At 70.2% G+C, this 224,669-nt stretch carries 212 protein-coding genes, 2 tRNA genes and 2 pseudogenes (2 of these 216 cut by a window edge); 121 read left to right on the top strand and 95 right to left on the bottom strand.

Going from position 1 to position 224,669, the window contains the following annotated elements; translation table 11 throughout:
• Positions 1-717: the 5' portion of an IclR family transcriptional regulator gene (locus ACZK5D_RS06890; protein WP_458993677.1), read on the bottom strand. 9 nt of this gene lie to the left of the window's left edge; the window shows 717 of its 726 coding nt (coding positions 1-717); the start codon lies at positions 715-717; its stop codon lies beyond the left edge, outside the window.
• 105 nt (positions 718-822) lie between these two features.
• On the opposite strand from ACZK5D_RS06890, the gene leuC reads away from it, so the two are divergent.
• The 5 genes from leuC (at position 823) to ACZK5D_RS06865 (ending at position 6,328) form a co-directional block, all read left to right on the top strand.
• Positions 823-2,229 (top strand): 3-isopropylmalate dehydratase large subunit, encoded by a 1,407-nt coding sequence (leuC, locus tag ACZK5D_RS06885; RefSeq protein ID WP_463664746.1) that lies wholly within the window; start codon positions 823-825, stop codon positions 2,227-2,229.
• Between the two features lie 2 nt (positions 2,230-2,231).
• Positions 2,232-2,846: a 3-isopropylmalate dehydratase small subunit gene (leuD, locus tag ACZK5D_RS06880; protein ID WP_463664745.1), complete on the top strand. Its 615-nt coding sequence runs from the start codon at positions 2,232-2,234 to the stop codon at positions 2,844-2,846.
• Positions 2,847-3,037: 191 nt separating this feature from the next.
• Positions 3,038-4,993 (top strand): sensor histidine kinase, encoded by a 1,956-nt coding sequence (locus tag ACZK5D_RS06875; RefSeq protein ID WP_463664792.1) that lies wholly within the window; start codon positions 3,038-3,040, stop codon positions 4,991-4,993.
• The gene (locus ACZK5D_RS06870) at positions 4,981-5,634 is read left to right on the top strand and encodes a response regulator transcription factor (RefSeq protein ID WP_463664744.1); all 654 of its coding nucleotides are present in this window, start codon (positions 4,981-4,983) and stop codon (positions 5,632-5,634) included. Before ACZK5D_RS06875 ends, ACZK5D_RS06870 begins: the two co-directional genes overlap by 13 nt.
• Before the next feature lie 85 nt (positions 5,635-5,719).
• Positions 5,720-6,328 (top strand): hypothetical protein, encoded by a 609-nt coding sequence (locus ACZK5D_RS06865; RefSeq protein ID WP_463664743.1) that lies wholly within the window; start codon positions 5,720-5,722, stop codon positions 6,326-6,328.
• Positions 6,329-6,504: 176 nt separating this feature from the next.
• Here ACZK5D_RS06865 and ACZK5D_RS06860 read toward each other — a convergent pair whose 3' ends face one another.
• On the bottom strand, positions 6,505-6,744 hold the full coding sequence (locus ACZK5D_RS06860) for a hypothetical protein (RefSeq protein WP_463664742.1): 240 nt from the start codon (positions 6,742-6,744) through the stop codon (positions 6,505-6,507).
• Positions 6,741-7,382 carry a hypothetical protein gene (locus tag ACZK5D_RS06855; protein ID WP_463664741.1) on the bottom strand — a complete coding sequence of 214 codons (642 nt, stop codon included), beginning with the start codon at positions 7,380-7,382 and terminating at the stop codon, positions 6,741-6,743. The genes ACZK5D_RS06860 and ACZK5D_RS06855 overlap by 4 nt, the downstream gene beginning before the upstream one ends.
• Positions 7,383-7,621: 239 nt before the next feature.
• On the opposite strand from ACZK5D_RS06855, the gene ACZK5D_RS06850 reads away from it, so the two are divergent.
• Positions 7,622-8,380: a hypothetical protein gene (locus ACZK5D_RS06850; protein WP_463664740.1), complete on the top strand. Its 759-nt coding sequence runs from the start codon at positions 7,622-7,624 to the stop codon at positions 8,378-8,380.
• On the opposite strand, the gene ACZK5D_RS06845 is transcribed toward ACZK5D_RS06850, so the two are convergent.
• Entirely contained in the window at positions 8,355-9,626 is a 1,272-nt protein-coding gene (locus tag ACZK5D_RS06845; protein ID WP_463664739.1) for an MFS transporter, read from the bottom strand. The genes ACZK5D_RS06850 and ACZK5D_RS06845 overlap by 26 nt on opposite strands.
• Before the next feature lie 146 nt (positions 9,627-9,772).
• Between ACZK5D_RS06845 and ACZK5D_RS06840 the strand changes: the two genes are divergently transcribed.
• On the top strand, positions 9,773-10,138 hold the full coding sequence (locus ACZK5D_RS06840) for an HsmA family protein (protein ID WP_458993684.1): 366 nt from the start codon (positions 9,773-9,775) through the stop codon (positions 10,136-10,138).
• A gap of 53 nt (positions 10,139-10,191) precedes the next feature.
• Positions 10,192-10,782: a GNAT family N-acetyltransferase gene (locus tag ACZK5D_RS06835; RefSeq protein ID WP_463664738.1), complete on the top strand. Its 591-nt coding sequence runs from the start codon at positions 10,192-10,194 to the stop codon at positions 10,780-10,782.
• 18 nt (positions 10,783-10,800) lie between these two features.
• On the opposite strand, the gene ACZK5D_RS06830 is transcribed toward ACZK5D_RS06835, so the two are convergent.
• Positions 10,801-11,799, bottom strand: a complete 999-nt coding sequence (locus ACZK5D_RS06830; RefSeq protein WP_463664737.1) for a YeiH family protein — start codon at positions 11,797-11,799, stop codon at positions 10,801-10,803.
• A 70-nt stretch (positions 11,800-11,869) separates the two neighbouring features.
• Between ACZK5D_RS06830 and ACZK5D_RS06825 the strand changes: the two genes are divergently transcribed.
• Positions 11,870-12,790 (top strand): LysR family transcriptional regulator, encoded by a 921-nt coding sequence (locus tag ACZK5D_RS06825; protein ID WP_463664736.1) that lies wholly within the window; start codon positions 11,870-11,872, stop codon positions 12,788-12,790.
• Between the two features lie 493 nt (positions 12,791-13,283).
• Here ACZK5D_RS06825 and ACZK5D_RS06820 read toward each other — a convergent pair whose 3' ends face one another.
• The 5 genes from ACZK5D_RS06820 to ACZK5D_RS06800 all read right to left on the bottom strand — a co-directional run bounded on the left by ACZK5D_RS06820 (position 13,284) and on the right by ACZK5D_RS06800 (position 16,779).
• On the bottom strand, positions 13,284-13,679 hold the full coding sequence (locus ACZK5D_RS06820) for a (R)-mandelonitrile lyase (protein ID WP_463664735.1): 396 nt from the start codon (positions 13,677-13,679) through the stop codon (positions 13,284-13,286).
• A gap of 13 nt (positions 13,680-13,692) precedes the next feature.
• The gene (locus tag ACZK5D_RS06815) at positions 13,693-14,061 is read right to left on the bottom strand and encodes a bleomycin resistance protein (RefSeq protein WP_463664734.1); all 369 of its coding nucleotides are present in this window, start codon (positions 14,059-14,061) and stop codon (positions 13,693-13,695) included.
• Positions 14,062-14,103: 42 nt separating this feature from the next.
• Positions 14,104-14,616, bottom strand: coding sequence for a hypothetical protein (locus ACZK5D_RS06810; RefSeq protein WP_463664733.1), 513 nt, complete (start codon positions 14,614-14,616; stop codon positions 14,104-14,106).
• Positions 14,617-15,006: 390 nt separating this feature from the next.
• Complete coding sequence (locus ACZK5D_RS06805; RefSeq protein WP_463664732.1) at positions 15,007-15,741, bottom strand: SDR family NAD(P)-dependent oxidoreductase; 735 nt, start codon at positions 15,739-15,741, stop codon at positions 15,007-15,009.
• A gap of 138 nt (positions 15,742-15,879) precedes the next feature.
• Positions 15,880-16,779 (bottom strand): metallophosphoesterase family protein, encoded by a 900-nt coding sequence (locus ACZK5D_RS06800; RefSeq protein ID WP_463664731.1) that lies wholly within the window; start codon positions 16,777-16,779, stop codon positions 15,880-15,882.
• A gap of 296 nt (positions 16,780-17,075) precedes the next feature.
• Here ACZK5D_RS06800 and ACZK5D_RS06795 point away from each other — a divergent pair, with 296 nt between their 5' ends.
• Together ACZK5D_RS06795 and ACZK5D_RS06790 are read left to right on the top strand one after the other, a co-directional pair.
• The gene (locus ACZK5D_RS06795) at positions 17,076-18,863 is read left to right on the top strand and encodes a DNA/RNA helicase domain-containing protein (protein WP_463664730.1); all 1,788 of its coding nucleotides are present in this window, start codon (positions 17,076-17,078) and stop codon (positions 18,861-18,863) included.
• Positions 18,864-18,877: 14 nt separating this feature from the next.
• Positions 18,878-19,234: a nucleotide pyrophosphohydrolase gene (locus tag ACZK5D_RS06790; RefSeq protein WP_463664729.1), complete on the top strand. Its 357-nt coding sequence runs from the start codon at positions 18,878-18,880 to the stop codon at positions 19,232-19,234.
• Positions 19,235-19,434: 200 nt separating this feature from the next.
• On the opposite strand, the gene ACZK5D_RS06785 is transcribed toward ACZK5D_RS06790, so the two are convergent.
• A complete protein-coding gene (locus tag ACZK5D_RS06785) occupies positions 19,435-19,743 on the bottom strand; it encodes a hypothetical protein (protein ID WP_463664728.1) in 309 nt (102 codons plus the stop codon).
• Between the two features lie 166 nt (positions 19,744-19,909).
• Here ACZK5D_RS06785 and ACZK5D_RS06780 point away from each other — a divergent pair, with 166 nt between their 5' ends.
• From ACZK5D_RS06780 to ACZK5D_RS06770, 3 genes are all read left to right on the top strand, one after another.
• Positions 19,910-20,284, top strand: a complete 375-nt coding sequence (locus ACZK5D_RS06780) for a hypothetical protein (protein ID WP_463664727.1) — start codon at positions 19,910-19,912, stop codon at positions 20,282-20,284.
• A gap of 186 nt (positions 20,285-20,470) precedes the next feature.
• Positions 20,471-21,517 carry a PASTA domain-containing protein gene (locus tag ACZK5D_RS06775; protein ID WP_463664726.1) on the top strand — a complete coding sequence of 349 codons (1,047 nt, stop codon included), beginning with the start codon at positions 20,471-20,473 and terminating at the stop codon, positions 21,515-21,517.
• Positions 21,518-21,655: 138 nt separating this feature from the next.
• Positions 21,656-22,270, top strand: a complete 615-nt coding sequence (locus ACZK5D_RS06770) for a 3'-5' exonuclease (RefSeq protein WP_463664725.1) — start codon at positions 21,656-21,658, stop codon at positions 22,268-22,270.
• Positions 22,271-22,311: 41 nt separating this feature from the next.
• Here the strand turns inward: ACZK5D_RS06770 and ACZK5D_RS06765 are convergent, their stop codons facing one another.
• Positions 22,312-22,971: a Type 1 glutamine amidotransferase-like domain-containing protein gene (locus tag ACZK5D_RS06765; RefSeq protein WP_463664724.1), complete on the bottom strand. Its 660-nt coding sequence runs from the start codon at positions 22,969-22,971 to the stop codon at positions 22,312-22,314.
• Between the two features lie 177 nt (positions 22,972-23,148).
• Between ACZK5D_RS06765 and ACZK5D_RS06760 the strand changes: the two genes are divergently transcribed.
• Positions 23,149-23,661: a P-loop NTPase family protein gene (locus tag ACZK5D_RS06760; protein WP_463664723.1), complete on the top strand. Its 513-nt coding sequence runs from the start codon at positions 23,149-23,151 to the stop codon at positions 23,659-23,661.
• Here the strand turns inward: ACZK5D_RS06760 and ACZK5D_RS06755 are convergent.
• Positions 23,640-25,223, bottom strand: coding sequence for an SDR family NAD(P)-dependent oxidoreductase (locus ACZK5D_RS06755; RefSeq protein ID WP_463664722.1), 1,584 nt, complete (start codon positions 25,221-25,223; stop codon positions 23,640-23,642). The genes ACZK5D_RS06760 and ACZK5D_RS06755 overlap by 22 nt on opposite strands.
• Before the next feature lie 274 nt (positions 25,224-25,497).
• Between ACZK5D_RS06755 and ACZK5D_RS06750 the strand changes: the two genes are divergently transcribed.
• On the top strand, positions 25,498-26,079 hold the full coding sequence (locus ACZK5D_RS06750) for a hypothetical protein (protein WP_463664721.1): 582 nt from the start codon (positions 25,498-25,500) through the stop codon (positions 26,077-26,079).
• Positions 26,080-26,112: 33 nt separating this feature from the next.
• Here the strand turns inward: ACZK5D_RS06750 and ACZK5D_RS06745 are convergent, their stop codons facing one another.
• Positions 26,113-29,067: a DUF5107 domain-containing protein gene (locus ACZK5D_RS06745; RefSeq protein ID WP_463664720.1), complete on the bottom strand. Its 2,955-nt coding sequence runs from the start codon at positions 29,065-29,067 to the stop codon at positions 26,113-26,115.
• 163 nt (positions 29,068-29,230) lie between these two features.
• On the opposite strand from ACZK5D_RS06745, the gene ACZK5D_RS06740 reads away from it, so the two are divergent.
• The 5 genes and pseudogenes from ACZK5D_RS06740 to ACZK5D_RS06720 all read left to right on the top strand — a co-directional run.
• Positions 29,231-30,118, top strand: a complete 888-nt coding sequence (locus tag ACZK5D_RS06740; protein ID WP_463664719.1) for a helix-turn-helix domain-containing protein — start codon at positions 29,231-29,233, stop codon at positions 30,116-30,118.
• A gap of 139 nt (positions 30,119-30,257) precedes the next feature.
• Positions 30,258-30,545, top strand: a complete 288-nt coding sequence (locus ACZK5D_RS06735) for an AAA family ATPase (protein WP_463664718.1) — start codon at positions 30,258-30,260, stop codon at positions 30,543-30,545.
• A 179-nt stretch (positions 30,546-30,724) separates the two neighbouring features.
• Positions 30,725-31,327, top strand: coding sequence for a 3'-5' exonuclease (locus ACZK5D_RS06730; RefSeq protein WP_463664717.1), 603 nt, complete (start codon positions 30,725-30,727; stop codon positions 31,325-31,327).
• 604 nt (positions 31,328-31,931) lie between these two features.
• Positions 31,932-32,492, top strand: a complete 561-nt coding sequence (locus ACZK5D_RS06725; protein ID WP_458993711.1) for a hypothetical protein — start codon at positions 31,932-31,934, stop codon at positions 32,490-32,492.
• Between the two features lie 103 nt (positions 32,493-32,595).
• Positions 32,596-32,667 (top strand): annotated as a pseudogene (locus ACZK5D_RS06720) (antitoxin MazE-like protein); the annotation flags it as partial.
• A gap of 151 nt (positions 32,668-32,818) precedes the next feature.
• Here the strand turns inward: ACZK5D_RS06720 and ACZK5D_RS06715 are convergent.
• Positions 32,819-33,424: an SOUL family heme-binding protein gene (locus ACZK5D_RS06715; RefSeq protein WP_463664716.1), complete on the bottom strand. Its 606-nt coding sequence runs from the start codon at positions 33,422-33,424 to the stop codon at positions 32,819-32,821.
• Positions 33,425-33,592: 168 nt separating this feature from the next.
• Complete coding sequence (locus ACZK5D_RS06710) at positions 33,593-33,985, bottom strand: hypothetical protein (RefSeq protein ID WP_463664715.1); 393 nt, start codon at positions 33,983-33,985, stop codon at positions 33,593-33,595.
• A gap of 179 nt (positions 33,986-34,164) precedes the next feature.
• Here ACZK5D_RS06710 and ACZK5D_RS06705 point away from each other — a divergent pair, with 179 nt between their 5' ends.
• The 4 genes from ACZK5D_RS06705 (at position 34,165) to ACZK5D_RS06690 (ending at position 37,180) form a co-directional block, all read left to right on the top strand.
• Positions 34,165-34,764, top strand: coding sequence for a malonic semialdehyde reductase (locus tag ACZK5D_RS06705; RefSeq protein WP_458993715.1), 600 nt, complete (start codon positions 34,165-34,167; stop codon positions 34,762-34,764).
• Positions 34,765-34,890: 126 nt separating this feature from the next.
• Positions 34,891-35,295 carry a hypothetical protein gene (locus ACZK5D_RS06700; protein WP_463664714.1) on the top strand — a complete coding sequence of 135 codons (405 nt, stop codon included), beginning with the start codon at positions 34,891-34,893 and terminating at the stop codon, positions 35,293-35,295.
• A 196-nt stretch (positions 35,296-35,491) separates the two neighbouring features.
• Positions 35,492-36,484, top strand: a complete 993-nt coding sequence (locus tag ACZK5D_RS06695; RefSeq protein WP_463664713.1) for an SDR family NAD(P)-dependent oxidoreductase — start codon at positions 35,492-35,494, stop codon at positions 36,482-36,484.
• A gap of 45 nt (positions 36,485-36,529) precedes the next feature.
• Positions 36,530-37,180, top strand: coding sequence for a GNAT family N-acetyltransferase (locus ACZK5D_RS06690; RefSeq protein WP_463664712.1), 651 nt, complete (start codon positions 36,530-36,532; stop codon positions 37,178-37,180).
• A gap of 48 nt (positions 37,181-37,228) precedes the next feature.
• Here ACZK5D_RS06690 and ACZK5D_RS06685 read toward each other — a convergent pair whose 3' ends face one another.
• Positions 37,229-37,816 (bottom strand): DUF1294 domain-containing protein, encoded by a 588-nt coding sequence (locus tag ACZK5D_RS06685; protein ID WP_463664711.1) that lies wholly within the window; start codon positions 37,814-37,816, stop codon positions 37,229-37,231.
• A 337-nt stretch (positions 37,817-38,153) separates the two neighbouring features.
• On the opposite strand from ACZK5D_RS06685, the gene ACZK5D_RS06680 reads away from it, so the two are divergent.
• Complete coding sequence (locus ACZK5D_RS06680; RefSeq protein ID WP_463664710.1) at positions 38,154-38,792, top strand: dihydrofolate reductase family protein; 639 nt, start codon at positions 38,154-38,156, stop codon at positions 38,790-38,792.
• Here ACZK5D_RS06680 and ACZK5D_RS06675 read toward each other — a convergent pair.
• Positions 38,739-39,464 carry a hypothetical protein gene (locus ACZK5D_RS06675; protein ID WP_463664709.1) on the bottom strand — a complete coding sequence of 242 codons (726 nt, stop codon included), beginning with the start codon at positions 39,462-39,464 and terminating at the stop codon, positions 38,739-38,741. The two genes, ACZK5D_RS06680 and ACZK5D_RS06675, sit on opposite strands and share 54 nt — an antisense overlap.
• 149 nt (positions 39,465-39,613) lie before the next feature.
• On the opposite strand from ACZK5D_RS06675, the gene ACZK5D_RS06670 reads away from it, so the two are divergent.
• On the top strand, positions 39,614-40,276 hold the full coding sequence (locus tag ACZK5D_RS06670; protein WP_463664708.1) for an LON peptidase substrate-binding domain-containing protein: 663 nt from the start codon (positions 39,614-39,616) through the stop codon (positions 40,274-40,276).
• Entirely contained in the window at positions 40,273-40,689 is a 417-nt protein-coding gene (locus ACZK5D_RS06665; protein WP_463664707.1) for an SRPBCC family protein, read from the top strand. The genes ACZK5D_RS06670 and ACZK5D_RS06665 overlap by 4 nt, the downstream gene beginning before the upstream one ends.
• 38 nt (positions 40,690-40,727) lie before the next feature.
• Here ACZK5D_RS06665 and ACZK5D_RS06660 read toward each other — a convergent pair whose 3' ends face one another.
• Positions 40,728-41,543, bottom strand: a complete 816-nt coding sequence (locus ACZK5D_RS06660) for an aldo/keto reductase (RefSeq protein WP_463664791.1) — start codon at positions 41,541-41,543, stop codon at positions 40,728-40,730.
• 225 nt (positions 41,544-41,768) lie between these two features.
• On the opposite strand from ACZK5D_RS06660, the gene ACZK5D_RS06655 reads away from it, so the two are divergent.
• Positions 41,769-42,407 carry a DUF2461 domain-containing protein gene (locus ACZK5D_RS06655; RefSeq protein WP_463664706.1) on the top strand — a complete coding sequence of 213 codons (639 nt, stop codon included), beginning with the start codon at positions 41,769-41,771 and terminating at the stop codon, positions 42,405-42,407.
• A 156-nt stretch (positions 42,408-42,563) separates the two neighbouring features.
• Complete coding sequence (locus ACZK5D_RS06650) at positions 42,564-43,664, top strand: AI-2E family transporter (RefSeq protein ID WP_458993725.1); 1,101 nt, start codon at positions 42,564-42,566, stop codon at positions 43,662-43,664.
• A gap of 39 nt (positions 43,665-43,703) precedes the next feature.
• On the opposite strand, the gene ACZK5D_RS06645 is transcribed toward ACZK5D_RS06650, so the two are convergent.
• From ACZK5D_RS06645 to ACZK5D_RS06630, 4 genes are all read right to left on the bottom strand, one after another.
• On the bottom strand, positions 43,704-44,363 hold the full coding sequence (locus ACZK5D_RS06645; protein ID WP_458993726.1) for a DUF2278 family protein: 660 nt from the start codon (positions 44,361-44,363) through the stop codon (positions 43,704-43,706).
• 469 nt (positions 44,364-44,832) lie between these two features.
• On the bottom strand, positions 44,833-45,363 hold the full coding sequence (locus tag ACZK5D_RS06640; protein WP_458993727.1) for a dihydrofolate reductase family protein: 531 nt from the start codon (positions 45,361-45,363) through the stop codon (positions 44,833-44,835).
• A 96-nt stretch (positions 45,364-45,459) separates the two neighbouring features.
• Positions 45,460-46,326 (bottom strand): ABC transporter permease, encoded by an 867-nt coding sequence (locus tag ACZK5D_RS06635; protein ID WP_458993728.1) that lies wholly within the window; start codon positions 46,324-46,326, stop codon positions 45,460-45,462.
• Positions 46,323-47,045 carry an ABC transporter ATP-binding protein gene (locus tag ACZK5D_RS06630; protein ID WP_458993729.1) on the bottom strand — a complete coding sequence of 241 codons (723 nt, stop codon included), beginning with the start codon at positions 47,043-47,045 and terminating at the stop codon, positions 46,323-46,325. The genes ACZK5D_RS06635 and ACZK5D_RS06630 overlap by 4 nt, the downstream gene beginning before the upstream one ends.
• A gap of 128 nt (positions 47,046-47,173) precedes the next feature.
• On the opposite strand from ACZK5D_RS06630, the gene ACZK5D_RS06625 reads away from it, so the two are divergent.
• From ACZK5D_RS06625 to ACZK5D_RS06615, 3 genes are read left to right on the top strand one after another with little or no spacing between them, the layout of a single operon-like run.
• Positions 47,174-48,295 carry a sensor histidine kinase gene (locus ACZK5D_RS06625; protein ID WP_458993730.1) on the top strand — a complete coding sequence of 374 codons (1,122 nt, stop codon included), beginning with the start codon at positions 47,174-47,176 and terminating at the stop codon, positions 48,293-48,295.
• Positions 48,292-48,939: a response regulator gene (locus tag ACZK5D_RS06620; RefSeq protein ID WP_463664705.1), complete on the top strand. Its 648-nt coding sequence runs from the start codon at positions 48,292-48,294 to the stop codon at positions 48,937-48,939. The genes ACZK5D_RS06625 and ACZK5D_RS06620 overlap by 4 nt, the downstream gene beginning before the upstream one ends.
• 45 nt (positions 48,940-48,984) lie before the next feature.
• Entirely contained in the window at positions 48,985-49,602 is a 618-nt protein-coding gene (locus ACZK5D_RS06615) for a hypothetical protein (RefSeq protein WP_458993732.1), read from the top strand.
• A 35-nt stretch (positions 49,603-49,637) separates the two neighbouring features.
• Here the strand turns inward: ACZK5D_RS06615 and ACZK5D_RS06610 are convergent, their stop codons facing one another.
• Positions 49,638-50,426: a hypothetical protein gene (locus tag ACZK5D_RS06610; protein WP_458993733.1), complete on the bottom strand. Its 789-nt coding sequence runs from the start codon at positions 50,424-50,426 to the stop codon at positions 49,638-49,640.
• Positions 50,427-50,700: 274 nt separating this feature from the next.
• On the opposite strand from ACZK5D_RS06610, the gene mgtA reads away from it, so the two are divergent.
• The gene (gene mgtA, locus ACZK5D_RS06605; protein WP_463664704.1) at positions 50,701-53,316 is read left to right on the top strand and encodes a magnesium-translocating P-type ATPase; all 2,616 of its coding nucleotides are present in this window, start codon (positions 50,701-50,703) and stop codon (positions 53,314-53,316) included.
• Between the two features lie 31 nt (positions 53,317-53,347).
• Here mgtA and ACZK5D_RS06600 read toward each other — a convergent pair whose 3' ends face one another.
• The gene (locus ACZK5D_RS06600; protein ID WP_458993735.1) at positions 53,348-53,989 is read right to left on the bottom strand and encodes a DUF1345 domain-containing protein; all 642 of its coding nucleotides are present in this window, start codon (positions 53,987-53,989) and stop codon (positions 53,348-53,350) included.
• A 126-nt stretch (positions 53,990-54,115) separates the two neighbouring features.
• Here ACZK5D_RS06600 and ACZK5D_RS06595 point away from each other — a divergent pair, with 126 nt between their 5' ends.
• Both ACZK5D_RS06595 and ACZK5D_RS06590 read left to right on the top strand, forming a co-directional pair.
• Positions 54,116-54,358, top strand: coding sequence for a hypothetical protein (locus tag ACZK5D_RS06595; RefSeq protein ID WP_458993736.1), 243 nt, complete (start codon positions 54,116-54,118; stop codon positions 54,356-54,358).
• 10 nt (positions 54,359-54,368) lie between these two features.
• Complete coding sequence (locus tag ACZK5D_RS06590; RefSeq protein ID WP_458993737.1) at positions 54,369-55,121, top strand: MOSC domain-containing protein; 753 nt, start codon at positions 54,369-54,371, stop codon at positions 55,119-55,121.
• Here ACZK5D_RS06590 and ACZK5D_RS06585 read toward each other — a convergent pair.
• The 4 genes from ACZK5D_RS06585 to ACZK5D_RS06570 are packed head-to-tail and all read right to left on the bottom strand — an operon-like array spanning position 55,118 to position 58,095.
• Positions 55,118-55,948, bottom strand: coding sequence for an HAD hydrolase family protein (locus ACZK5D_RS06585; protein WP_463664703.1), 831 nt, complete (start codon positions 55,946-55,948; stop codon positions 55,118-55,120). The genes ACZK5D_RS06590 and ACZK5D_RS06585 overlap by 4 nt on opposite strands.
• A gap of 57 nt (positions 55,949-56,005) precedes the next feature.
• Positions 56,006-56,740 carry a phosphotransferase enzyme family protein gene (locus ACZK5D_RS06580; RefSeq protein ID WP_463664702.1) on the bottom strand — a complete coding sequence of 245 codons (735 nt, stop codon included), beginning with the start codon at positions 56,738-56,740 and terminating at the stop codon, positions 56,006-56,008.
• A gap of 52 nt (positions 56,741-56,792) precedes the next feature.
• Positions 56,793-57,443 (bottom strand): mycothiol-dependent nitroreductase Rv2466c family protein, encoded by a 651-nt coding sequence (locus ACZK5D_RS06575; RefSeq protein ID WP_463664701.1) that lies wholly within the window; start codon positions 57,441-57,443, stop codon positions 56,793-56,795.
• Between the two features lie 4 nt (positions 57,444-57,447).
• A complete protein-coding gene (locus tag ACZK5D_RS06570; protein WP_463664700.1) occupies positions 57,448-58,095 on the bottom strand; it encodes a maleylpyruvate isomerase family mycothiol-dependent enzyme in 648 nt (215 codons plus the stop codon).
• A 61-nt stretch (positions 58,096-58,156) separates the two neighbouring features.
• On the opposite strand from ACZK5D_RS06570, the gene ACZK5D_RS06565 reads away from it, so the two are divergent.
• Positions 58,157-58,618: a MarR family winged helix-turn-helix transcriptional regulator gene (locus ACZK5D_RS06565; RefSeq protein WP_463664699.1), complete on the top strand. Its 462-nt coding sequence runs from the start codon at positions 58,157-58,159 to the stop codon at positions 58,616-58,618.
• Positions 58,619-58,656: 38 nt separating this feature from the next.
• Here the strand turns inward: ACZK5D_RS06565 and ACZK5D_RS06560 are convergent, their stop codons facing one another.
• Positions 58,657-59,967, bottom strand: a complete 1,311-nt coding sequence (locus ACZK5D_RS06560) for an MFS transporter (RefSeq protein ID WP_463664698.1) — start codon at positions 59,965-59,967, stop codon at positions 58,657-58,659.
• Positions 59,968-60,035: 68 nt separating this feature from the next.
• Here ACZK5D_RS06560 and ACZK5D_RS06555 point away from each other — a divergent pair, with 68 nt between their 5' ends.
• The 10 genes from ACZK5D_RS06555 (at position 60,036) to ACZK5D_RS06510 (ending at position 70,337) form a co-directional block, all read left to right on the top strand.
• On the top strand, positions 60,036-60,665 hold the full coding sequence (locus ACZK5D_RS06555; RefSeq protein ID WP_463664697.1) for a winged helix-turn-helix domain-containing protein: 630 nt from the start codon (positions 60,036-60,038) through the stop codon (positions 60,663-60,665).
• On the top strand, positions 60,662-61,870 hold the full coding sequence (locus tag ACZK5D_RS06550; protein ID WP_463664696.1) for a cytochrome P450: 1,209 nt from the start codon (positions 60,662-60,664) through the stop codon (positions 61,868-61,870). The genes ACZK5D_RS06555 and ACZK5D_RS06550 overlap by 4 nt, the downstream gene beginning before the upstream one ends.
• Positions 61,871-61,877: 7 nt before the next feature.
• Positions 61,878-62,672 (top strand): lysophospholipid acyltransferase family protein, encoded by a 795-nt coding sequence (locus ACZK5D_RS06545; protein WP_463664695.1) that lies wholly within the window; start codon positions 61,878-61,880, stop codon positions 62,670-62,672.
• 32 nt (positions 62,673-62,704) lie between these two features.
• On the top strand, positions 62,705-63,820 hold the full coding sequence (locus ACZK5D_RS06540; protein ID WP_458993747.1) for a D-alanine--D-alanine ligase family protein: 1,116 nt from the start codon (positions 62,705-62,707) through the stop codon (positions 63,818-63,820).
• Position 63,821: 1 nt separating this feature from the next.
• Positions 63,822-64,745, top strand: coding sequence for a thiamine-phosphate kinase (locus tag ACZK5D_RS06535; protein ID WP_463664694.1), 924 nt, complete (start codon positions 63,822-63,824; stop codon positions 64,743-64,745).
• Positions 64,746-64,814: 69 nt separating this feature from the next.
• Positions 64,815-67,355 (top strand): FtsK/SpoIIIE family DNA translocase, encoded by a 2,541-nt coding sequence (locus tag ACZK5D_RS06530; protein WP_463664693.1) that lies wholly within the window; start codon positions 64,815-64,817, stop codon positions 67,353-67,355.
• Positions 67,356-67,371: 16 nt separating this feature from the next.
• Complete coding sequence (rimO, locus tag ACZK5D_RS06525) at positions 67,372-68,787, top strand: 30S ribosomal protein S12 methylthiotransferase RimO (RefSeq protein ID WP_458993750.1); 1,416 nt, start codon at positions 67,372-67,374, stop codon at positions 68,785-68,787.
• Complete coding sequence (pgsA, locus tag ACZK5D_RS06520; protein WP_458993751.1) at positions 68,784-69,404, top strand: CDP-diacylglycerol--glycerol-3-phosphate 3-phosphatidyltransferase; 621 nt, start codon at positions 68,784-68,786, stop codon at positions 69,402-69,404. Before rimO ends, pgsA begins: the two co-directional genes overlap by 4 nt.
• Positions 69,405-69,434: 30 nt before the next feature.
• Positions 69,435-69,914: a CinA family protein gene (locus tag ACZK5D_RS06515; protein ID WP_458993752.1), complete on the top strand. Its 480-nt coding sequence runs from the start codon at positions 69,435-69,437 to the stop codon at positions 69,912-69,914.
• A gap of 147 nt (positions 69,915-70,061) precedes the next feature.
• The gene (locus ACZK5D_RS06510) at positions 70,062-70,337 is read left to right on the top strand and encodes a helix-turn-helix domain-containing protein (RefSeq protein WP_458993753.1); all 276 of its coding nucleotides are present in this window, start codon (positions 70,062-70,064) and stop codon (positions 70,335-70,337) included.
• Positions 70,338-70,346: 9 nt separating this feature from the next.
• On the opposite strand, the gene ACZK5D_RS06505 is transcribed toward ACZK5D_RS06510, so the two are convergent.
• Positions 70,347-71,105 carry a DeoR/GlpR family DNA-binding transcription regulator gene (locus ACZK5D_RS06505; protein WP_458996521.1) on the bottom strand — a complete coding sequence of 253 codons (759 nt, stop codon included), beginning with the start codon at positions 71,103-71,105 and terminating at the stop codon, positions 70,347-70,349.
• 154 nt (positions 71,106-71,259) lie between these two features.
• Between ACZK5D_RS06505 and ACZK5D_RS06500 the strand changes: the two genes are divergently transcribed.
• The 4 genes from ACZK5D_RS06500 (at position 71,260) to rny (ending at position 75,040) form a co-directional block, all read left to right on the top strand.
• Positions 71,260-71,475, top strand: a complete 216-nt coding sequence (locus tag ACZK5D_RS06500) for a DUF3046 domain-containing protein (protein ID WP_463664692.1) — start codon at positions 71,260-71,262, stop codon at positions 71,473-71,475.
• Between the two features lie 159 nt (positions 71,476-71,634).
• A complete protein-coding gene (gene recA / locus ACZK5D_RS06495; protein WP_458993754.1) occupies positions 71,635-72,678 on the top strand; it encodes a recombinase RecA in 1,044 nt (347 codons plus the stop codon).
• Positions 72,662-73,186: a regulatory protein RecX gene (locus ACZK5D_RS06490; RefSeq protein WP_458993755.1), complete on the top strand. Its 525-nt coding sequence runs from the start codon at positions 72,662-72,664 to the stop codon at positions 73,184-73,186. The genes recA and ACZK5D_RS06490 overlap by 17 nt, the downstream gene beginning before the upstream one ends.
• A gap of 246 nt (positions 73,187-73,432) precedes the next feature.
• Positions 73,433-75,040, top strand: a complete 1,608-nt coding sequence (gene rny, locus ACZK5D_RS06485; protein ID WP_463664691.1) for a ribonuclease Y — start codon at positions 73,433-73,435, stop codon at positions 75,038-75,040.
• 6 nt (positions 75,041-75,046) lie between these two features.
• Here the strand turns inward: rny and ACZK5D_RS06480 are convergent, their stop codons facing one another.
• Positions 75,047-75,925: an aldose 1-epimerase family protein gene (locus ACZK5D_RS06480; RefSeq protein ID WP_458993757.1), complete on the bottom strand. Its 879-nt coding sequence runs from the start codon at positions 75,923-75,925 to the stop codon at positions 75,047-75,049.
• A 66-nt stretch (positions 75,926-75,991) separates the two neighbouring features.
• On the opposite strand from ACZK5D_RS06480, the gene miaB reads away from it, so the two are divergent.
• The gene (gene miaB / locus ACZK5D_RS06475) at positions 75,992-77,485 is read left to right on the top strand and encodes a tRNA (N6-isopentenyl adenosine(37)-C2)-methylthiotransferase MiaB (protein ID WP_463664690.1); all 1,494 of its coding nucleotides are present in this window, start codon (positions 75,992-75,994) and stop codon (positions 77,483-77,485) included.
• A gap of 7 nt (positions 77,486-77,492) precedes the next feature.
• Here miaB and ACZK5D_RS06470 read toward each other — a convergent pair whose 3' ends face one another.
• Positions 77,493-77,690 carry an antitoxin gene (locus tag ACZK5D_RS06470; RefSeq protein WP_458993759.1) on the bottom strand — a complete coding sequence of 66 codons (198 nt, stop codon included), beginning with the start codon at positions 77,688-77,690 and terminating at the stop codon, positions 77,493-77,495.
• 84 nt (positions 77,691-77,774) lie between these two features.
• Here ACZK5D_RS06470 and miaA point away from each other — a divergent pair, with 84 nt between their 5' ends.
• The 4 genes from miaA (at position 77,775) to ACZK5D_RS06450 (ending at position 83,017) form a co-directional block, all read left to right on the top strand.
• Positions 77,775-78,728: a tRNA (adenosine(37)-N6)-dimethylallyltransferase MiaA gene (gene miaA, locus ACZK5D_RS06465; protein ID WP_463664689.1), complete on the top strand. Its 954-nt coding sequence runs from the start codon at positions 77,775-77,777 to the stop codon at positions 78,726-78,728.
• A complete protein-coding gene (gene dapF, locus ACZK5D_RS06460; RefSeq protein WP_463664688.1) occupies positions 78,715-79,530 on the top strand; it encodes a diaminopimelate epimerase in 816 nt (271 codons plus the stop codon). Before miaA ends, dapF begins: the two co-directional genes overlap by 14 nt.
• 84 nt (positions 79,531-79,614) lie before the next feature.
• Positions 79,615-81,039 (top strand): GTPase HflX, encoded by a 1,425-nt coding sequence (gene hflX / locus ACZK5D_RS06455; RefSeq protein ID WP_463664687.1) that lies wholly within the window; start codon positions 79,615-79,617, stop codon positions 81,037-81,039.
• Positions 81,040-81,106: 67 nt separating this feature from the next.
• Positions 81,107-83,017, top strand: coding sequence for an ATP-dependent DNA helicase (locus ACZK5D_RS06450; RefSeq protein ID WP_463664790.1), 1,911 nt, complete (start codon positions 81,107-81,109; stop codon positions 83,015-83,017).
• A gap of 18 nt (positions 83,018-83,035) precedes the next feature.
• Here ACZK5D_RS06450 and lexA read toward each other — a convergent pair whose 3' ends face one another.
• The gene (gene lexA / locus ACZK5D_RS06445) at positions 83,036-83,770 is read right to left on the bottom strand and encodes a transcriptional repressor LexA (RefSeq protein WP_463664686.1); all 735 of its coding nucleotides are present in this window, start codon (positions 83,768-83,770) and stop codon (positions 83,036-83,038) included.
• A 199-nt stretch (positions 83,771-83,969) separates the two neighbouring features.
• Here lexA and ACZK5D_RS06440 point away from each other — a divergent pair, with 199 nt between their 5' ends.
• From ACZK5D_RS06440 to ACZK5D_RS06425, 4 genes are all read left to right on the top strand, one after another.
• A complete protein-coding gene (locus ACZK5D_RS06440; RefSeq protein WP_463664685.1) occupies positions 83,970-84,302 on the top strand; it encodes a hypothetical protein in 333 nt (110 codons plus the stop codon).
• Positions 84,303-84,479: 177 nt separating this feature from the next.
• Positions 84,480-84,995, top strand: a complete 516-nt coding sequence (gene nrdR, locus ACZK5D_RS06435; RefSeq protein WP_458993765.1) for a transcriptional regulator NrdR — start codon at positions 84,480-84,482, stop codon at positions 84,993-84,995.
• A 52-nt stretch (positions 84,996-85,047) separates the two neighbouring features.
• Positions 85,048-87,903 carry a vitamin B12-dependent ribonucleotide reductase gene (locus tag ACZK5D_RS06430; protein WP_463664684.1) on the top strand — a complete coding sequence of 952 codons (2,856 nt, stop codon included), beginning with the start codon at positions 85,048-85,050 and terminating at the stop codon, positions 87,901-87,903.
• 138 nt (positions 87,904-88,041) lie between these two features.
• The gene (locus ACZK5D_RS06425; RefSeq protein WP_458993767.1) at positions 88,042-88,452 is read left to right on the top strand and encodes a pilus assembly protein CpaE; all 411 of its coding nucleotides are present in this window, start codon (positions 88,042-88,044) and stop codon (positions 88,450-88,452) included.
• A 9-nt stretch (positions 88,453-88,461) separates the two neighbouring features.
• Here ACZK5D_RS06425 and ACZK5D_RS06420 read toward each other — a convergent pair whose 3' ends face one another.
• Positions 88,462-90,393 (bottom strand): oxidoreductase, encoded by a 1,932-nt coding sequence (locus ACZK5D_RS06420; protein WP_463664683.1) that lies wholly within the window; start codon positions 90,391-90,393, stop codon positions 88,462-88,464.
• 136 nt (positions 90,394-90,529) lie between these two features.
• Between ACZK5D_RS06420 and ACZK5D_RS06415 the strand changes: the two genes are divergently transcribed.
• Both ACZK5D_RS06415 and ilvD read left to right on the top strand, forming a co-directional pair.
• Positions 90,530-91,327 carry a sulfurtransferase gene (locus tag ACZK5D_RS06415; protein ID WP_463664682.1) on the top strand — a complete coding sequence of 266 codons (798 nt, stop codon included), beginning with the start codon at positions 90,530-90,532 and terminating at the stop codon, positions 91,325-91,327.
• A 97-nt stretch (positions 91,328-91,424) separates the two neighbouring features.
• Positions 91,425-93,263 carry a dihydroxy-acid dehydratase gene (gene ilvD, locus ACZK5D_RS06410; protein WP_463664681.1) on the top strand — a complete coding sequence of 613 codons (1,839 nt, stop codon included), beginning with the start codon at positions 91,425-91,427 and terminating at the stop codon, positions 93,261-93,263.
• A gap of 15 nt (positions 93,264-93,278) precedes the next feature.
• On the opposite strand, the gene ACZK5D_RS06405 is transcribed toward ilvD, so the two are convergent.
• The 3 genes from ACZK5D_RS06405 to ACZK5D_RS06395 are packed head-to-tail and all read right to left on the bottom strand — an operon-like array spanning position 93,279 to position 95,896.
• Positions 93,279-94,424 (bottom strand): magnesium and cobalt transport protein CorA, encoded by a 1,146-nt coding sequence (locus ACZK5D_RS06405; protein ID WP_463664680.1) that lies wholly within the window; start codon positions 94,422-94,424, stop codon positions 93,279-93,281.
• A 39-nt stretch (positions 94,425-94,463) separates the two neighbouring features.
• Positions 94,464-94,949 carry a DedA family protein gene (locus tag ACZK5D_RS06400; RefSeq protein ID WP_463664679.1) on the bottom strand — a complete coding sequence of 162 codons (486 nt, stop codon included), beginning with the start codon at positions 94,947-94,949 and terminating at the stop codon, positions 94,464-94,466.
• A gap of 41 nt (positions 94,950-94,990) precedes the next feature.
• Positions 94,991-95,896, bottom strand: coding sequence for an AEC family transporter (locus ACZK5D_RS06395; protein WP_463664678.1), 906 nt, complete (start codon positions 95,894-95,896; stop codon positions 94,991-94,993).
• A 76-nt stretch (positions 95,897-95,972) separates the two neighbouring features.
• Between ACZK5D_RS06395 and ACZK5D_RS06390 the strand changes: the two genes are divergently transcribed.
• The 4 genes from ACZK5D_RS06390 to hrpA are packed head-to-tail and all read left to right on the top strand — an operon-like array spanning position 95,973 to position 101,995.
• A complete protein-coding gene (locus ACZK5D_RS06390) occupies positions 95,973-96,860 on the top strand; it encodes a T3SS (YopN, CesT) and YbjN peptide-binding chaperone 1 (RefSeq protein ID WP_458993774.1) in 888 nt (295 codons plus the stop codon).
• Between the two features lie 39 nt (positions 96,861-96,899).
• Positions 96,900-97,304 (top strand): pyridoxamine 5'-phosphate oxidase family protein, encoded by a 405-nt coding sequence (locus ACZK5D_RS06385; protein ID WP_463664677.1) that lies wholly within the window; start codon positions 96,900-96,902, stop codon positions 97,302-97,304.
• A 9-nt stretch (positions 97,305-97,313) separates the two neighbouring features.
• On the top strand, positions 97,314-98,186 hold the full coding sequence (locus tag ACZK5D_RS06380; protein WP_458993776.1) for a universal stress protein: 873 nt from the start codon (positions 97,314-97,316) through the stop codon (positions 98,184-98,186).
• Positions 98,183-101,995, top strand: coding sequence for an ATP-dependent RNA helicase HrpA (gene hrpA, locus ACZK5D_RS06375; RefSeq protein WP_463664676.1), 3,813 nt, complete (start codon positions 98,183-98,185; stop codon positions 101,993-101,995). Before ACZK5D_RS06380 ends, hrpA begins: the two co-directional genes overlap by 4 nt.
• Positions 101,996-102,043: 48 nt before the next feature.
• Here hrpA and ACZK5D_RS06370 read toward each other — a convergent pair whose 3' ends face one another.
• From ACZK5D_RS06370 to ACZK5D_RS06345, 6 genes are all read right to left on the bottom strand, one after another.
• Positions 102,044-103,399 (bottom strand): sn-glycerol-1-phosphate dehydrogenase, encoded by a 1,356-nt coding sequence (locus ACZK5D_RS06370; RefSeq protein ID WP_463664675.1) that lies wholly within the window; start codon positions 103,397-103,399, stop codon positions 102,044-102,046.
• A 10-nt stretch (positions 103,400-103,409) separates the two neighbouring features.
• Positions 103,410-104,969, bottom strand: coding sequence for an FGGY-family carbohydrate kinase (locus ACZK5D_RS06365; RefSeq protein ID WP_463664674.1), 1,560 nt, complete (start codon positions 104,967-104,969; stop codon positions 103,410-103,412).
• Positions 104,970-105,012: 43 nt separating this feature from the next.
• Positions 105,013-105,873: an HAD-IIA family hydrolase gene (locus ACZK5D_RS06360; RefSeq protein ID WP_463664789.1), complete on the bottom strand. Its 861-nt coding sequence runs from the start codon at positions 105,871-105,873 to the stop codon at positions 105,013-105,015.
• A gap of 22 nt (positions 105,874-105,895) precedes the next feature.
• Positions 105,896-106,894 carry a DUF7973 family transport facilitator gene (locus ACZK5D_RS06355; RefSeq protein ID WP_463664673.1) on the bottom strand — a complete coding sequence of 333 codons (999 nt, stop codon included), beginning with the start codon at positions 106,892-106,894 and terminating at the stop codon, positions 105,896-105,898.
• Between the two features lie 51 nt (positions 106,895-106,945).
• Positions 106,946-107,413, bottom strand: coding sequence for a ribose-5-phosphate isomerase (locus ACZK5D_RS06350; RefSeq protein ID WP_458993781.1), 468 nt, complete (start codon positions 107,411-107,413; stop codon positions 106,946-106,948).
• Positions 107,414-107,519: 106 nt separating this feature from the next.
• Positions 107,520-108,335 (bottom strand): DeoR/GlpR family DNA-binding transcription regulator, encoded by an 816-nt coding sequence (locus ACZK5D_RS06345; protein ID WP_458993782.1) that lies wholly within the window; start codon positions 108,333-108,335, stop codon positions 107,520-107,522.
• A 66-nt stretch (positions 108,336-108,401) separates the two neighbouring features.
• On the opposite strand from ACZK5D_RS06345, the gene ACZK5D_RS06340 reads away from it, so the two are divergent.
• Complete coding sequence (locus tag ACZK5D_RS06340; protein ID WP_463664672.1) at positions 108,402-109,250, top strand: acyl-CoA thioesterase; 849 nt, start codon at positions 108,402-108,404, stop codon at positions 109,248-109,250.
• A 76-nt stretch (positions 109,251-109,326) separates the two neighbouring features.
• On the opposite strand, the gene ACZK5D_RS06335 is transcribed toward ACZK5D_RS06340, so the two are convergent.
• Positions 109,327-110,259 (bottom strand): sigma-70 family RNA polymerase sigma factor, encoded by a 933-nt coding sequence (locus ACZK5D_RS06335; protein WP_458993784.1) that lies wholly within the window; start codon positions 110,257-110,259, stop codon positions 109,327-109,329.
• Positions 110,260-110,488: 229 nt separating this feature from the next.
• Here ACZK5D_RS06335 and ACZK5D_RS06330 point away from each other — a divergent pair, with 229 nt between their 5' ends.
• The gene (locus ACZK5D_RS06330; protein ID WP_458996525.1) at positions 110,489-111,838 is read left to right on the top strand and encodes an RNA polymerase sigma factor; all 1,350 of its coding nucleotides are present in this window, start codon (positions 110,489-110,491) and stop codon (positions 111,836-111,838) included.
• Here ACZK5D_RS06330 and ACZK5D_RS06325 read toward each other — a convergent pair.
• Positions 111,826-112,560 carry a glutamine amidotransferase gene (locus ACZK5D_RS06325; protein WP_458993785.1) on the bottom strand — a complete coding sequence of 245 codons (735 nt, stop codon included), beginning with the start codon at positions 112,558-112,560 and terminating at the stop codon, positions 111,826-111,828. The genes ACZK5D_RS06330 and ACZK5D_RS06325 overlap by 13 nt on opposite strands.
• The gene (locus ACZK5D_RS06320; protein ID WP_458993786.1) at positions 112,557-113,699 is read right to left on the bottom strand and encodes a carboxylate-amine ligase; all 1,143 of its coding nucleotides are present in this window, start codon (positions 113,697-113,699) and stop codon (positions 112,557-112,559) included. The genes ACZK5D_RS06325 and ACZK5D_RS06320 overlap by 4 nt, the downstream gene beginning before the upstream one ends.
• A gap of 144 nt (positions 113,700-113,843) precedes the next feature.
• On the opposite strand from ACZK5D_RS06320, the gene ACZK5D_RS06315 reads away from it, so the two are divergent.
• Positions 113,844-115,046 (top strand): amino acid aminotransferase, encoded by a 1,203-nt coding sequence (locus ACZK5D_RS06315; protein WP_463664671.1) that lies wholly within the window; start codon positions 113,844-113,846, stop codon positions 115,044-115,046.
• A gap of 6 nt (positions 115,047-115,052) precedes the next feature.
• Here the strand turns inward: ACZK5D_RS06315 and recD are convergent, their stop codons facing one another.
• The 3 genes from recD to ACZK5D_RS06300 are packed head-to-tail and all read right to left on the bottom strand — an operon-like array spanning position 115,053 to position 122,936.
• Complete coding sequence (gene recD / locus ACZK5D_RS06310) at positions 115,053-116,774, bottom strand: exodeoxyribonuclease V subunit alpha (protein ID WP_463664670.1); 1,722 nt, start codon at positions 116,772-116,774, stop codon at positions 115,053-115,055.
• A complete protein-coding gene (locus ACZK5D_RS06305) occupies positions 116,767-119,934 on the bottom strand; it encodes a UvrD-helicase domain-containing protein (protein ID WP_463664669.1) in 3,168 nt (1,055 codons plus the stop codon). The genes recD and ACZK5D_RS06305 overlap by 8 nt, the downstream gene beginning before the upstream one ends.
• On the bottom strand, positions 119,931-122,936 hold the full coding sequence (locus ACZK5D_RS06300) for an exodeoxyribonuclease V subunit gamma (protein ID WP_463664668.1): 3,006 nt from the start codon (positions 122,934-122,936) through the stop codon (positions 119,931-119,933). Before ACZK5D_RS06300 ends, ACZK5D_RS06305 begins: the two co-directional genes overlap by 4 nt.
• A 110-nt stretch (positions 122,937-123,046) precedes the next feature.
• Here ACZK5D_RS06300 and ACZK5D_RS06295 point away from each other — a divergent pair, with 110 nt between their 5' ends.
• Entirely contained in the window at positions 123,047-125,071 is a 2,025-nt protein-coding gene (locus ACZK5D_RS06295; RefSeq protein ID WP_463664667.1) for an ATP-dependent DNA helicase UvrD2, read from the top strand.
• Here the strand turns inward: ACZK5D_RS06295 and ACZK5D_RS06290 are convergent.
• The 3 genes from ACZK5D_RS06290 to ACZK5D_RS06280 all read right to left on the bottom strand — a co-directional run bounded on the left by ACZK5D_RS06290 (position 125,062) and on the right by ACZK5D_RS06280 (position 127,506).
• A complete protein-coding gene (locus tag ACZK5D_RS06290) occupies positions 125,062-125,580 on the bottom strand; it encodes a hypothetical protein (RefSeq protein ID WP_463664666.1) in 519 nt (172 codons plus the stop codon). The genes ACZK5D_RS06295 and ACZK5D_RS06290 overlap by 10 nt on opposite strands.
• A gap of 219 nt (positions 125,581-125,799) precedes the next feature.
• Positions 125,800-125,961 (bottom strand): DUF5679 domain-containing protein, encoded by a 162-nt coding sequence (locus ACZK5D_RS06285; protein ID WP_182784204.1) that lies wholly within the window; start codon positions 125,959-125,961, stop codon positions 125,800-125,802.
• Between the two features lie 204 nt (positions 125,962-126,165).
• On the bottom strand, positions 126,166-127,506 hold the full coding sequence (locus tag ACZK5D_RS06280) for a zinc-dependent metalloprotease (RefSeq protein ID WP_458993792.1): 1,341 nt from the start codon (positions 127,504-127,506) through the stop codon (positions 126,166-126,168).
• Positions 127,507-127,612: 106 nt separating this feature from the next.
• Here ACZK5D_RS06280 and ACZK5D_RS06275 point away from each other — a divergent pair, with 106 nt between their 5' ends.
• Genes ACZK5D_RS06275 through ACZK5D_RS06265 form a run of 3 tightly spaced genes read left to right on the top strand, consistent with a single transcriptional unit; the run spans position 127,613 to position 132,037 of the window.
• Complete coding sequence (locus tag ACZK5D_RS06275; RefSeq protein WP_463664665.1) at positions 127,613-128,659, top strand: YlbL family protein; 1,047 nt, start codon at positions 127,613-127,615, stop codon at positions 128,657-128,659.
• The gene (locus ACZK5D_RS06270; protein ID WP_458993794.1) at positions 128,652-129,170 is read left to right on the top strand and encodes a PPA1309 family protein; all 519 of its coding nucleotides are present in this window, start codon (positions 128,652-128,654) and stop codon (positions 129,168-129,170) included. The genes ACZK5D_RS06275 and ACZK5D_RS06270 overlap by 8 nt, the downstream gene beginning before the upstream one ends.
• Positions 129,167-132,037, top strand: coding sequence for a UPF0182 family membrane protein (locus ACZK5D_RS06265; RefSeq protein ID WP_463664664.1), 2,871 nt, complete (start codon positions 129,167-129,169; stop codon positions 132,035-132,037). The genes ACZK5D_RS06270 and ACZK5D_RS06265 overlap by 4 nt, the downstream gene beginning before the upstream one ends.
• A gap of 8 nt (positions 132,038-132,045) precedes the next feature.
• On the opposite strand, the gene ACZK5D_RS06260 is transcribed toward ACZK5D_RS06265, so the two are convergent.
• The 3 genes from ACZK5D_RS06260 to ACZK5D_RS06250 are packed head-to-tail and all read right to left on the bottom strand — an operon-like array spanning position 132,046 to position 135,261.
• Positions 132,046-133,365, bottom strand: a complete 1,320-nt coding sequence (locus tag ACZK5D_RS06260; protein ID WP_458993796.1) for a M16 family metallopeptidase — start codon at positions 133,363-133,365, stop codon at positions 132,046-132,048.
• On the bottom strand, positions 133,362-134,636 hold the full coding sequence (locus ACZK5D_RS06255) for a M16 family metallopeptidase (protein WP_458993797.1): 1,275 nt from the start codon (positions 134,634-134,636) through the stop codon (positions 133,362-133,364). The genes ACZK5D_RS06260 and ACZK5D_RS06255 overlap by 4 nt, the downstream gene beginning before the upstream one ends.
• 40 nt (positions 134,637-134,676) lie before the next feature.
• Positions 134,677-135,261, bottom strand: coding sequence for a DUF1349 domain-containing protein (locus ACZK5D_RS06250; RefSeq protein ID WP_458993798.1), 585 nt, complete (start codon positions 135,259-135,261; stop codon positions 134,677-134,679).
• A 50-nt stretch (positions 135,262-135,311) separates the two neighbouring features.
• Here ACZK5D_RS06250 and ACZK5D_RS06245 point away from each other — a divergent pair, with 50 nt between their 5' ends.
• The 5 genes from ACZK5D_RS06245 to ACZK5D_RS06225 all read left to right on the top strand — a co-directional run bounded on the left by ACZK5D_RS06245 (position 135,312) and on the right by ACZK5D_RS06225 (position 141,264).
• Positions 135,312-136,313 (top strand): aldo/keto reductase family protein, encoded by a 1,002-nt coding sequence (locus ACZK5D_RS06245; RefSeq protein ID WP_458993799.1) that lies wholly within the window; start codon positions 135,312-135,314, stop codon positions 136,311-136,313.
• A gap of 71 nt (positions 136,314-136,384) precedes the next feature.
• Positions 136,385-136,461 (top strand) — tRNA-Met (locus ACZK5D_RS06240).
• A 99-nt stretch (positions 136,462-136,560) separates the two neighbouring features.
• A complete protein-coding gene (locus tag ACZK5D_RS06235) occupies positions 136,561-138,882 on the top strand; it encodes a RecQ family ATP-dependent DNA helicase (protein ID WP_463664663.1) in 2,322 nt (773 codons plus the stop codon).
• Between the two features lie 98 nt (positions 138,883-138,980).
• Positions 138,981-140,132: a baeRF3 domain-containing protein gene (locus tag ACZK5D_RS06230; protein ID WP_458993800.1), complete on the top strand. Its 1,152-nt coding sequence runs from the start codon at positions 138,981-138,983 to the stop codon at positions 140,130-140,132.
• Positions 140,133-140,289: 157 nt separating this feature from the next.
• Positions 140,290-141,264 carry a LacI family DNA-binding transcriptional regulator gene (locus ACZK5D_RS06225; protein WP_458993801.1) on the top strand — a complete coding sequence of 325 codons (975 nt, stop codon included), beginning with the start codon at positions 140,290-140,292 and terminating at the stop codon, positions 141,262-141,264.
• A gap of 4 nt (positions 141,265-141,268) precedes the next feature.
• Here ACZK5D_RS06225 and ACZK5D_RS06220 read toward each other — a convergent pair whose 3' ends face one another.
• Positions 141,269-142,435: an FUSC family protein gene (locus ACZK5D_RS06220; RefSeq protein WP_463664662.1), complete on the bottom strand. Its 1,167-nt coding sequence runs from the start codon at positions 142,433-142,435 to the stop codon at positions 141,269-141,271.
• Between the two features lie 120 nt (positions 142,436-142,555).
• Between ACZK5D_RS06220 and ACZK5D_RS06215 the strand changes: the two genes are divergently transcribed.
• From ACZK5D_RS06215 to serA, 6 genes are all read left to right on the top strand, one after another.
• Entirely contained in the window at positions 142,556-144,058 is a 1,503-nt protein-coding gene (locus tag ACZK5D_RS06215) for an ABC transporter substrate-binding protein (protein WP_458993803.1), read from the top strand.
• 5 nt (positions 144,059-144,063) lie between these two features.
• Complete coding sequence (locus ACZK5D_RS06210; RefSeq protein ID WP_458993804.1) at positions 144,064-145,023, top strand: ABC transporter permease; 960 nt, start codon at positions 144,064-144,066, stop codon at positions 145,021-145,023.
• Positions 145,020-145,829, top strand: a complete 810-nt coding sequence (locus ACZK5D_RS06205) for an ABC transporter permease (RefSeq protein WP_458993805.1) — start codon at positions 145,020-145,022, stop codon at positions 145,827-145,829. The genes ACZK5D_RS06210 and ACZK5D_RS06205 overlap by 4 nt, the downstream gene beginning before the upstream one ends.
• Positions 145,826-146,653, top strand: coding sequence for an ABC transporter ATP-binding protein (locus ACZK5D_RS06200; protein WP_458993806.1), 828 nt, complete (start codon positions 145,826-145,828; stop codon positions 146,651-146,653). The genes ACZK5D_RS06205 and ACZK5D_RS06200 overlap by 4 nt, the downstream gene beginning before the upstream one ends.
• Positions 146,650-147,423, top strand: coding sequence for an ABC transporter ATP-binding protein (locus ACZK5D_RS06195; RefSeq protein WP_458993807.1), 774 nt, complete (start codon positions 146,650-146,652; stop codon positions 147,421-147,423). Before ACZK5D_RS06200 ends, ACZK5D_RS06195 begins: the two co-directional genes overlap by 4 nt.
• Before the next feature lie 69 nt (positions 147,424-147,492).
• Positions 147,493-148,686, top strand: coding sequence for a phosphoglycerate dehydrogenase (gene serA, locus ACZK5D_RS06190; protein ID WP_458993808.1), 1,194 nt, complete (start codon positions 147,493-147,495; stop codon positions 148,684-148,686).
• A gap of 19 nt (positions 148,687-148,705) precedes the next feature.
• On the opposite strand, the gene ACZK5D_RS06185 is transcribed toward serA, so the two are convergent.
• The 4 genes from ACZK5D_RS06185 to ACZK5D_RS06170 all read right to left on the bottom strand — a co-directional run bounded on the left by ACZK5D_RS06185 (position 148,706) and on the right by ACZK5D_RS06170 (position 152,425).
• Entirely contained in the window at positions 148,706-149,503 is a 798-nt protein-coding gene (locus tag ACZK5D_RS06185) for an inositol monophosphatase family protein (protein WP_458993809.1), read from the bottom strand.
• A gap of 69 nt (positions 149,504-149,572) precedes the next feature.
• Positions 149,573-150,547, bottom strand: coding sequence for a ribosome small subunit-dependent GTPase A (gene rsgA / locus ACZK5D_RS06180; RefSeq protein WP_458993810.1), 975 nt, complete (start codon positions 150,545-150,547; stop codon positions 149,573-149,575).
• Between the two features lie 7 nt (positions 150,548-150,554).
• On the bottom strand, positions 150,555-151,811 hold the full coding sequence (gene aroA, locus ACZK5D_RS06175) for a 3-phosphoshikimate 1-carboxyvinyltransferase (protein WP_458993811.1): 1,257 nt from the start codon (positions 151,809-151,811) through the stop codon (positions 150,555-150,557).
• The gene (locus ACZK5D_RS06170) at positions 151,811-152,425 is read right to left on the bottom strand and encodes a DoxX family membrane protein (RefSeq protein WP_463664661.1); all 615 of its coding nucleotides are present in this window, start codon (positions 152,423-152,425) and stop codon (positions 151,811-151,813) included. The genes aroA and ACZK5D_RS06170 overlap by 1 nt, the downstream gene beginning before the upstream one ends.
• Positions 152,426-152,450: 25 nt before the next feature.
• On the opposite strand from ACZK5D_RS06170, the gene ACZK5D_RS06165 reads away from it, so the two are divergent.
• From ACZK5D_RS06165 to ACZK5D_RS06155, 3 genes are all read left to right on the top strand, one after another.
• Entirely contained in the window at positions 152,451-153,146 is a 696-nt protein-coding gene (locus ACZK5D_RS06165; protein ID WP_463664660.1) for an SOS response-associated peptidase, read from the top strand.
• Positions 153,147-153,293: 147 nt separating this feature from the next.
• Entirely contained in the window at positions 153,294-153,908 is a 615-nt protein-coding gene (locus ACZK5D_RS06160) for a sigma-70 family RNA polymerase sigma factor (protein ID WP_458993814.1), read from the top strand.
• Positions 153,908-154,180, top strand: a complete 273-nt coding sequence (locus tag ACZK5D_RS06155; protein WP_458993815.1) for a mycothiol system anti-sigma-R factor — start codon at positions 153,908-153,910, stop codon at positions 154,178-154,180. Before ACZK5D_RS06160 ends, ACZK5D_RS06155 begins: the two co-directional genes overlap by 1 nt.
• Before the next feature lie 62 nt (positions 154,181-154,242).
• Here the strand turns inward: ACZK5D_RS06155 and ACZK5D_RS06150 are convergent, their stop codons facing one another.
• Complete coding sequence (locus tag ACZK5D_RS06150) at positions 154,243-154,317, bottom strand: 50S ribosomal protein bL37 (protein WP_458996527.1); 75 nt, start codon at positions 154,315-154,317, stop codon at positions 154,243-154,245.
• Between the two features lie 95 nt (positions 154,318-154,412).
• On the opposite strand from ACZK5D_RS06150, the gene ACZK5D_RS06145 reads away from it, so the two are divergent.
• Positions 154,413-155,855: a sensor histidine kinase gene (locus ACZK5D_RS06145; protein WP_458996528.1), complete on the top strand. Its 1,443-nt coding sequence runs from the start codon at positions 154,413-154,415 to the stop codon at positions 155,853-155,855.
• On the opposite strand, the gene ACZK5D_RS06140 is transcribed toward ACZK5D_RS06145, so the two are convergent.
• Together ACZK5D_RS06140 and ACZK5D_RS06135 are read right to left on the bottom strand one after the other, a co-directional pair.
• Complete coding sequence (locus ACZK5D_RS06140) at positions 155,856-156,419, bottom strand: protein-L-isoaspartate O-methyltransferase family protein (RefSeq protein ID WP_458993816.1); 564 nt, start codon at positions 156,417-156,419, stop codon at positions 155,856-155,858. It lies immediately after the preceding gene.
• A gap of 27 nt (positions 156,420-156,446) precedes the next feature.
• On the bottom strand, positions 156,447-156,698 hold the full coding sequence (locus ACZK5D_RS06135; protein WP_458993817.1) for a WhiB family transcriptional regulator: 252 nt from the start codon (positions 156,696-156,698) through the stop codon (positions 156,447-156,449).
• A gap of 168 nt (positions 156,699-156,866) precedes the next feature.
• On the opposite strand from ACZK5D_RS06135, the gene ACZK5D_RS06130 reads away from it, so the two are divergent.
• A complete protein-coding gene (locus ACZK5D_RS06130) occupies positions 156,867-157,244 on the top strand; it encodes a hypothetical protein (protein WP_458993818.1) in 378 nt (125 codons plus the stop codon).
• A 6-nt stretch (positions 157,245-157,250) separates the two neighbouring features.
• Here ACZK5D_RS06130 and galK read toward each other — a convergent pair whose 3' ends face one another.
• The 5 genes from galK to ACZK5D_RS06105 form a co-directional block, all read right to left on the bottom strand.
• Positions 157,251-158,393 (bottom strand): galactokinase, encoded by a 1,143-nt coding sequence (galK, locus tag ACZK5D_RS06125; protein WP_458993819.1) that lies wholly within the window; start codon positions 158,391-158,393, stop codon positions 157,251-157,253.
• Complete coding sequence (locus tag ACZK5D_RS06120; protein WP_458993820.1) at positions 158,393-158,572, bottom strand: DUF6104 family protein; 180 nt, start codon at positions 158,570-158,572, stop codon at positions 158,393-158,395. Before ACZK5D_RS06120 ends, galK begins: the two co-directional genes overlap by 1 nt.
• Before the next feature lie 4 nt (positions 158,573-158,576).
• Positions 158,577-162,362, bottom strand: a complete 3,786-nt coding sequence (locus ACZK5D_RS06115) for a multifunctional oxoglutarate decarboxylase/oxoglutarate dehydrogenase thiamine pyrophosphate-binding subunit/dihydrolipoyllysine-residue succinyltransferase subunit (RefSeq protein WP_458993821.1) — start codon at positions 162,360-162,362, stop codon at positions 158,577-158,579.
• Positions 162,363-162,428: 66 nt separating this feature from the next.
• On the bottom strand, positions 162,429-163,769 hold the full coding sequence (locus ACZK5D_RS06110) for a glycosyltransferase 87 family protein (protein WP_458993822.1): 1,341 nt from the start codon (positions 163,767-163,769) through the stop codon (positions 162,429-162,431).
• 30 nt (positions 163,770-163,799) lie between these two features.
• Positions 163,800-163,871 (bottom strand) — tRNA-Arg (locus tag ACZK5D_RS06105).
• A gap of 60 nt (positions 163,872-163,931) precedes the next feature.
• Here ACZK5D_RS06105 and ACZK5D_RS06100 point away from each other — a divergent pair.
• The 21 genes and pseudogenes from ACZK5D_RS06100 to ACZK5D_RS06000 all read left to right on the top strand — a co-directional run bounded on the left by ACZK5D_RS06100 (position 163,932) and on the right by ACZK5D_RS06000 (position 182,366).
• Positions 163,932-164,432, top strand: coding sequence for a hypothetical protein (locus ACZK5D_RS06100; protein WP_458993823.1), 501 nt, complete (start codon positions 163,932-163,934; stop codon positions 164,430-164,432).
• A 61-nt stretch (positions 164,433-164,493) separates the two neighbouring features.
• Positions 164,494-165,897, top strand: a complete 1,404-nt coding sequence (gene lysA / locus ACZK5D_RS06095) for a diaminopimelate decarboxylase (RefSeq protein ID WP_458993824.1) — start codon at positions 164,494-164,496, stop codon at positions 165,895-165,897.
• Positions 165,894-167,198: a homoserine dehydrogenase gene (locus ACZK5D_RS06090; RefSeq protein WP_458993825.1), complete on the top strand. Its 1,305-nt coding sequence runs from the start codon at positions 165,894-165,896 to the stop codon at positions 167,196-167,198. Before lysA ends, ACZK5D_RS06090 begins: the two co-directional genes overlap by 4 nt.
• Positions 167,199-167,201: 3 nt before the next feature.
• Positions 167,202-168,101, top strand: a complete 900-nt coding sequence (gene thrB / locus ACZK5D_RS06085; protein ID WP_463664659.1) for a homoserine kinase — start codon at positions 167,202-167,204, stop codon at positions 168,099-168,101.
• A 199-nt stretch (positions 168,102-168,300) separates the two neighbouring features.
• Positions 168,301-170,106, top strand: a complete 1,806-nt coding sequence (gene rho / locus ACZK5D_RS06080; RefSeq protein ID WP_463664788.1) for a transcription termination factor Rho — start codon at positions 168,301-168,303, stop codon at positions 170,104-170,106.
• Between the two features lie 113 nt (positions 170,107-170,219).
• Positions 170,220-170,429: a 50S ribosomal protein L31 gene (rpmE, locus tag ACZK5D_RS06075; RefSeq protein WP_458993827.1), complete on the top strand. Its 210-nt coding sequence runs from the start codon at positions 170,220-170,222 to the stop codon at positions 170,427-170,429.
• Positions 170,430-170,504: 75 nt separating this feature from the next.
• Complete coding sequence (gene prfA / locus ACZK5D_RS06070; protein WP_463664658.1) at positions 170,505-171,572, top strand: peptide chain release factor 1; 1,068 nt, start codon at positions 170,505-170,507, stop codon at positions 171,570-171,572.
• Positions 171,569-172,426, top strand: a complete 858-nt coding sequence (gene prmC, locus ACZK5D_RS06065) for a peptide chain release factor N(5)-glutamine methyltransferase (protein WP_463664657.1) — start codon at positions 171,569-171,571, stop codon at positions 172,424-172,426. Before prfA ends, prmC begins: the two co-directional genes overlap by 4 nt.
• Positions 172,423-173,052 (top strand): annotated as a pseudogene (locus ACZK5D_RS06060) (L-threonylcarbamoyladenylate synthase); the annotation flags it as partial. The gene prmC and the pseudogene ACZK5D_RS06060, both read left to right, overlap by 4 nt.
• 19 nt (positions 173,053-173,071) lie before the next feature.
• A complete protein-coding gene (locus tag ACZK5D_RS06055; protein ID WP_463664656.1) occupies positions 173,072-174,214 on the top strand; it encodes an MraY family glycosyltransferase in 1,143 nt (380 codons plus the stop codon).
• Positions 174,207-174,659: a hypothetical protein gene (locus tag ACZK5D_RS06050; RefSeq protein ID WP_463664655.1), complete on the top strand. Its 453-nt coding sequence runs from the start codon at positions 174,207-174,209 to the stop codon at positions 174,657-174,659. Before ACZK5D_RS06055 ends, ACZK5D_RS06050 begins: the two co-directional genes overlap by 8 nt.
• 112 nt (positions 174,660-174,771) lie before the next feature.
• The gene (locus ACZK5D_RS06045; protein ID WP_463664654.1) at positions 174,772-174,936 is read left to right on the top strand and encodes a hypothetical protein; all 165 of its coding nucleotides are present in this window, start codon (positions 174,772-174,774) and stop codon (positions 174,934-174,936) included.
• Between the two features lie 17 nt (positions 174,937-174,953).
• Complete coding sequence (gene atpB, locus ACZK5D_RS06040) at positions 174,954-175,739, top strand: F0F1 ATP synthase subunit A (RefSeq protein WP_463664653.1); 786 nt, start codon at positions 174,954-174,956, stop codon at positions 175,737-175,739.
• Between the two features lie 60 nt (positions 175,740-175,799).
• A complete protein-coding gene (locus ACZK5D_RS06035; RefSeq protein ID WP_182784116.1) occupies positions 175,800-176,018 on the top strand; it encodes an ATP synthase F0 subunit c in 219 nt (72 codons plus the stop codon).
• An 8-nt stretch (positions 176,019-176,026) separates the two neighbouring features.
• Entirely contained in the window at positions 176,027-176,572 is a 546-nt protein-coding gene (locus ACZK5D_RS06030) for a F0F1 ATP synthase subunit B (protein WP_463664652.1), read from the top strand.
• 38 nt (positions 176,573-176,610) lie between these two features.
• The gene (locus ACZK5D_RS06025; RefSeq protein WP_463664651.1) at positions 176,611-177,366 is read left to right on the top strand and encodes a F0F1 ATP synthase subunit delta; all 756 of its coding nucleotides are present in this window, start codon (positions 176,611-176,613) and stop codon (positions 177,364-177,366) included.
• 18 nt (positions 177,367-177,384) lie between these two features.
• Positions 177,385-179,022, top strand: a complete 1,638-nt coding sequence (gene atpA / locus ACZK5D_RS06020; RefSeq protein WP_463664650.1) for a F0F1 ATP synthase subunit alpha — start codon at positions 177,385-177,387, stop codon at positions 179,020-179,022.
• Between the two features lie 3 nt (positions 179,023-179,025).
• Complete coding sequence (locus ACZK5D_RS06015; RefSeq protein ID WP_463664649.1) at positions 179,026-179,925, top strand: F0F1 ATP synthase subunit gamma; 900 nt, start codon at positions 179,026-179,028, stop codon at positions 179,923-179,925.
• A 22-nt stretch (positions 179,926-179,947) separates the two neighbouring features.
• Positions 179,948-181,399 carry a F0F1 ATP synthase subunit beta gene (gene atpD / locus ACZK5D_RS06010; RefSeq protein WP_463664648.1) on the top strand — a complete coding sequence of 484 codons (1,452 nt, stop codon included), beginning with the start codon at positions 179,948-179,950 and terminating at the stop codon, positions 181,397-181,399.
• 2 nt (positions 181,400-181,401) lie between these two features.
• Entirely contained in the window at positions 181,402-181,809 is a 408-nt protein-coding gene (locus tag ACZK5D_RS06005) for a F0F1 ATP synthase subunit epsilon (protein WP_458993839.1), read from the top strand.
• Positions 181,810-181,904: 95 nt separating this feature from the next.
• Complete coding sequence (locus tag ACZK5D_RS06000; RefSeq protein ID WP_463664647.1) at positions 181,905-182,366, top strand: DUF2550 domain-containing protein; 462 nt, start codon at positions 181,905-181,907, stop codon at positions 182,364-182,366.
• 12 nt (positions 182,367-182,378) lie between these two features.
• Here ACZK5D_RS06000 and ACZK5D_RS05995 read toward each other — a convergent pair whose 3' ends face one another.
• Positions 182,379-182,975 carry a cob(I)yrinic acid a,c-diamide adenosyltransferase gene (locus ACZK5D_RS05995; RefSeq protein ID WP_463664646.1) on the bottom strand — a complete coding sequence of 199 codons (597 nt, stop codon included), beginning with the start codon at positions 182,973-182,975 and terminating at the stop codon, positions 182,379-182,381.
• On the opposite strand from ACZK5D_RS05995, the gene ACZK5D_RS05990 reads away from it, so the two are divergent.
• Positions 182,974-183,663 carry a peptidylprolyl isomerase gene (locus tag ACZK5D_RS05990; protein ID WP_463664645.1) on the top strand — a complete coding sequence of 230 codons (690 nt, stop codon included), beginning with the start codon at positions 182,974-182,976 and terminating at the stop codon, positions 183,661-183,663. The genes ACZK5D_RS05995 and ACZK5D_RS05990 overlap by 2 nt on opposite strands.
• Positions 183,664-183,669: 6 nt before the next feature.
• Here ACZK5D_RS05990 and ACZK5D_RS05985 read toward each other — a convergent pair whose 3' ends face one another.
• The 6 genes from ACZK5D_RS05985 to mce form a co-directional block, all read right to left on the bottom strand.
• Positions 183,670-184,446, bottom strand: a complete 777-nt coding sequence (locus ACZK5D_RS05985; RefSeq protein WP_463664644.1) for an alpha/beta fold hydrolase — start codon at positions 184,444-184,446, stop codon at positions 183,670-183,672.
• Entirely contained in the window at positions 184,443-184,718 is a 276-nt protein-coding gene (locus ACZK5D_RS05980) for an Rv1322 family protein (RefSeq protein ID WP_463664643.1), read from the bottom strand. The genes ACZK5D_RS05985 and ACZK5D_RS05980 overlap by 4 nt, the downstream gene beginning before the upstream one ends.
• On the bottom strand, positions 184,718-185,413 hold the full coding sequence (gene nucS / locus ACZK5D_RS05975) for an endonuclease NucS (protein ID WP_463664642.1): 696 nt from the start codon (positions 185,411-185,413) through the stop codon (positions 184,718-184,720). The genes ACZK5D_RS05980 and nucS overlap by 1 nt, the downstream gene beginning before the upstream one ends.
• A 20-nt stretch (positions 185,414-185,433) precedes the next feature.
• Positions 185,434-186,645, bottom strand: a complete 1,212-nt coding sequence (locus ACZK5D_RS05970; RefSeq protein WP_463664641.1) for an AI-2E family transporter — start codon at positions 186,643-186,645, stop codon at positions 185,434-185,436.
• Positions 186,642-187,712 (bottom strand): DivIVA domain-containing protein, encoded by a 1,071-nt coding sequence (locus tag ACZK5D_RS05965; RefSeq protein WP_463664640.1) that lies wholly within the window; start codon positions 187,710-187,712, stop codon positions 186,642-186,644. The genes ACZK5D_RS05970 and ACZK5D_RS05965 overlap by 4 nt, the downstream gene beginning before the upstream one ends.
• Before the next feature lie 111 nt (positions 187,713-187,823).
• Entirely contained in the window at positions 187,824-188,273 is a 450-nt protein-coding gene (gene mce, locus ACZK5D_RS05960) for a methylmalonyl-CoA epimerase (protein ID WP_463664639.1), read from the bottom strand.
• Between the two features lie 134 nt (positions 188,274-188,407).
• Here mce and ACZK5D_RS05955 point away from each other — a divergent pair, with 134 nt between their 5' ends.
• Together ACZK5D_RS05955 and ACZK5D_RS05950 are read left to right on the top strand one after the other, a co-directional pair.
• The gene (locus tag ACZK5D_RS05955; RefSeq protein ID WP_463664638.1) at positions 188,408-188,563 is read left to right on the top strand and encodes a hypothetical protein; all 156 of its coding nucleotides are present in this window, start codon (positions 188,408-188,410) and stop codon (positions 188,561-188,563) included.
• A gap of 1 nt (position 188,564) precedes the next feature.
• On the top strand, positions 188,565-189,125 hold the full coding sequence (locus tag ACZK5D_RS05950) for a PH domain-containing protein (RefSeq protein WP_463664637.1): 561 nt from the start codon (positions 188,565-188,567) through the stop codon (positions 189,123-189,125).
• A gap of 26 nt (positions 189,126-189,151) precedes the next feature.
• On the opposite strand, the gene pgm is transcribed toward ACZK5D_RS05950, so the two are convergent.
• The 5 genes from pgm to ACZK5D_RS05925 all read right to left on the bottom strand — a co-directional run bounded on the left by pgm (position 189,152) and on the right by ACZK5D_RS05925 (position 195,185).
• Complete coding sequence (pgm, locus tag ACZK5D_RS05945; RefSeq protein ID WP_463664636.1) at positions 189,152-190,771, bottom strand: phosphoglucomutase (alpha-D-glucose-1,6-bisphosphate-dependent); 1,620 nt, start codon at positions 190,769-190,771, stop codon at positions 189,152-189,154.
• Positions 190,772-190,833: 62 nt separating this feature from the next.
• The gene (locus tag ACZK5D_RS05940) at positions 190,834-191,691 is read right to left on the bottom strand and encodes a carbohydrate ABC transporter permease (RefSeq protein WP_463664635.1); all 858 of its coding nucleotides are present in this window, start codon (positions 191,689-191,691) and stop codon (positions 190,834-190,836) included.
• The gene (locus ACZK5D_RS05935) at positions 191,688-192,602 is read right to left on the bottom strand and encodes a carbohydrate ABC transporter permease (RefSeq protein WP_463664634.1); all 915 of its coding nucleotides are present in this window, start codon (positions 192,600-192,602) and stop codon (positions 191,688-191,690) included. Before ACZK5D_RS05935 ends, ACZK5D_RS05940 begins: the two co-directional genes overlap by 4 nt.
• Before the next feature lie 56 nt (positions 192,603-192,658).
• Positions 192,659-193,990 carry an extracellular solute-binding protein gene (locus tag ACZK5D_RS05930; RefSeq protein WP_463664633.1) on the bottom strand — a complete coding sequence of 444 codons (1,332 nt, stop codon included), beginning with the start codon at positions 193,988-193,990 and terminating at the stop codon, positions 192,659-192,661.
• A gap of 46 nt (positions 193,991-194,036) precedes the next feature.
• Entirely contained in the window at positions 194,037-195,185 is a 1,149-nt protein-coding gene (locus ACZK5D_RS05925; RefSeq protein WP_463664632.1) for an ROK family transcriptional regulator, read from the bottom strand.
• A gap of 57 nt (positions 195,186-195,242) precedes the next feature.
• On the opposite strand from ACZK5D_RS05925, the gene ACZK5D_RS05920 reads away from it, so the two are divergent.
• Positions 195,243-196,322: a family 20 glycosylhydrolase gene (locus ACZK5D_RS05920; protein ID WP_458993856.1), complete on the top strand. Its 1,080-nt coding sequence runs from the start codon at positions 195,243-195,245 to the stop codon at positions 196,320-196,322.
• A 7-nt stretch (positions 196,323-196,329) separates the two neighbouring features.
• On the opposite strand, the gene ACZK5D_RS05915 is transcribed toward ACZK5D_RS05920, so the two are convergent.
• From ACZK5D_RS05915 to glgX, 9 genes are all read right to left on the bottom strand, one after another.
• Positions 196,330-197,226, bottom strand: a complete 897-nt coding sequence (locus tag ACZK5D_RS05915; protein ID WP_463664631.1) for a tetratricopeptide repeat protein — start codon at positions 197,224-197,226, stop codon at positions 196,330-196,332.
• A 31-nt stretch (positions 197,227-197,257) separates the two neighbouring features.
• Positions 197,258-198,979: a malto-oligosyltrehalose trehalohydrolase gene (treZ, locus tag ACZK5D_RS05910; protein WP_463664630.1), complete on the bottom strand. Its 1,722-nt coding sequence runs from the start codon at positions 198,977-198,979 to the stop codon at positions 197,258-197,260.
• Positions 198,976-201,507, bottom strand: a complete 2,532-nt coding sequence (gene treY / locus ACZK5D_RS05905; RefSeq protein WP_463664629.1) for a malto-oligosyltrehalose synthase — start codon at positions 201,505-201,507, stop codon at positions 198,976-198,978. Before treY ends, treZ begins: the two co-directional genes overlap by 4 nt.
• 35 nt (positions 201,508-201,542) lie before the next feature.
• Positions 201,543-204,335, bottom strand: a complete 2,793-nt coding sequence (locus tag ACZK5D_RS05900) for a cation-translocating P-type ATPase (protein WP_463664628.1) — start codon at positions 204,333-204,335, stop codon at positions 201,543-201,545.
• Between the two features lie 44 nt (positions 204,336-204,379).
• Complete coding sequence (locus tag ACZK5D_RS05895; protein WP_463664627.1) at positions 204,380-205,156, bottom strand: NUDIX hydrolase; 777 nt, start codon at positions 205,154-205,156, stop codon at positions 204,380-204,382.
• 50 nt (positions 205,157-205,206) lie between these two features.
• Positions 205,207-207,102 carry a 1,4-alpha-glucan branching protein GlgB gene (gene glgB / locus ACZK5D_RS05890; RefSeq protein WP_458993862.1) on the bottom strand — a complete coding sequence of 632 codons (1,896 nt, stop codon included), beginning with the start codon at positions 207,100-207,102 and terminating at the stop codon, positions 205,207-205,209.
• A 102-nt stretch (positions 207,103-207,204) separates the two neighbouring features.
• Entirely contained in the window at positions 207,205-208,362 is a 1,158-nt protein-coding gene (locus ACZK5D_RS05885) for a phosphotransferase (RefSeq protein ID WP_463664626.1), read from the bottom strand.
• A complete protein-coding gene (locus tag ACZK5D_RS05880) occupies positions 208,359-210,344 on the bottom strand; it encodes an alpha-1,4-glucan--maltose-1-phosphate maltosyltransferase (protein WP_458996530.1) in 1,986 nt (661 codons plus the stop codon). Before ACZK5D_RS05880 ends, ACZK5D_RS05885 begins: the two co-directional genes overlap by 4 nt.
• 61 nt (positions 210,345-210,405) lie before the next feature.
• A complete protein-coding gene (glgX, locus tag ACZK5D_RS05875) occupies positions 210,406-212,541 on the bottom strand; it encodes a glycogen debranching protein GlgX (RefSeq protein WP_463664625.1) in 2,136 nt (711 codons plus the stop codon).
• 192 nt (positions 212,542-212,733) lie between these two features.
• Between glgX and ACZK5D_RS05870 the strand changes: the two genes are divergently transcribed.
• The 4 genes from ACZK5D_RS05870 to ACZK5D_RS05855 all read left to right on the top strand — a co-directional run bounded on the left by ACZK5D_RS05870 (position 212,734) and on the right by ACZK5D_RS05855 (position 217,465).
• Positions 212,734-213,891: a cysteine desulfurase family protein gene (locus ACZK5D_RS05870; protein WP_463664624.1), complete on the top strand. Its 1,158-nt coding sequence runs from the start codon at positions 212,734-212,736 to the stop codon at positions 213,889-213,891.
• Positions 213,892-214,488: 597 nt separating this feature from the next.
• Positions 214,489-214,686, top strand: coding sequence for a Flp family type IVb pilin (locus ACZK5D_RS05865; RefSeq protein WP_463664623.1), 198 nt, complete (start codon positions 214,489-214,491; stop codon positions 214,684-214,686).
• Between the two features lie 71 nt (positions 214,687-214,757).
• Positions 214,758-215,222: an NUDIX domain-containing protein gene (locus tag ACZK5D_RS05860; RefSeq protein WP_463664622.1), complete on the top strand. Its 465-nt coding sequence runs from the start codon at positions 214,758-214,760 to the stop codon at positions 215,220-215,222.
• Complete coding sequence (locus ACZK5D_RS05855) at positions 215,219-217,465, top strand: spermidine synthase (protein ID WP_463664621.1); 2,247 nt, start codon at positions 215,219-215,221, stop codon at positions 217,463-217,465. The genes ACZK5D_RS05860 and ACZK5D_RS05855 overlap by 4 nt, the downstream gene beginning before the upstream one ends.
• Here ACZK5D_RS05855 and ACZK5D_RS05850 read toward each other — a convergent pair.
• Complete coding sequence (locus ACZK5D_RS05850; RefSeq protein WP_463664620.1) at positions 217,451-218,890, bottom strand: DUF222 domain-containing protein; 1,440 nt, start codon at positions 218,888-218,890, stop codon at positions 217,451-217,453. The two genes, ACZK5D_RS05855 and ACZK5D_RS05850, sit on opposite strands and share 15 nt — an antisense overlap.
• A gap of 240 nt (positions 218,891-219,130) precedes the next feature.
• On the opposite strand from ACZK5D_RS05850, the gene mnmA reads away from it, so the two are divergent.
• The 3 genes from mnmA to ACZK5D_RS05835 are packed head-to-tail and all read left to right on the top strand — an operon-like array spanning position 219,131 to position 221,378.
• Positions 219,131-220,204 (top strand): tRNA 2-thiouridine(34) synthase MnmA, encoded by a 1,074-nt coding sequence (gene mnmA / locus ACZK5D_RS05845; protein ID WP_463664619.1) that lies wholly within the window; start codon positions 219,131-219,133, stop codon positions 220,202-220,204.
• Positions 220,201-221,154, top strand: a complete 954-nt coding sequence (locus ACZK5D_RS05840; protein ID WP_463664618.1) for a uroporphyrinogen decarboxylase/cobalamine-independent methonine synthase family protein — start codon at positions 220,201-220,203, stop codon at positions 221,152-221,154. The genes mnmA and ACZK5D_RS05840 overlap by 4 nt, the downstream gene beginning before the upstream one ends.
• A gap of 20 nt (positions 221,155-221,174) precedes the next feature.
• Positions 221,175-221,378: a hypothetical protein gene (locus ACZK5D_RS05835; protein WP_463664617.1), complete on the top strand. Its 204-nt coding sequence runs from the start codon at positions 221,175-221,177 to the stop codon at positions 221,376-221,378.
• Between the two features lie 3 nt (positions 221,379-221,381).
• Here ACZK5D_RS05835 and ACZK5D_RS05830 read toward each other — a convergent pair whose 3' ends face one another.
• The 4 genes in view from ACZK5D_RS05830 to ACZK5D_RS05815 are tightly spaced (at most 13 nt apart) and all read right to left on the bottom strand, a layout consistent with a single transcriptional unit that may run on beyond the window.
• Complete coding sequence (locus ACZK5D_RS05830) at positions 221,382-221,999, bottom strand: prepilin peptidase (RefSeq protein ID WP_463664616.1); 618 nt, start codon at positions 221,997-221,999, stop codon at positions 221,382-221,384.
• Complete coding sequence (locus ACZK5D_RS05825; protein WP_463664615.1) at positions 221,996-222,883, bottom strand: type II secretion system F family protein; 888 nt, start codon at positions 222,881-222,883, stop codon at positions 221,996-221,998. Before ACZK5D_RS05825 ends, ACZK5D_RS05830 begins: the two co-directional genes overlap by 4 nt.
• 13 nt (positions 222,884-222,896) lie before the next feature.
• Entirely contained in the window at positions 222,897-223,841 is a 945-nt protein-coding gene (locus tag ACZK5D_RS05820; RefSeq protein WP_463664614.1) for a type II secretion system F family protein, read from the bottom strand.
• On the bottom strand, positions 223,841-224,669 hold the 3' portion of the coding sequence (locus ACZK5D_RS05815) for a TadA family conjugal transfer-associated ATPase (protein ID WP_463664613.1). Its footprint extends 527 nt past the window's final position; only the last 829 of its 1,356 coding nucleotides appear in the window; its start codon lies off the right edge, out of view; the stop codon is at positions 223,841-223,843. The genes ACZK5D_RS05820 and ACZK5D_RS05815 overlap by 1 nt, the downstream gene beginning before the upstream one ends.

The following is a 224,669-nucleotide window of genomic DNA, read 5'->3' as shown; positions in this document are numbered from 1 at the left end:
GGCGCCGCTGCGGCGCAGCACCTCACTCAGCCGCTCCGCGGCGGCCAGCACCGCGGGGGCGTGAAGCCGGCCGGGGGAGCGGGTCAGCCGCTCGATGGGCCCGGAGACGGACACGGCCGCGATGAGCTTGCCCGACGGCGCCAGCACCGGCGCCGACACCGACGCCACGCCCGCCTCCCGCTCCGCCACGGACTGGGCCCAGCCCCGCCGTCGGACGCTCTGCAGCGTGGTCAGCGTGAAGGACGCGCCCTCCAGCAGCTTCTCGAGCTTCTCGGGCTCCTCCCATGCCAGCAGAACCTGGGCGGCGGACCCCGCCGTCATCGACAGCTGGGCGCCGACGGGGACGGTGTCGCGCAGGCCGGAGGGGCGCTCGACCGAGGCCACGCAGATGCGGGCGTCCCCCTGCCGTCGGAACATCTGCACGGACTCGCCGGTGATGTCGCGCAGCCTGGTCAGGATGGGCCCCGCCGTGGCCAGGAGGGGATCCTCGCCGGCGGATTCGGCCAGCTCGATGAGCCGCGGACCGAGGACGAAGCGCCCCTGCAGATCCCGCCCGACCAGCCGGTGATGCTCCAGCGCCACCGCCAGCCGGTGCGCGGTGGGGCGCGCCAAACCGGTGGCTGTCACCAGCCCTGCCAGGGTCAACGGATTGCGCTCCAGTGCTGCGAGCACGGAGGCCGCCTTGTCGAGTACGCCAACGCCACTTGTGTCGTCCATATGGTGAGATTATCAATCCACTATGTGGACATGCAAACGACACACGCCGGGCTCGGGCCGCATACTTGACGGCAGATTTCCTGTTGATTGCTGAGAAGAGGAGCCATGGGCAAGACCCTGAGCGAGAAGGTATGGGACGCGCACGTCGTCCGCGCGGTTGAGGGGGAGCCCGACCTGCTCTACATCGACCTGCACCTGGTCCACGAGGTGACCAGCCCGCAGGCCTTCGACGGGCTCCGCCTGGCCGGCCGCCCCGTGCGCCGCCCGGACCTGACGCTGGCCACCGAGGACCACAACACGCCCACGCTGAACATCAACCTGCCGATCGCGGACCCCGTCTCGCGCACCCAGGTGGACACGTTGCGCAAGAACGCAGCCGAGTTCGGCATCCGCATCCACTCGCTCGGTGACCGCGACCAGGGCGTCGTCCACATCATCGGCCCCCAGCTGGGCGTCACCCAGCCGGGCATGACCATCGTCTGTGGCGACTCCCACACCTCCACCCACGGCGCGTTCGGCGCGCTGGCGTTCGGCATCGGCACCTCCGAGGTGGAGCACGTGCTGGCCACCCAGACGCTGCCGCAGAAGAAGCCCCAGACCATGGCAGTCAACATCAACGGCGAACTGCCCGACGGCGTGACCGCCAAGGACGTCGTCCTGGCGCTCATCGCCAAGGTGGGCACCGGCGGCGGGCAGGGCTACATCGTCGAGTACCGCGGCTCCACCGTCGAGGCGCTCTCGATGGAGGGCCGCATGACCATCTGCAACATGTCCATCGAGTGGGGCGCGAAGGCGGGCATGATGGCCCCCGACGAGACCACCTTCGCCTACCTCAAGGGCCGTCCCCACGCGCCCGAGGGCGAGGACTGGGACGCCGCCGTCGAGTACTGGAAGACGCTGCGCACCGACGACGACGCCACGTTCGACGTGGAGGTGGACATCGACGCCACCCAGCTCACCCCCTTCGTGACGTGGGGCACCAACCCCGGCCACGGCGTGCCCCTGGGCAGCGTTGTGCCCAGCCCGGAGGACTTCGACTCCGAGGTGGAGCAGGCCACGGCCAGGCGCGCACTGGAGTACATGGCGCTGACCCCCGGCACGCCGATGCGCGACATCACCGTCGACACCGTCTTCCTGGGCTCGTGCACCAACGGCCGCATCGAGGACCTGAGGCTGGCCGCCTCCATCCTCGAGGGCCAGCACATCGCCGACGGCGTGCGCATGCTGGTGGTGCCCGGCTCGGCCCGCGTCCGCCTGCAGGCCGAGGCCGAGGGCCTGGACAAGATCTTCCTGGACTTCGGCGCCGAGTGGCGCGCCGCCGGCTGCTCGATGTGCCTGGGCATGAACCCGGACCAGCTGGCCCCGGGCGAGCGCGCCGCGTCCACGTCGAACCGCAACTTCGAGGGACGTCAGGGCAAGGGTGGCCGCACCCACCTGGTGTCGCCGCCGGTTGCCGCCGCCACCGCCATCGTCGGCCACCTGGCCGCCCCCGCCGACCTGATTGGACGCTGATCATGGAACCCTTCGTCAACCACACCGGCGTCGCCGTGCCGCTGCGCCGCTCCAACGTCGACACCGACCAGATCATCCCCGCGGTCTACCTCAAGCGGATCACCCGCACCGGCTTCGAGGACGGCCTGTTCGCCGCCTGGCGCAACGACCCCGAGTTCGTGCTCAACCAGGAGCCGTTCAAGACCGGCACCATCCTCATCCCCGGCCCGGACTTCGGCACCGGCTCCTCCCGCGAGCACGCGGTGTGGGCGCTGCAGAACTACGGCTTCAAGGTGATCGTCGGCACCCGCTTCGGCGACATCTTCCGCTCCAACTCCGGCAAGGCCGGCCTGCTCGTGGCCGTCGTTTCCGAGGAAGACCGTGGCCGGCTCTGGGACGCCATCGACGCGGACCCGAACGTGCCCACCACGGTGGACCTGCCGACGCAGAGCATCACGCGCGGCGACATCGTGGTCAGCTTCGAGATCGACGAGTACACCAAGCACCGCCTGCTGAACGGCCTCGACGACATCTCGCTCACGCTGATGCAGGCGGACTCGATCTCCGCCTACGAGGCGACGCGGCCGTCGTTCAAGCCGAAGACGCTGCCGGTGAGGACCGCCGACACCGTCGCCTGACGCCCACTGGTTCCCCTCGACGGCAGCAGAGGTTCCCCTTCGGGAGCCTCTGCTGCCGTCGTGCTTCTCCCGCGACCACCCACGCGTCCCCGGCACCATCGGAGGGTCGGGCGGCCGGAGACCCATCCGGTTGCGTGGCAGCACGGGGGCCAACCATGCCTCCGCGCCTCCATAATGAACTCGTGCGCGACATGCGGCTCCCGGCTTGGGGCCTTGCCATTCTCGGCGTGGCGGGCCTGACGCTGACTGCTGCGGTCTCGAGCGCATCCACCGCGTTCATCGCTCCGGTCACCGGAATTGTGACGGCCCCGGCCATCGTCCTGGGCCTGCTGCTCGTCAGTCGACGCCCGCGACTCGTGATCGGTCTCCTGCTGGTGGCGCTCGGGGTGGCGCCGATCGTGACGTTCGCACTCTCGCAGTGGGGTGAGACCGCCGCGACGGCGGACCCGCTGCCGGGCGCGCGACTGGCAGGTGCCCTGGGCGCCGGCGCGTGGGTGTGGATGTACGTGCCGCCGACCATCCTTGCCCTGACGTTCCCCCACGGCACGCTGCTGTCTCCCCGATGGCGCCCGGTCCTGGCGGCGTCCGTCCTCGTCCCCGCCCTGCTGCAGCTGCTCTTCGCGCTCGACCCGAGGACGTATGCGAGCGGTGGGGGCACCGTGCCGGGGTCGACTCCGCTGGCGTTGCCGCCCGGGATGTTCACACCCCTGGCACTGGTCTCGCTGGCAGGCATGCTCGCCACCCTTGTGGCCGGCGCGGTCGCAGTGGTGCGCCGCTACCGCACCGGCGACGACGTCACCCGTCGCCAGATCCGCTGGTTCGCGGCGGGTGCCGCGTTCCTGCCGCTGGTGCTGGCCGTGTGCCTGGTGAGTGTGCTCGCGCTGGGCGGACCCAACGAAATCGTGCTCGCGGGGCTCGGTGTCGTGTTCGTGAGCATGCCGGTGAGTGTCGCCGTCGCCGTGCTGCGTCTGGGCCTCTACGACGTCGATCGCCTCATTTCCCGCACGCTGGCGGCGACAGTGGTCACCGCCGTGCTCGGCGCACTCTTCGGAGGGGTGATCGTCGTGGTGGGACTCGCGTTGGGCCGTGACTCCTCCCTCGGGGTGGCGTTGGCGAGCCTCGCCTGCGCGCTGGCGGTGAGCCCGTTGTGGCGGGCAGTCAGAGCGCGCGTGGATCGGCGCTTCTACCGCGACCGTCACCGGGCGATCGCGGAGGTCCGAGCCTTCGTGGCCGCAGTCCGCGAGGGGACCGCCGAGCCGGAGGACGTCGACGCAGTGCTGGCATCGGCGCTCGCAGACCCCTCGGTCCGCGTCATCTACGACGGGCTCCCCGGCAGCGGGCGCACGGCCGACTCCGACGCCGATGCCGACGCGGGGCCGGGGGTCAGAGTCTCGGCTGGTGGCCGCGCCGTGGCGACCGTGTACGTCGGTCCGGAATCCCGGGAACGGACGGGTTTGCTGAGGGAGGTGCTGGGCGAGGCCCACCTGCCCATGGAGGTCGCCCGGCTCCGTGCGGAGCTGCGTCAGGCGCTCGCCGAGACCGAGGCCTCGCGGTCGCGTCTGCTGCGGGCGGCTGACGACGAACGCCGCCGGCTGGAGCGAGACCTGCATGACGGGGCGCAGCAGCGACTCGTCGCGCTGGGGATGTCCCTCCGGCTGGCCGAGCGTCGCCTCGCCCCCGAGGACCCGCAGCGCGCCGTCCTGGACGACGCCGTCGCCCAGTTGCGCGAAGCAGTGGAGGACCTGCGGTCGGTCGCGCAGGGCCTACGACCGCGCGGACTCGACGAGGGCCTTCCGGCAGCCCTGCGCGGTCTCGTCAGCGGGGTGCCCGTGCCGGTCGATCTGAGCGTCGACGCCGCGCCGCTCCCCGATCCCGTCGCGACGACCGCGTACTACGTGGCCGCGGAGGGCGTCGCGAACGCGCTCAAGCACGCGCGTCCGGGAGGTCTTCGCATCGGCGTCACGCGGACGCCCGACCAGCTGACCGTCACCGTGGCCGACGACGGGCGGGGCGGCGCCTTCATCGTTCCCGGGAGCGGGCTGGCGGGCCTGAATGACCGGGTCGCGGCGGCCGGTGGGGTGCTCCGCGTGTCCAGCCCTGACGGGCATGGCACCACGATCGAGGCGGTGCTGCCGTGCGCGTCGTGATCGCCGACGACAGTGTCCTGATCCGGGAAGGCCTGGCGAGGCTGCTCGCCGAGGCGGGCTATGACGTCGTCGCAAAGGTCGGGGATGCGGACGCGCTCGAGGCAGCGGTTGCCGAACTCGGCCCGGACCTCGTCATTGCCGACGTGCGCATGCCACCGGCGATGGACGACGACGGCGCACGTGCCGCCCGGCGCTTGAGGGCGGCGCATGCCGACCTGCCGATCGTGTTGTTGTCCCAACACGTCGAGACCCGCTGGGCCACAGAACTCGCCGCCTCGGGCGGATTCGGGTACCTGCTCAAGGACAGGGTGTTGGATGTCGACGAGTTCCTCGAGGCGCTGCGGAGGGTGTCCGGAGGCGGCTCGGCGATCGATCCCGAGGTGATCGGAGCGCTGTTGCGTCCGGCGCACGCGGACGACCCGCTCCGCTCCATCAGTGCCAGGGAACGCGACGTGCTCGGGCTCATGGCCGAGGGTCGTTCGAACGCCGCGATCGCGCAGCAGCTCTGGCTCACCGAACGGACCGTCGAGAGCCACATCCGGCGCATCCTTCCCAAGCTGGGGATCGTGGACGCCGAGGACGGCCACCGGCGCGTCCTGGCGGTCCTGACCTATTTGCGTGCCACCACGCACCGGGAGTGAGGTACCCGCACGCATGACCCTGGGGGGTCGACGGCGAAGACTTTAGGGGTACCCGCAAGCCCCGTTCAAGCCAGGAGGTCCTCACATGAAGGCAACGACCGACGTCACCGTCGACATCAGCCGGCCGCGGCCGGCGGGACGGACCAGCGGTCCGTCACTGCAGCGCCGTGCCGGGACACTGGCCATCGCATCCGCCGTCCTGTTCTTCGTCAACACGCTGGTGGAGTTCCGCTACGACCTCTTCGACGTCTCGTCCGGGGGTGCCGCGGTCGCCAATCAGGTGGGATTCACGCTGGCGCTGGTCGGGTGGGTCGTCGCGCTGCTGCTGATGATGCGCGCCCGCCTCGCAGCTCGGGGCCGATTCGCCTTGGCTGCCTTCTCGCTCCAGGTGGCGGGCCTGTCCGCACTTGTGGTCGCGAACCTGGCCGTCCTGGGCGGCGGAGGGCAGGACTCGCCCCTGTACCCGCTCGGTGGCATGGCGCAGCTGCTCGGCGGACTCCTCGGGGGCATCGCGCTGGCGCTCCCAGGCCGGCTGCGTGGCTGGCACCGGCTAGCGGCACTGGCATTCGGTCTGGTTCCGGTAGGCGTGGCCTTCGTGCTCATGGGAAAGCCGAACCTCGCGGTGGAGTCGCTCCTGCCTGCCGCATGGATACTCCTCGGCGTCGCGCTGATCCAGGACGCCCGCGAGTCGTGACCGCGCAGGGCGCGCCCGATGCACCGCATCGGCATTCCAGGGTCGGCGCGGCCACGGCCCAGATGGAGGGCGCCTGGAACCGGGGCCCTGCCGTCCTTGCCTCTGGAACGTCCTACGCAGAGAGCGGTCCCTATGTAGAGGCATAGAGACCGCTCCAGAGGTAGAAGGGTTGCCGGTCATCTCCGGCGCCTGGGCCACGCGGGCCGGATCATGCTGACGAACGCCCCGAGCGAGGCCAGCGCGCCCAGGGCGAAGAAGTACTTCAGCTCCACCGTCAGGCCGTTGGTGACGATCACGCCCTCCCAGCCGCCGTCGAGGATCGTCTTGATCAACCAGACGCAGACCGCGAACGCCACGGCGCAGTACACCATGGCGAAGCGGGCCTGCCGGGGAGTCAAGTCATCATTCGTGCTCATCGCATGAACCCCTTGATCACGAGCAGGAACAGCGAGGAGACACCGACCGTGAGCGCCACCGCGCCCACGATGTCGCTCACCCCTGACCACTGCCGGGTCCTGTCCATCCACGCCACCTCATCGGGCGTGAGCGGCTCGTCGGAGAGCTGAATGGTCAGGCTGACGTTCTCTCTGCTGGACACGTTCTCGAAGTAGCTCGTCAGGGCTGTCCCAGGGCCGGCGTCGACCGGGTAGAAGAGCTGGTAGTCGAGGACCAACGTGGCCTCCCCCGCGCGGACATCGTCGTCAGAGAGGTAGACCCGGTGCTCGACGGTGAAGTCGCGCTCGTCGGGGTCCCCCGAGAAGGAGTTGGGCCAGTCCCGGCCAACGGGCATCTGCACGTCGAGCCATGGCCCAGCGTCGTCGTCGCTGAGCGGGTACACGCGCACATCCGCAGTGCCCCGGTAGTGACCCTTGATGGATGCGATCCCCGGGTGGAACTCGATGTCGATGTAGCCGCCCGGCCGAAACACTCCCTCTGTGCTCACGCCCTTCATGGCCGGTCCCTCGACCGCCTGGTAGCTCGACGGGGGTTTCATGAGGAGGTGCGCGGCTGCGAACACCACCAGCGACGCGAGCAGGAGCGCGCCCCAGAGCACCCGGGCCCGCTTCGCGGCGGCGCCTGGATGGGCGGGCCGCCGACGTGGCCCACGGCTCACATGACTGGGCCCAGCCCTACTCATGGCCTTGCCTTTCCTCACTGTCCATGATGCTCCGGCCATGGCCGCCGTGCGGGCTGAACGACACTTCCCGCCGAGCGGCGGCCGCGGGTCTAGGCTCGTTACACCCGCCCTCGCGCGGGTGGGCTGCGGCGACGACGGCGCGGAGGTGAAGGCGCATGGGGCTCGACTACCGGTACCTGCTGTTCGTCGAACGCGACGCCGAACTGGAGGCGCTCCGGCACCTCGCCGGGATCTCTGCTGCCCGTCGTGATGGGACCTCGGTGGAGGTTCCGGGCCCCGGCGACATTCCGTACCGGACCGAGACGTGGCCGTTCAAGGCCGCGTCTGGGACACCGCCGCACCTGTGGTGGGACGATCCGGCGCCGGAGTGGAACTTCGCCACCGTGCTCGCCTTCGAGCCCGACGACGCGCTCCGCTGGTATCAGCGCGACGAGCCGCGGCTGGACGCGCAGGGCCGCCACGAGATCGGCTACATCTACCTCACCGTCCACCGTCGGATCGAGGACTGGGCCTCGGGGGCGGACGACGGCGTGGTGCTGTTGGAGTTCGGGACCACCGGCTCGAAGATGAGCGCGATGTTCTCGGAGTCCGAGTCGGTCAGGCGCGCGATGGTCCGCCTGCTGGAGGACTGCCGCGGTGTGTGCGGGATCTTCGACTGGGAGGACCACGCCACCCTCTTCTGGTGGCGGGGGCGCGAGCTGGACGTCGAGCTGCCTCAGGCTGAGCTGGACCTGGCGGAGGTGGAGCTGTCCGTGCCACCGGTCGAGCCGGCGGAACGGCCCGCGCCGCTGGAGCCGCCGTCGGAGGACGACGCGCGCGAGCCGTCGTTCTGGACCCCCCGCAACTCCACCTGCGACCCGTGGTGGCGCCGGATGCTGGACCGGATCCTCAGCGCGGCTCGTCGGCCGGGCTGAGCGGTGCATCGGGACGAGGGCTCCGCACGACCTCCGCCAGCTGGGGCGGGCGGGCCGAGGGGACGACGAGGAGCGCCAGGAGCGAGACCGCGCCGACGACGGTGAGGGCGCGGAGGATGCCGTAGTGGTCGCCCAGGAAGCCGAGCAGCGGCGGGCCGGCGAGGAAGGCCGTGTAGCCGATGGTGGAGACCACGCTCAGCCGGGCGTGCGCCCGGGCCGGCTCGTCGGCCGCCGCGGACATGCCGACGGGGAAGCCGAGGCTGGCGCCCACACCCCAGACCGCCGCGCCCACGAAGGCCAGCCACGGCGTGCCGAAGACCACCAGCAGGCAGCCGAGGATCCCGGAGACGAACAGGACGCGCAGCACCGGCACCCGCCCGTAGCGGTCCAGCAGCCGGGTGCCGAGGATCCGCCCGGCGGTCATGAAGGACAGGAACACGGCCAGCGCCAGCACGCCGAAGGTCTTGTCCAGGCCGTGGCCGTCGACGAAGGCGACCGCCATCCAGTCGTTGGCCGTGCCCTCGGTGAACGCCGCGGCCAGCACCATCACTCCTATCAGCAGGGTGCGGGGCTCGGTCCAGGCGGACCTGGCGGGGGCCGGGGCGGCGGGGGAAGCGGCGCCCGGTTCGCCGTCCTCGAACGCGGGCAGGAACGTCGAGGTGCCCCACAGGACCAGGATCGCCGACATCGCGCCGACGGCGCCGATGTGCCAGATGAGCGGCACCTTCAGCCAGACCATCAGGGCCCCGACGAGCGCGCCCAGCACGGTCCCCCCGCTGAAGGCGGCGTGGAACCACGGCATGATCGAGCGGCCAAGGCCGCGTTCGATGATGGTGCCCTCGAGGTTCTGCGCCACGTCCCAGACGCCGGTGCCCAGGCCGAGGAGGAACAGGGCGGCCGCGGCGGCGGCCATGGGGAGCCCCGCCTGGACGCTGGCGGCGGCCAGCACGAGGCCGGGGAGCGCGACCACCATCGCCGCCCGCACCGCGCGGGTGGCGCCGAGGCGGCGCGTGACGAGCCCTGCGATCGGCAGCCCGCACAGCGCTCCGGCCGAGACGGCCAGCAGGAGGAGGCCGAGCCCGCCCGGGCTGAGCGCGAGCATCTCCTTCACGTCCGGCACGCGCGACATCCAGGACGCGAACGCGAACCCGTTGACGGCGAACACGACGAAGTCGCCGTTGCGGGCGCTCAGCACCGCCGGCCGCCCCCCTGTCGTGTTCGGCGTCGCCGCAACCCCATGTGTCATGTGGATGAGCGTACAAACGGCGCACGACATTGCCAGAATCGGCCGCTTCCGGCGGCCCGCGGGGTCACCCTGCGGCTAACCCCGGCCCGGCGGAGCGGCCACTCGCGCTCGTCCTAGGCTGGGACGAGTCCACCGTCAGGAGCACCGTGAATCCGCTTGCGAGCACCTTCATCACCGCAGCTCTGGTCTTCTACTCCGTCGGGGTGTGGGGCGAGCGGCTGACCGGCCGCCTCCGGTGGTGGAACTTCGCGTTCTTCGTCCTCGGCCTCGTATGCGACACAGTGGGCACCGGCATGATGTTCGACTTCGTCGGGGGCATGACCTTCGACGTCCACGGCATCTCCGGGCTCATCGCGATCCTGCTCATGCTGGTCCATGCCGTCTGGGCGGCCGTCGTGCTGATCCGGAAGGATGAGGCGGCGCTGAAGAACTTCCACCGGTTCAGCATCTTCGTGTGGGCCGTCTGGCTGATCCCCTACTTCAGCCCGATGTTCTTCGCCCTGGCGAGCTGACCTGACAGCGGGTCCAGGCGGGTTTCCCGGCCGTGGCGTGGTAGGTGTTGACCATGACGATCCTCGACGCCGCGACACTCACCGGCCGCCTGGTCAGGCTGGAGCCCCTCAGCGACGAGCACGTCGACGGCCTGAGCGAGGCGGTGCAGGACGGCCGCATCCACGACCTCTGGTACACATCGGCCCCCGCGCCTGAGGCGATGGCGGCCGATGTCGCAGCCAAGCGGGACCAGTGGGACCGTGGCCTCATGCTGCCCTTCGCGATCCGCCGACTGGCCGACGGTCAGCTGATCGGGGTGACCACCTTCTGCAACCCCCTCCCGGCCGTGCCCGCGGTGGAGATCGGCTACACCTGGCAGGCCGCGTCCGCGCACCGCACGGGCACGAACTGGGACGCGAAGCTCCTGATGCTGACCCATGCCTTCGAGCAGTGGGGCTGCCGGCGGGTGTGCTTCCGGGCGACGTGGTTCAATCATCGGTCGCGGCGAGCGATCGAGCGGCTCGGGGCCGTGTACGAGGGGCGCATCCGCAATGACCGGATCCTGCGCACCGGGGAGGTGACCGACACCGCGCAGTACTCGATCACCGACGGCGACTGGCCCGCCGTCCGCCGCCACCTCGACCACCTGCTCCTCGACCGCTGATTCGCGGCCGACGGGGTGTTACCCGATCGCGACAGCTCCAGCCAGGCCGATGGCGCCGATGAGGAGGGTCGCGGCGGCGCCCAGCAGCAGCGGCTTCCGCCCGACGGTGACCAGGGCGCGTAGGTCGACGCCCAGCCCAAGCGCGAACATCGCCGCCGCAAGCAGGAGTTGCTGCACATGCCCCAGGGTAGCCAGCACGGGCTCGGGGATGAGGCCGGTGGTGCGGGCGGCCATGGCGGCCAGGAAGCCGACCACGAACAGGGGGACCGCCGGAGGCAGCCGGACGTCACGGCGCTGGTCAACCGGAAGCGTCCGGACGCGCCGTCGCTCCCGGACGGCGAGCACCCCCATCACCGGGGCCAGCAGCGCCACGCGGGCAAGCTTGACCGTGACGGCCACGCCGAGCGCCTCGGCCCCGACGAGCCCCGCCGCCGCGACCACCTGCGCCACCTCGTGGGTGGAGGCCCCGATCCACATCCCCGCCGCGGCCGGCGTCAGGCCGAGCAGCGCGACGAGGACAGGCAGCGCCACGATCATCCCGGTGCCGAACACCACCACGAGGGCCACGGCGGTGGCCACCTCCTCCTCGTCGGAGTCGGTCACGCCCTCGGCCGCCGCGACCGCTGCGGCCCCGCAGATCGAGAACCCGGCCGCCACCAGCAGCGACTGTTCGGCGCCCAGCCCGAGCCGCCGCCCCAGCCAAGCGGTGGACGCGAAGGTGACGGCCACCGCCGTCGCGACGAGGGCGAGGGTGGCGGGGCCGAGCCCGGCCACGGTCACCAGCGACACCTGCAGCCCCAGCAGCACGATGCCCACCCGCAGCAGCCGTCGGCCCGCCACCGTGACCCCCGGCGCCCACGTCGCAGTCGTCCCGCGGGCGGTCCGCCAGGCGACTCCCGCGAGGATCGCGACCAGCAGCGGGCTGGCGATCGGCACCACCTGGCGCACCGCGACCGACGCGACGGCGGCCACCAGGCAGGCGGCCAGCCCGGGGGCGACGGAGCGGAGGGAATTCATGCCTCTACCGTGCGCCGAACACGCGCAGCGGCGGTAACCCGATCCGGACACCAGCCCATATGATCGCGATATGACCACCCCTCCGGACGAGCCCGGCCTTCCGGCCCTGCGGCTGCTGGTCGCCGTCGCCGAGCAGGGGTCGCTGGGCGCCGCGGCCCGGGAGATCGGCATGGCGCAGTCCAACGCGAGCCGCGCCCTGGCCGGGCTGGAGCGACGACTGGGGTTCGCCGTCGTGCACCGCAGCGCCGCCGGCTCCGACGTCACGCCCGAGGGCGCGCTGGTGGTGGGCTGGGCGCGCGAGGTGGTGGAGGCCATGGACCGGCTCATGGCCGGCGCCGGTGCGGTGACCGCGACGGCCGGGGGAGCGGTGACGGTGGCGGCGAGTATGACGATCGCCGAGTACCTGGCGCCCGTGTGGCTCGCGGCGCTGCGGCGCGCCCAGCCCGACGCCGCCGTCTCGCTTGAGATCCTCAACTCCGACGCGGTGATCGAGGCGGTCCGGCACGCGCGGGTGGCCGTCGGGTTCGTCGAGTCGCCGGACGTGCCCGACGACGTGTCCAGCCGGCTCGTCGGCCGCGACCGGCTCATGGTGATCATCCCTCCGGAGCATCCGTGGGCGGAGCGTCGCGGCGGGGTGACGGTGGCGGAGTTGGCCCGCACGCCGCTGGTCGAGCGGGAGACGGGATCGGGCACCCGTCGATTCCTGGACCGGGCCGCGACGTCGGCGGGGGTGACGGCGCGGGCCACGCCGGTGGCTCAGCTGTCGAGCAATGCCGCGATCGGCGCGGCCGTTGCTGCGGGGTTGGGCCCGGCGGTGTTGAGCAACCACGCCGTCCGCGGTGCGCTCATGGACGGCAGGGTGCTCGCCGTCCCGGTCGACGGCGGGCCAATCGAGCGGGAGCTGCGCGCGGTGTGGCTGGGCGGGCCCGCCCCGCGCGGCGTGGCGGGGAGGCTCGTCGACCTGGCCGCGTCGACCCCGCTGTCCGCGTGACCGCGGGCGAGGAGCGCAGAGCCGAACCCCCCTCCCGCGGGCTGAGGTGCGCAGCGACACCCCCACCCGGTGGCTGAGGCGCGAGGAGCCAGGCGACGAGCCTCGAAGCTAAGAAACGTACCTTGTCAGCTCACGTTCTTTAGGCTTCGAGGCCGCTTCGCGGCACCTCAGCCAGCGGTAGGGGCGTTCCGCGGCAACCTCGGCTCGCACTCGCTGTCTGAGGAGCTAGGGGCGCAGAGCCGAACCCCACCCCGCTGGCTGAGGAGCGCAGCGACACCCCATCTCGCTGGCTGAGGTGCGAGGAGCGAAGCGACGAGCCTCGAAGCCTAAGAAACGTTCCTTGTCAGCCCACGTTTTATAGGCTTCGAGGCCGCTTCGCGGCACCTCAGCCAGCGGTGGGGGGCGTTCCGCGGCAACCTCGGCCCAGCCAGCGGTAGGGGCGTTCCGCGGCACCTCAGCCGGCGGCAGGGCGTCGACGACAGGCTCCGCAGCCTCAGGCGCCGTACTCGTTGTCGGTGACGTGCTCGAGCCAGGTGACCACCTCACCCTGGTCGTCGGCCTCGTGGATGGCGACGTGCGCCATGAACCGGTCGGAGCTGGCGCCGTGCCAGTGCTCCTCGTTCGGCTCGATGTAGACCACGTCGCCGGGACGGATCTCCTGCACCTCTCCTCCCCGTCGGGCGACGTACCCGATCCCGTCGGTGACGTACAGGGTCTGCCCCTTGGGGTGACGGTGCCAGGCGGTCCTGGCGCCCGGGGCGAACCGGACGTGCGCGGAGCCGACGGCCGACTGCTCGTCCGGGGTGCGAATGGCGTCGACGAACACGGTGCCCGTGAACCAGTCCGCGGGTCCTTGGGTTGTCTGACCGCCGCTGGGGGTGAACTTCATGGGGTGGTTCCTTTCATGTGTCCGGGTTCTGGACCAGCCTGAGCAGCGAGCCGTCGGGGTCGAGCAGTGCACCGATCCGCATTCCGGAGGCCTCAAGTATGGGCCGCTGGACACGCGGCCACCCGACGGTTGTCTCGGGGATACCGGCAGCGAGGCACTCGGCGTGGAAGGCGTCCACGTCGTCGAGGCGCAGGCACGCTCCGAAGGATGACGTTGCGGGGTCGAGATCGGCGAAGGGAAAGAACTCGACGACGACGACGCCCCGCCTGAGGATCAGCCAGCCCGAGTCCTGGAAGACGACCGAGAACCCGAGCCGCGCGTAGAACGCGACGGTCGCGGCGAAGCTGCGCGACGGGAGGTTCGGCGTGGCGTGATCGACCATCCTCGACCCTAACCCGATGTGGGCCAGCTGATCAGTCACGCGTCACTTTGGGTCCGGCGGGGCGTGTTGCTTCTGGCTCATGATCAAGGCGAGGAGCGTGTACCCCGCGAAGACAACACCCGCAGCGAGCGCCGTCAGGTAGAGCGCCTCGTCGACGCCGCGCCAGACGCCGAGGATGATCAGTGTCAAGCTCGCCGCGATGATGATGTGAAGTGGCAACCCGACCAGGGGGAAGACCCGGTCCAGCGGCTCGGGAGCCCTGTTCATCGCCTTGGTCTCGGGGGTTCGGGAATCCACGACCAGCACGACTACCCAGATGACCAGGGCCGCCAGGGCCGACGACAGCCACAGGGCGTGATCGTGGACCCCGTAGCCACTCACGGCGACGGGAACCAGCGCGGCGACGACCACCCAGACACCGAGTCCGAGCACAGACCTGAGGTAGACCAGGTCGTGGACGTCCGTGACGCGGGAGCTTCGCGCGCCGATCAGGGCGCCGAACCCGACGTATACCCCGGCGATCTCGGCGAACTGCATGAACACTTCGGCCTTCATGGTGCCTCGGATCCAGACGCTGCCTCACACCATCATCGGAGCTCGTGCGCCTGTTTCCAGGCTAATGGTCACCCTGGCGCCGGGGGCCGTTTGGATCAGCTCGGGAACTGGGTGCGGGCACTCGTGCCGACGGCGGGCCCATCATGCCCACCGAGCCTTCCTTGGTGGCTGAGCGTGGCCGACGATCGGGTCACGCGCCCTTGGCCAGGTAGTGGTCGATGGCCTCACGGGCTAGTTCGGATTCGCTCACTCCCTCCGACCAACAACCTCCACGAACAGTCGTGCAACATGAGCCGGGATACGTTCAACGAAACCGATCGGAAGGAGCCCCAGGACGGGGCTGACTGGCCTGAAAGCGAGATCGATTTCGGTGAGGCGTGTGGAAGTCGTTCAGAGGCCGTTATCGAGCGCGATGCCGGTGAAGCTGGCGAGTTCATCAAGGAGCAGGCGCTGGAAGTTCTCGTCGTGGGCCGCGGGGTGTGGCTTCGCGAGCCGTTGGTGGTGCCAGTAGCCGCCAGTTGTCCTGGCCCGGGGGTCGTCGCTGGTGGCGAGCCACTCCTGTGTGAGGTGTCCCAGGCGGAGGTCGTCGGGGGCGGAGGGTCCGCCCATCCTGGTGGGCACCCAGCCCGGGTCGACGGCGTTGCTGAACGTGTGGGGCCAGCGGCGGGCCACGGCCATCGCGAGGGTGGTGACCAGCAGCTTGCTGTCGGAGTAGTTGCCGGCCCGGGTGCCCGCCCAGTCGATGTGTGCGAGGTCCGGGCGGCCGCCGCGGTGCATGCCGCTGCTGAGGTAGACCAGCCGGTCAGCGCGCAGCATGCAGGCGGTGAGCAGGTAGGGCGCCACGACGTTGACCGGGATCACCGCCGGCCCCGAGTACACGCCGGCGTTGTGGATGACGGCATCCATCCGGCCCAGCGCGTTCACCCGTTCCGCGACCGCACGGGTCTGCGCCATGTCGGAGAGGTCCCCGACCACCAGCGCCGCCCCTCTATCGAGGAGGTCGCGGACCGCGTCGCGACGATAGGGGTGGCGCACGTGGACGACCACATCGTGTCCGGCCCGCAGGAGTTCGCTTGCCGCCGCCTTGCCGAGGCCGTCGGCCGATCCGGTGACGAGGATTCGCACGTGGGTCAACCTACCCGCGCCGAGACGCCGTCGACTCACTGCCGGGCTTCGAGCCGCTCCATCGCCTCAATGGTTCACGCTCACGCGCCGTTGCCTGCCTCCCCCCGATCTACCTGACGAGGTTGCGGGCAAAGTGGGTCAGCGGCCCGTAGGCGAGCGGCGAAGATCGTAGGTGGACAGCGGCTCGGGGCCCGCGACCACGCGGCGGGTGACCTGCAGAATCGCGTCCTCGTTAGGGTCGACGCGCCACCGGACCAGGGCGATGGAGCCGTTGTCGATCTCCAGTGCGGTGATGTGCGACGGGTAGATGCAGCTGCCGGAGTTGAAGTAGGGCATCTGGTTGCCCCGCGGGAACTTCTCGCGGTGGGTGTGGCCGCAGATGAGCGCCATCCGGTTCTGACGGATCCACTTCACGTAGTTGCGCTCCACCTTGTGCCGCTTGTAGGAGTTGGCAACGGGGCTGGTGGGGCTGTGGAACCCGAACGCGTGCGCGTACCTCCAGAACGCGCGCATCATGAATCGGCTGAACCTCCAGGCCTGGTCGTTGGGGAAGTCGCCCTGGTGCCCGTGCACCAGCAGGACGTCCTGCCCGGTCTCCCGGTGCCGGAACACCACCGACTCCACCGCCTCCAGACCGTGGAAGAAGGGCTCAACCTCACCGGTCACCGCGTCCTTCGCGGTCCACAGGTGTTGCCGTACGAACCTGGGGTCTCTGAGGTCGAGGTCGTGGTTGCCCCACATCCGGATCAGCCTGCCCGCGTGGTGGAACTGGAGCATCTGCTCCCACACTGCGCGGTTGGCCCTGATGATGTGCTTGTAGTCGTGTTCCCAGAGCTCGTCGCCGTCGCCGGCCTCGACGTAGGTGAAGCCGTTCTTCCAGTAGTAGTCCATCGCGGCCGTGAACGAGTTCTTGTTCTTGAGGAACTCGTCGGACTTGGAGCCGTCCCCTCGGTGGCAGTCGCTCATGATCACGTAGCGGGAGGTGTCGTCGATGAGCTCGACGCGGGCGTCCCTGTAGGCCTCTGTCAGCCGTGTCATCGTCTTCACAGCAATCACCGCCATCACTGTCGTTTCCCTCGATCATAGGTCGGTGGCGAGGGCGGCGTCCGCCAATCGCTCGGGAGGCCTGGGGCACCCGAATCTCCGCGTGCATCGCGGACGTGACCGAGGTACCTCCGGGTGTCCCGGACTCCAACCCCCAACGTGACCAGCCCGACCGATAGGCTCCATTCCACGATGAGTAGTACTGACACCTTCGCACCCGGCAACGTCGTCGTGGTGCGCGACGAGGTCAAGGCGCGTGTCACTCAACGTCTCAAGCTCTGGGAGATGACATGACTACTCGTGACGCTGAGTCCAGGCTTGCGTCGGCGGGCGAGACCCGCATCCACCGCCTCTCTTTCACTCCTAAGGACGTGGGTGCTTGGACAGACGACCAGGGGCGCCACCGCAACTGGCCTGTCGTTTACACCCTCAATAACAACAAGAATGTGTATATCGGTGAGTCGCTCAACGCGGTGGGCCGCCTCACCCAGCATCTAGATTCAGAGGCGAAACGCGGCTTGGAAGCTGTGCGGATCGTCATCGACGGAACTTTCAATAAGTCCGCCTGCTTGGACCTCGAGTCCTTCTTGATACGCATGTTCTCCGGTGATGGGCGCTATGAGGTGCTCAACAGGAATGACGGCGTCACGAACGCGCAGTATTTCGAGCGCGATCGCTACCAACGCAAGTTCAGGGAGATCTTTCAGACGCTGCAGGAGCAGGGGCTTTTCACCAAGAGCGTCCCTGAGATCGAGAATTCTGATCTCTTCAAGCTTTCCCCTTTCAAGGCCTTGAATCAAGATCAGGCCGCGGTGATTGAGGACTTACTGGAGGGACTCTTCGAGGACCTCGAGCAGGGACGAGGCGGAGCTGCAGTTGTGGAGGGCGGCCCTGGGACGGGAAAGACCATCGTCGCGATCTACCTCATCAAGCTGCTGGTGGACATTCGCAACCGCAATGATCAGGACAACCCTGACGTGGAGTCAGTTTTCAGCGATTTCTTCACACCGGGGCATCCCGAGCTGCTTGCGGGAGCACGCATCGGACTGGTGGTTCCCCAACAATCCCTCCGCAAGTCCGTCCAGCGAGTCTTCGACAAGACGCCGGGGCTCTCGCGCCGGATGGTGGTGACGCCATTCGAGGTCGCGAGCGATCCGCTAGCCTATGACATCCTCATCGTTGATGAGACGCACCGCCTCACGCAGTACGGTGCCCAGGCGATGGGCACGCTGACCAAGAGTTTCAGGGAGAACAGTCAGCGACTTGCATCCGCTGACGAGGATTGGAGCGGCCTCACGCAGATCGACTGGGTGATGCGTAGGAGCAGGCACCAGGTCTTCCTTTTCGATGATGCACAAAGCGTGCGACCGGTAGACGTCCCAGCAATGGCGCTCGAGAAGATGCGCGGCTTGGCGTCGGCCGGCCAGCGACGCTACCGCCTGATGTCACAGATGCGTGTCCAAGCAGGGGACGACTACGTCCAGTACGTCCGCGCAGTCCTCGCTGGGGGGAACCCGACGCCTCGGAGCTTCGGTGACTATGACCTTCGCTTCTATGACGACTTCACCGCCATGCGCACAGACATCGTAGACCGCGATCGTCAGCACGGCTTGGCCAGACTCGTGGCTGGCTACGCTTGGCCATGGCGGTCGCGCTCCAAGCGGAGCGGTGAAGAGATTGGCAGGGTATTCGACATCGAGATCGACGGTGTGAAAATGCTCTGGAACAGGACCCCGACGGACTGGATCAATAGCCGAACCTCACTGGAGGAGGTCGGCTCGATCCATACGGTGCAGGGGTACGACCTCAACTATGCTGGTGTCATCATCGGCAATGATCTGAGGCTCGACCCTGTGAGCAAGTCGATTGTCTTCGACCGGGCCAACTACTTCGACGCCAAGGGAAAATCGCTGAACAACAACTTGCTAGGAACCAGACTGACCGACGATGATATTCACCACATGGTCAGGAACATCTACGGCGTCTTGTTGACTCGGGGAATCCGGGGGACTTATGTCTATGTTTGCGACATCGAATTGCGCGAGCATCTACGCAAGTATTTCGGCATCTATGGATGAGGAAGGGATGAAAAATGGGCGAGAATAGGTCTATTCAAGAACTGACTCACTCCATTCGCCTCTTCTCCCAGGAGCGAGATTGGGAACAGTTTCACGACCCGAAATCCCTCATCCTCGCGCTGGTCGGGGAGGTCGGTGAGTTGGCCGAGCTGTTCCAATGGATCAGAGCGGATGACGCAGTAGCGCGTTTCACTGAACCCGAACGGAATCGTCGTGCGGCGGAGGAGATCAGTGATGTGCTGATTTACCTACTGCGACTGGCAGATGTTCTAGGCATCGATGTTGCCAGCGCGGCTGAGGAGAAGCTCGAAAGTGCTGGACGGCGCTTTAATCCCAGCGAGTTCTCCGGTGTCGCACCAGATAAGCGATGATCTGCTCGGAGCATGCGGCAAGCTCAGCCATCGTTTCCTAGGATCACCCCGTTTTCTGCGCCATAATTCAGCCGGCAGCGGCAGTGATGCGAGGCGGGAGGCCGGGGCACTCGTCTTGCCCGAGTCGCCCTCCCTCGCGGCCGCTCGCCACACCTTGAGAGTCGGCCCCTTGCCGATTACATCGAGGATGCAGAGCCGAATCAGCCGGCGGAGAAGGACTGCAACTCTGTCAGGGAAGCCTGCCATATAGCCGTTGCGTCGGTGAACTCACTCATGGCACCCATGTCCTGATCGATGTACACCTTCTGCATGGCGTCACGCAGTGTCTCGAGATCGTCGCGGACCGTGGTCGCGGCGGCCTTGACCTCCCGGTTGGCCACGGTATCCGCGACGGAGCTGTAGGCCTCGATCAAGGCGGACCAGGAGTCGACGGCAGCCTGGGGATCCAGGGTGTCGATGGACGCGATCTCTGACAACTTCTGGCTGGCCTCCTCCAATGGGCCAGCCATGCTCAGGCATGCCTCGGCGACGGACTGCTCCGAGCCGGTGTCCGCGCTCGAGCTGGGTGCAGCCGTCGTCGGCGCATCGGCCGGAGGAGTGGAGGTGGTGCCGGCTGGGCTCCCGGAGCACGCTGTCAGGGAGCGAGCGGCCACCGTGGCGATGACAGGGGAGACAATGCTGCGGTTCAAGGGCATCGACACGCTCGCCCGGGCCGCGCTGCAGGGGGCGGGGGCCAGCGTGAGTGAGGCTGTCGCGGCGGTGCTGGGGGTGGGGCGAACCGACATCGGGGGCCGCACCGACGCCGCCTGGCGCCAGGTCGTGCAGCGCGCCGGGGAGAACCTCGACGAGAAGCTCCGCAAGCCCGCGTTGCTGCGCGTCCAAATGGCGAGTGTTCCGGCTCAAGTCGCCGGCGGGGATTGGCTGCTGGCTCAGCACTGGGACCGAGCTGGCTGCGGTCATCTGATTGATGGATCTTGCCCGGCAGGGGGGTCCCGTACAGGCATTGCGGTAACCAAGAACCGCAGACCATCGCCAAGGAAATGTCGATAACGATTGTGAGCCGCAATGATTTGGCTACCGGCATGATCGGAGCCAGGCCTTCCTGCTAGGTTGCCAGCTATGACTAGTAACTTTGGGGGAAATCAGTCAGGGCCTTACGGGGCCCCTTACCAGGTGCCGGGTCCGCCGCCACCACCGCCACCTGCGGCGGGCAAAGGGCTGGCGATCGGCGCCTTGGTGGTCGGCGTCCTCGCGTTCTTGCTGGGCTGGGTACCGGTCATCGGCTTGCTCGCCGGTGGGGGAGCGATCGTGCTTGGAGTGCTAGCACTCAAGCGTTTGCAGTCGAAGCCCTTGGCGATCACCGGAATCGTCCTGGGCGGACTCGCTGCGGTGACGTCACTGATCATCACTGCCGCGCTGATCCTGGCGCCGAGCGAAGTTTCTGATGGCTTCGAGGAAGGGGTGGCGGCCGCGACTGTGGCCGCGACCGAGGCACAGGTCACGACGGTCGAGGAAGTCGCGCCAGAGCTTGCCGTGGTGCCAGATGTGGTCGGCATGCCTGTGTCGGAAGCGATCGTCGCGTTGCAGGATGCAGGTTTCACCGTTAACGACGGAGGAGGGGATGCGAGCGACGTAGTGTCCGCGACCGATCCCGCGGTCGGTGCAGATGTGGAGGTAGGTTCGGCGGTATTGCTGGTTGCTGAGCCCGCGCGGGTGGAGGTGCCCAACGTTGTCGGTATGGCCGTAGGAGAAGCTGAGAGTACTCTGAGCGCCGCGGGGCTGACGATCGGAGCGGGTGACTCGCCTGAGGAGTACGTCATCTCGCAGCAGACGCCAGCCGCTGGACAGGACGCCGAGGTAGGTGGCATGGTCACCGTTCAGGCGGCGCCTCGACCAATTGACAAAGCAGCGTACGTGACTCTCAACGAGCGAGAGTTTGGACTGATCGGCAAGGACCCTGACGCGCATGCTGGTGAGCGGGTCATTCTCTACAGCCACATCTTCCAGTTCGACTCCGTCACCGGTAAGTGTGGGTTCATGGCGAACTCCGCGAACACGGAGCAGGAGTACTCATTCGACTACGCGCAGAACACCGCGGCGTTCGCCGGTGATGGCGACACGAATTGCCCGATCCTGGATGACATCATCGAAGGTGATGTCGTGAAGGTGTGGGCGACCGTTTCTGGATCGTACGACTACGAGACGCAGATCGGCGGCAGCACGACCTCTCTGCTAATCCAGGTTGACGCTATTGAGTTCGTGTCCAGCGGGGACGAGTTCTGATGGCATCTCGCTGATTGGCCCACCTGAGCGTCAACTCGATTGGGCGGCGGGCGTGGTGGACCGCGCTTGGCCGACGCCGTCGGCGCGCGGCCTCCACAATCAAGGCATCGACGCCCTCGCGGGGGGCGGTCGCGGGGGTTGAAGCTCAACTACCGCACCACGGCGCAGAACCTGGCGTGGGCCGTCGGGGTGTTGACCGGGCAGGAGGTCGTGGACTCCGACGGCGAGGCTGAGACCATGGCTGGCTACCTGTCCGCGCGCACGGGGCCGAAGCCGGAGGTGCGGTCGTTCCCGACGCTGACGGCGGAGCTGGACTTCGCGGCGGACGTGGTCGGGTCCTGGGTGTCTGGTGGGGACGTGGCGCCGGAGACGGTCGCAGTGCTGGTGCGCGACCGGGTGACCCGCGACCGCGTCGTCGCCGGGCTGGGGGAGCGGGGCGTCGAGGTGCGGGCGCTGGAGACGGGCTCGGTGAAGGCCGGTTACCCGGTGGCGCTGACGATGCACCGGGCGAAGGGCACGGAGTTCGCGCGGGTGCTGCTGTTCGGGTTGAGCAAGGACTTGATGCCGATGGGGCTGAAGGCCTACGACTACGACGACGAGGAGCTGAGCGAGGCGCAGCTGCGGGAGAGGTCGCTGCTGTACGTGGCGGCGTCGAGGGCGCGCGACGAACTGGTGGTCACGTACAGCGGCACGCCGTCGTCGCTGCTACCCAACGTCACAGGCATAGTGGCACCCGGCGAGGCCGTGGAGTAGAGGCAACAGATGATTCGGCTGAACATGGCGGTGTCACGACCTCAGGGCAACCGGCGCCACGTTCCTTCCGACACCACCTCAACGCGATCATCCGCGACCTTCAATGCCGACTGGTCATCGAGCACGTACGCGGGCTCGTCGAGCTGGGCGGCCCACCTCTCGGCGTGCGCCATGCTGTTGTCGGGAAAGACGTCCAGGTGGGGGAAGAGGCAGAAGTCCACGAGTCCAAGCGTTCGGTCGTCGGCGGCGCCCGCCCATTCCACGAACTCGGTACCGATACGCGGCGTCAGGACCATGCTGCCGGCACTCACCCCCACCCACACCGTGTCCACGAGAGACGGAAGGAGGTCAGCCAAACCGGACGCTTTCAGCCAGTGTCCAAGATAGGTGGCATCGCCACCGTCGACCAGGAGCGCGTCGACCCCCCGTACCCATGGAACCCACCGGTCTGCACCGATGCTCGGGAGGGCCGTGAGCTCGAGCAGCCCAAGGGTGCGCCACGGGAGTGCGGCCATGCCGCCCCATGGAGGGACCCCGGCGACAGACCCGCGCACAGACTCAGGCCCGCACATCGGGTGGCCCCATTGGGCGGTCGGGATGAACAGTGCATCGGACTCCTCGATGGGCTTGCCCAGCAAGCCGACCAGCGCCTCCCGGATGCTGGGGTTGGTGATTCCTCCCGATGTCAGCAGTAGCTTCACGACACCACTGAACCACCTGCCCGCTCGGCGACGGCCGAAATCCCACGATCTGCCTCCCTCCCATCAAGGCGCTGGACAACCGCTCATGCTGCGCGTCGTATGGAGGGCTTCTCGACGGACGGACGCCTAGTCCCCGGCGAACAGCAGCATCGTCGGGTGGCTGGTGCGAAGTAGTCAGTGACGCCGTCGCCGCTGACACTGGTGGGCACCCCTCACGTCGAGATCGACGCGCTGTATCACGGCCCGAACTGGGTGCCGAGGGAGTCGTTTCTGGCCGACGTGTCCGCGCTGGCGGCGGGGGAGGAGTGGGTGACCGAGTGGCAGTACAGCAGCGCCCGCGCCATCCTCGCTGACCGTGCCGATCTGGTGGTCTGGCTCGACCTGCCCGTACCCAGAGTGATGTGGCAGGCGACCGCGCGTACCCTGCGCCGCCAACCGCCCAATGCAGTCCTCTGGAACGGCAACCGCGAACCGTCGCTCTCGACCATGTTCACCGATCCCAACCACATCATCCGATGGGCGTGGAAGACCCGCCGCGGGACGGCCGAGCGAATCTCCGCTCTGGTGGGTACACGTCCCGACCTGCCCGTTGTCCGACTGACCTCGCACGGTGAGACGCGCACATGGGTCGCCGGGCCGCTGGCGGCGTCGTCGCCCGGAGGCATGACCTACCAACGTGAGGGCGCGTAGTCCTTCAGGAAGACGCCGAACAGGTCATCGCCGGCCTGCCCGCGAACGATCGGGTCGTAGACCCGAGCGGCTCCGTCGACCAGATCCAAGGGCGCATGGAACCCCTCCTCGGCCAGCCGAACCTTCGTGGGGTGCGGGCGCTCGTCGGTGATCCAGCCGGTATCGACGCTGGTCATGAGGATGCCGTCGGACTCGAACATCTCCCGAGCGCTCGTCCGGGTAAGCATGTTGACCGCAGCCTTCGCCATGTTGGTGTGCGGATGGCCGGGACCCTTGTAGCCGCGCTCAAAGACCCCCTCCATCGCTGACACGTTGACCACGTACGCCCGGGCCGGACCCCTCGCCACGCTTCGCGCCGCCTCGGCCAGGCGGGGCCGCAGGCGGCTGATGAGGATGAACGGCGCCGTCTCGTTGCAGAGCTGCACCTCGAGCATCTCGAGCGCGTCCACCTCGCCGATGCCCTGGACCCAGCTGTTCGAGTCGTGAAGGTCCGGAACGAGCCCTCCCGCGTCGATCGCTGAGCCGTCGGCCAGCCGCGCCAGCGACGACGAGCCCGGTGCCAGCGCCATGTCTGTCAGGCGCTGGGCGTTGCGGGCGGCGGCCTCGGCATCCGCGTGATTGGCGGCCGAGCCGGTGACCGCGGCGTCCGCAGCGGCGAGCAGCGGGTGCGCCTTGACCGACTCGGCCAGCGCCAGAGGATGCAGGTCTCGTGCGTGCCCGAACGTCAGGAGCTCTGGGCCTTGGCCTTCGGGCCACAGCCCATCCGGGACCGGGATCGACTCCGCGTCGACGAGGGGCGCGTACGCACCAGGCGAGCGTCGTACGGTCTGCGCCGCGTTGTTGATCAGGATGTCCAGCGGGCCCCGGGCGGCCACCGCGTCGGCCAATGCGATGACCTGGGACGGATCACGCAGGTCGACGCCGACCACATGGAGCCGATGCAGCCAGTCCGCGGCGTCGGGCATCGCCGCGAAGCGTCGCACCGCGTCCCGCGGGAACCGGGTCGTGATCGTCGTGTGGGCCCCATCGCGCAGCAGGCGGAGCGCGATGTGCATGCCGATCTTGGCCCGACCGCCGGTCAGTAGTGCTCGCTTGCCGACAAGATCAGTCCGCGCCGCGCGTTTGGCGTGACTCATGGCCGCACACTCGGGGCAGAGCTGGTGATAGAACGCGTCCACCACTGTGTAGCGCTGCTTGCAGATGTAGCAGGGCCGAGCCTTCATGAGCGTCCCGGCCGTCGGCGCCTCGACGCCTGACGTGAGCGCCAGCCCCCGCGTCTCGTCATCGATGCGGTCGGGTGCCCCCGTGGCTGTGCCGGCGACGATGGCCTTGTCGTTGTCCTGGATCGCCGCGCGCCTGACGCCCCGGCGGTGGCGCTTGACCGACTTGAACATCCTGCTGGTCGCCCGTCGGACGGCCACGAAGTCGGGGTGGGCCTCGTCGAGCTCGTGGATGGTGCCCAGGACCCGCAGAGTCGCGGCCAGGTCGTCTGCGTCGACTCCGCGGCCGACAGCAGCCGAGGCGGGTGCTGGAGTGGGCTCGGGCGCTGATGGATTCGACACGGCGCTCAGCGTACTCAGGGCTCGGCCGCGGGCATTTCACGGCCCGCATGGTCGCCTCCTGGAGAAGACGGCCTGGCCGGTGACGCGCATCGCCGCGGCGTCTAGCTTCACCAGCGTCGTGAGGTTCAGGCAGAACTTCACCGCCACCTACGCCACCACGCCGACCGCCTATCGCCTATCGCCTATCGCCAGCGATTCTCAGCTTCCTCGACGTGACGCTCTTCCGGCCGTGAAAACCACCTAGCATCGCAGCATCAGAAGGAAACGAGGTGCGATGAAAGTGGTGGACCGGGCAGCCGCGCGCTTGGCGCATCTGGTGCGGGGCTGGATGGTCCTGGTGGCATTGGTGCTGTTCGCTGTGTTCATCGCGACGGTGCTCCCCGCCCAGGCTGAGGCTGCGGGGTTCTACACGGTCCGCCACCCAGCCCCGGACACATCCGTGTGGTACGCCCCGGACGACCTGTACGCAGCGGCCGAGGCGTGGGGACGAGAGGGCCGAGCCGCCTACGTCGACGCGCGCATCACGTTCGATGTCATCTGGCCGCTGGTGTACGGGGCGTTCCTGGTGACGGCGCTCGCGTGGGTCTGGGCGCGAGGGACAGCTCTTGGGAGTCGGTGGCGAGGGGTGGCCCTGCTGCCTGTCGTTGCGGTGGCGCTGGACTACGCCGAGAACATCTGCGCCGCGACGGTGATGGCACGGTATCCGGCTCGGACGCCGGTGCTCGCGGAGCTGGCGCCGCTCTTCACAGCCGGGAAGTGGCTCGTCCTATCGGCGAGCTTCATCTTGTTGGTGGTGGGTGTGATTGTCTCCTTTGTTGCGTGTGGTCGTTGTTCGCCCCCGCGCAGCTCCGGCTAAGGCCGTCAGAACCACGATGGGTGATCGGCTGAACTACTCACGCGCAAACAGGAGCATCGTCGGGTGGCTGGTGGCGAAGTAGTCGGTCACGCCGTCGTCGCGGACTGGGGCCGGGGGCGCGTACTCGGCTCGGTCCTCCCCGAGGTTGGCCGGCGGGTCGGCAGGTTCCGACCCAAGCGCTTCATGAACCGCGTCCCAGGCCGCCAGGGCCTTGCCCTCGCCGCCCTCCCAAGGATGGAACTGACGGGTGGTGAGGATCTCCATGGCGCGCTTGGCCTGGCCATCGGAGACGAGCAGCATCACGTACTCGATCGTGAAGTCGTCGCGCCTCAGCACGAGCTCCTCGACGTCCCGCAGCCGGGAGAGTCGTTCGGCGGGTGTCTGTCCCAGCCGGGTGGCCAGCTGGTCCTGCTCGTAGCGGATGCGGGCGTCGGTGGGGGCGGAGGCGACCGCTTCCTCGTAGCGTTGCCAGGCCATGCGATCGTCACGGGCGACGTTGTAGCTGGCCAGGCCGGCATTGCGCAGCAGCACCGGGTGGGTGAAGCCGAGCGCGATCGCGGCGTCCCACAGCTCCATGGCCTCGGTCCTGCGGTGGTTGTGGTAGTGGAGCATGCCGAGCAGGAATCTCGCGACGGGGTCGGACTCGTCCGCGGCGACGGCTCGTACCAGCGCGTCGTGGGCGTCCAGTCCGTGGGGGAAGGCCCGGTCGAGGTCGGCACTGCGGGCTTGGGATCGGCGTGCGGCGGCGTCGTCGTCGCGGCCCACGTCCTCGAGCACCGCGGCGGCAACGTAGTGCGCGAGCGGGCGGAAGTTGCCCTGTGCGGTGATCGGCGCGGCGACGGCGTCGTCGAGGACGGCAAGGGCTTCGCTCAGGGACCCGGCGTGGATGAGGTCCCACGCCACGTCCAGCAGGATGCCGGCATCGTTCGGATGCCTTGGTCTGGAGAGCACGCGGAGCATGGCGTCCAACGGGTCGATCCGGAGCCCCTCCTCCAGCAGCTTGCTGGCCGTACCGTCGTCCCCGAGCCGCCGCAGGATGATGGCGCGCAGGGCGGTCCGCCGCGGGTCGTGGCCGACGACGCCGTCGAGGGTATCGAGGACCCGCAGGCTCGCGCGGTTGTGCCCCTGCTTCGCCAGCAACTGCGCCAGCTCGAACCCCGCCCCCGGCGCCCAGCGGGCGTCCCAGCCGGCCTTGCCGAGGTGTCGCGCGGCCTCCTCCTCGCGGCCCATCCGGCGCAGGGTGAGACCGGCCAGGTAGTAGGCCTCGGTGTCGGTTGGGTTGGTGTTGCGCCTGGTCAGCCTCTCGATCGCGGTGGTGGCATGGATCAGCGCTGACTCGTACCGCCCGATCCGGTACTCGTGCTCGGCCAGGGCCAGGTTGGAGCGGATGTCGCCCGGGTCCCTGCGCAGCGCCTCGCGCCAGTAGGTCAGGGGTGAGCGGGTGGGGTGGCGGTACTGGTGCAGGTGCCGCCCGGTGAGGTAGAGCTCCTCCGTCGTCTCGATGGCATCGGGTGCGGGTGGCTCCCGGGCCACCCATGGCTCTCCCTTGTCCTCGACCACGGTGGGCGTCCACCGCACGAGGAGGCGGCCGCACGCATCCAGCAGTTCCGCGGTCAGGTCACCGCGGCCCGCGGCCTCCTCAGCGACCGACTCCGCGACGCCGGGCGCCATGTCGGTGGTCCGCTCGGCCACCACGGCGCCGTCGCGGAGGAGTCGCAGCCGCGCGCCCGGCTGGGGTGAGGTGACGGCGAACCTTGCCCCGGCGGCGCCGTCGCGGGCGACATTGACCGCGGCGTCAGGAGTCGCCTGATGGGCGGGCCCCATCTCCGGGATGGGGTACCAGTGCTGCGAGAACACCTTGGTCTCACCCGGCATCAGCCAGGCGAAGTCGGGCTGGTTGTCGGTGTAGACGCCGGCCATGAGCTCGATGTAGGGGCCGTCAGCGTCGGTCAACTGGGCGTCCCAGGCGTGGCCGAAGGGGGCGTCGCCCCACGTCCACATCTTCTTGCCGGGAGAGAGGCGCCGCTCCGCCCAGTGCACGATGCCGGCGCCCCTGGTGTGGTCGTAGCCGCCGAAGAAGTCCTGCTCGGAGTCGACGACCATGTACGACGTCGGCACGGGGATGTTGTGATAGAAGTCGATCCGGTTGGACCCAGGGTTCTCTCGGCCGCGTTTGGCGTAGTCCACGCCGTAGTAGTCCCGGTCGGCCTCGGGGAAGGCGGTGATGGCGCGTCGGGCATGGTCCGCGACGTGACGCACGTCCTCCGGGAAGAAGGACTGGTACTCGTCCCCCACGTAGGCGGCGACGTTGGCCCACCACAGGAACGTCTGGCGCGTGCTGGTGCGGTTGTGCAGGCGGACTCGGACTTCCACGACGGAGCTGCCCGGCCGCAGCCGCACGCCGTGGTGGGCCGACATCCGTTCGAACGGCTCGTGGTCGTGGCACCAGACGGTGACCGAGCCGTCGTCGTCGTGCTCGATGGTGAACTCGGTGGGCAGGTAGGTTCCGGGCCGGTGGTGCTGGGGCCAGTTGAACTCGACTCCGCCGCTGATCCACGGGCCCCCGAGGCCCACCAGGGCCGGCTTGATCACGTTGTTGCGGTAGAAGAAGTCGTAGCCGGTGGTCTTGTCGTACCCGATGTGGAGGCGGCCACCCAGTTCGGGGAGCACCACCAGCCGGACGTAGGCGTTCTCGAGGTGGACCGCCTGCCACTGCCTCTCGACGCCGTCGTCGGCGACCTGGTCGGTGAACGGCAGCGGGTAGACCTTGCCGCTCGAGCCCTGGTAGACGCGGTGGTCGAAGTACATCGGGTGGACGCTCGGCGTCCCGGCCTCGTACGTCAGGATGGTCAGCGGTTCACTCCAGGCGACGGCGTTGCCGGCCGCGAGGACCGGGCGCACCTCGGCCGGGGCGTCCGGCAGCGTGATCGTGCTCGGGCTGCCGGGCTCGCTCGAGGCCGCGCTGGTCGCGCGCTGGGTGGTGGGCATGGGGATCTCTCCTGAGTTCTGGATATCTGCTTAGGGGCTGTCGTCGACGCATCATGAGATGTTCAGTCAACCCCGGGCGGGAACCTGTTCTCGTTCTACATTGAACATGTGACGATGCTAAGCACGGCTGCATCCCTTGTATATCTAGAGATCATCGAAGAACATGGATGATCCGCTGATCCGTCGTCGACTCGTGTGGGACGGCTTCCCGGGCGAGAGGCTGCGGGTACTGGCCAGGCCGGTGAGGCAGGCGGCGCTGGTGTCACCCATCACTGGTCGGCTGCTCGTGACGGATGTCGGCTACTTCCCACACGCCTTGGCGCATGGAAGGAGCCGCCCCAGGGGGAGCGCAGATGCCATCGTGATCCTGGCTGTTGCCGGCTGTGGCTATCTCCGAGCGGGCGAGGACGAGTGGCGTGTGGAGTCGGGACAGGCCGCCGTCATCAGCCCGAACACCCCGCACGTGTACTGGGCCGACGCCAGGGATCCGTGGACCATCTGGTGGATACACATCGACGGGACGGCAGTTGCCGAGCTCACGGACGCGATCGTGTGTGGCGACGATGCCGCAGTGTTTCCCGTGCGCGACCTCGTCAAGGCGTCGGAACTCATCGACGAGATCCTGACCAAGTACGAGGAGGAGGAGAGTTCGGCAACGATCACCGCCGGTGGCGGGATTGCGTGGCATCTGCTGACCCAGCTCGCAGCCCAGCGTCTGGGCGGCCATCCGGATCACGTCGATCGCATCGACCTCCTGCGCACCTACATCCGCGACAATCTGACATCGACGATCCGCGTGGAAGAGCTCGCCTCGCTCGTGAACCTGAGTCCCTCCCACACTGCCTCGATCTTCCGCTCCGCCGTCGGCACCAGCATCACGGACTACATCAAGCACCAGCGGTGCGCGAGGGCGCGGGAACTCTTGATGACCACCAGCTACTCCGTCACGCAGATCGGCCGGCTGGTCGGCTACAGCGATCCCCTGTACTTCTCGCGGCAGTTCACCAGCGTGAACGGCGTGTCACCTCGGGCGTTCCGGGCCTCCCGCTGATCGATCCAGACCTACTCAGCCTGTATGGCGATGGTGGTCAGCCTCGTGACGAGTCGCCGCATCGTGGGGATCCCGCGGCAGATGAACCGTCCATGAGCCAGGCGGCGGAGCGGACCGCGACAAGGTCGGCGTAGCCGCCGTGTGCCACGCTTGCGGCGTGTCTCTGCTCACCTCCGCTCAGCCACTGCAGGCGTGCCCGCGCCGCGTGCTGGTCGCTGGCACCTCCGGGTCGGGCAAGACGACGTTGGCGTCCCGCATCGCAGGTCAGCTGGGCATCCCTCACGTCGAGATCGACGCGCTGTATCACGGCCCGAACTGGGTGCCGAGGGAGTCGTTTTCTGGCCGACGTGTCGGCGCTGGCGGCGGGGGAGGAGTGGGTGACCGAGTGGCAGCGCGGCAGCACGACCTCTCTGCTAATCCAGGTTGACGCTATTGAGTTCGTGTCCAGCGGGGATGCCTGCTGGCATCTCGCTGATTGGCCAACCTGAGCGTCAATTCGATTGGGCGGTGGGCGTAGGGGACCGCGCTTGGCCGACGCCGCCGACGCGCGGCCTCCACAATCAAGAGCATCGACGCCCTCGCGGGGGGTGGTGCGGGACCCGGGCCGTGGGGCGGTCGCGGGGGCTGAAGCTCAACTACCGCACCACGGCGCAGAACTTGGCGTGGGCGGTCGGGGTGTTGACCGGGCAGGAGGTCGTCGACTCCGACGGCGAGGCCGAGTCCATGGCCGGCCTCCTGTCCGCCCGGACTGGGCCCCGGCCGGTGGTGCGGTCGTTCCCGACGCTGACGGCGGAGCTGGACTTCGCGGCGGACCTGGTCGGGTCCTGGGTGGGCAGCGGTGAGGCGGCGCCGGAGACGGTCGCGGTGCTGGTGCGCGACCGGGTGACCCGCGACCGCGTCGTCGCAGGGCTGGGGGAGAGGGGCGTCGAGGTGCGGGCGCTGGAGACCGGCTTGGTGAAGCCCGGCTACCCGGTGGTGTTGACGATGCACCGGGCGAAGGGCACGGAGTTCGCGCGGGTGCTGCTGTTCGGGTTGAGCAAGGACTCGATGCCGATGGGGTTGAAGGCCTACGACTACGACGACGAGGAGCTGAGCGAGGCGCAGCTGCGGGAGCGGTCGCTGCTGTACGTGGCGGCGTCGCGGGCGCGCGACGAACTGGTGGTGACGTACAGCGGCACGCCGTCGTCGCTGCTACCCACCCCCGCTTGAGCGGTGCTGCCACGAGTCCCAGCGCTGGTGTTGGACTGGGTCACAGCCGGATCTGTCGATGGTCGGTCGTTCAAGATCGCAAGGACAAGATGCTCACGTTTGCTGAGTTCGAGCCCTCGCGTTTGCAGTGATCACGGTCACGCTCAGGGGGTGGAACACGCGGTGCCACTGTGGGCGCGTCTCCGTGGTAGGGGGTTCGGCACGTGGGGGTGGCGGGCATCCTTGCCGCGGAAGGGCGCCGGTAGTGGCGGTGACCTGCCACCGTGCTGAGCGTGGAGGGCGGCGGTGGGGGACCGTCTCCGCGCTGGGGTGGCCCAGCGTCTGAGGGCTCCTGACCGCGGCGACACTCGCCTCTCCGGCGATGGTGTTGAGTGGCAGGTCTGGTCTCGTAGTCGGCACCAGAACTGCCACGCGACCCGTCGCCAACCAAGGCGCAGCCCATCGTGCCCGCTGAGATGCCGCACGAGGCTGGCCTTAACCCGGGCCTTCTATGGATCGAGCGTTCCAGCCCGCCCCCGATGGGCCGGTGCGCAGATCTGCCGACTGGAAGGTCGGCGTGGGGCGTTTCGACGGGCGGTGAAGCCCAGACTCATACTCTGTGTCCATGGTGACCTTGGGTGGTTGGCTCATGCTTCTGGGCTCGGTTGTCTTCTTCGTCGGCGCGGCCTATGGCGTCCCGCGGGTCTTCACGGTGCGGGAGCCCGACGAGCGCCTCGCATTGCTGCAGGCCGGGGCCGACGCATGGAGGAGGGCGCAGTGGCTCTACGCCGCGGGCCCGTTGCTCGCTGCGATGGGCGTGGTGGTCCTGGGGACAGCCTGGTCCGGGGAGGACCGGCTGCTCGCCGGTGGCGCCGGAATCGCCATGCTCGTGGGTGCGGTGTTGTGGAGCGTCAGTTGCGCGCGTCGCGGCCGTCGGATCGAGGAGTTCGCACGTGGAGAGCTGCCGGCCTCGTCGTGGCTCGGCTATGTGTGGCTGACGCTGGCCGGCCTGGCACTACTCGGTGTGGCGTGTCTCGGCTTCGCGACGTGGGTCGGGGTGGTCGTGTTGATCGCAGCTGTGGCCTTCGTGGCGCTGTTCGTAGTCACTCGTGACATTCCGCCGTTCGTCTTCTACGTCGTACTCACGATCGTCGGAATCTGGGTCATCGCAGCACAGCCGCAGTAGTTGCACGGCGTCACAATTGGCGCTGAGGCGGGGTCGTGGCGTCGGCACGCACTACACGCCACACACCGTTCGCCCGAGCCCACGTTGCACGTAACCTCGGCTCATGAGTGTCAGGGACAGGGTGAGGCAGCACCGCCATCGCATGCGTGCGCGCGGCTACCGTCCCGTGCAGGTATGGGTGCCCGACGTGCGAACTGAACAGTTCGCACGTGAAGCGCGGCGGCAGGCCGCTCGTCGCGCAGTTCGACCGCCAAGGCGATGACCAGGAGTTCGTCGAGGCCATCTCGGTGGACTTGGATGAGGAGTGAAGCGCGGAGAGCTGTGGATCAACGTCGTGGTCCCATAGGGTCCCGAGCCTCGTCAATGGAGCGCGGGGGCCACGAGACGGGCAGCACCACCTCGTTGCGACGGCGGAACCACGGTGTCCAGGGAGGGTCGAAGCGGGCGAACCGAGGCGCCCCGCAGGCCTCCAGGCCGGCCTGATCGACGGCGGCGCGGAGCTCGGCCAACTGCTTCCGGTAGACGGGCTCCGTCCACCGTCCGGTGAAGCTCTTGACCGCGGCCACCTGCTCAGGGACCTGCCGCACCTTCACGCGGGGGTCCGACGGTGTGGGCAGCGTCTCCAGCGAGTACTCGGCCGGCATCACGAAGGCCACCACGTGCCGGTCTGCTGCGCCGGACTGCTGGACGACGGGCGCGGTCATCTTGATCCTGGCCGACGCCTGCTCCTGCACCACGGGCGCGGTCATGGCGACCTTGCCCTGCGCGCTGTTGCGGCCCGAGATGAACGCCACCAGCGTCCCGAACGCCTGATTCCCGGCGCCCGTGAACGAGCCGTCCACCTCCACCTCGGCCACCAGGTGCTCCGGGTAGCGGCGCACCTCGAAGCGCGGGAAGCGCCGGAGGACCTCGTACGGTTGTTGCTCCGTCATGCCACCAGAGTGTCACCACTGGGCCGACGGGCCACGGCGAACGCAAGCATCCGGTCCGTGGGACATCGCAAGTGCTCGTGTGGAGTCACCCAGCGGTGCGATAGGCCACGGACGGCCAGGCGCGCGCCTCGTCGTCAACCTCGTCGCCCGTCCTGGGCGGTGCGCGGACTACGACGGCAAGGAGCAGGCGATCCCCGACATCGGCCCTTCGAGGCCGCGGGTCGAGACCGCCGATACGGCGTAGCAGCGCTCCGCCGAGGCGTCGGCTCCGGAGGGCCAGGGCCAGTAGTCGGGGGCGTCGACGATCCCCAGCTTGCCCGGCACCAGAAGCCCCAGCGCGTCGGCGGTGATCACGGCCAAGAGGTAGAACTGCCCGGTGGTCTTGCGCCGGTAGACCCGGTAGTGGGCCACGGATGCCGGGGCGGCCAGCGGATCCCAGGTGATCTGGACCTCCGCGCTGCCACCTCCAGGTGTCGCGGTGAGGCCCGAGGGGGCTGTCGGCGGTGGGCAGCACCACGGGCGACGGACGATCTGGCTGATCTGAGTCCTGAGTCCAGGCATGGGAGAGCCTCTCTGTCGACGGGGCTGCAGCCGCCGGGGACACGGCCACCGCAGACCCTGGTTTCACGCTAGCCGTACTCAGCGCCGGCGGTGAGGAACAGCGGGGAAGCCTGGGGGTCGTAGGGCCCTGCCCAGGTGATATAGTGCAATAGTCAACTACTTGGAGGATTGCCCGCACCATGACACTGACCGCCCCCGTCGACTACATCTCCGCCGACCGCATCTTCACCGACATGCACACCGCGTACCGGTTCACCTCCGAGCCGGTGACCGACGAGGAGTTGGCCCGGGTCTACGAGCTGGCGAAGTACACGCCCACGGCGCTGAACAGCCAGCCGCTGCGGGTGACCTTCGTGCGGACGCCGGATGCCAAGGAGCGGTTGCTTCCGCTGATCGCGGAGGGGAATCGGGCCAAGTCTGCGTCGGCGTCGGTCGTGGCGATCCTCGCCGCGGACACCGACTTCCACGAGCACCTGCCGGTCGTGGCGCCGCAGCACGCGGGCGCCCGGGAGCGGTTCGCCGCGAACGCGGACCAGCGTCACTCCATGGCCGTGAACAACGCCTGGCTCCAGGCCGGCGGCTTCATTCTCGCCGTGCGGGCGGCCGGCCTCGACGCGGGGCCAATGGGCGGTGTGGACCTCGCCGGCATCGATCGGGAGTTCTTCGCAGGGTCGTCGATGCGCACGATCATGGTGGTCAACATCGGCCACGCCGCCGAGGACGGCATCTACCCGCGCAACCCTCGCCTGGCCTTCGACCAGGCGGTCGCCCTGGCCTGAGGTCTGGGCGCCCCCACTGACAATGTCGGGGACTGAGTGGCAGGTCTGGTGTCGTAGTCGGCACCAGACGTGCACATTTATCCGCTCTCGGACGCATGATGAGTTCAGGAAGGGGATGAGGCAGCCGTGATGTACCTGTGGGCGCTTCTCATCAGTGCTGCGGCCGGCTGCGCCGCGGCAGTGGCGGCGCTGGTTGTGGGGGAGGGGCTGCGCCGTCGGGGAAGCACGGCCGGCTGGATGCGCTGGGCAGGGCTGGGAACCGGGGTGCTCGGGGCTCTGTTCCTGATTGTGGGCTTCGCCTCTCCCCGGTTGAGGGGACGCACTCCTCCGCCGGGCACCGTCGAGTTCACACCCATCCCCTTCACCGACCCCGTCGTGCTGTCGTGCGGCCTCCGCGCGTTCGCCCTGCTGGTGAGCGCGTACCTTATCGCCAGAGGCGATCGGACGTGGGCGGCACGTGTGGGGCTCGGAGCGGGCGCGGTGGTGATGGCGGTCTGGCTGTTCTACCTGATCGGCCGCTTCGCGACGTAGGGCCGGTCTGCGGCAGTTCTGGTCGCTCCTTCGCGACGCTAGTCAGGCCGCGAATGATGATGCCCTCCGAGGTGATTGCAGGCGTCCATCTTGGCGAGGGGTGGACCGGTGCCCCCTGTAGCGTCCTGTCCGGGTCGGAGCCCCGACCCCGCGCCGCTGCCGAGTGGTGCGACCGTGCCTGGACAAGGAGCCGCCCATGCCTACACGTTTCAGGGAGCCGGCCACGGCGTGCCGCGCAGTCGGCCATGATCACCGCCTCGCGGACCTCACCGGCAGGATCGCCGTGGTCACCGGCGGGGCGTCGGGGATCGGCTACTTCACCGCCGAGGGGCTCGCGGCGCTGGGCGCCCACGTCGTGATCGCGGGTCGCAATGCGGAACGGGCGCGGGCCGCGCGGCGCGCGATCGAGGCTGAGGTCCCCGGGGCCTCGGTCTCCTACCAACCCCTTGATCTGGCCGACCTCGCGTCGGTGCATGCAGCTGCGGAGGCCCTGGCCGGCCTGCCGTCGCTGGACGTGTTCGTGGCCAACGCCGGGGCCATCGGCTACCCCGACCACGTGAAGCCGGCCGCCGAGCGGGGCGTGCGCAGCCAGACGACGGCGGACGGCCACGAGCTGTTCTGGGGCACCAACTTCCTCGGCCACTACGCCCTGACGGCGGCCCTGCTGCCCCTGGTGCGTGCCTCGGGGGGACGGTGCGTGTTCGTCGGCAGCATCGGAGACCGCGGCGCGCCACTGCCCGCGGACGCGGTGCCGCCGCCAGACCTGCGGGCCTCCGACCTCGCCAAGTACGGCCAGTCCAAGCTGGCCACCGCGACCCTGATGGGCGAACTCGCCCGTCGGCTCGCGCGACACGGCGACGGAGTGGCGTCGCTGGGGGCTCACCCGGGGACGGCCGTCGACTTCCTGTCCCCGCCCCGCGACGGTGTGGCCATCAACCAGCCCGACGTCGCGGGCATCATGCGGGCCCCGGTGCGGCTCTTCACCCACGGCAAGCACGAGGGAGCGTTGCCTGTGCTCACCGCCGCCGCGTGTCCGGGGGCCGGCAACGGCGAGTGCTGGGGGCCGCGGTGGCTGACCAGGGGGCGGCCGGTCCTCGCGCGGTCGCGTCGCGCCATCCGCGACGTCGCTGTCGCAGGACGGCTGATGGACGCCGCAGCCGACCTGACCGGTCTGCGGCTGGAGCTGTGAGCGTGTTCGCCGTGGAGGGACCTGGGCGTTCGCCACACTGGACGCATGACTCGCCTCTCGTTGGAGCAGATCTGGCCGCCCTACGCGCTTCGGATCACGGCCGGTGACCTGACCCTGGCCGTGGTCCGCGAGGGTGACCTGCCGGAGCTCGTCGAACTGGTCCTGGACGGGATCCACGATCCGGCCCAGATGCCGTTCCTCTACCCGTGGACCGACGCGGCGGCTGCCGAACTGCCCGCCAACTACGTGCGCTACTTCGGCCGCACCGTCGCCGGTCAGACACCCGGGGCCGTCAACCTTCAGCTGGTGGTCCGACGGGCGGGTCAGGTGGTCGGGATCCAGGCGGTGGAGGGGGAGAGCTTCTCCGTCACCCGGTCCCTGGAGACGGGGTCGTGGCTGGCCCGCCGCTTCCACGGCCACGGGATCGGCACGCGGATGCGCCGGGCCGTGTGCGCGTTCGCCTTCGACCACCTCGGGGCCGAACGCATCACGTCGTCGGCCTTCCTCGACAACCCGGCCTCCCTGGCGGTCAGCCGCAAGGTGGGTTACCTGCCCAACGGGCGGCAGTGGGTGTCGCGGCGGGGCGAGGCGGCCGAGCAGCAACGGCTGCTGCTCACGCCCGGCACGTTCGTCCGTGGTGACCCCGTCCAGGTCAACGGCTCCGCCGAGCTCCGGGCGTTCCTCGGCGTCGCCTGAGGCTCCGGCTCGTCGTCGGATCCCGGACGAGGCTGGGCGAGGGCGCAGTCAGAACGGCAGGGGCTGAGCAACCGCCAACCAGGCGATCAGGCCGCAGTTCGCGACGACCGTGAGCCAGTACGCCGTCCTGAACGGCTGCTTGCGCGTCTTGTGCCGCAGCGTGTGCCGCGCGATCAGGGCGCCGGGCCAGCCGCCGATCAGGGACACGAGGTGAAGGGTGGACTCCGGGACCCGTCGCTCACCGCGAACGGCCGCCGCCTTGTCGGATCGGTACATGACGTACGCGACGACGCTCATCACAAGCAGCACTCCCGGCACCGCCAGGGGGAGCACCTCCACGGCCGCGAGAACGCCCACTAGCCCGACGGACGCCGTCGCCACGATAACGGCCGCGACCGTTCCCTGTGGAAGCACACGACGGCGCCTCCCCTGACCCGCGTACTGGACGTCGGCGGCGCGCGGGCGTCCCCGTTCGTCGGCGTCGGGACGGTAGGTGACCGTGGATCCGACGGTGGGGCGGGTCCCGGAGGGAAGCGCGCTCACATGGACGAAGGCTGCCTGACCTCCGGATGCGGGAGTGATGAAGCCGAAGCCGCGTTCGTCGTTCCAGCGTGTGATCGTCCCCTGTTGACGCATCAGCTTCCTCCCGTGTGGCGAGCGCCCCCACGCCCGCCGTGGGTCAGGATATCGGGAGGGGTGGTGCTTGCCTGGCCGTCGCCCGCCTCTCGGGCGCTCACGCCTGCCTTATCGTTCTCCGCCTGCCCTGGAGGGCAGGCGCGCCGCGGGACGGCAGGCGCCCCGAGAGCGCCTGCGCTATAGAGCAGGCGTCCGTAACCAAGGCAGGCGTCGAGACGGAAGGCAGGCGTCCGCACTCAGGGCAGGCGTCAGAGGAAGGCAGGCGCCAAGAGCGACGACGGAGTGTGGCCCACGGGTAGAGTTCGGTTCCCACGGGGCGATCACCACTGGAGGCGCGATGTCCCGCACGCGAGTGCACAACCTGTCCATTTCCCTGGACGGCTTCGCCACCGGCGAGCCGCAGTCGCAGGATGCGCCCTTCGGCCACGCGGGGCAGAGGCTGCACACGTGGATGATGGCCACGCGGTTCTGGGACCCATCGGGCAGCGCCGGGGTGGACGACGCCTTCGCGCAGTGCCACAGCGTGGGCATCGGAGCCGAGATCATGGGCGCCAACAAGTTCGGCCCTCCGGGCTGGCACGACGATCCGAACTGGACGGGCTGGTGGGGCCCCAATCCGCCGTTCCACACGCCGACGTTCGTGCTCACCCACCGGCCGCGGCCGCCGATGGTGATGGACGGCGGCACCACGTTCCACTTTCTCGACGCCAGCCCCGCGGTAGCGCTGCAGACCGCACGCGCAGCGGCCCACGGTCTGGACGTGCGCATCGGCGGGGGACCCACCGTCGTGCGGGACTTCCTCGCCGCCGGGCTGATCGATCACATGCACCTCGTCCAGGTGCCCATCGTCCTCGGCCGCGGCGTCCGCCTCTGGGACGGGCTGGAGGGGATCGAGGAGTCCTTCGACGTCGAGGCCGTCTCCTCACCCAGCGGCGTCACGCACCTGACCTTCGCGCGCCGACGCGAGGCGGAGTAGCCTCCGGCCCGCGACGACGCAGAACACGCTCCACGGAACGAGCGACGCCAGCGCGAAGACCATCCCCACGGTGCCGAACGGCGAGGGGACGAGCATGAGCACGCCTGAGACCAGCGCCCACCAGGCGGCCGAGGGCGGGAAGTCGGCGGACCGCCGAAGCGCCCAGACCAGGACGAACAGCACGGCCGCGCCGAGCCAGTAGTAGGTGAGGAACGCGGTCCCCTTCCAGCCGGCGAGCAGCGCCTCTCCGGCCGCCTCAAGCACGACCCGTTCCTCGGCGCCTGCTGTCGAGTGGGCCCCGGCGAGCACCAGCATCTCGGCTGCCGGGTTGGAGGCCAGATAAGCGGCCATCTGGAGCGTGCCCAGCCCGACGATGCCGGCGACGGCGGAACGCGAGACGGGGAGGAGCGCCGCACCCAGACCCACGTAGAACAGCCACACCAGGATGTTGTTGACGACGTACAGCGCGTCCATGGACACCAGACCCAGCACCGGGTTGGCGACCATGAGCGCGAACACCTCGCCGACGGTGTGCACCGGCGGCCAGAGGGCGAACACGGCCACCTGCACGACGATGAGGCCCACGGACCCCAGCGCCGCGACGCCGCCCCAGATCAGCACCCCGCGCCAGGGGTGGGCCACCGGACCCGGCTGCTGCTGTGACGACGACATTCGGACCCCCACAAGCCGGAAGAGATGGCGGCAGGCGCCGCCTACACCCGCACTCTACGAGGTCGCGGTTCCGTGCCACGGCGGGCACCCGGCGAGTGGATACCCCGCATCGGTCGCTTCCCGGGGCGGCGTCGGGCAGGATCGACGTCATGACCGGCGCCACGCGTGAGCTCGCGATGTTTCCCCTCGGTTCTGTGCTGGTTCCGGGGATGCCGCTGCAGCTGCGGGTCTTCGAGCCGCGCTACGTGGCCATGCTGTCGTCCCTACTCGCCGGGACGGAGCGCGAGTTCGGGGTGGTGCTCATCGAGCGGGGCTCCGAGGTGGGTGGCGGCGACGTGAGGTTCGACGTCGGGACTGTGGCGCGCATCGTGTCGGTCGAAGTGGCCAAGGATTCCATCCACCTGCTAGCCAACGGCACCAGCCGCTTCGAGGTGGTGCGCTGGCTGCAGGACGACCCCTTCCCGCGGGCAGAGGTGCGCGAGCTCGCCGCCGTCGAGTTCGACGAGTCCACCCCGTCGCAGCTCGTGGAGGCCGAGGCCGTGGTGCGCGCGACCCTCGCCAGAGCCAGCGAGTTCGTCGAGCTCCCCTGGCCGGCCGACGTGGAGCTGTCGCCCAGGCTGGGCGAGCGGATCTGGCAGGTGGCAGGCATCGCACCGCTCAGCTCGATGGACCACTACGCGCTGCTGCGCTCGACCACGGCCGCCGGGCTGCTGGCACGGCTCGTCGACGACACGCAGGGGGCCGAAATCGTCCTCACCGCCGGATGGGGGTCCGGGGACGACGACGGCGGGGGAGCCGAGGGAGCGGGGTGAACTCCCTCCTCCGCGGCGCGCTCCGCCTGACGGCGCGCGGCCCCCTGCCGGTGGACCAGGTGTGGGAGCGCTACACCCAACCCGCGTGGTGGCCCCGGTGGGCGCCCCATCTCCGCGAGGTCGACTACCCGGCGCCGGTCGTGACGCCGGGGACGACGGGGCGGGTCAGGGGCGTGGGCGGTGTGGTTGCGCACTTCCGCATCAACGCCGTCGACGAGGCCGCGCGCACCTGGTCCTGGAGCGTGACCAGCGGCCCGCTGCGGCTGTACTTCGAGCACGGGGTGGACGCGGCCCCGCCCGGCTCGGGGAAGGTGAGCTCGGCGTGGCTCGTGGTGCACGCGGCGTGGCCCGTGGCGCTCGGCTACGCCCCGATCGCCCGTCACGCGCTGCGCAGGCTCGTCACCTCGGGCTGAGGTGTGCCGTCAGGTGACGGGTGCCCGCGGGCGCCCGGTCAGCCCTCGGCGCGGCCGTTGAGCCAGCTGACCATCGCGGGATCGCGGTGGTCGAAGAACAGCGACGCGCCCGTGTCCAGCGCCGCGATCGCCCGCATCTGGTCGTCGGTGAGCTCGAAGCCGAAGATGTCGAGGTTCTGCGCCATCCGCTCCGGGCGGACCGACTTTGGGATCACCACCACCCCGCGCTGCGTGAGCCACCGCAGCACGACCTGCGCGACCGACCTGCCGTGCGCGTCGCCGATCGCGGTGAGCGTCGGGTTGGTGAACAGGTCCTTCTTACCCTCCGCGAACGGGCCCCAGGACTCGATCTGCACGCCGCGCTCCCGCATCAGCTCCTGATCGGCGAACCTGGCATGGAAGGGGTGCGTCTCCACCTGGTTGACGGCCGGGGTGACCTCGTTGCGCTCGATCAGGTCGACGAGCCGGTCGCCGTGGAAGTTCGACACGCCGATGGCGCGGATGGCCCCCTCGCGGTTGAGATCCTGCATGGCGCGCCAGGCGCTGTAGTAGTCGCCGAACGGCTGGTGGATGAGGTACAGGTCGAGTCGATCGAGGCCCAAGCGCTTCATCGAGGCGTCGAAGGCGCGCTTGACGGCGTCCTCTCCGGGCTTGGCCTGGATCCAGAGCTTCGTGGTGACGAACAGGTCCTCGCGGGGGAGGCCGCTGGCCTTGATGGCGAGGCCGACGGCCTCCTCGTTGCCGTACGACGCGGCGGTGTCGAGGTGCCGGTAGCCGGCCGCAAGGGCCTGTTCGACGCACTGCTGGGTCTGCTCGGCCGGGATCTGGAACACGCCGAAGCCGATGATCGGCATCGCGACGCCGTTGTTCAGTTTCACGGCCGGGATGGAGGTGGTGGTCAAGGTTCTCCCCTTCGTCTGCTTGTCTCCACCCATCAAACCCGACCTCCGCCACGCGAGGGAGTGCCTGAGTACACAGGTACCCGCAGACCCTCCCTCGCGGCCACCCCACGGCTCGACCGACGCGGGCCCTCACCTGAGCGCGGAACAGGCACCTCATCGACGCCTTAGGCTGGCGGCATGGGTGCAGCCGAGGGGATTCCGTTCGAGGCGGTGGACTTCTATGAGGAGCTCGAGCTCAACAACTCGCGCGAGTGGTGGGCGGCCAACCGGGAGCGGTACGACACCGTCGTGCGTGCCTCGATGGCTGCCCTCGGCGCTGCCCTGGAGGAGGAGTTCGGCGCCTTCAAGGTGTTCCGCCCCAACCGCGACGTCCGCTTCTCCCAGGACAAGTCCCCCTACAAGACGCACCAGGGGGTCGTCGTCTCGACGGCGTCGCGAATGGGCTGGTACGTGCAGGTCAGCGCCGAGGGCCTGATGACCGCGGCCGGCTGGTACGCGGCGAGCCCGGGACAGGTCGCGCGCTACCGCGCCGCGCTCGACGACGAGGACACGGGCGAGGAGCTGCGGCGGATCGTGGACGGGCTGCGGGACGCCGGCTACGTCGTCGACGGCGACCGCCTCAAGACCCGGCCGCGGGGCGTCGAGGAGGACCATCCGCTCCTTGATCTCATGCGACACCGCACGTTGACGGCCTCGCGCGACTACGGCGCCCCGGACTGGCTGGCCACCGCCGCTGTGGTGGGCCGTGTCGCGGCCGACTGGCGGGCCTACCGGCCGCTGATGGACTGGCTGGGCGCACAGGTGGGGGAGGGCTGATCACCGGGGCCGGCATGGTGTCGACCCCAGTCGCAGCCCGGTCGGGCTGCTAATGTTCGGCCCACACCTGGGGCGTCCCATGCCGCCCCGCGTGCCCACACATGGCGACGACGGCGTGGCCCGCGTCGGGCCCTCCGCACAGTGAATCGAGTCAACGTGAAGGACACTCCGCAGCGCGCGCAGATGGCCAGCCTCCTCCGGCTGGGGAGGGCGAGTTGGGCGGCCGTCGGCGTCGTCGTGCTCATGGTGATCCTGTCGACGGCGCTGGGCGCGATCAACGGCATCGTGGTGCCGCTCGTGGTGGCCTTCATCATCGGGGTGGTCCTGGAGCCGCTGGTGTCGCGGCTGGAGGGGTGGGGGCTCAGCAGGCTGCTCGCCTCCGTCGTGGGCCTGTTGGTGGCCATCGCGCTCGCCGCGGCGACCGTCACCGTCGTCGTGCGCGGCTTCCTGAGCGAGCTGCCCCAGATCTACCGGCAGCTCGAGGCCGGCTGGACGTCGTTGCTGGCCTGGGGCCGCACGCTGGACCTGGACCCGGTGCTGCTCGCGCGCGCCCGCGCGAACCTCGAGGAGTACGTGCCGCGCCTGGCCCAGGGCATCGTCGGCCTCGCGTCCGGCACCTTCTCCGGCGCCCTGGCGTTCGGCATGGGCACCTTCTTCGCCCTGTTCTTCCTCTTCTTCGTGCTGCGAGACGGCCGGAGCTTCCCCGGATGGCTCGCGAGGGCCGCGTCGTGGGACCCGGCGTTGGCCGAGGAGGTGGCCACCGTGGTGCAGCAGTCACTGCGCGGCTACTTCAAGGGGATCGCCATCACCGCCCTGGCGACGGCGCCCATCTTCATGATTCCGCTGCTGCTGCTCCGCGTGCCGTTGGCCGCCTCGATCTTCATCCTCTACTTCGTCCTGTCGTTCATCCCGTTCCTCGGGGCCTGGATCACGGGCGCGTTCGCGGTCCTCATCGCCTTCGGGTCCGGTGGTGCGCCCGCGGCCGGGATCATCGGTCTGACGTTCCTGATCTCCAACGGCACCATCCAGAGCGCGGTCAGCTCCTGGGCGCTGGGCTCAGCCCTGCGCATCCATCCGCTGGTGGTGTTGCTCTCCACGCTCATCGGCGGCACCGTCGCGGGACTGCTCGGCATGGTCCTCGCGCCGCCGCTCGTGGCCGCCGTCACCAAGTCGTTCGAGGTGGTCCGGGGGCGGCGCCTGCCTGCGGGCGACCGGTCCGTCGGCCATGAGGCCAGCCCGGCGGCGGGTTCTCCCTAACGGCTGCCGCCAGGATTCCTTCGAGTCCGGTGAGCTTCATCAGGCCGGGCGGCCGAGATTGTCGGTCTTGAACGACTGGGTCTTGAACTTGTTGAGGAACGCCAGGTACTCCCCGCTGTTGGTCTCGACCACGGTGGCGCCGTCCTGCCAGATGCCGTTCTCGAGGTCGTGGCCGCTGCCGATGGGGTCACCCTGATTCTGGTGGATGTTGTGCACCCCAAGGCCGCTGGTGAAGGGCTCGCCGAAGACGTAAAAGCGGACCCCCTGGTTGAGGATCGTCTCCAGATCGGTGAGCGCCTCGATGCCCGTCCCGCTGTTCCACGGGGGATTCCAGCGCAGCCATGCCAGCAGGCGGAACAGGAACCGGGCAAAGCGGACCGTGCGGATCACCAGAGGCGGATGCAGCGACCGGGCCCTGAGGTAGTCAAGAGCCCCCGAGGTCGGGGTCGACGGCAGGGTGTGCCAGCCGTCGGGAAGCGCCTTCGTCGCCGCGAAGTCGGCGGCCCGGATCCTGACCCTCCGCCATTGGATGCCGTCGGGCATGTTCTTCGGGTCGACGTCGATGGCGCACTTGTAGTTGCCGGCGGGGGCGTGCACCACCAGGTTTCCGTGGTAGTAACGCCCGAAGTCGTCCGGTGGGTCGCGGAAGTAGTCGTGCTTGGTCCCGATCACGAGGCCGTAGCCGTGGCTCAGGGGCATGTCGCTCCTCCTTGGTGGGGGAGGTCCGGCCCACCACCGGTGTCATCGCAGTCATCGTCGGTGGTGCGTCCCCCTGCATCACAGGAGGCGGGTGGTCCCCGTCTGATACGGACCCGGGGGCGCGGTCCGCGCGGCCAAGGCTGTCAAGCGACGCGGCCGAATGCGAAGAAATTCTCAGGAATTTCTTCGTTTCAGGGCCTTGCGCTGGCCGGCGGTCAGGCGTTCAATAGTTGGTACGCGAAAGCCAACGAGAGCACAACCTTCGGGAGAAGCTCCGATGGACATAGCGGTCAAGTGGTTTCCAGATGGATTGCCGACGATCTACATCGCCGACGCCCGCCGAGACGGACGGGCAGGTCTCAGAGCCACTTGAGTTTGGGAGCCGTCCTCCCCCGAACAATGTGCGAAGGCCGAGCATTGAAAAGTGCTCGGCCTTCGCTTTTGTCCCGGAAGACCGGAACTCAAGGCCTCAGGCCGGCACGTACTTCAGCCTGAGGACATCCTCGTCGACCTGCTCGGTGCTCACGAGGCGCAGCCGTCCGCGGGGCCCGGCGAAGTACGGGGCCCCGTGGCCGAGCACGACGGGGTGGAGATAGATGCGGTACTCGTCGATCAGTCCAAGGTCGGTCAGGGTCGCGGCCAGCCGTGGTCCGGCCACGGCGATCTCGCCGTCGTAGTCGGCCTTCAGGCGGCTGACTGCGGTCTCGAGGTCGCCCTCGATGAGCCTGGCGTTGGGGCCCACAGAGGTGAGGGTGTTCGAGGCCACCCACTTGGGCTGCCTCCGGTGGGCGACGGCGAACTCCCGCTCGTCCTCGCCCCAGGAGGGATCGTCGTCGTCCCAGTAGCTCATGAGCTCGTAGACGCGGCGGCCGTACAGCGAGGCCGCCTGGGTCCTGGCCTCCTCGACGAAGTGCCGGAACAGCGTGGGTCCGGGCGCGAACCTGTCGTGGTCGACATACCCGTCCAGCGACATGTTCATCCCGAAGACGAGCCTGGCCATCCGCAGTTCCTTCCCTCGTCGGTCACGTCCCACAACTATGGCGGGTAACCGCCTCACGGGCCAGAGCTTCGACCCGCCCAGCGGCCGGGAGGCGGATCACCCACGCCGGGTGACGGCCTCGCGGCGCGACGCGACGAGGGCGAGCGCGCCGAGGGCGACGGCGGACCCCAGCACCCAGCTCACATGCACCCACAGGGGGCGGGCCTCGGCACCGGTCCAGGTGGCGACGTCCGAGGCGGGCATCACCAGGTGGTGCGCGAGCTGGCCGAAGTGGAACGTGGGAAGGAACGCGGCGATGTCGCGGAGGGCCTCGGGGAGCTGGTTCATCGGCACGAAGAACCCGGACGCGAACGCCAGAGGCAGGAACACCAGGTTGGCGATCATGGCCGCCGCGCGGGGCCGCGCCACGAACGCGATCGCGAAGCCGAGCGTGCTGAAGGCCAGCACGCCGGCCAGCATCAGCAGCCACGCTCGCACCCAGGTGGCCAGCGGGAGCTCCGCCCCGCCGAACAGAACCGCCAGCGTTGCGATGGCCGCGACGATGACGGTGCCGAGCACCAGGGCGTTGGCGAGCTTGCCCGCCAGATACACCCAGGTGGGCAGGGGAGTGGCCGACAGGGTGCGCGTCCAGCCGCGACCCCGCTCCTTGGCGACGTCCTCGCCGAACGTGAAGATAGCCAGCGACACCACGCCGTAGGCGCACATCGAGACGGCCATCACGAGCCCGACGGCGGTGCCGCCAGGCAGGATGCCGTCGGCGTTGGGCAGCCCGAACATGGCGTAGAGGATGACGGGGATGGCGATGGCACCCGCCGCGAACTCGGGCGTGCGGAGGCTGGCGCGCAGCTCGGTGGCGGCGGCCAGCAGGGCGAGGCCGGCCGGGCCGCCGTTGCGGCGGGCGGGCCGGCGGGTGGGCGCGGTCGCGGGGGAGGCCGGACGGGCGGGCATGCGGTTGGTGGTCATCGGTCATCTCCGTCGTCGAGGGCGGAGGTGCGCTCCGCGGTGAGGGCGAGGAAGACCTCTTCGAGGTCCTCGCTGCCGTGGTTGGTGAGGTGGTCCGCGGTGGTGTCGGCCACCAGCCGCCCCTGGGCCACCACGAGCACCCGGTCCGCGACGGCGGCGGCCTCGGTGAGGTCGTGGGTGGCGAACACGATCGTGGCGCCGTCGAGGGCACGGGCCTGCTCCCAGAACGTGCGCCTCGCCGCGACATCCATCGCCGCCGTCGGCTCGTCGAGGAGGAGGAGCTCAGGGGCGCCGACGAGGGCGAGGGCCAGCAGGAGCCGCTGGCGTTCCCCGCCCGAGAGGGCAGTGACGGGCCGGCGGGCGCGCCCGGTGAGGCCGGTGCTGGCGAGCACGTCGTCCACATCGAGGGCCTGGGGGTAGCTGCGCCCGATCAGCCGCACGAGCTCGCGCACCGTCACCTGCTCGGGAAGGCCGGCCGACTGGAGCATCGCCCCGATCCGGCCGCGGACCCGCGGCCCCGGCTCCTCACCCAGCACCCGCACCGAGCCCGCGGACGGGCGGATGAGGCCGAGCAGGAGCTCGAACGTGGTGGTCTTGCCCGCCCCGTTGGGGCCGAGCACCGCCACGATCTCCCCCTGCTCGACGGCGAGGTCCAACCCGTCGAGGGCCGTCACCTCCCCGTACTCCTTGCGCACCGCCCGCATCTCCAGGACTGCCATGGTGATCTCCTTTCGTCACCATTCACGCTACGAACGCGGGGGCAGGTGCCGGATGTGCCGGAGGGCACGACCTGCACCCATGACCAATGGCAGGTCCCCGGCCCGCTCGGCTCTCGTAGAGTCGGGGTGTGGCGAACAAGGCGGAGGAGGCGCTCAGCGCGGGCGCCGGCCTCGTGGCGGTGCTGGTGGTGGGCGTGGCCGTGCTCGCCGCCCGCGCGGAGATCAGCGCTGACCCGGCGGTCGTCGTCGCGTGGTGGGCCGCCTACCTGGTCTACCTCGCGGTGTTCCTCACCGGATCTGAGCTCATCCGCCGCCGCCCGCCGTGGCCACCGGTGGTCTCGGTCGTCGTGATGTTCGTCACCGCCTCAGTGCTGTGGCTCCTCGCGCCGCACCTGGGCTGGACCGCCCTGCTTCCGGTGGTGACGACGGCGGTCGCGGCCTTCGACCTGTCGTCGCGGGCCGTCGTCGCGCTGGTGGCCGCGCAGACGGTGATCATCCCCGTCGGAGGGGTGTTGGCCGGCTGGGAGGCCGACGACGTCGTGTTCCAGACGCTGGCCTACCTCGCGTTCCAGGTGTTCGCGGCGCTCGTGGTCACCACGGCCCGGCGGGAGGCCACCGCCCGAGCGGAGCTCGCCGCGGCGCACGCCGACCTCCACGCCGCGACCGCGCTGCTGGCCACCTCCAGCCGTGAGGCCGAGCGGCTGCGCATCGCCCGCGACCTGCACGACGTCCTCGGCCATCAGCTCACCGCCCTGGCCCTCGAGCTGGAGGTTGCCAGCCACCGGACCGACGGACCCGGCCGCGACCACGTGCTCCGCGCCCGCGACATCGCCAAGGACCTCCTCGGGGACGTGCGCTCCACCGTCGGTGAGCTGAGAGACACGCGCACCGGGCTCGAGCCCACCCTGCGCGACGTGGTCGAACGCCTCGGGCTCACCGTCGACCTGCGAGTGGTGGAACACGAACCCCTCGACGACGCACGCCGGCTCGCCGTCGTCCGTGCGGTCCAGGAGGTCGCGACCAACACCGCGCGGCACTCGGGCGCGGCCCGGCTGGAGGTGGAGGTCGTCTCCGATGACCACGGGCTGATGTTCCGCGCCCACGACGACGGGGCGGGCGTCCGCCGCATCGTGCGCGGAAACGGCCTCAGGGGCATGGCCGAGCGGTTCGAGGACCTCGGCGGTGAGCTGGAGGTGGAGTCCGGTCCCGGCCGCGGCTTCACCGTGACCGCCCGGGTGCCGGCGCCATGATCCGGGTGGGGCTGGTCGACGACCAGACGCTGGTGCGGCAGGGCATCCGCAGCCTGCTGGAGCTCAGCGACGAGATCGAGGTGGTGGGCGAGGCCGACGACGGCGACGCCGCCCTGGCGCTGCTCGCCGCCATCGACGTCGACGTGCTCCTCCTCGATCTGCGGATGCCGCGACGTGACGGCATCGCGACCCTCGAGGCGCTGGCCGAGCGTGGCTCGAGCGTTCCCGTGTTGGTCCTCACCACCTTCGACGACGACGAGCTCGTCCTGCGCGCCCTCCGCGCAGGGGCGCGCGGATATCTGCTCAAGGACGTCACGCTGGACCAGCTCGTCGGGGCGATCGGCACCCTGGCGGCCGGCGGAACTCTGCTGCAGCCCGGCCTGACGGACCGCCTGTTCCGGGCCGCCGCGGCCCGCCCCGTCGGTGTGGAGGCCTACGACCGCCCCGAACCTCTGACCGCCCGCGAGACCGACGTGTTGCGTCTCGCGGCGGCGGGCTACTCGAACGGCGAGATCGCCGGGGCGCTGCATCTGGCGTCGGGGACCGTGAAGAACCACCTCTCGAGCGTGTTCCTCAAGCTCGGTGTGCGCGACCGCACCCGCGCCGTCCTTCGGGCCTTGGAGCTCGGCCTCCTCGAGGGCTGAGCCCGTCCGGCCCGCAACGCTCGTCGTCACCGCTAACCTCTGGCCATGTTGCTGCATCGGTTCACAGTGAAGCCGCACCATCTGGACGCTTACCTCGAGCTCTGGTCCGACGAGGTGGCGGTCATGCGCCGTGCCGGGTTCGAGGTCCACCGCGCCTTCGTCGAGATCGATGCCGAACCGAAGTTCACCTGGCTCCGCTCCCACCCCGATGGGGAGGCGGGCAACGCCGCGCTCCGGGATGATCCGCGCTACCGGGACATCCAGGCCCGGATGGCTCCGCATGTGTTCCGCAATGTCAAGGTCCGGCCCGTCGACGCTGAGGTCATGACTCCCGTGAGCGACCCCTCGCTACTCGCGATCATGCGCAGGTACTCGATCGTCGGTTCCTGGGACGAGTTCCTGACGATCTGGCGACGGATCGTCCCCGTCCGCGAACGCCACGGCTTCCCATGCCTGTTCGCCGTCGCCGACCGCCCGGAGAACATGTTCACCTGGGCGTTCGGATTCGACGGGGAGTGGGCGGAGTTCCCCGACGCGCAGCGCGCCTACTACCGGGACCCCGCCCGCGTCGAGCTGCGCGGGGTGTTCGACTACATGGCCGACTACGACATCCACCCGGCCCGGCAGCTCCCTGTGCCGGGCAGTGGCGGATGGACGCCGTAGTCTCGACGCCGCCCTGATCAGGCGAGCCCCTCAACTCAGACGAGGTCCGCGCACTGTCCCGTCGCGTTGCCGCCCACCACGTTGACGCTCCCCGGCACGAAGCCACCGGAGACGCCGGGTGTCAGCTTTGTGCAGGTCAGATTCCCCTCGACGTTGTTGCGGACGATGTAGACGCCCGGAGCTCCGGGGTGCGGGTCGCTGAGCGCGATGTTGGTGAGCGTCACATTCTTGCCGACGCTGTTGAAGAGCACCCCGAGCCACTCGGTCCTCTGCCCGGTGATTGTGAGGTTGCCGTCGATCGTGTTGTTCTTGATCGACCAGGGGATCGTCGAGCCGCCGCCGGTCAGAGTCACGTTGCCGTGGACCTCGATGCCGTTGAGCATCACGGCGGCCGCGCTCGTCACGGTCACGTTGCCGTGGACGGTGATGTCCGACTGGTCATCCTCGTACGGCTCCACGCAGGGGTGTGCCGAGTTGCCGGTGGCCGCGGGCGGCTGGCAGCCCAGGCCCACGAAGCCGACCGAGGTGCCCGTGACGTTGCCCCCGACGGTCAGCGTGGACGGCACGCTCTGCGCATCGAGCGAGGCGCCACGGGCGACCTGCACGTTGCCGAGGACGTGCACCACAGCGTCGGCCGCGATCGAGCACTCCCCGGTGACCGTGAGCCTGGTGTAGGTGCCCGAGGGGATCTCACCGCCGGCGCAGGTGTAGGGGGCCGGCGCCACCGACGGTGCCCCGACGGCGATCGCCGGCGCACCGGCGAACGCGAGGGCTCCCGCGACAGCGAGGACTCCCAGACCCCTGTTGCGCACTGCTGTAGCCATGTTCCCGACCTTTCTCTCGCGGGCCCCCCTTGGGCCGAGGCGGATCCCGGCTCCACAGCGCTGGAGGTCTGCCGGCGTGCTGGAACCGCCGTGCCGACGTAGGGTGTGGGCCACCTGGACGTGAGGCCCACACTCATCGGTGCGGGTTGACCCGTCAAGGGTGGGGTGGGCCGACCACGTCCCGCGCTCCGCTCCCCGCCGGGTACGGACCGGGGGTATGGGTCGCGCCAGAACAATTCATCCTCCGCAGCGTCGCGACGAGTAGCCTGGAGGCATGCCAACGGGGGCAGCGGGGCCCGGCAGGACGGCGGGTCCGATCGCACGAGGCGAGCCACGGTCGACGGGCACGCCGGTGGCCTCACTCATCCAGGATCCGTGGAGCCTGTCCGCGGAACGTCTCTTCTCGGACCTCCGGTCGACGCCGCGGGGATTGAGCTCAGCAGAGGCCGAGGGACGCCTTCAGAGCGTGGGCGCCAACGCCTTGGCGCAGCGCCGGCGCAGCAGCGGCTGGCGGCTTCTCCTGGGGCAGTTCACGAGCCCGCTGGTGCTCATCCTCGTCTTCGCCGCCGTGGTGTCCGCGATCGCCAGCGAGTGGACCGACGCCGGAATCGTGGTGGCGATCGTCGTCGTCAGCGCGGTACTGAGCTTCGTGCAGGAGCACTCGGCGGACCGGGCCGTCGCCGCCCTGCGCGCCCAGGCAGCGATCAGGGCCACCGTGCTCCGGGACGGCGCGACGACGTCGATCCCCGTCGAGGCGGTTGTGCCCGGCGACGTGGTGCTGCTGGCCGCGGGCAGCCTGGTGCCGGCCGACGGGGTGGTGGTGGAGGCCGATGACTGCTTCGTCAACCAGGCCGTCCTGACCGGGGAGACGTTCCCGGTCGAGAAGACGGTCGGCCAGGTGCCGGCGCGGGCCTCGCTGCCCGAGCGGGTCAACATGGTCTTCATGGGCACCAACGTCCGCAGCGGAACCGCCCGGGCACTGATCGTCTCCACCGGCGCCGCCACCGCCTACGGCCAGATCGCCGAGCGGCTGACCGTCCGCCCGCCCGAGACCGAGTTCGAGCGAGGGGTGCGGAAGTTCGGGCTCCTGCTCACCCAGATCATGACCGCCCTGGTCCTGGGGGTCCTGGCCATCAACGTGATCCTCGGCAAGCCACCGATCGACTCCCTGCTGTTCGCCATCGCGCTGGCCGTGGGCATCGCGCCCGAGCTGCTCCCCGCCATCATGAGCATCAACCTCGCGCGCGGCGCCCAGCGCATGGCGGGCAGGGGCGTCATCGTCCGCCAGCTCAACGCCATCGAGAACCTGGGCAGCATGGACACGCTGTGCACCGACAAGACGGGCACCCTCACCGTAGGGGTGGTCGCCCTGGACGGCGCGCTGGACGTCGACGGGCAGGGCTCTGCCGACGTGCTGCGGTGGGCGTACCTGAACGCGGCGTTCCAGACCGGCCTGCCCAATCCGCTCGACGAGGCGATCATGGCCCAGCCGCATCCGGACATCGCGGGCATGGACAAGCTCGAGGAGATCCCCTACGACTTCACCCGCAAGCGGCTGAGCGTCGTCGTCGACTCCGATCCGGGCTCCGACGTCCGCCCCATGCTCATCACCAAGGGCGCCCTCGACCATGTCCTCTCGGTGTGTTCGTCGGTCCTGGTGGGCGGCGCCAGCGCCCAGCTTGGCCGGGAACGGCTGGCCGCCATCGAGGCCCGCTTCTCGGCCTGGAGCAGCGAGGGCTACCGGGTGCTCGGGCTGGCGGTCCGCGAGGTGCCCCGGAAGGCCGCCTACACCGTGGAGGGCGACGAGCGTGACCTCGCGTTCGCAGGCTTCCTGCTGTTCCTCGATCCACCCAAGCCAGATGCCAAGGAGACCCTGGAGTCGCTTCAACGGCTCGGCGTGCAGGTCAAGATCATCACGGGCGACAACCGGCTGGTCGCGCGGCACCTGGCTGCGACGATCGGCCTGCCGGCCGACGCCGTCCTCACCGCCGAGGAGATGGAGGGCCTACGCGACGAGGCCCTGTGCCACGTGGCTGAGCGCACCGCGATCTTCGCCGAGGTCGACCCCAATCAGAAGGAACGCATCATCCTCGCGCTCCGCAAGCGCAACCACGTCGTCGGCTGCCTCGGCGACGGCATCAACGACGCGCCGGCCCTGCACGCCGCCGACGTGGGCGTCTCCGTCGAGCTGGCGGCGGACGTGGCTAAGGAGGCGGCCGACTTCGTGCTGCTGCGCCACGATCTGGGCGTGCTGCGCGCCGGGATCGAGGAGGGGCGGCGCACGTTCGCCAACACGCTCAAGTACATCTTCACCACCACCAGCGCCAACTTCGGGAACATGGTGAGCATGGCGGGCGCGTCCCTGTTCCTGCCCTTCCTCCCGCTGCTGGCCAAGCAGATCCTGCTCAACAACTTCCTGTCCGACGTGCCGGCCATCGGCATCGCCGGCGACAACGTCGACGACGACATGGTCCGCCAACCCCACCGCTGGAACATCCGCATGATCCGGACGTTCATGATCGTCTTCGGGCTGGTCAGTTCCGTCTTCGACTACGCCACCTTCGGCCTGCTGCTGTGGGTCGCGCGGGCGACCGAGGAACAGTTCCAGACCGGCTGGTTCATCGAGTCCCTGCTCACCGAGCTCGTGGTGGCCCTGGTGGTGCGCACCCGGGGGCCGCTCCACCGCAGCCGCCCAGGCACCCTGCTGTGGACCTCGACGCTCGCCGTCGGCCTGCTCACCCTCGCCCTGCCGTATCTTCCCTTCGCGCCGCTCTTCGGCTTCACGCCCCTGCCACTGTGGCTGACCGCGGCGTTGGTGGGCGTCACGGGGATGTACGTGGTGGCGGCCGAGGCGGCCAAGAGGTACTTCTACTCCCGAGCGTCCTGGTAGGCCGGCCGCTCCCTGCAGCAGTTCGGCAAGGTCAGCCGACGGAGGAGGACAACTGGACGACGAGGTTGAGGGTGACCGCCAGGACCACGGCGCCCAGCAGGTAGGACAGCATCGCGTGCCGCAGGACGGCACGCCTCAGCTCGGCCCCCGCCACCGTCGTGTCGGAGACCTGATAGGTCATGCCGATGGTGAAGGCGAGGTAGGCGAAGTCGTGGTAGTCGGGGTCGCGGTCACCGCCGAAGTCGATGGCGGCGTCGATGTCCGCGGCGTAGAAGAGCCTCGCGTAGTGGAGCATGTAGAGGACGTGGACCACCACCCACGACGCCACCACCGACGCGGCGCCGGTCAGCGCCTCCCAGGGGAGGGTGCCCCCGGCGCCGGACCCCGCAACCAGGAGCACGCCCACCCCCACAAGGCTGGCGAGCGAGGCGAGCACCAGGACGGCGCGGCTCACGGCGTGCGTGGGATCCTCGCGTGTGGCGTGGCCGCGGGTCTCGGCGCCGTCCAGGCGCCTGACGATCAGCCAGGTCCACAGGGAGAAGGTGACCGACACGACGATCCATCCCGTCATCCCGGCCAACCACGGGTCCGCGAGGGGGACGAGGCCGACGGCGGCGGCAGCGCCGACCGCCGCGGACGCGGCGAGCCGGGTTCCGGCTGTGTGCAGGTTCACACCACGCATTCCACCACGCCTGCCGCGAACCGACGGAGGACTCTCCGTTCCTCGGCGCGGGCCGGCGGGATCCGCCAGGGATGGGAGGCCTTGGCCCAGAGGCCGCCGAGCCGGTTGAATGGGCCGGTGACCGACGAGCTGACACTGCAGGCATGGTGGGACGGACTGACGCCCGGGCAGAGGCAACGCGCGGCGGCCATCGCTGCGGGCCCGGCGCCGCGGGGGATGGCGGTCGACGACCTCACCGCGTCGATGATTCTCGCCGGGCTGCCGACGTCGCGGCAGATCTGGACCGGCCAGCCCGATCACCTCGTCGAGATGCTCGACGACGTGGCCGAGTTCGTCATCCGGGCCGGCCGGGCGTCCTGAACGGCCCGCCGTGCACGTCTCCCGGATCGGCTTCACCTCGCTGAAGGGGGCCCGCCATGTGGGCCGCCCGTTCGTAGACCTGGCACCGGACGGGCCCGTGGGGGACCGGGTGTTCTGCCTGGTCGACCGGGCGCGCGGGAAGGTGCTGCGCACCGTCGAGAATCCGACACTCATGCAGACCACGGCCATGTGGGCCGACGGTGTCCTGACGGTGACCCTGCCCGGGGCGGTGGTCGACGGCGTTCCGGTCCCCACGGGCGAGAGGCTGACGCTCGACTACTGGGGGCGGCAGGTGGGGCTCGAGTTCGTCGACGGGCCGTGGGGCGCGGCGTACTCCGCGTTCCTGGGCCGCGACGTGCTGCTGGCCCGGGCCGGCGGGGGAGAGGTGGTCTACGGCGCCAGCGTCAGCCTCATCACCAGCGGATCGCTGGACGAGCTGTCCCGCCGCGTGGGGACGCCGGTGATCGACGCGCAGCTGCGCGCCACGTTCACCTTGCACGCCGACGTCCCTCATCTGGAGGACGGCTGGATCGGGCGCCGCCTGGCGCTCGGAGAGGCCGAGGTGGAGGTGCGGAAGGGGATCGCCCGCTGCCGGGTGATCGACCTCGACCCCGACACCGGCCTCGCCCGCACCGACGGGCTCAAGGCGCTGGCGGACTACCGCCGCCAGGGCGGCGAGCTGGTGTTCGGGGTGGACGCCGTGGTGACCCGGGCGGGTCGCGTGCGCGTGGGGGACGAGGTGGAGGTCGCCGGCACCGGCTAGCCCGGAGCCCCGGTCAGGCCGAGTTCCGCGAACCCGCGGACCAGCCCGGCCCTGTGGGGCGGGCCGACGACGTGGTCGGCCAGCGCCAGTACCTCCGGCGGCGCGCCGTCGATGGCCACGGCGGTGCCGGCATGGGCGAGCATCTCCAGGTCGTTGTGGCCGTCACCGATCCCGATGATGTCCTGCCGGGCGATGCCCAGGTGCTCGGCGGCGATGCCGATCCCGACGGCCTTGTTGAGGCCCCGGAGATGGATCTCGCCGGCATGGCCCTTGAGGCCCACCACGGAGTTGGGGAGAGCGCCCACGAGGGGGCCCACCATGGAGGCAAGCTCGTCGACGGGGATGGGTGAGCTGAAGATCGAGACCTTGGCGAACGAGCGCGTCCCGGGGTCGTCGACGGCACGGAGATGCCTCACCACGTCGTGCAGGCCCTCCTCGGAGCCATCCGATCCGAGCGCCGGCCCCAGGATGTCGAGGAGGCGCTCCATGATCCCGACGGGGCCGTACAGCGCGTCGGGAGCCTCGAGGATGAAGGCGGCGTCATGGGCGGTGAGGACCGCCACGAGTTCCGCGGCGAGGCCGGCCGGGAACCGGGTGTCCGCCAGGACTTTCCCGCCGATCTCGACGTAGCCACCTGCCGCGCCCACCAGCCCGTCGAACACCGGGTCCAGGATGCGCGGCGGCACCATCGCCTTCGGCCTGCCGGTGCACAGCAGGACGCGATGGCCGTTGCGGCGGGCCTCAAGGACTGCCTCAACGTGCCCGGCCGGCACCTGCCCGCGATCCGCGTAGGTTCCGTCGAAGTCGATGAACACAGCCTTCGGCATCACGCCACCCCTCCCGGTTCGACAGGTTCCATCCTGCACCGTCCGGGCCAGCCACCATCAATCCGCCCGCGTGACAAGCTGCGCGGCGTCGTCGCGGTAGAGAACGGCGTGCTCGCGGAGCTCGGGGTTGTCCCGTTCCACGGCCATGGCCTCGCTGGACGCGGCCAGGGCGACGAGGCGCTCGCGCAGCACCTTGAGCACCTCGTTGGGGGTCGCGGCGGAGCCGTAGGCGGCGAGGAGGCGATCCAGGCGGAGGGCGCGTTCCCCGTCGGTGAACCCGTCTCCCCGCTCCCGGGAGGAGAGGGGAACGATCCGGTAGGCCAGGTACGCGATGTCCCAGAGGCGCGGACCCGGCGACGCGAAGTCCCAGTCGATGGCGCCGACGACGGTGTCGCCGTCGAAGACGAGGTTGTACGTGGCGAAGTCGTTGTGGCAGACGACCTCCGCAGGCTCGCGCACAGGGGACCGCCACGGGCCGTCGAAGTGCATGCCCGCCGTCGCGTCGTGGATCCGGCGGAGCAGGCGCGCCGACGAGTCCAGCGCGGTCTCGGACCAGACCCAGGAGGGCATCGGGTAGCCCGGCACCACCCCCTCGACGAAGCTGAGCACCTCCGTCGCATCCTCGGTGATGCCCAGCGGCACCGGGACGCCCGGCACACCGGCCGCCAGGAGGTGTCGCAGCAGGCGGTGAACGGCGGGCGTCCAGTCACCCGCGGGCCTGATCACGGTGTCGCCCTGCCTGGTGACCATCCCCATGTTGCCGCCCCGCAACTGCTCCGGCTCGTCATTCATGGGGTCACGCTAGGGCAGGTGCTGCCGACAGTGGATCAGCCCGCCGTGCGCATCACGACGTCGCGGGGCCGATCAGGAGCCGCGGTGGACCGGAGCGGGCTCGCCGGAGCTCGGAGAAGCCCTCGTGCCGGGTCAGGACCAGGAGGGCGTCGAAGAGATCAAGGGCCTCCTGCCCGTGGGGGATCGCGTCGAGGACCGGTCCGAACCAGGGCACGCCGTCGAGGTGGAGGATCGGTGTGCCGGCTCCGCGGCCGAGGTCCCCAACCGCCTCGGCGTGGCTGTCCGCCAGCGCCCCGTCGTAGGTGTCGCTGTCGGCTGCCTGGACCAGCCAGGAGGGCAGCCCGACGGCCGTCAGCGCCCCTTCGAGGGTGTCGCGGAGATCGTCGGGGTCCGGACGCCGCCATCGGGCGAACCAACTGCTGCCGAAGGCGGTGGAGAGCTCACGGATGATCCCCTCGCCGACGTGGACGGCGGCGGCCGTGAACACCCGCGACGGTCCGACGGTGCGGTCGATGTTGGCACTGTAGGCGGTGCCTTGATGATGGCCCGCATTGAGGTACCGCAGGCTCATCACGTGGTGCCGAAGGTCGACCGGCCGGGAGGGGGCCACCTCTTCGAGCCAGCGCGACACGATCCATGCGTACGGGCAGACCGGATCTGCGTAGACGTCGACGACCGTGACCCCGCCGGATTGGCCGGTCATGGGGTCACCGCGCTTCCATGCCCTGGCGCAGGGACGCGATGCCCTCGCCCTCCAGCAGGGGCAGCGCGACGGACCGGCCGGTGAGCAGCAGCAGGATCGCCAGGATCGGCCCCTTGACCTCCGGGCCATTGCCGACCGCCCAGGCGGTGTCTTCTGCGGTCAACCGCACCTCTCGCCACGAAACCGGACGGAACACCGACGCCATCCGCCTGCCGAGGACGGACACGCGGGTGGCGGCCTCCGTGGCCGCGTCCACCGGAACCGGCAGGTCGAGGCCGAGGGGGAGGGCGATGTCCTGGCCGTGGACGATGATGTCGATGAGGGTGTCGCGGCTTGTCACGCCCAGGTTGTGGCGGCGTGAGCCGGCCATGGCCCGGATCTCGGCGATCAGCCTGTCGACCGGCACGGCCGCCTTCTCGCGGGCAGAGTCTCCGATGAGCCGGTTCATGCCGCCGCCGCGGTACTTCGGCAGCATCCGCACCAGGTCTCCCCACCCCAGCTGCTGCAGCGTCAGGTGGGCGGCGACGTCGCGGACCGTCCACCCCTCGCACAGCGACGGCTGCTGCCAGTCGGTCTCCGTCAACCGCTCCAGCAGGTCCGCGGTGCGGAGACGCTGCGCGTCGATCCTCTCCCAGAGCGTGTCGTCGTCCACCGTCGGATCCCTCCTGTGCGGATTCAAGTAGTACGATGATGGAATCAAAGATAGTTCGTCTATGGAATCAGATCAAGGGGTGGATGTGGCCGAGGAGCTCCATGTCGCGGTGTTGATGTTCATCGCCCACCGTGCGGCCGAGAACAGGATTCTCGCCGCGTTGCACGGGGCCGGCTACACCGACATCACCGCCGCCCAGGCCCGGATCGCAGCGCGGATCGGACCTGAGGGCACCCGGATCTCGGACCTCGCCGAGCAGGCGCAGGTGGCCAAGCAGACCGCCACCGCGCTGATCGACAGGCTTGAGCTGGCGGGCTACGTCGAGAGAGTCGCGGACCCGTCCGACGCCCGCGTCCGCCTCGTCAGGATCGGTCCCCGGGGGCGCCAGGCTGTCCCCATCGCCCGTGCCGAGGAGGCCGCCATCGAGGTCGAGTGGACCGCCCACCTCGGCAAGCGCCGGATGGCGCAGCTGCGGGAGGCCCTGACCCTCCTTCGCGAGATCACCGACCCCTACCAGAGCTGAGCAGGACCGCTGGTGGGGCGCGCCGAGAGGAGTGCGGCTCACGCGGCGACGGGGGCATCCTCCTCGGCCGGGGCGGCGTCGGCGGGGTGCAGCTCCCACCGGTCGACGACGGGCTGGGGGACGCGCACCGCGACGATGGCCGTCGAGACCAGCATGAGCAGAACCACCGCGACGAACACGGTGGGGATCCCGAACCACTGCGCCACCTGGCCGCCGACGACGGCGCCCAGCGGCATGGTGCCGAAGCCGATCACCCGGGCAGCGCCGTGGACACGGCCCAGCATCCGCTCCTCGACCATCCGCGGCCTCAGCGACCCGCTGATCACGTTGCCCACCACGCCGAACACGCCCGCGAGGACGAGGAACAGCGCGAAGGACCAGGCCGCGGGCCACAACAGGGGAAGTAGGTTGACCAGCCCGGCGGTGCCCCAGCACGCGACGAGCACGCGCATCTCCGGCCATCTCGCCGTGAGCGGTCCCGCGACCACGCTGCCGAGCAACCCGCCGACGGGCATGGCGAGCAGCACCAGCGACCACGTCTGCGGGGTGAGCCCGGCGGCCGAGCCCGGGCCCACCATCCACAGCACGATGACGGCCGAGAGCGCGGAGGCGGCGAAGTTCCACAGGCCGGCGGCGATGAGCAGCGGGCGCAGCACGCGGTGCCGCCACAGCAGGCGCAGGCCCTCCCCGAGCTCCCGGCGCAGCGCCCCGCCCTTCTCGGCGGGCACGGCGGCCCCGGTGCCGGAGCCGGCTCCGCGCGGCGCGGTGAACCGGCCACGCAGGCCGAGCGCCAGCACGGCCACGGCGCCGGCGACGATGAGTGCGGGCACCCCCGTCACCCAGGCGGCGCCCACGGCCACGAGCAGGCCGGCCACCGGGGGAGCGACGAAACCGCCGGCCGCCTGCTCCACCGCGAGCAGCCGAGAGTTCGCGCTGCGCAGCGCGGCGCCGTCCCGGCCCACGAGCGCCGGCACCTGGGCCTGCGCGGCCAGGTCCGTGAACACCTCGGTGAACCCGTAGGCCAGCGCGAACCCGATCAGCCACCAGATGCCCAACCCGCCCGACGCGCCCACCACGGCCACGCCCGCGAGGAGGACCGCCCGCAGCGTCAGCGCCGCCAGCATGGTGCGACGGCGGTCCCACCGGTCGACCAGCACGCCGGCGGGGATGCCCGCCAGCAGCCACGGCAGCCAGACGGCCGCGGTGAGCAGCCCGATGAGCGCGGGGGAGCGGGTGAGGGTGACCGCCAGCAGCGGCACGCCGGTGGCGACCACGCCGTCGGCGAGGTTCGCCAACGCGACGGTGGACAGGTGGACGCGGAATCGTGGGCCGAGGGGGCGCGCTGCCATGGTGACCTCCACTAGAATGATGCAAAAGAAGCTATGCAAAGAACTCTCTGCAAAGGTACCTCTGCATCATGCCCGAGCGCAAGACCCATTCCCGGCCCGCGACAGCCCAGCAGATCAAGGCGTTCGCGCACCCGCTGCGGATGCAGCTCTACCGCCTGCTGAGCGACCAGGGCCAGGCCACAGCCAGCGTCCTGGCGCGTGAGACCGGGGAGAGCAGCGGGCAGACCAGCTACCACCTCCGCCAGCTCGCCAAGTTCGGCTTCGTGGAGGAGGTCCCCGACGAGGGCACCGCCCGGGAGCGCTGGTGGCGCGCCGTCGGCTTCTCCTACGACCGCGTCGACGACCCCGACACGCACACCGTGCGGACCCTCAACCGCTGGATGATCGACAACCAGGCGGACACCCTGCACGCGGCGCTGGCCGGTCTCGAACACGACGACGAGGGATGGCGCGACGCCAGCGTCCTCGGCTCCACCAGCGCCTGGCTGACCCGCGACGAGCTCGAGGCGCTCAGCGAGGAGTTGCTCGCCGTCGTCGAACGGCACACCGACGAGGCGAAGGCCCTCCGCGACGAGGCCGGGCCCACACCCGCGCATGTGCCCGCCCGCCCCGGCGAGCGACGGGTGCGGGTCTACATCAGCGCGATTCCGCTCCCGCCGGTCGCGGCCGACGCCACGGCGAAGGAGGCTGGGCGATGAGCCGCGGCGCGCCCCGCAAGGTCGAGCGCCCGGGCGAGCCGGACGGGCCGCGCGTCGAGCGCACGGGGCGGGTGTGGCGGATCCGCTCGGTTGCCGCCGCCCAGCAGGTCCTGCGCGCCCGGCACGCCACCACGCAGGCCGGATTCACGGCCGAGGCCATCCCGAAGGGCTACCTCAAGCATCACCCCATCCTGATGTCCGACGGGCCCATGCACGACGAGCAGCGGAAGAAGGTGGCGCGGTTCTTCGCCCCGGCCGTCGTCGCCAAGCGCTACGAGACCCGCATGGAGGAGTGCGCCGAGCGACTACTCGACGAGGCCGGCCCCGAGATCACGCTCGACGAGCTCGCGCTGCACTACACCGTCGAGGTCACCGCCGAGGTGGTGGGGCTCACCGAGTCGCCGCCGAAGAAGATGGCCGCCAGGCTGGTGACCTTCTTCAACCAGCCTCCGTTCGACATCACCAAGCCCAACCTCGGCCGCACCAACCGGCAGTGGATGCAGGCCGCATTCAACGGGCTGGCCCCCATCCTGAAGTTCCACCTCCTGGACGCCCGCCCCGCGATCCGCGCCCGCCGCAAGGCGCCGCAGGACGACATCATCAGCCACCTCATCGCCGAGGACTACACCGACCTCGACATCCTCGTCGAGTGCGTCACCTACGGCACGGCCGGCATGGTGACCACCCGCGAGTTCATCTGCATGGCCGCCCTCCATCTTCTCGGCGACGACGCCCTCCGCGAGCGCTACCTCGTGGCCGGCCAACGGGAGCGCTACGCGATCCTCGCCGAGATCATCCGCCTCGAACCGGTCGTCGGCCACCTCTACCGACGCGTCCAGGAAGCCATCGAGGTGACCGACCGAGGCGACACGCACACGCTCGAGCCCGGCGACCTCGTCGACGTGTTCGTCCGCCCCGCCAACGCGGACCCGGACGCCGTGGGGGAGAACCCGCTGCACCTCTGCCCTGGCCGCGACACCGCCCCAGGCGTGAACGAGACCGGGCTCGCGTTCGGCGACGGCGCCCACAAGTGCCCCGGCCAGCCGCTGGCACTCCTCGAGTCCGACGTGCTCCTCCTGCGCCTGCTGCGCCGCAACCCGCGGATCCTGCGCGAACCCGAACTCGGCTGGGACGACCTCATCGCCGGATACTGGCTGCGCGGTTTCAGGCTCGCGATCGCCGCCGACGCCGCCCACCTGCCATGATGACCCAATGACGACACCGGTCCCGGTCAGGAAGCCCTGGCGTCGCCCACTGCGCAAGGTCAATCACGAGCCCGCGCCCTGGGTGTACCACCTCATCGGGAGGCTGGCGCAGGCCGGGGTGCCCGTCTTCGCCCGCCTCACCTGGGCGGGCCAGGAGCACATCCCGCAGCGCGGGGCCGCGATCCTCGTGGCCAACCACATCTCGAACTTCGATCCCATCGTGCTCGGCCAGTACGTGATCTGGAGCGGCAGGTGGCCGAGGTTCCTCGGCAAGGCCGACATCTGGAAGGTCCCGGTCCTCGGCTGGGTGGCCAAGCAGTGCGAGCAGATCCCCGTCCACCGCGGCACCTCGCGGGCCGGTGACTCCCTGGTCCACGCGCGGAAGGCGCTCGAGAAGGGCCACCTCGTCGCGATCTACCCCGAGGGCACCATCACCGGTGACCCGGACGCATGGCCGATGACGGGCCGGCGCGGCGCGGCTCGGCTGTGGCTCACCTCCGGCGTGCCGGTGGTCCCCGTCGCGCAGATCGGCGCCAACCAGATCCTGGGCCAGAAGACGATCGAGTGGCGCCGCATCTTCGGCCGGCGCAAGGACGTCTCCGTCGTCACCGGGCCGCCGATCGACCTCAGCCGCTTCGAGGGGATGAAGCCCACCAACGACGTCCTCGACGAGATGACCGACCACATCATCGACGTGCTCACCGCGATGGTCGCGGACCTGCGCGGGGAGCAGCCACCCGAGGGGCGTTACGACCTCCGGGTCGGAAGCCGCGTGCCGAAGAGGCAGTGGGGCGCCGAGTAGACTCTCGCTCGCCCCACCCCCTAGGAGGACCCGTGAGCGAGCGCATCCGCGTGGCGTTGATCTTCGGCGGCCAGTCATCCGAGCACGGCATCTCGTGCCTGACGGCCTCCGGCGTACTCAAGGCCATCGACCGCGACAGGTTTGACGTCGTGGGCGTCGGCATCAGCCGCAACGGCCGCTGGACGCAGGTCCCGCTCGACGTGATCGCCGGCTACCGGATCGTCGACGGGCGGGTCCCCGAGGTGGAGGATCCCGAGCAGGACGCGGTGTGGATGGTCGGCGAGCACGGCTGCGAGGTGGCCACCCGCGACGGTGAGAAGCTCGTCGACATCAACGGCATCGACGTGGCCTTCGCCCTCCTCCACGGGCCGTTCGGGGAGGACGGCACCATCCAGGGGATGTTCGAGCTCATGGGCATCCGATACGTCGGCAGCGGCGTCACCGCCTCGGCCGTCGGCATGGACAAGCACTTCATGAAGGTGGCCTTCGAGGCCGCCGGGCTGCCGGTGTGGCCGTACGTGGTGGCGTCCGGCCACCGCCTCCGGCACGACCGCGACGCCGTGATCCGGGAGATCAACGCCAAGCTCACCTACCCGGTGTTCGTGAAGCCGGCCCGGGGCGGGTCCTCGCTGGGCATCGCGCGCGTCACCGGCCCCGAGGGCCTGAGCGCAGCCATCGACGAGGCCCAGCGCTTCGACCCCAAGATCGTAGTGGAGCAGGGCTTCGTCGGGGCGCGGGAACTCGAGGTCGCGGTGCTGGGGGATCCTGACTCGCCCGACGGCTGCCGCGCCTCCGGCGTGGGCGAGATCCGCGTGCTGGCCGAGGACGGCTTCTACGACTTCCACGCCAAGTACATCGACGAGAACGGGGCCGCGCTCGACGCCCCCGCGGACGTCACCCCGGAACTGGCGGCCAGGCTGCAGGAGCTGGCCCGGCAGGCCTATGCCGCCGTCGACGCCGAGGGCCTGGTCCGCGCCGACTTCTTCGTCACCGACGAGGGGGCCTGGATCAACGAGGTCAACACCATGCCCGGCTTCACCCAGATCTCGATGTACCCCACCCTCTGGCAGGAGGCGGGCATGACCTACCCCGAGCTGGTGGGGCGGCTGATCGAGCTGGCGCTCGCGCGCCCGGCCGGGTTGCGCTGACGTGGCGGGCGAGTTCGAGCTGATCGAGCGGATCACGTCCGGACTCATCGTCGGCGACGACGTGGTGCTCTCCGTGGGCGACGACGCGGCCGTGCTGGACCTCGCCGGGCACGTGGTGGTGACCACCGACATGCTGATCGAGAACGTGCACTTCACCCGCCGCTGGTCCCCGGCCCGCGCGGTGGGGCGCAAGGCCGTGGCCGTCAACGTCTCGGACGTGGAGGCCATGGGCGCCAGGCCCAGCTCCGTCGTCGTGGCCCTCGGGTTCCCGAAGGACCTGGACCAGGAGTGGGTGGTCGAGTTCGAGGCGGGCGCCAAGGAGGAGTGCGCCAAGGCCGGGGTGAGCCTGGTGGGCGGCGACCTGTCGTCGTCGGCCCACATCGCCATCTGCGTGACCGCCATCGGAGACCTCGGCGGACGCGCGGCCGTGACCAGGGCGGGGGCGCGCCCGGGTGACGTGGTCGCGGTCTGCGGGAGGCTGGGCTGGGCGGGGGCCGGGTTGGCCGTGCTGCAGCGCGGCTTCGGCTCGCCGAAGGAACTCGTCGCCGAGCAGCAGACCCCCGCCGTCCCGTACGGGCAGGGGGTCGCGGCCGCCCGGGCGGGCGCCACCGCGATGCTGGACGTCTCCGACGGGCTCCTGGCTGACCTGGGCCACATCGCCGAGGCCAGCCACGTGCTGATCGACGTCGACACGTCGCTGGTCGAGGTCCCGGAGCCGGTGGAGCGTGTCGCGGCGGCCACCGGCAAGCCCGCGCTGGGCTTCGTGCTGGCCGGGGGAGAGGACCATGCTCTCGCCGCGACCTTCCCGCCCGGCGCGCCCCTCCCCGTCGGATGGCGCAGGGTGGGAGTGGTCCGCGAGGGCCAGGGCATCGTCGTCGACGGCGCACCGTTCGACGGCAGCCTCGGCTGGGACCACTTCGCCTGAGCCCGGGGATCGCCCGAACGGCCGGGCGAAATACCGGGCTTGGGCCCGCCCTGGGCTAGGTTGGGCGCCATGGCGTCCCGCGGTTCTTCCCCCACGCGGAGCGCCAGCACGAAGTCGACCACGTCGACGGGTGCTGCGCGTTCCAGCAAGACAACGGCTACCAGGAAGCCGGCCTCCTCGTCGAGGTCCGGCTCTTCGACGCGCCGTCCAGCGCCCGCGAAGACGGCGCCGGCGAAGGCGCCCGCCCCTCGCCCCGGCGGGTTCGGCCGGGCGATGACCGCCCTGGGGCGCGGCATCGGGGCGTCGTTCCGCGGCCTTGCCGCGGGCGTCGGCTGGGTGGCGCGCAGCTTCGGCGGCGCCGCCCAGGACGCGGACCCCAAGCTCAGGCGCGACGGGTGGGGCCTGCTCCTGCTCACGCTGGGCATCGTCGTGGCGGCGCGGTTCTGGTTCGCCCTGCCCGGGCCCGTCGGCCAGGCGTTGGGCGACGGCATCTCGACGGTCTTCGGCTCGCTGTCGGCGGTGATCCCCGCGGTCCTGCTCTACGGCTCGTGGCGCGTCTTCCGTCACCCGCACGACGTCGACGCGGCGCCCCGCACCGGGCTCGGCTGGGTGCTCATCACGCTGGGGGTGCTCGGCCTGGTCAACATCAGCCGCGGCATGCCCGTGCCCGGAGACATGCCCGCGCTGCGGCAGGCCGGCGGCGTGCTGGGCCACGTGGCCTCCAGCGTGCTGGTGGACCTCCTGACGGTGTGGGCGGCCGTGCCCATCCTGACGTTGGTCACCTTGTCCGGCGTGCTGGTGGTCATCGGGCGGCCGGTGCGCGAGCTGATCGACGGTGCCAGGAACCTGGTGGGCGCGCTCGTCGAGCACGACGGCGACGCCGCACCGAAGCAGCCCAGGCTCAAGCTCGGCGTGGATGTCCCCTACGACACCCCGCTCATCGAGGACCCGCGCGACGAGCCGTCGGAGGAGTCGGTCTACGACGTCGACTCCCTTACGGACAGCGACGAGTACCTGCTCCCCGCCGCCCCGGCGCCCGAGCGTCAGGTGCCCGGCAGGCCCAAGGCCGAGGCGCACAAGGACCTGGAGCCTCCGCCGCACACGCCCCCGCCCGGCAGGGCCGAGCAGCTGCAGCTGAGCGGCGACGTGGTCTACACCCTCCCCGACGAGCGCACGCTCGCCGTCGGCTCCAAGCCCAAGTCCCGCACCGAGGCCTCGGACAAGGTGGTGCGCCAGCTGGGCGACGTGCTGCGCGAGTTCGAGATCGACGCGCGCGTCACCGGTTACACCCGTGGCCCCACGGTCACCCGCTACGAGGTGGAGCTCGGCTCCGCCATCAAGGTGAGCAAGGTCACCGGCCTGGCGGACAACATCGCCTATGCCGTGGGCTCGAACGAGATCCGCATCCTGACCCCCATCCCCGGCAAGTCCGCCATCGGCATCGAGATCCCCAACCTCGACAAGGAGGTGGTCTCGCTCGGCGACGTGCTCCGCTCGAACAAGGCGAAGAACGACCACCACCCGCTGACCGTGGCGCTGGGCAAGGACGTCGAGGGCGGATTCGTGGTGGCCAACATGGCCAAGATGCCGCACCTCCTGGTGGCAGGCGCCACCGGCTCCGGCAAGTCGAGCTTCATCAACTCGCTGATCACCTCGATCATGATGCGCGCCACCCCGGAGGAGGTGCGGCTCCTGCTGGTGGACCCCAAGCGGGTCGAGCTCAACCACTACGAGGGCATCCCGCACCTGGTCACCCCCATCATCACCAACCCCAAGAAGGCCGCGGAAGCCCTCGCCTGGGCGGTCCGCGAGATGGATCTGCGCTACGACGACCTGGCCGCCTTCGGCTTCCGGCACGTCGACGACTTCAACAAGGCCGTGCGCGCCGGTCAGGTCAAGCTGCCCGAGGGATCCGAGCGCGTCCTCGCGCCGTACCCGTACCTGCTGATCGTCGTCGACGAGCTGGCGGACCTCATGATGGTGGCCCCCCGCGACGTCGAGGAGTCCGTGGTGCGCATCACGCAGCTCGCCCGCGCCGCGGGCATCCACCTGGTCCTCGCGACCCAGCGGCCCTCCACCGACGTGGTGACGGGCCTGATCAAGGCCAACGTGCCGTCCAGGCTCGCGTTCGCCACGTCGTCGATGACCGATTCCCGGGTCATCCTCGACCAGCCGGGCGCGGAGAAGCTCGTCGGCAAGGGCGACGGACTGTTCCTGCCGATGGGCGCGGGCAAGCCCATCCGGGTGCAGGGCGCCTGGGTCAACGAGTCCGAGATCCGCGACGTGGTGACCTTCGTGTCCACGCAGCTGCAGCCCAACTACCGCGAGGACGTCACCGCGGCCGGCGGGGCCGAGAAGAAGGTGGTCGACGACATCGGCGACGACCTGGACCTCGTCCTCGACGCCTGCCGCCTGGTCGTCGAGCTCCAGCTCGGCTCCACGTCGATGCTGCAGCGCAAGCTGCGGGTGGGGTTCGCCAAGGCCGGCCGGCTGATGGACATCCTGGAGAGCAGGGGAGTGGTGGGCCCCTCCGAGGGTTCGAAGGCCCGCGACGTGCTGGTCAAGCCGGAGGACCTGGACGAGGTGTTGGCCAACCTCGCCGTCGGGTAGCGATAATGGCTGCCTCATGACTGCCACACACTCCGTCCACATCGCCTCCCTGGGCTGCGCCCGCAACGACGTCGACTCCGAGGAGCTCGCCGCCCGCCTGGAGATGGGCGGATTCGTCCTCGTCGACGACCCCGGGACGGCGGAGACGGTGGTGGTCAACACCTGCGGCTTCGTCGAGCAGGCCAAGCAGGACTCGATCAACACGCTGCTCGAGGCCGCGGACCTCAAGGCGGGTGGGACGGTGCGTTCCGTGGTGGCCGTCGGCTGCATGGCCGAGCGGTACGGCGTGCAGCTGGCCGACGAGCTGCCTGAGGCAGACGCGGTGCTGGGGTTCGACGACTACGCCGACATCGCGGACCGGCTGCGCGGCATCCTCGACGGCGAACACCACATCTCGCACGTCCCGCGGGACCGACGCACACTGCTGCCGCTCACCCCGTCCGCCCGGCGCGCTGGGTCCGCGGGTGTCGCGGTGCCGGGCCACGCGCCGCTGCCGGACGGGCTGGCCCCCGCCTCGGGACCGCCGGCCCTTCGCCGCCGGCTGACGGGCGGGCCGTCGGCCTCCCTGAAGATCGCCTCGGGCTGCGACAGGCGCTGCTCCTTCTGCGCCATCCCCGCCTTCCGGGGCAGCTACCTGTCCAGAACCGTCGAGGAGATCGAGGCGGAGGCCCGCTGGCTCGTCGGCCAGGGGGTGAAGGAGGTCTTCCTGGTCTCCGAGAACACGTCCTCCTACGGCAAGGACCTCGGCGCGGAGCACCGGCTCGAGGGCCTGCTGGCACGGCTGTCCCGGGTGGACGGCCTGGACTGGATCCGGGTCTCGTACCTGCAGCCCGCCGAGATCCGGCCTGGGATGCTGGAGGCCATGCTCACCACCGACAAAGTGGTGCCTTATTTCGACCTGAGCTTCCAGCACGCCTCCCGGTCCGTCCTGCGCGCCATGCGGCGCTTCGGGGACCCGGACAGCTTCCTCGACCTCATCGGGCGCATCCGGTCCCAGGCGCCCACGGCCGGGATCCGAAGCAACGTCATCGCGGGCTTCCCGGGGGAGACCGAGGCGGACGTGGAGATCCTGCGGCAATTCATCGTCGACGCGAACCTCGACGTCATGGGCGTCTTCGGCTACTCGGACGAGGAGGGCACCGAGGGCGTCCGGCTCCCCGGGCACCTCCCGGAGGACGAGATCGAGGCCAGACGCGCACTTCTGGCGGATCTTGCGCTCGAGGTGTGCGAGGCGCGCGCCGCCGACCGGGTGGGTGAGGATATCGTCGTCCTTGTCGAGAGCGTCGACGACGAGGTCGTCGGCCGCGCGATGCACCAAGGCCCGGAGACCGACGGTGTGGTCACGCTCGACAACGGGGCCGCCGTCGGCGACCTCGTGGCGGCACAGGTGGTCGACTCGGCGGGAATCGACCTGATCGCGGAGGCGAAGTGAGCGAACCCAAGCATGCGGCGGTCGACAAGCCGAGCAACCTCAACGTGCCCAACGTCCTGACCGTCGTCCGGATCATCCTGGTCCCGGTCTACGTCGTGGTCCTGTTCGTGGCCCCCGACGACTTCGGCTGGCGCCTCGCCGCCACGGCGGTGTTCGTCGTGGCGATGCTGACGGACCTGGCCGACGGGTACATCGCCCGCCGCTACAACCTCATCACCGACTTCGGCAAGCTCTGGGACCCGGTGGCCGACAAGGCGCTGACCGGCGCCGCCTTCGTCTCGCTGAGCATCCTCGACGGCTTCCCCGGGCAGGTGGGCCTGCCGTGGTTCTTCACCATCATCATCCTGGTGCGGGAGTGGGGCATCACGTGGGTGCGCGCCGCCATCGCCAAGTACGGCATCATGGCCGCCAACAAGGGCGGAAAGGCCAAGACCCTCACCCAGACCCTCGCGCTCATCATGTTCAGCATGGGGCTGCAGTTCCTCCCCAACCCCGTCCAGGTGGTGGCGTGGATCCTCATGTGGGCGGCGCTCATCCTGACCGTGGTGACCGGCGCGGACTACCTGCGTCACGCCTGGAACATCCGACGGCAGGGCCGATCCGGCCAGGTAGGCTGACCGCACGCAACTCGACGGGGAGGACGCCCAATGACGCTCGCAGCTGAGGTCATCAAGAAGATGGCCCACCGCTCGGTCACGCTCGCCACGTGCGAATCCCTGACCGGCGGAGGCATCGGGGCGGCCATCACGAGCGTCCCGGGCGCCTCGGCCGTCTACCGCGGCGGCCTCATCACCTACGCGAGGGACCTCAAGAGCCGGCTCGCGGGCGTGGACCCCGAACTGATCAGCTCCGAGGGCGTGGTCAACGAGCTCACCGCCCTCCAGATGGCGGTGGGGGCCAAGTCCCGCTGCGATGCAGACTGGGCCGTGGCCACCACCGGTGTCGCCGGGCCGACGGAGGCCGACGGCGCCAAGGTGGGCACCGTGTGGTTCGCCGTCGTCGGCCCAAGAGTGGGCATGTCGCCGGCGCCCCAGTACACCGAGCTCAAGCAGTTCGACGGAGACCGCGAGGCCGTGCGGACGGCCGCGATCGAGCACGCCTTCGAGATGCTGCTGCGCGTCCTCTAGGTCCCGGCCTCCGGAGGGGGCACGTCCGTCGAGGACACTCGGGTGGTCGGCCCGTCCATAGATCCCAATGATCGGGAACAAACCCGCGGCCGGTGTGGTTGCACCCGGCGAGGACGGGCAATCCGCTCGCCAGTTGGGTAGGTAGTCGTGAAGACCATTCTGATTCGTAAGGTGATGGGTGAGACGCTCCGGGAGCTCCGGATGTCCGCCGGCATGACCCTGCGTGAGGTCTCGATGGCCAGCATGGTGTCGCTGGGCTACCTGTCCGAGATCGAGCGGGGCCACAAGGAGGCCTCCAGCGAGGTCCTGTTCGCCATCGCGTCGGCCCTGAACGTGTCGCTGTCGGAGCTCATGATCGGCATCAGCGGCAAGCTGGCGGTCCTCGAGGCTCAGCGCATGCCCAGGGTGGCGGTGGCCGCCTGAGCCACGGACTCAGCGGCTCGGTGGCCCGTCCACCACGTGCACGTCGACGCCCGCGTCGCGGATCCTCTGCAGTTCGCCTTCGGGGGCGCCGGCGTCCGTGACAAGCGCCTGGATCTCCGAGATGTCCGCCATCTTCGCGAGCGTGGTGTGGCCGATCTTGGTGGAGTCGACGGCCACGATCACGCGGCCGGCCCGCTCGATCATCGCGTAGTTGGTTCGGGCCTCGATCTCGTCATGGGTGGTGAGCCCGCCGGTGGCGCTGACCCCGTCGGCCCCCACCACCGCGGTGCCCACGTTGACCAGCTTCATGGTGGATTCGGCGAGTGAGCCCACCAGCTCCAGGGAACTCGGCCGGAGCACGCCGCCCGCGATGAGCACGCGCGCCTGGCCCAGCTCGGCGGCCTCCAGGCCGATGCTGATCGAGTTGGTGATGATGGTGAGGTCGTCGCGGTGGTGGAGCGCGCGTAACACCTCGGCCGTCGTCGTTCCGCCCGTGAGGCCGATCGCGTGCCGCCCCTGCGGAATCAGCCCCGCCACGGTGAGGGCGATCCGTCGCTTCGCGTCGTGGTTCCTGCCGTCGCGGAGCCTGACCGGCAGCTCGCGGCCCTTGACCGGCCTGGCGCCCCCGTGGGTGCGCTCGAGGAGGCCCTGCGCCGCCAGGACGGCCACATCGCGACGGATCGTGGCGGCTGAGGCGCCCAGAGTCTCTGCCAACTGGGACAGGGGAAGTGGTCCGTCCTCGCTCAACATCGCCAGCAGCGCGACCATGCGGTCCGAGCGCTTGTGAGAGGGCATTCCCGGGGCATTCATGTCGTGGGGCTCCTTCGCGCCGCGGACAGAAGTTGAGCAGAGTGCGCACTTCCGTGAGCGAGTCTAGCGGTCGTCGCTCAGGACCAGGGCCCCGCACGTGGCGCGATTTGATGTGAGCGTTTACGGTGGCGGGGTGCGCGAGGTGGAGCTGTGGCAGCGGATGGGCGAGGTGCTGCCCGGCGGTTATGCGACGGTCTGGGCGGATCAGGTGGTCCTCGCGGACCTCGGAGGGCGCACGGTGCGGGAGGCGCTGGGCGTGGGCCTGCCCTGCAAGCGCATCTGGCGGGCCGTGTGGCGCCAGCTCGAGTTGCCGGACGTGCTGCGTTGAGCGTGTCGCACGCATTAGAACGAGTGTTCGCCTAGACTCTGCGGCAAGGGTTTCTCCACAGGAGCCGGATCGCGTGAGAAAACGTCTGACCCGTTTCCTAGAGTGACACACGACACACCATCTGGCCGCTCGCGGTCCAGTCCTGAGAGGAACAGTTACATGGCCGTTGCGGACCGCACCAAGGCGCTGGAGGCAGCGCTCGCCCAGATCGAGAAGGCCCACGGCAAGGGCTCGGTGATGCGCCTGGGGGAGGACAACCGCCAACCCATCGACGTCATCCCCACTGGTTCGGTCGCGCTGGACGTGGCGCTCGGCATCGGCGGGCTGCCCCGCGGCCGGGTGGTCGAGGTCTTCGGCCCGGAGTCCAGCGGCAAGACCACCGTGGCGCTGCACGCCATCGCCAACGCCCAACGCGACGGTGGGATCTGCGCGTTCATCGACGCGGAGCACGCCCTGGATCCCGATTACGCCCAGAAGCTGGGCGTCAACACCGACGAGCTGCTCGTCTCGCAGCCGGACAACGGCGAGCAGGCCCTGGAGATCGCGGACACGCTGGTGCGCTCCGGGGCGCTGGCTCTCATCGTCATCGACTCGGTGGCCGCGCTCACCCCGCGCGCGGAGATCGAGGGTGAGATGGGTGACTCGCACGTCGGCCTCCAGGCCCGCCTGATGTCGCAGGCGCTCCGCAAGATGACGGGCGCCCTCAAGACCACCAACACCACCGCCATCTTCATCAACCAGCTCCGCGAGAAGATCGGCGTCATGTTCGGCTCCCCGGAGACCACCACCGGTGGCCGCGCGCTCAAGTTCTACTCCTCGGTCCGCCTGGACGTGCGGCGCATCGAGACGCTCAAGGACGGCACGGAGATGGTGGGCAACCGCACCCGCGTCAAGGTGGTCAAGAACAAGGTTGCCCCGCCCTTCAAGCAGGCCGAGTTCGACATCATCTACGGTCAGGGGATCTCCCGCGAGGGCAGCCTGATCGACATGGGCGTGGATGCCGGCATCATCCGCAAGGCGGGTGCCTGGTTCACCTACGAGTCGGATCAGCTTGGCCAGGGCAAGGAGAACGCCCGGAACTTCCTGCGGAACAACCCCGAGGTGGCCGCGGAGATCGAGCGGCGCATCCGCCTCCACCTCGGCGTGGACAAGGAGTCGGTGCCGGAGGGCGTGAACCCGGAGACCGGTGAAGTCGACTTCTGAGCCGCCGATGGAGCGGGCCGCCCAACTCGAGGTGGCCCGCACCATCGCGCTGGACCAGCTGGCCGCGCGCCAGCGGTCCGCGCATGAGCTGAGGGCCGCCATGGCCCGGCGGAACGTCCCGGCGGACGTGGCGGACGAGATCCTGGAGCGGTTCTCCGAGGTCGGGCTCATCGACGATGCCGCCTATGCCGCCGCGCTGGCCGCCTCCCGATCGGGCCCCGGGCTCCGCGGCCCGAGGCGGATCCGGCAGGAGATGCAGGCCAAGGGCATCGAGAAGGAGATCGCCGACGAGGCGCTCTCGAGCATCACCGTCGAGGACGAGCGGGAGGCCGCGCTGAACCTGGCGCGGCGTCGGATGCGAACGCTGTCGTCTCTCGATCCGGTGGTTGCCAGGAGGCGGCTCTACGGGGTGCTGGCCAGACGGGGCTTCGGGGGCGGGGTGGTGGCCTCCGTCGTCGAGGAGGTGTTCGGCGAGTTGGCCGAGTCAGACCCCTGGGGTGAGGTTTGATCGTGCCAACTGTTGAGTTTTCCACAGGGCAGGAATAGGCTCATAGCAAGGTTTTCGGACCCCGCATGAACCCTCGTCGGCGCAGCCGGCGGAACTGACTGACATTCCACGGTGGCCTCGGTCACCGCTTGACACCACACATGGCGGCGCTGGCGCCGCCATGCCTCGCCGTCCCCGTCGGACGGTTGTGTCGTCCTGCAGCCTGTGCGGTGCCTGTGAACCATCGGTTCTAGTGAAGGAGGCGCCGTGCGCGAGCTCGGTTGGATTGTGGCAGGCGTTCTCCTGGTCGGCGTGCTCGTTCTTCTGTGGTTCCAGTGGCGCTCGGCCGCGCAGTCCAAGACCGAGCGGGACTCCTGGGAGCGGCGCTCACGCGACGACATGGCGTCGATGCGTGAGTCGGCCCAGGTGGCTGCCAACTCCCTCCGCGAGGACGCGGAGCGGCTCCTCGCCCAGGCCCAGGAGCGGGCGCGCGAGGCCGCCGAGGACGTGGAGCGACGGCGTGCGGAGATGGAGGCCTCGCTCAATGCCCAGAGGGCCGAGCTCCGGGAGGTCAGGGCGGCCCAGGAGCGGAGGGAGTCGCGGCTCCATGAGCGCGAGGACCGTGTCGCCGCGGATGCCGAGGGTCTTGAGGCCCGCGCGCAGCGCATGGAGGCGCAGCGCGCGCAGTTGCGCGAGCAGCGGGAGCAGTTGCGCGAGGAGCGCGAACAGGTCAACGCGGAGATGGAGCGGGTCGCGGGTCTCTCGGTGGCCGAGGCGAAGGCGGAGGTCATCGCCGAAGCGGAGCGGCAGGCGAAGCTGACCGCCACGTCCCTGGCCCGCGACATCGAGGCCACCGCGAAGCGCGAGGCCGACAGGCTGGCCCGGGGCATCGTCGTCACCGCCATCCAGCGCGTGGCCTCCGAGCAGACCAGCGAGTCCGTGGTCTCGACGGTGGACCTTCCCAGCGACGACATGAAGGGGCGCATCATCGGCCGCGAGGGTCGCAACATCCGCGCCTTCGAGCAGATCACGGGCGTCAACGTCCTCATCGACGACACGCCCGAGTCGGTTCTGCTCAGCAGCTTCGACCCGGTTCGGCGTGAGACCGCGCGCCTCACGCTGACGGACCTGGTGGCCGACGGCCGCATCCACCCGGCGCGGATCGAGGAGGTGTTCGAGCGCAGCCAGCGACGCATCCACGAACGCATCGAGCGGGAGGCGGAGGACGCGCTGGCCGAGGTGGGCATCGTGGACCTCCACCCGGACCTCATCCCCGTCCTGGGCTCGCTGGCCTACCGCACCTCCTACGGCCAGAACGTGCTGCGCCACCTCGTGGAGTGTGCGCACCTCGCGGGCGTGATGGCGGCCGAGCTGGGGCTGGACGTGGCGGTGTGCAAGCGTGCCGCCTTCCTGCACGACATCGGCAAGGCGCTCACGCACGAGGTGGAGGGCCCGCACGCGCTGATCGGCGCGGACCTGCTCCGCAGGCACGGCGAGCACGAGGACATCGTGCACGCGGTGGAGGCGCACCACAACGAGGTGGAGCCGCACACGGTGGAGGCAGTGCTCACGCAGGCGGCGGACGCCATCTCGGGCTCCCGGCCCGGTGCCCGCCGGGAATCTCTCGAGGCCTACGTGGAGCGCATGGAGAACCTCGAGGGCATCGCCCTGGCGCACGACGGCGTGATGCGCGCCTACGCCATGCAGGCGGGCCGTGAGGTGCGGATCATGGTGGCGCCCGAGACGGTCGACGACGCGGGCGCGCACGCGCTCGCCCGCGACATCGCCTCCGAGGTGGAACGCAACCTGAGCTACCCGGGCCAGATCAGGATCACCGTGGTGCGCGAATCGCGCGCCACGGAGACCGCCCACTGACTCGGCTCAGCTGACCCGGAACCCCCACTCGGACCGGGACGAGGCGCCCGGCTCCAGCACGATGAGCCCGTCGTGGGTGGGGCCCTCGTTGAAGGCGTCCGGGCCACACGTCATCGGCTCCACGGCCAGCGCGATGCGGTCCGGATGGGTGAACACCTGGCCCCACGGCAGCGTCGCGTCGGCCCAGAGCGTGACCGTGCGGCCGCCGGTCTTCACGGACAGCTCCCACGGGCCGTCGACCCCAGCCAGAGCGGTGTCGAACTGCGTGTCGCCGATGGCCCGGGCCTGGCGGAAGTCGTGTTCCGGGGTGACGTCGGCCAGCTCGATGGGCAGGAGGCGCTCGGGGTCCACCAGAAGCTCCTTGGTGAACGGGAGCGTGAGCTCAGCCGTCGACACGTCGGCGGCAAGGTACGGGTGGGCACCGTAGCCGTAGGGCGCGCTTGCCTGGCCCACATTCGTCACCTCGACGGTGACCCTCAGCCCGTCGTCGGTGAGCCGATGCCCGATGGTGGCGTCGAGGACCGAGGTCCAGCCGCGCTGCGGGTAGTAGCGGGCGGTCAGGACCACCTCGTCGTCGGTGTGCCGCACGACGCTCCACGGCTTGCCCTCGTCGAGGCCGTGCAGCGCGGTGTGCCGCGGCACCTCCGTGATCGGCAGCTGATGGGTCACGCCGGCGAAGGTGTAGCGGCCGTCGCGGATGCGGTTGGGCCACGGGATGAGCTGGCGCCCCATCGATCCGGAGGGGGCCTCGTTCTCGGCGAACGTCCACAGCACCTCCTGGCCGTCCAGGGTCAGGCTGCGCAGCGTCGCGCCGACCTCCGTGACGACGGCGCCGTAGCGACCGTGCGAGATGTGGAACTGCTGGCCGGTGGGGTTGTTCTGCATGGGCGTGAGCCTACCGATCCCAGGGGATTCGGCGCCCCCCAGGTGGGCGATTAGCATGGTGGGACCATGGCAGACCCACGCACCTATCACGTCATCACCTACGGGTGCCAGATGAACGTCCACGACTCCGAGCGCATCAGCGGACTGCTCGAGGCGGCCGGGATGGCGCGCGCCGAGGCGTCGCCGGATCAGATGGGCGCAGGGGCCGACGTGGTGGTGTTCAACACGTGCGCGGTGCGCGAGAACGCGGACAACCGGCTCTACGGAAACCTGGGGCACATGGCCAGCGTGAAGGCCCGGCACCCGGGGCTGCAGATCGCCGTGGGTGGATGCATGGCCCAGAAGGACCGCGACCTGATCCTGCGGAAGGCCCCGTGGGTCGACGTGGTGTTCGGCACCCACAACGTGGGCGCGCTGCCCACCCTCCTCGAGCGCGCCCGGGTCGAGCGTGAGGCGCAGATCGAGATCAAGGAGGCCCTCGAGACCTTCCCGAGCAACCTGCCCAGCCGCCGGGAGTCGCCGTACTCGGCGTGGGTCTCGGTCTCGGTGGGCTGCAACAACACCTGCACCTTCTGCATCGTGCCCGCCCTCCGGGGCAAGGAGGCGGACCGCCGCCCCGGCGACATCCTCGCCGAGATCGAGATGCTCGTGGCGCAGGGCGTGCAGGAGATCACCCTGCTGGGGCAGAACGTCAACGCCTACGGCGTCGAGTTCGGCGATCGGAAGGCGTTCGCCAAGCTGCTCCGGGCCTGCGGAGGCATCGACGGCCTGGAGCGGGTGCGGTTCACCTCGCCCCATCCCAAGGACTTCACCGACGACGTGATCGACGCCATGGCCGAGACCCACAACGTCATGCCCCAGCTGCACATGCCGCTGCAGTCCGGCTCCGATGCGGTGTTGAAGGCCATGCGCCGCTCGTACCGCTCCGACCGGTTCCTCGGCATCCTCGACCGGGTCCGTGAGGCCATGCCCGAGGCCGCCATCACCACCGACATCATCGTCGGGTTCCCGGGGGAGACCGAGGCGGACTTCGAGGCCACCATGGAGGTGGTCAGGCGGGCGAGGTTCTCGGCCGCCTACACCTTCCAGTACTCGATCCGTCCCGGCACGCCCGCCGCCACCATGCCCCACCAGGTCCCCAAGGCCGTCACCCAGGCGCGTTACGAGCGCCTGGCGGACCTGGTCAACGACCTGGCGTGGGAGGAGAACCGGGCGTTCGCAGGCCGGGACGTCGAGGTGATGTTCGCCACCGGCGAGGGGCGCAAGGATGCGGAGACCAATCGGATGAGCGGCCGCGCCCGCGACAACCGCCTGGTGCACGTGGCCGTGCCGTCGGACCCGGCGCTCCGGCCGCGACCGGGGGACATCGCCACCGTGAGGGTCACCCATGCGGCGCCCCACCATCTCAACTCCGACGAGCCTCCCCGGGAGCTGCGTCGGACCAGGGGCGGAGATGCGTGGGAGGCCGCCACCGCCTCACCCAAGCCGGTCGGGGTGGGGTTGGGGATGCCCGTGATCGGACAGCCGGCGCCCCTCGAGGTGAGCGCCGGCTGCGCCTGACAGCGGTTCAGGCCTGGGCCGGCGGTTCCTGGTCCCCGGTCACGTTGTCCAGTTGGTCGTTGGCGAAGTCCTGCGCCTGATCGACCTGGGCGGCGTACTGGCCGCCGGTCTTCTCGTCGACGAAATCGCCGGCCTTGTCGATCGCGGCCTCGATCTGCTCCTCGTGCTGCTTGGCGAGGTCTCCGATGTTGTCGAACAGTCCCATGGCGGGTTCCTTTCCTTGGTGGTGCCTCAAGGATGACGTGTCCAGGGGTGCATCCGCAGCGATTGGGGGTGGCAGACTGGCGAGGTGCCCCTGCCTCTGATCGTCCTCGTCGGACCGACGGCGACGGGCAAGTCCCGCCTCGCCGTCGACCTGGCCCTCGCGCTGGCCGCCTCCGGCCGCCCGGCGGAGATCGTCAACGCTGACTCCATGCTCGTCTACCGGGGGATGGACATCGGCACCGCGAAACCCACCGAGGAGGAGCGCGCCGGGGTGCCGCACCACCTCATCGACATCGCCGAGGTGACCGAGAAGGCGTCCGTGGCGGACTTCCAGGCCTCGGCGCGCGCGGTGATTGCTGGGCTTCGGGAGCGCGGCGTGATCCCGATCATGGTGGGCGGATCGCCCCTGTACACCCGCGCCATCGTCGATCACTTCGACTTCCCGGGCTCCGACGCCGACGTGAGGGCCAGGTGGGAGGCCGAGCTCGAGGCGGTGGGGCCCCATGAGCTGCACCGTCGGCTGGCCGAGATCTCCCCCGAGTCGGCGGCCAAGATCGAGCCCGGCAACGGCCGGCGCACGGTGCGCGCGCTGGAGGTGGCCGAGCTGACCGGGGGGCATCGCCCCCACCTGCCCGAGTGGACCTACGAGTTGGCTGACGTGCACCAGTTCGGGCTGAACCTCGAGCGGGAGGCCCTCGACGCGCGCATCGACCAGCGCGTCGACGACATGTGGCGATCCGGCCTGGTCGACGAGGTGCGACGTCTCCTGGACCACGGCCTGCGCGACGGGGTGACCGCCGTGCGCGCCATCGGATACCGGCAGGTGGTGGACCACCTCGACGGACTCATCACCTCTGACCAGGCGAGGGAGGTGGTCAAGGCCGCCACCCGTCGGTTCTTCCGCAGGCAGCTGGGCTGGTACCGGCGTGACCCGCGCATCACGTGGCTGGACGCAACGGCCCCAGACAACGTCGCGGTGGTGCTCTCGGCGCTAGGATTGGCCCACCAGGCGGGAGGGGGTCACGGTGCGGCGATTTAGCTTCCACAAGGGCCACGGCACGAAGAACGACTTCATCATCCTCGACGACTCCTACGGCATGCACGACATGCATCCGCAGTTCATCCAGGTGGTGTGCGACAGGCGCTCCGGCATCGGAGCCGACGGCGTCATCAGGGTGGTCCGCGCGGGCAGCATGCGCGAGTGGCAGGGCGAGCCCAACCTGTGGTTCATGGACTACTACAACGCCGACGGGTCGGTGGCCGAGATGTGCGGCAACGGGCTGCGCGTCTTCGCCAGGCACCTGATCAACGAGCAGCTCGTGGAGTCGGGGTCGTTCGACGTGGCCACCCGCGCGGGGGTCAAGCATGTGGAGGTCGCCCGCCACGGGCTCATCAGCACCGACATCGGCAGGGCCACCCTCGTCGACGAGGCGGTCACCGTCCGGCAGGGCGAGCGCACATGGCCCGCGGTGAAGGTGGACGTGGGCAACCCCCACGCGGTGGTCTTCGTCGAGCGGGGGGTCCTGGACGAGCTCGAGCTGCATCATGCCCCCGTCTGGGAGCCCGCGGCGGCCTATCCCGACGGCGTCAACGTCGAGTTCATCCACATCGAGACCCCGGGGCGGCTCCGGATGCGGGTGCACGAGCGCGGGGTGGGGGAGACCATGAGCTGCGGCACCGGGGTGGTCGCTGCGGCCGCCGCCTACCGCGCGCGGACCGGCTTCGAGGGCCCCATCGTGGTCAACGTGCCGGGGGGTGAGCTGTCCGTGGATCTCACGGGGGACGACGCGCGGCTGACCGGGCCCGCCGTCATCGTGGGTCGCGGCGAGTTCTGGATCTGACCGGCACCTCGGCCCCGTGGGTTATCCACAGGGGAGAGAGGGCGGCTTGGTTCGGTGCCCACCGGCTGGGACAATGGCCGGACGATGACTGAACACTCACTTGACCAGCAACTGGACCTCGACGCCGAGGTCGAGACGGATTTCGACGGGGAGCAGGAAGAGCTTGCGGCCCGGCATTCGCTGCGCCGCGTGGCGGGCATGCGCACCGAGCTCGAGGACGTCACCGAGGTCGAGTACCGGCAGCTCCGCCTCGAGCGCGTGGTGCTGGTCAGCGTGTGGACCTCCGGCTCCCAGGAGGACGCGGACAACGCCATGGCCGAGCTCACGCTGCTGGCGGAGACCGCCGGCTCCGAGGTGCTCGATTCGCTCGTGCAGCGGCGCACCCACCCGGACCCGGCCACATTCATCGGCCGCGGCAAGGTCGACGAGCTGCTCGAGGTGGTCCGCGCCACGGGGGCGGACACCGTGATCTGCGACGGGGAGCTGGAGCCCGCTCAGCTGCGCAACCTCGAGGACCGGGTGAAGGTCAAGGTGGTTGACCGCACCGCGCTGATCCTTGACATCTTCGCCCAGCACGCCAAGAGCGCCGAGGGCAAGGCCCAGGTGGAGTTGGCGCAGCTGCAGTACCTCAAGCAGCGGCTGCGCGGCTGGGGCGGCAACCTGTCACGCCAGGCCGGCGGCCGTGCCGCCGGAGGCGCGGGCATCGGCGGCCGCGGCCCCGGCGAGACCAAGATCGAGACTGACCGTCGCCGCATCCGCACGCGGATCTCCATCCTGCGGCGCAAGCTCCGCGAGATGGACGCCACCCGCGAGGGCAAGCGGGCGGAGCGTCGCCGCAACCAGGTGCCGTCGGTGGCCATCGTCGGCTACACCAACGCCGGCAAGTCCTCCCTGCTCAACCGCCTCACCGGCGCTGGGGTCCTCGTCGAGGACGCCCTCTTCGCCACCCTGGATCCCACCACCAGGCGCACCGAGACTGCCGACGGCCGGGTGTACACCCTCACCGACACCGTCGGCTTCGTCCGACACCTCCCGCACGACCTGGTCGAGGCCTTCCGCTCCACCCTCGAGGAGTCGGCGCAGGCGGACCTACTCCTCCACGTCGTCGACGCGTCGGACCCGGACCCGGAGGGGCAGATCGCCGCGGTCCGTACGGTGCTGGGGGAGATCGGCGCCCTCCAGGTGCCCGAGCTGCTGGTCCTCAACAAGGCGGACGCGGCGGACGAGGCCACCATCCTCGCCCTGCGCGCCAACCACCCTGATGCGCTCGTGGTCTCGGCGCGCACCGGTCGGGGCATGGACGAGCTGCGTGCTGTCGTCGACGAGCGGCTCCCGCGGCCGGAGGTCGCCTTGACGGTGCTCGTGCCCTACGAGCGCGGAGACCTCGTGGACAAGGTGCACAAGACGGCGGTCATCGACTCTCTGGAGCACACCGGCGAGGGCACGCTGATCACGGCACGGGTCCGCGGGGACCTGGCGGACGAGCTGGCGGCCTTCGTCCGTGACTGACCACTCCCGCATCCTGGCGGCGGCCGTCGGTGAGATCCACGGGCAGGCCCGGCCAGGTCAACAGGCGATGGCGGACGCGGTGGCGGATGCTCTGGAGAGCGGCGTGCACCTGCTCGTCCAGGCCGGCACGGGCACCGGCAAGTCACTCGGGTACCTGGCCCCGGCGCTGGGCCGGTGCGTGGACACCGACCAGCGCCTCGTCGTGGCCACGGCCACCCTGGCGCTCCAGGCCCAGCTGGCCACCAAGGACATCCCCACCGCGTTGGACGCCGTCGAGGAGGTCACCGGCACGCGCCCCAAGGCCGCCATCCTCAAGGGCCGCACGAACTACGCCTGCCTCTACCGGGCGCGCTCGGGCGGCCGGCCGGAGCAGGACTCGCTGGTGGGCAGCACCGCCCTCGCCGAGGCGGCCTCGCCGTCGGACGACGTGTCCAAGCTCGGCATCGAGGTGCTGGCCCTGCGTGAGTGGATCGAGGAGGAGGCGCAGCGGAAGGGCCTGGCGGACCGTGACGACGCCCCCTCCCACACCGCCCGAGGATGGGCACAGGTCTCCATCCCCACCCGAGAGTGCCTGGGCGTGGCCACCTGCCCGTTCGGCGCCGAGTGCTTCGTCGAGGCGTCGCGTGAAGAGGCGCGCAGCGCTCAGCTGGTGGTGACCAACCACGCGCTGCTGGCCATCAACGCGATGCACGGCGGCACCGCCCTGCCGGAGCACGCGGCGGTGATCATCGACGAGGCGCACGAGCTGGTGAGCCGCATCACCACCGCCGCCACCGACGAGCTCACCCCCGGCGTGGTCGAGCGCACGGCGCGACGCGCCCTGCCCTGGCTCGACGACGATCTTGGCGTGGACTTCCTGGACCAGGCCGACGTGCTGCGCGAGGCGCTCGCGGAATCGGAGCTCACGCGGATCACCGCCGGCTCCGCTCCCCTGCCCTACGCGGCCGCCCAGCTCCGCGACGTGGCCCGGAGGGTGGTCAGCGCGCTCGGGAAGGTCACCGACGACGCTGAGCGGCTGCAGGCATCCGCGGCGGTCAAGGAGATCTTCGACGTCGCCGAGCGGATCGCGAAGCTGTCCGAGGCGGACGTGGTGTGGGTCACCGAATCCGACATCCTCGGCCGCGCCGCCTACGTGGCGCCGCTCAACGTGGCCGGACTGCTGCGCAACCAGGTGTTCGCGGAGACCACCACGGTGTTGACCTCGGCCACGCTCGAGCTCGGCGGCTCCTTCGAGGCTGCGGCCAGCTCGATGGGGTTGAACTACAACGACAGGCTCACCGACGACGCAGACCCCCCCGACGAGTTCGCCTGGCGCGGCGTGGACGTGGGCTCGCCGTTCGACTACAAGCGCCAGGGCATCCTGTACGTGGCGAAGAGGCTTCCGCCACCGGGCCGCGACGGCATGAACGAGGCCACGTTGGCCGAGATCGCGCAGCTGATGTGGGCGGCGGGCGGCCGCACGCTCGGGCTGTTCTCGTCGCGTCGCGCCGCAGAGCAGGCCGCCGAGTACTGCAGGCGCGAGCTCCCGGACCTGGCGCTGCTGTGCCAGGGCGACGCACAGCTCTCCGAGCTCACCCGCACCTTCGTCGCAGATCCTGGCACCTCGCTGTTCGGCACCATGTCGCTGTGGCAGGGCGTCGACGTGCCGGGCGAGACCTGCCAGCTCGTCATCATCGACAAGATCCCCTTCCCGCGCCCGGACGATCCGCTGATGAAGGCGCGCAAGAAGGCCGTCGACGACGCCGGGGGCAACGGATTCATGCGCGTGGCCGCCTCACACGCCGCGCTGCTCCTGGCCCAGGGGTCCGGCAGGCTGATCCGTCGGATGGAGGACAGGGGCGTGGTGGCCGTGCTGGACCCCAGGCTGGTCACCAAGCGGTACGGCGACTACCTGCAGTCCTCGCTGCCGGGATTCTGGATGACCACCGACGGGGACGTCGCGGTGCAGGCGCTGCGACGCCTCCGAGGCGCTGAATAGCAGCCGGCTAGCGGTCTCCTAGAGCCTCCGCAGGACCGCGACCACCTTGCCCATGATGGTGGCGTGCGTGCCGTCGATGGGGGAGTAGTCCTGGTTGTGCGGCAAGAGCCACACCTGGCCGTCCTTGCGCTTGAACGTCTTGACCGTTGCCTCGTCGTCGAGGAGGGCGGCCACGATGTCGCCGTTGTGGGCGTCGGGCTGCTGGCGCACCACCACCCAGTCGCCGTCGCAGATGGCCGCGTCGATCATGGAGTCCCCGCGTACCTCGAGGAGGAACACCTGGCCGTCTCCCACGAGCTGCTTGGGGAGGGCGAACACGTCCTCCACCTGCTCCTGGGCGAGGATGGGGCCGCCGGCCGCGATCCGGCCGAGCAGGGGCGCGGTGACCGAGCGGGGGGTGGCGTCGAAGCTCTGGGTGGAGTCCATCTCGGCCTCGCCGGGCATGGTCACCACCACGGCCCGGGGGCGGTGCGGATCCCGGCGGAGGAACCCCTTCTCCTCCAGCACCTTCAGCTGGTACGTGACGCTCGACGTCGAGGCGAGGCCCGCCCGCTGGGCCACCTCGCGGATGCTCGGGGGATAGCCGACCTCCTCGATGGACTGCTGCACGACGCGCAGGATGGCCAGCTGCCGGGTGGTGAGGCCGTATGAGTTCTCGGGGCCGTCCGGGAAGGACGCGATGTTGCCGAACTCGGCCTCGATGGATGCGTTCGTGGGGCGGCCCCGCTTGGGGCGTTTCGTCTCATCAGCCATGAGCACAGCCTACTGCGGCCGCGAACGTGTGTTCTAAATGCGGCCGGTGTGTCGCGCATGCCGCAGAAACTGTCAGTGGTCGGCGATGGACTGTGCAGGTCGCCACGAAGAGGCGCCCGGCTAGAACGGGTGTTTCATTCGGGCGGCGGATCCGCTAGAGTTCATATCGAACAGACGTTCTACGAGGAGTGAGGTTGCCATGACCGCCACCAGCACGGTTCGCTTCCAGGTTGTCGACGCGGGCGCGCGTCGGGTCGTCACCGCCGCGCCGTCAGGCCGCTCCGCGCAGGTCGGCCCGCAGGCCCACCCCGCCAGGCCCGTCGCTCCGGGGAGGGTAGGCGTCGTCGCCTCCTGCCAGGTGTCGCGGCCGGCACGCGTGTCTCCGCTGCTGGCGGTGAAGGTCGCGGCGGTGGGCCTGCTGGCCGCGGTCGGTGTCGCGGTCACGGGCGCCCAGTTCCTCAGCATGGCCCAGCCGGACCCGGCCGTCCGCTACGTCGCCGGGGATCCCGCCTGGGCGCACGTCTCGCCCTGAATCCCGCGGATTCCGGCTGGATCCATGGGCGTTTCGCCCTTGCCTCTGCGCCAGGCCGCGCCTAGGCTGTCCCTATATCTAGTAGTTGCAGCGGTGTCATTTCCCTACAAGTTGTGGTCTCGGCCATAGCGTGGCAAGGTTGGCCCTCCGCTGTCGCCCAGGGAAGGTCCGCCGGTCATGCACTGCCCGTTCTGCCGCAACGCCGACACCAAGGTGTCGGATTCGCGCGCGGCAGACGACGGTTCGGCCATCCGGCGGAGGCGGTTCTGCCCCGTCTGCGAGCGCAAGTTCACCACCGTCGAGCAGATCGTACTGACCGTGGTGAAGCGTTCCGGCGTGGTCGAGTCGTTCTCCCGGGACAAGGTCATCAAGGGCGTGTCCAAGGCCTGCAAGGGGCGGCCGGTGACGGCTGCACAGCTGGCCGCGCTCGCCCAGCGCGTCGAGGAGTCACTGCGCTCGTCGGGCCAGGCGGAGATCCCGGCCGAGCAGATCGGTGTGGCCATCCTCGGCCCGCTCGAGGAACTGGACTCCGTGGCCTACCTGCGCTTCGCCAGCGTGTACAAGAACTACGACTCAGTGGACGACTTCCAACGCGAGATCGACCTGCTCCGGCTCAGCGCCTCGGAGAAGGAACTCCGCGCGGGCGCGGTCCCCATCGAAGTCGCGTCGGCGCAGCAGCCGCTCATCAGTTGACACACATTCAGCAGCATCACCCAGCACACCAGGAAGATCGAGGGGAAGAACTATGACCACGACAGCAGCAGCACGCGCCACGCGAACGAAGGGGTCCGCGCAGGGCAAGGGGCTCGTCATCGAGCGCGTGTTCACCAAGCAGGGTGTCCACCCGTACGACGAGGTGGAGTGGGACCGCCGCGACGTGGTGCAGACCAACTGGCGCACCGGAGAGACGGTCTTCGAGCAGCGCGGCGTCGAGTTCCCCTCGTCCTGGAGCGTGAACGCGTCCACCATCGTCACCACCAAGTACTTCCGCGGCGCCCTGGGCACCCCGCAGCGTGAAGACAGCCTGCGCACCCTCATCGACAGGGTGGTGAAGACCTACGCCAAGGCCGGGCGGGACTACGCCTACTTCGCCTCCGACGAGGACGCCGAGATCTTCGAGCACGAGCTCACCTGGATGCTGCTCAACCAGTACTTCTCGTTCAACTCCCCGGTCTGGTTCAACGTCGGCACCCCCTCGCCGCAGCAGGTCAGCGCCTGCTTCATCCTCAGCGTCGACGACTCGATGGACTCGATCCTCAACTGGTACAAGGAGGAGGGCTTCATCTTCAAGGGCGGCTCCGGCGCAGGGCTCAACCTGTCTCGCATCCGCTCGTCGAAGGAGCTGCTCAGCTCGGGCGGGACGGCCTCCGGGCCCGTGTCCTTCATGCGTGGGGCGGACGCGTCGGCCGGCACCATCAAGTCAGGCGGCGCCACCCGGCGTGCGGCGAAGATGGTGGTGCTGGACGTCGACCACCCCGACATCGAGGAGTTCGTCCAGACCAAGGCGCGCGAGGAGGACAAGATCCGCGCCCTCCGCGACGCCGGCTTCGACATGGACCTCGGCGGCAAGGACATCACCTCGGTCCAGTACCAGAACGCCAACAACTCCGTGCGGGTCACCGACGAGTTCATGAACGCCGTCGAGGCCGGAACCAGCTTCGGCCTGCGCTCGCGCACCGACGGTTCGGTCATCGAGGAGGTGGACGCCAAGGACCTGTTCCGCAAGATCGCCACGGCGGCCTGGGAGTGTGCGGACCCCGGCATCCAGTACCACGATCACATCAACGACTGGCACACCAACCCGGTCACCGGCCCCATCACCGCGTCGAACCCGTGCTCGGAGTACATGAGCCTCGACAACTCGTCGTGCAACCTGGCCTCGCTGAACCTGCTCAAGTTCCTCAAGGCCGACGGCACCTTCGACGCCGAGCTCTTCGTCAAGGCGGTGGAGCTCATCATCACGGCGATGGACATCTCCATCTGTTTCGCGGACTTCCCCACCGAGCCCATCGGCGAGACCACCCGCAACTTCCGCCAGCTGGGCATCGGGTACGCCAACCTCGGCGCGCTGCTCATGGCGATGGGCAAGGGCTACGACACCGACGGCGGGCGCTCGACCGCCGCGGCGATCACGTCGATCATGACCGGCACGTCCTACCGTCGCTCGGCCGAACTGGCCGCCGTCGTCGGCCCGTACAACGGCTACGCGCTCAACGCGGAGGCGCACCAGCGCGTGATGCGCAAGCACCAGGCCGCCAACGACGACCTGCGCGTCCTTGCGGACGACCGGGCGCTGCACACCGTCGCCACCCGTGAGTGGGACCGGGTGGTCACGCTGGGTGCCAAGAACGGCTTCCGCAACGCGCAGGCCTCCGTGCTGGCGCCCACCGGCACCATCGGCTTCATGATGGACTGCGACACCACCGGGGTGGAGCCGGACTTCTCGCTGGTGAAGTTCAAGAAGCTCGTCGGCGGCGGGTCCATGCAGATCGTCAACCAGACCATCCCGCGTGCCCTGAAGCGCCTGGGCTACAGCTCCGAGGAGATCGACGGCATCGTCGAGTTCATCGGCGCCAACGGCCACGTGATCGGCGCCCCCGGCCTCGCCGCGGAGCACTACGAGGTGTTCGACACGGCGATGGGCGCGCGCTCCATCAAGCCGATGGGCCACGTGCGGATGATGGCGGCGGTCCAGCCGTTCCTCTCGGGCGCCATCTCCAAGACGGTGAACCTGCCCGAGACGGCCACGGTCGAGGAGATCGAGGACGTCTACCTCCAGGGCTGGAAGCTGGGTCTGAAGGCGCTCGCGGTCTACCGCGACAACTGCAAGGTGGGCCAGCCGCTCTCCGACGGCAAGAAGGAGACCAAGGAGGAGAAGAAGGCCGAGCCCGAGGTCCGCATCGAGTACCGCCCCAAGCGCCAGCGCCTGCCGAAGTCGCGCGCGTCGCGGACCACCAGCTTCGCGGTAAGCGGCGCCGAGGGGTACATGACCTCCAGCGCCTACCAGGACGGCCGCATCGGTGAGGTGTTCCTCAAGCTCGGCAAGCAGGGTTCAACCCTGGCCGGCGTCATGGACGCCTTCTCGATCGCGGTGTCGATCGGCCTCCAGTACGGCGTGCCGCTGGAGAGCTTCGTACAGAAGTTCACCAACCTGAAGTTCGAGCCCGCCGGCATGACCGACGACCCGGACATCCGGATCGCGCAGTCCTTCATGGACTACATCTTCCGTCGCCTCGCGCTGGACTACCTCAGCTTCGACGACCGCGCCGAGCTGGGCATCTACACGGCCTCGGAGCGTGCCCGCTACGTCGAGACCGGCTCCTACCTCTCCGAGGAGGACGAGGCCGCGATGCCGGAGGCGGTGTCGCTCCGCAACGACGCCGGGGACAACTTCAAGGTGGACGGCGCCCGCCAGCCCTCCCTGATCGACGCCCCGTCGCCCTCGGACTTCAGCACCGCGCACACCACGGCGGAGCTCATGGAGTCGCTGACCGGCCGCGAGGTGGACGCGCCCCTGTGCATGACGTGCGGCACGAAGATGCGGCCCAGCGGCTCGTGCTACGTGTGCGAGGGCTGCGGTTCCACCAGCGGCTGCAGCTGACCAGCTGCGCACCGCGCGGCAACGCTCCGTGACGAGGGGGCGCGCACCTTCTGGGTGTGCGCCCCCTCGCGGCGTTCCTTGCGTCGACCGGCACAATGGGCATGCAGGAGAGCAGCCCGAATCGATGAGGAGCCGAAGATGATCTCAGTGCGCACCGCCGAACGCCTGGCGGAGTCGGGGATCTCGTGGCGGCCGGGCGAGGGGGACCGGTTCGTCGTCCGGGCCACCGACCTGGAGAACGAGGTCTTCACCCTCGCCAACATGGTCGTCGAGGCCCGGGAACACTCCACGGGGACCCTGCTCGCGTTCAATGGCACCACCGAGTGGGCGCTGGACTCAGTGCCGGCGGACAAGGCGCTGTGGCTGCCACGGGAGGACCAGCTGCGGGACCTGCTCGGCGGCACGTTCCGGTCGTTGGGCCGCTCGACGACGGGGGAGTACGCCGTCGTGATCGAGATCCCGGGCCAGCCGGCGCGCTCCTTCATCGACGATGACCCCGCGGAGGCCTACGCGGCCGCGTTGCTCGCCCTGGTCGAGGCGACCCGCTGAGCGCTCCCGCTAGAGGGAGTAGGCGAGGACGTACGCGTCGTTGATGGCGTCGCCCACCTTGCGTGGCGAGACGCAGTCCCCGACCGGGTGCACCTTCGGCCCCAGTGCGGCGAGCGCCAGCGGTAGCGAGGTCGCGGGCCGCACGCCGAAGGCGGTGACGACGGTGTCGCATGACAGCAGCACCTCACCCTCCGGCCCGCTCGCCACTACGCCCTCGTCGGTGACCTCGCTCACGGTGTGCCCGGTGAGTACGCGGACGCCGTACTCATCCAGGGAACGGAGGAGCGAGACCCGGTTGAGGAACAACATGTCCCGGGCGATCTCGTCGACCATCTCCACCAGCGTGACCTCGTGACCGTCCTCCGCGAGTTCGAGGGCGAGGTCCGCCCCGGAGAGCCCGCCACCGCACACCACGACCCGCCGGCCCGGCCGGCCGCCCGTGTGGGCCTCGATGACCTCCATGACATTCGGCTTCCCGATGCCTGGGATCGGAGGGACGAGCGGCGACGAGCCCGTGGCCACGATCACCTCGTCTGCCTCCGAGAGCTCCGGCGAGTCCGGGCCGATCTCGTGGCTGAGGTGCACGGTCACGTTGGCCAGGGGGGCGAGTTCGCCGGCCCACCAGTCGATCATCTTGCGCAGCTCGCGCTTGAAGTCCGGCGTGGCAGCCGGGAAGAGCACGCCCCCGAGGTGGTCCGCCTTCTCATAGACGTCGACGGTGTGGCCACGCAGCCCTGCCACGCGGGCCGCCTCCAACCCGGCGGGCCCTGCGCCGACGATCGCGATCCGCCGTGGCGTGTCTGTGCGCGTGATGCGCCACTCGTGCTCGTGACTGACCTCGGGGTTGACGGCGCAGCCGAGTGCCTTGCCGTTGAACGCGTTGCCGGTGCACAGCTGGTTGCAGCGGATGCAGGGGCGGATACGCGACTCCTCGCCGGCCTTGATCTTCACGATGATGTCCGGGTCTGCGATGAGTCCTCGTCCGATGCCGATCATGTCCGCCACGCCACGAGCCAGCAGTTCCTCGCCGTTCGCCGGGGTGATGTTGCCGCACGCCGCGACCGGGATGCCCACGTGGGGCTTGACCGACTCCGCCGCGCTGACCATGCAGTTGTCGCCGAGGTAGTAGGGCGGGAAGACGTAGTCCATCGCCTCGTAGGACCCGTCGTCGCAGATGAGGAGGTCGACCCCGGCGCGTTCCAGTTCCTGCACGATCGGGATGGTCTCCTCGGCGGTGCGGCCGCCCGGGAACCGGTGGTTGACGGAGATCCGGAAGCTCACGGGCAGCCCCGGCGCGTTCTCCTTCACCGCGGCGATGGCTTCCGCGGCGAACCGGCAGCGGTTCTCCACCGAGCCCCCGTACTCGTCGGTGCGGCGGTTCCAGCATGAACTCATGAACTGGTCCACCAGATAGCCGGTGTGGCCGTGGATGTCGATCATGTCCGCACCTGCCTCGAAGGCGCGGCGGGCGGCCCGGCCGGTGTCGGCGATGATCGTCGCGATCTCCTCGACCGTCAGCGGTGAACAGATGACGGAGGGGTCGAAGAACCAGGTGTTGTCCGACGAGGAGCGAGGCTCCATGTCCAGGCTCTGGCAGTACTGGTTGTTGCGGCCGAGGCCCATCGTCAGTTGGAGGGCAAGCTTCCCGCCGGCGGCATGCACAGCGTCGGCGATGGCCTTGATGCCCGCCGTGTGCTCGTCGGTGTCGATGCGGGCCAGGCCTGGCGCGATCGGGTCGAAGGTGCCGGAGACGAAGTTGATGCCCGTCATGACCAGCCCTGTCCCGCCCTTGGCGCGCGCTGCGTAGTAGGCGGCCTCGGCCGGCGTCGACTTCCCGTCGTGCGTGCCGAGTTCGGTGCCCATCGGTGTGAGCAGCAAGCGGTTGTCGAGGGTCAGGCTGCCGATCGTGATGGGTGACAGCAGGTGAGCGAAGTTCGTCATCGAAGCCTTCTTCCGGTGTCGCGGCCGACTGAACCCACGTTAGTTCGTGACAAAGTCGTCGCCTTGTCCGGGGTCGGGTCCTCGCGGGCGCAGTGTCCGCCTCAACCCCGACATGGCCGGGGAATAGGCTGGGCACGTGATTCCTCCCGTGATCGACCTTGACTGGCTCGCGGCGCATCCCGACGCGATCGTCGCCGACGTGCGGCACTACCTCGATGGGCGCTCAGGCCGCGACGCCTACGCCGCCGGGCACATCCCGGGGGCGGTGTTCGTGCCCATGGACGACGTGCTGGCAGACCCGCCGTCGCCGCACCGGGGGCGGCACCCGCTGCCGGACCCGGCCACCTTCGCAGAGGGGCTGAGCCACCTCGGCATCGGGGGCCGCGACACCGTCGTGGCCTACGACGACGCGGGCGGGGCCATGGCGGGACGCCTGGTCTGGCTGCTGCGCATCCTCGGCCACGACGCCGCCCTCCTCGACGGCGGGCTCCAGGCCTGGGAGGGCGACCTCAGCACCGACACGCCGCGACCCCTCCGCGCCGAGTTCCCGGTCACCTCCTGGCCCGACGCCGCCCTCGCCGACATCGACGACGCCGCCGCCGGCGCGTTCGTGATCGACGCGCGCGGCGCGGAGCGGTTCCGGGGCGAGACGGAGCCGATCGACCCCAAGGCCGGCCACATTCCGGGCGCCCGCAACTTCCCGATGACCGGCAACCTCACCGACGACTGCCGATTCAGAACCCCCGATGAGCTCCGGGAACGGTTCGCCGACGTCGACGACGCCTCCCAGGTCATCTCCTACTGCGGGTCCGGGATCACCGCCTGCCACAACCTCATCGCGATGGAGCACGCCGGCCTGGGCCGGGGTCGGCTGTACTCGGGCTCGTGGAGCCAGTACAGCCACACCTCGCGCCCGGTCGCGACGGGGGAGTAAGGCAAGGACGGGCGCCCCGCGGCGTAAGACGGCCACCCCCGGGGCAGGACCTGCCGGGTATCCTGAGCGGATACGTCCACGCCCTTGGAGGATCCCCATGCCGGCACTCCGGTCCCGCACCACCACCCACGGCCGCAACATGGCGGGCGCGCGCGCCCTCTGGCGCGCCACGGGAATCACGGACTCGGACTGGGGCAAGCCGATCGTGGCCGTGGCCAACTCCTTCACCCAGTTCGTGCCCGGCCACGTCCACCTCCGCGACATGGGCAAACTCGTCTCGGAGTCCATCGCCGAGGCGGGCGGCGTCGGCCGGGAGTTCAACACCATCGCCGTCGACGACGGCATCGCCATGGGCCACGGGGGCATGCTCTACTCGCTGCCCAGCCGCGAGCTCATCGCCGACTCCGTCGAGTTCATGGCCAACGCGCACTGCGCGGACGCGCTGGTGTGCATCTCCAACTGCGACAAGATCACCCCCGGGATGTTCCTCGCGGCCCTGCGGCTCAACATCCCGGCCGTGTTCGTCTCCGGCGGGCCCATGGAGGCGGGCAAGGCAGTGGTCCACGACGACGGCGTGGTGAAGTCGCTTGACCTGGTCGACGCCATGGTCTCGGCCGTGGACCCCAACGTCACCGACGACGAGCTCAGCCGCATCGAGGAGAACGCCTGCCCCACCTGCGGATCGTGCTCCGGCATGTTCACCGCCAACTCGATGAACTGCCTGCTTGAGGCCGTCGGCCTCGCGCTCCCCGGCAACGGGTCGACGCTGGCCACCGCGTCGGCGCGCAAGGGCCTCTTCCAGGAGGCCGGGCGCCTCGTCGTCGAGCTGTGCCGGCGCTGGTACGACGAGGAGGACGCTTCCGTCCTGCCCCTGTCCATCGCCACCAAGGCCGCGTTCTCCAACGCCATGAAGCTCGACGTGGCCATGGGCGGATCCACCAACACCGTGCTGCACCTGCTCGCCGCCGCGCAGGAGGCGGGGGTCGACTTCACCATGGCCGACATCGACGCCATCTCCCGGGTGACCCCCTGCCTCGCGAAGGTGGCTCCCAACTCGGCGAAGTACTACATGGAGGACGTGCACCGCGCCGGCGGCGTGCCCGCCATCCTCGGCGAGCTGTACCGCGGCGGCAAGCTCGACGACACCGTCACCACCGTGCACTCGCGCACCATGAGGGAGTGGCTGGAGGGCTGGGACATCCGCAGCGGCAAGGCCCGGCCTGAGGCCATCGAGCTGTTCCACGCCGCCCCGGGAGGCGTGCGCACGACCGAGGCCTTCTCGTCGACGAACCGCTGGGAGAGCCTCGACACCGACGCCGAGGGCGGCTGCATCCGGTCTGTGGAGCACCCCTACACCGTCGACGGCGGCCTCGCGGTCCTCACCGGCAACCTCGCGCCCGACGGCGCCATCGTCAAGACCGCCGGCGTGCCGGAGGACCAGTGGGAGTTCACGGGCAGGGCCGTCGTCACCGAGTCCCAGGACGACGCGGTGGAGGCCATCCTGGGCAAGCGGATCCAGCCGGGCGACATCGTGATCGTCCGCTACGAGGGCCCCAAGGGCGGGCCCGGCATGCAGGAGATGCTGTACCCCACGTCCTACCTCAAGGCGCTCGGCCTCGGCCCCAAGTGCGCGCTCATCACCGACGGCCGGTTCTCGGGTGGCTCGTCGGGCCTCTCCATCGGCCATGTCTCGCCGGAGGCGGCCTCGGGCGGCGCCATCGGGTTGATCGAGGACGGCGACACGATCACCATCTCCATCCCCGACCGCTCGCTGACCCTCAACGTGGACGAGGACACCCTCGCCGCCCGGCGGTCCGCCCAGGACGCCGCAGGCTGGGCGCCGAAGTCCCGCGAGCGTGAGGTCTCCACGGCGTTGAAGATCTTCGGGATGCTGGCGCAGTCCGCGGACAAGGGCGCGGCCCGCAAGCTGGCGTGAGTGTCGGGGTGGGGGCTACAGCCAGTCCTTCAGCTTGAACACCGTGTACATCGCGATGCCCGAGGCGAGCATGAGGACGAGCGCGAACGGGTAGCCCCATGCCCACTCGAGCTCCGGCATGGCGGCGAAGTTCATGCCGTAGGTGCCGGTGACCAGGCTCGGTACGAACAGCACGCCGGCCCAGGCCGCGATCCGTCGGGTCTCCTCGGCCTGCTTGAGGCTGGCGGCGGTCATGTTGCTGATCTCCTCGTTCTGGCGCTGCGCCTGGAGCGAGATGTTGAGGTCCAGCGTGCCCTTCAGGGTCTCCCGGAGGGCGTCGACGCGCTCGATCATGGCGATGGCGTGATCCTCGATGTCGCGCAACTCCTGGCGTCGGCGCTCGCCCGCGGAGGCGAACACGCGGTCCGCCCGGACGCCCTCGATGATCTGCTTGAGGGGGCGGACGGCCCGCTGGAAGTCGATGACCTCACGCGAGAGTTGGTAGATCCGCCGCGACACTCTCGAACTGCCCGTGAACACCTGGGTCTCGATCTCGTCGATGTCGTTCTCGATGCCCATCGCGACGGGCGTGTAGTCGTCGACGATGCCGTCGAGTAGGCGCAGCAGCACCACGCTCGGCCCCTTGGCGAGCACCGACGGCGTGGCCTCCAGTTCCTTCCGGACCCGCGTCAGGTCGGGCGTCTCCGAGTGCCGCACGGTGACCACGAACCGGTCGCCGACGAAGGCGTGCACCTCGCCGAAGTCGACCGTCTCACTCCGGTCGATGTACTGCGCCGCCCGCAGCACCAGGAACAGCACGTCCTCGTAGCGCTCGAACTTGGGCCGCTGGTGGGCCGTGATGGTGTCCTCGACCGCGAGCGGGCTGAGCCGGAACTCGGCGGCCAGGAGCGCCATGTCGGAGTGTCGCGGCCGGTACAGGCCGATCCACGCGAAGCCCTCGGGATGCTCGTCGAGCAGGTTGAACGCCTCGTCGAAGGTGGCTGGGGTCGCGATCCGCCGACCGGCCACGTAGATGCCCGCGTCGACGATGGACGTCACGCCGGTGCGGGCGGAGTTCCGGTCCGGCTCCGGCTCGGCGACGGGGAGGGCAGGCGCGTCCGGGACGGTGGGCCGGAGGCGCAGCGAACGCAGCAGACGGTCGGTGCGACCCGTATCGGCCATGGCGTCTCCTCGCGGGAATCAGGTGCGACGCCGGCGAGCCTACTCCGCCGGGGCGGCCACGGGTGTCCGGTCGCGGCGCGCGAGCGCCCAGGCGACCCCCGCCACGGCCAGCGCCAGCAGCGTCACCGTCAGCGCGGGGGACCGCTCCCAGAGCGCCACCACCGCCACCCAGCCGATGAAACCCACCGTGCCGTACATGAATGCCCACATCAGGCAGCCGACCGTGACGGCGGGGAGGTAGCGGCGCAGCGGCATCCGGGCCACCCCGGCGGCCAGGTTGACCATGGTCTGGATCCCGATGGTGAGGAACGACAGCGACACGGCGGGGGCGCCCCACCTGTTGAGCCAGCGGGCCCCGGTGGCGTAGTGCCGGGACTCCAGCAGCTTCACCCATCGGCTCCGGCTGGCTCCCGCGGCTATCGCTCGCCCCAGCCAGTAGGTGCCGTTGGCGCGCAGCATCACGATGACGAAGAGAGCCAGCACCACGACGCCGAACGGCGCGTCCCAGGTGGTGGGGTCGAACATGGCACTCCAGGAGTCGATGGCGGAGCGCCCAGTCTACTTGCTCACCGGAGAAGGGCCCCGGCCGCGACGATGACGGGGATGCTCAGCAGCATTGACCACAGCGTCGTCGCCTGGACGAGCCGGACCCCCACCTGGTAGCGCACGGCGTGGACGAACACCACCTGCGCTGTCGGGAGGGCGGCGAGCACCACGGCGGCCCGCAGCGGTGTGCCGGAGAGGCCGAGCGCCAGCGCGATGAGCAGCGCGAGCCCCGGCACCAGGAACGACTTGGTCACGATGGCGGCGACCGCCCTGCGCGACAGCCGACGTGGGAGCGGCGACGAGTGCAGCGACATCCCGAACGCCAACAGCATCGCGGGGACGCCGAGATCGGCGAGCAGCGTCAGGGGAGCCCAGACCAGCCTCGGCGGCTGCCACGCGAGCAGGTTGAGGGCCAGGCCGGCCAGCCCGCCCAGCACCAACGGGTGGGTCGCGAAGCTGCGCAGGACGGACCTACCCCTGCCGGCGGGCGAGGACTCCAGGACCGCCACGGCGCTGGGTTGCAGCACCAGCACCTGGAGCAGCATCGCCGGCGCCGCCCACGCCGGGTCACCGAGCACGAAGACGGCGATGGGGATGCCCAGGTTGCCGGCGTTGACGTAGCTGGTGGCGAGGTAGCCGATGGCGGCCTCGGCACGGCCGGTGCGCCACCGTCGAGCCATGACGAGGGCGAACGCGAGGCCCCCGGAGACGCAGGCGCCGCCGAACGCCACGACATGCCACCCCAGCAGAAGGTCGAGGTCCGCCTCGGCCACGGCCACGAGCACCAGCGCCGGCTGCCCGACGAAGAAGGCCACGTCCCCGAGCGCACGCTGGCCGGAGCGGCCCACCACACGGGCGCGCGCGAGCATGAACCCGACGGCCATGACGATGCCGATCGTCGCGAACCCCTCGAGCGCCGCCCACATGCCGCACAGCCTACGGTCGCGGCGCACGTGCGGGACTTCGGTGTTTGCTAGGTTGACTCGCGAGGAGGTGATCCCATTGGCCGACTACCGCGACTTCGACTTCGACGCCACCCAGCGGCACGCGTGGGCGGAGTTCACCCTCCGCCTCGACGAGGTCCTCTCGGTCATGGACGCCACCGGGGACCTGACGATCTCCGTGGCGAACACCGATGCGGCCGTGGTGCGGCCCGGGCTCCGGTTCTCGATGGTCCGCCCCCTCGTGGTGGGCGCCTTCGTGATCGGCTCGGACCAGGGCACCCCCACAGATGCGGAGGAGGACGCGCTCCGCGCCCTCGGTTGGAGCGAACCCGACGAGACGTCCTCGGACTTCCACACCGAGTTGGACCAGGAGAGCTCCGCGACCCTGGCGGACCTGGCCACCCGGACACTCACCGGTGTCTTCGGCGTGCTCCACCCCGTCTTCCTCCACCCGGACCAACTCGCGGAGATCCTGCAGGGGGAGACGCCATGGGCGCCGCTGACCCCCCGGAAGCTGTCGCGCGAGGAGACCTCGGTGATGCCGGGTTCCAGGGCCGAGCTGGACTCCCTCGTGGACGAGGAGCTGCGGCGCGTCTACCGGCACCCGCCCCTGCGCAACGACCTGGGGGACGTCGCCATCCGCGTCGGCTCCACGATGGTATTCCTCAGGTCGACGCCGGACGGCGAGGAACTCGTCCTCTTCGCCGCCCTGGTGCACGACGTGACCGGAAGGTCGCGGGCCTGCGAGGTGCTCAACGACCTCAACGTGGAGTCGCGCTACGGGCGCTTCGCGCTCCACCGGGACCGGGTCTTCGTCCAACTCTCGGTGGCAACCCAGCCGTTCGTCCCGGCGCACCTGCACCAGGCGCTGTTCGCCCTGAGCCAGATCGCGGACGCCATCGACGACGAGCTGGCCACCAAGCTCGGTGGCCGCACCACGTTCTGACACCCGCGGACACCCCTGGATGACCACTACAGTTGACTCATGATGACCGAGCCGCAGCCCGTGACCTACTTCTCCCGGCTCGACGCCGAGGAGTGCTGGGCGCTGCTGGCGGAGTGCGAGGTGGGTCGCATCGCGTGGGTGTCGGCGGAGGGGATCTCCGTGGTGCCCGTCAACTTCCGCGTCGTCGACGGCGTCATCGTCTTCCACACCACCCCCGAATCCTTCCTCGCCGCGCTGGAGCAGAGCACCGACGTGGCCTTCCAGGTGGACGAGATCGACCCGGAGACGGCCACGGGATGGACGGTGCTGGTCCGCGGCACCAGCGGGCCGGCCGACGGGAGTGTGACCAGCATCAGCTGGCTGGAGGGTGGTCTGGCGCTGGGACTTGCGATCACCGCCTCGACCATCGCCGGCCGCGTCGTCTCGGGAAGCATCAAGAGTTAGGAGTCCATCATGACCGAACGCCCCTCCCCGCTGGTGGTCGTCGGAGTTGACGGCAGCGACGACGGCCTGCGCGCCGTCCGGTTCGGCGCCGGCACCGTGCTGCGCTACGGCGGCGAACTCCTGCTGGTCAACGCCGTCGACGACACGCTGATGGCAGGCGCCTGGGGGGTCGTCTACGACCCCGAGGTCCTGCAGTCGGCCGGTGCCACGGCCAACGAGCAGGCCAAGGACGTGGCCCTGGGCATGGGTCTCACCGAGGACCGGATCCGCACCGAGGTGGTGATGGGCTCGCCCGGCGGCGTCATGTCCCGCCTGAGCGAGGTGGCGGACCTGGTGGTGGTGGGCCGCCGCGCGGCCTCCGGGCTGGAGCGCATGTTCGTCGGGTCCACGTCGGTCGCGGTCGTGGCCAACGCCTCGTGTCCAGTGGTGGTCATCTCCGCCGCCGCGCACCCTGACCCGGTGGGTCAGAAGGGCGTGGTGGGCGTCGGGCTGCAGACGGATCCCGGGTCGGAGGCGCTGCTGGAGTCCGGCTTCGTCCAGGCCGAGCGGCTGGGTGCCCGCCTGGAGATCGTCCACGCCATCCAGCCCCCCGTCGGATTGTTCGCGCGGAAGCTGAGCCCCACCCAGCTCGACGAGCAGGTCAGGTTCGCCAAGGGCGGGATCGAGGCCCTCGCCGCCACCGTCGGGGCGAAGCACCCCGAGGTGACCTACGACGTGTCCGTCACAGCCGACAGCCCCATCAACGAGCTGGTGAGCCGCAGCGCGGGCTACGACCTCCTGGTGCTGGGCGTGGGTCAGTCCCACATCCCGGGATTCAGCCTCGGCGGCCTGATGCGTGGCCTCATGGCCCACGCGGAGTGCCCGCTCTTCATCACTCGATGAGCCTGACGCCGACACCGCATCAGCCAACCGTCGAGGTCGTCGCCTCACTGCCCATCGCGGCGGAGGCCGAGCACATCGCCGGCCTCATCCGCGCCAACCAGGTGGTGGTGGTCGCGGGCGAGACCGGGTCCGGGAAGACCACCCAGCTGCCCAAGATCTGCCTCATGGCAGGACGCGAGCGGATCGCCCACACCCAGCCGCGCCGCATCGCGGCCCGGACCGTGGCGCAGCGCATCGCCGTGGAGTGCGGCGTCGAGCTCGGAGAGTTCGTCGGCTACCAGGTCCGGTTCACCCGCAAGGTCACGGCCAAGACCCGCATCAAGGTGATGACCGACGGCATCCTCCTGTCGGAACTGACCCATGACCGGCTCCTCAGCCGCTACGACACGATCATCATCGACGAGGCCCACGAGCGGAGCCTCAACATCGACTTCCTGCTCGGCTACCTCAAGCAGCTGCTGCCGAAGCGCCCCGACCTGCGCGTCATCGTCACCTCCGCCACCATCGACACCGCCAGGTTCTCGGAGCACTTCGACGGCGCCCCCGTCGTGGAGGTGTCGGGGCGGACCTTCCCGGTCGAGACGCGCTACCGGCCCCTCGAGGAGTCGATGGACGAGATCGACGCCATCTCCTCGGCCGTCGAGGAGATCGTCACCGAGTCGGCCACCGGCGACATCCTGGTGTTCCTCAGCGGCGAACGCGAGATCCGAGACGCCGCCGAGGCCATCGACAGGCTGGGCACCGGGCTGGAGGTTCTGCCCCTGTTCGCGCGGCTGTCGGCGGCGGACCAACAGCGCGTGTTCCAGCCGCACGGCACCAGGCGCGTGGTCCTCGCCACCAACGTGGCGGAGACCTCCATCACGGTGCCCGGCATCCGCTACGTCGTGGACGTCGGCACCGCGCGCATCTCCCGATACTCCGCGCGCACCAAGGTTCAGAGGCTGCCGATCGAGCCCATCTCGCAGGCCTCGGCCAACCAGCGGGCGGGTCGCTGCGGGCGCGTGGGGCCGGGCATCGCGATCAGGCTCTACAGCGAGGAGGACTTCGAGAGCCGCCCCCAGTACTCCGAGCCCGAGATCCTGCGCACCAACCTGGCCACCGTGATCCTGCTCATGGCGCAGGCGGGGCTGGGCGACGTCGAGTCTTTCCCGTTCGTCGAGGCCCCCGTGATCTCGCAGATCAACGACGGCGTGCGCGTGCTCACCGAGCTCGGCGCCCTCCATCCGCGCAAGCGCCACGACCATGTCCGGCTCACCCGCACGGGCCGGATGCTGGCCCGACTGCCCGTCGACCCACGCATGGGCAGGATGCTCATCGAGGGGTCCCGCAGGCACACGCTGGGCACGGTGCTGGTGCTGGTGGCCGGGCTGACCGTGCCGGACGTCCGGGAGCGTCCGGCGGAGTTCCAGGCCCAGGCGGACCAGTCGCATCGCAGGTTCTGGGGCGGCGACGAGCCCGAGCGGTCAGCGCCGGAGGGCGGCGAGCCGCTGCGGCACACGGCCCACACCGGGACCCGCAAGGAACAGCCCGCCAAGGCGGCCCCGGAGGGCGGCGACTTCGAGGTGCTGCTCAACATCTGGACCTACCTCCGGCGGCGCCGCCGCGAGCTGTCGGGCAACGCCTTCCGCCGGATGTGCCGCGAGGAGTACCTCAGCTTCATCCGCTTCCGCGAGTGGGAGGATCTCGTCTCCCAGCTCCGCGAGGCCGTCAAGGAGCTCGACCTCGACGCCTCCGGGGCCGGCACGATGCCCGAGGTGCTCACCTGCCTGCTGACCGGACTGCTGTCGAACGTGGGCCTCGCCGAGCAGGAGAAGGTCAAGCCGCAGCCGGGCAAGCGGCGTCCGCTCACGCTCTACCAGGGCGCGCGGGGCGCCAGGTTCGCCATCCAGCCGGGCTCGTCGCTGGCCAGGTCCACGCCTCCGCTCGTGATGGCCTTCGAGCTCGTGGAGACGTCCCAGCTGTGGGCCCGCACGGTGGCCGAGGTGCGCCCCGAGTGGATCGAGCAGGTGGGCGATCACGTGCTGACCCGCACCCTGTCTGAGCCCCACTGGTCCGCGCGCTCGGCCAGCGTCGTGGCCAGCGAACGCGTGTCCCTGTTCGGCGTGCCGATCGTGGCGGGCCGCAGGACCGACTACGCGGCGGCGCATCCCGTGGAGGCCCGCGAGATCTTCATCCGCAGCGCGCTGGTGGAGGGTGACTGGGAGACGAGGCAGGGGCTCGTGACCGCCAACCGCGCGGTCATCGACGAGGCCACGAAGATGACCGACCGGATGCGGCGGCCGGACCTGCTCATCTCCGACGAGTCCCTCTACGAGTTCTACGACCAGCGGATCCCGCCGGAGGTAGTCTCCGGCGCCACCCTGGACCGGTGGCTGCGGGGCCTTCCCCGCGACCAGTGGCCGCTGCTGATGATCGACGACGCCGTCGTCGACGCCACCCAGCTCAGGCCCTCGGACTTCCCGGACAGGTGGACCGCCGGCGCGCACAAGCTGCCCATCCGCTACGTCTTCGACCCGGGGGCGGGCGGCGACGGCGTCACCATCACGGTCAGGCTCGAGCTCCTCAACCAACTCGACGGCGCCCGCTTCAGCTGGCAGGTGCCCGGCCTGCGGCGAGAGCTGGCCACCGAGCTCATCCGCTCACTGCCGAAGGCGCTGCGGACCAGCTTCGTGCCCGCGCCGGACTTCGCCGCCAAGGCGCTCGCGTGGATCGAGTCGCGCGGTGAGGCGGGCCAGGGCACGTTCGGCGACGCGCTCGGCCGCGCCCTCACGGCGCTGACGGGCACCGTCGTGACCGGGGCGGACTTCCATCCGAAGGCGGTCGGTGGGCACCTCCGGCCCACCTTCATCGTCTCCGACGGTGGCCGCGAGGTGGCCCGGGGCGACGACCTGGACGCCCTCGCCAGGACCCTGGCCCCGAAGGTCGCGGCGAAGCTCACGGCCTCTGCGGGTGACCGGGCCAGCACCGGGCAGCGGTCATGGACGTTCGGCACCATCGCCAAGGAGACCGCCGTCGGCAAGGGGGTGATCGGGTATCCGGCGCTCGTCGACGAGGGTGCCACTGTCGGCGTGCAGGTCCTGGACTCCGTGGAGAAGGCGGCCCGGTCCCACAGGTTGGGGATCCGGCGCCTGCTCACGCTCACCAACCCGGATCCCACGAAGTGGGTGGTGGGCCACCTCGGACGCCAGGAGAAGCTCTCCCTCGCCAACTCCTCCTACCCCACCGTGCCTGAGCTGCTGGCCGACGCCTGGCTCAAGGCGGGGGAGCAGCTCGCCGCCGGGCAGGGCCCCATCGTCGACATCCGGACCGGGCCAGACTATGACCGGGTCGCGCTGGCCGTGCGGCAGGAGTGCCCCGGGAGGACCCGTCAGGTGGTCTCGACCGCGGCCCAGGCCCTGGCGGCGGTGACCCAGGCCAGGCTCCTGCTAGGAGGCATGCCCCCCGGGTCCGCAGTCCGGAAGGACGTGGCGGCCCAACTCGACAACCTGTTCTTCAACCGGTTCATCTCGGCGACGCCGGACCCCTGGTTCGCGCACCTTCCGCGCTACGCGCAGGCCGCGGTGGCGCGCCTGCAGGCCTCCCTGGAGCATCCCGAGCGCGACGCGCGCCTCCAGGCGGAGGTGGACGAGATGGAGGACCTCTACGCCGAGCTGACGGACGCCCAGCCGCCGGGGCCCCTGGCTCCCGCCGTGGAGGAGATCGCATTCCTGCTGGAGGAGTTCCGGGTCAGCCTGTTCGCGCAGCAGCTCCGCACCGCGGTGCCGATCTCTGTCAAGCGCATCAGACAGGCGATCGGGCGGGCGCGGTGACTCCCGCCACCGCGCCCGCCCGATCATTGGGAAGCCGACGGCCCGTCGTCACGGACGCTGGCGACCCCAGAACCCGTCCGCCGCGAACAGCCTCTCGACGAGAGGCTCCAGGAGCCCCGCCTCGAACAGGACATCCAGGACCGTGTACCGCTTCCGGATGGTCTGGGCACGCAGATAGGTCTGCCTGAACCGCTCCCAGTCGAGATCGATGTCCGACGGATGGGCGGGCGCGCCCACGGCTCGGAGTCGCCGCTGCAGCTCGGTCGCCGGGAGGAGCTGGGCGCGGAGCCTCGGGGCGATCGTCGCCCAGCTCGACTTGAGCGACTCCAGCCGTGCACGCAGCTCCTCAGTGGGGATCCACTTGGCTAGCGTCTGCTCGACGGTCTCATCCACCAGGCGCGGGTTGGGGTTGAGCTGCCGGACGTGGGCCTCGAGGTTCTCTCGCGACCGCCACGCCGCCACGGCGGCGTCGACGTCCAGATCCGCAGCCACGTCCATGTCCAGTAGCTCCTCGTACAGTGCGGCCACGGCCACGGTTCCGAGGGCGACCTTGAAGCCGTGTGAGAGGCGCGGGACCTGGTCGACGCCGTGCCCCTCCATCTCCCACAGATGGCTGAACTGGTGCTCGGCACCCGAGGCGGGGCGCGACGACTGGTGCGCCTGCATCGCCAGGCCGGACATGATCAGCCCCTCGGCGAGCGCGCCGACCGCGTCGACCTCGCGTGCGGCCAGGCCCTCGGGGTTCCCGACCGCGTCGGCGAGGGTGCCCTGCACCTTGGCCCACACCGAGTCGTCCATCGCCTCGACGCCCAGGGCGTCAGCGAGGATCCAGTCAGCGCCGGACGTGACCTTCCCCAGCAGGTCGCCGTAGCCGGAGGCGGTCATGTTCGCTGGGGCGGCCGCCATGACGGTGAGGTCCGCGATGCAGGCCCGCGGCGCGGGGCAGCCCAGCGTCTGCTTGAAGCCGTCGACGGCGATGGAGGCACCGAACGCGGTGTACCCGTCCATGGACGCGGCGGTGCCGACGATCATGTAGCCGCGGTCGAGTTCGCCACTGGCCCGCTTGACGATGTCGTTGAGCGTGCCCGCCCCGACGGCGATCGCGACGGCATCAAGGCCCGCCAACTGGTCGCGCAGCGCTTCGATGTTCTCGTACCTGGCGTACAGCTCGGGCTCGCCCGGGAAGACGTGCGACTCGAGCAGTTCGACCCCCTCTGAGGCCAGGACCTCCCGGACGGCGTCTCCCGCGACGCGCATGGTGCGCTCGTCACCGATGATCACGGCCCTGCGCCCCGGGAAGAGCGACGTGAACACCTCCGCCACCTTCCCGACGGCCCCGGCACCCATCTCGACACGCTTGGTGTCGGTGGCCTCGGCCAGCGAGGCCTCAATCAGATCGGACATGGTGACTCCCTTACTTGGCGGCTTCGTGGTCGACGACCTGGTGGGTGAGTTCCGCGAGCGCCGGGAACGACTCGCGGTACCGGTCGAGGTAGAACTTGTACTCCTCGTGGTTGGCGGCGTTCGGCTCCAGGCGGTCCACCTCGTGGACCATGTTGTCGGCCGCCTCGGCAAGGTCTGCGTAGATGCCGGCACCGACGGCGGCCACCATGCAGGTGCCGAGGACGACGGCGTCGCCCACCTCGGTGAGGGTGACCGGGACGCCCGTGACATCGGCGTGCATCTGCATCCAGTCGCGGGAGTTCGTCGCGCCCCCGCAGGCAACGATCTCGGTCACGTTGAAGCCCTGGCTCTCCATGGCGCGCAGGTTGTGGGCGGTGCCGTAGCACACCGACTCCTGGATGGCGTGGTACATGTGCGCCGGGGTGTGGTGCAGCGACAGGCCCCAGAAGATGCCGCGGGCCTTCGAGTCCGTGTACGGCGTGCGGTTGCCCTGGAAATACTCGTTGATGATGAGCCCGTCGGAACCGATGGGGATGTCCTTCGACTTCTTGTTGAGGATGTCGTAGGCGTTGAGCCCGCTGGTCTCAGCCGCGGCGACGACGTCCGGAGCGAAGTTGTCCTTGAACCACTTGAGGACCGAGCCGGTGGACACCTGTCCGCCCTCGACTGTGTACTGCCCCTTGATCACGCCGTCGGTGTAGGCGCCGAAGAAGCCCTTGCCGTGGATCTCGGTGTCGGTCTGGCCCGTCAGCACGTGCGACGAGCCGGTGATCAGCGCCATCCTGCCCGGGGTGACGACGCCGAGGCCGATCTGGCCGGCCCACGCGTCGGCCGGCCCCTGGGCAACCGGAATCCCGGGAATCAGCCCGAGGGCCTGAGCGGCGCCTGCGCTGAGCCCACCGACGGGGGTGCCGAGATCGAGGACCCTCTCTGGGATTTTGTCGAAGACGTCACCGCAGCCGATGTGCTCGTAGAAGTCGACCGGCCAGCCCCCGTGGGCGCGGTTGTGGTACATCCGCAGCGCGGCGGAGTTGATGTTGACGCTCCACTCGCCCGTCAGCTTGTACGTGACCCAGTCGGGTGCGTCGACCATCCGGGTGGCGGCCCGGTACGTCTCGGGCTCGTTCTCCTTGAGCCACGCCGCCTTGAACGGGAACCACTCGGCGGTGGCGGGGGCCGTTCCCGCCCCGTTGTAGAGGCGGGCGACGGAGTCGGAGGTCTCGGCCCGGGCAGCCTGCTTCGTGGCGCGGACGTCCATCCACATGATGGCCGGGCGAAGGGCTTCGCCCTTGTCGTCCATGGGGACAACGGTCATGGTGGTGGCATCGCAGGAGATGCCGGCGATGGATGCGGCCGGGACCCCGGCGTTGGCCATGGCCTTGTGTGCCGATGCCTGGAGGGCCTGCCACCAGTCGTTGGGATGCTGCTCCGCCCACCCCGGGCGTGGGTGGTATGTCTTGTACGGGGTGGCGGCGAACGTCACGGGGCGTCCGGTCAGGTCGAAGATGGCGACTCGGCAGCTCTCGGTGCCGAAGTCGATTCCCATCAGGTAGGGGCCGTCGACGTGCATGGTGATTGAACCTTCTTCGTTGAGTGTTCGGGTGGTGGTGTTGTCAGTTGGTGTCGTTGTCTTCGGTCCAGCCGAGCTCGTCCCAGATGTGGGCCGGGATGAGCCGGTCGACGCGGTCGAGGACGTAGGTCGGGCGTGCCGAGCGCGGGAGGGCTGCGACTTCTTCGGGGGTCGCCTCCCCGGTGAGGACGACTGCTGACGGCATGTCGGCCTCGAGGGCCATCTGGATGTCGGTGCTGAGACGGTCGCCCACCATCACCGCGTCCTGGACGCGAACGTCCAGCCCGGTCATGGCCTCCGACAGCATGAGCGGTGAAGGCTTGCCCAAGCTCACAGAGCAGGTGACTCCCGTGCAGGCCTCGATCGCCGCCGTGATCGCCGCGCAGTCGGGTTCGCCCCGCCCGCCGGGGAACGGGCAGTACCGGTCCGGGTTGGTCTGGATGAGGATCGCGCGCTTGTGGTACCAGATGGCGTCGAACGCGATCTGGAGCTTGCGGTAGTCGAACGTCCTGTCGTAGGAGGCGATGACGATGTCGATCTCCGACGGGTCCTCGCTGAGCCGGAAGCCGGCATCGAGCAGAGCCGCCCGCAACGGCTCCTCGCCGATGACGAACAGGATGGCGTACGGATGATGCTCCGTCAGCCATCGCACCGTGGTGACGACCGTGTTGGCGATGTCGTCGAGCGAGGTGGGCAGGCCGAGCTTGGCCAGCTTGCGCTGGTACTGCATGGGGTCCTTCGTCGGGTTGTTCGACAGGAACCGCACGGGGATGTTCCGGCGACGCAGCTCGCGGATCAGGCGGGCCGCGCCGGGCAGCAGGTGGTCGCCCAGGTAGATGGTGCCGTCCAGGTCGAAGATGTAGGCGCCTTTGATCTCCGTGGGCGCGGACACGGTGGTGGTCACGGTCACGATGTTTCCTCCCGCGTCAGCCGAACAGTCCGGCGGTCGTCAGTACCAGCGTGGTTGTCACCCAGATCGCCATCGCCGGCGGGTCGATGTGGGTCTTGCCACGTACGTGGAACAGATTCGACTGCAGCTCTGCGAGGAACGCGGAGATCATGCCGAAGACTGCGCCGATGGCCAGCGCCCCCAGGGCGAACCAGGCGACCTCGTCACCCCAGTCGGCCCACGCGAACCCGTCGCCCGCGACGATCGGCATGAACTTCACCGCCGCGAGGCCGCCGATGATCGTGATGTGGTGCTGGACCGGCATCTCGTGGCCGAGGATCAGGAACAGCACCACGATGGCGGAGAAGCCGAAGGCGAAGGTGTGGGCCCAGGCGTCGGCACCTGGGATGAACGTCGCCAGCGCGAGGGATGAGCCTGCGCCGAGGAGGCCGAAGAAGGCGCCGATGGGGAGGTACTGCGAGGGGCGCTGCTGCCACTTGAGCCAGAAGCTCTCGTCGCTGGAGGCGATGCGGCCCCAGAAACCCCTGGCGTCCTTGTTCATCTTCTCGGGGTGCAGCAGGCTGCCGCCGAAGAGGAGACGGGCGAGCACGGCGGACAAGAAGACCGTCAGGGCGACGGAGTCGGTGTGGCCACCGAACCACGGAAGCTGGGCGATACCGATCTGGATGACGTAGCCGGCCATGCCGAAGAAGGCTCCGACGGCGAGGACCATGGGGCGACCGAGCCGGGCCAGCGGCTCCGAGACATCCCGGCCGTCCGCAAGTTGGCGGCGCTGGGCGAAAGCGGCCGCCGCGACGCCGCCTGCGAAGGCGACGTGCGGGCCCATGAACGGGCCGAATGCGAGAAAGTCGAAGCCGATGCTCGAGCCGGTGGCCGCGAAGAGGCCCCAGGACACGAAGACGCAGATGCCGGTGACGGCGAATGCGTAGTTGGCGCCGATCGCCGCGCCGACGAAGCCGCCGGCAAGGGAGACGACCAGGCCGAGGAGGAAGACCCCCAGGGAAGCTGTGAACACCTTTGTTCTCCTAGTGAGGAATTGATCAGACGGTTGTGGGTGCGGCGGGGCTCAGCTGGCGACGGGGGGCTCGTAGGAACACAGCGCGTCGACCTTTGCCGCGGACGGGGACGAGGCGTCGAAGGTGTAGTCGAGGAACTCCGCGGCGAGGCGGAGTGCCAGCTCCTGGCCGATGACGCGTTGGCCGAGGCACAGCACCTGACCGTTGTTGGACAGGACGAGGCGCTCGACCGAGAAGGAGTCGTGGGCCGTGCTGGCCCGGACTCCGGCCACCTTGTTGGCGGCGATCGCCATGCCCATGCCGGTGCCGCAGACGAAGATGCCGCGATCGGCCTCACCGGAGGCGATCTTGCGAGCGCCGGCGACGGCGACGTGCGGGTAGGCGGTCGGGTCGGTGTCGGCGCCCACGCCGACGTCGATGACCGACTCGACCCTCGGGTCGCCCTCCAGCTTCGCCTTGATCGCGTCCTTGTACGACACGCCTGCCTGGTCCGCAGCCAGCACGACTCGGAATCCCATGTGTTGCTCCTTCACTCCAGCGGCATCCTCGCCGCGCACATGAAGAGGCTAACACGGTTTGTGTTAGAAATACCACCAAGAATGAGAAAATGGCTGGGTGTTGGTGTTAACTCCCCGTCGACTTCTCATCTGCGACCGTGACATTGGCCCCCCAGGCGGTGAGCTGCGCCAGGTCGTCGGCTGGCACCCCAGGGCCGACGATGACGTGGTCGAACTCGTCGAGCCGGGCGAAGGCGTGGAGTGCCTTGCGGCGCAGCTTCGTGTGATCGAGGAGCAGGACCCTCACCCGGGCGGCGCGCATCATTGCCTTCTTGACCGCGACCACGGCCTCATAGGGGTGGAAGCAGCGCCCGTCCGCGATCCCTGAGGCCGACAGCACGCAGAAGTCCATGTCGAGCGTCTCGAGTGTGTCGATCGCGGTGGGGCCGAGCACGGCGTCCGCCCAGCCCTCGTAGGACCCGCCCGTCAGGAACAGGCTGACGTCCTGGGCCTGGGCTGCCTCGCGTGCGACGAGGAGCGAATTGGTGATGATGGTGACTGGGGGGGCCTTGGCCAGCTCCCGCACCACGTAGATCCCGCTGGTCGAGTCGTCGAGCGCGACCGAGCTGCCGGGCGGGACGAGCCGAGCCAGGGTGCTCGCCATCAGGGCCTTGCTCTCCGGCTCCTGATCCATCCGGAACGAGGCGCCGGCCTCCTGGAGCCCGCTGGCGACCGCCGACACCTGTCCCCGGTGCCGTTGCAGCAACCCGGCGTCCTCGAGCGCCTTGACGTCGCGGTACGCGGTCATGGCGCTGACCCCCGTGTGTGCCGCAATGTCCTCCATCGTCACCGAGCCGTGCTTGATCACCAGTTCGGCGATCGCGAGGTGGCGGGCGCGCTGTGACGTGATTCCGTGCGCTCTGGTGGGACTGTCGTCGGCCATGATGGTGCTCCTGCCTCGGTGCTCGCGCCGCGGAACGGCACTTGGAACCCTACTCCGGGTGGCACGATGGGGTCCGTGCCCAGGGACGTCTCCGAACTCATCGCCTTGTTCGACCTCCAGACCACGGGGGAGAACCGGTTCCGCGGGCCGCATCCGGACACACTCCTGCAGCGCCTGTTCGGCGGCCAGGTGCTGGGCCAGACGCTGGTGGCGGCCGCGCGCACCGTCGCTCCCGACCGCCTCGTCCACTCGCTCAACGCCTACTTCCTGCGCCCGGGGGCCAACGACCGCCCGCTGGACTTCGAGGTGGAGGTGATGCGCGACGGGAACACGTTCAGCAACCGCCGTGTGGTGACCCGCCAGGGCGGTTCGGTGATCTTCCAGATGACCGCGTCGTTCCAGGAGCCGGAGGACGGGCTGAGCCACTCCGCCGCACCCCCCTCCGGGGTGGCCGTGCCGGAGTCGTGCCCCTCGCTCCACGAGGTGCTGGAACGCCGATTCGGGGCCAGCGTCCGGCTGGTGTCCGAATGGGACGCCCTGGACGTCCGCCTCGCCGCCCGCCCGGACCTCGTCGAGGGCGGCGGCAACATGAAGGCGTGGATCCGCACGAGGGAGGCCATGCCGGACGACCCGCTTCTGCACGCCGCGGTGCTGGCCTATCTCTCCGACATCACCCTGCTCAGCGTCTCGACGGTGCCGCACGCGGTGGAGTTCCTGTCGCCGTCGATGCAGGCCGCGTCGATCGATCACGCGATGTGGTTCCATCGCCCGGTCCGGGTGGACGAGTGGCTGCTCTACGACATGACGTCGCCGTCGGCCTCGCACGCGCGCGGCTTCGCGATGGGGCGGCTGTTCCAGGACGGGCTCGCCGTGGCCTCGTGCGCCCAGGAGGGACTGATCCGCGTCCTGTCGTGAGCCGACGGGGACAGACCGCGGCCCGCACCCCGGGGGAGGGGGCACGGGCCGCGGCGTATGGGAGACCGGTGTCCGGTCAGGCGGCCAGTCCCTGGCCGGCCCGGAGCGTGGCCAGTGCCTGCCGCTCGATCTGGCGCACCCGCTCGGCGGTGATGCCCCACTGCACGCCGATGTCGGCGAGCTTGGCCTGGCGGCCGTCGAGGAGGCCATACCTGCGGCGCACCACGTCCTGGGAGCGCTCGTCGAGGCTGGAGAGCATGGCCTCGAGCCGGGCGCGATCCTCCGCGTCCAGCACCATCTCGTCCGGCCCGGGGGCGGTCTCGCGGGCGATGAGATCGCCCAGCGCGGTGTCGCCGTCGGCCTCGACGGGGGCGTCGAGGGACACGTGGTCACGGGAGTAGCGGATCAGGTCGACGATCTTGGACTCCTCGAGGCCCAGCTCGTCGGCGATCTCGGAGAGCTCCGGCTCGCGGCCCAGCTGGCGCTCCAGGTTGCGGCGCACGGCGGAGACCTGGTTGACCTGCTCGGCCACATGAACCGGCAGCCGGACGATGCGTCCCTGCTGCGCGATGCCGCGTGAGATGGCCTGACGCACCCACCACGTCGCGTAGGTGGAGAACTTGAAGCCCTTGGCGTAGTCGAACTTCTCGACCGCGCGGATCAGGCCGGTGTTGCCCTCCTGGACCAGGTCCAGCATGGGCATCTGGGAGCGCCCGTACTTGCGGGCGACGGAGACGACGAGGCGGAGGTTCGCCTGGATGAAGCGCTGCATGGCGGCGTCGCCGAGTGCGGCCAGTGCCTGCAGCTCGTCCTCGGTGGCCTCGACGGAGGACTCGGCCACGCCGTCGAGGATCTGGCGGGCGAACAGCCCGGCCTCGATCTCGCGGGCGAGGTCCACCTCCTCCACGGCGCTGAGCAGTGGGGTCTTGGCGATGGCGTCCAGGTACAGGCCCACCGCGTCCTTGCCGTCGATGCCGTCATTGGTTCGTGTACGCGCAGTCGTAATCATGTCTCTCGAGTCCCTTTCGTACAGTCGTCACCCCCAACAACGCGCAAGGGGTGCCAAGGGTTCCCGCTTCGCATACCCTTCAAGCGAATATGCGACCAGGGTCGTACGTCCGGGGCGCCGAACCCTGACCGCGGGGAGGGGGTTCCCGGATCAGGTCGTTTGAGTGGCCGCTCAGCGCGTGCAAGAATGGGGGCGCGTCACCCTTGACTAAGGCGGGGCGACGCACGCGCTGAAACCCGTAGCAGCCCTCGAGAGGACCAATGTGACCCAGGACGCTGAAGGAACCGGCAAGCCTACCCGAACGCGTCGGGTCGCAGCGGGTGCCCAGTCTCCCGACGGGTCCGCCCCCCGTCCCCGCGCCCGGGCGGCCGCCCCCGCGGGCGGGGCGCCCAAGCCCGCCACCCGCCGCGGCCGGGGTGCCAAGGCAGACGAAGCCACCATCGCCCAGGCCTCCACGGGAGAGGTCGAGGTCCAGTTCAAGCGCGAAGGGGAGGACGTGGTTCTGACTGTCGGGGGTAAGAAGCGTTCGCTCGACGAGGTGGACGACTCAACGTTCAACGAGGCCAGCGAGGCGCCTCTGGTGAAGGAGCTCGTCGAGGAGGAGGGCTTCGCGCTGTCGGACTCCGACGACGCCGACGAGCCCGAGCAGCAGGTCGTCTCCGCCGGCGCCACCGCGGACCCGGTCAAGGACTACCTCAAGCAGATCGGCAAGGTCGCGCTGCTCAACGCCGTCGAGGAGGTGGAACTCGCCAAGCGCATCGAGGCCGGCCTGTTCGCCGACGAGCGGCTCCACTCCACGGAGCACACCGTTGCCGCCGCGGACCGCGAGGACCTCGAGTGGATCGCGGAGGACGGCCGCCGCGCGAAGAACCACCTGCTGGAGGCCAACCTGCGCCTGGTCGTGTCGCTGGCGAAGCGCTACACGGGTCGCGGCATGCTGTTCCTGGACCTGATCCAGGAGGGCAACCTGGGCCTGATCCGCGCCGTCGAGAAGTTCGACTACACCAAGGGCTACAAGTTCTCCACCTACGCCACGTGGTGGATCAAGCAGGCCATCACCCGCGCCATGGCGGACCAGGCCCGCACCATCCGCATCCCGGTGCACATGGTTGAGGTCATCAACAAGCTGGCCAGGGTCCAGCGGCAGATGCTGCAGGACCTCGGCCGCGAACCCACCCCCGAGGAGCTCGCCGTCGAGCTCGACATGACCCCCGAGAAGGTGGTCGAGGTCCAGAAGTACGGCCGCGAGCCCATCTCCCTGCACACCCCGCTCGGCGAGGACGGGGACTCGGAGTTCGGCGACCTCATCGAGGACTCCGAGGCCGTGGTGCCGGCGGACGCGGTGAACTTCACGCTCCTGCAGGAGCAGCTCAACGACGTGCTGGACACGCTGAGCGAGCGCGAGGCGGGCGTGGTGTCCATGCGCTTCGGGCTCACCGACGGTCAGCCCAAGACGCTCGACGAGATCGGCAAGGTGTACGGCGTCACGCGCGAGCGCATCCGCCAGATCGAGTCGAAGACCATGTCGAAGCTGCGGCACCCGTCGCGCTCCCAGGTCCTCCGCGACTATCTGGACTGAGCCGCCAGCTCGACGAAATTGCGCAGCATCGTGTGCACGGCCGGCGTGATCGTCGAGGATTCGGCGAACGCCACCAGCTTGTCGGTGTCAGCCGGGTCGAAGTAGCCGGCGTCGCGGTAGATCCGGATCCTCGCCGCCAGGCCCGCAGAGTCCAGCTCCGGGTGGAACTGGGTGGCGTAGACCCGCCTCCCGATCCGGAACGCCTGCACCGGGCACTCCACCCCCGTGGCAAGGAGGGTGGCGCCGGGGGCCAGAAGCCGGCATCCCTCCTTGTGGGCAGTGAACGCCTGCAGCTCGGTGGGGACCCCGGCGAAGATCGGGTCCGTGCGCCCCTCGGCTGTGAGTGTCGCGGTCACCACCCCCACCTCCTCGCCGACGCTGCGATCCACCACGCCCCCCAGCCGACCGGTCAGCGCGCCGACGCCGTAGCAGAGGCCGAAGAACGGGAAGTCCCGGGCCACCACCTCGTCGATCACCCGGTTCAGGTCCGCCTCGACCCGCACCTGGAGGGCCGATTTGTCGGCGTCGCTGGCGTTGTAGGGGCCCCCGCCGAGGATCACTCCGGAATAGTGGTCGAGATCCTGCGGGGCCAGCGGGGACTCCTCCACCCTGATCTGGACGAGGTCCGCGTCGGTGATCCCGGCCAGCCGGACGATCGCCTCACGTTCGCCCTCGGCGGCGTCGTCCTCGGGGCGGGTGCTCAGTAGCAGGAAGGGCTTCATCGGTGCTCCTTGAACGCGGGTCGGCCGGCGCGTAGTTCCTCGACGGCGGCGCGGGTCACCGCCACCGGGTCTCCGCCGTGTGCCGCGGCCACCCGGCGCTGGCGGAGGTAGCTCGGGCCGCCATGGACCAGGTCCGCCACGTGGGCGAGGTTCTCCGCGCAGCCCAGCTCCTCGGCGATGGGGGTCAGTTCGACGACCCAGCGCAGGATCCCGTCGCTGACGTGGATGAGGTACTCGTCCTTGCGTGGGGTGATGACGTCTGCGGAGAGCCCGTACCGGGCGGCCCGCCACTTGTTCTCGCGCATGAACCAGAACGGCAGCCGGTCGATCGGCTCGTCCGCGGCCAGGGCCCGCGACATGCGCTCCACCAGGCACTGGTTGAACGCGGTCAGAGCGCCCAGCTCCATGAGGGTGGGCACGGAGTCCATCGTGCGGTTCTCGACGGTGCCCCACGTCGACGGGCGGACGTCCCACCTGATCTCGGACGGGTTCTGGATCAGGCCCACACCCTCCAGCTGCGAGGCGTAGCTCTCGAGCTCGGCCCAGTCCTTCATGTGGTACGGGAGCCCGTTGGTGGGGAGCTGCTGGAACACCATCGTGCGCTGAGAGGCGAACTTCGTGTCCTCCCCGATCCAGAACGGCGACGACGCGGACAGGGCGATGAAGTAGGGCGCGAAGCGGGCCATTCCGTAGACGATGGGCAGCGCCTTCTCCCGGTTGTCGATCCCGGTGTGGATGTGCAGCCCGTTGATGGCCATCTGCTGCCCCCACCAGGCGTTTCGCTCGGTCACGCGGCGGTACTGGGCCTTGTCTCCGGGCAGTTGCCGGCGCGGGTCGCCGAACGGATGGGCGCCGAGGCCCAGCAGCGTCAGGCCGCGGGGCTCCAGCAGGGACAGCGCGAAGTCCAGGTGGCCGCGCATCTCCTTCACGGCGGCGGGGACGCTCTCGTGCACCCCCGAGACGAGCTCGATCATGCTGGTGAGGTACTCGGAACGGATCGAGCCGTTGACGGGGTCGTCGACTTGCGAGAGCACCACATCGGCCGCGGGGACCTGCTCCAAGGTGCGCGCGTCGACCACGGCGAGCTCCCACTCGATGCCGATCGTCGACTGCCGGGACTGCCCGAACCGGATCTTCATGAGGTCCCTCCCTCCGTGGCGGCGCGTGACGCCGGGATACCAGAGAAGTCTGGCACCTCGACGTGCCGCGCGAGGGGCGGCGGAAACGGATCTGGACACGTGCCCGTTGCCACTAGGCTGGCCCACGAGGAAAGAGGTGCCCCCATGTCGCTGTTCGATCGAGTCGAACTCGCCCCCGCAGACCCCATTCTCGGCCTCACCGAGGCCTTCGTCGCCGATCAGCGTGCCGGAAAGGTCAACCTCGGCGTCGGCGTCTACCTCGACGACAGCGGCAAGCTCCCACTGCTCGACTGCGTCCGCACCGCCGAGCAGCGCCTTGCGGCGGAGTCGAAGCCGAAGGGGTACCTGGGCATCGACGGCATGCCCGCCTACCGCGACGCCGTGCGAGCGCTGGTCTTCGGCACGGAGGCCGACGCTCTGGTCGAGGGCCGCATCTCCACGGTCCAGACGCTCGGCGGCACCGGCGCGCTGAAGGTCGGGGCGGACCTGCTGCGCCAGATCGAGCCCTCCGCCACGGTGCTGATCTCAGACCCGAGCTGGGAGAACCACCGCGCCCTGTTCACGCGCGCCGGGTTCAAGGTGGACACCTACCGGTACTACGAGTCGGCCCTCCAGGGCATCGACTTCGACGGCATGCTGGCGGACCTGCGTCGGGCCGACGCCGGCACGATCGTGCTGCTCCACGCCTGCTGCCACAACCCCACCGGCTACGACCTGACGCCCGCCCAGTGGGACCAGGTCATCGACGTGCTGCGCGAGCGGGACCTGATGCCGTTCCTGGACATGGCCTATCAGGGCTTCGGCTTCGGCATCGAGGAGGACGGCGCCGTCGTGGCCAAGTTCGTGGCCTCCGGGCTGGAGTTCTTCATCGCCACGTCGTTCTCCAAGTCCTTCAGCCTCTACGGCGAGCGCATCGGGTCGTTGTCGGTGGTCACCGGCTCCGCCGACGCGGCCCGGCGGGTGCTGTCGCAGCTGAAGATCTGCATCCGCACCAACTACTCCAACCCCGCCACGCACGGCGCGGCCCTGGTGGCCACCGTCCTCCAGGACGCCGACCTGCGTCGCGGCTGGGAGCAGGAGCTGGCCGCCATGCGCGACAGGATCAAGCAGCTGCGACGCGGCCTCGTGGCGGCGCTTGAGGCCAGGGGAGTCTCCGACATGGGCTTCATCGCCTCCCAGTTGGGCATGTTCAGCTACTCAGGGCTCACCAAGGCCCAGATGGTGGCGCTGCGCTCCGACTACGGCATCTACGGCACCGATGCGGGTCGGATGTGCGTCGCGGCGCTGAACGACGGCAACCTGTCCTACGTGGCGGACGCGATCGCTGCGGTGCGCATCGCGCACTGACCGCCGTCAGCCCCGGGCGAGTCCGCTCGCCCGGCGCACCGGGGTGGCGATGGCCTGCGTCAGCGTCTCCCAGGTGCCGTACAGGCGCACGCCGTGCTCCGCCCGGGTCACGGCCGTGTAGAGCAGTTCCCTGGTCAGCAGCGCCGATCCGGAAGGCGGCAGCACCACGGAGACGTGTGCGAACTGGCTGCCCTGGGACTTGTGGATGGTCATGGCGTGGAGGTCCGTCGCGTCGTCAAGGAGCGACGGCGCCACCCACAGAGGGCTCTCGGCGCGGTCCACCACGGCCGTCAGTTCGCCGTCGGACTTCCTCCTGACGACGACGGCGGTGTCCCCGTTGCGGTAGAGCTCGGTGTTGCGCTGGATCAGCAGCGGCTGCCCGGCGTAGGGCCTGGTGTCGAATCCGTAGGCGTCGATCTCAGTGGCGAGCCAGGCGCGGGCGGACCGGGCCCAGTGCCCCACCCCGAACGGTCCCTCCCGGTGGCCGCAGAGGATGCGGTGGGCCGAGAGGGCGGCCAGCGCCGCGTCCGCGTCCCCCGCCCGCGCCGCGGCCACCACACCGGCGGTGCTGGTCAGCAGGTCCTCCCGGAGCCGGGGGAGGGCGGCGGGCTCGAGCGTGCCGTCGAAGGGGATCAGCTCGAGGCTGGGGGACGCTTCGATGATCCGGCGGGCCGCGTCCGCGTCTCCGGTGAGGATGGCTTCGGCCACCAGATTGATGTCCCGGTTGGAGCGGAAGTTGGTGTGCAGACGCTCGATGCTGCCGCCAGGTGCGGCCACCAGTGACGGCGCTTGTTCGATGTCCGCCAGGACGGCGCCGGCCTCGACCGAACGGAGCTGGTGCGGGTCGCCGATGAGGATCAGGCGGGTGGTCGGGGCCAGGGCGGCGAGCAGGGTGGCCATGAGGTCCAACGCCACCATGGATGTCTCGTCGACGACGACGACGTCGAAGGGGAGGGGGTTGCCCGGCCCGTACTCCACCTGGGTGGATCTCGGCCGAGCTCCGAGCAGCTTGTGCAGCGTGCCGCCCCAGAGGCGCAGGGGGACGTCCAGCTTGGCTGCTACGGCTGCCCGCAACCGGGCGGCCGCCTTGCCGGTGGGGGCGGTGAGCGCCACCCGGGGATCGTCCGGGGCCAGCGAGGCCAAGATCCGGGACACGATGCTCGTCTTCCCGGTGCCCGGTCCACCCGTGATCACGGTGGTGCCGTGGGACAGCGCCGCGACCACCGCCGCCTCCTGGTGGGGGTCCGCAGCCTCGCCCTCGGCAAGTGGCACCGCTGGGTAGGGGTCCCCGGACTGCGCGATCGAGCTGCGCAGCCGCAGCGCCCTGGCGAGCCGGCGTTCCTGCCGCCAGTAGCGGTCCAGGTAGAGCAGCGTGCCGTCGAGCCGGAACGGGCGCCCCTCCTGGTCCGGCGCGGAGACGGCGGGGGAGGCGCCCACCCGGGCCACCCAGCCGGCTGTCGCAGGCCACGCCAGCGTGGGTGCGCCAGCGCCGAGTCCGTCGTCGAGGTCCGCCTCGGGGAGCAGCTCTGAGGCGGCCTGCAGGTCCACGCATACCGAGCCGAGGCGCAGTTCCCGCGCCGCCAGGGCGAACGCGAGCTGGACCTCAGGGTCCGCCTCTCCGGCGAGTGAGGCCAGGCGCCGAGCGAGGTGGAAGTCCACCGGGCGCAGCATTCCCGCCTGACAGAACGTGAGCAGCACCCCGGTGGCCGCGATGGGGATCTCAGGCACTCTGTCCACCCAGCAGGTCGGACGCAGCCACGACAAGGGCCGCCGGGGGCCGCCATCCCATGACGCCGCAGGATGCCCCGTCGACCACGGGGGTCTCCTGTCCGGCCATTCCGCGCACGAACAGGTAGCCGACCCCGCCGAGGTGCCGCTCCGGCGCGTAGCTGGGGAGCCGGATGCTGAGGAAGCGGTGAAGGGCCACGCAGTAGAGCATGGCCTGGAGCGGGTAGTGGGCCTGCATCATGGCCTCGGCCATCGACGGGGCGACGAAGTGGCCGAGGGTCACCGGCTCGCCGGCCGGCGCGATGCGGTTGGTCTTGTAGTCCACGACGACGAAGCGTCCGTCGTCGAGTTCCAGCACCGCGTCGATCGACCCGGTGAGGAATCCGTTGAGGACGGCGTCTGCGGCCTCCGACGTCCGCAGCCGCTCCGGGTAGGGGGCGAGGGGGTCCGTGCCCGGAAGATGCGCCGCCATGAGGGCCGCGAGATCGCGCAGGGTGGCGGGTGATCCTTGATCCGCCAGCGGAAGATCGAAGTCCAACTCCGGCAGGCGCCGACCGGTGGGCAGGTCGCTGAGCGTGCTTGGGGTGAGGGGCAGAAGGGGGGTCCGACACACCGCGGAGAGGGCCTCGGCGAGCGCCGCGTGGTGCGAGGGGTCCAGGGCATGCTGGGGGCCGAGCTCCGCCACGAGCCGAGCCGAGGAGCCCTCCAGTTGGTCCGCCGACCACTCCAGGCGCTCCAAGGCCTCATGGACCAGGGTGCCGAACCCGGCGCCCGCGGGCAGGCCGTCCATCGGCGACAGCGCGGTGAGGGCGGGCGACTCGGGTGCGGGTAGCGGCACGTCCACCTCGGCGGACTCGTCCGTGAGGACGTGCGTGGGGGCCTGGTCGTGGAGGTCGCGCGTGAGGCCGGAGTAGGAGGTGCGGCGCCACGTCTGGTCGATCTGCCGCGGGAAGACCGCGAGGCTCAGATCCGGCGGCGCCGCGGGCGGAGAGGACGCGGGCACGGGTGCGGGCGGATCGGTCGGGAACCCCGAGACGTACACCCAGGACGCGCCGGCCGCCGACCCCTTGCGCCGGCGCTCCCAGGACCGCAGGAGCCCGGAGTGCGGGCCGCGCTTGTGTCTGTTCCCCGTTCCCTCGACGTGCCACGCGACACAGCAGTGCTGGGCTCGGGTGAACGCCACGTAGAGCAGGCGCGTCTCCTCGGCCAGCGCCTGATCGTCGAGTTCCTTGGCTAGGGGCTCGTCCCAGGACGGCGACGGGCCGATGTACAGGTGGCGGGTCCCGTTGTGGACCAGCGTGAACGGCTTGTTCCGCACGGCGCTAACCCCGTCGGTCTCGGGCAGCAGCACGATGGGAAACTCGAGCCCCTTCGCGGCATGGATGGTCATCACGCGGACCGCGTCCTCGTCGCCGGCCACTCGGATGGGGTCCGCGCCATCCTCGTCCGCGGCGTGTTCGGCGAGAACGGCGAGCAGCGAGCTGAGCGTCCGGGGGCCCTCGGCCTCCAGGAGTTCCGCCACCTGGCTGAGGTCCGCGAGATCGCGCTCCCCGTCGGGTTCGCGCATCAGGCGCTCGTCGAGCCGCTCCGCGGTGCGCAGGTGCGCCAGCACGCGCGAGAGCCCGCCCTCGGTGAACCGTCGGCTGAGGGTACGCACCACGGTGCTGACGCGCGCCGGCTCCGCGCCGTCCTCGTCGAGGAGCGCACCGAGGTCCGAGCCGATGAGCGGGGTGAGCGCCGCCAGCCTGATCGTGGCCTGGCTCGGATCCGCCATCGCGGCCAGCAGGGTGGCCCAGTCCCGGGCCGCCGGCTGGGTCCACACCGACTGGCTGCCCGTGAGGACGGCAGGTATCCGGGCGTCGGCGAGGATCTTCCGCAGGTGTCGGGCCCGGGCGCCGCGCCGCACCAGGATGGCGATGTCCGAGTAGCGCACCCGGCCTTCCTCGCCGCGGTGGGTGAATCGGGTGCGTTGCACGAGGTTGCCGATGGTGGCGATGAGGTCTGCCTCGATCGCGGCCGACGGCGTGTGGCAGGTGAACTCCCGGGCAACCGCGGTGCGCAGCCACAGGCGTTGGTGGACGGGCATGGTCAGGCGGTTGGACTGCACGCTGGCCACGGGGTTGACGGTCACCGCCTCGTCCCCGAGCGGTGCGTCCGTGAACAGTTCGAGCACGCCCTCGACCAGCGCAGTGTCGCTGCGGTAGTTGACGCCGAGGGTGTGTACCTCGGCCGCCTCCTTGGCGGCGAGGTAGCTGTGCAGGTCAGCGCCGCGGAACGCGTAGATGGACTGCTTCGGATCCCCGATGAGGACGGTGGCCCGCTCCTGGGAGACGAAGGCCCGCTCGATGACGTCCCATTGCTCGGGATCCGTGTCCTGGAACTCGTCGACCAGGACCACGGAGAAGCGTCGGCGCAGCTCCGCCTGCACGGCGGGAGCCAAGGCGGGCGACCGGAGGAGCTGCTTGAGCCTGCCGACGACGTCGTCGTAGGTGCACAGGCCCTGGTGCGCCTTGCGCTGCGCGTACAGGTCGCGGGCGTCTTGGGCGAACTCGTGGTGCGGACCCGACGGCGGCAACAGCGGCAGCGACGTCATGCAGGCCGCTTCACCGATCTCCATCGCGAAACGGGGCTTGATGGGCGGCGAGGGGTCCTTCCGGTGGCGGCGCAGGTAGGTGTCGGCCGCGCACTGCCGGACCAGATCCACGGAGTCCGGGCCGACCTCGTCGGCCGGATCCCAGTCCCCGAGGATCCCGAGCTCGTGGAGCATGGCGGAACAGAAGGCGTGGGTGGTGAGGATGGTCACTTCGTTGAACCGGGCCACCGCCGCCGTCAGCCGCGCGCGGTGGAGGGCCGCGTCGCCAGCGGCCAGATGGGCGGTGACCGCGTCCGCCGTTGCGGGCAGGGGCCGCCCGGCGACGACCTCATCCAGTGCCGCGAGGGTCTCTGTCAGCCTGGAGAACACGCGCGATCGCAGCTCGCCGGTGGCGTGGCGACCGAAGGTGATCAGCAGCAGACTGCTGACGTCCAGCCCGCCCTCGGCGAGGTATCGGGCGGCCAGGGCGGCGATGGCGTAGGTCTTGCCGGTGCCGGCGCTCGCCTCCAGCAGGGTGGTGCCGGTGGGGAGCGCGCCGGTGAGGTCGAAGGTCGACGTGCTGGTCATGACAGGCTCCTGACCATCGGGCCGTAGAGCGCGGACGCCCACGCCGCGAACGCGGTGGCCGAACCGTTGGCCGGGTCGGTGGGGAGCGGGACGTCGGTGAACAGCTCGGACACGTCTGAGTCGAAGAACAGCTCCCAGGACCGCGCCGGCCAGTTCCACTTCCTCTGCTGGTAGCTCCGGAACCCTCCCGACCACTCGGATTCCTTGAACGTGCCCGCGGTGTTCTCTCGGACGAGCTGGATGGCGGGGGCGGCGGGCACCGCCAGGAGGCGATGTTGACCCAGGGTGTAGGCGCGGGCGACTGCGGCCAGCCACCGGGTGGCATCCGCCTGATCAGGCGCCGCGAGGTTCAGCGATTCCGGGTGCGTTTCACCGTACGACCGCCGAAGCCGGTAGAGGCGCGCCGGAGCCGCCCGGCCGCTCGCGGCCAGCGCGAGGGCTTCCAGCCAGGGGGTGATGAGTTGCTCGTCGCCGGCGCTTGCGGTGACGGCCACCACCGCGCCACCGCGGGTGCGGACATCGCCCGTGAGCTGGACCACGCCGAGATCCGCCAGGTCCAGCGTCACGGACACGCGATGTTCCTCAAGCTCCGAGGCCCACTCGCCTCCCGCCACTTCCCACAGGGACCAGGCGTCTGCGCGTGCCGATTCGAACGCCAGGCGGCCGATCTCCAGGGGAGGGTGCTCCTCGCGTTGCCTCAGGGCCTTTTCCACCTCGTCGCCGCTCAGCCCGGACTTCCAGGCCGTCAGCAGGTCGGACATGATGGTCCAGCGCTGGAGCGCGTCGGCCTCAAGGGGGATCTCGTCTTTCACCTCGGTCGCCCGGTACACGGTGATGCCGGCCGCGGTCTTGAGGAAGGCGCGGGCCGGGTCTGCCAGGAACTGAGCCGACTGGTCGATCCGCACCTGCTCCGGCGCGGTGCCCACGGGCCGAGTCCTGGCGGCCGTTCTGCGACGCTCGTGCCGGCCGGGCAGCCAGGTGCGGCCGTGCCGGGCGAGCGCCCCGGCGAGGGCGGGGGAGTCGAAGCTTGCCGGGGCGTGGAAGTTGGCCGCCGACGTGGCTGTTGCGGGATGCGCGACCGGGACGGGCTCGGCACCCAGGTGGTCCAGCAGCCAGCTGATCGCCACGGGAAGGGCGACCCGGTCGTTGGTGCGCTGGGAGCGCGACTGCCGGACGATGAGCAGGTGCTCGGCGCAGAGCGCGTGGTCGAGAAGCTGGTCCCGGCGGCGGACCCGTGGATCGGGAGCGGCGTCGCCCAGATCGATGCAGTCCGCCGGGAGCCCGGTGCGGCCAGGGACGACGTCGTCGGTGACCCCGAGCAGGGCCACCACGCGGAACTCCACGTGGGGGAGCTCCCCCAGGGAGAGCACCGCGAGGGACCCGTTGCCCGCGGCCGCGCGGCGGCGGTAGGTGGTGCCCGCGTCCGAGAGGAGGAGTGCGAACTCGTGCCGGGTCAGCGGCGTGAGGTCAGCCGCATGGTCCGTCGCCAGCCGGGTGAGCAGGCGGGCCGTGGCGACCTGCTGCCACTCGTCGGCGTGGGGGAGGCCGACCAGCGAGTCCAGAGCCGCCCGGCATCGTTGGACCCAGGCCGGGATGGTGGCGGCGTCCGACGTCGCGGCGACGAGGTGCCGCAGCCGGGACACGACCTCACAGAGTGACCCGACGATGTCCATGTCCGGTGCCGCGACGACTTCTGCGCCGCTCAACCCCAGCCCTGCGTCGTCCCCCGGGGCGACGACGAGCCCCACCAGCAGCCGGTCCAGGCCCCTCAACCAGGTGTTCTGAGCCACGTCCTCCACCCCGAACTGGGAGCGCTGGGCGCTGTCCAGCCCCCACCGGATCCCTGCGCCGCTGACCAACTCCACCACCGTGTGCCGGTCCGTGAGACGCCACCGGTGCGCGATGGCTGGACGCAGAAGCAGCTCCACCAGGGCGCTGGCCGTGGCGCGGGAGCTGCCCAGGCGCAGCAGATCCACCAGGAGCAGAACCAGGGGGTTGGGTGCCTCGCCGCCCACCTGCTGCACGCGGAGCTGACGCCCAGGGTGGAGCCCCGAGGCGTCGCCGGGGGAGAATGCCGCGTCCAGGAGTGCGGCATAGCGCTCGGGCCGGGGGCAGACGATGGCCACGTCGCGAGGCTCAAGGGTGGGATCCTCGGCGAAGGTTCGGGTGAGTTCGTCCCTCAGGACCTCCACCTGGCGGGCCTCGCCATGGGAATCATGGACGGTCACGATGGGCGCAGGGCGGGGAGAGCCGGGGAGATCCACGGTGTGCGTGGCCAGGGGGAGGGCCCAGCGTTCTCCAGCGGTGCCCGACTTCTGGATGAGGGTGACGGGGCGTGCCGTCGCCAGCGCGCCCAGCACCTGCAGATCTGGCGCCGTGAGGTGGTCCACCGCCAGCAGCAGCGTGGGTGTCTCGTCGCGCCGGGCCGCGTCGAGCACAGCGCCGAGCGTCTCGAGGGGGTCCACCTCGAGGGCTGCGACGGCCGCACGCACCAGTGCGGGCTGCCACTGGGCCGCCTCGGGCAGGGCCACGCCGCCGGGCCCGTGGTCTCCGCCGTCGAGCCAGTCTGCGACCAGATCCGGAACCAGGTCCACGTAGCTGCGGAGCAACCGGGCGAGGCGCACCGCCGTGGCTCGCCTCCGCCCCGGCCGAGCGCCGTCGCTGTCGAAGGCGGCCTGCAGCAGCGGGTGCCCGGCGGACACCTCCGCGAGGGCGGCCTGGACGGCCATGTCCAGCGGTGTGCCGAGCCAGCGGGAGCGTTCTGCGGCGACCCCTGCCGCGTCAGCCAGGCTCCTGGTGAGATCCGCGGGGGTGACGTAGGCGATGCCGGCGGAGATCCCCAGCCGCGCCGACACCTCTTGGCTGGTGACGCGAGCCGTCTCCCGCGTGGCGACGATCACGCGCGCCGTGCCGAACGGGCCCAGCGCCAGGCCGTCCAGACGCTCGACGAGGTGGTCCAGCAGCACGCTCCGGCGGGCACCCCGGGCAAGGGTCAACGGCATCCGCGCCACCTCCTCTCACATCCCGGGTAACCATACTTGCGGGCACCGACAGAAACACCGCGACGGGTCTCCGGCTGGGAACTGTCGTGGAGGGCGGCCACAATGTGGGGGTGAGCGACCAGATTCTTGATGCCCTGGACCCGGAGCAGCGCCGCGTGGCCACGCTCCTGGACGCCCCGGTGGTGGTGCTCGCGGGCGCCGGCACCGGCAAGACCCGCGCCATCACGCATCGAATCGCCTACGCGGTCAGCCAGGGCCGGTACCAGCCGGCGGCCACGCTGGCGGTCACCTTCACCACCCGCGCGGCAGGGGAGATGCGCGCGCGCCTGGCCGCGCTGGGGGTGCGCGGCGCCCAGGCGCGCACCATCCACTCCGCCGCGCTCCGGCAGTGCCAGTTCTTCTGGCCGCAGGCGTACGGCGTGGCCTTTCCGCGCGTGGCGGAGAACACCTACGGGCTCGTGGCGCGTGCCGCGCACCAGGTGCTCGGCAAGTCCGAGCCGGCCCTGGTGCGCGACCTCGACAGCGAGATCTCCTGGGCCAAGACAAGCAACGTCTCCGCCGCCAGGTATCCGGAGGTGGCGGGTGGCCGCGCCGTCGCCGGGGCGTCGGCGGCCCAGGTGTCGGCCACGATGGCCCTGTACGAGAAGCAGAAGCTCACCGAGGGCAGCGTGGACTTCAACGACATCCTCATGTGCAACGCCGTCCTGCTGACCGAACACCCCGAGATCGGCGACACCATCCGGCAGACGTACCGTCACTTCGTCGTCGACGAGTACCAGGACGTGTCGGCGTTGCAGCACCGCCTGATCAGCCTGTGGGTGGACGGCCGTCCGGACGTGTGCGTCGTGGGGGACCCCAATCAGGCCATCCACTCCTTCGCGGGCGCGGACGCCTCGTATCTGCTGGGCTTCGCCTCGGGAGTCGACGGCGCCGAGACCGTCCGGCTGTTCCGCAACTACCGCTCCACTCCGGAGGTCCTCACCTCCGCCAACAAGGTCCTGCGGGTGCGGCCGGGTGGTCCGGGCGCGCTCACCCCCACCCGTCCGTCCGGGCCGAAGCCCACGTTCACCGGGCATCCGGACGAGGCCTCGGAGGCAGGAGCCGTCGCCCAGTGGCTCAAGGACGCGCACGCGGCGGGTACGCGCTGGTCCGAGCTGGCGGTCCTGTACCGCATCAACGCCCAGTCGCCCGCCCTCGAGGCGGCGCTGAGCGAACGCGCCATTCCCTACTCGGTCCGAGGCACGGAGAAGTTCTACGACAGGGCAGAGGTGCGTCAGGCCATCGCAGAGTTCACCAGGCACGTGGAGCGGGGCGAGGGCGCGTCCGCCGTGGACGTGATGGATGCCGTCCTCGCCTCGTCAGGGTGGCGGCCGGAGGCGCCGGACGGCCAGGGGCGGCAACGGGAGAGATGGGAATCGCTCAGCGCACTTCGCGGCATGGTGATCGACGAGGCGGCGAGGCACGACGCATGGGCCGCGGGTGAGGCGGCAGACTGGCTGCGCGAGCGCTCCTCGTGGCAGGCGGCGCCGGTGGCCGACGCGGTGACCCTGTCCACTCTGCACGCCGCCAAGGGTCTCGAGTGGGACGCGGTGGCCGTCATCGGGGTCCGGGAAGGGCTGATTCCCTTCGTCCTGAGCCAGGAGGAGCCGGCCCTGTCGGAGGAGCGTCGGCTACTCTACGTCGGGTTCACCAGGGCCAAGCGCGACCTGCGGGTCAGCTGGGCCGCAGGGAGGGGAGGCTCGACGCGGTCGCGGTTCATCGCGGACCAGGTGAGCGGGCCGGCATCGGTCGCCCGCCCGGTGAAGGAGAAGGCGACCACCGCCCGGTCACGCACCTGCAGGGTCTGCGGCGGGCACCTCCACACCGCCGCGGAACGCAAGCTCAGCAGGCACGAGGGCTGTGAGGTCAGCTACGACGAGGCCCTGTTCGAGGCGCTGAGAGCGTGGCGGCGGGCGGTGGCCGAGGAGGCGTCCGTGCCGGCCTTCGTCGTCTTCACCGACGCCACCCTCCAGGCGATCGCCGAGGCCGTCCCCCTGTCAGAGGCGGAGCTGCTGCGCCTGCCGGGCATCGGGAGGGTGAAGGCGGAGCGGTACGGAGGTGGCGCACTGGAGGTCATCCGCGGTCATCAGGGCTGAACGCAGCCCGGGGCTCGGCAGGCCGCGCGCTTCCCCCAGCCCACCACGCCCAGCCCCGGGGCCGACAGACGCCAGGTCCAGCCGACGGCCACCAGGTCCGTGCTGCCCCGGACGATGGCGTGCGCCTGGAGCGCGGCCAGGGAGCCCGCCCAGCCCACCAGCGCGCGGTGCGCGACTCGTGTCTGGGGGCCCGGCAGGTGTCCATGGCCGAGGCACGCGGGGCAGGGGCCGTGCCCCGGGGCCACGAAGGGGCCCACCTGGGCCGATTCGGAGTCCCAGGTCACGTGCAGGACGCCCTGCCCGGCCTCGTAGATCTCCGACTCCAGCGTGGGGTGGGCGCCGGGCGGCCCCACGAGCAGCGTCAGGCTCGCGCCCAGGGTCGATCCTGGGGAGCGGAGTGCGGCCTCGTGCGTGATGGGGACCGGGTGAAGGTGCGCGCGGCGAAGAGCGATGGCGAGCGTGCGGGTGTCTAGGGGGTCGCCCACGACGGAGACCTGAACGGTGTGCATGGGCCCAGACTCGCGGGTCGGGTGCTCCGGCGGAACACCCTGGTGGAACCGGACAACACCTCGTGGCACACGGACAACACCGGTCTCGCCCGAACCACACCCGGAATTCCCGGACCAGCCGGGGCGTCAGTCGCGGCCGGTGTCGGGGCAGCGTAATGGGGCGGTGCACAGTGGCCACCGCCCCATTGAAATGCCCTCAGCGGGCACGGGTTACGCCGCTCAGGCCTTGCCGAGGATGCGGTTGAGGTTGGTGCCGCACTCGGGGCACTTGCCCTTGGCCATCTTGGTGCCCTTGGCATTGACCACGACCTCGCCCTTCGCGTCGCGCTTCTCCTTGCACTTCACGCAGTAGAACGAGCCTTCCCAGATCTCCGCAGTCATGTTTTCCTCCTTGTTCGGGGTGGTTGCCGATTTCAGCAACCGCGTTCACTCTAGGCGCCGCCCCGAGCGCTCACAACGAGACACACCGGCCGGACACGGTGGAGTCCCGGCCGCTCGCTCCGCCTTCCCCTGCGTAACGAGCCACCGGGACTCACCTGGGCAAGTTAAGCGCGGGCCGCTCCGCCGCGTCAAGGCATGCCCCGCTCAGGCCCCCGGCCCCTCGAGGAGCCGCCGCAGCTCTGCATCCATCTCGTCCTCCACCGGCTCGTCGGGGCGGGCTTCCCCGGCGGCGAAGGAGAGCGGGTCTGCGAGGTGCCCCGCGGTCGGCAGCAGGTCCGGGTGGCGCCACACGGCGTCGCGGCCCTCGGCGCCGCGGTGATGCTCGACGGCGGCCCAGAGGTTCTTCGCGTCACGCACCAGCCGCGGACGGAGGTCGAGGCCGAGCAACTCGGCGAAGACACTGGTCACCGGCGTGGCGGAGGCGCGGCGGCGGTGCAGGACCTCCTCCAGCTGCGGGGCGTTCGGCATCCAGGGCGCGGTTGCGCGGCCGACGACGTGGTCCACCCAGCCCTCCACCAGCGCCAGCAGGACCTCCAGGCGCTGCAGGATCTCGATCTGGGTGGGGGTGCTGGCGGGTTGGAAGAAGGATCCCCGCACGGACTCGCCGACCGCCACAACGTCCTCGATGGACAGGTTCTGCAGGTTCTCCGGCTGGAACTGGCTGGCGATCGCGTCGAAGTCGATGGTGATCTCCCGCGCGAAGTGCCCCAGTAGGGCACTCAGCTGCGGCGACAACCAGGCGACGTGATGGAACAGACGCTGCCTGGCAGCCTCGCGCAGGAGGAGGAACAGCGTGACGTCCCGCTCGCTGGCATCCAGGTCCTGCGTGAACCGTGCGACGTTGGCCGGGATGATGACAACGCCTGGCGAGCTGAGCAGATTGAACCCGATCTCGGTGCCCGTGAGGATGTCCCCGGCCACCCGGGCCAGCTCCCGCTTCAGGCGGTCACGGTAGATCAACGATGCGGACTGCTTCATCATGGGGGCGAGGAGCCGCCCCATGGGTTCCAGCTCGCCACCCGCGTCGTCGACGGTCCCGCGCTTGAGCGCCTCCGCCAGCCCGTCGATGATGGGCTCGATGACAGCCCGCCAGCCGTCCCCGGTCTCGTCCAGCCACGCGGACCTCGTGATGGCCCGGGCGGGCCTCCCTGTCTCGGTGAAGGTGGTCTGGGGCGACAGCCAGGCCTGGGCGAGGCGCTCGGCGTCGACGACCGCAGCCTTCTCCTCGGCCCTGAGCTCGGGGTCCGCGCCCGCCTCGGACGCGAGTTGCTTGGCCGCGGTGAGGGTGGTCCGCCAGGCGGCCTCGGGATCCCGGTCGGCGTTGGTCATGCCGAACATCAGGCCCTGGCCGGACTGTTGCATCCGGGCCACCTGGGCGAGCAACTCCTCGAGATTGAGCTGGTCCGCGTCGCCAAGGCCCATCTGTTGCAGCATCTTGCGCAGCTGCTCGAAGTCGAACGATCCGAACGGGTCAGGGTTGGGCATTGGACATGACCTCCTCATCGCCCATTCTTCCCCATGGTGCAAGCGCAGCGCGACCGGTTGTCGCCGCTTGCTAGGGTGAAGAGAAATCGTCAGAAGGGAGCGCTCGGTGTCGCGCAACGCGGTGGCCATCGTGTCCTCCCTCCTCTTCGTGTTCCTCGCCGCGCTGCTGGTGGTCATCCCTGTTCCCTACGTGGCATGGCGGCCAGGGCAGACGGTCGACGTGCTGGCCTCCACAGAGACGGGCGCCCAGGTCATCCAGGTGTCCGGGCTCCCCACCTTCGAGACGACGGGGCAGTTGCTCATGACCACCGTGTCGACCACCCGCGTGGACTCGACACTCAGCCTTCCCGAGGCGGTCTTCGTCTTCATGGCCAACGACTCGGACGCCATGCCGCGCGACGTCATCTACCCTCCTGGAAAGTCGTCGTCGCAGGTGCAGAGCGAGGCGGTGGCGATGATGGACAAGTCCCGGATCAACGCCACGGTCGCGGCACTCCGGGCGGCCGGGGTGGCCGTCAGCGAGCTCCCCAGGGTGGAGAGCGTCGTCCTCTCCGGCCCCAGCGCAGACCGGCTGCAGCCTGGTGACCTCATCACGATGGTCGACGAGATCGAGATGCAGACCCGCGAGGACGTCATCGCCCAGGTGGCCACGCACGCGGTGGGAGACGTGGTGGTGTTCACCGTCCTGCGTGACGGGCAGGAGAGCATCGTGAGCGTCACCACGAGCGCCAGCAACACCGACTCGCGCCGTCCGGTGGTGGGCATCAGCCTCGACACGGGGTTCCTCTACGCGCCGCAGGTGCAGTTCGGCGTGGATCAGAACGTCACGGGGCCCAGCGCGGGGCTGATCTTCGCGCTGGGGCTCTACGACCGGATCACCGAGGGAACGCTCATCGACGAGACGGTGGTGGCCGGCACCGGGGAGATCGACCCCAACGGGCGCGTCAGCCGGATAGGCGCGGTCCGCGAGAAGATCATGGGCGCCCAGCGCGACGGGGCCACCGTGTTCCTGGTGCCCGAGGACAACTGCGCAGACGTCGGGAACCTGGACACGGACGTGCAGCTGGTGCGCGTCGGGACACTCAAGGACGCGATCGCAGCGCTCCAACTCAACCACGAAGGAAAGACCGCGGAGGTGCCCACCTGTGGCTGATTCGTCGAAGCTGATCGCCTGTCTCATGGACGTGGAGAGACACGTCTCCTCGTCAGGCTGGGACCAGCCGGCCCGCCTCTTCGCGCTGGTCACCACCCGGACGCTCCTGGAGGTCGAACCGCAACTGCGGGGCCGGGTGCCGGAGGCCACCCCGGACGCGCTGACGGCGATCGAACAGGACGAGTTCCACGCCACCGAGGATGTGGTCGAGCGCCTGCGTGGGATCTTCTGGCCGGACACCGTTGAGGGTTGCGCCCTGGCGATGGAGCGCGCCTTCCTCCCGCCGGAACACGAGGCGGCACTGCCAGAAGACCCCGACGAGGCGGCCCGCTTCGTGGCCGCGCACCCGGAGAGGGCCGACGTGCGCATCGTCGTCGGCGTGCTCAGGGACGGGACGCGTCATGGATTGGCGCGGCTGGTGACCAACCCCGAGGATCTGCTGGGAGCCGAGGATCTCATCCCCGGCCTCGCGGACGCCTTGGCAGACACGTTCAGGAGTGATGAGGCGTGAGCGCCAACACCGCAAACCCCGACGCCCCCACCGGACGGGGGCCCCTGCTCTGGACGGTGATCATCGCGGGCGGACTGCTGCTCGTGGCGGTGATCGCCTCCAGGACGCTCACGGACTACCTGTGGTTCCGCAGCATCAACTTCCAGACGGTGTTCACCACACAGCTCGCGGCCCGGCTGGGGCTGTTCGTCGTGTTCGGATCGCTGCTGTTCGCGCTCGTCTTCTTCAACATGGTGATCGCCTACCGGCTGCGGCCCAAGGTGCGCAGGGCCAACCTGGACTCCGAGTTCCTCATCCAGCTGCGTGACGCGCTGGACCGCAGGTCCAAGGTCCTCATGGCCATCCCCTCCGTGGTGGTGGGCATCCTCGGCGGCATGGCCGCCTCCGGGATGACGGATGTGTTCCTGGCGTGGTGGCATGCCACCCCGTTCAACTGGGCGGACCCGTACTTCGGCCTTGACGCCGGCTACTACGTCTTCACGCAGCCGTGGCTGCGGTTCGTCGTCGGGTACCTGCTGTTCGCGATGATCGCCGGAGCGTTCGCCGCCCTGGCGGTGCACTTCATGACAGGCGCCCTCAACTCCTCGGCGCTGCGGGGACGCGGCAACACGGCGGCGGGGGTGGGCGCCCAACGGCACCTGTCGATCCTCCTGGGCCTCATCATGCTGCTGATCGCGGCGAACACGATGCTGGACCGGTTCGGGCTCAGCATCACGCCCAACAAGAACTTCACGGGCCTGGGCTACACGGACTTCACCACCCGGGTGCCCGTGGCCGCCATCATCGCCACCATCTGCGTCATCGTGGCCATCCTGGCGTTCATCAACGCCTGGAAGATCCGGTGGAGCGTGCCCGGGGCCTCCATCGCGCTGCTGGTGGTCTCAACCCTGCTCCTGGCCATGCTGTACCCGTGGATCGTGCAGAGCTTCGAGGTCACCCCCGATGAGGAGGAGAAGGAACGCCCCTACATCGCCAACAACCTCACGGCCACGCGCTACGCCTACGGCATCGAGGACGTGGAGATCGAGGACTACGAGGCCACCACCACGGCCTCGGCCGGTCAGCTCCGCCAGGACGCCGAGGCGCTCCCGGCCATCCGCCTCATCGACCCCACCGTCGTCCCGGCCGCCTTCGAGCAGCTTCAGCAGGTGCGCGGCTACTACAGCTTCCCGGAGACGCTCGACATCGACCGCTACGTGATCGACGGCAAGGCCACGGACTCGGTGGTCGCGGTGCGCGAGCTGGACCTGAACTCAGTGGAGTCCGGCGACACCTGGAACAACCGCCGCACCGTGTACACGCACGGCTATGGGATGGTGGCCGCCTACGGCAACCAGCGCGAGGCGAACGGCGAGCCGGTGTTCTTCTCGGGTGGAATCCCCACCGTGGGGACGCTCCCGGAGCACGAGCCACGCATCTACTTCGGCGAGCAGACCGACTACTACGTGGTCGTCGGCTCCCCGGAGGGCCAGGATCCGGTCGAGCTGGACACGCCGTCGGGCGGCGAGGGCCGCACCGAGTCGCTGTACACCTACACGGGGGAGGGCGGCGTCGACATCGGCAACCCGCTGGTCCGCGCGGCCTTCGCCGTGCGCTTCGGCGACATCAACCTGATGCTGTCGGACCGCGTCAACGACGAGTCACGGCTCATGCACGACCGGGTGCCGGTGCAGCGCGTCCAGGAGGCCGCTCCGTGGCTGACCCTGGACTCGGACCCGTTCCCGAGCGTGGTCGACGGCCGGATCGTCTGGATCATCGACGCGTACACCACCACCGACAGCTTCCCCAACTCCACCAACAGCGACTGGACGCAGGCCATCTCGGACTCCCGGACCGCGGCCGACAGGCTGCTCATGGGCCAGCAGGTCAACTACGTGCGCAACTCGGTCAAGGCCACCGTCGACGCCTACGACGGCACGGTGACGCTGTACGAGTGGGACGAGAACGACCCCATCCTGCAGACCTGGGAGAAGGTCTATCCCGGCGTCATCACGCCCAAGTCCGAGATCTCCCAGGAGCTCCTGGAGCACCTCCGGTACCCGCAGGACCTCTTCAAGGCCCAGCGCGAGATCCTCGGCCGCTACCACACCACCAGCCCCAACACCTGGTACCGCCAGACCGACATCTGGCAGGTGCCCAACGACCCCGTCCGGGCAGGGCAGCAGGGCCTCAAGGAGCCCCCGTACTTCCTCACCATCCGCTGGCCGGGCGACGACTCGCCGCACTTCGCCAACACCACCGTGTTCGTGCCGAAGGACCGCGAGAACCTCAGCGTGTACATGTCCGTCAACGCGGATGCCACCACCGAGGACTACGGGCGGATGAGGGTGCTCAAGCTGTCGGATGCCAAGCAGATCGCAGGCCCGGGACAGACCTACAACTTCATCGCGACCAATCCGCTGGTGGCGGACAAGCTGTTGCCCTTCAACCGTCAGGGTGCCTCCGCATCCGCGATCTACGGCAACCTGCTCACCCTGCCCCTGGGCGGCGGCCTGCTGTACGTGCAGCCGATCTCCACCCAGACGACGGGGACCACGGGCGCCTATCCCGCGCTGCGGTTCATCGTGGTGCGCTTCGGGGAACAGATCGGCATCGGCGAGACGCTCCAGTCAGCCCTTGACCAGGTGTTCCAGGGCGATGCCGGCGCCGACACCGGGGAACAGCCCACGGACGTGGCCCCCGTCGACCCGGAGGCGCCGTCGGTGCCCGAGGACGCTCAGGTGCGGGCGCGCAACTTCCTGGACGAGGCGCAGGCCCTGTTCGAGGCGGCCGACCAGGCGCTCCGCGACGGGGACCTGGCGGACTACCAGGCCAAGGTCCGGGCGGCCGAGGCCAAGATCGCCGAGGCGGCGGAGGCCCTCGGCTGATCAGCCGGTCAGCCGCGGAGGTCGACGACCTCCGCGGCCAGGCCGACGCCCGCGAGGGCCGGGACCAGGGCGGCCGCGTCGCCCATCACCGCGACACTCAGGCTTTCAGGCGTGACCACGGTGCGGAAGGCGTCCGTGGCGTCCGCCGGGGTGACTGCGGCCAGGTGGGCGAAGTGGTCGTTCATGAACCCCGGCTCGAGCCCCGCCGCGGCGAGTGCCGAGGCCTGCGCGACGATGTCTGCGGAGGTCTCGTTCGCCAGGGGAGCCACGCCGATGAGGTAGCGGCGGGCGTCGTCGATCTCCGCGTCGCCGAAGGGCGCACGCAGGGCGAGCCCCTCGAGGAGCCGGGCCACCGCGTCTGCCGCGACCTCGGTGCGCACGCTGCCGCCCACGGTGAACATCCCCTCGTCGGTGCCCGGGGAGAACCCTCCGCTGATGCCGTAGGTATAGCCGAGGCGCTCGCGCAGCTCGAGGTTGAGCCGGCTCGCGAACGCCCCTGCCACAGCCTGGCCGGCGAGGCGTAGCGCCGCCCACCGTGGATCCAGCCGCGACACGGTGCGTCTCCCGGCCACGATGGTGGCCTGCACCGCGTCCGGCTGATCGACGACGACGATCCGGGGCGGGCGCTCCGGAGCCGCGACGGGGGACGCGGGCACCGGTGACGGCGCGGCCCACGAAGCCATCGCCTTGAGGGCCTCGGCGGCGTGCGAGCCGGCGATCAGCAGGGTGGCGCCCACCGGCGAGAAATGGGTGCGGTGCCAGCGCCGCACGTCGTCGGGACCGATCGCGGTGAGCGTCTCCGGGGTGCCCGCGGCGGGGCGGCCGTCACGGTGCCCGGCCCCGAACAGCTCCCGGCGCAGCGCCAGGCGGACGGCCGACGAGGGGGAGGCGAGCTTGGAGTCGTACCCGGCCACCTGCGCCTCGACGTGGTGCGCGACATCACGCTCGTCGAACGCCGGCTCGGTGAGGACCTCGGTGAAGAGCGGGAGGACCGAGGCCAACCTGCGGGAGGGCGCCTGTCCGCCCAGGGTGGTGTAACGCTGGCGTGCGGTGCCGTGCAGCGTCGCGCCCTGGTGTTCCAGGAGCTCGCCGATGGCGCCGTCGGGGTGGCTGAGGGTGCCCTCGTCGACGGCGTGCAGGGCGACGGTGGCCACGCCCTCGCGGTCGGCCGGCTCGCCGGACAGTGGCGCCTTGAGGACCACCTCGAACGTCGCGATGTGCTGCCCTGGCAGGTCGAAGTGCCACACCGTCAGCCCGGACGCGAGCGTGCCGACGGAGGGGGTGGGGAACAGCCAGGGAGCACCCAGCGTGACCTCGGGGCGGCTCATCGGTTCTCCTCGGCCTTGTAGTGGAGTTGGTGTGCCACCGTGGGCGCGAGCCACCGTCTGGCGGCTGCGGCGACGTCGTCGGGTGTGACCGCCAGCACGTCCGACAGGTGCGTGTTGACCTCGTGCGGCGAGCCGTGGATCAGCCACGCCTCGTTGATCGCGTCCGCGCGGCCGCTCGTCGTGGCCAGCTCCCACAGCCAGTCCCGCTCGTACTGGGCCACGGCGCGGGCGAGCTCGTCCTCATTGGGGCCGCGCTCGGCCAGGCCTGCGACCCCCTCAAGGATGGCGTCCGACATGGCCGCGAGGGACACGCCCTCGGCCGGTCGTCCCAGGATCGTGGCGATCGAGTCCGCCGACCGGTGGGTGAGGGAGGCGCTGTGTACCTCGTGGGCGATGTCGCCGTGCCGCACCAGCGAGCGGTGGAGGCGCGAGGTATGACCGTCTGCCAGCACCGCGAGCGCCAGGTCGATCGCCGGCTGGTCCGGGTGCGCGGCCGGGGGGGTGGTCCACGAGAGGTACGCCAGCGAGTGCGGCACGGTCCGCGTGACCTCCACGGTTGAGGGGCCGGGCGACCGCGTCTCCCGCATCGGCCCCCGTGCCGGACCGGGCCGCGCGGGAAGGCCGCCGAAGTAGCGCTGCGCGAGCTCGAGGCCTTCGTCCCCCGAGACAGGGCCGCACAGCACCAGCCGGATGTTGCCGGCGCGGTACCAGGCGTCGAAGAAGGCCGCGACATCGGCCAGCGAGGCGTCGTCGAGGTCCTCCATGGAGCCGATCGTCAGGTGTCCGTACGGGTGATCGGGGGCGAAGTGCTGCGCGGTGAGCAACTCGAGCAGGTCCCCGTAGGGCTGGTTGTCGTAGCGCTGCCGCTTCTCCTCCTTCACGACCTGACGTTGGGCCCCGAAGTTCTCGGGCGTGATGGCCAGCGACGCGAACCGGTCCGCCTCCATCCACAGCGCCAGGTCCAGCGCGCCCCTGGGGACGGTCTCGAAGTAGTTGGTGCGATCGGTGGAGGTGGTGGCGTTGACCGTGCCGCCCAGCGACTCGATGGTGGCCATGTGCTCGCCGCTGGCCACCTGTCCGGAGCCTTGGAACATCAGGTGCTCGAACAGATGGGCGAACCCCGTCCGGCCGGGCGCCTCGTCGGCGGACCCGACCTCCACCCACAGGTTCACCGCGACACCGGGCGCCCCGGCATCGGGTGCGACCACCACCTGAAGCCCGTTGTCGAGGCGGTCCTGGGTGAGCTCGTAGTGCAGGGCGGCCTGGGTCATGCGCGCAAGGCTAGCCGACGGCGGGCAGCGGGACCCCGGCTCAGTGGAGGGCCTCGTCGGCCGGCCCTGCGGTCCACTCGTGGAACCGCACCACGAGGCCCGACCGGGTCGGGGCACACGTGAACGGCCCGGCCGCGGCGCGGGCGTCGACGGGGAAGGGCGCGACCCGCACGAGCCCGAGGGGCTCGCCGTCGAGCCCGGCCCTGATCGTCAGGGCGTCCCCCGAGCGCGACACCCGGACCCGCACGCGACGGCCGAGCCACGCGTCCACGGGCGCCACCGACCAGTCCGAGACCGGGTTGGTCACCACGGCGCCCAGCTGGGGGTGCCCGTCGGCGAACTCGACGCCGGCCTTGACCCAGCAGTCCGCGGCCGCGACCACGAACAGGCCGGCCTGGTCGAACTGCTCGGAGTAGTCGGCGGTGAAGACCACCTCCATCGCCGTTCCCGTCTGGAACGGAGCCACGAGGGCGTGCTCGGTGTCGTGGACGAATCCGTAGGACGTGACCCGCCACGCGTCGGAGCCCTCGGCGGCGGTCACCACGAGGTCCGTGCCCTCCTCGTGGGAGTCGTCGGGCGGCGTCGTCCAGGTCCCGGAGGCCCAGTGCAGTGGTGTGCTCTTCACGTGGGTCGACGCTACCGCGTGGCCTGGACCGGGGGAGTAGGTTCTGGTGCATGAAGTATCGCTATCTGGGTAATTCCGGCCTGAAGATCACCGAACTGACCTACGGCAACTGGCTCACGCACGGCTCGCAGGTGGAGGCCGACACCGCGACCGCGTGCGTGCGGGCCGCCCTCGACCACGGCATCACCTCGTTCGACACCGCCGACGTGTACGCGAACACGGCCGCCGAGGTGGTCCTGGGCGAGGCTCTGAAGGGCGAGCGCCGCGAGTCGCTGGAGATCTTCACCAAGGTCTACTGGCCCGTGGGCCCGAAGGGCGCCAACGACGTCGGTCTCTCGCGCAAGCACATCATGGAAGGCATCAACGGGTCGCTGAAGCGGCTCCAGATGGACTACGTGGACCTCTATCAGGCCCACCGCTACGACGTGGAGACCCCGCTCGAGGAGACCATGACGGCCTTCGCCGACGTGGTCCGTCAGGGCAAGGCGCTCTACATCGGCGTCTCCGAGTGGCCCGCCGACAAGATCCGTGAGGCGGCGCGCTACGCCAAGGAGCTGAAGATCCCGTTCGTCTCCAACCAGCCGCAGTACTCGATGCTGTGGCGCGTGATCGAGGAGCAGGTGGTGCCGGCGTCGCAGGAGGTGGGCGTCTCCCAGATCGTGTGGTCGCCCATCGCGCAGGGCGTGCTCACCGGGAAGTACAAGCCGGGTCAGCCCGCTCCCGAGGGGTCGCGTGCAACCGACACCAAGGGCGGCCAGGGCATGATCAGCCGCTGGATGCGCGACGACGTGCTCACCAAGGTGCAGGGCCTGCGCGCCATCGCCGACGAGGTGGACCTCACCATGGCCCAGCTCGCGGTGGCGTGGGTGCTGCAGAACGACAACGTCGCCGCCGCGATCATCGGGGCCTCGCGTCCCGAGCAGATCGCCGAGAACGTCAAGGCGAGCGGCGTCGAGATCCCCACGGACCTCATGGAGCGCATCGATCAGGTGCTGAGCGGCATTGTCGAGCGCGACCCGGCCAAGACGACGGTCCCCGAGGGTCGCCCCTGACCCGTGCCCCCGTCGCTCGATCGTCCTCGATTTGGATTGTCCGCGGGCAGTCCCTATAGTTGTCAGAGCGACGCGGGGTGGAGCAGCTCGGTAGCTCGCTGGGCTCATAACCCAGAGGTCACAGGTTCAAATCCTGTCCCCGCTACCACACAGGAACTCCCGTCCAGCCACGGCTGGGCGGGAGTTCTTCCATGTTCACCGCAGGTCGGCCGGCCTGGGCGCGTCGGTCGATCGCTGTGATGAGGGAATGTCAGCGCGTGGTGGCAGGGTGGTGGACATGATGACCCACGCCTGGTTGGACGAGCCGCCACCGGACCCGGAGACCCTGCCGCCGGACGACTTCGACGAGCAGTGGCTGTGGGAGCCCTCCGTTCCCGCCGGCCTTCAGCCCGCCGTCGCGGCCCCGGCCTCCGCCCCGGCGGTGCAGCGCGGGGCGGCCGGTCTCCGCGACGAGGCCAGGGAGATCCTGAGGGCGCTCACCGGGAGTTCCGACGCCGACTTCCACACCGGCCAGTTCGAGGCGATCGAGGCGCTCGTGGCGGATCATCGCCGCGCGCTGGTGGTGCAGCGCACGGGTTGGGGCAAGTCCGCGGTCTACTTCATCACGGCGCTGCTCCAGCGCAGGGCCGGATCGGGGCCCGCCCTGATCGTCTCGCCCCTGCTGGCGCTCATGCGGGATCAGGTCGCGGCCGCCGAGAGGGCCGGCGTGCGCGCAGCGGCCATCAACTCGGCCAACGTCACCGAGTGGTCCGAGATCGAGCAGGCGCTCGACGCCGACCGGGTGGACGTGCTCTTCGTGTCGCCTGAACGCCTGGTCAACCCGGTGTTCAGGGCGGAGCAGCTCCCGCGGCTGGTGCAGTCCTGCGGCCTTCTGGTCATCGACGAGGCGCACTGCATCTCGGACTGGGGGCACGACTTCAGGCCCGACTACCGGCGCATCCGCGACCTCATCTCGGAACTCCCCGAGGGTGTGCCCGTCCTGGCGACCACCGCCACGGCCAACTCCCGCGTCGTCGACGACGTGGCCGAACAGATGGCGGCGGGCGGTCATGAGGTGTTCACCCTGCGCGGCGCCCTGGCGCGCGACTCGCTGCGGCTCGGCGTCCTCGATCTCGGCACCCCCTGGCGCCGCCTGGCCTGGCTCAGCGAGCATCTCGGGGCGCTGCCGGGCAGCGGCATCGTCTACTGCCTCACCGTCGCCGCGGCGGAGGATACGGCCGCATTGCTGGCGAAGGCCGGCCACCGGGTCCTGCCCTACACGGGCCGCACCGATCCGGCGGAGCGACTGGTCGCCGAGGAGGCGCTGAAGCGCAATGAGGTCAAGGCACTGATCGCCACGTCCGCGCTGGGGATGGGCTTCGACAAGCCCGACCTCGGGTTCGTCGTCCACCTGGGGGCCCCGAGCTCACCGGTGGCGTACTACCAGCAGGTCGGCCGGGCCGGCCGCGCCACCGAGAGCGCCGACGTCCTGTTGCTGCCGGGCGCGGAGGATCAGGCCATCTGGCACTACTTCGCCACCAACGCGATGCCGACCCAGCGCAAGGCCGATGCGGCACTCGAGGCCCTCGCCGGGGCCGACCGCCCCTTGTCGGTGGCCGCACTGGAGGCCCGCGTCGACATCAGGCGGGGTCCGCTCGAGCTGCTCCTCAAGGTGCTGGCGGTCGACGGCGCGGTGAGATCGGTGCAGGGCGGGTGGGTCTCGACGGGTGCCCCGTGGACCTACGACGCCGACCGCTACGGCCGGATCGCCGCCGCCCGGCTCCACGAGCAGCGCGCGATGCTCGCCTACGAGCAACTCGACCAGTGCCGCATGGCGTTCCTGACCGCCGAGCTGGACGACCCGCATACCGCCGCCTGCGGCCGGTGCGACGCCTGTGCGGGCCCCTGGTACCCGACCGAGGTGACGTTGACGGCGGGCCAGGACGCGCAGTCGGCACTGGACCGCGTGGGCGTCCCGCTCGCCCCACGTGCGTTGTGGCCGAGCGGCCTGGACAGCCTGGGCGTCCGGGTCGACGGTCGCCCGGTCCGGGGCAAGATCCCGCCCGAGCAGCTGCTCGCCGCCGGGCGTGCGGTCGCCCGGCTCTCGGACCTGGGGTGGGGCGGGCCGCTGCGTGAACTGTTCGCCTCCGATCGGGACGGAAACCCGGTCGACGCCGAGGTGCCTCCCGAACTGGGGAGGGCCTGCCTCCGGGTCCTGCGGGAGTGGGAGTGGGACGCCCGTCCGGTCGCGGTCGCGTGGGTGCCGAGCCTCGGACGCCCACGCCTGGTGGAGTCGCTCGCCACCGGCATCGCGACCGCCGGGCGCCTGGAACTGCTGGGTCCCCTCGGCCTGAGCCCCAGTGCGGACCGTCTGAGGGGTTCGACCAACAGCGCGTTCCGCGTTCGAGACGTCTGGGATCGATTCACCGTGCCCCCGGACATGGCGGCCCGCCTGACGCGTCTCGACGGACCGGTCCTCCTGGTGGACGACCTCGTCGACTCCCGCTGGACCATCACCGTCGCGGGGCGGATCCTGTTGCTGGCCGGGGCCGCGGCCGTGCTCCCGTTCGCGCTCGGTTCGGCCGGGTGAGCCCTGCGCCCAAGCTCCGCAGGTGAACTTGTGAAGGCCCGGACGGAGCCCGGTCAGTCGTCGTAGGCTGGAGTGATCCCACCGATGGAGGAGGATCCATGGACCTACTGAACCGCTCGGACATCCAGGCTCTCGCTGCCTCAGAGGTCAAGGGGCCGCATGTGTCGCTGATGCTGCCCACCCACCGCTTCGGAGCCGGCATCCAAGCGGATCAGGTGGTGTGGAAGAACCTCGTCACCGGGGCCGAGGCCCTGCTCCTGCAGGACCTGCGGCGCGCAGACGTCGATGCGCTCCTGGCTCCCGCCCGCGAACTCCTCAACAACAACTTCGCCTGGCAGTTCATGAGCGACGGCCTGGCCATGTTCCTCACCTCCGAAGGGTCGCAGATGGTGCGGATCCCCGCGTCGCTGCCCACGCTCGCTGCGGTGGGTGACCACTTCGTGACTGGCCCACTCATGCGGCTGCTGTCCGGCGACGCGCACTTCCTTCTTCTGGCCATCAGTCAGGGCTCCGTGCGCCTGATGGACGGCACCCGTCACACCGTCCGCCAGATCGAGCTCGACGACGTGCCCACCAGCCTGGCAGACGTGGTGGAGCCGAGCGGCCGCTCGGACTCCATGGCGCGGACCCTCAACGCGGGTCGCGGCGGCAGAGCCGTGTTCTACGGCCACGGCGTGGGCGCCGACGAGGCGAAGCGCGACGACGTCCTCCGCTTCTTCCGCGAGGTGGAGGCAGGCCTCCGCGAGGTGCTGGCCGGCCAGAGCGCGCCGCTTCTCCTCGTGGGGCTGGAGCAGAACGTGGCCGCCTACCGGGAGGTCAACACCTACGCGGGGGTGCTCGACGAGGCGGTCCACCGCAGCCCCGACGAGCTGTCCGCGGACGCGCTGCACGAGGTGGCCTGGCCGCTCATCGAGGGCCGGCTGCGCGCCGAACGGACCCGCCTCATCGAGCGGTTCCGCGCGCTCCTCGCCACGGGCGGCCAGGTGTCCACCGACGCCGACGCGGTCAGCGATGCCGCGGAGCAGGGACGCGTGGACACGCTGTTCATGCGTGCGGACCCCTGGTGCTGGGAGCGGGTGCTCGACGGTGGCGAACCCGCCGTGGTGAGGCTGGGCACCGACGACCGCTACGCGATGTGCGAGCAGGTGGAGGCGGCCGCCGTCGCCACCCTCACGAACGGGGGCATGGTCCACGCCACCTCGGAGGAAGTGGTGCCTGACAGCGAGCTCGCGGCCATTCTGCGCTACTGACATACCCGCCCGGCCCGAGACCTCCCCGGCGCGCCTGGGGCCGTGGCGACGTGCCACGCGGGCGGTGTCAGAACGATAACGATTCGGCCGAGTCCGTTGACACCCGCTTCCTGACGGCGACAGCATTGCGGCACCTTGAACGATCAACGGAGGCCCGATGAAGAAGCCGACGCTCGCCAGCCTGGCCGCGGAACTCAAGGTTTCGCGTCAGACCATCTCGAACGTCATCAACTTCCCGGACCGGGTGCGGGTGGAGACCCGGGCGCGCGTCCAGGCCGCCATCGACCGGTCAGGCTACCGCCCGTCGGTGGCGGCGAGGGCGCTGCGCAACCAGCGGGCCATGGCGCTCGGCATCCGGCTCAGCCCCCCGCGCAACGGCATCTCTGGGGCCTTCATGGACGGGTTGCTACGTGAGGTGGTCATGGCCGCCGACAAGCGCGGCTACCGGGTCGTCGTGTTTCCCGCCTCCGACAGAGACGAGGAGGTCGAGCGGCTGGTCGAGCTGCGCGCCAGCCTCGCCATCGACGCCGGGATCATCACCGACACCTGGACCGGCGACCAACGTCCAGACCAGCTCGCGGAGGAGGGCGTGACGTTCGTCGCCTTCGGCAGGCCGTGGGCGGGTCCGGACCACGAGGCATGGGTGGACGTCGACGGACGGTGGGGCGCGGGGGAGGCGGCCCGGTTCCTGCTCCGGCGCGGCCACGCGCGGATCGGGTTCATCGGCTGGTCGGACGGCTCGCCGGTGGGCGCGGACCGGCGGGCGGGCTGGCAGGAGGCGCTGGGCCTGACCGACGACGAGGCGGCCCTGCTCACAGTGGAGGGCGAGGATTCCGTCGACGCAGGCGGCGCGGGGATGGGGGAGCTGCTGGCACGGGGCGCCACGGCCGCCGTCTGCGCCTCAGATGCGCTCGCGCTGGGCGCGTTCATCCACAACACCGGGGTGACCAGGCCCGACGTGGTGGGCTTCGATGACACCCCGGTGGCGCGTGCCATCGGGCTGCCCAGCCTGCGGCAACCCGTCGACGAGCTGGCCCGGATCGTGCTCGACAAGGTGCTCGCCCAGCTGGCGGGGACCGACGAGACCGGCGGGGAGCTCGTGAGGCCCGTCCTCGAGACCCGCGGACACTGACCGGTCAGTCCATGTCGGGCACGGCGTCGCGCGCGTCGGTGTAGTCCTCGCCGCACAGTTCCATCAGGTCCACCAGCATCGAACGGACCTGGGCGAGCACCACCGTCGACGACAACCTCGGCAGGATCGGCACGTGCGCCGACCGCTCGGCCAGGTCGCGCAGCGCGCCGAGCTTCGCCGTCGGAAGGCGCCGGGCGAACAGCTCCGCCGCGCACTCGTCGATCACCTGAGCAAACTCCATGAGCAGGGCCAGGTACTCTCCGGGCACCGTCTCCCCGCGGTAGGTGGCCACCGCGCATCGCCGCGCCAGCACGCGCAGGTTGCGGATGAATCTGTCCAGCGGAACCACCAGATCCGAGACCTGCAGCGCCGTGTCGCGGTGCCGCCGCAGGAACGGCGAGGTGCGCACCACGGCCATCCCCTCCTGCGCCGCGGACAGCAGCTCCGCGAGCTCGGCCTCCGTCGCCCGGGCGCGCTCCAGCGTCTGCTCGGCCTCGTCGACGTCCCCCGTGCGCAGGGCCCCCACCATCGCCCGCACAGTCAGGGCGGCCTCGTGCAGCACCTTCGCCGCGATGATCCTCGGCCGGTCGATCGGCGAGGTGGGCGCCACCGTCGCAAACAACAGGGCCACCGCGCAGCCCACCAGAGCGTCCTGCCAGCGCGAGATTCCAGCGTCGACCCCAGGGAGCACCGTGAGTACCGCGGCGGCCTGCACCGCGGACTGCGTCACCATCAGGGTCCTCGCGCCCAGCCAGGTGGTGATCGACATCGCCATGGCCACCACCAGGACGATCTGCCAGACCCCCGTGCCGAAGAAGTGGACGAACACGTCTCCGACGAACACGCCGATCGTGACTCCGACGGCGACCTCGACGACGCGCCCGAGCCGCTGGCCGAACGAGAACCCCAGGCAGATGATGGCCGCGACCGTGGCGAGGAACGGCTCCTCGTGGCCCAGCAGGCGCCTCGCGATCCCCCACGACACCCCGGCCGCCAGGGCGATCTGCATGATCATGAACAGCCGCGACCGCCACCGCCCCACGCGTCGCTGCTGCGACCGCCACCCCCGCCGCGCCGTGCGCTCGGACAGGTCGAACGCCTGCACCGAGGCCCGCTGCAGCGCCCGCCCGGTGTCGTGCCACGAGAAGCCGTGCCGTTCCTCCTCCGCCATGGCGCCTATCCTGCCCGGTTCCTCCGCGCTACGCCGCGCGCGAATCCACACGGCGCCCGGTGTGCCCCAGCGGTAGACTGACCACGCCGTTGCCCGTTGCCGGAAGGGAACACGAAGAACATGCGCCGAGCCCGCACCCTGGGGATCGTGGTGGCCCTCCTCCTGTCTGTGGTGCTCAGCGCCTGCACCCGGCCGCCGGCGGTCGAGGAACAGGTCAGCACGTTGAACATCGGAGCCACGGGGGAGCCCGCCGGCCTTGACATGATCACCGTCTCGGGCGCGGGCACGCCGTTCGTGCTGCTGTACAACGTGTACGAGACGCTCGTGAAGCTCGACGGCGAGGGCACCATCCGTCCGCTGCTGGCGTCCGAGTGGCGCACGTCGGAGGACAACACTGTCTACACCTTCACCATCGACCAGGGTGCACGCTTCGCCTCCGGCACCGACGTGACCGCCGAGGCCGTCGTGCAGAGCTTCGAGCGGAACCGAGGTGAGTCGGCCACGGACCAGATCAAGGGCAAGTGGGCGCTCGTGGAGACCATTGAGGCCACCGACGAGGACACCGTCGAGGTCACGCTCAGCCAGCCGTCGAATCAATGGCTCTACGAGATGACGGGCCCTGCGGGCATCGTCACCGACCCCACCGGCGCCGCGAACCTCGACACGGCCCCGGCCGGATCCGGGCCGTTCCAGTTCGTGAAGTGGGAAGAGGGCTCCTATGTGGAGCTCAAGGCGAACGACAGCTACTGGGCCACGCCCACCCGCTTCGACTCGGTCTTCTTCCGCTACTACGCGGACCCCAACGCCATGAACACGGCCATGCTGGCCGGCCAGCTGGACATCGTGTCCAACCTGACGGTGCCGCAGGCCATCGGTCAGTTCGCCGACGAGGAGCGCTTCACGGTCCACGAGGGCACCACCGACGGCGAGGTGGTGCTGGGCTTCAACCACCGCACCGCTGCCCTGCAGGACCTCAAGGTGCGCCAGGCCATCAACCACGCCATCGACCGTCAGGCGCTGGTCGACGCCGTCTGGGGCGGCAAGGGCACCCTCATCGGCTCCATGGTGCCGCCCACGGATCCCTGGTTCGAGGACCTCTCGGACACCTACGTGTACGACCAGGCCAAGGCGCGGGAACTGCTCGCCGAGGCCGGCTTCGCCACCGGGCTGACGCTGCGCCTCCGGGTGCCGAACCTGCCCTACGGCCCGCCCGCCGGGCGCTTCATCGCGGCCAAGCTCAAGGAGGTGGGGATCACCGTCGTGCTCGACGAGCTGGAGTTCCCCGCCCGCTGGCTGGATCTGGTCTACACGGCCCACGACTACGACATGACCATCGTGGCCCACGTCGAGCCCAGGGACCTCGGGGCGTTCGCGAACCCGGACTACTACTGGGGCTACGACAACCCCGAGTTCCAGGCCCTGATCGCGGAGGCCGACGCGGGGACGCCGGAGGAGCAGGTGGCCAAGCTCAAGGAGGCAGCGCGGATCCTCGCCGACGACGCGGCGGCGGACTGGCTCTTCCTCCTGCCCAACCTCATCATCACCACACCGGAGATCTCCGGCATCCAGGCCAACCAGATCAGCCTCGCCTTCGACCTCACCACGATCGCCGCCAGGAGCTGACCCACATGGCCCTTCGCCGGGTGGGCGTGCGGGTGGCCTGGCTGCTCGCGAGCCTCCTGCTGGCGTCCCTGCTGATCTTCGCCGCCACAAACGCCCTCCCCGGGGACATCGCCCAGGTCATCCTCGGGACCAACGCCTCGCCCGGCGAGGCGGAGCGGCTCCGCGCCGAACTCGGGCTGGACCGCCCCTTCCTCACGCGCTACCTGGAGTGGCTGTGGGGCGCCGTCCGCTTCGACTTCGGGGTCTCGTACATCAGCCGGCGCCCCATCGCGCCGCTCATCGCCGCCAGGCTCGAGGTCTCGGCCTGGCTGATCTTCTTCGGCATGATCGTGGCCATCCTCATCGCGCTCCCGGTGGGTGCCTACGCGGCGATGCGCCGTCGACACCTCGACGGGGTCGCCGTCTCCGCCCTGTCCCAGGTTGGCCTGGCCGTGCCCGCGTTCTGGGCGGGCATCTGGCTCGTCGTCATCTTCGCCGTGCAGCTGCGGTGGCTGCCGGCCGGCGGCTACGTGTCCTACTGGGACTCGGTGGGGGACTGGGCCACCCACCTCATCCTTCCCGTGGCCTCACTGGCCATCGTCCAGGCCAGCGTCATCTCCCGCTACGTGCGCAGCTCGGTGCTCGAGGTGCTCCACGAGGACTACTTCCGCACCGCCCGCGCCGTCGGCTGGTCGCGGACGGGGGCGTTGTGGCGCCACGGCGTCCGCAACACCGCCATCTCGCTCCTGACCGTCATAGGGCTGCAGCTCGCCACGCTGCTGGTGGGGGCCATCATCATCGAGCAGGTGTTCGCGCTGCCCGGGCTTGGCTCGTCCCTGCTGCTGGCGGTGTCCCAACGCGACCTTGGCGTGGTCCAGGCCATCGTCCTGCTCCTGGTCTGGGCGGTGCTGTCCATCAACTTCCTCATCGACATCGCCTATCAGTTCATCGACCCGCGGCTGCGTCGAAGCGGCGAGGCGCCATGAGGCACGCGACGCTCTACGCCGGCGCCGCCCTGATCAGCGGCGTGGTCCTGATGGCGGTGGTCGGCCTGTTCTGGACCCCGTTCCCGCCCGACGCGGTGGTCTCCGCACCGCTGCAACCCCCCGGCGCGCCCTACCTGCTGGGCACCGACGGCCTCGGCGGGGACATCGCGTCGCGCCTGATCAGCGGCGCGCGGATCTGCCTCATGGTGGGCATCGTCTCGGTGGGGGTCGCGGCGGCACTCGGCGTGCCGCTGGGCATCCTCGCGGGCATGGTGCGTGGCTGGGCGGGGGAGATCCCCGCGCGCCTGGCCGACATCCTCTACGGGTTCCCCGCGCTGCTCCTGGCGATCCTCTTCGCGGCGGCGCTCGGAGGATCCACCTGGACGGCGATGATGGCCATCGCGCTGGCGTCGATCCCCGCCTTCGTGCGCATCGCGCGCGCGGCCACCCTTCAGGTGATGAGCCAGGGCTACGTCGAGGCGGCGAGGCTCAGCGGCACGCCCCACCTCGCCGTCGCCTGGCGTCACGTGCTCCCCAACATCGCCCCCGTCCTGGGCGTCCAGGTCTCGGTCAGCATCGGCATCGCGATCCTCGCCGAGGCGGGGCTGTCCTACCTCGGCCTCGGATCGGGGCCCGAGGCGCCGACGTGGGGACGGATGCTCCGCGACGCCCAGGGATACATCTTCAACGCGCCCCTCATCGCGCTGTGGCCGGGCCTCGCCATCGCCGTGACCACGATGGGCTTCAACCTTCTCGGCGACGGCCTGCGAGACGTGCTCGACCCGAGGCTGAGGGAGATCAGATGAGCCACCTCGAGGTCGAGGACCTCCGCGTCACCTTCGGCAGCCGGCAGAAGGCCGCGCTCCGGGGGATCAGCTTCACGGTCGGTGAGCGGGAGCGGCTGGGGATCATCGGACAGTCCGGGTCGGGCAAGTCCGTGACGGCGCTGGCGATCATGGGGCTCCTGCCGGCGCACGCGCAGGTCACCGGCAGCATCCGGCTGGACGGCAGGGAGCTCGTCGGGCTGCCGGAGAGGGAGCTGCGCAGGCTCCGTGGAGACGAGGTCTCGATGATCTTCCAGGAGCCGATGACCGCGCTGGACCCCACCATGAAGGTGGGCCGCCAGGTGGGCGAGGTGGTGGCGCTCCACCACGGTGAGCGTCGCGGGAGCATCCACGACGAGGTGCTCAGCTGGCTGGGCCGCGTCGGGATCGCGGAGCCGCAGCGGATCGCGGGCTCCTATCCCCACGAGCTCTCCGGCGGACAGCGGCAGCGCGCGCTGATCGCCATGGCGCTGGCCAACCGCCCGGGGCTGGTGCTGTGCGACGAGCCCACCACCGCGCTGGACGTGCTCGTCCAGCGCCAGATTCTCCAGCTGCTGGCGGACGAGCTGGCGGACAGGGCGGCCGTCTTCGTGTCCCACGACCTCGCCGTGGTCCGCCAGGTGTGCCAGGTGGTGGCCGTGATGCTGGACGGTGAGATCGTCGAGCAGGGCCCCATCGACGAGGTCGTCGCCGACCCACGCCATCCCTACACCCAGGGCCTGATCGCCTCCGCGCGCGTCGACCGGGTCCCTCCCGGCCAGCCCCTGCCTAGCGTGGCCGACTTCTATCCGGGAGTCCCCGCATGAGCCTGGTCGAGCTGCGCGAGGCGGAAGTCACCTACCGCAGGGCAGGCACCGAGTTCGTCGCCCTCCACGGCGTGAACCTGACGGTGGAGAGGGGGGAGCGGCTCGGCATCGTCGGCGGCTCCGGCTCCGGCAAGACCACCATCGCGCGCCTGATGCTCGGGCTGCAGGCCCCGTCCCGAGGTGACGTGATCGTCGACGGCCGCTCCATCGTCGGGCTGCGGGAGAGGGAGCGGGGCTTCCTGCGGGCGGCCGCCTCCATGGTGTTCCAGGACCCCAACTCGTCCCTCAATCCCCGGATGCGGCTGGCCGACATCGTCTCCGAACCGCTGCGCTCCCCGGTCCTGCGGGGGCGCGGGGACGTCCCGCACCCGACACGAGAGGTCATCACGGGCGCCCTGCTCGGCGTCGGCCTCGCCGAGGAGATGATGGACCGGTTCCCGCACCAGCTCTCGGGTGGGCAGCGGCAGCGGGTCGCCATCGCGCGGGCCCTCATCAGCGACCCGACCCTGCTGGTGGCCGACGAGCCGGTCTCAGCGCTCGACGTGTCCGTGCGGGCCCAGGTGCTCAACCTGCTCATGGCGGAGGTGGCGGAGCGCTCGTTGACGCTCGTGCTGGTGTCGCACGACCTCGCGATCGTGCGGCACATGTGCGAGCGGGTGGTGGTGGTCAACGCTGGGCGCATCGTCGAGCAGGGCGCCGTCGGCGACGTCCTCGGCTCGCCCCGGCACCCCTACACGGCCGCCCTCGTGGACGCGACCCTCACCCTCTGACCAGCGCCTCCGTACGCCGCGAGCGGACGGGTTCGGGGCGCCGGGGCGCACGGGCCTAGAATGCCCAGCGTGAAGGCACTGCTACTTGAGAACATCCACGCCGACGCCGTCAAGGCGCTCCAGGCCAAGGGCTACGAGGTGGACAGCCGCCCCGGAGCGCTCGCCGAACGCGACCTCATGGCCGCCCTCGAGGGCGTCGACTACCTGGGCATCCGGTCGCGCACCTACGTGACGCGCAAGGTCCTCGAGTCCGCCACCCGGCTGAGCGCCATCGGCGCCTTCTGCATCGGCACCAACCAGATCGACCTGGACGCCGCCACCGACCACGGCGTCGCGGTGTTCAACGCCCCCTACTCCAACACCCGCTCCGTCGTGGAGCTCGCCGTCGCCGAGATCATCTCCATGGCGCGCCGGCTCACCGACCGCAACCGCGACATGCACGCAGGCATCTGGGACAAGTCCGCCGTCGGCTCGCACGAGGTGCGCGGCCGCACCCTGGGCATCATCGGCTACGGCAACATCGGCTCGCAGCTGTCGATCGTCGCCGAGGCGCTGGGCATGCGGGTGCTCTTCTACGACCTCGTTGACCGGCTGGCGCTGGGCAACGCACGCCGCGTCGACTCGCTCGAGGAGCTCCTGGCCCAGGCGGAGACCGTCTCCCTGCACGTCGACGGCCGCCCCGAGAACGCGGGCATGTTCGGCGCCGAGCAGTTCGCCCAGATGCGTCCCCGCTCGCTGTTCCTCAACCTGTGCCGCGGCGCGGTCGTCGACCTCGACGCGCTGTACGACAACCTCGTCTCCGGTCACATCGCCGGCGCCGCGATCGACGTGTTCCCCTCGGAGCCCAAGGCCAAGGACGAGCCCTTCGTCTCCAGGTTGCAGGGCCTCAGCAACGTGATCCTCACCCCGCACGTGGGCGGCTCGACCCAGGAGGCCCAGGTGGACATCGGCCGCTTCGTGGCGGGCAAGCTCAACGACTACGAGACGTTGGGCTCCACCGCGATGAGCGTCAACCTGCCGGAGGTGCCGGCCGGCCCCACGTCGACGGCGCGGATCGTGCACCTGCACCACAACGTGCCCGGCGTGCTGGCCCGCCTCAACCAGCTCTTCGCCACGCACAACATGAACATCGGCTCGCAGACGCTCGCCACGCGCGGGCAGCTGGGCTACGTGGTCACCGACGTGCAGGGGGAGAAGTACGACGGGCTCCTCGCGGACCTGGAAGCGCTCGACGAGACGGTGCGCGTCCGGGTCCTCGGCTGAGACCGGGCTTCCCCGGCGCTCAGCCCGGGGGGCGCAGGTGGTCCATCACGGCCTGATGGAGCAGGCCGTTGGTCGCCAGCGCCCCCGGCCCTCCCACCCCGTCGACGCCGTCGAGGTTGGAGAAGCGCCCGCCCGCCTCGCGGACGATCACGTCCAGGGCGGCCATGTCGTAGAGCGCGAGGTCAGGCTCGCACGCCACGTCGACGCAGCCCTCGGCCACCAGCATGTAGCTCCAGAAGTCGCCGTAGGCGCGGGTGCGCCAGGAGTTGCGCATGAGGTCGATGAAGCCCTGGCCCCGCCCGGTCTCGACCCACTCGGCGATGTCGGAGTAGGACAGCGACGAGTCCCCGATCTCCGCCACCCGGCTCACCCGCAGCTCCGTGGCGCTGAGTATTGAGCGGCCGGTGTATGCGCCGCCGCCCGTGGTGGCCCACCAGCGCCTGTTCAGGGCCGGGGCCGAGACCACCGAGGCGGCGATCTGCCCGTCCACCTCGAGCGCGATGAGGGTGGCCCACACGGGCACGCCTCGCAGGTAGTTCTTGGTGCCGTCGATGGGATCGATGATCCAGCGCCGCGACGACTCCCCGGTGTCGCTGAACTCCTCGCCGTGGACGGCGTCCCTGGGCCTGGTCCGGGCCAGCGTGCGACGGATCGACTGCTCGACGGCGGTGTCGGCCTCGGTGACCGGGGTGTTGTCCGGCTTGCTGGTGAACCGGAGGTCCTGTGCCTTGAACCGGCTCATCGACAGCGAGTCCGCGTCGTCCGCCATGAGGTGCGCCAGGCGCAGGTCGTCAGTGAGGTCCCTCGAAACAGCCATGGGGCCAAACCTAGTGGGTAACCCTGCCCGGTGAGTTCAGGGACATGGCCCGCGATGCGCGGCGCGGGCTCAGACGAACGCCCGGCCCATGCGGCGGAAGGATGCCAGGCGCTCCGGTGCGAGCTTCCCCTCCGCGACTGCGTCGTCGAGCGCGCACTCGATGACGCCGGTGATGTGGCTGCAGCCGCGCGGGCAGTCCTCGGCGAACTCGGCCAGGTCCGGGAAGGCGCCCAGGATCGACGAGGTCTGCACGTGGCTGATCCCGAAGGACCGGACGCCGGGGGTGTCGATGATCCAGCCGCCGCCGGGCAGCTCCATGGCGATGGCGGAGGTGGAGGTGTGGCGCCCCTTGCCGGTCAGCTCGCTGACCTCCGCGGTGGCGCGCCCCGCGCCGGGGATCAGGCGGTTCACCAGCGTGGACTTCCCGACGCCGGAGTGGCCGACGAACACGGTCACCCGGCCCGTCAGCGCCTCCGTGATCGCGGAGAGGTCCGCCTCTGGGTCCGTGACCAGGATCGGCACGCCGAGAGGGTCGTACGCGGCGCGGAGCTCGTCGGGGCTGGCCAGATCCGCCTTGGTGAGGCACAGCACCGGGTCGATCCGCGCATCGAAGGCCGCCACCAGGATGCGGTCGATCATGCCCATGCGGGGTGTGGGATCGGCGAGCGCGGTCACGATGAACAGCTGGTCGGCGTTGGCGACGATCGGGCGCTCGAACGTGTCCGCGTCGTCTGCCGATCGGCGCAGCACGGTCGTGCGTTCCAGCACCTCGACGATGCGCGAGAGCGTGCCCTCCTGGCCCGAGGTGTCGCCGTCGAGACGGACGCGGTCGCCCACCAGGACGCCCCCCTTGCGGTCTATGAGCCGCCCGCGCACCGCCGTCAGGTCCTGGCCGTCGAGCGTGCAGCGGTACCGGCCGCGGTCCACGGAGATGACCCGCGCCACCGGGAGCGCGGCGTAGTCCGGCCGCTCCTTGGTGCGGGGGCGGGAGTGCCGACGGGGGCGGTCGAACCCGCTGTGATCGTCCTCGCGCAGTGACTTCACGAAGGCGTCACCGGCCGACGAGCCCGCGCCAGTCGCGCGCGAAGTTCGGCATGGTCTTCGAAACGCAGTCCAGGTCCGTGACCTGGATGCCGCTCACCCTGAGCGCCAGCAGCGCCGCGAAGTGGACCATCCGGTGGTCGGCGTAGGTGTGCAGCACCGCGGGGCGCAGCTCCCCGCCGCCGACGATCCGGAGGCCGTCGGGGGTCTCCTCGGCGTCCGCGCCCAGCCGGCGCAGCTCCGTGACGAGGGCCGCGATCCGGTCCGTCTCGTGCCCGCGGATGTGGGCGACCCCACCGATGGTGGTGGTGCCGGTGGCAAGGGCGCCGAGTGCGGCCACGACCGGGGTGAGTTCGGAGGCCGTCGTGAGGTCCACGTCGATGCCGGTGAGCGCCCCGCTCCCCCCGACGGTGACCCGATCACCCCGCCGCTCGACGGAGGCGCCCATGCCCCGCACCACATCCAGGAAGAGGGCCCCGGGCTGAAGGCTCCGGGCGGGCCAGCCAGGCACGGTGACGCGGCCGCCGGTGACCGCGCCGGCAGCGAGGAAGACCGCGGCGTTGGTGAGGTCCGGCTCGATGGTGTGGCTGCGGGCGGCGATGCGCCCCGGCGCCACCTGCCAGGTGCGCTCGTCAGGCTCCGCGACCTGGACCCCCACCTCGCGCAGCATGGCGGCGGTCATCTCGATGTGCGGGCGCGAGGGCAGCCTGTCACCCGTGTGCCGCAGCGTCAGGCCGCGGGGAAGCCGCGCGCCGATCAGCAGCAGCCCCGAGATGAACTGGCTGGACGCGGACGCGTCGATGTTGGCCGTGCCGTGAGCGGCCAGCGGGGGAGTGAGGGTGAAGGGGAGCGCGTCGGCCGAGACCTGGGCGCCCAGCTGCCGCAGCCCGTCGAGGAGCGGCGCCATGGGGCGCTCGCTGGCGTGCGGATCCCCGGTGAACGACGAGGGCCCGTCCGCGAGCATGGCGACGGGGGGCACGAACCGCATGACCGTGCCGGCGAGCCCGCAGTCGATGCCGGCGGCGCCCCTGAACCGCTGCGGCGGGGTGATCACGAGAGTGTCCCCGCGTTCGGCCACCTCGACGCCCAGCGCCCTGAGCGCGCCGATCATCAGGGCCGAGTCACGCGACTCCAAGGCCCCGACGAGGGTGCTGGGGCCGTCCGCCAGGGCGGCCAGGACCAGCGCCCGGTTGGTCTCCGACTTCGAACCGGGGACGACGACCTCGCCCGCGACGGGGGACTGGGTGAAGGGGAGGGGGTGGGTCATCAGTTGACGCTGGCCTCGATCTTCCTGCTGATCGACTTGGCGGACCTGCGGGCCTTCCTGGCCAGCTGCTTCGCCCGCTTCTCCGCCCGTTCGGCGGCCTTCTGCGCGGATCGGCTGACGTCCGCGCCGAGCGCCGAGGCCTTCTTCTCGGTCACCTTCGCCGCGTGATCCGCCCGCCACGACAGGCTGGGCCTGCCCTCCGTGTCCTGGGCGGCGAGCACGGCGGCACCCAGCAGCGCGGCGTTGCGCAGGATCTCGGGACGGGCCGCGTCCTTGGCCACCCGGGTGGCGTCCTTGTCCGGCAGCGCGATCGCGAGGTTGAGCACCGAGGCCTTGGCGAGCAGCAGCGCGCCCAGGCGACGGCCGATGCCCGTGGCGTACATGGCGCCGCCGGCGATCTGCGCAACGCCGGAGATGCGCACCCACGTCTCCGCCCTCTCGGGCACGTAGGCCGCGACATCAGCGGGCACCACCCGTTGCAGCAGGGGGGTCACCGTGGAGGTGAACCGCTCCGCGTCCGGGGCGATCTCGGCCGGCCTGGTGACGGCCTTGACCCCCTCGGCGATGAAGTAGCTGGCGAACAGACTCCTGGCAACAAACCGCAGCAGACTCATGCCGCCACAGTACTAGGGTTGGACCATGTGCGGACGGTACGCGGCGACCGCGAACCCCGATGAGCTCGTCGAGGAGTTCGAGATCTCCTTCGTGGCGGAGGAGATGGCCGAGGTGTGCGCCCCGCGCTACAACATCGCCCCGACGGACCCGGTGCCCGCCGTCGTCGAGCGGGCGGCCGACGGCGGGGTGACCCGCAAGCTGGTGCCGCTGCGCTGGGGGCTGGTGCCGAGCTGGGCGAAGGCTCCCGGCTCCACCATGATCAACGCCCGCGTCGAGACCCTCACCGAGAAGCCGGCCTACCGGAAGGCTGCCGCATCGCGGCGGTGCCTCCTGCCCGCCGCCGGGTACTACGAGTGGCGCACGGAGAGGCCCGCAGGCGCCGCCAAACCCGTCAAGCAGCCCTACTTCCTCCATCCGCCGTCGGGACTGTTCGTCATGGCGGGTCTGTACGAGTTCTGGAAGGGGCCCGACGGGTGGGTGTCGTCGACCACCATCATCACCACAGACGCCACCGACGAGCTGGGCTGGGTGCACGACAGGATGCCCATGACCCTGCCGAGGGAGCACTGGGACGCCTGGCTGGACCCGGGGGCCACCGATGCCGCGGCGGCGGTGGGGCTGCTCGTGACGCCCACGACGCTGGCTCACCGGAAGGTGTCGCGTGCGGTCAACACGGTGGGCACAGACGGCGCCGCCCTGATCGAGCCCCTGCCGGACTGATTCCCACAAGGCGGGAATAGACCCCGGGGGGTGTGTGTTGAGGTGGGCATGACGCCCGCCGCACCCCCACTCGCCACGCCTGGAGAGCGTTCCGCGGCGGTGGCACACGCGGAGAGCATCGTCGCGCAGGCGCTATTCTCGATCCTGATGGACAGCGAGCTTGCCGCGGCCCCGGATGCCGCCGACACCCTCGACGCCGATGCCGAGGCGTTCGAGGAGGAAGCGCTGAGCCATCTGGACCGGCTCTTCGCTGCGGCCATGCGGATGACCCGCAACCCGGCAGACGCCGAGGACATCGTGCAGGAGACCTACGCCAAGGCGTTCGCGTCGCGGCACACGTTCTCCCCCGGGACCAACCTGAAGGCCTGGCTGTACCGGATCCTCACCAACACCTACATCAACGCCTACCGCAAGGCCCAGCGCTCGCCGCAGTCCAGCGGCGACGAGGACGTCTCAGACTGGCAGCTCGCGCGTGCCGCGTCCCACGACTCGGCGGGGCTGCGGAGCGCCGAGATGGAGGCGCTGGACCAGACGCCCGACGGCGTGGTGTCCGAGGCCATCGCCAGGCTCCCCGAGAACTTCCGCATGGCCGTCCTGCTCAGCGACGTCGAGGGGTTCTCCTACAAGGAGATCGCCGAGATCATGGGCACCCCCATCGGCACCGTCATGAGCCGGCTCAACCGCGGCCGCTCACAGCTGCGCGACCTCCTCGCCGACTACGCCCGCGAGAACGGGATCGGCCGAAGGACCGGAGGTCGGTGATGGCAGATCCCGACATGTTCTCCCACGAGCACGACGAGATGGACGAGTGCGTCGCGGCCCTCTCGCAGGTCCACTCGTTCCTCCGCAACGAACTCCTCGAGCACGACGCGGACCTCATCCGGCTCCACCTCCACGCCTGCGAGCGATGTATGGAGAACTTCGAGATCGAATCCACCATCACGGAGATGATCCAGCGCAGCCAGCTGTCGGCGAAGGCGCCGGCCACGCTGACTGCGCGGATCCAGACGCTGCGCGTGACGCGCCGTCCCTGACCCTGGCAAGACAACAGCCCCCGCAGGAACCCGCGGGGGCTGAAGTGCGTCATGGCCTCGGCTCAGGTGTTGGGCCGCTTGCCGTGGTTGGCCTTGCTCTTGCGGCGGGCGCGGCGCTTGCGTCCGGTCTTTCCCATGGGGGCTCCTCGTGTTCAATACCTGCGGGACACCACATTGTGCCAGATGGGGGCCCGCGCACGCGAAAGGCCATCCGTGGCAAGCTGGGCCCGTGATGCGAGACCTCGGACAGTTGACCGACGACGAGTGGCTGGACGCCTTCGTCTCCCAGTGGCATCTGCTCGCAGATCTGAGCTTCTCGGACCTGGTGCTGTGGAAGCCCCTCAGCGAGGAGGGCGACGTGTTCGCCTGCACCGCACAGGTGCGCCCCGTCACGGGGCCCACCGCGCTCGAGGAGGACATCGTCGGGGAGCTGATCGAGTTCGAACCCGACCACCAGGTGACGGTCGCGTTCATGACCCACGCGATCGCGGAGACCAGCGACAACGAGATCGGCGCCGGCATCCCCGTGGACGTCTGGGCGATCCCGGTCCTGCGCCATGACCGCCCCATCGCCGTCATCGAGCGGCACACCAACCAGATGGGGATGCGGGCCACCGGCGCACTCGAGGAGAACTTCATCGAGGCCGCCGAGATCCTCACCCAGATGCTGATGCGCGGCGAGTTCCCGCTGGTGACGCCGTCGGACAAGGCGCTCGCCCCGCGCGCCGCAGACGGGGTCCTGCGCGTCCAGCCCGACGGCGTGATCTCGTTCGCCAGCCCCAACGCCGTGACCGGCTTCCGGCGCCTGGGGGCGGTGGGCGACATCGAGGGCGAGCACTTCCGCGACCTCACGCGCCAGCTGCGGGAGGGCGTCGAGTCGATGGGCCAGACTGTGGACGCCGATCTCGACGGGCGCCTCACGCTGGAGTTCGACGTCGAGTCGCGCGGGGCGTCCATGCGGTTCGTCCTCCTCCCGCTGTGGCTGGAGTACACCTCGGCCGGCATGCTCGTGCTCTGCCGCGACACCACGGACCTCCGCCGACGGGACCGGATGCTGGTGACCAAGGACGCCACCATCCGGGAGATCCACCACCGGGTCAAGAACAACCTCCAGACCGTCGCCGCGCTCCTGCGCATGCAGTCGCGCCGGCTGTCCTCCCCGGAGGGCAAGGAGGCCCTGCGCGACGCGATGCGCCGCGTCTCGTCGATCGCCATGGTGCACGAGACCCTCAGCTACAGCCTCGGGGAGGCCGTCGAGTTCGACGTGGTGTGCGACAAGATCCTCGACATGGTCGGGGACCTCGCGGCGCACCACGGCACCGTCAAGGCCCGCAGGCGCGGCACGTTCGGGGTGATCCCGGCGGAGATGGCCACCTCCCTGTCCATGGTGATCACCGAGCTGTGCCAGAACGCCGTCGAACACGGCATGGACAGCTCCTCAGGGTGCGTCGAGGTGCTGCCAGACCGCGACGGCGACAGGCTGACCATCCGCATCGTCGACGCCGGGCACGGCCTTCCCGACGACTTCAAGCTCGGCAACCAGACGTCGCTGGGCCTGGCGATCATCTCAACCCTGATCAAGGATCTCCACGGCTCGCTGACCATCGAGAACCGGGAGGACTCGCGGGGCGCCGTGGCGACGATCGCGTTGCCGGTGCCGCCCGTGGTGCCCTGATCACCTCAACGGCACGAAGCTGAACCGCCCCCTCGCCCGCCGGCGCGACAGCCGGCCGTCCGCGGCCCGCTCCACCACCATCATGTCCGAGGCGGCCGGGAGGACCATCCGCCCGCCCGGGGCGAGCTGGGCCTCAAGCTCCGCGGGGACCCGTCCGCCGTCCGCGGACACGAGAATGCGGTCGTAGGGGGCGTCCTCCGGCCAGCCGAGCTGGTTGCCGCGGGCCAGCTCGATCCGCACCCAGGGGCGGTGGTCCGCCAGGTTCACGCGCGCCATGTCCACGAGCTCCGGCACGAGTTCCACCCCGATCACCGAACCGGTGGGGCCGACGAGCTCGCCGAGCAGGGCGGAGGTCCAGCCAGAGCCGCTGCCCACGTCGAGCGCGCGCTGACCGGGTCCGGCGTCGAGAAGCTCGAGCATGTAGCGCACCGTCGAGGGTTGCGAGTTGGTCGAGCCGTGGCCGATGGCCAGTGGCGCGTCGACCGCGGCGTAGCGTCGCTGATCCGGCGGGAGAAAATCAGAACGGGGGGCCGAGGCGAACGCGGCCCCGAGGCCGCTGGTCATGGCACCAGTGTGCGCCTCGACGGGCTCTCAGGAGGTGCGCAGCCGCGAACGGGCGGCACGGCGCTTGATCGCCCGGCGCTCGTCCTCGCTCAGCCCACCCCAGACGCCGTGGTCCTGGCCGGCCTCAAGGGCCCAGGACAGGCACTGCTCACGAACGACGCACCGCATGCAGATCTTCTTGGCTTCCTCGATCTGTTGCAGCGCGGGCCCGGTGTTTCCGACAGGAAAGAACAACTCCGGATCCTCGGTGAGGCAGGCGGCCTTGTGGCGCCAATCCATAGTTGGAGCTCCTTCGTGTCGGCAAATGTTCGCGGCAAAGGCAGCCGCCAAGCTCAAGCAGGTTACCCTCGCGGTCCACGATAGGCAATAGCGGCGGGCCGCACGTGGAACCACACCCAAACTGGCCCAACTTGTTGGATAGGGGCGGGGTGAGGCACGCTCAGGTGCGTGAATGCCGTCCTGCGCCGTCCCCTGCTCGCCATCAGCGTCATCCTCACCGCCGTGACCGGTCTTGCCGCCGTCGGGATCGGCGTCGGGGCACTGGTGGTGAACTCCAGGCTGTTCGCGGTGGGGATCGCGGCGGTGCTCATCGCGTACGGCGCCTCGCTGCTGCTGATCGCCTGGCTGGTGCTGAAGCGGTTCTCGTGGGCCCTGGGCCTGGTGGTCGCCTCGTCGTTGCTGCACCTCATGGTGGTGGGCAGCTTCCTCACCACGGCGGACCGCGCCCAGTTCATCGGCAGCCTGATCGTGGCGCCGTTCGTGCTCGCGACCGTGATCGCCTCCGTGCTGGCGGTCGGCCGGCGCGAGCTCGAACGTCTCCGGTAGCGCGCGTCAGACGAGCCGACCCGCGCCAGGGGCGGGGGTCACGGAGAACCACTCCGGCGCGCCGTACCCGGCGTCGGAGAAGGCCCGGGCCACAGCCCGTCCGATGCGGTCCGCCTCGCCCGCCTCGGTGAGCGCGATGATGCAGCCACCGAAGCCGCCGCCCGTCATGCGGGCACCCAACGCGCCCGCCTCGCGGGCGGCCTCGACGGCGAGGTCCACCGTGGGGACCGTGATCTCGTAGTCGTCGCGCATCGAGGCGTGGGAGGCGTCGAGCAGCGGCGCCAGGGCGGCCAGGTCTCCCGCCTTGGCCAGCTCGAACGCCTGCAGGACGCGCTCGTTCTCCGTCACGACGTGGCGGACCCTGCGGCGCAGAGTCTCGTCGTCCAGCCGGTCGAGGGCGTCGACCAGATCGGTCACGTCGCGCAGAGCGGCCACACCGAGGATCCGGCATGCCTCCTCGCAGGAGGCGCGGCGTGCGCCGTATTCGCCGTCGACGTGGCTGTGGGGCGTCTTCGTGTCGAGCACGAGCATCTCGAAGCCCTGCTCGGCCATGGGGAGCGGTACCTGCTGGGTCTCCAGGGTGCGGCAGTCCAGGAACAGGCCCGAGTCCTTCTCGCACAGCGTGCTGGCCGCCTGGTCCAGCAGGCCGGTGGGCGCCCCCACGTACTGGTTCTCGGCGACGCGGGCGAGCTTGGCCCGGTCCATCCTGGGGATGTCCAGCCCGTACAGATCCGCCAGCGCCGCGACGGTGGCGCACTCGATGGCCGCGGAGCTGGACAGGCCGGCGCCGAGCGGCACGTCTGAGGTCATCACCAGGGTGGCACCCCCGACGGCGTGACCGGCCTCGCGGAGCGCCCAGGCGACACCGGCCAGATAGGACGACCAGCCGTCGGCGTTCGGGGCGAGATCCGCGAGCCGCACATGCACCTCGTCGTCGAGCTCGAGCGAGACCATGACCAGCGTCTCGTCGTCGCGCCGGCCGGCGGCGATGACCGCCTTGCGCTCCAGCGCGAACGGCAGGACGAACCCGTCGTTGTAGTCGGTGTGCTCACCGATCAGGTTGACCCGCCCTGGCGCGAACCACAGCCCTTCCGGCTCCGAGCCGGTCAGCTCCCGGTACCGCCCGGTGAGTGCATCAAGATCGAGCATCAGTCGTCCTCCTCGTCATCCAGCCTGGCCAGCCACGAGGCGAGGCGTTCCACCGGGGTCTCGAACTCCGGGTTCAGATCAACAAATGTGCGCAGCTGATCGGCGAGCCACTCGAAGGTGATCTCCTCGTGGCCGCGCCGATCAACGAGCTCCTCGAGCCCACGGTCGGTGAAGTACACCGGCTCAGCCTAGCGCCGCGTCGAGGAGCTCTTCCTCCTGGGTCTTGTGCACCTTCAGCGATCCCACAGAGGGCGCCGAGGACCACTCGCGCGACACCCGCCGCATCCTCAGGTCGTACTCGGGGAAGTAGCGCTTGACGTCCGCGGGAAGGTGCGCGGACAGGAACGGCCACCCGCCCTGGTTCTCCGGCTCGTCCTGGACGAAGCGGACGTCGTCGACGTGCGCGTAACGCTTCAGCGCCTTGGCCAGCTCCTCGCTGGGGAGGGGGTACAGGCGCTCCAACGCCACGATCGCCACCTTGCCCGCGAGGCCCCGCTTGTCCCGGGACGCCACCAGATCCCAGCGCACCTTTCCGGAGCACAGGATCAGGCGCTCGACCGCCGACGGATCCTCGACCGTCGGGTCGTCGAGCACCGGATGCCAGGCCCCCGAGGTGAAGTCCTCGGGATGGGAGGTGGCCAGCTTGTTGCGCAGCATCGACTTCGGCGTGGCGATGACCACGGGCCGGTGGAAGTTGACGTACGCGTGCTGCCTCAGCAGGTGGAAGTAGCTCGCCGGCGTGGAGGGCTGGCACACCGCCAGCGCGTTCTCCGCGCACAGCTGCAGCCATCGCTCGATGCGCGCAGAGCTGTGGTCCGGGCCCTGCCCCTCGTAGCCGTGCGGCAGGAGCAGCACCACGCCGGACTTCTGCGTCCACTTCGCGTTGCCGGAGGCGACGAACTCGTCGGAGATGATCTGGGCGCCGTTGACGAAGTCGCCGAACTGCGCCTCCCACATCACCAACGCATCCGGCCGGGCCACCGAGTATCCGTACTCGAAGCCGAGCGCCGCGTACTCGCTGAGCAGGGAGTCGAAGACGTCGAAGGTGCCCTGGTCCTCCGTGAGGTGCTTGAGCGGCACCCACGCCTCGTTGGTCACCCGGTCCACGATGGCCGCGAACCGCTGCGAGAACGTGCCGCGCCTCGAGTCCTGGCCGGCCAGCCGCACCGGGCGGCGCTCCATCAGCAGGGAGCCGATGGCGATCATCTCGGCCGTGGCCCAGTCGATCGGACCTTCGAGGATGGCCTGCGCCCGGCGCTCCAGCTGCGGCATCACCTTGGGATGCACGACGAACCCCTCCGGGAACTGCGTGTGCACGTCGGCGATGGTCTGCAGCATGTCCTGCGTGATCTCGGTCAGGCGGGCATCCGGCTTGGTGGGGTAGTAGGGCACCTTGCGGTAGTCGTCGTCCGTCTCGCTGGTCTCGCGGACCTCCCGGAACACGTTCTCGAGGCGCGAGCGGAACCGGTTCATGACGTCCTCGGCATCGGCCATGGAGATGTCGCCGCGGCCGATCAGGGACTCGGTGTAGAGGCGCCTCGTCGAGCGCTTCTGCTCGATGAGGTCGTACATGTTGGGTTGCGTGAAGCTCGGGTCGTCGCCCTCGTTGTGGCCGCGACGGCGGTAGGAGACCAAGTCGATGACGACGTCCTTGTGGTACTTCTGCCGGTAGTCGAACGCGGCCCGCGCCGCCCGGATGCAGGAGTCCGGATCGTCGCCGTTGACGTGCAGCACCGGCGCGGAGATGGCCTTCGCGACGTCCGTGCAGTAGGTGGAGCTGCGGGACTCGCTGGGTGCGGTGGTGAACCCCACCTGGTTGTTGACCACCACGTGGATGGTGCCGCCGGTCTTGTAGCCGCGCAACTGGCTCATCTGCAGGGTCTCGAACACCACGCCCTGGCCGGAGAACGACGCGTCGCCGTGCAGGGTGAGGGGCAGGACGGGGTAGTCGTCCGCGCCGAGGGTGTCCTGCTTCGCGCGGGCGATGCCCTGCAGGACCGGGTTGACCGCCTCGAGGTGCGACGGGTTGGCCGCCACGGAGGCCTTGATGGTGGCGCCGTTGGCGGCCACGAAGGTGCCCTCCGCGCCGAGGTGGTACTTCACGTCCCCGGTGCCGCTGCGGTCCACCTGGCCGTCGAACTCCTTGAAGATCGACGCGTACTTCTTGCCCACGATGTTGGCCAGCACGTTGAGCCGTCCGCGGTGGGGCATGCCGATGCACACCTCGTCGAGCGAGTCGTTGGCGGCGCGCTGGGCGATCTCGTCGAGCAGCACGATGAGGGACTCGCCGCCCTCCAGGGAGAAGCGCTTCTGGCCGACGAACTTGGTCTGCAGGAAGGTCTCGAAGACCTCCGCCTCGTTGAGCTTGTCGAGGGCGTGCATGTGCTCCTCGTGCGTCAGCGGCGTGTGGGGCCGCTCCATGCGCTGCTGGAACCATTCGCGCTGGCGGGGGTCCGCGATGTGCATGTACTCGACGCCGACGGTGCGGCAGTACGAGTCCTGCAGGATGCTGATGATGTCGCGCAGGGGCAGGTAGACGCGGTCCTTCCCGCCGAAGGTCCCGACGGCGAACTCGCGGTCCAGGTCCCAGATCGAGAGCCCGTGGGTCTCCAGGCGCAGGTCCTCGTGCGAACGCTGGCGGTACTCGAGCGGGTCCGTGTCGGCGACGAGATGCCCGAAGGTGCGGTAAGCGTTGACGAGCTCGAGCACGCGCGCGGTCTTGCCCACCTGGGAGTCGCGGTGCGCCGACACGTCGGGCGACCAGCGTAACGGCTCGTAGGGGATGCGCAGCGCCTCGAAGATCTCGTCGTAGAACCGGTCCTGCCCGAGCAGGAGCTCGTGCATCTTCTTGAGGAACTCGCCGGAGGTGGCCCCCTGGATGACGCGGTGGTCGTAGGTGCTGGTGAGCGTCGTCGTCTTCGAGACGCCCAGCTCGGTCATCCGCGAGGGGCTCATGCCCTGGAACTCGGCCGGGTAGTCGATGTTGCCGACCCCGAGGATCATGCCCTGCCCGTTCATGAGGCGCGGCACCGAGTGGTTGGTGCCGATCCCGCCCGGGTTGGTGAGCGACGCGGTGGTGCCCGCGAAGTCGCTGACCTGAAGCTCGCCGTCGCGGGTCTTCTTCACGACCTGCTCGTAGGCGGACCAGAACTGGAAGAAGTTGAGGTTCTCGCAGCCCTTGATGTTGGGCACCAGCAGCTGGCGGGTCTCGCCCTTGCGGATGTCGATGGCGATGCCGAGGTTGATCGACGGGTTCTCGATCAGGTTGGGCTTGCCGTCGACCACGTCGTAGGCGTTGTTCATGTCCGGCATGGCCTTGAGCGCCTTGACCATGGCGTACCCGACGAGGTGGGTGAAGGAGACCTTGCCGCCCTTGGAGGTGCGCAGGAAGTTGTTGATCACCGTTCGCTGGTCGATGACCAGCTTCATGGGCACCGCCCGCACCGACGTGGCGGTGGGGACGGTCAGCGACGACTCCATGTTCTTGGCCGTGCGCATCGGCGCCCCACGCAGCGCGGTGTACTTCGGCTGCGCGGCGGAGGGTGCGGGGCGGAGGCTGGGGTTGGGCGCGTTCGCCGAGAGCGTGGATCCGGTGCCGGGGTTGGACGGGGACTCGGAGCCCTTCCGGGCGCGCTGCTCCACCTGACTCCTGGTGGACTTCGCGGGCTCCGCCTTGGCGGGGGCCGAGGGAGCGGCCGGCGCCGGGGCTTCGGCCGCGGGCCTGGGTGCCGGGGCGGCGGTGATCTCGGGGGAGGGGGGCTCCTGCCCGGCGCGGCCGGCGGGCCTGGGGGCGGGAGCAGGCGGCTGTGGGGCCGGCTTCTCAGCTTGAGGGGTGGGCGTCGCGTCGGTGGCGAAGAGTTCGCGCCATTCCTCCGCGACCGACTGGGGATCTGCCTCGTAGGCCTCCCGCATCTCGTCGATCAGCCAGGAGTTCGCCCCGAAAGAGTCAAGTGAGTCAGGTGCTGACATGTGTGAGTGGCGGTGGCCACAATCCCCTCTGTGAGTCGGCTCCGCCGCAGACGACTGCGGCTGCTTCTACCCAGTCACCTTACCCACATCGACGGTGGGTTGCCGCCGCCCGACCAGGAGCGGAGACCGTGGCTCCGGCGACGTGGCTCCGGCGACCGGGGGCCTGCTGGCCCTCAGCGTCAGGGCGAAGGCGTAGGCGGCCAGGCACACGAGGGTGAGGTTGCGCAGCAGCAGGACGGAGGTCTCGGGTCCGGACCCCAGGGGGATCGCCATGATGCCGTAGGCGCCCCACGGGTAGGTCATCTGGGTCAGGGCCGCCACGATCACCAGGGCCACGGCGAACACGATGAGCGGCCGCCTCAGCCAGGCGCTGCTCCGGGCCACCAGGAGGGCGGCCACCGGGCCGCCGAGCCATGCGATGTACTGCGGCGACAGCGTCTTGTTGGTCACGATGGTGGCCAGCACAATGGTGAGGATGGCCAGGAGGATGGCTTCGTGCAGGCGCTCGTCGTCGTCGTGGAGGTGGCGGATCAGGCGGTAGCTGAGGTAGGCGGCGATGGCCAGCGAGAGCGCCGTCAGCACCGTCGACAGGCGGACCAGCGAGTCCACGTACGGGCCCTGCAGCTCCAGGGCGTTGAACGGCGACAGGAAGATGTTCCACGAGGGGTTGTCGGTGAAGGTGCGCAGCAGCATCAGGGGCGAGGCCGGCACCGACTCGATCTGGAGCCCGCGCTGCCCCTGCCACGTCACGGGGGAGGCCGAGCGCGACCACCCGCTGCTGATGAGAGAGGCCGCCGCGAGCCCGAAGCCCACCACCACGAATCCAGTCACCCGGCCGCGCGCCCGGGCCGAGCGCCACGGGTGGGGGGCGAGCATCGGGCCGATCAGCAGCGCGGGCCACAGTTTGATGGCTGCGCCCAGCCCCACCATGCCGCCGGCCACCCGCGGGAACCGGGTCACGAACAGGCACGCCCAGGCGACGAGGGCCGCGGGGATGAGGTCGAAGCGGTACCAGAGGATGGGGCCCTGGGCGGCGGTGAACAGGATCCAGAACAGGGCGCCCGCGGCGTTGTCGCGGCGGTAGAGGGTGATCGCGACCAGCGCGTCGAGCAGGACGAACACCGCGACGTACGTGGCGCTCCAGGTCTGCCAGCCGCCGCCCAGGCGGTAGATGGCCTGCAGGATCCACACGGCCGGCACGGGGTACTCGACCATCACGCCCGACTCGCCCTCGTCCAGCCGGAACAGGTGGTAGCCGTAGTACGACACGTCGTTGGCGACGAACTTGACCTCGTCGAGGCCCAGGAACAGGTACGAGACGTAGCGCGTGAGGAGAAACACGGCGATGAGTCCGACGGCGACGGCCCACCGCGCGGTGTCACCGGCGCCGTACCTGGAGTGGGTCATCGCCAAAGTCTCCTGCCAGCCGGCGCTGAGCGCCCCCGCGAGGATTCGAACCTCGGCTCCCGCCTCCGGAGGGCGGTGCTCTATCCCCTGAGCTACGGGGGCTGGACCCGGAAAGGTTAGCACCTCCTCAGGGGCGCTGTCGTTTCCCGCTACGGTGGCGGGGTGCGCACCCTGACTGCCCTCGCGACCTCGGTGGTGCTGCTGCTGACCTCATGCGTGTCCCGCCCGGACCCGGCGCCCGCGGTGCTGCGCGAGACTGCTCCGCCCTGGGATGCGCCGCGCGATGCCGTGTCCTACATCCGGGCCGCCGGCCTCCCCGAGCAGCCTCTGGGCACCGACACCGATCCGTGGGTCCTCGAGCTCTCCGTCACCGTCGCGGGGGAGGCGGTGGAGATCCCCGCCCACATCGGGGCGGACCGGCTGCGGGCCGTCCAGGCCCCGGTGCACACCCACGAGTCGGGCGGCGAGGTCTGGCTGGAGGGCGACGGGAACCACACCGTCACCCTCGGCGAGTTCTTCACCCTGTGGGGGGTGCGGTTCGACGGGGAGTGCCTGGGCGCCGCGTGCGGAGGGGTGAGCGTCAGCGCCGACGGCGAACCGGTCACCGATCCGGAGTCGCTCGTGCTGCGCGGGACCCGCGAGGTCGCCGTCGCCGCTCCCTGACCGCGTCCGCCCCGATGAGGTGGATGGCGGCGGGGCGCGGCGCTCTGGCAGGCTTGGCGCCATGACGCACATGCACATCGCCGGGTCGATCCACGCGGACGCGGCGCACGGGGGCCCACAGTGGCTGGACGTGCCCGCGGATCTCAACGCGCTGGATCTCAAGCTCTGGCCGCGTGGGGCGCATCGCGACGACCGGGGCCGCATCGTGGTGGCCGGCATCCCGCTCACGGACGTCGCGGAGGAGCACGGCACGCCCGCCTACGTCATCGACGAGGCGGACTTCCGGTCGCGTGCGGCCGAGTTCCGCGAGGCCTTCCCCGGATGGGACATCTTCTACGCGGGCAAGGCGCTGCTGACCCGCACGGTCGCGCGCTGGGCGGCAGAGGAGGGACTCAACCTGGACGTGACCACGATGGGGGAGATGCGCATCGCGTTGGCCGGCGGCATGCCCGCCGCGCGCCTCGGGCTGCACGGCAACAACAAGTCCGACGAGGAGATCGTCTTCGCCCTCGAACAGGGCGTGGGGCGCATCATCGTGGACTCGTTCGACGAGATCGCCCGCCTGGAGAAGGCCTGCGCCGAGGGTGGGCACAGGGCGCGGGTGATGGTGCGCGTGACCACCGGCGTGGAGGCCCACACGCACGAGTACATCGCCACGGCGCACGAGGACCAGAAGTTCGGCCTCTCGATCACCGGCGGTCAGGCCCTGACCGCGCTGGTGCGCTGCCACAGCTCGCAGTACCTGGACCTGGCGGGGATCCACAGCCACATCGGCTCGCAGATCTTCGACACCCACGGCTTCGAGGTGGCGATCCGCCGCACCATGCGGCTCGCGTCCCAGTTCCGCACCGCCACCGGCGTGGAACTGGCCGAGCTGGACCTGGGCGGCGGCTTCGGCATCGCCTACACCTCCGCGGACACCCCCGCGCCCACCTCCGAGATCGCCGCCGGGTTCGAGGAGATGATCGACCACGAGTGCCGCGCCTTCGGGCTGAAGCGGCCGCACCTGTCCATCGAGCCCGGCCGGGCGATCTGCGGCCCCGCCGGCGTGGCGATCTACCGCGTGGGCACGGTCAAGATCGTCGATCTGGAGGGCGGGCGCTCCCGCGTCTACGTCAGCGTCGACGGCGGCATGAGCGACAACATCCGTCCCGCCCTCTACGCGGCTGAGTACTCGGCGGCCATCGCCAACCGCCTCTCCGACCGGGAACCGGTGTTGAGCCGGGTCGTCGGGAAGCACTGCGAGGGCGGCGACATCCTCATCCGCGACGTGTTCCTCCCCGCCGACGTGGCCATCGGTGACCTGATCGCCGTGCCCGGCTCGGGCGCCTACGCGCGCAGCATGGCCAGTAACTACAATCAGATCCCGAAGCCCCCCGTCGTCTCGGCGAAGGACGGCGTCACCCGCGTGATGCTGCGCCGCGAAACCCTGGAGGACCTGATGAGATTGGACGTGGGAGAGTGAGCAAGCCGCTCAAGGTGGCGCTGTTGGGCGCCGGCGTGGTCGGGTCGCAGGTGGCCCGCATCATCCTGAACGAGGGGCCAACCCTGGAGTCGCGCATCGGGCGCAGGTTGGAGCTCGTCGGCATCGGCGTGCGCCGGCTGGAGGCGGAGCGCCCGGGCATCGATCCGGCGCTGCTGACCACGGACCTCGAGTCGCTGGTGGCCCGCACGGACCTCGACATCGTCGTCGAGCTCATCGGCGGCATCGAGCCCGCGCGCAGCCTCCTGCTGACGGCGATCGCCAACGGTGCCTCGGTGGTGTCGGCGAACAAGGCACTCCTGGCCGATGAGCTGGGGCTGCTCTCGCGCGCCGCCGAGGAGAAGGGGGTGGACCTCTACTACGAGGCCGCCGTCGCCGGCGCCATCCCGATCGTCCGGCCGCTGAGGGAGTCGCTCGTGGGCGACGACATCACCGCCGTGATGGGCATCGTCAACGGCACCACCAACTACATCCTCGACAAGATGGTCACCGACGGCAGCAGCTTCGACGAGGCCCTGGCCGAGGCACAGGAGCTCGGGTATGCCGAGGCGGACCCGACGGCCGACATCGAGGGCCACGACGCGGCCGCCAAGGCCGCCATTCTGGCCGCGCTGGCCTTCCACACCGAGGTCAGGCGCGACGAGGTGTTCTGCGAGGGCATCTCGCAGGTGACCGCGGCGGACATCGCGGCGGCGGAGCAGATGGGCTGCACGATCAAGCTGCTGGCCATCGCGAAGCTGACCGACGACGACAGGGTCATCGTCAAGGTGCACCCGGCGATGGTCGCCAACAAGCATCCGCTGGCCTCCGTCTCCGGCGCCTACAACGCCATCTTCGTGAAGTCCCGCGAGGCCGGGGACCTCATGTTCCTCGGCCAGGGCGCCGGGGGCGCCCCCACCGCCAGCGCGGTCATGGGCGACGTGGTGACGGCCGCCCGCAACCGGCACCGCGGCACCGCCGCGCACGGCGGCTCCAGCTACACCAGCCGTGCGGTGGCACCCATCGGGGAGTCCGAGGCGCAGTTCTACGTCAGCTTCGACGTGGTGGACCGGCCCGGCGTCCTCGCCCGGTGCGCGGCCATCTTCGGCGAGCACGGGGTGTCGTTGCGCATCGTGCAGCAGAGCTACCGCGAGGGCGGCGAGCACGAGGCGGGCTTCGCCGCCAGCCTGGGGGTCATGACCCATGTCACCCGTGAGAGCGACCTGGCCCTCGTCCTCGACGAGCTCCGGACGGCGGACTTCGTCGGCTCGGACGTGCGCGTCATGCGCGTCGAGGGCTTCTGATCCATGACGAGGCTCACCGTCCGGGTTCCGGCCACCACCGCGAACCTGGGGTCCGGGTTCGACTGCGTCGGGATGGCGTTCGACTGGTACGACGAGGTCACGCTCGACGTGTCGGACAGGCCCGGCCTGGAGGTGGTCGTCGACGGTGAGGGGGCCGACGGCGTGCCGCTGGACGAGGGCCACCTCGTCGTCTCGTCGCTGCTCGACGGGCTGAAGCAGTTCGGCGCCGCGCGGCCGGCCGGGATGCGCCTGACCTGCCGCAACACCATCCCGCACTCGAGGGGCCTGGGGTCGTCGGCCGCCGCGATCGTGGCCGGCCTGACGCTGGCCTGGGGCGTCGCGCGCCCAGGGGCAGAGGTGGACCGGGCGGCTATCACCCGGCTGGCCACCGCGGCCGAGGGGCACCCGGACAACGCCGGGGCCGCGGTGTGGGGAGGGGCCATCCTCGCGTGGGCCCGCGAGGGCAAGGTGTCGCTGGTGCAGTTGCCGCTCCCGGCGGACTTCGAGGCAGTGGCCTTCGTCCCCGGCTTCGAGTGCCGCACGGACGAGGCGCGGCGGGTCCTCCCTCAGACGGTCTCCCGGTCAGACGCCGTGGCGCAGGCGATCGCCGCGGCCGCCCTGCCGCTGGCGCTGACGGTCCGGCCCGACCTGCTGCTCGACGCCACCGCTGACCTCCTCCATCAGCAGTACCGGGCGGACCTCATGCGTCCCGCCTACGAGCTCATGCAGCGGCTCCGGACGGCGGGCGTGCCGGCGGCCATCTCGGGGGCCGGCCCGACGGTGATCGCCGTCGGCCCGCCCGGGCAGCTGGCGGGCGTCGGAGAGGTCGCGGCCGAGGGGTTCGCGCAGCGGCGGATGCGGCCCTCCGCGGGGGTCGAGCTGATCTCCGCGCCGGCGATCTGAGCCGATTCTTTGGCCGTCGCCGGATCAGTTGCTAGGCTGAATGACGGTTTACCCCGAGGCGCCGCCGTGGCGATCACACTTCCCGGCTGCTGGCGCCCACGTATTCCACCACTCTGACGCCGTCGGCGCGCATCGTCAGCTGCCCCCACGGCTCCATGGAAGGAACCATTCGTTGAGCGAATCCACAGACCTGTCCGCTATGAAGCTGGTCGAGCTCAAATCAGTCGCAACCCGTCTGGGGATCAAGGGCGTCTCCGCGATGCGCAAGGGAGACCTCGTGGGCGCCATCCAGTCCGCTGGCGGGCCGGCGAAGGTCTCAGCACCGGCCGCTTCGGACTCCGGCGCGTCCGCGCCGGCGGACCGGGCCCCGAGCCGGCAGCGCAGGCCCAGGACCGAGCAGCCCGTGGCCCAGACCGACCGGGCCGTGGCCCAGGCGGAGCGGCAGCCGCGCGAGTCGACGGGTGAGACGCGGCAGCAGGCTCAGGCGGAGCTGCCCACGGAGGCCCCAGCGGCCCGCGAGCCCCGCGCACAGCAGGCGTCCGAGCCGCAGTCCGAGGGCGAAGGGGGACGCAACCGCCGCCGTCGCAATCGGGAGCGCGGCCCGCAGCAGCAGGACACCATCGACGAGGTGGGGGAGCTCCTCGAGGCGGCCATGGGCGGCGGCAAGCCCGCCGCGGCACCCTCGACGGCGCCCGCGACACAGGCTCCTCCGATGAACATCGAGCCGGGCGGCTACGACGACGACCAAGGCGGCTCGCGCCGCAGCCGTCGGCGCCGCAACCGGGACCGTCAGGACCGCCAGACCCGCCGCCCGGCCAGGGCCGGCCAGGGCATGGAGCGCATGGAGGCCGAGCCCACCGTCGCCGAGGGCGACGTGCTCGCCACCATCTCCGGCATCGTCGACATCCAGGACAACTACGCCTTCGTGCGCACCACGGGCTACCTGCCCGGCCCGAGCGACGCGTACATCTCGATGTCGACCGTCCGCCGCTACGGCATGCGCCGCGGCGACGTGATCACCGGCGCCATCCGCACGCCCCGCGACGGCGAGCGGAGGGAGAAGTTCAGCCCGCTCGTCCGCCTCGACACCATCAACGGCGATGATCCGGAGAAGGCCAAGGGCCGCGCCGAGTTCGCCAAGCTCACGCCGCTCTACCCGCAGGAGCGGCTGCGCCTCGAGACGGTGCAGACCAACATCGCGGGCCGGATCATCGACCTCGTCTCGCCCATCGGCAAGGGGCAGCGCGGGCTGATCGTCTCGCCGCCCAAGGCGGGCAAGACCATGGTGATGCAGGCCATCGCCAACGCCATCGCGGTCAACAACCCCGAGGTGCACCTCATGGTGGTCCTCGTCGACGAGCGCCCCGAGGAGGTCACGGACTTCCAGCGGACCGTCTCCGGCGAGGTCATCGCCTCCACGTTCGACCGTCCGGCGGAGGACCACACCATGGTCGCCGAGCTCGCCATTGAGCGGGCCAAGCGGCTCGTGGAGCTCGGCCACGACGTGGTGGTGCTGCTCGACGGCATCACCCGCCTGGGGCGTGCCTACAACCTCGCCGCGCCGGCCTCTGGACGCATCCTGTCCGGTGGCGTGGACTCGGCCGCGCTGTACCCGCCGAAGAAGTTCTTCGGCGCCGCGCGCAACATCGAGAACGGCGGCTCGCTCACCATCCTGGCCACCGCCCTCATCGAGACCGGCTCGAAGATGGACGAGGTGATCTTCGAGGAGTTCAAGGGCACCGGCAACATGGAGCTGCGCCTCCGCCGCGAGCTTGCGGACAAGCGCATCTTCCCGGCCATCGACGTGGACGCCTCCGGCACCCGACGCGAGGACCTGCTGCTGGGCCGCGACGAGCTGAACATCATCTGGAAGCTGCGTCGGGCGCTGTCCGGCCTCGACGATCAGCAGGCGCTGGAGACCCTCAAGTCCCGGATGACCAAGACCGCGAGCAACCACGAGTTCCTGCTCAGCGTCCTGAAGACCACCCCGGCGGCCGACGGCTGATCCGCCGACTTGGTATTACGTGGCCGGCGAGGCACAATTGGGGGTCGCGCCGGTTCACGCATCCTCCAGGCCCACCAGGGCCAGCGACCCGGCCATCGATTCAAGGAGTGACCATGAAGCAGGGCATCCACCCTGATTACGTCGAGACCCAGGTCCACTGCACCTGTGGCAACACGTTCACCACCAAGAGCACCAGCAAGAAGGGCGCGCTCAGCGCCGACGTCTGCGCCGAGTGCCACCCGTTCTACACCGGCAAGCAGAAGATCCTCGACACCGGTGGCCGCGTGGCCCGCTTCGAGAAGCGGTACGCGAAGAAGTCCTAGCTTCACGCTCGGGCGTCGGGAGGGTTGCGACCCGCCCGGCGCCCGTTTCGTTTGCCGCCACAGAAGGAGTCCGTGATGTTCGACAACGCCCAGCCCCTCGTCGACGAGTTCCGTGATCTCGAGGCGCAGCTCTCGGACCCCGCACTGCACTCGGACGTGGCCCGCTCGCGGAGGGTCGGTCGGCGCTACGCGGCGCTGCGGCCCATCGTCGAGGGGATCGACCTGTTCCGCCGGCTGACCGAGGACCGTGAGGCCGCCGTCGAGCTGGCCGCCGACGACTCGTCGTTCGCCGACGAGGTGGCGGACCTCGACGCGCAGCTGGAGGTGGCCACCGCACGGCTGACCAGGCTCCTCGCCCCCCGGGACCCCAACGACGACGCCGACGCGCTGGTGGAGATCAAGTCGGGGGAGGGCGGCGACGAGTCGGCCCTGTTCGCCGGGGACCTGCTGAAGATGTACACCCGCTACGCGGAGCAGGTCGGCTGGAAGGTGGAGCTGCTGGACTCGCAGGAGACCGATCTGGGGGGCTACAAGTCAGTGACCGTCGCGGTGAAGGCGGCGGCGGGCAGCGGCTTCGGCCCGTACGGCAGGCTCAAGTTCGAGGGCGGCGTGCACCGCGTGCAGCGCGTGCCGGTCACCGAGTCACAGGGACGCATCCACACCTCCGCGGCGGGGGTGATGGTGATGCCCGACGTCGAGGCCGACGAGGTGGAGATCAACGACGACGACCTCCGCATCGACGTCTTCCGCGCCTCCGGCCCGGGTGGCCAGGGCGTCAACACCACCGACTCCGCGGTGCGGATCACGCACCTGCCGACGGGCACGGTGGTGTCCTGCCAGAACGAGCGGTCCCAGCTGCAGAACCGCGACTCGGCCATGCGCATGCTCCGCGCCCGGATCACCGCCTTGGCGGAGGCCGAGGCCGCCTCGGCGGCCTCCGAGGCGCGCAAGTCCCAGGTCCGCACCGTGGACCGCTCCGAGCGCATCCGCACCTACAACTATCCCGAGAACCGGATCACGGACCACCGCATCGGGTACAAGGCCCACAACCTCGACCAGTTCCTCGAGGGGGCGATGACGCCCCTGCTGGACGCGCTGGCGGAGCAGGACCTGGCCGAGCGGCTGGCAGGGGTGGGCGGGTGACGGAGGTCGCCTTCGAGGTCGCGGCCCGTCTCGCCCGGGCCGGCTCGCCGAGCCCCGGTCCGGAGGCGCGGCAGCTGGTCGCCCACGTCCTGGGCGTGGAACCGTCGGGGCTGCTGCGGATCGGGAGCGTCACCGCCGCCCAGCTGGCCGCCATCGACGAGCTGGCGCGGCGTCGCGCCGAGGGCGTGCCCCTGCAGCACCTCACCGGCGAGGCCCACTTCCGCTACGAGACCCTCGCCGTCGGCCCGGGGGTGTTCATCCCCCGGCCGGAGACCGAGGAGATGGTGGGCTGGGCCCTGGCGCGCCTCGCCGAGCGGCCCGTGGGCTCTCGTCGGGTCGTCGAGCTGTGCGCCGGCTCGGGGGCCATCACCGCGTCGATCGTCAGGGAGCTCGGCGGGGTCGAGGCGCACGCCGTCGAGCTGTCGGCCGACGCCTTCGCCTACCTCACGCGCAACCTCGAGGGGCTGGGCGTGGACGCGGTGCAGGGTGACATGGCTGGGGCGTTCCGGCACCTGGACGGCGCCGTCGACCTCGTGATCGCCAACCCCCCCTACATCCCAGAGACGCATCGCGGGCTGCTCCCCACCGACGTGGTGGACCACGACCCGGAGCTCGCCCTGTTCTCCGGAGCCGACGGGTTGGACGCCCTCCGCGTGGTCGCGGGTGTCGCGGCGAGGCTGCTCCGGCCCGACGGGCTACTGGCCACCGAGCACGACGAGAGCCACGCCGCGGAGGTCGTCTCGCTCGTGGCCGCGGCCGGCTTCGGCGACGTCACCTCCCGGCCGGACCTCACCGGCCGCCCCCGGTACGTCACGGGCGTCAGGCTGCCCGCCCATGGCAGGATTGCCCCGTGACCGACGTGTTCAACCTCAGCACCGACCACGAGGCAGGCCTGGCGGCGGCGGCTGAAGCCGTTCGCGGCGGCCGGTGCGTCGTGCTCCCCACCGACACCGTGTACGGAATCGGCGCCAACGCGTTCGACGCCGACGCGGTTCAGGGCCTGCTGGACGCCAAGGAGCGCGGCCGCGACATGCCGCCGCCGGTCCTGATCGCCGAGCCGTCCATGCTCCGGGCCATCGCCGACGAGGTGCCCGCGGGCGCCGCGGCCCTGGCCAAGGCCTTCTGGCCGGGGGCGCTCACGCTTATCCTCAAGGCGCAGCCGCGCTCGGGCATGTCGCTGGGGGAGACGAAGGGCACGGTCGCGGTGCGCGTCCCCGATCACGACGGTGCCCGGGCCCTCCTGCGCCGCACCGGCCCCCTGGCGGTCAGCTCGGCCAACGTGTCCGGACAGCCGGCGGCGCTGACCTGCGACGAGGCCAGAGATCAGCTGGGGGAGCGGGTCGCGGTCTACCTCGACGGCGGCCCGGTCACCGGGGGAGTGGCCTCCACCATCGTCGACTTCGCCTCCGTCGCCGGGGGACGCGTGCTGCGCCAGGGCGCGCTCCCGCTCGAGGCCCTGCTCGAGGTCGCCCCGGAGATCGAACAGGGCTAACCCGCACATGCGCGAATACCTCCTTGTGCTGCTGGTCGCCGGCGGCACGACCTATCTCCTGGCCGGCCTGGCCCGGAGCATCGCGGTGCGCACGGGGGCGCTCGCGACGGTGCGCAGCCGCGACGTCCACACCGAGCCCATCCCGTACTTCGGCGGCGTGGCGATGTTCGGTGGCCTGGTCGTGGCCTTCCTGCTGGCCCTCCAGATGCCGTTCCTGGGCCGCTACACCACGGTGGAACACGACGCGTGGGCGGTGGTGTGGGCCGGCCTCATCATCACGGTCATCGGCGTCCTCGACGACAAGTACGACATGCCCGCACTGGTCAAGCTCGGGGGACAGGTGCTGGCCGCGGGCGTCGCGGTGCTGCAGGGGGTGCGGATCTACTGGATCCCTCTGCCGAACCGGATCGTCGCCCTGGACGACGCCAGCAGCATCCTGATCACCGTCTTCTTCATCGCCCTGTGCGTCAACGCGGTCAACTTCGTCGACGGGCTCGACGGCCTCGCCGCCGGTGTGGTCACCATCGGCTCCGGGGCGTTCTTCAGCTACACCTATGTGCTGGCCTATGAGCAGGAGCTGGTCCGGGCCACAACGGCCAGCCTCATCACGGTGGCCACCTGCGGAATCGCGGCGGGCTTCCTGCTGCACAACTTCCACCCGGCGAAGATGTTCATGGGGGACTCGGGTGCGATGCTGCTCGGGTTGCTCATGGCCATGAGCGCCATCTCGTTCACCGGCCAACTCGACCCGGGAGCGACGGATCAGAACGACGGCAACCTGCTGCCCGCGCTGCTGCCCATCCTGCTGCCCCTCGCCGCGCTCGCGCTGCCCATCGCCGACCTGATTCTCGCCTGGGCACGGCGCACGTGGAAGGGGCAGCACGTCTTCCACGCCGACAAGCAGCACCTCCACCACAGGCTGCTGGCGATGGGCCACTCGCACTGGGGCGCCGTGCTGCTCATGTACGGCTGGACGGCCGTGGTGTCGGTGGGCCTCGTGGTGATGGCGCTGTCGAGCTGGCCCTACATGGGGTGGGTTGTCGCGCTCGCGCTGCTGACGGTCCTCGCGCTGACGATCCGTCCGGTGCGCTCCGCTCCGGTCGAGGCCGGCGCCGATCCCGACGTGACCGCCGACGAGCGCCGTGGCTGAGCGACGGGTCACCGACGCCACCAGGCGCGCGCGGCAGATGATGATCGGCGGCCTGGTGGGCGGCCATACCGTCGGCCTGACCGTGATCGGGCTGGCGCTGGCGCTCGGCGGTGCTCCGGCCGCTGTCACGGCGGCGCTCGGGTTCGCCGCCGTCGTCATCTTCTACTCCGTGGGTCAGGCCATCGAGGTGGTGGCCTCGGAGCTGGCCGACTTCCAGGGCATGGCTCTGGTGCTGGTCAGCTACGCGGTGCGGGTGATCGGAATCGCGGCCGGGCTGTGGTTCATCCTCAGCCATCCCGCCGTCGCCCCGCTGGTGAGGGACGGCTGGCTGCTCCTCAGCGTGGCAGGCACCGTGCTCGCGTGGGTCACCGGGGTGGTGCTGGTGGCGTCGCGTCAGAGGGTGCCGGTCTACGACACCGATTACCACCCCCCCTCGGTGGACTGACCCCCGACGGAATATGATTCGGCGCCGCGTTTCCGCTAGGCTCACTCACGACATGGGCAACTCACCGTCAGGGAACGCGCCAGAAGGTCCTGGAGGGCGCTCGGATGACGGCATGCTCGTGCTCAGCTACCTGCTCAGCGGGATCATCTTCTACGGTGGCCTCGGTTGGGTCGGGGACTACTTCCTGAATACTTCGTGGTTGCTGCCGCTCGGCCTGATCCTCGGCCTGGTGACCAGCCTCTACCTCATCATCAAGCGATACGGGAGCGGTACGTGACACTGGGGCTACTTCCGATGGAGACCGGTAGCGAGGGCGGATACCACCCCCCAGGCACCGACGACTTCCTGTGGTACTCCGTCTGGCCGGGCGTGCTGCCGGACTGGATGAACAAGCCGTTCTTCCAGGCCCTGATCGGCGCGGCACTGGTCATGATCTTCTGGTGGGTGGCGTCGCGGAACCTGAAGGTCAAGCCCACCAAGAGCCAGTTCTTCGCCGAGTACGTCTACGAGTTCGTGCGCAACGGCATCGCGCGCGACATCCTCCACCACGACTTCAAGAAGTTCCTTCCCTATCTCCTGGGCCTGTTCTCCTTCATCCTGGTGAACAACTGGTTCGGCGAGTTCTTCCTCTTCATGTACCCCACGTTCTCCAATGTCGGCTACGCCTACGGCCTGGCCATCCTGTCGTGGCTCATCTATGTGGGAGCCGGGTTCAGGAAGTGGGGCTTCGGAGGCTTCCTGAAGAAGGCGCTCATCCCAGAGGGAGTGCCCGGATACCTCCTCGTGCTGGTGATCCCGCTGGAGTTCCTGGCCACCTTCGTCACGCGTCCCATCACGCTGGCCCTGCGTCTCTTCGCCAACCTGTTCGCCGGCCACCTCGTGGTCATGGTGTTCGTGGTGGGCGGCGGCTACCTGCTCACGGTGCAGGACAACCTGTTCTTCAACGTGGCCGGTGGCGTCTCGCTCGCGTTCAGCCTCATCATCCTCTGCCTGGAGCTGTTCATCGGCGCCCTGCAGGCCTACATCTTCACGGTCCTCACCGCCCAGTACGTGTCCACCTCGATCGCCGAGGCGCACTAAAGTCAACCCGACTCCTGAGAAACAAGCCCGTTCTCAGAAGCCATCCGAAAGGAAAAATCAATGTCCCTCCTCGAAATCACCGGCTCGCTGAACATGATCGGCTACGCGATCGCCACGATCGCGCCGGCCCTCGGCGTCGCCTGGATCTTCGCGTCGGTCATCAACGGCACCGCCCGCCAGCCTGAGGCTCGTGGCGCCATGATGGGCACCGCCTTCATCGGCTTCGCCGTGGTTGAGGCTCTCGCCATCATCGCCATCGCCCTCGCCTTCGTCCTCTGAGCAGCATCATGTTCCCCTTCACCGGGGCGCTTCTCGAGATCGATCTGGGGCCCCTTCTGCCCCACTATCTCTCGGAGATCGTCGTCGGCATCGTCCTGATGCTGCTGATCTACGTGCTGATGCGCAAGGCCGTGGTACCGGCCTTCGAGAAGATGTACGAGGAGCGCTCGAACAAGATCGAGGGCGGCATGCAGCGGGCGGCGGCGGCGGAAGCCAAGGCCGAGGCTGCGCTCGCCGAATACAGCGACCAGCTGGCCGCTGCCCGCGAAGAGGCCGCACGCATCCGCGAGGACGCGAAGAACCAGTCCGCGACGGTGCTGGCCGAGGCCCGCGACAAGGCTGCCAAGGAGTCCCAGCGGATTCTCGAGGCCGGCCGCGTGCAGCTCGAGGCCGAGCGGGCGCAGCTCGTCCACGACCTCAGGGGTGAGGTCGGTGGCATGGCCACCGTCCTGGCCGGCAAGATCGTCGGCGAGTCGTTGACCGACGACGAGCGCGCCATGCGCACCGTGGACCGGTTCCTGGCTGAGCTCGAGTCGGCGGGTCAGGCCCGATGATGGCCCGCGGCGCCGCACCCGCTGGACTCGATTCAACCGTGGACGGCATCTCTCCCGATGTCGCCACGGCGAGCGAGCTGTTCGCCGTCGTCGACCTGATCGACGGCCAGCCGATGCTGCGTCGTTCCCTGTCGGACCCGTCGGCCTCGTTCGAGGACCGCTCGGGGCTGGCCACGCGCCTGTTCGGCGGTCGCGTGTCGGCGTCGACGCTCGCCGTCCTCTCGGAGGTGCTGCGTGCCTCCTGGGGCAGCGGCGCGGACATGGTGGCCGGAATCGAGCGGCAGGGCATCCGCCTGGCGCTCCAGTCGGCCCACCGGAACGGCGATATCGACGAGGTGTCGGACCAGCTGCACGCGCTGGCGGCCACCATCGACTCGTCCCCCGAGCTTGCCGGGACGCTGCGCAACCAGACCTACCCCGTCGAGGCCAAGAAGTCCCTCGTGGACACGCTGATCGCGGGCAAGGTCCATCCGGTCACCCGCACGCTCGCCGCGCGGGCGGTCAGGGCCAGGCGCCGCAACATCGGGCAGACGGTGGGCGCCATCCTGGAGATGGCCGCCGACGTGGCCGGTGAGAAGATCGCCCGCGTCACGGTGGCCAGGCCCCTCGACGAGGCGCGCGTCGCGCGGCTCAAGAAGGCGCTGGAGGCCCAGATCGGCCGCACCGTATCCCTGCAGATCGACGTGGACCCCTCGGTCCTCGGCGGCATGAATGTGGCCATCGACGACGACGTCATCGAATCAACCGTTGCCGCCCGGCTTGACCAGGCGCGTCGGCAACTCAACTCCCGTTAGACGAAAGTAGATAACGCAATGGCTGAACTCACCATCAGTCCGGACGAGATCCGTAGCGCGCTGGACGACTTCGTCCAGTCTTACCAGCCCCAGGCCGCTTCACGGACCGAGGTCGGCACCGTCGTGACCTCGGGAGACGGCATCGCGCGGGTCGAGGGTCTGCCCTCGGCGATGGCGAACGAGCTGTTGCGCTTCGCGAACGGCACTCTGGGCATCGCACTCAACCTGGACGAGCGTGAGATCGGCGTCGTCGTCCTCGGAGACTCCGAGGGCATCGACGAGGGCTCGATCGTGCACGGCACGGGCGACGTGCTCTCCGTCCCGGTCGGCGACGGCTACCTCGGCCGCGTCGTGGACGCCATGGGCAACCCGATCGACGGCCTGGGCGAGATCACCGACATCGACGGGCGGCGCGCGCTCGAGCTTCAGGCCGCCGGCGTCATGGACCGCCAGGAGGTGCGCGAGCCGCTGCAGACCGGCCTCAAGGCCATCGACGCGATGATCCCGATCGGCCGCGGCCAGCGCCAGCTCATCATCGGCGACCGCAAGACCGGCAAGACGGCCATCGCGATCGACGCGATCATCAACCAGAAGGCCAACTGGGAGTCCGGCGACAAGAAGAAGCAGGTCCGCTGCATCTACGTCGCCGTCGGCCAGAAGGGCTCCACGATCGCCGAGGTCCGCAGCACCCTCGAGGCCGCGGGGGCGCTGGAGTACACCACCATCGTGCACTCCCCGGCCTCCGATCCCGCGGGCTTCAAGTACATCGCCCCCTACTCGGGCTCGGCCATCGGCCAGCACTGGATGTACCAGGGCGCCCACGTCCTCATCGTGTTCGACGACCTGACCAAGCAGGCGGAGGCGTACCGCGCCATGTCCCTGCTGCTGCGCCGTCCCCCGGGCCGCGAGGCGTACCCCGGCGACGTGTTCTACCTCCACTCCCGTCTCCTGGAGCGCTGCGCCAAGCTCTCCGACGAGCTCGGCGGCGGCTCGATGACCGGCCTGCCGATCATCGAGACGAAGGCCAACGACGTGTCGGCCTACATCCCCACCAACGTGATCTCCATCACCGACGGCCAGATCTTCCTCCAGTCGGACCTGTTCAACGCGAACCAGCGCCCGGCCGTCGACGTCGGCGTGTCGGTGTCGCGAGTCGGTGGCGCGGCGCAGATCAAGGCCATGAAGGCGGTGGCGGGTTCGCTCAAGATCAGCCTGGCGCAGTACCGCGACATGCAGGCCTTCGCGATGTTCGCGTCGGACCTGGACGCGGCCACGCGTCGTCAGCTGGACCGCGGCGCGCGCCTCACCGAGCTCCTCCGCCAGGGCCAGTACGCGCCGTACCCGGTCGAGGATCAGGTCGTGTCCGTGTGGTCGGGCATCGAGGGTCACTTCGACGACGTCCCGGTCGACGACGTGCTGCGCTTCGAGCAGGAGTTCCTGGACCACCTGCGCCACAACGGCACCGTCCTGCAGACCATCGCGCAGACCCAGCTCTTCGGCGACGACCTCAAGGACGCCACCATCAAGGCGTTGGGTGATTTCAAGACGGTCTTCCGCACCTCCGAGGGCAAGCTGCTCGTGGGGCGCGAGGAGCACAAGCCGCTCGCGGACGAGGAGATCGGCCAGGAGACGATCGTCCGCCAGAAGCGGGGTTAGTCGATGGCCAGCAGTCTGCGAGAGCTTCGCGAGCGCCGGAGGTCGGTGAGCACGACGAAGAAGATCACCCGCGCCATGGAGCTGATCGCCGCGTCGCGCATCATCAAGGCGCAGAACGCGGCCCGGTCCGCGCTGCCGTACACGCGCGAGCTGACCAGGGCGGTCTCGTCCCTGGCCAGCGCGCACGACCTGGATCACCCGCTCCTCGTCGACGTCGACCGGCCGCAGCGCTCCGCGGTGCTGCTGGTCACGTCGGACCGCGGCCTGGCCGGGGCGTACTCGGCCAACGTGATCAAGGCGGCCGAGCAGCTGCACACCAAGCTCAAGGGCGAGGGCCAGGACGTCGTGATGTACATCACGGGGCAGAAGGGCGTGGCCTACTACGACTTCAGGAAGCGTCCCGTCGAGCAGAGCTGGACGGGCTTCTCCGACCGGCCCACCTACGACAACGCCCGCGAGATCGCCCAGGTGCTGCTGGACAAGTTCCTGCAGCCCACCGAGGAGGGGGGCGTGGACCAGCTGCACGTGGTCAACACCCGCTTCGTGTCGATGCTCACTCAGACCGCCACCACCCGGCGCCTGCTGCCGCTCGTCGTCGAGGATGCCCCGGTGGATCCGGACCCGGCGGGGGAGGAGCTCAACCCGTTCTTCCACTTCGAGCCGGACATCCGCACGGTGCTGGACTCGCTCCTGCCCCTGTTCGTGGCCAACCGCATCTACAGCGCCCTGCTGCAGTCGGCGGCCTCCGAGCTGGCCAGCCGCCAGCGGGCGATGAAGTCCGCGACGGACAACGCCCAGGCTCTGATCGAGCAACTGACCCGCGAGGCGAACCAGGCCCGCCAGGCGGAGATCACCCAAGAAATCACTGAAATCGTCGGTGGCGCCTCGGCGCTGTCCGAGTAGCCGTCAAACGAATGAGGAACTAATGACTGCCACTGTTAGCGAGACGTCGCCGGCCACCACCGGTGGTGTCGGTCGAGTTGCCCGCGTCATCGGCCCCGTCGTCGACGTCGAGTTCGCGGCTGATCAGATCCCTGCGATCGGCAACGCGCTGCTGGTCGAGACCGAGGTCATGGGCGAGAAGCGGACCATGACCATGGAGACCGCCCTGCACGTGGGCGACAACCTGGTCCGCGCCATCGCCCTCAAGCCCACCGACGGCATGCGCCGCGGAGCCGAGGTGCGCGACACCGGAGCACCCATCTCGGTGCCGGTGGGCGACGTGACCAAGGGGCACGTGTGGAACGTGACCGGCGATGTGCTGAACGTGGATCCCTCCACCATCGAGATCACCGAGCGTTGGCCCATCCACCGGCCGGCGCCGAAGTTCGATGCCCTGGAGCCACGCACCGAGATGCTGGAGACCGGCATCAAGGTGCTGGACCTGCTCACTCCGTACGTGAAGGGTGGCAAGATCGGCCTGTTCGGCGGCGCCGGCGTCGGCAAGACGGTCCTCATCCAGGAGATGATCTACCGCATCGCCCACAACTTCGGCGGCACCTCGGTGTTCGCGGGCGTGGGGGAGCGCACCCGCGAGGGCAACGACCTCATCAACGAGATGGAGGAGGCGGGCGTCCTCAAGGACACCGCTCTGGTGTTCGGCCAGATGGACGAGCCCCCGGGCACCCGTCTGCGCGTGGCCCTGTCCGCCCTGACGATGGCCGAGTACTTCCGCGACGTCCAGAACCAGGACGTCCTGCTGTTCATCGACAACATCTTCCGCTTCACGCAGGCGGGCTCCGAGGTGTCGACGCTGCTCGGCCGCATGCCCTCCGCGGTGGGCTACCAGCCGAACCTGGCCGACGAGATGGGCCAGCTGCAGGAGCGCATCACCTCCACCAAGGGTCACTCGATCACCTCGATGCAGGCCATCTACGTGCCCGCTGACGACTACACCGACCCGGCCCCGGCCACCACGTTCGCCCACCTCGACGCCACCACGGAGCTGTCCCGCGAGATCGCCTCGCGTGGCCTGTACCCCGCCGTCGACCCGCTCTCGTCGTCGAGCCGCATCCTGGACCCGCAGTACATCGGCCAGGAGCACTACGACACCGCGGTGCGCGTGAAGCAGATCCTCCAGCGCAACAAGGAGCTGCAGGACATCATCGCCATCCTCGGCGTCGACGAGCTGTCCGAGGAGGACAAGATCGTCGTCAACCGGGCGCGACGCATCCAGCAGTTCCTCTCGCAGAACACCTACATGGCGGAGAAGTTCACCAACATCCCCGGCTCCACGGTGCCGCTGGCCGACACCATCGAGGCGTTCCAGATGATCACCCGCGGCGACGTGGACCACATCGCGGAGCAGGCGTTCTTCAACGTGGGTGGCATGGACGACGTGATGGCCAACTGGTCGAAGATCCAGAAGGAAAACTGATCGTGGCCAGACCCCCGCTCCATGTCGAGGTCGTCGCGGCGGACCGCCTGGTCTGGTCAGGCGAGTCCGTCAACATCATCGCGCGGACGGTAGAGGGTGACATCGGCATCCTCCCTGGTCACGAGCCGCTCCTCGCGGTCCTGGTCCCGTGCGTGGTCGAGATCGTGACGGCCGACGGCCGAAGCGAGTCCCTGGCCGTCGACGGCGGCTACATCTCGGTGGCGCACGGGCGTGTGTCGGTGCTCAGCCAGTCCGCCACCCTCGGTCACGAGGTGGGACTGGACGAGGCCCGCCGCGAGGCATCCACGCTGGAGGCCAAGGCCATGCAGGGTGATGCCGACGACGACGAGCTGCATCATCTCCGGATCCTCCAGGCCCAGATCCGCGCCGGTGAAAGGGCGACAACCTAACAGCTGTGCATCGCTCAGGGCGGCTCTTCCGAATCGGGGGAGCTGCCCTGAGCGCATATCAGGGTCCCAGAGACCCGGACGGGAGTGGCGAGCAGATGGTGTGGCAGTTAGTCGCGACCGCGGTGATCATCATCGCCGTGGTGCTGCTGCCCTTCGTGCTGCTCTACCTCCGCCGCCGCTGGCTCACGGGCCAGGGCGGTCTCTTCGATTGCGCCCACCGGGTCCGCGACGACTCGCCAGGGGCCGGCTGGGTCCTCGGCATGGCCCGCTTCCGGGGGGAGAGCCTGGAGTGGTTCCGCTCGTTCTCCTTCGGTCTGAAGCCGCAGATGGTCCTGCAGCGCGCCGCCACGACCTATCTGCACCGGAGATCTCCCGAGGGCATCGAGGCCATCGCGCTGTTCGACAACTCCGTGATCGTGACGGTGAAGGACCGCACGACAGCCCACGTGCACACCCTGGCGATGGCCAGCGACGAGGTGCTGGCCCTCATGAGCTGGCTGGAGTCGGCACCACCCGGCAGCCACTACTTCCCCTCCAGCGCCGACTCGCCGCGCTGAGCCGGCCGGCGGTCAGGCCGGCTTCACCCGATCGGTGCCCGGCACCCAGAGGATCTCTCCTGCGGTCCCGTTCGCCGCGCGCGACATGATGAACAGCAGGTCCGACAGCCGGTTGAGGTACGTGATGGCCAGCAGGTTGACCCCGCCGTCGGCGGCGGTGCCGTGGGCGTCGACACAGCGCCAGGCGGCCCTCTCGGCCCGCCTCGCGACGGTGCGCGCCACGTGCAGCTGCGCGCCGGCAGGGGTGCCGCCGGGGAGGATGAAGCTGCGGAGCACCGGGAGCGACTCCTGAAGCTCGTCGCAGTAGGCCTCCAGCCGGTCGATCGAGGGCTGCTCGATCCGGAGCGGCGGCCACGGCGGGGAGGGGTTCAGGGGCGTGGAGAGGTCCGCTCCCACGTCGAACAGCTCGTTGCTGATGAGGGCCAACATCTCCACCACGCGCTGCGGGAGCCCCCCGGCCGCAACCGCGACACCGATGGCCGCGTTGGCCTCGTCGACGTGCCCGTAGGCCTCAACGCGGAGGTCCGTCTTGGGGACCTCGGAGTTGTCCGAGAGCCGGGTGGTGCCGGCGTCACCGGTGCGGGTGTAGATCTTGGAGAGTGTGACCATGCCCCCAATCTATGCCAAGCTGGGGCACGTGCGCATGCGACCCCTCACCCTCCTGACCCTGGCGGCGCTGCTCGCCGTCACCGGCTGTCAGAACGCCAACGAGTCCAACGACGGCGGCGTCGAGGCGGCCTCGGGCGTGGAGTGCGCGTACCCGTCGGACGGGGAGCCAGCCCGCCCCGTCGACCCGCCGAGCGGCGACAACGTGTCGGATCAGGGCACCGTGGGCGTGACCCTTCACCTGACCGCGGGTGACGTGAGCCTCACCCTGGACCGGGCGAAGGCCCCCTGCACCGTCCACTCGTTCGTCTCGCTCGCGGAGCAGGGATACTTCGACGACACCGAGTGCCACCGGCTCGTGGACTACGGGATCTTCATTCTCCAGTGCGGTGATCCGACAGCCACCGGCACGGGCGGGCCGGGCTACACCATCCCGGACGAGCTCGTTCCGGCGCCCACCTACCCGGCGGGCACCGTCGCCATGGCCAAGCGGCAGCCGCCCAACACGGGCGGAGCGCAGTTCTTCCTGGTCTGGGCCGACACGCCACTGCCGCCGGAGTACACCGTCTTCGGCACCATGGATCAGGCGGGACTGGACGTGGTGGGCGGGATCGCGGCCCAAGGCGTGGACGCCGCGGACCAGACCTCGCCCATCGCCGAGGCGAAGATCACCTCCGTCACCCTCGGCTGAGCGCCACTACCGATCCGCGGTGAGGAAGTGGTGGGCGACGGTGACGAACCCGTCAGGGTCGTCCGCGTGCACCCAGTGGCCCGCACGCTTCAAGGTGAGCTGCAGCACGCGCGGGAAGAGGCGGCGCATCGGCTCCAGGTGCTCGGGTTGCACGTAGGGTGAACGGCCACCGTTGACCCACAGCACCGGCCCGTCGTAGCTGCCCTCGATGGCGGGCCAGCCGCCGACGGCGTGGAGTGAATCGCCGAGCAGGTCGAGGTTGGCCTGCCAGGACCAGTGCTGACCCTTGTGGCGGAGGTTCTGAAGCAGGAATCGGCGCACCGTGACGTCAGGGATCAGCTCGGCCAGGGCCTCGTCGGCCTGGGCGCGGCTGGTCAGGCCGTCGAGATCCAGGGTGCGGAGCGCCGCCACGAGATTGACGAAGGTCGCGGCCGCGACGTTGCGGGCCGGCGAGATGTCCAGCACCATCAGCCGCTCCACCAGCTCGCCGCGCCGCAACGCCAGGCGCATCGCGATCTTGCCCCCCAGCGAGTGCCCGAGGAGGGCCACGGGGGAGTCGAAGCGGGCGGCCAGCCACTCCCCGACCACCTCGGCCTGGCCGTCCAGCGAGAACTCCTCGGTCCACGCCGAGCGCCCGTGGTTCGGCAGGTCGACGAGGTGGCAGGTGGCCACATCGCCCAGCCGGCCCGCCACCGTGCCGAAGTTCTTCCCCTGCCCGAACAGGCCGTGCAGAAACACGGCCTGGACCGGCCCTGACCCGACGACCATCTCGTGCAGGCTCACCGATGAGCCGCCCAGCAGTGCGTGTGCCAATGCCGCCGGAGTTCCAGCCCCGTCTCGGCGCCCAAGGGCGGCGCGGCCGGCCACGCGACGACGTGGGCGGTTCCGGGAACGATCCGCTGCTGGCAGCCGGGGCACCGGTACTCCTTCTCGGAGCGCTGGGCCGGCACGCTGCGCACGATGTAGTCCACCCCTTGGCGATGCACCCGGCTCTGTGAGCCGCCGGAGAGCAGCGGACGCGGCGCGCGCAGGTGCTTCGAGGGGCGCTTCGCCATCAGAACAACCGCTCGTGCGCGTTGTCCAGACCGCGCAGCGCGTCGTAGTCGATGAGGCGCCACTCGATGCCCCGGTCGGCGGCGAGGGTCCGCGCCTGCGGCTTGATCTGCTGGCCGGCGAAGATGCCGCGCACCGGAGCCAGGTGCGGGTCCCTGTTCATCAGGTCCAGGTACCGGGTCAGCTGCTCGACGCCGTCGATCTCGCCGCGGCGCTTCACCTCGACCGCGACGTAGGCCCCGCGGTCGTCGCGCAGCAGCAGGTCCACAGGCCCGATGGGGGTGAGGTACTCGCGCTGGATGAGCTTCATGCCCTCGCCCAGGGTGGCGGGGTGTTCGGCCAGGAGCGCCTGGAGGTGCGCCTCGACGCCGTCCTTCTGCAGTCCGGGGTCCAGCCCGAGCTCGTGGGCCGAGTCGTGCAGGACCTCCGCGACCAGGATGCGCAGGGTGTCGCCGTCCTTGGCGCGCACCTGCCACACCTCGGTCACTCCGAGCGACTCCCTGGCCTCCACATCAGGAGCGTCGACGGTGAGGGTGCAGGGCGGGCTCATCCAGTTGAGGGGCTTGTAGGCGCGGTCATCGGCGTGCACCGAGACGGACCCGTCGGCCTTGACCAGGATCAGCCGGGTGGCCATCGGCAGGTGGGCCGTCAGCCTCCCGACGTAGTCCACCTGACACTTCGCTACCACCAAACGCACTGGGCCAACCTACCAAGTTGTCAGGCCGCGTCCAGCGCAGGTTGTGCGATCTCGCGGTAGAGCAGCAGCAGCGCGGCGGTGGTGGGGATGGCGATCACTGCCCCGATGACGCCGAACAGCATTCCGCCGACGATGGCCGACAGCACCACCAGGGCGCCCGGGACCTTCACCGTGCGTTTGAGGACGGTGGGGTACAGGACGTAGGCGTCGAACTGCTGGTAGATCAGGAAGTAGATGATGGTGGCGATGCCGATGGCGGGGTCCACGGCGAACGCCACGACGGCGACGCTGGCCATCGCGAGGGAGGACCCGATCAGCGGGATGAAGCAGAACAGGGCCACCACGAACGCGAGCGCCAGCGAGTAGCCGCCGAGGCCGGCGATGTTCATGAACACGAACGCGCAGACCGAGGCCACCGACACGATGACGAACATGCCCGTGATGTAGCCGGACACGCCCCGGAAGATCTCGTCGGCCAGGTACCTGGTGCGCGCGCGGCGACTCTTCGGGGCGAACGCGTAGAGGGTCTCCTTGATGGTGGGCAGCGAGGCCAGGAAGTAGACGGTCAGCACCAGCGTCACGATCACCGAGAACAGCAGGTTGGCCACCAGGCGGCCCGCGCCCCACAGCCCGCCGAACAGGTTGTTGATCAGCGCCCCCGAGGCGAAGAAGTCCGTCACGGTCTGGGTGATGTTGTACTCCTCCTCCCAGGCCGCGATCTGGGGGTGCTGCGCCAGATTCTCCAGCAGTTGGGGGAGGTTCCGGGTGAGGGCCGTGGTCTGCTCCGTGAGGACCGGGACGAGGGCCGTGACGCCGAGGGCGATGACGGCCAGGAGCCCGATGGTCACGATCGTCACGGCGAACGGCCTCGGCATGCGCCGCCGGGTGAGGAACTCGACGGCAGGGCTGAGCCCCAGCGCCAGGAAGAGGGCCATGACCACCAGGATGAGGACGCTCTGCACGGTGATGACGGCCTGGGCGAGCGCGATCGCCATCAACACGCCGAGGGCGCCCATGAAGCCGAACAGGAACGGCGACGGCCACGCCGGCCGCTCCCGCGGGTCCACGGCGGTGGGCGGGACCGGCACGATGACGGGCTCTGGCGTGGGGGTCAGGAGGCTGCGGGCCCCCTGGGCCACCATGCCGGCCCCGCGTCGGAAGAGCCCGCGACGCCGCGGTGTGGGGGCGGGTGCCGGGGCCGGCTCCGCCGCGTCGTCGGTCGGTTCGGTCACTGGGGGGTGTCGTCCTTCGTGATCACGGCGGTCAGGTCGTCCTCGAAGCGGGCCGACTCCTCGGCGAGCGCCCGCAGGTTGCTCAGTTGGGCCAGCGCGGTGGCGCGGCGGCTCTCCAGCGCCGCGATCTCCCGCTCGAGCTGCTCCTTGCGCCAGGCCACCTTCTCCTCCAGCGCGGTCTCCGCGTCCCGGGCCCTGGCGTGCATGGTGGCCAGCGTCTCCTCGCTCTGGCGGGTGGCGCCGAGCCTGATCTCCTCCGCCGAGGCCACCGCCTCGGCCCGGATCCGCTGGGCCTCCTCGCGTGCCTCCGTGGCCCGCAGGGCGGCGTCGGTGGCCTCCTTGTCGGCCTGGGCGAGGCGGTCCTTGACTGCCTGCTCCGACTCCTTGGCGGTGGCGGCCGCGGCGGCCAACGTCTCCTCTGCAGAGCGCTCGGCGGTGAGCCTGATCTCGGTGGCGGCCCGCGATGCGTCCTGCGCCCGGCGTGCCCCCTCGATCTTGGCGCTCTCCAGCAGCGCGTCGGCCTCAAGGTTGGCCGCGTCCAGGACCGCCTTGCCCTTGGCCCGCGCGTCGGCGACGATCAGGTCCGCGTCCCGCCGCGCCATCTCGAGGGTGGACTTGCCCGCGTCGGCCTGCTGCTGGCGCAGCTCGCGCAGCCCCGCGAGCCCGGTCAGCCTCACGTCGTCCGCCTCCTGCTGCGCGGACTCGCGCAGGGTGGCCGCGGTGCGGCGCGCCTCGGTCTTGATCCGCTCGGCCTCCGCCTGGGCCGTGGAGACGATGTCTCCGGCCTGGGCCTCCGCCGACCGGAGCAGCCCGGTGGCGTGCGCGCCGAGGCGGGTGAAGTCTGTGGTGCCCTGCTCCGCCTTGATGAACGCGATCTCGCGGGTCCGTTCGCGGACCTGCATCTTCAGCTGGCTGACCTGCGTCTCCACCTCGCGGACGTAGCTGTCCACGGCGTGCTTGTCGTAGCCGAGCATCGAGTGCGGGAAGCTGCCCGCCGCTGTGGCCCGGTCGTCGAACAGGTTGAGACCGGTCTCCTCGCTGTCGAAGTCGCTCCTGGGTGCGGACACCGGCACTCCTCTCGTCGACGTGTTGAGTCGTCCTCCCCGAGCGTAGTCGCTCGGAACGACGAACGCGGGCAGGGTGTGGCTCACCCGCCCGCGTCCGTCGATGCTGTGGACTCAGTGCCCGGCGGGCTCCTTCGGGAGCTCCACCAGCTCGAGCAGGACGCCGCGGGCGTCCTTGGGGTGCACGAAGTTGATGCGCGAGCCGCCCGTGCCCCGCTTGGCCTCCGGGAACAGGAGGCGCATGCCGCGCTCCTTGAGGACCTCGGAGACGTGGTCGAGATCGGCGACGCGGTAGGCGAGCTGCTGCATGCCGGGGCCGTTCTTGGTCAGGAACTTGGCGATGGTCGAGTTCTCGTTGAGGGGGGCCAGGAGCTGGATCTTGGCGTTCTCCTCGCCCTGCTCGCCGGTGCCGATCATGGCCTCCGCCACGCCCTGCTCCTCGTTGACCTCGCGGTGCAGCTCGCGCCAGCCGAAGGTCTCGGTGTGGAACTTGACGGCCTCGTCGAGGTCCGGGACGGCCAGGCCGACGTGATCGATGCAGATGAAGAGATCGGAGTTGTCCATGGGCGCCAGTTTTCCACACGCGGGGCGGCCACGGACCTTGGGGGTGGACAACAGGTGCCCACCGTCGGCGCGTCGTCGCGGACAACCCTGCGCGGTGCGGCAGACTGGCAGCCGAACGACGCGAGGAGGACGCCGTGATTGGTTGGCTGAAGAAGGCACTGCTGGTACTGGTGGCCGCCTTCGTGCTGTTCTACCTGTTCACCCGGCCCGAGGCCGCGGCGGAGGCTGTCAAGTCGTTCTTCGGGGCTTTCGAGGCGATCGGACGGTTCTTCACCTCGCTGGCCGCCTGAGGTGAACTTCTTCCGCAGCCTCGTCAAGCCCGACGTCCAGGGCCATCTCCTCGTCGACGAGGGCGAGGTGATCATCGACGAGGTGCGCAAGCACTGGGCCGCGACCTTCTGGTGGTACGCGCTGGCCGCGCTGGGCATCCCCCTGATCCTGGCGTCCCTCGGGGCCAAGGGCCTGTGGTACGTCCCCACGATCCTCGGCCTCGCGGCGGCCGGCTTCGGGCTGTGGAAGGTCCACGTGGCGCACATGGACCGCTTCGTGATCACCAACATGCGCGTCTTCCGCGTGCACGGCGTGTTCGACCGGTCCCTGGCCACCATGCCGATGACCCGCATCCTCGACATCTCGATGTACCGCTCGCTGGTGGGCCAGGTGCTGGGCTACGGCCACTTCGTCTTCGAGTCGGCGGCGCAGGGGCAGGGGCTCCGCGAGATCCGCTACGTGGGGGACCCGGACCGCCGCGACCTCACCATCCAGCGCGTCATCCAACGCTCCGGCCTCCGGCAGACGATGCGGATGGAGCCGGTCTCCGTCGAGACCCCCAATGAGGCCGACGGCATCTGACCGGCTCCACCGCACCGCGTCGGGGCTCAGCCCCCGAGCGCCTGATCCACCAGCGCCTTGGCGGCGGCCTGAACTTCCGCCAGGTGCTCGCCGCTCTTGAGCGACTCGGCGTAGATCTTGTACTTGTCCTCGGTGCCCGACGGGCGGGCCGCGAACCAGGCGTGCTCGGTGGTCACCTTGATGCCGCCGATGGCGGCGTTGTTGCCCGGGGCGTGCGACAGGACCGCCGTGATCGGCTCTCCGGCCAGCTCCGTGACGGTGACGTCGTCGGCGCTGAGACTGCTCAGGCGCGCCTTCTGCTCGCGGCCGGCGTCGGCGTCAACGCGGGCGTAGTAGGAGCGCCCGAACTCGGCCTCGAGGTCCGCGTAGTGCTGGGACGGGGTCTTGCCCGTGACGGCGATGATCTCGGAGGCCAGCAGGGCGAGCAGCAGGCCGTCCTTGTCCGTGGTCCAGGTGGAGCCGTCCATGGCGAGGAACGAGGCGCCGGCGGACTCCTCGCCGCCGAACCCGATGGAGCCGTCGGTGAGGCCCGGCACGAACCACTTGAACCCCACGGGCACCTCGACGAGGCGCCGGCCGAGCTTGGCCGCGACCTTGTCGATGATCGACGACGACACGAGCGTCTTGCCGATGCCGGCGTCCGCGGCCCACCCGGGCCGGTTGGCGAAGAGGTAGTTGATCGCCACCGCGAGGTAGGCGTTGGGGTTCATGAGGCCGGCGTCGGGCGTGACGATGCCGTGCCGGTCCGAGTCCGCGTCGTTGCCGGTGGCCACGGAGAAGCGGTCACGCTGCGCCACGAGGGAGGCCATTGCGTTGGGCGAGGAGCAGTCCATGCGGATCTTGCCGTCGGTGTCCAGGGTCATGAACCGCCAGGTGGGGTCCACCGTCGGGTTGACCACCTCGATCGGCAGCCCCAGCTCGGCCAGGTGCTCCCAGTACTGCACCGAGGCGCCGCCCATGGGGTCCGCGCCGTGCACCAGGCCGGAGGCCTTGATGGCGTCGAAGTCGAGGGCCGTGGCCAGCTCCTGGCAGTAGGGCGTGCGGTAGTCGTAGCGGTTGACCTCGGCCGTCTCGTAGCGGGCGCGCCGGATGCCGCCGGGGTTGCCCATGAGCTCGTTGGCGCGGGCCGCGATCACCTTGGTGGCGTCCGAGTCCGCGGGGCCGCCGTTGGGCGGGTTGTACTTGAAGCCGCCGTCGCGGGGCGGATTGTGTGACGGGGTGACGACGATGCCGTCGGCCAGCGCCGTGTGCAGGCGGTTGTAGCGGATGATGGCCCGCGACACGGCCGGCGTGGGGGTGTACTCGTCCTCGCGCTCGGCGCAGATCTCGACGCCGTTGGCGCTCAGCACCTCGATGGCGGTCTTCCACGCCGGCAGCGACAGGGCGTGGGTGTCCTTGCCGATGAACAGCGGCCCCGTGGTGCCCTGCGCGGCGCGGTACTCGACGATGGCCTGGGTGGTGGCCGCGATGTGCAGGTCCTGGAACGCGGTGTCCAGGGAGGAGCCGCGGTGGCCCGAGGTGCCGAACACCACCATCTGGTCCGGGTCCGACGGGTCCGGGGTTCGGTCGTAGTAGGCGGCGAGAAGTTCGTCGACGTTGATGAGATCGGATTCCTGGGCCGGCAGCCCTGCGCGCTCGTGTGCCATGGCCTCATCCTTCCATCCTGGGGGCCCGGTTGCATCAGGTTGCCTCCAGACCCCCCGGACGATCACCCCTTGACGGCCCCCGAGACCAGCCCCGACGTCATGCGGGACTGGACGAGCAGGAAGAACACGATGACCGGCACGGCGATCACCGACGACGCGGCCATCACCTGGGCCCAGTCCACCCCGCGGTTGACCGACGCGTTGAGGTAGCCCCGCAGCCACAGGGGGAGGGTCTGCGCCGCGGAGTCGGGCAGCACCACCAGGGCCACGGTGAACTCGTTCCAGGCCTGCAGGAACGCGTAGACGCCTGAGGCCACCAGGCCCGGGGCAAGGAGGGGGAACGTGATCCGCAGGAACGCCTGCGTCCTCGAGAGGCCGTCGACCATGGCGGCCTCCTCCAACTCCACCGGGACCCCGGCCACGAACCCGCGCAGCATCCAGACCGTGAACGGGATGACCGCCGCGGTGTAGAGCAGCGTGACGCCGAGCAGTGAGTTCAGCCCCAGCGCCGGCACCGAGCCGCCGATGCCCGAGAGCATCTTGTACTGGGCGATGAAGAGCCCCTCGGCGGGCAGCATCTGGATGAACAGCACGGCCAGCAGGAACGACTTCCTCCCGCGGAACCGGAACCGGGAGATGGCCAGCGCCCCCAGGAACGCGAACGCCAGGACGAACAGCACGGTGAGGCTGGTGATGGCCAGGCTCATCCTCAGCGCCGAGGCGAAGCCCGGGTCCTGCAGGACGCTGGTGAGGTTGGACCACGTGGCGTCGGTGGGCAGGAAGTTGGGCGGGATCTGGCGGAGCCGGGCGTTGGGCGTGATCGCGGACAGCGCCATCCAGTACACGGGGAACACCCAGAGGGCGGCCACCAGGACGCCGACGAGCGACCAGCCGGCCTTGGCGACGACGGAGCGCCTCATGCGGCGTCCTCCTTCAGGAGTGAGCGGACGTAGGGCCAGCTGAGCACGACGGTGAGCGCCAGCACGAACAGCGAGACCGCCGACGCGGCGCCGAAGTCCTGCCGCGCCACGCCGAGCTCGTAGATGAAGTTGCCGAGCAGGTTGGTCTCGGCGACGGGGGCGCCGGCGTCCTGCAGGAGCCGGATCTGGGCGAACACCCGCAGGTCCCAGATGATCTGCAGCAGCAGCACGATCGACAGGACCGGCCGCACCATGGGGAGCAGGATGTGGCCGACGATCTGGCGCGAGGACGCGCCGTCGATCTGGGCGGCCTCGATGACCTCGGTGGACACCTGGGTGAGGCCGGCGTACAGCGACAGCGCGACGAACGGCACGCTCATCCAGATGATGATCGTGGAGGCGACGAGGAAGAACGTCGAGGGCTGGGACAGCCAGGCGTAGGACGCGAACTGCTCGAAGCCGATGCTGGTGAGCAGCCAGTTGACCACGCCGCTGCGGTAGTCGAACAGCCATCGGAACACCGTGACGGCGGCCACCATGGGCATGGCCCAGGCGAGCAGGAGGCTGATCTGGATGACGACGCGGACAGCGGCGGGCACGGCCCGCATGAGCAGGGCGAAGCCCAGACCGACGGCGACGGTGACGAACGCGTTGACCAGGCAGAAGGCCACCGAGCGCAGCACGACGGCCCAGAGCCGGTCCTGGCTGAAGACCGCGACGAAGTTGTCGAGGCCGACGAAGCGCGGCGGCTGCCCGAACTGCTGGGCGAGGCCGTACTCCTGCATCGAGGTGACGATCTGCCAGCCGATGGGGTAGCCCAGCGCGGCCGCCAGGACGACGACGCTGGGGAGGAGAAGGAGATAGGGGACCCGGGGCGGCGGTGCCTTCCGGTGCGGAGGGAGGGTCGTCATGGTGGTGTCCGGTCGGTGGGGTGCCCGGGTCTCCCCGGACACCCCACGGTGGATGGTCAGCTCTGGCCGTTCAGCATCGGGGTGAGGATCTCGTCGTACTCGGCGGCGAGCGCGGCGACGTCACCACCCTCGGCGATCTTCTGGAACAGCTCCTCGTAGACGAAGGCGCCCTCGATCGCGGCCCAGCCCGGCGCGGCGGGGGTGAGCTTCGAGTTCTCGGCCGTCTCGATCATGGTGGTGGCGAACTTGTCGTCGCCCAGCGAGTCGGTGAACTGCGTGTTGGCCGGGCCGAGGCCGTTCTCGCCGAGCATGCGCTGGTACTCCTCGGAGTAGATGATGCGCAGGAGCGCCTTGGCCAGCTCGGGATTCTGCGACTGCGCGGAGACGGCGAGGTTGGAGCCGCCGGCGAAGACCGGGGCGATGCCGCCGTCGACGCCGGGGAGGGCGAAGATGTCGTACTTGGCGGCGTCTGCCATGCCGTCGCGCACCTCGTCGCCGGCGTCGTTGGTGGTGAGCTCACCGATGGACCAGCGGGCCCATCCCGGGGCCATGATGGTCGCGGCGGCGGGGGCGGCGCCGTCGGCTCCGTCGTTGAGGAAGTCCCAGTAGGCCACGTCACGCTCGGTGGCGGGCAGGTTGGAGGCGCCCTGCGTCAGGTCCTGCCACATCTCGAGCCCGGCGATGGTCTTGGGGTCGGTGAGGGTCGAGGTCCACGTGGTGCCGTCGACGGTGGCGAGCTCGCCGCCGTTGGCGAACACCCAGGAGATGCCGTTGCGCCAGTCCTGGCCGCCCATGGCGAACCCGCTCATGGTGTCGGTGGTGAGCGCCTTGGCGGCTTCGCTGAACTCGGCCAGCGTGGTGGGCACCTCGACGTTGTTCGCGGCCCAGATGTCGGGGCGGTAGAACATGTAGCGGGAGCCGAAGTAGTAGGGGAGGGCGTAGACCTTGTCGTCCACGGTGCCCACCTCGACGAAGGACTGCAGCAGGTCGTCGCCGCCGAGCTCGTCGTACATGTCGGTGAGGTCGAGGAAGGCCCCGACGGTGGTGAAGGTGGGCGCCTGAGTGTTGCCGAGCTCCACCACGTCGGGCGTGTTGGCCGGGTCGGGCAGCGCGGTGGTGAGCTTGGTCACCAGGTCCGGCCACGCCTGCTCCTCGATGCGCAGCGTGGAGCCGGGGTTCTCCTCGGCGAACGTGGTGACCAGGTACTCGCGCAGCGCCTCGGGGGTGTCTGCGCCGGCCACCCAGAGGGTGATCTCGGCGCCCTCGGGGGCGGCCGAGCCGGTGGCGGACGTGGTGGGGGCGGCGCTGCCCGTGTCCGTGGGGGTGGCCGTGCAGGCCGCGAGCCCGAGGGCGAGCGAGGCCGCGACGGCGGAGGCCATGAGTCTCATCGTGGGTGTTCCTTTCGTGAACTGTGGATCGATGACGGTCAGGGGGTCAGGGGATGCCGAGCGTGCTCGACAGGACGAGGACCCCCGCGCCGACGAGCGGCGCGCGGTCCTCGAGGCGGGAGAGCCCGAGGGTGGGCACGTGGTTCATCGCGGGCCAGATCCTGGCGGTCAGGGCCTCGCGGGCCGCGTCGACGACCGGGCCGGCGAGGAGGTCCTCGGGGCCGGCGATGACGATGTCCGACAGGTCCAGCAGCGCGGCGATGGGCGCGAGGACCGCGCCGAGGCGCTCCCCGACGGCGGTCAGCCAGGCGGTGCGCTCAGCGGGGGAGAGGCCGGCGATGGCCGCGCGCAACAGGGGCTCGCTCAGCAGAGTCTCCAGGCAGCCGCGCCTGCCGCACACGCACGCGGGCGGCTCGCCCCACGGCGCGCCGTCGCCGGCGGTGGTGGCGGTGATGTGCGCGATCTCACCGGCCGCGCTGGTGGAGCCGTGGACCAGCGAGCCGGCCACCACCAGGCCCGCGCCGATGCCGTCGCCCAACAGGATGGACAGCACCGAATCGCCGTCGGTCTCGCCGAAGGCGAACTCCCCGAGCGCGGCGCAGTTGGCGTCGTTGGCGACGGTGACGGGAAGGCCCAGCCGCTCGGCCAGCAGGCCCTGGAGGTCCAGGCCGAACCATTCGCGCTTCGGCGCGCGCAGGATGGTGCCGTCGCCGGTGACCACGCCGGGGGTGGAGACGCCCACACCGAGCACGGGCACCTGGGAGAGCTCGATGAGCGTGCGGCAGAACCGGGTGAGCTCGTCGACGCCCTCGTCCCCCAAAGGAAGCAGGTCGTCGAGCCGGCTGTGGTCCATCGACTCGCCGGTCAGCGTCATGGTGGCCCCGGACAGGTGCCCGTCGCGAGTGAGGTCGACCGCGACGATGCGGCGCTGGTCCTCGCAGAGCGCGACGAGCGTGCCGCGCTTGCCGGGCGTGCCGGGGCGGCTGTCGGGCCCCAGCTCGCGGACGACCCCCTCCTCGGCCAGCCCGGCGATGAGGGCCGAGACGGTCACCTTCGTGAGCCCGATCTGGCGGGCGAGGTCGGCGCGTGACATGGGCCCACCCCGGAACAGCCGTTGCAGCACGGCGGCGCGGTTGAAGTCGCGCACATGGGTGGGGAGGGAGAGCTCGCCCCGTTGGAAGGTTCTCAGTCGCACGTTGAATAGTATGGTTTACTAACTATCAAGATGCAAGCCCGATGGAAGGACGAACACGTGACCGCAGTAGAGGCAGCAGAGCAGGCGGGCTACGGATGGCGCGGGCTCTCGCTCGACGTGGTGCGCCACTTCTTCCCGGTCGAGGACGTGATCCGGGTGATGGACATCGCCCAGAGCGCCGGCCTCAACCGAATGCACCTCCACCTCAGCGACGACCAGGGGTGGCGCCTCGACATCCCGGGCTGGCCCGAGCTGGTGGAGCGGTCGTCGGGCTCGGGCGTGGGAGGCGGACCCGGCGGTTACTACACGCGGGCCGACTGGGACCGCCTGCGCGCGGCCGCGACGGAGCGCGGGCTGCTGCTGATCCCCGAGGTCGACCTGCCGGGGCACTCGAACGCGGCGCTGCACGCCGTCGAGGGCCTGAACCCCGACGGCGTGCGCCCGGCCGAGTACCACGGCATCGAGGTGGGCTTCTCGTCCCTGAGGCTCGCCGCCCCGGACACGCAGCGGTTCATCCGCGACGTCTACCGCTACCTGGTCGACATCTCCGACGGGCTCGTGCACGTGGGCGGGGACGAGTCCCACGCCACCGACGCTGCGGAGTACGGGGAGCTGCTCGACCTGATCGTCGCGGCGGTCCGCGACGCGGGCGGCACCGTCATCGCCTGGCAGGAGGCGGCCGCCCACCTGCGCGAGGGCGAGTACGTGCAGGTGTGGGATCCGCGCCTGGCCACCGCCCCCGTCGTGGCCGCAGCGCAGCGCGGGGTCAAGGTGATCCTCTCGCCGGCCTCCAGCGTCTACCTGGACATGAAGTACGACGAGTCGCACGACCTCGGGTTGTCGTGGATGGGGACCACGGAGCTGGTCCGGACGGCAGCCCTGGACCCGCACGCCCTCATCGAGGGCCTCGACCCGGCCGCCATCGCGGGGATCGAGGCCACCCTGTGGACCGAGACGCTGGAGACGTTCGACCAGGTGTCCTACATGCTGCTGCCGAGGCTGGCGGCGGTCGGAGAGATCGCGCGCACCGGGGCGCTGGACTGGCCGTCCTTCGCGGCCCGGCTCCCGTCCATGGCCGAGGACTGGCAGGCGCGCGGCTGGCGGTACCACCGCTCCCCGGGGGTGGATTGGCGCTGAGCCGTCGTCAGAACAGGACGCTGGCCAGCCGCCGGCGGGCCTTGAGGACCGCGGGCTCCGCCCGGCCCACCACCTCGAACAGCTCCAGGAGGCGCACGCGGATGGTGTCGCGGTCCTCGGGGCCGGACTGGGCCGCGAGGCCCAGCAGCCGGTCGAACGCCTCGTCGGGGAGCCCGCCGATGATCTCGAGGTCCGCGGCGTCCAGCTGAGCCGGCAGGTCGTCGGGCATAGCGGACGCGCGCTGCACGATCAGCTCGGGCTGGAAGGTTGCGCTGCGCTCCAGCAGCGCCGACTGGGCACGCCCCGCCAGGACCTCGGCATCGCCGGGGGTCTCCTTGAGGAGTGCGTCGAACTCGCGCACGGCGGCCGCGAAGTCCCCGGCCTCCAGCGCGGCGTCCGCCTTGGCGAAGCGCGGGTTGACGGCGGGCTCGGGGGCGCCGTCGGGGGACGGGGCACCGGAGACGGGCTGGGCGCGGCCCGTCATCCCGTTGGCCACCGCGAGCTGCGCGATCTGGTCCAGCACGGCGGCGATCTCCTCGCGGCTCTTCGTGCCCTGGAACAGCGGCGCCATCTGCCCGCCGATCACGGCCACGACGGTGGGCACGGCCTGGATCTGGAGCGCCTGGGCGAGGCGCGGCTCGGCGTCCACGTCCACCCGGCCGAGCAGGAAGCGGCCGCCGGCCGCGTTGACGAGGTCCGCGAGGGCCGCGGAGACAGCAGCGCCGTTCGGGTCGCGGGGGGAGTGGAACTCCAGGATCACCGGGTGCTGGGCGGACTTCGCGGCCAGCTCCTGGAAGTCGGCCTCGGTCAGCGCCATCACGTAGCCGCCGCCGGCCTGCGCGGCGGGCTGGGAGAGTGAGGAGAGGTCGACGGCGCCGGGGCGCGAGAAGTTCGCTTGAGTCATGCGCCCATCTTTGCCGCACACCCCGGCCGGTTCAACCGCGCACCACCAGTGCGCCCGGCCCGGTCAAGCGGTAGCGGCCCCCGCCCAGCTCCTCGGCCGGGTCCCACTGGGCGAGCACGGTCCCGGGCAGGCGCACCTCGGAGCCGTGGCCGCGGGTCGCGGCCACCCGGACCTCGCCGCGGGTCATCACGACGGTGTCCACGTCGACCACCTCGACCCGGGTGGCGCCCAGGTCCGGGGAGCCCAGGTCCGCGACGCCGCGCCGCAACCCGAGGAGGCGCCGGTACCAGGAGAGCATGCGCGCGTGGGGCGCCTCGCGCAGCTCCTCCCAGCGCAGGACCGCCGAACGCCAGGTCTCGACCGCCTGCGGGTCAGGGGTGGGGCTGCTCCAGCCGGTGGCGGCGAACTCCCTGGCCCGGCCCTGCGTGACGAACGGGCCGAGGTCAGGGCCGAGGTGGCTGAAGTAGGGGAACGGCGTGGAGGCGGCCCACTCCTCGCCCATGAACAGCAGGGGCGTGAAGGGGCCGAGCAGGTAGAGGGCCGCGGCCGCAGCCTGGAGGTCGGGGGAGGCGTGCGCGGCGAACCGGTCCCCGAGCGCCCGGTTGCCCACCTGGTCGTGGTTCTGCAGGAACGCCACGAACGAGTGCCCGTCGTAGTGGGGGCTGCCCGGATCCACCGGCGCGCCCCAGGTGGTGTCGCGGTAGGTGGACAGGCCGCCGTCGTGCACGAACACCCTGGTCAGCGCCTTCGCCAGGACCTCCGGCGAGCCGAAGTCCACGTAGTAGCCCTGGGTCTCGCGGGAAATGAAGCTGTGCAGCGCGTGGTGGACGTCGTCGGCCCACTGGGCGTGCATGCCCATGGCGTCGGGCTCCGAGCCGACGGGGGAGATCATGCACGGCTGGTTGAGGTCCGACTCGGCGATCAGCGTCAGCGGCCTGCCCACCTCGCCGGACCACCGCTCCACCTCCTGGGCGAGTTCGGCGAGGAAGTGCGGCCCGTCGGAGTGATCGCGCAGGGCGTGCACGGCGTCGAGCCGCAGCCCGTCCACCCCGACGTCGACCAGCCAGTGGCGCGCCGATCCGACGAGGAACCGACGAACCTCCCCGCTGCCGGGCCCGTCGAGGTTGACCGCATCCCCCCAGGGGGTGGTGTGCCGGTCGGTGAAGTAGGGGCCGAAGCGGCTGAGGTAGTTGCCCTCCGGGCCGAGGTGGTTGTGCACGGCGTCGATGAGCACCCCCAGGCCCCGCGCGTGGCAGGCGTCGACGAGCCTGACCAGGCCGGCCAGGCCCCCGTAGGACTCCTGCGCGCAGTAGAGGGCCACGCCGTCGTAGCCCCATCCGCGGTCACCGGGGAAGGCGGCCACCGGCATCAGCTCCACGGCCTCCACGCCGAGCCCCACCAGATGGTCGAGCCGGTCGATGGCCGCGTCGAAGGTGCCCGCGTCGGTGAAGGTGCCCACGTGCAGCTCGTAGAGGACCGCGCCGCGCAGCCGGACCCCCTGCCAGCCGGTCCCTCGGGCGAGGAGCGATGGGTCCACGACGGCCGCCGGGGCGTGCACGCCCTCGGGGAGGGACAGCGCCCGGGGATCCGGCAGGGGCTCCCCGCCGTCGAGCCGGAAGGCGTAGCGGTCCCCGGGGAGCAGCTCCGCGTCTGCCTCGAACCAGCCGCCGCCGTTCGGGCGCATGGGGAGGTCGCGGCCGCCGGTGACGAGCGCGACCTCATGCGCCCTGGGCGCCCAGACGGCCGGCCTCACCGGGCCACCAGGAGGGCGACGGGGAGCGTGGCCAGGACCTCCGCCAGGGGCGTGGCGCCGCCGTCGAACTCCTGCCCGGTCAGCACGTCGACGAGCGGCAGCTCGGGCAGGATCACCTGATGTTCCCCCCAGCCGCCGCGTTCGGCGAGCAGGGAGGGGAGCCGGGTGGCCACGGCAACGGCGGTGACCCCGCTGTCGCGCACGCCGCGGGCGAACGCGACGGCGTGGCCGCTGGTGCTCGGCACCGGCGCGTACGTGGCGGACTCGCCCCGGAACGCGTCGGGGTGCTCGCGCCGCACCCGCAGCGCCCGGCTGGTGACCAGCAGCTTCTCGGCGTCGAGGCTCTGCTGCCGCGACGCGTCGACGGCGGCCAGCAGGTCCGCCCGCGCGGCGAAGTCGACCGGCCTGCGGTTGTCGGGGTCCACCAGGGACAGGTCCACGATCTCGCAGCCCTGGTACACGTCCGGCACGCCCGGCATCGCGAGCTGGAGCAGCTTGGTGCCCAGCACGATGCACCGCACCGAGTCCGCGACGGCGGCGGTGAAGTCGTCCAGCGCCGCGGCGCAGCGCTCGTTCGTCAGCGCGGCGCCGGCCAGCGCCTGCACGGCCGCCTCGTAGGCCTGGTCCGGGGCGGACCACGTGGTGTGCGCCTTCGCCTCCCGCATGGCCTTGGTGAGGTACCCCTCGAGGCGGTCGGCGGTGATGGGCGCGGCCCCGGCGGCCGTGCCGGGGAGGCGCCACGTGGCGGCGAGCGTCTGCCACACCAGGAGTTCGGTGGCGCCGTCGACGCCCGCGCGGTCGTGGTCGGTGGCGGCGCGGAGCTCCGCGACGCAGGCCTCCCACTCCTTGGCGTGCTCGAGCAGGGCCGCGAGGCGGGCCCGGACGTCCTCGGAGCGCTTGGTGTCGTGGGTGGACAGGGTGGTCATGGTGGCGGGCCAGGCCTGGTTGGTCTGCTCGCAGAAGCTGTGGAACCCGTCGACCGACACCCCCACCAGGGTGGGCTCGCTGCCCACCTCGTTGACCCCCACGAAGCGGTTCCACCGGTAGAAGGCCGTGTCCTCCTTGGACTTGGCCATCACCGGGCCGCAGGTCTGGGCGAAGCGGATCATGAACTCGGCCCGCAGCTCCGCGACGCCCGGAGCCGCGTGCGGCAGCTCGGTGGTGACCGCGACGGACCCCACGGCGGGCAGGTCCTCGGCGCCGCCGGGCTCGCCGGGACGGGTGTCGCCGCAGGCCAGGGCGACGATGAGGTCCAGGGTGGCCTGCTCGTCCTCGGCCAGGTCCGGGCGCGCCCGGTCTGCGGCCTCGACGATCACGGCGCGCTCCTCGACCGGCGCCGGGAGCCCCGGCTCCACGTAGGCGCGGTACCGGTCCATGTTGACCAGCAGCGCACGGATGGCGCGGCCGAGCTCGCGGCGGGTGTGGTCGCGCAGCGTCACGTCGGACTCGCAGATCGCCACGGCGATCGAGACCAGCCTGTTCACCTCGGCGAACAGCATGGAGCGCACCACCTCCTCCTTGGCCTTGAGGAGCGCGGCGCCGAACCATCCCTCGCCGCCGGCCACCCGCTCCCACAGCTCGTTCAGGCGCGGCAGCTCCGCCGGGTCGTGGAACAGGCCGGTCACCCGCAGCAGCGCGTCGTAGCCGGTGGTGCCAGAGCAGCGTGAGCCCACGGGCAGGGTCTCGTGGGGCTCCAGGATCTTCTCCACCACCACCCAGCAGCCGCCCGTGGCGCGATGCAGCTTCTGCAGGTACCCGCGTGGGGTGGCCAGGCCGTCGGGGTGGTCGATGCGGAACCCCTGGATGAGGCCCTCGTCGAACAGGCGCAGCAGGAGCGCGTGGCTGGCATCGAACACCGACTGGTCCTCGACCCGGATCGCGGCCAGGGTGTCCACGTCGAAGAACCGGCGGTAGTTCAGCTCCTCGTTGCCCACCTTCCAGTAGGCCAGCCGGTACCACTGCTGGTCCAGCAGCTCGTCGAGGGGCAGGTCCTCCGTGCCCGGGCGGATGGGGAACACGTGGTCGTGGTAGGCGACGACGCGCTCCGGGCGGCCGTCGATGTCGCGCTCCACCACGGCGATGGCGGAGTCGGCCAGCTCGTCGCCGATGCGGCGGCCGAGGACCGGCATGAGGATGGCCCGGGAGCGGGTGAGGTCGATGTCGAACCAGCCCGCGAACTCGGACTCGGGCCCGGACCTCAGGACGTCCCAGAGCGCGCGGTTGAGCCACAGTGGAGTGGGCACCGCCATGTGGTTGGGGACCACGTCCACGACGATGCCCAGCCCGTGCTCACGGGCCGCCTCGGCGAGCCGGCGGAACCCGTCCTCGCCCCCGCACTCGGCCGAGACGGTGCCGTGGTCCACCACGTCGTAGCCGTGCGCCGAGCCGGGCGCGGCCTGGAGGATGGGGGAGCAGAACAGGTGGCTCACGCCCAACGAGGCCAGGTAGGGCACCTGCGCCACGGCGTCCTGGAACGTGAACGAGGCGTTCAGTTGGAGTCGGTACGTGGACACTGGAGAGGCTGACACACCCCCAGACTATGGGGAGGCGCCGCACGAGTCGATCATCGGCGGGCCCTCCGCACCCCCTTGACGGCCTCCTCGACGGCGATGACGACGGCTCCCGCGCCCAGTGCCACGCCCCACTGCTGCCACCCCAGCGGGGCGGTGCCGAAGGCGCGCTGCAGCACCGGCAGGTACACCACCGCCACCTGCGCCAGCAGGGCGCCGGCCAGCGAGATCCACAGCCACCGGTTGGTGAAGAGGTGGTTCGCGACGCTCGCCGAGTCCGACCGGCTGTTGAGCGCGTTGGCCAGCTGCATGACCACCAGCGCGGTGAACACCGTGGTGCGGGCCAGGGCCAGCTCCTCGCCGTCGGCCGCCAGGTGCTCCAGCCCGCCGATGAGCCCGCCGGGCAGGGTGAGGTCGTAGGCGACGAGGCTCAGCAGGCCCATGAGCGCCCCGATCACGAGGATGCGCTGCCACATGTGCCTGTCGATGATCCGGTCGTCGAAGCGGCGCGGCGGCCTGGCCATCACGTCGTCGATCTCGGGGTCCACCCCCATCGCGAGGGCGGGGCCGGAGTCCGTGACGAGGTTGATCCAGAGGATCTGCGTGGCCAGGAGCGGCACGACGGCGGTGCCCGGGCTCGCCGGGTCCGCCAGCCCGATCGCGCCGCCCAGCGTCACGCCGAGGAAGACCGTGGCGATCTCGCCCATGTTGGAGCTGAGCAGGTAGCGCATGAACTTGCGGATGTTGTCGAAGATCACCCGGCCCTGGCGGACGGCGGCAACGATCGTGGCGTAGTTGTCGTCGCCGAGGATCATCGCCCCGGCCTCCTTGGTCACCTCCGTGCCGGTGATGCCCATCGCCACCCCGATATCTGCGGACTTCAGCGCCGGCGCGTCGTTGACGCCGTCGCCGGTCATCGCCACCACCTGGCGGTCCGCCTGGAGCGCGTCGACGATGCGGAGCTTGTGCTCCGGGGCCACCCGTGCGTACACCGACGCCGTGCGGGAGATCTCGGCGAGGACGGCGTCGTCAGCCCGGTCGAGCTGGACGCCGGTGACGACGGTGCCCCCGTCGCCGGTGATGCCCAGATCGGCCGCGATCCGCGCGGCGGTGACCGGGTGGTCCCCGGTGATCATCACGGTGCGGATCCCGGCACGGTGGGCCTCGGCGATCGCGGTCGCGGCCTCCTCCCGAGGGGGGTCGAGCAGGGCGACGATCCCGCCGAACGTGAGGTCGCGCTCCGACGGCTCGCCGAACCCCTCCCGCTCGTGGGCCGCCGCGGGGCGCCAGGCCACGCCGAGCGTGCGGTAGCCCTGGGCGCTCAGGTCGTCGGTGACGCGCAGGATCTGCCCGCGGCGGGCCCGCGTGAGGGGGACGGCGGCACCGCCCACCTGCTCCGTTGCGCAGAGCTCCAGCAGCACGTCGGGGGCGCCCTTGGCGTGCACGACGTGGCCCAGGTCCGGGTGCTCGCTCAGCACCGACATCATCCGGCGTTCTGACGTGAACGGCACCTGGGAGGCGCGGTCGTGGGCCGCGGCCAGCTCGGGTGCGCCGTCGAGCTTCCTGGCCGCCACCAGGAATGCGGCCTCCGTCGGGTCGCCCTGGATCTGCCAGGCGCCGTCGACCTCGGCGAGTTGCGCGTCGTTGGCCACGGACCCGGCCACGAGCGCGAGCCGCGCCTCGTCGAGGGTGCGGTCCACGTCGCCGTCGATCGTCACCTCGCCCACGGGCGCGTACCCGGTCCCCCCGAGCCTGATCCGGCCGGAGGCCGTGACCACCTCGCGCAGCGTCATCTCGTTGCGGGTGAGGGTGCCGGTCTTGTCCGAGCAGATCACGGACACCGAGCCGAGGGTCTCCACCGAGTGCAGGTCCTTCATGACCGCGTTACGGCGCGCCAGCGCCTGGACGCCGATGGCCAGGACCAGTGAAAGGATGGCCGGCAGCCCCTCGGGGACGGCGGCGACGGCCAGAGACACGCCCATCAGCAGGATGTCGACGGCCTCATCCAGGCTGTCGACCCGGGTGAGAAGAGCCGTGGTGGCCATGACGACGACCGCGATCGCCATCACGAGGATCCCCAGAGTCCTGGAGATCCGGGCGATCTCGCGCTGCAGCGGGCTGGGCTCGGACTCGGTCTCGTCCAGCAGCGTCGCGATGCGGCCCATCTCGGTGCGCATCCCGGTGGCGGTCACCACGGCGCGCCCCACCCCGCGGGCCACGGCGGTGCCCTTGAAGACCATGTTGCTGCGCTCCGCCAGCGGTGCCGGCTCGGGCAGCGGGCCGGGCGACTTGCCCGCCGCCTCGGACTCCCCGGTCAGCGACGCCTCCTGGACCCGCAGCGCCGAGGCGGTGACCAGGCGGGCGTCCGCGCCGACGGCGTCGCCCTCAGCGAGCACGAGCATGTCGCCGGGGACGAGCTCGGCGGACGCGACGGTGGTGAGCAGCCCGTCGCGCAGGACCGTCGACCGGGTGGCGGTGAGGCCGGCCAACGCCGCCACGGCGCGCTCGGCCCGGTTCTCCTGGACGAACCCGATGACGGCGTTGGCCACCACGATGAGGGCGATGACGATGGCGTCGACGGGTACGCCCGAGCCTCCCTCGACGGCCCAGGCGACCACCGAGATCACGATCGCGGCGAGGAGGAGGTAGATGAGCGGGTCCGCGAACTGGCGAAGCAGCCGTCGCCAGGCGGGCTCAGGCGGGGTGGAGCGCAGCTCGTTGGGCCCATGCACCTCACGCCTGGCGGTCACCTCGGACTCGGTGAGCCCCACCGCGGGGTCCACCCCGAGCGCCAGGGCCACGTCGCCGGAGGGGAGGAGGGTCACGTCGCGTGCAGCGTCGGCCATATCCCCATTGTGTCCCCCTCCCCGGCCCGGATGGCGGGCGGGTCTCAGGAGACCGGGTAGCCGTTCTCGGTCATGCCGCGGTAGCCGCTCAGCATGAGCGCGATCCGCCTGGCCGACAGCGCTGTCACGTAGGTGGGGACGTCGTCGGGCTCGACCCAGTGGATGGCGCGGATCTCCCGGTCGTCGGTGCCGAGCTCAGCCGCGACCTCAGGCGGGAGCACGCCGCCGTCGAAGATGAACTCCACCGCGTCCGACCAGCCGAGGTAGGGCGGCATCCAGTCGACGAGCAGCGGCTGCCCGAACTCCACCTCGATGCCCAGCTCCTCCAGGGTCTCGCGCTGCCCGCCGTCGCGCGGGGACTCGAGCCGCTCCACGACACCACCGGGGAGCTCCCAGTCCTCCTTGTAGGAGGTCTCGAGCAGCAGCACCCGGCCCTCCTCGTCGAGGAACAGCGCGTGCGCGATGACGCGCTTGGTGGGCAGGATGGAGTCAAGCACTCCCGAGAACCCGCTGGGCCCGTAGACGGTGTCGACGGCGAGGCGCGAGTAGATCAGGATGTCGCGGAAGACGCCCGGCTCCGGCTCGGCGGCGGAGCGCAGCCGACCCTCCAGCCGGAAGCCGCAGCGGTGCACCGCGACCCTCGCCGCGGTGTCCCACTCGGGCAGCTCGACCTGGAGCCGACGCAGGTCGTGGGCGAGGATCGCGTCGTCGGACGCCAGCGACAGCGCGCGTTGCAGCGTGTCGATCTCGACCTCCTGCTCCTCCCAGCGCAGGGTGCCGATGCCGCCGGCGATGTCCACGGACACCTTGAAGTCGCTCACGGGCACGACCGTACCCGGTGGGCGGGGCGACGGACGACCCGGGTGCGGGGTCAGTCCGCCAGGCGGCGCAGCCAGATGGAGCCGAGCGGGGGCACCGTCACGCGGGCGCGCGCCGGGAAGTGGCCCCAGGGCTCCTCGTGCGCGGTGACCTCTCCGAGGTTGCCGAACTCGCCGGAGCCGTCGTAGATGGGGGAGTCCGTGTTGAGGATCTCCTCCCACGGGCCGGCCGCCGGAAGGCCGATCTCATAGTCCCGCAGCGGCTCGGGGGAGAAGTTGGTCACGCACGCGATGTGGTTGTAGTCCTCGTCGTGGCGGACCCACGAGATGGCGTTGTGGCCGGCGTCGTCGGCGTTGATCCAGCTGAAGCCCTTGGGCGAGTTGTCCAGCTCGTACAGCGGGCGGTTGCTCTTGTACAGGTTGTTGAGGTCGCGGAAGAGGCGCTGCAGGCCGCCGTGGCCCCACAGCTCGCTGACCCACCACTCCAGGGACACAGACTCGTTGAACTCCGGCCGCTGACCGAACTCGCAGCCCATGAAGATCAGCTGCTTGCCGGGGAAGCTCCACATGAACGAGTAGTAGGCGCGCAGGGTGGCGAACTTGCGCCAGTCGTCCTGGGGGACCTTGTTGATCATGGAGCCCTTGCCGTGGACCACCTCGTCGTGGCTGATGGGCAGCACGAAGTTCTCCGAGTAGGCGTAGACCATGGCGAACGTGAGCAGGTTGTGCTCGTACTGGCGGTAGACCGGGTCCAGCTGCAGGTAGCGCAGCGTGTCGTTCATCCAGCCCATGTTCCACTTGAAGCCGAAGCCGAGGCCGCCCTCGTGGACGGGCTTGGTGACGCCGCCGAAGCTGGTGGACTCCTCGGCGATCATGAGCACGCCGGGCTCACGCTCGTACAGGTGCCGGTTGCAGTAGCGCAGGAAGTCGATCGCCTCGAGGTTCTCGCGGCCGCCGTACTGGTTGGGCACCCACTGGCCCTCCTCGCGCGAGTAGTCGAGGTAGAGCATGGAGGCGACGGCGTCCACCCGGAGGCCGTCGATGTGGAACTCCTGGATCCAGTACAGCGCGTTCGACACGAGGAAGCTCTTCACCTCGTTGCGGCCGTAGTTGAAGATGTAGGTGCCCCAGTCCTGGTGCTCGCCCTGGCGCGGGTCCGCGTGCTCGTACAGGGCGGTGCCGTCGAAGCGGCCCAGCGCCCAGTCGTCCTTGGGGAAGTGGCCGGGCACCCAGTCCATGATCACGCCGATGCCGGCCTGGTGCAGGCGGTCGATCAGGTAGCGCAGGTCATCGGGCTTCCCGAACCTGGACGTGGGGGAGAAGTAGCCGGAGACCTGGTAGCCCCAGCTGGGCTCGAACGGGTGCTCCGACACGGGCATGAACTCCACGTGGGTGTAGCCCTGCCACTTCACGTAGGAGACCAGTTCCTCGGCCAGGTCCAGGTAGCTCTTGCCCTTGCGCCAGCCGCCCAAGTGCACCTCGTAGACGCTCATGGGCTCGGCGTGGGCCTGGGAGGCGCGGCGCTTGGCGATCCACTCGTCGTCCGACCAGACGTAGCGGGACCGGTAGACGATCGAGGCGTTGGCCGGAGCCTGCTCGCTGAACTTCGCCATCGGATCCACCTTCTCGATCCAGGAGCCGTCCTGGGTCTCGATGCGGAACTTGTACAGCGTGCCCTCGTCGAGGCCCTCGATGAACGCTCCCCACACGCCGGAGCCGGGGATCAGCTCCATGGGGTCTCCGGTCCACCAGTTGAAGTCTCCGATGATGGAGACAGACTTGGCGTTGGGCGCCCAGAGGGCGAAGCGCACGCCGGTGACGGAGCCGCGCTCGTCGTCCTCGACGGTCACCACCTCGCTGCCGAGGCGCTTCCACAATTCGGTGTCTCCACCACCGTGGAACCCTTCGAAGTCCCAACCGGTCAATCCACCGAAGCGGTCGTGCGCCATTTCCTGACTCCTTCGAAGCGTTGTCTTCTGCGCGACAATCTAGCGTGCCGGGCGCCGTCACGGGGGGACGGACGACGCACTGCGGGGATTCCGCAGCCGGGGTTATGCGATCGTTATCAGCGAGTCCAGGTAGTGCAGCGGCACCTGGAGCAGGTGGGGGCGGAAGCGGGCCTCGTAGACGGCCTCGTATCCGGCCTTGTCGGTCTCGTATGCGGTCAGCACAGGATCACCCGCCTCCGCGTCGAGACCGTAGCCCTTGAGGAACGCGTCCCTGCACTGCTGGAGCCACTCGTCCGAGGCGCCGCCGGCAGCCTGCGCGTAGGCGAAGGAGCGCAGCATCCCGGCGACGTCGCGCAGCGGCGAGTCCGGGAGCCGCCGCTCGGCCATGGACTTGAGCGGCTCGCCCTCGAAGTCGACGTAGCGCCAGCGTCCCTCGCTGAGGAGCACCTGGCCGAGGTGGCAGTCGCCGTGCACGCGCTGCGCGGGCAGCTTCCGGTCCTCGACGGCGGCGAACACGGCCTCGGCCGCGTCCCGGTAACGGGCCACCTCGGGGACCTCGTCGGCGACGGCGGAGAACCGCGCCCGGCACTCTGCTGCGAGGCGCGCGCCGTCGACGGTGCCGGTGGCCAACCGCTCGGCCAGGACCCGGTGCACGGTGGCCAGCGCCTCGCCGAGCGCGTGGGCGTGTTCGGTGAAGCTGCGCCCCTCCGCGGCGTGCTCGCACGCCAGGACGTAGCCGTCGGTGGGGTCCGGGAGGGCCTCGAGGAACACCGCCAGGTCCGTGCCGTCCCACGTCCACGCCCCGTAGAGCTCGGCCACCGTTCCGGAGCCGGCCAGGGCCGCGTGGAGCTCGACGTCCACCGAGCGGCCCGGCTCCAGGCGGCGGAACACCTTCACCAGAAGCTCGTCGCCGAAGAACACCGACGTGTTGGACTGCTCGCCGGCGTAGCGGCGGGCCGGCAGGTTCGGCGCCACGGCGCGGTACCGCTCGAAGCCGGGGGCGTCGTCGTGGAGGGCCCGCAGCAGCACGCCGCCCTCGTCGCAGGCGTCCGTGGGGGCGCCGTCGCGGTAGAGGAGCGGCACGTGGAAGCGCTCGCGGTGCCCGTCGTCGAACTCGACGACGAGGACCGCCGGCCTCAGCGTGGGCCCGGCCCATGGGCCGAGCTCGACGTCCACCGGCCGCCCGCTGCGCCCGGAGAACCAGCGCGACGAGAGCGCCAGGTCCCAGAGCTGCTGGAGGAGGGCCCCGCCCTCGCTCACTGGGCCGCCACGTGGAAGATGTGCGCGGGCTTCCCGGGCCACAGGCGCACCCAGGACCGCTCACCCCACACGTACTCCTCGTTGGTCAGCTCGTCGACGACGCGGATGGACTCGGCGCCGTGCGCGCCGAGGGCCGCGAAGTCCAGCATCACGTCGGAGGACACCGTGTTGTCCGGGTCCAGCGAGCAGATCACCAGGACCGTGTCGTCGCCGTCGGACTTGGAGAACACGATCACCGAGTCGTGCGGCGCGTGGTGGAAGTGGATGTCGCGGAGCTGCTGCAGCGCGGGGTGCGCCTCGCGGATCTGGTTGAGCTTGCCCATGAGCATGTTGAGGTTGGGCTGAGCGTTGAAGTCCCGCGGCCGGTACTCGAACTTCTCCGAGTCCAGGTACTCCTCCTTGCCGGGGGCCAGGGCGGCGTGCTCGAAGAGCTCGAAGCCCGAGTAGACGCCCCACGTCGGCGACATGGTGGCGGCCAGGATGGCGCGGATCGAGAACGCGGCCGGGTTGCCGGACTGCAGGAAGAACGGGTTGATGTCCGGGGTGTTGACGAAGAAGTTGGGCCGGTAGTAGGTGGCCATCTCCTGCGAGAGCTCGGTGAGGTACTCGGTGAGCTCCCACTTGACGTTGCGCCACGTGAAGTAGGTGTAGCTCTGCTGGAACCCCACCTTCCCCAGAGCCGCCATCATCTGGGGCCTGGTGAACGCCTCGGCCAGGAAGATGACCTCCGGGTTGGTCTCGTGCACGCGCTCCATGAGCCAGTCCCAGAACTCCACCGGCTTGGTGTGCGGGTTGTCGACCCGGAAGATCGAGACCCCGTGGTCGATCCAGAAGCGCACGATACGCAGGACCTCGTGGTAGATGCCGACGGGGTCGTTGTCGAAGTTGATCGGGTAGATGTCCTGGTACTTCTTCGGCGGGTTCTCCGCGTAGGCGATGGTGCCGTCGAGGCGGGTGGAGAACCACTCGGGGTGCTCCACCACCCACGGGTGGTCCGGGGAGGCCTGCAGGGCCAGGTCCAGCGCGATCTCGAGCCCGAGCGAGCGGGCCTTCGCGACGAAGTGGTCGAAGTCGTCGAAGTCTCCGAGGTCCGGGTGGATCGCGTCGTGGCCGCCGGCCGGCGACCCGATGGCCCACGGCGATCCGGGGTCCTCAGGGCCGGGGTTCAGGGTGTTGTTGCGCCCCTTGCGGTAGGCCTGGCCGATGGGGTGGATGGGCGGCAGGTAGATCACGTTGAAGCCCATGGCCGCGGCCGCCTCGAGGCGCTCGTGGGAGGAGTTGAAGGTGCCCGAGTGCCAGTGGCCGTCGTGGTCCTGCCACGCGCCCTGGGAGCGCGGGAAGAACTCGTACCACGACGAGTACAGCGCGCGCCGGCGCTCCACGCGGATGGGGAACTCGGCGGTGGGGGAGATCAGCTCACGGGGGCCGAAGCGCGCCATGGCGCGGGTGATGGGGGCAGAGGTGATGAGCTCGAGGATCTCCTCGACGTCCGCCTCGGGCGTCAGCGACTCGGCGGCCCCGCGCAGCAGGCTGGCCGCGCCCGGGACGCGCATGGCCTCGGCCTGCTGGGCCGAGCGGGTGAGGAGGTCGCGGCCCTCGAGGCAGACCAGCTCCACGTCCACGCGGACCGGCAGCTTGGCCTCGGCGTGGTGGCGCCACGTGCCCCACGGGTCGCTCCAGCCCTCGATGCGGTAGGTCCAGTCGCCCTCGGCCGCCATGCGCACGTACGCCTGCCAGATGTCGAGGCCCTTGGGCTCGACCTGCTTCATGTCGATGCGGCGCTGCGTGCCGCCGGGGGAGGTCAGGATCACGGACGCGTTGACCGAGTCGTGGCCCTCGCGGAACACGTTGGCCTGGATCAGGATCCGCTCGTGGACGACGGCCTTGACGGGGTAGGCCCCGCACTCGATCACGGGGGTCACGCCGGTCACCGGGATGCGGCCGAGGCCGCCGTCGGTGCGGACGATGCGCTTGAGGGACATGGCTGGGAACTCGACACTCACGTGCGTCAGCCTAGCCGTGCATGCGCTCCGCCTGCGCGGTTCAGGACAGCAGATCCAAGGAGGAGGGTTCTGCCTCCGCCTGGAGGGCCAGCAGTTCGCGGGTGCTGGTGGGCACCTGGACCCGCATCACGACGACGGACCGGGCCGGCATCGTCATCTCGGCGAGGGCCGGGAGGACGCCGTCGGGCACCTCGTCGGCGTCCGCGCTGTGCCACACGATCTCGAAGCCGTAGCCCCACGGCAGAGTGGGCAGGGTCAACGGATGCGGCTCCGCGCCCGAGTTGAACCAGGTGAGGAACGCCTCCTTCTCGTCGGAGACGTACATCCCCAGGAGGCGGCGGCCACCGTCGTGCCAGGCGTCGTGGCTCATCTCGCCGAACTGCCCGTCCATCCACGTGAGGTCCACGCGCTGCAGGTTCTCGGAGTGCTCGTTGATGATCTCGGTGTGGTAGGCGAAGTCGGTTGGGCGCAGCACCGCGTGCGACTGGCGCAGCTTGATGAGCTTGGCGATCCGGCTCTGCACCTCGAGCCACTCGAACGGGATGTCCCACGCCACCCAGGACAGCGGGGAGTCCTGGCAGTAGGCGTTGTTGTTGCCCTTCTGGGTGCGCCCGAACTCGTCGCCCGCCGTGATCATCGGGGTGCCGGCGGCGAGAAGCTGGGTGGCCATCAGGTTGAGCACCTGCCGGCGGCGGAGCGCGTTGATCTCCGGGTCCTCCGTCTCGCCCTCCCAGCCGTGGTTCCAGGAGCGGTTGTTGTCCGAGCCGTCGCGGTTGGCCTCGCCGTTGTCCAGGTTGTGCTTGACGTCGTAGCTGACCAGGTCTCTGAGCGTGAAGCCGTCGTGCGCGGTGACGAAGTTGATGCTCGACTGCGGCGAGCGGCCGGGCGCGTCGAAGATGTCGGGCGAGCCCGCCAGCCGGGTGGCCAGCTCCTGCACGCCGTGGACCGCGCCGCGCCAGTAGTCGCGGATGTGGTCGCGGAACCGGTCGTTCCACTCGTACCAGCCGGCGCCCCAGGCGCCCACCTGGTAGCCGTAGGGGCCGATGTCCCACGGCTCGGCGATCATCTTCACGCCCTCGAACGCGGGGTCCGACTCGACGAGGCGCTTGAAGGCGTGGTTGTGGTCCACGTGGTGCTGCTCGTCGCGGATCAGCGTGGTGGCCAGGTCGAAGCGGAAGCCGTCCACGCCCATCTCGGTGACCCAGTAGCGCATGGAGTCCAGCACCAGCTGCAGCACCATGGGGTGCGAGGTGTTGACGGAGTTGCCGCAGCCCGTGACGTCGTAGTCGTCGCGGCGGTCGTTGGTGAGGCGGTAGTAGGCGTCGTGGTCCAGGCCGCGCATCGACAGCGTGGGCCCCTCGTGGCCGCCCTCGCCGGTGTGGTTGTAGACCACGTCGAGGATCACCTCGATGCCCGCATCGTGCAGCGCGGTGACCATCTGCTTGAAGTCCGCCACCTGGTTGCCGACGGTGCCGCGCGTGGCGTAGTAGGCGTGCGGGGCGAAGAAGCCCAGGGTGTTGTAGCCCCAGTAGTTGCGCAGCCCCTTCGTGGCGACGAATGGCTCCGACACGAAGTGCTGCACCGGCAGCAGCTCGACGGCGGTGATCCCGAGGCCGGTCAGGTACTCCAGGACCGCGGGGTCCGCGAGCGCCAGGTACGAACCGCGGAGATGCTCGGGGACCTGAGGGTGCAGCTTGGTGAAGCCGCGCAGGTGCGCCTCGTAGATGATGGTCTCCGACATGGGCCTGCGGGCCGCGATGGGCCTGGGGGGCGGGCTGTCCGCGACCACGACGCTGAGCGGGACGGCACCGAACGAGTCCCGCGGGGAGATGCTGAACGGGTTGCCGGGGATGTGATCGAGGATGGGGCCGCGGAAGTCCACCCCACCGCTGATGGCGCGGGCGTACGGGTCCAGCAGGAGCCGGGCCGGGTTGAAGCGGCTTCCCGACGACGGGTCCCACGGGCCGTGCACGCGGAACCCGTAATGCTGCTCGGCGCCGATGCCTGGCACCTCCACGGTCCAGATGCCGTGCTCGTCGCGGCGCATCTCGATGTTGTGCTGCTGGTTGAGCGGATCGATGAGGGCCAGCTCCACCCCGGTGGCGCGCGGGGCCCAGAGGCCGAAGCGGACGCCGTTGGGAGTGATCCGGGCGCCGAGGACGCTCGTATCAGGCATGGTCAGCGGGGTCATCGTCTGCTTTCGGCGGTATCGTTTTTTCGGCGGCGCCCCATTGTGCCACTTTCTGGTCCAAACTCCACTTCGCTGGGGTGTTTGCCGCGGGCGGGGGCTGGCTAGCATGGATGCGTCAGGGACCGCGCGCGGCGTTGTCCGCCGTCGTGATCTGTTGGCCGTGAGGGTGGTGGTGTGATGGATCCGGTCTACCTGGACCACGCCGCCACGACGCCGCTGCGTCCGGAGGCGCTGGAGGCCTTCGTGTCGGCGTCGGGCCTTGTGGGCAACGCCTCGTCGCTCCATCGCCCGGGCCAGCGCGCCCGGCGGCGGTTGGAGGAGGCGCGCGAGGAGCTGGCGGCCGCCGTCGGGGCGAGCGCGTCGGAGGTGATCTTCACCTCGGGTGGGTCGGAGGCCGACAGCATCGCGGTGCTGGGCGGCTGGGAGGCCGGCCGGGCCCGTGGCCGGGGGCGATGCCTGGTCTCGGCGGTGGAGCACCCGGCGGTGAAGGGTGCGGTGTCGCGGGGGGCGGAGGTGGTGCCGGTGACGCGCGACGGCGTCGTCGACCTGACGGCGCTGGAGGGTCTGCTGGACGCGTCCGTCGCCGTCGTGTCCGTGATGGCGGTGAACAACGAGACCGGCGTGGTGCAGCCGGTGGCGGCGGTGCGGGAGCTGGGCGGGGCGGTGGGCGCGTGGGTGCACTCCGACGCCGTGCAGGCCCTCGGGCACCTGGCGGTGGACTTCGCCGCGAGCGGGCTGGACCTGATGAGCCTGTCGGCGCACAAGGTGGGCGGCCCCGCGGGGATCGGCGCGCTGCTGGCGCGGCGGGAGGTGTCGCCGTCGGCGGTGGGGCTGGGCGGCGGGCAGGAGCGCGAGGTGCGCTCCGGCACCCAGCCGGTGGCGCTGGCGGCGGCGTTCGCGCGGGCGGCGAGTGTCGCGGTGGGGGAGTTGGAGGCGGAGGTGTCGCGGGTTTCCGGCCTGCGTGATCGGGTGGCTGAGGCGTGCGTGGCTGTGGGCGGCCGGTTGAACAGCTGGCCTCGACCGGCTGGAACGGGCGTGCCGAGTGGAGCCCTACCTGGGGGCGCGCCGCACATCGTCAACGTGACGTTCGACGGGGTGCGCGCCGACGACCTGCTGTTCCTGCTCGACCAGCGGGGGATCGCGGCGTCGGTGGGCAGCGCGTGTCGCGCCGGGGTGCATCAGCCGAGCGAGGTGCTGCTGGCCATGGGTAGGACGCCCGACGAGGCGACGCAGTCGCTGCGCTTCTCGCTGGGCTGGACAACGACCGACTCCGACGTGGACAGGTTGGTCGCGGTGCTCCCCGAGGCGTTGGGTGTCGCACGCTCCGCCTTCTGACCATTTCGCCGGGCGAGCCGCGACCCGCGTTGGGTGAGCCGCGACCCCCGTTGGGTGAGCCGCGCCAAGCCGCATGCGGCGCCGCGCGTGTCGAAGCCATCTCTCGCCCGCGGCCCCGCTGGGTGAGTCGCGACCCCCGTTGGGTGAGCCGCGCCAAGCCGCTTGCGGCGCAGCGCGTGTCGAAGCCATCTCGCGCCTGCCAGGAGTCCCGACCCTGGCCCCGCCCAGGTGCCGGGAGCCCTGACACGAGGCACGGGCGGCCCGTGCACGCCGTCTGCTTCGGCGGCGCATGTTGAACCGGGCTCGGGTCGTTGAGGCCGCCCGTGCCTCGTCCCACGACTCCCTGCACTCGTTCACCTGTGGCGTGGCCGGGTCCGGGTGCGCGCCGGCAGGGCGGCCCTGCCGTGAGTCTGCTCAGGCGGGTTCCTTCGGGTGCCCCTCAGGCTGGGCATCCCTGCGCCGAGCCGCCCTACCGTCCCCCACCCTCGCATGCAGCAACCCGTCGCTCTCGCGGGGCGGCCAATCGGCCGTGACCGAGGGTTCGGAGGCTAGACTTCCCGGAACGACTCGACGGGGGCGTAGGGCAGGGGGCCAGGTGTGATCGACGAGGAGGCTGACGCCGCCGAACCGGCGAAGTCCGTATCGCTGCGCGACTCCTCCGAACGCGGGGCCACCGCGGTCGAGTACGCCATCATGGCCAGCCTCATCGCCGCGGTCATCGTGACGACTGTCACGCTCCTGGGAACCCGGGTGGTGGCCCTCTTCCAGTCCGTGATCACGGCGATGGGCTGGTAGCGGACCCGGCAGGTCCGCGTCCCTCGCGGACCGCCGTCGCGAGGGATCCGTTTCCGGTCTACTCTCCCCGTATGGGGGAGTCAGGTCCGCACATTCGTAACCTCGCCGTCGGGCTTCCGGTCCTCGACGGCCACGTGCTGGTGCAGGAATTCGGGGGCGCGCACGATGAGCCGCCGTTCGTGCGGGCGATCGGCGGGGGGATCGAGTTCGGGGAGCGCGCCGCCGAGGCGCTGCGTCGCGAGTACCTGGAGGAACTCGGCGTCGTGGTGACCGGCGAGCGGCTGCTCGTCGTGACGGAGAACCTCTTCACGTTCCTCGGGAGGGCGGGCCACGAGATCGTCCACATCTTCGCGGTCGAGTGCGCCGACCTGGACGCATGGCCCCTGGACACCCGTGTGCGCGTCATCGATGACGAGAGCACCGTGGCCTGGCACCGGGTGGACAGTCTGGGGGACGGCCTCCCTCTCTATCCCGATGGCGCCCTCGAGGCCCTCCGATCGCTGATCGGCGCACCAGTCACAGATGGCAAGTCATGACTTCGGGCGCTTCGGCCCGGGGAGACTCGCAGGCTGCCGCGGCGGCCCCCGCGAGCGGTGGGCGATGGTGGGTCACCGCACTGTTCGCTACCACGTCTTTCGTCGGGGCTTCTCTGCTCTTCGTGGTGCAGCCGATGGTGGCGCGCCTGGTGCTGCCGCAGTTCGGCGGGTCCGCGACGGTGTGGAGCACCAGCAGCCTGTTCTTTCAGGTTGTACTCCTGCTGGGCTACCTGTATTCGCATCTAAGCACTGAGAGGCTCGGGCGCCGTCTGCAGCCCGCGCTCCACGTCGGGCTCCTTCTGCTGCCCCTGATGGCGCTGCCGGTGGCCCTCGCCGACGGGGCCGGGTTGGCTGACGCCTCCCCCGTGCTGCGGCTCCTGGTGATCCTGGCTGTGACCATCGGCCTGCCCTTCGCGGTGATCTCGACCACCGGCCCACTGCTCCAACGGTGGTACTCCTGGACGGTCGGGCATCGGGCGGAGGATCCCTACTTCCTGTTCGCCACCAGCAACCTGGGCAGCTTCGTCGGGCTGCTGGCCTACCCCTTCGTGGTGGAGCCGATGCTGACCGTTGATCAGCAACGGCTCGGGTGGTCGTACGGGTATGGCGTCTTCATGGTGCTCATGGCGAGCTGCGGCGTGGTCGCAGTGATGACCCGGTCGTCAAGCACACCAGTCGCTCCCGAGGCTGCACCAGCTGCGCCGCGCTCGCGCGAGCGGATCCCCGTGCGCGAGGTGCTCATGTGGCTCGGGTTGGCCTTCCTGCCGTCCAGCCTCATGCTGGGCGTGACCGCGCACATCTCCACCGATGTGGCGGCGGTCCCCCTGATGTGGGTGGTGCCGCTGGCGATCTATCTCGCGACGTTCGTCGTCGCCTTCGCGAGGTCGTCGCGGGCGGTCAGCCAAAGGTGGCTGCTGGCCTCCACCACGGCGGCGGTCGTGGCGCTTCTGGTGTGGTTTCCCTCTGGCGGCGGACTTCCGATCTGGCTCCTCGTGATGACAGATCTGGTGGTCCTGATCGTCGTCGCCTTCACCGCCCATGCGCTGCTGGCTGCACGGCGTCCGTCGACGGACCACCTCACGTACTTCTACATCGTGGTTGCCGTGGGAGGCGCTCTCGGCGGTCTCCTCAACGGAGTGATCGCTCCACTGCTGTTCAGCGGGGTATGGGAGTACCCCCTGGTTCTCGCCGCTGCCATCCTGCTCGGGCGGCCGCAGGCGCGTCCGTCCTTCGGGGTGCTGCGACGCCGCTACCATCCGGCCTTCGTGCACTTCCTCGAGTTCGGGGCAACCTTCCCCGCGCTCCTGCTCATTTCGGCTCTGGGGGCAACGGCCATCGCCTGGAAGCCGTGGCTGGTGGCGCTGGTCCCGCTGCTCTGGACAGCCGCGGGCCTGCTCTTCAGCCGGCGGCCGATCGCGACGATGGCCGCAGGGATGGCGCTGCTGGTCGCGTCCTCGGTGGCGGGTGGTGACACTCTCGTCAGGGATCGCTCCTTCTACGGCGCCTACACCGTCAAGGAGCGTGACGGGTGGCGCCTCTTCTCGCACGGGACCACCTTGCACGGGCGTCAGGCGTTGGACGAGCGAAGAACCGAGCCATCCACCTACTACGCCCGCACCGGTCCGGTCGGTGACGCTTACGAGGTGATGGGCGGGGCCACAGACATCGCCGCGGTGGGCCTGGGCGTGGGAACCCTCGCGGCGTACGGGGAGCCTGGTCAGAGGCTGACCTTCTTCGAGATCGACCCGGACGTCGTCGAGGTGGCGTCCGATCCGGATCTGTTCACCTTCGTCTCGGACTCGGGCGCCTCGGTGGTCTTCGTGGTGGGCGACGGCCGCCTGAGTCTTGAGCAACAGCCGGACGCGTCGTTTGACATGGTGATTCTCGACGCCTTCACCTCCGACGCCATCCCGGTGCACCTGCTGACGCAGGACGCCTTCGCCTCGTACGCACGGATCTTGAGGGACGACGGACTGCTCCTCGTGCATGTCAGTAGCCGCGTCTTCGACCTCGAGCCCGTTGTCGGAGCTGGCGCGGACACGCTGGGGTGGAGCGCTGCCCTCCGACGAGGTGAGGCCGACGAGGAGTCGGGAGCTACTACGAGCGAGTGGATCGCGATGTCGCCCGAGGGTGCCAGGATCGATGAGCTGATGGCTCGCGACGGCTGGCGGCCGATTGACGACCGACGAGTGGCGTGGACCGACAACTTCTCGTCAATCGTGACCGTGCTACGGCGCAGCTAGCTCTACGTCCCGTGAGGCCGCAAGGTGGGGGTCCGGGTACGCATCCCAGGCCGGATGGCCCGGTGGTGGATCGGGCGGCGGGTTCGGCGGACGGGCGGGGCTGGGCCACGATACGGGGGAACGGAGCCTGATGGTGCCCTGGGCGGTGACGAGGTACTCGTAACCGGCTGGCGACCGCCAGTGGAACACGCCCGACTCCGGCTGGGTCAGGCGCCAACCGCCGTGCGTCTTTCCTCTGTGCGTGAACCTCGACAGCGGGCCGAGGTTGTCCATCGACGTCTGCCCCGGCCGGCCGGTGGACTGGTAGGCCTGCGTGTGGTCCACGTCGCACGCTCTGGATGCCCCGGAGCCGTAGGGGAAAACATCAACCGGGTTGCGCACGGTAACCGCCATGCGCATCAGGCCGGATGGATCATGCTGATCCACCGGCGGGATTGATGAGGGGTCCAGCACGGGCCGCACGATCACACGGGAGTCCGCCAGCAACTCCGGCAGCCGTCCCACGGGAATACAACCCCTGCCCTCGACCCGGGCCACCCCGCGGGCCGAACCGTCGGGCATCAACACGAGTTCGGCCTCACCGGCACCGGCGAGCCAGGGGTCGTTTGCGGTGATGTGGACGATCAACTGATGGGTGGGCAGCGTGTCCTGCCCGAAGGCCCGCCTCGACAACTCACCCACCGCCGCCGCCCGGCGCGTGTGCCAATCGGCCTTGGACCGCTCAGCCGGAGAGAGGCCCGCTGCGTCGTCGTGGGTGAGGCGGCTGGGGAGCCGGTGCGCGATCTCGGAGATGGCGTGATCGAATGCGATCGCGTCCGCGGGAGCGAGCCGGCCCCAGATCTCGATGTGTCCGTCACGGATGGGGTTGAGGACGACCTTGCGCTGGTGGCGGTGCCGTGCTTCGGCTGCGGCCGCGGTGTCCGGGTCCGCAGCCAGGATCCAGCCGTCGAGGTGGCGCAGCACGCGGGCCCACGGCATCAGGGCCATCGCGTGGGCGAGTCTTCTGTCCAGCAGCGAAACGGCCTGGGCGCCCAGGCTGGCGGCGCGGCCGGCGACATCGGCCGCCTGCCACCAGCGGACCCGTCCGCCCAGGACCGCGTGCCATAAGGCAGGGTGGCGGTGCCGCACGTTGAGCACATCGGCGATGCGGCCCAAGGCGGACATTGGGGAGATGCCGAGCAGGGCGCCGACTTCCAGGGCGAGGAACTCGCCGATCTCCGGCGTGCCGTCCGCGCCCGGGGTGATCAGATCCTCCATGCCGACAGCGACGGCGTGCTGATCCACCCGGTACGCCTCGGTGAGGTGCGCGATCGCGATCACCTCCGCGGTCTCCGCCGCGACCACCTGCTGATGCGCGTGATCCAGCGCCGCGAAACCCTCGGCCACCGTGACGGGGACCAGAGAAGCGGACGGGCTGCTGACCATGCCCCCACGATAATCGACCCCACCGACAATTTTCCGTGACGCGAGCCGAGGCAGTGACGACGGTGCCCAGGTCCGTTCGTCAGGTGTGGCGAGCGCAGGGACGGGGCGCGCTCCCTCAGCGTGTGTCCTTGTCAGCCGCCATGTGCGGCATCGCGTCCACGGTCGGTCACCCGACCGGCGGGTGGGATGGGAACCGCCGCCGCTTGGTAGAGTTGCCCACTGCCGAGCAGAGGAGTCAGCGTGCGGGTACTGGTCGCCATGTCCGGCGGGGTTGACTCCGCCGTCGCCGCCGCACGCCTCGTCGCCGAGGGCCACGACGTCACCGGGGTGCACCTGGCTCTGTCGCAGAACCCCGCCTCGTATCGTTCCGGGGCGCGTGGCTGCTGCTCGCTGGAGGACTCGCATGACGCACGCAGGGTGGCGGACAAGCTCGACATTCCCTTCTACGTCTGGGACTTCGCCGAGGAGTTCCACCGGGCCGTCGTGGAGGACTTCGTCGACGAGTACCGCGCCGGCCGCACCCCCAATCCCTGCCTGCGCTGCAACGAGAAGATCAAGTTCGCGGCGGTGCTGGACCGCGGGGTGGCGCTGGGCTTCGACGCCGTCGCCACCGGGCACTACGCCGACCTCCGCCGGCATCCAGACGGGTCGGTGTCCCTGCACCGCGCGGCCGATGCGGCCAAGGACCAGTCCTACGTGCTGGGGATGCTCACCCAGGAGCAGCTCCGGCGGTGCCTCTTCCCGCTGCACGATGTCGAGAAGCCGCAGGTGCGGGCGGAGGCGGCGGCGCTGGGGTTCGGGGTGGCGAAGAAGCCCGACAGCCACGACATCTGCTTCATCGCCGACGGCGACACCCAGGGCTTCCTTGCCCGTTACCTCGGTGACGCGCCCGGCCCCATCGTCGACGCCGACGGCGCCGTGCTGGGGGAGCACCGAGGCACGCACCGCTACACGGTCGGGCAGCGCAAGGGACTGGACCTGCGCGTGCCCGCGGCAACGGGGGAGCCACGGTATGTGCTGAGCATCGAGCCGGCCAGCCGCACCGTCGTGGTCGGGGCCCGCGAGGAACTGGCGGTCCGCGAGGTGGACGGCATCCGGGTCACGTGGACCGGCCGGCCCGTCGTGGGCCCGTGGCGCGGCCAGGCGCAGTACCGGGCGCACGGCGTGCCCCAGGACGCCACCGTCGAGGCCGACGCCGACCGGGTCAGGGTGACTCTGGACGAGCCCGGGCACGGGGTGGCGCCGGGGCAGACGGTCGTGCTCTACGACGGAGACCGGGTGGTCGGCAGCGCCGTCATCGCGGGCGCCCGATGATCCCCGTCACCGCCGCGGGCTCTTTGCCCGGCACGGACTTCCGGGGGGCGTTGTCGGCGATGGCCGAGGCGCTACCAGAGGTGTTGCCGTTTCCGGAGCTCCCGGGTCGAGGTGTCGGCTCGGACATGATCGGGCGTGCGCTTGGGCTGGTCACGGGGCTGGGCTTCGACCTCCAGCCGGCCGGATGGAGGCTCGCGCCCCACTCGGGCGCCGACCATCGCCGAGCAGTCGCGCAGTGGCGCAGGGACCTCGACGACGCGGAGGAACTGCTGCAGGGCTTCGACGGTGTGCTGAAGGTCGGCGTGGCCGGGCCGTGGACGCTGGCGTCCACCGTCGAACGGACCATGGGGGACCGGCTGCTGGCCGACTACGGGGCCCGCCGAGAGCTGGCGCAGGCGCTGGCGGAAGGGGTCGCTGGGTTGCGGGCGGGGGTGTCGCGGCGGGTTCCCGTGGCCACCCTGTGGCTGCAGGTCGACGAGCCTGCGCTCATGTCCGTCTCCGAGGGCCGGGTGCCGACGGCGAGCGGATTCTCGCGGCATCGGCGCGTGGACATGCCCGAGCTGGTGGGGGCGCTGAGTCCGTTGGCCGACGGCGCCTGGCTGCACTGCTGCGCGCCGGGGCGCTGGCTGGAGGTGTCGCGGCGGGCTGGATTCTCCGGGGTCGCGGTGGACTCGGCGCTGGTGGAGCTCGACGAGCTGGCCCAGTGGCGGGACGAGGATCGCGGGCTCATCCTCGGTGTGGTCGACACCGGGCGGGCGCCGCAGCGAGTCGACGAGCTGGTCGGAGAAGCACTCCGTGTGCTGCGTGCGATCCAGGTGGACAGCCTCGACGGCCTCCTGCTCGGCACCGCCTGCGGACTGTCCGGCTGGAGGCGCGAGGATGTGCTGCCGCAGCTTGAGTCGCTGTGGAGGGCCGCCGGCCTGGTGGAGGAGGCCCTGGCGCGCGGGTGAGCCTCGTCTAGGCTGGGGGCGTGCGCATCTTCTCGGACCTCAACCTCAACGGCCAGATTCCCGTCCGCGCGCAGCCGGGGCGGGGCCCGTGGGGGCCGGGAGGGGTGCCGAGCACGCGATGGAAGAAGGTGCAGCGGATCCTGATCCCGTTCGCGGTGGTCGCGATCGCGGTGGGGTTGTTCTTCCTGGGCAGGATGTTCTACCTGATCCTGACGGGGGCGTAGGAGTCACCAACCGACGGCTGAGGCTGCGGCTGGCGCCACGAGGACGCCGAGGATCATGAACGGGCCGAAGGCGATCTCGGACTCGCGCGTGATGCGCTTGAGGGCCATCAGCGCTCCGCTGATCACCGCCATGAGGATGAAGGCGGCGCCCAGCCCCAGAAGGGCGGTGCCGAGCCCGAACCAGCCGAGGGCCGCCCCCGTCGTGAGGCCGAGCTTGACGTCGCCGAGGCCGAAGCCGTTCGGGTTGATGTAGGCGAGGACGAAGAGCAGCGCCGCCGTCACCAACGACCCCACCAGCGCGGAGCCCAGCGCGCCCCAGCCGCCGTCGATGACGGCCCAGGGTAGTTGTAACAGGAAGAACAGGGGGAACGGGACGAGGGTCAGGGCGTCGGGCAACCGGTGTTCAGCCAGGTCGACGGCGGTCGCGGCACCCCAGGCCGCCGCGAGGACCGTGAATGCCGGCAAGTCGGGGGGCGTGACGTAGACCGCGGCCCACACTGCCACAACGGCCGCGACGACGCCGCCCAGCCAGAGCCGTGGCCGAGCCACCCATCTGGTGCCCAGTAGCAACCCGACAGCGGTGGCCACCAGGACGTGGCCGGCCGCAACCCACCAGCTCACCGGAGCGTCGGGAACAGCGTGTCCATGATGGAGATGGCGGCTGGACCCAGGATGACGATGAAGATGACGGGAAGGATGCAGAGGATCAGGGGGAACACCACCTTGACCGGGATTTCCATCGCCTTGCGCTCGGCGCGCTGGCGGCGTGCCATCCGCATCTCGTCCGCCTGGGCGGTCAGGACATCCGCAAGCGGGATTCCGTACGACTCCGCCTGGATCACCGTGCGCACGAAGCGTCTGAGCGGAATCGAGCCGGTACGCTCGGCCAAATCCTCATAAGCGTTGCGACGGGTCTGCCCCACCTGGATGTCCTGCATCGTGCGCACGAGTTCCCGCGCAAGGATGCCCCGTCCGTTCCTGGCCACCCGCAGCATGGCGGCGTCGAAGCCCAACCCGGCCTGGACCGCGATGCTCATCTGATCGAGAGTGTCGGCGAGTTCGAGGTCCACCTGCTCCCTGCGCTTCTGGTACGTGTTCAGCAGGAGCACATCGGGGAGGAAGAACGTTCCGACCGTCACCGCGACACCCAGCAGCAGGAGGAGGGGGGAGCGGCTCCCCAGCCACAGCAAGAGCCAGAGGATCGCCATCAACACCGTGCCCAGCACCTTGATGGAAAGGAGCTGATCGACGGTCCAACCGCCGGGGAAACCGGCCCGCGCCAACGCGCGCTCCAGCCGTGACCGACGCTCCGGCGAGTCGATCAGGCCACCGGCACGGAGGTGCCCCTGCTGCTGCCTCGGGCGCGCAGCGGTCGCAGTGACGCCGCGGCCAAGATTCTCCAGAGAACGTGTCCGCACCCGATCCGGGCCAGCCAGCAGGAGCCAGATCAGCACACCCATCCCCAGGGCGAGAGCGGCCAGCGAGGCGAGGACCAACGTCGTCATTGGATCACCGCCGTCAGAACTTGATCTGCACGGTCTTGCGCAGCCACAGGCCGCCGACGATGAGCAGGAGGGCCGCGGCCACGAGCATCACCCAGCCAAGAGGGCGGGTGAACAGGAGGCTGAGGTAGCCAGGGTTGGCAAAGAGGAGCAGTGCAACGATCACGAAGGGCAGCGCGATCAGGATGATGGCCGAGAGCCTGCCTTCCGCGCTCAGGGAGGCCACCTGGCGGCGGAGTTGGGCCCGCTCCCGGATGGTGTGAGACACGCCCTCGAGCACCTCGGCCAGGTTGCCGCCCACCTCCCGGTTGATGGCCACCGCCTGCGAGATCCAGGAGAAGTCGTCACTGCGCATGCGCTTGGCGGTGTGCTCCATCGCCTCGGCCAACGGTCGGCCTACGCGCAGCTCGTTACTGATCCGCGCGAACTCCTCGGCGGTGGGGGATGGGGCCTCGCGGCCGACCATCGCCATGGCCTGCGTGAAGGAATAGCCGGCGCGGAGGCTTCCGGCGAGCATCTGGGCCGTCTCGTCGAGCTGCAGCGCGAACGCTGTCCGCCTGCGCTCGGTCTTCACCGTGACGTACGCGACGACGCTGAGGGGGATGAGGACCATCAGCGCCAACCCCACCAGCCAGGAGCCAAGCAGGAGGGCGAGCGCCATGGCGACGAGCGCCGCGCAGATGACCAGCACGACGAGTTGAGAGGCGGTCGTGGAGATGCCCGCGACGTCCAGCCGTTCCGCGAGGGTGAGCTGACGGCCGGCCAGCACCCTGTCTACCCCCCGGGTAGCCGCGTCGGCCATCCCCGTGACCGCTGATCGGCGTTGGTAGCCGGCTGGACGGCGACGGTGGAGCGGGACCGAGCGCGTGTTGGGTCGGAGCCACAGGATCAGGAAGATGACCAACGCGAGGCCCACAGCCACGGACGCAAGAGCCAGGATGACCGGCGGCTGCGGCAGCATCAGCGGATCCGGGGCTCGGCGCCGAACACGCGGGGCGACAGGTGGATCCCCAGATCGGCGAAGCGGTCGGTGAACTGGGGACGCACACCGGTGGGGACAACGTGGCCGAGGAAGCGGCCGTCGTGGTCCACGCCGGCGGCGTAGTCGAACAGGAACGCGTCCTGCATGGTGACGGTCTGGCCCTCCATGCCGTGCACCTCGGTGACCGCGACGATGCGGCGTGTTCCGTCGCGGAGGCGCGCGAGCTGCACGATGAGGTCGATGGAGCTGGCTACCTGTTCGCGGATGGCGCGCAGCGGCAGCTCCATGCCGGCCATCAGCACCAGGGTCTCGAGGCGCGAGAGTGCGTCTCGGGGTGAGTTGGCGTGGATGGTGGACAGGGAGCCGTCGTGGCCGGTGTTCATGGCCTGAAGCATGTCGAGCGCCTCAGCTCCGCGGACCTCGCCGACGATGATGCGGTCCGGCCTCATGCGAAGCGAGTTACGCACCAGATCGCGGATGGTGACCTCGCCCCTACCCTCGATGTTCGGTGGGCGGGACTCCAGGCGCACCACGTGCTCCTGCTGGAGTTGCAGCTCGACGGCGTCCTCGATGGAGATGATCCGCTCGCCCTCCGGGATGAAGGAGGACACCACATTGAGCAGCGTCGTCTTGCCGGTACCCGTGCCGCCGGAGATGATGATGTTGAGCCGGGCCTTGACGCAGGCTTGAAGGAGTTCGGCGATCTCGGGCGACATGCTGTCGAGGCGGATCAGGTCCGGCACCGAGAGCGCCTCGTGGCTGAACTTGCGGATGGTCAGCGTGGACCCGCTGAACGCCAGCGGCGGG

It is taken from the genome of Tessaracoccus yangjingae (assembly GCF_055326235.1).
Note: the sequence above shows the minus strand (reverse complement) of the source record. Positions and strands in the feature narration are given on the sequence as shown.

Bases quoted from the DNA above. Each gene is read 5' to 3' on its own strand.
- ACZK5D_RS06315 (WP_463664671.1), top strand. From the start codon at position 113,844: ATGTCGCTGTTCGATCGAGTCGAACTCGCCCCCGCAGACCCCATTCTC.
- mce (WP_463664639.1), bottom strand. From the start codon at position 188,273: ATGGACAACTCCGATCTCTTCATCTGCATCGATCACGTCGGCCTGGCC.
- ACZK5D_RS05840 (WP_463664618.1), top strand. From the start codon at position 220,201: ATGATCCCCGTCACCGCCGCGGGCTCTTTGCCCGGCACGGACTTCCGG.
- ACZK5D_RS05900 (WP_463664628.1), bottom strand. From the start codon at position 204,335: ATGGCCGACGCTGCACGCGACGTGACCCTCCTCCCCTCCGGCGACGTG.
- ACZK5D_RS06380 (WP_458993776.1), top strand. From the start codon at position 97,314: ATGACCGAACGCCCCTCCCCGCTGGTGGTCGTCGGAGTTGACGGCAGC.
- hrpA (WP_463664676.1), top strand. From the start codon at position 98,183: ATGAGCCTGACGCCGACACCGCATCAGCCAACCGTCGAGGTCGTCGCC.
- ACZK5D_RS06370 (WP_463664675.1), bottom strand. From the start codon at position 103,399: ATGTCCGATCTGATTGAGGCCTCGCTGGCCGAGGCCACCGACACCAAG.
- miaB (WP_463664690.1), top strand. From the start codon at position 75,992: ATGGCAGACCCACGCACCTATCACGTCATCACCTACGGGTGCCAGATG.
- ACZK5D_RS06290 (WP_463664666.1), bottom strand. From the start codon at position 125,580: ATGCACACCGTTCAGGTCTCCGTCGTGGGCGACCCCCTAGACACCCGC.
- ACZK5D_RS06575 (WP_463664701.1), bottom strand. From the start codon at position 57,443: ATGACCGGCCAATCCGGCGGGGTCACGGTCGTCGACGTCTACGCAGAT.
- ACZK5D_RS06000 (WP_463664647.1), top strand. From the start codon at position 181,905: ATGGTGTGGCAGTTAGTCGCGACCGCGGTGATCATCATCGCCGTGGTG.
- ACZK5D_RS06320 (WP_458993786.1), bottom strand. From the start codon at position 113,699: ATGAAGATCCGGTTCGGGCAGTCCCGGCAGTCGACGATCGGCATCGAG.
- ACZK5D_RS06565 (WP_463664699.1), top strand. From the start codon at position 58,157: ATGGAATCAGATCAAGGGGTGGATGTGGCCGAGGAGCTCCATGTCGCG.
- ACZK5D_RS06750 (WP_463664721.1), top strand. From the start codon at position 25,498: ATGAAAGTGGTGGACCGGGCAGCCGCGCGCTTGGCGCATCTGGTGCGG.
- ACZK5D_RS06745 (WP_463664720.1), bottom strand. From the start codon at position 29,067: ATGCCCACCACCCAGCGCGCGACCAGCGCGGCCTCGAGCGAGCCCGGC.
- ACZK5D_RS06350 (WP_458993781.1), bottom strand. From the start codon at position 107,413: ATGGGATTCCGAGTCGTGCTGGCTGCGGACCAGGCAGGCGTGTCGTAC.
- nrdR (WP_458993765.1), top strand. From the start codon at position 84,480: ATGCACTGCCCGTTCTGCCGCAACGCCGACACCAAGGTGTCGGATTCG.
- atpA (WP_463664650.1), top strand. From the start codon at position 177,385: ATGGCTGAACTCACCATCAGTCCGGACGAGATCCGTAGCGCGCTGGAC.
- ACZK5D_RS06430 (WP_463664684.1), top strand. From the start codon at position 85,048: ATGACCACGACAGCAGCAGCACGCGCCACGCGAACGAAGGGGTCCGCG.
- ACZK5D_RS06635 (WP_458993728.1), bottom strand. From the start codon at position 46,326: ATGACCACCAACCGCATGCCCGCCCGTCCGGCCTCCCCCGCGACCGCG.
- ACZK5D_RS06480 (WP_458993757.1), bottom strand. From the start codon at position 75,925: ATGCAGAACAACCCCACCGGCCAGCAGTTCCACATCTCGCACGGTCGC.
- ACZK5D_RS06300 (WP_463664668.1), bottom strand. From the start codon at position 122,936: ATGCCGTTGACCCTTGCCCGGGGTGCCCGCCGGAGCGTGCTGCTGGAC.
- ACZK5D_RS06620 (WP_463664705.1), top strand. From the start codon at position 48,292: ATGATCCGGGTGGGGCTGGTCGACGACCAGACGCTGGTGCGGCAGGGC.
- ACZK5D_RS05935 (WP_463664634.1), bottom strand. From the start codon at position 192,602: ATGACGACCCTCCCTCCGCACCGGAAGGCACCGCCGCCCCGGGTCCCC.
- ACZK5D_RS06340 (WP_463664672.1), top strand. From the start codon at position 108,402: ATGGGGTCCGTGCCCAGGGACGTCTCCGAACTCATCGCCTTGTTCGAC.
- ACZK5D_RS06785 (WP_463664728.1), bottom strand. From the start codon at position 19,743: ATGGCTGGCCCATTGGAGGAGGCCAGCCAGAAGTTGTCAGAGATCGCG.
- ACZK5D_RS06015 (WP_463664649.1), top strand. From the start codon at position 179,026: ATGGCCAGCAGTCTGCGAGAGCTTCGCGAGCGCCGGAGGTCGGTGAGC.
- ACZK5D_RS06675 (WP_463664709.1), bottom strand. From the start codon at position 39,464: ATGTCGTCGTCACAGCAGCAGCCGGGTCCGGTGGCCCACCCCTGGCGC.
- ACZK5D_RS06660 (WP_463664791.1), bottom strand. From the start codon at position 41,543: ATGCCGATCATCGGCTTCGGCGTGTTCCAGATCCCGGCCGAGCAGACC.
- atpD (WP_463664648.1), top strand. From the start codon at position 179,948: ATGACTGCCACTGTTAGCGAGACGTCGCCGGCCACCACCGGTGGTGTC.
- ACZK5D_RS06470 (WP_458993759.1), bottom strand. From the start codon at position 77,690: ATGGGACTGTTCGACAACATCGGAGACCTCGCCAAGCAGCACGAGGAG.
- ACZK5D_RS05880 (WP_458996530.1), bottom strand. From the start codon at position 210,344: ATGTCCCTCAAGCGCATCGTCCGCACCGACGGCGGCCTCGGCCGCATC.
- ACZK5D_RS06055 (WP_463664656.1), top strand. From the start codon at position 173,072: ATGCGCGAATACCTCCTTGTGCTGCTGGTCGCCGGCGGCACGACCTAT.
- ACZK5D_RS06385 (WP_463664677.1), top strand. From the start codon at position 96,900: ATGATGACCGAGCCGCAGCCCGTGACCTACTTCTCCCGGCTCGACGCC.
- ACZK5D_RS06640 (WP_458993727.1), bottom strand. From the start codon at position 45,363: ATGGCCAGGCTCGTCTTCGGGATGAACATGTCGCTGGACGGGTATGTC.
- ACZK5D_RS06205 (WP_458993805.1), top strand. From the start codon at position 145,020: ATGAGGCACGCGACGCTCTACGCCGGCGCCGCCCTGATCAGCGGCGTG.
- ACZK5D_RS06155 (WP_458993815.1), top strand. From the start codon at position 153,908: ATGGCAGATCCCGACATGTTCTCCCACGAGCACGACGAGATGGACGAG.
- ACZK5D_RS06170 (WP_463664661.1), bottom strand. From the start codon at position 152,425: ATGAGTCTGCTGCGGTTTGTTGCCAGGAGTCTGTTCGCCAGCTACTTC.
- ACZK5D_RS06585 (WP_463664703.1), bottom strand. From the start codon at position 55,948: ATGCCGAAGGCTGTGTTCATCGACTTCGACGGAACCTACGCGGATCGC.
- ACZK5D_RS05850 (WP_463664620.1), bottom strand. From the start codon at position 218,890: ATGGTCAGCAGCCCGTCCGCTTCTCTGGTCCCCGTCACGGTGGCCGAG.
- ACZK5D_RS06140 (WP_458993816.1), bottom strand. From the start codon at position 156,419: ATGACCAGCGGCCTCGGGGCCGCGTTCGCCTCGGCCCCCCGTTCTGAT.
- pgm (WP_463664636.1), bottom strand. From the start codon at position 190,771: ATGGCACACGAGCGCGCAGGGCTGCCGGCCCAGGAATCCGATCTCATC.
- rimO (WP_458993750.1), top strand. From the start codon at position 67,372: ATGACTGCCACACACTCCGTCCACATCGCCTCCCTGGGCTGCGCCCGC.
- ACZK5D_RS06580 (WP_463664702.1), bottom strand. From the start codon at position 56,740: ATGAATGACGAGCCGGAGCAGTTGCGGGGCGGCAACATGGGGATGGTC.
- ACZK5D_RS05930 (WP_463664633.1), bottom strand. From the start codon at position 193,990: ATGAGACTCATGGCCTCCGCCGTCGCGGCCTCGCTCGCCCTCGGGCTC.
- ACZK5D_RS06800 (WP_463664731.1), bottom strand. From the start codon at position 16,779: ATGACACGGCTGACAGAGGCCTACAGGGACGCCCGCGTCGAGCTCATC.
- ACZK5D_RS06680 (WP_463664710.1), top strand. From the start codon at position 38,154: ATGTCCCGCACGCGAGTGCACAACCTGTCCATTTCCCTGGACGGCTTC.
- ACZK5D_RS06825 (WP_463664736.1), top strand. From the start codon at position 11,870: ATGACCACCCCTCCGGACGAGCCCGGCCTTCCGGCCCTGCGGCTGCTG.
- ACZK5D_RS06850 (WP_463664740.1), top strand. From the start codon at position 7,622: ATGGGGCTCGACTACCGGTACCTGCTGTTCGTCGAACGCGACGCCGAA.
- lexA (WP_463664686.1), bottom strand. From the start codon at position 83,770: ATGGCTGATGAGACGAAACGCCCCAAGCGGGGCCGCCCCACGAACGCA.
- ACZK5D_RS06695 (WP_463664713.1), top strand. From the start codon at position 35,492: ATGCCTACACGTTTCAGGGAGCCGGCCACGGCGTGCCGCGCAGTCGGC.
- ACZK5D_RS06740 (WP_463664719.1), top strand. From the start codon at position 29,231: ATGGATGATCCGCTGATCCGTCGTCGACTCGTGTGGGACGGCTTCCCG.
- ACZK5D_RS06110 (WP_458993822.1), bottom strand. From the start codon at position 163,769: ATGACCCACTCCAGGTACGGCGCCGGTGACACCGCGCGGTGGGCCGTC.
- ACZK5D_RS06235 (WP_463664663.1), top strand. From the start codon at position 136,561: ATGTCAGCGCGTGGTGGCAGGGTGGTGGACATGATGACCCACGCCTGG.
- ACZK5D_RS06830 (WP_463664737.1), bottom strand. From the start codon at position 11,799: ATGAATTCCCTCCGCTCCGTCGCCCCCGGGCTGGCCGCCTGCCTGGTG.
- ACZK5D_RS06505 (WP_458996521.1), bottom strand. From the start codon at position 71,105: ATGGTCGCGCTGCTGGCGATGTTGAGCGAGGACGGACCACTTCCCCTG.
- ACZK5D_RS06860 (WP_463664742.1), bottom strand. From the start codon at position 6,744: ATGAGCACGAATGATGACTTGACTCCCCGGCAGGCCCGCTTCGCCATG.
- ACZK5D_RS05825 (WP_463664615.1), bottom strand. From the start codon at position 222,883: ATGACGACGTTGGTCCTCGCCTCGCTGGCCGCTCTCGCCCTGGGGATG.
- ACZK5D_RS06655 (WP_463664706.1), top strand. From the start codon at position 41,769: ATGGGTGCAGCCGAGGGGATTCCGTTCGAGGCGGTGGACTTCTATGAG.
- rho (WP_463664788.1), top strand. From the start codon at position 168,301: ATGAAGCTGGTCGAGCTCAAATCAGTCGCAACCCGTCTGGGGATCAAG.
- ACZK5D_RS06215 (WP_458993803.1), top strand. From the start codon at position 142,556: ATGCGCCGAGCCCGCACCCTGGGGATCGTGGTGGCCCTCCTCCTGTCT.
- glgB (WP_458993862.1), bottom strand. From the start codon at position 207,102: ATGGCGCACGACCGCTTCGGTGGATTGACCGGTTGGGACTTCGAAGGG.
- ACZK5D_RS06335 (WP_458993784.1), bottom strand. From the start codon at position 110,259: ATGATTACGACTGCGCGTACACGAACCAATGACGGCATCGACGGCAAG.
- ACZK5D_RS06685 (WP_463664711.1), bottom strand. From the start codon at position 37,816: ATGCGTCAACAGGGGACGATCACACGCTGGAACGACGAACGCGGCTTC.
- hflX (WP_463664687.1), top strand. From the start codon at position 79,615: ATGACTGAACACTCACTTGACCAGCAACTGGACCTCGACGCCGAGGTC.
- ACZK5D_RS06630 (WP_458993729.1), bottom strand. From the start codon at position 47,045: ATGGCAGTCCTGGAGATGCGGGCGGTGCGCAAGGAGTACGGGGAGGTG.
- ACZK5D_RS06795 (WP_463664730.1), top strand. From the start codon at position 17,076: ATGACTACTCGTGACGCTGAGTCCAGGCTTGCGTCGGCGGGCGAGACC.
- ACZK5D_RS06135 (WP_458993817.1), bottom strand. From the start codon at position 156,698: ATGGATTGGCGCCACAAGGCCGCCTGCCTCACCGAGGATCCGGAGTTG.
- leuD (WP_463664745.1), top strand. From the start codon at position 2,232: ATGGAACCCTTCGTCAACCACACCGGCGTCGCCGTGCCGCTGCGCCGC.
- ACZK5D_RS05915 (WP_463664631.1), bottom strand. From the start codon at position 197,226: ATGACTCAAGCGAACTTCTCGCGCCCCGGCGCCGTCGACCTCTCCTCA.
- ACZK5D_RS06345 (WP_458993782.1), bottom strand. From the start codon at position 108,335: ATGGCCGACGACAGTCCCACCAGAGCGCACGGAATCACGTCACAGCGC.
- ACZK5D_RS06560 (WP_463664698.1), bottom strand. From the start codon at position 59,967: ATGGCAGCGCGCCCCCTCGGCCCACGATTCCGCGTCCACCTGTCCACC.
- galK (WP_458993819.1), bottom strand. From the start codon at position 158,393: ATGCTCGATCTTGATGCACTCACCGGGCGGTACCGGGAGCTGACCGGC.
- ACZK5D_RS06790 (WP_463664729.1), top strand. From the start codon at position 18,878: ATGGGCGAGAATAGGTCTATTCAAGAACTGACTCACTCCATTCGCCTC.
- ACZK5D_RS06875 (WP_463664792.1), top strand. From the start codon at position 3,038: ATGCGGCTCCCGGCTTGGGGCCTTGCCATTCTCGGCGTGGCGGGCCTG.
- ACZK5D_RS06325 (WP_458993785.1), bottom strand. From the start codon at position 112,560: ATGAAGCCCTTCCTGCTACTGAGCACCCGCCCCGAGGACGACGCCGCC.
- ACZK5D_RS06725 (WP_458993711.1), top strand. From the start codon at position 31,932: ATGGTGACCTTGGGTGGTTGGCTCATGCTTCTGGGCTCGGTTGTCTTC.
- ACZK5D_RS06030 (WP_463664652.1), top strand. From the start codon at position 176,027: ATGTTCCCCTTCACCGGGGCGCTTCTCGAGATCGATCTGGGGCCCCTT.
- ACZK5D_RS06200 (WP_458993806.1), top strand. From the start codon at position 145,826: ATGAGCCACCTCGAGGTCGAGGACCTCCGCGTCACCTTCGGCAGCCGG.
- ACZK5D_RS06670 (WP_463664708.1), top strand. From the start codon at position 39,614: ATGACCGGCGCCACGCGTGAGCTCGCGATGTTTCCCCTCGGTTCTGTG.
- ACZK5D_RS06845 (WP_463664739.1), bottom strand. From the start codon at position 9,626: ATGACACATGGGGTTGCGGCGACGCCGAACACGACAGGGGGGCGGCCG.
- ACZK5D_RS06780 (WP_463664727.1), top strand. From the start codon at position 19,910: ATGCTGCGGTTCAAGGGCATCGACACGCTCGCCCGGGCCGCGCTGCAG.
- ACZK5D_RS06690 (WP_463664712.1), top strand. From the start codon at position 36,530: ATGACTCGCCTCTCGTTGGAGCAGATCTGGCCGCCCTACGCGCTTCGG.
- ACZK5D_RS05870 (WP_463664624.1), top strand. From the start codon at position 212,734: ATGGATCCGGTCTACCTGGACCACGCCGCCACGACGCCGCTGCGTCCG.
- leuC (WP_463664746.1), top strand. From the start codon at position 823: ATGGGCAAGACCCTGAGCGAGAAGGTATGGGACGCGCACGTCGTCCGC.
- ACZK5D_RS06185 (WP_458993809.1), bottom strand. From the start codon at position 149,503: ATGGCTGTTTCGAGGGACCTCACTGACGACCTGCGCCTGGCGCACCTC.
- ACZK5D_RS06210 (WP_458993804.1), top strand. From the start codon at position 144,064: ATGGCCCTTCGCCGGGTGGGCGTGCGGGTGGCCTGGCTGCTCGCGAGC.
- ACZK5D_RS05855 (WP_463664621.1), top strand. From the start codon at position 215,219: ATGACTTCGGGCGCTTCGGCCCGGGGAGACTCGCAGGCTGCCGCGGCG.
- ACZK5D_RS06280 (WP_458993792.1), bottom strand. From the start codon at position 127,506: ATGCCCAACCCTGACCCGTTCGGATCGTTCGACTTCGAGCAGCTGCGC.
- glgX (WP_463664625.1), bottom strand. From the start codon at position 212,541: ATGCCTGATACGAGCGTCCTCGGCGCCCGGATCACTCCCAACGGCGTC.
- ACZK5D_RS06515 (WP_458993752.1), top strand. From the start codon at position 69,435: ATGACGCTCGCAGCTGAGGTCATCAAGAAGATGGCCCACCGCTCGGTC.
- ACZK5D_RS06555 (WP_463664697.1), top strand. From the start codon at position 60,036: ATGCCCGAGCGCAAGACCCATTCCCGGCCCGCGACAGCCCAGCAGATC.
- ACZK5D_RS06450 (WP_463664790.1), top strand. From the start codon at position 81,107: ATGGCGGACGCGGTGGCGGATGCTCTGGAGAGCGGCGTGCACCTGCTC.
- ACZK5D_RS06710 (WP_463664715.1), bottom strand. From the start codon at position 33,985: ATGCCTGGACTCAGGACTCAGATCAGCCAGATCGTCCGTCGCCCGTGG.
- ACZK5D_RS05980 (WP_463664643.1), bottom strand. From the start codon at position 184,718: ATGGCGAAGCGCCCCTCGAAGCACCTGCGCGCGCCGCGTCCGCTGCTC.
- ACZK5D_RS06615 (WP_458993732.1), top strand. From the start codon at position 48,985: ATGTTGCTGCATCGGTTCACAGTGAAGCCGCACCATCTGGACGCTTAC.
- aroA (WP_458993811.1), bottom strand. From the start codon at position 151,811: ATGACCCACCCCCTCCCCTTCACCCAGTCCCCCGTCGCGGGCGAGGTC.
- ACZK5D_RS05940 (WP_463664635.1), bottom strand. From the start codon at position 191,691: ATGAGGCGCTCCGTCGTCGCCAAGGCCGGCTGGTCGCTCGTCGGCGTC.
- prfA (WP_463664658.1), top strand. From the start codon at position 170,505: ATGTTCGACAACGCCCAGCCCCTCGTCGACGAGTTCCGTGATCTCGAG.
- thrB (WP_463664659.1), top strand. From the start codon at position 167,202: ATGACGAGGCTCACCGTCCGGGTTCCGGCCACCACCGCGAACCTGGGG.
- ACZK5D_RS06305 (WP_463664669.1), bottom strand. From the start codon at position 119,934: ATGACCAGCACGTCGACCTTCGACCTCACCGGCGCGCTCCCCACCGGC.
- ACZK5D_RS06545 (WP_463664695.1), top strand. From the start codon at position 61,878: ATGACGACACCGGTCCCGGTCAGGAAGCCCTGGCGTCGCCCACTGCGC.
- ACZK5D_RS06420 (WP_463664683.1), bottom strand. From the start codon at position 90,393: ATGACGAACTTCGCTCACCTGCTGTCACCCATCACGATCGGCAGCCTG.
- rpmE (WP_458993827.1), top strand. From the start codon at position 170,220: ATGAAGCAGGGCATCCACCCTGATTACGTCGAGACCCAGGTCCACTGC.
- ACZK5D_RS06400 (WP_463664679.1), bottom strand. From the start codon at position 94,949: ATGTTCGACCCCACCACCTGGGACGCGCCGTTCGGCGTCGTGGTGCTG.
- ACZK5D_RS06530 (WP_463664693.1), top strand. From the start codon at position 64,815: ATGGCGTCCCGCGGTTCTTCCCCCACGCGGAGCGCCAGCACGAAGTCG.
- ACZK5D_RS05995 (WP_463664646.1), bottom strand. From the start codon at position 182,975: ATGGTCACACTCTCCAAGATCTACACCCGCACCGGTGACGCCGGCACC.
- ACZK5D_RS05860 (WP_463664622.1), top strand. From the start codon at position 214,758: ATGGGGGAGTCAGGTCCGCACATTCGTAACCTCGCCGTCGGGCTTCCG.
- ACZK5D_RS06045 (WP_463664654.1), top strand. From the start codon at position 174,772: ATGCTCGTGCTCAGCTACCTGCTCAGCGGGATCATCTTCTACGGTGGC.
- ACZK5D_RS06815 (WP_463664734.1), bottom strand. From the start codon at position 14,061: ATGGTCGATCACGCCACGCCGAACCTCCCGTCGCGCAGCTTCGCCGCG.
- ACZK5D_RS06715 (WP_463664716.1), bottom strand. From the start codon at position 33,424: ATGACGGAGCAACAACCGTACGAGGTCCTCCGGCGCTTCCCGCGCTTC.
- ACZK5D_RS06645 (WP_458993726.1), bottom strand. From the start codon at position 44,363: ATGCCCCTGAGCCACGGCTACGGCCTCGTGATCGGGACCAAGCACGAC.
- ACZK5D_RS06425 (WP_458993767.1), top strand. From the start codon at position 88,042: ATGATCTCAGTGCGCACCGCCGAACGCCTGGCGGAGTCGGGGATCTCG.
- mgtA (WP_463664704.1), top strand. From the start codon at position 50,701: ATGCCAACGGGGGCAGCGGGGCCCGGCAGGACGGCGGGTCCGATCGCA.
- ACZK5D_RS06405 (WP_463664680.1), bottom strand. From the start codon at position 94,424: ATGGCCGATACGGGTCGCACCGACCGTCTGCTGCGTTCGCTGCGCCTC.
- ACZK5D_RS05990 (WP_463664645.1), top strand. From the start codon at position 182,974: ATGCCCCCAATCTATGCCAAGCTGGGGCACGTGCGCATGCGACCCCTC.
- ACZK5D_RS06220 (WP_463664662.1), bottom strand. From the start codon at position 142,435: ATGGCGGAGGAGGAACGGCACGGCTTCTCGTGGCACGACACCGGGCGG.
- ACZK5D_RS06035 (WP_182784116.1), top strand. From the start codon at position 175,800: ATGTCCCTCCTCGAAATCACCGGCTCGCTGAACATGATCGGCTACGCG.
- ACZK5D_RS06245 (WP_458993799.1), top strand. From the start codon at position 135,312: ATGAAGTATCGCTATCTGGGTAATTCCGGCCTGAAGATCACCGAACTG.
- ACZK5D_RS06160 (WP_458993814.1), top strand. From the start codon at position 153,294: ATGGACAGCGAGCTTGCCGCGGCCCCGGATGCCGCCGACACCCTCGAC.
- ACZK5D_RS06705 (WP_458993715.1), top strand. From the start codon at position 34,165: ATGACACTGACCGCCCCCGTCGACTACATCTCCGCCGACCGCATCTTC.
- ACZK5D_RS06810 (WP_463664733.1), bottom strand. From the start codon at position 14,616: ATGAAGGCCGAAGTGTTCATGCAGTTCGCCGAGATCGCCGGGGTATAC.
- ACZK5D_RS06285 (WP_182784204.1), bottom strand. From the start codon at position 125,961: ATGACTGCGGAGATCTGGGAAGGCTCGTTCTACTGCGTGAAGTGCAAG.
- ACZK5D_RS06835 (WP_463664738.1), top strand. From the start codon at position 10,192: ATGACGATCCTCGACGCCGCGACACTCACCGGCCGCCTGGTCAGGCTG.
- ACZK5D_RS06365 (WP_463664674.1), bottom strand. From the start codon at position 104,969: ATGCACGTCGACGGCCCCTACCTGATGGGAATCGACTTCGGCACCGAG.
- atpB (WP_463664653.1), top strand. From the start codon at position 174,954: ATGGAGACCGGTAGCGAGGGCGGATACCACCCCCCAGGCACCGACGAC.
- ACZK5D_RS06395 (WP_463664678.1), bottom strand. From the start codon at position 95,896: ATGTGGGCGGCGCTCGAGGGGTTCGCGACGATCGGCATCGTCATGGCC.
- ACZK5D_RS06230 (WP_458993800.1), top strand. From the start codon at position 138,981: ATGGACCTACTGAACCGCTCGGACATCCAGGCTCTCGCTGCCTCAGAG.
- ACZK5D_RS06260 (WP_458993796.1), bottom strand. From the start codon at position 133,365: ATGAGCCGCCCCGAGGTCACGCTGGGTGCTCCCTGGCTGTTCCCCACC.
- lysA (WP_458993824.1), top strand. From the start codon at position 164,494: ATGACGCACATGCACATCGCCGGGTCGATCCACGCGGACGCGGCGCAC.
- ACZK5D_RS06865 (WP_463664743.1), top strand. From the start codon at position 5,720: ATGAAGGCAACGACCGACGTCACCGTCGACATCAGCCGGCCGCGGCCG.
- ACZK5D_RS06115 (WP_458993821.1), bottom strand. From the start codon at position 162,362: ATGTCAGCACCTGACTCACTTGACTCTTTCGGGGCGAACTCCTGGCTG.
- ACZK5D_RS06195 (WP_458993807.1), top strand. From the start codon at position 146,650: ATGAGCCTGGTCGAGCTGCGCGAGGCGGAAGTCACCTACCGCAGGGCA.
- ACZK5D_RS06610 (WP_458993733.1), bottom strand. From the start codon at position 50,426: ATGGCTACAGCAGTGCGCAACAGGGGTCTGGGAGTCCTCGCTGTCGCG.
- ACZK5D_RS06145 (WP_458996528.1), top strand. From the start codon at position 154,413: ATGCGAGACCTCGGACAGTTGACCGACGACGAGTGGCTGGACGCCTTC.
- recA (WP_458993754.1), top strand. From the start codon at position 71,635: ATGGCCGTTGCGGACCGCACCAAGGCGCTGGAGGCAGCGCTCGCCCAG.
- ACZK5D_RS06440 (WP_463664685.1), top strand. From the start codon at position 83,970: ATGACCGCCACCAGCACGGTTCGCTTCCAGGTTGTCGACGCGGGCGCG.
- ACZK5D_RS06550 (WP_463664696.1), top strand. From the start codon at position 60,662: ATGAGCCGCGGCGCGCCCCGCAAGGTCGAGCGCCCGGGCGAGCCGGAC.
- ACZK5D_RS06820 (WP_463664735.1), bottom strand. From the start codon at position 13,679: ATGAAGTTCACCCCCAGCGGCGGTCAGACAACCCAAGGACCCGCGGAC.
- ACZK5D_RS06165 (WP_463664660.1), top strand. From the start codon at position 152,451: ATGTGCGGACGGTACGCGGCGACCGCGAACCCCGATGAGCTCGTCGAG.
- ACZK5D_RS05820 (WP_463664614.1), bottom strand. From the start codon at position 223,841: ATGCTGCCGCAGCCGCCGGTCATCCTGGCTCTTGCGTCCGTGGCTGTG.
- ACZK5D_RS06255 (WP_458993797.1), bottom strand. From the start codon at position 134,636: ATGACCCAGGCCGCCCTGCACTACGAGCTCACCCAGGACCGCCTCGAC.
- ilvD (WP_463664681.1), top strand. From the start codon at position 91,425: ATGCCGGCACTCCGGTCCCGCACCACCACCCACGGCCGCAACATGGCG.
- ACZK5D_RS06225 (WP_458993801.1), top strand. From the start codon at position 140,290: ATGAAGAAGCCGACGCTCGCCAGCCTGGCCGCGGAACTCAAGGTTTCG.